Source organism: Rhizobium sp. NLR22b (assembly GCF_019685295.1).
In the GTDB taxonomy this organism is placed as follows: domain Bacteria; phylum Pseudomonadota; class Alphaproteobacteria; order Rhizobiales; family Rhizobiaceae; genus Rhizobium.
The window spans coordinates 110,879-341,564 of the sequence record NZ_JABDWM010000004.1; the positions used below are offsets into that span (position 1 = coordinate 110,879).

A 230,686-nucleotide genomic window follows, 5' to 3' on the forward strand; every position below is an offset into this window, starting at 1 on the left:
CTCGCCCTTCGACAGCGCCTGTTCGACGCGCGTGTTGAAGCCGTCGATGTTGCGCACGCCGATCTTCGACATCTTCTTGTAGCGTTCTTCCATCTCGCGCACGGTCCATTTGAGCGCGACGACGGCCTTCTTCGGATCGGTGACAACAGGCGAAAGCAGATGCGGAATGCCGTCATAGACGGAGAGTTCGAGCATCTTCGGGTCGATCATGATCAGCCGGCACTGTTCCGGCGTCATGCGGTAGAGCAGCGACAGGATCATCGTGTTGATGGCGACCGATTTGCCCGAACCGGTGGTGCCGGCGACGAGCAGATGCGGCATCTTGGCGAGGTCGGCGATGACGGCTTCTCCGCCGATCGTCTTGCCGAGCGCCATGGCGAGCTTGGCCTTGCTGCCGTCGAAATCGCGGGAGGCGATCAATTCGCGGAGATAGACGGTCTCGCGCGTCTGGTTCGGCAATTCGATACCGATCGCATTGCGGCCCGGCACGACGGCGACGCGGGCGGCAATGGCGCTCATCGAGCGGGCGATGTCGTCGGCGAGGCCGATGACGCGCGACGATTTGATGCCGGGCGCCGGCTCCAGTTCGTACAGCGTGACGACCGGGCCTGGGCGGACGTGAATGATCTCGCCCTTGACGCCGAAATCCTCCAGCACACCCTCGAGCATGCGGGCATTCTGCTCCAGCGCATCGGCCGACAGTGTCGAATCGCGCACCACGTTCCTGGGCTCGGCGAGCAAATGCATCGAGGGAAGCTGGAAACCCTCGGGACGAATGAACGAACCCTGCGCTTCCCGTTCGACCCGGGCACCGGGCTTCGGACGCGTGATCGCCGGGACGACGCGTGGTTCCGGCTTGGCGGCGGCTTTTGCCGGCGCGCGGATCGTCCAGTCGTCATCATCGTCGTCGGGCAGAATGTCGGCCGGACGCGGCGGCATGTCGGTATCGAAGGGCGGATCGTCGTCCTCATCCTCGTCGTCGATGGAAAGCGACGGCGCGGCGACGACGCGGCGGGGCGAAGCCGAGCGCGGCTCCATCGATGGCTCCAGGCGCTCGCCGCGGACGGCCGGCGCTTTGGGGCGGACCGGTTCGTTCAGTGTGCCGAATTCATCGTCGTTGAAATCATAAGGCGACTCGAAATCGCCCTGGCGCCGCTGGCGCGGTCCCATGCCGAAGAGCCGGCGCAGTCGGCCCTGGCTCATGAACCATGCATGCGTCATGGCGCCGCTGAACGCAACCCAGCGCGATTCGTCCTCTTCCTCGTCCTCGTCTCCGACCACCCGCGCCTTGCTTGTTGTCTCGACGTAATCGTCCTCGGTTTCGTCATCGGCGCTGCGGCCGACGAGGCCTGATGCGAAGAGCATCATCCAGGCCGTCGGTACAGCAAAAATGCAGCCGACGACCATGGCGAAGGTGCCGGTTGGATAAGCGCCGACGAAGAGTGCGGGAAAGCGCAGGATCATATCGCCGATGACGCCGCCGATGCCGTTCGGGATCGGCCAGGTGAGCGGCGGCGGAAAACAGCCGATGACGGCGGACGAAAGCACCGAGCCGGCAAGCCAGGCGCCGATGCGGACGGGAATGCGGTCGAAGCGACGACCGGAGATCATCGTCAGCGCCCAGGCAACGATCGGCAGCATCGCCACGACACTGGCAAGCCCCAGAAACTGCATGACGATATCGGCAAAGGCGGCACCGCTGTAGCCGAGAACATTCGTCGGCAGGTTGGCGGTGGCGTAGGAATAGCTCGGATCGGCGACATTCCATGTCGCCAGCGCCGCAACTGAGAAAGCCAGCAGCACAAAGATCGCAAAGCCGATGAGTGCCTGGATCTGCCGCAGCATGAATGCCGAGAAGGAGAACCGATCCGGACGGCCATCCATTGCCGGCGACGTGCTTCTTGCCATGTGTCTAACCCGTCCAATGCCTGAGGGCAGGCGAATCGCCGAAGCCTCGCCATGCCAAATGCGTCCGCTCTACCTAACCAGAGCGGGGTTAAAGTGATGTTAACCATGCAAGTACCGGCACGCATTCCGGCCGATAAAAAAAAGCCCGAACCTTTGAAGGTCCGGGCCAAATGCGGTCTACGAGCTTTTCCGGGTCTAACCCGGAAAAGCTCGACGTAGGCCGCGACGGGCCGTGTGGGGCGCCCTCATGCGGGGCGCCCGAAGCCGATGTTACGAGTGATAGGCGGCTTCGCCGTGGGTCGAGAGGTCGAGACCTTCGCGCTCGGCTTCGACGGAGACCCGCAGGCCGATGACGACGTCGACGATCTTGTAGAGGATCGCCGAACCGATGCCCGACCACAGAAGCGTGGTGAGAACACCCTTCGCCTGGTTCAGGACCTGGGTTGCCGTGCCGGCATAGGTGGCGGCGAAATCAGCCGTCGAATAGTCGACGATGCCTGCACCGCCCAGCGCCGGATTGACGAGGATGCCGGTGCCGAGAGCGCCGATGATGCCGCCGACGCAATGGACGCCGAAGACGTCGAGGCTGTCGTCATAGTTGAACTTGTTCTTCACGACGTCGACGAAGAAGTAGCAGATCGGCGAGACGACGAGACCGAGAACGATCGAGCCCATCGGGCCGGCAAAACCTGCCGCCGGCGTGATGGCGACGAGACCGGCGACGGCACCCGAAGCGCCGCCGAGCATCGAGGCCTTGCCGCGGGCGAGGCTTTCGACGATGCACCAGGACACGGCGGCGGCGGCCGTCGCGACGAAGGTGTTGATCATGGCAAGCGATGCGTAGCCATTGGCTTCGAGGTTGGAGCCGGCGTTGAAGCCGAACCAGCCGACCCAGAGCAGCGAGGCACCGACCATGGTCAGCGTCATCGAATGCGGGGCCATGATTTCCTTCTTATAGCCGGTGCGCTTGCCGAGCATGATGGCGCCGATAAGGCCGGCGATACCGGCATTGATGTGAACGACCGTGCCGCCGGCGAAGTCGATTGCGCCGTAAGAGAAGATCAGGCCGGCCGGTGCGCTGTAGGAGCTCGGGCCGCCCCAGAACCAGACCATGTGCGCCATCGGGAAGTAGATGAAGGTGACCCAAAGCACGACGAAGAGCATGACCGCCGAGAACTTGACGCGTTCGGCGAAGGCGCCGACGATCAGACCGGGCGTGATGCAGGCGAAGGTCATCTGGAAGACGATGAAGGTGTATTCGGGAATGGCGACGCCCTTCGAGAAGGTTTCGGCGAGCGACGAGGTGTTGACGCCGGCGAGGAAGGCCTTGGAGAAGCCGCCGATGAAGCTGTTCAGCGAACCGCCGTCGGTGAAGGCGAGCGAATAGCCGTAGGTCACCCAGATCAGCGACACGACAGCCGTGATCATGAAGACCTGCATCAGCACGGAGAGCATGTTTTTGGCGCGCACGAGACCGCCGTAGAAAAGCGCAAGGCCGGGGATGGTCATCAGAAGGACGAGCGCCGAGGAGACGAGCATCCAGGTATTGTCACCCTTGTCCATGGTGAAGGCAGGAGCAGCGGCGGCAGCGGCTGGCGCGGCAGTCTCCTGCGCAAAAGCAACGGCCGGCGCAAGAAGCGCGGCCGATGCTGCGCCGACCCGCGCAAAGGTGGAAGAAAACTTCGAGATTGACATTGGAAAAGGCTCCTTGATCTGCCGTTTACAGCGCTTCTGAATCGGTTTCGCCCGTACGGATGCGCACGGCATGGTCGATCGAATAGACGAAAATCTTGCCGTCACCGATCTGGCCGGTCTTGGCCGATGCCGCGATGGCTTCGACCGCCCTGTCGACAAGTTCCGATGCAACCGCGATTTCGATCTTGAGCTTCGGCAGGAAGCTGACCGCATATTCGGTGCCGCGATAAATTTCGGTATGTCCCTTTTGACGTCCGTAACCCTTCACTTCGGTTACGGTCAGGCCCTGAATGCCGATCGCCGTAAGCGCTTCGCGGACCTCATCGAGCTTGAACGGCTTGATAATAGCCATCACAATTTTCATCTGGTTTCCCATCCTTCGTTATCCTCGGCGCGGAGCCGACTCTCCTTGCCGCTGACGTTCCTGAACAGCGACCGGCGATATACATTCAAAGGACGTGCCAGATTCGAAGCCGAAGTTAACTTATTGAAAAATAAATGTTATAATTGGCAATACCAATAAACAGGCAATTGATCGAGCAATAAGCGCACAAATAATGCGCAAATTTGCAAATATGCCCGTTATTTATTCATTTGCCTTTTTCCGAATCAATCCTTCTTGCGCGACGGATGCGATCAACACACCTGTTCGCGTGAACAGGCTGCCGCGAGTCAATCCCCTGGCGCCCGAAGCCGAGGGGCTGTCCTGCATATAAAGCAGCCAGTCGTCGAGCTTGCACGGCCGGTGGAACCACATGGAGTGATCGAGACTTGCGACCTGCAGGCTCTGATCGAAGATAGACGTTCCGTGCGCATAAAGCGACGTATCGAGCAGCGTCATGTCAGAGAGATAGGCCAGCACCGCAGCCTGATAGAGCCGGTCATCGGGAATCGGACCGGTGGCGCGCACCCAGACATCCTGCCGGGGGTCGAGTTTCCTGTCGGAAAAATAATGGGTCAGCGAGACGGGGCGGATCTCGATCGGCCGCTCGCGCTCCCAGTATTTCCGGATCGCTTCCGGCGCATGCGCAAGAAATTGCTCCTTGATCTGCTGTTCGCCGAGCACCTCTTCGGGCATTGCCACGTCGGGCATGGCGACCTGATGGTCGAAGCCCGCTTCCTCCAACTGGAAAGAAGCCGACAGCGCGAAGATCGCTTTGCCGTGCTGGATCGCGACGACCCGCCGGGTATTGAAGCTCGATCCGTCGCGGATGCGTTCCACCTGGTAGATGATCGGCACCGAGGGATCGCCGGGGCGCATGAAGTAAGCGTGCAGCGAATGGACGAAGCGCTCGGACCCGATGGTACGCTGTGCCGCCATCAGCGCCTGGCCGATCACTTGGCCGCCGAAGACCCGCTGCCAGCCGACCTGCGGACTGCGGCCGCGGAAGATATCGACCTCGATCGGCTCGAGATCGAGCGTCGCAAGCAGCCTCTCCATCGCCGAGGGCTCGGTCGTCTCGCGCGTCATTTTGTATGCCTCCCGGCGGTAGGAAGTGAAGTTGCGATGATCTATATAGATCACATCTGAGGCACAAGGTACGGGAGCGGCGCGATGCTGGATATGCTGGTTGTGGGCGCGGGGTATGTCGGCCTTTCCGCGGCGGTCGCGGTCAAGCAGGCAGCGCCCCATCTGAACGTCACGGTCGTGGAGGCCGCCCCAGAGCATGTCTGGAAAAACGATACGCGCGCCTCAGCCATCATCGCGGCGGCCTCAAAGATGCTCGACGTCTTCGGCATCTGGAACGAGATAGAGCCGGAAGCGCAGCCGATCACCAAGATGATCGTCACCGATTCCAGGACCTCCGATCCGGTCCGTCCCGTATTCCTGACGTTCGACGGCGAAGTGGAGGAAGGCCGGCCCTTCGCACACATGATCCCGAACGTTGCCATGGTGGCAGCACTGCGCGGCCTCTGCGAGCGGCTCGGCATCGACATCCGCCACGGGCTTGGGGCGACCGAATTCAAAACCCACGACAGCCATGCCGACGTCACGCTTTCGGACGGCAGCACGCTGGAATCCCGGCTGGTGGTTGCCTGCGACGGCGTGCGCTCGAGGCTGCGCGATCTCGCCGGCATCAGGACCGTCACCTGGGACTACGGCCAGTCCGGCATTGTCGCGACCGTCGAACATGAGCGGCCGCATGACGGCTGTGCCGAGGAGCATTTTTTGCCGGCCGGCCCCTTCGCCATCCTGCCCCTCAGGAACAACCGCTCCTCGCTCGTCTGGACGGAACGCACGCATGATGCCGACAGGCTGGTTGCCGCCGACGATCTGATCTTCGAGGAGGAACTGGAACGCCGCTTCGGCCACAAACTCGGGGCGCTGAAGGTCATCGGCGACAAACGCGCCTTTCCGCTCGGCCTGACGCTTGCCCGCTCCTTCGTTGCTCCGCGTCTGGCGCTGGCCGGTGACGCCGCGCATGGCATCCATCCGATCTCAGGGCAAGGGCTCAATCTCGGCTTCAAGGACGTGGCAGCGCTCGCCGAAACGATTGTCGAGGCCGACCGCCTCGGTCTCGATATCGGCTCGATCAACATCCTCGAGCGTTACCAGACCTGGCGGCGCTTCGACACCTTCCGTATGGGAGTGACGACCGACGTGCTGAACCGGCTCTTCTCCAACGACGCAATGCCGATCCGTATCGCCCGCGACGTTGGTCTCGGCATCGTCGACCGGCTGCCGCGTCTCAAATCCTTCTTCATCAGCCAGGCGGCCGGAACAGCGGCAAAGGATAATCCGCGGCTGCTGGCCGGTCAGACGATTTAGCCGAATTCGGAGAGGCTATTCGTCGAGGCGGCGGGCCTCGGACACCAGCATGATCGGAATGCCGTCACGGATCGGATAGGCAAGCTGCGCCTTTTCCGAGACAAGCTCATTATGTTCGCGATCATAGGAAAGCCGGCCCTTGGAGAGCGGACAGACCAGGAGTTCCAGCAGTTTCGGATCGACGCGGCTCAGTTTTTCGTCCATGGCCGCAGTCTACTGCAGAACCGTATCGGAGTCACCGAAGACCCGCGCCAGCACGATTTCGGTAATGGCGATCAGCGTCTCGGCCCGTGTCTTCAGGTCCGGCGCCTCCAGGAGCGCCTGCTTTTCAGCCGGCCCGAACGGCGACATCATGGCAAGTGAATTGACGAGCGTCAGGTTGCTGGCCCGCTCGACGCTCTCCCAGTCGGCCTCCAGCTTATTGGCATCGAGATATGCCTTGAAGGCGGTCAGCAGCGCCGTACGGTCGACCGCCTCCTCCTCGTTTTCAGCCGAGAGATCGGCAATGAAGGGCGCGATGCGGAAGGTGCGGAAGGGATCGCTGGTCACCTTCTCCTCCAGGAGCCGGAAGCGGCAGACGCCGGTCAGCGACACGATATAGCGCCCGTCGCCGGTCTCGGCAAATGAGGTGATGCGACCGAGGCAGCCGACGGCGGCAAGATTGTGCTCGCCGCCCTTGTCCTCATGTTCGCCGAGTGCCGGCTGGACCATGCCGATCAGCCGGTTTCCGGCAAGTGCTGCATCCAGCATCGCCAGATAACGCGGCTCGAAGATGTTGAGGGGAAGCTGCCCGGCGGGCAGGAGGAGGGCCCCGGTCAGGGGGAAGACGGCGATCGCATCAGGCAGATCGCCCGGCTTCAGGTATCTGGCATTACCGACTTGCATGAAACCGTCCCGCATTCTGGTAGACGGGCGTGCCCGTCCTGACGAGAATGTGGTGCCCCCGCCCGAAAACGCAAGGGCGGATATTCATCTTAAGAGAACAGCATTGCCGAAAGCTTGCGCCGGGCGGCAACCGTCGCCGGATCCTTGAAACCCCAGACCTCGAAGAACTGCAGCAGTTGACGGCGGGCGCCGTCATCGTCGAAGGCGCGATCCTTGCGCATGATGAGAAGCAGATGTTCGGCGGCTTCCTCGCGCCGGCCTTCGACATTGCGGATCTTGGCGAGCTTCAGCCGCGCCTCGTGATGATCGGGATTGATGGCCAGTTCATGCTCGAGTGCCACGGGATCGCCGAGCTTGCGCGCCTCCTCGATCTGATCGAGCTTCTTCAGCACCGCCTGGATGCCGGCGTCCTTCGCCAGCTCTTCCGGCAGATCAGTCAGCGTTTCGCGCGCCCGCTGATGCTGGTTTGCGGCGATCATGCATTCGGCCATCCCGGCAAGCGCCTTGGCATTCTCGGGATCGGCCTGGATGACCGCGCCGTAAAGCTGCGCCGCCTCGTTGATGTTGCCGGCAGTGAGCAGCTCCGCCGCCTCCGTCAGCACGGCTTCGATCTCGGCCGCCTCATCAGCACCGGCAGGCCCGGCGATACGGTCGATGAACTGAGTGATCTGACTTTCCGGCACCGCGCCCATGAAGCCATCGGCCGGACGGCCGTTGACGAAGGCGATGACGGCCGGAATCGACTGGATGCCGAGCTGGCCGGCAATCGAGGGATGGTCGTCGATATTCATCTTGACCAGACGAACGCGGCCCTTGGCCTCATTGACCACCTTCTCCAGGACTGGCGTCAGCTGCTTGCACGGACCGCACCAGGGCGCCCAGAAATCGACCAGCACCGGCTGTTTGCGTGACGCCTCGATGACATCCTTGCCGAAATTCGCAGTCGTCGTGTCGGTGATGTAGCTGCCGGCCGCAGCCGCCGCTTCCGGCTGAGCGCCGAAGCTTGCCGTTGCCGACATCTGATTTCCGAAGGAACCGTTATAGGGGTTGTTGCTGCCGCTCATAGGTATCTCCCGCCGCGCCGATCCTGCCGGCATCATTGTAGCGCTAAAATCGTATGTCAGGACGTCACTTTCAAGACAAGCGGCTTATGTCCGGTCGCTTCCATAAAACGAACGAGGTCACCGCTCGCAATCGATGTCGTCGCATCGTTGGAGAGCGGATGGCAGTTGACGATCTCCTCTTCCATCAGATCGGCATCGAGCACGAAGGTGACGTTTCCTGCGGTATCGTTGATCGCGCCGAAGGCGGTGACCGCGCCCGGAATGACTCCCAGATACTCCATGAGCTTCTCCGCCCTGCCGAAGGAGACCCTGCCGGACCCGCCGATGATGGTGTGAACCTGCTTGAGGTCGACCTCGGCATTCTCCTCCACCGTCAGCAGAAAATACCGGTCCTTCTTGTCCCTGATGAACAGATTCTTGGTGTGGCCGCCGGGGATTTCATCGCGCAGCGCAACCGATTCGGCCACGGTAAAGACCGGCGCATGATCGACCGTCTTGTAAGCGATCCCTAGTCCGTCGAGGAAGGCGAACAATTCTTCTCTTGTCTTGGGGGTATTTTCGGACATCGGGCGATCCGTCGAATGAGGATAAGGAAAGTCGAGGCGTCCTGATTAAGTCCGTCCACAATGTTTGGCAATCTTCGCAACCGACGCTCTGCCCCCAGTTTTGCGGCCTTTCCCCGCCGCCTGGCCGGGCGCCAAAATTTTTCTTCGACTCTGCGTCATTTCCCTGTTGCATTTGAAAATCCGTTAGGCCATATAGCGCCCGTCGCCACGAGGCGGCGCCCACGGTCCAACGACTACCCCGGACCGATGCGGGTTGAGCGGGTGTAGCTCAGGGGTAGAGCACAACCTTGCCAAGGTTGGGGTCGAGGGTTCGAATCCCTTCGCCCGCTCCAGTTTCTCCGAAATAGCAGTGCTTATCGTTTTCCGGGCGTCAGCATAGCCGGCGTCATCGGCTCAGTACCTTCTTCACCCAGGTATCGACCTCATCGCCACTGCTCACGTCCGCCTGCACCAGCCCGTTGATCATGAAGGTCGGCGAGACGTGGACGCCGTTTTGCCGGGCATATCTGCACTGCCATTTGATCTCCCGGTCGAGATCCGGGATTGCGAAGGCGTCCTTCAGCTCCACGCCGCTATAGCCCTCCAGACGCTCGATGATCTGATTTGGCGTGACGTCCATGTTCGGGCCGCCGGCGTGATGATCGAATTCGAATTCCTCCCGATGCGCGGCGACGGCGGCCATGACCTTCTTCGCCGTCTCCTTGCCGCCTTCCAGGGTCGAGGCTGCGATAATGCAGCGGACGATCACGCCGGAATACATATGCCAAGGCTGCGACTGTAGGCGAATTTTCACCGTGATCCTGTTTTCGCCCGCCTGATCGAGAAGGGTGTCCAGCTTGTTGAATGCCCTGGCGGAATAAGGGTCCGTCGGTTCGAGGAAGGCTTCGAATATGCGTGGGCCATTGCCCCAACTCAGGGGATCTGCGTGCCACGAAGTATCGGTCATGACGATGTCCTTTCCGTTCGTGAATCGGGTATGCAACTAACGGATCAAGCTCCAGAAACCATGCTTTTTTCCATGTTGACGCTTCAATTCGGCGACGTAGGTGTCATGAGGTCGGGCGTTGCCGAAATCGTCGATATGAGGCGCGAGCGACGCGCATACCGCCAGATGGCGCGCGGCATGCCTGTAGCGGCTGGATCGGCCTTCATCGAGGGCGAAGCCGATCATCGACCGTAGCACCACGGTTGCTGCGAGCGGGAATTTCTCCTGCAGCATCTCGGCCGCTGGTGTCATCAGCTCGTAGAGGTCGCCGTTCAATTCGGCCTGGCGCCCGGATATCAGTTTTGCTGCCTCGGCAGGTGCGGGCCAGGTGAGAAAAAAGGCAAGGGCTCGATGAACGTCCGGAAAGCGGTGTGCAAAGGCGAATGCCTTCTCCTCGGCCTCGATATCGTCGAAGTCGGCGAGCCTTCGCAGGAAAGCGCGAAGGTGCTCGCCATTCAGCGACTGCTCGAAGCATTGCCATTGATAGGACCGCGCTTCTTCCCCCCGCCCCAGGACGTCGAGGGCTTTGACGCGGGCGTGCTGCCATTCAAAAGGCAGTTCGAACCGCTCCCTGTGATCGGCGGCGTCCAAAATCTCCAATGCTTCCTCCGCGCGTCCAGCTAAAAGCAAACGGTCGGCAATCTCGGCTGCGACCATCGGCGCCCTTAACGTCTCTTCCGGCTGCTGGGCGATGAAGGCATCGACATCATTCTGTGCATCGGCAATTTCCTGCAGAGCGATGCGTGCCCTCCGTTGCCGATGATTGGTGTAGATCTCGTCCTTGTAAATCGGCCCCTTGCCGCCCCAGCCGAAAATCTCCCGGTCTGCGTCGGCAGGCTTCTCCTCCGGTTCGTTCGACCATCGCACCAGGAGGCTCTTCAAACGTTCAAGGCCGTCCTTGCCCAGCGCCGGAACCATCTCGGCGATCAGCGGATCATATTGGCCGTAGTCGTTATCCTGCAGCGCAGTAAAGATCCTGTCGGCAAGGACATCGATACCGATACAAGCGGAGCTGGCGATGACGCCGGCATCGGCGCATGCCTGATGGAACGTCTCGATGAACGCGCTGTCGCCGCTGTTGGACCGCGCTAATATCGTGTCGGCGACAGCAAGGAATTGCCAGATAAGATCGAACGCTTCCTTCGGATCGTCGGCAGCGACGACAGTGACGATCGCGGACCGCTGCGTTTCGAGGTCGGCGTTAACAGCCTTCACCTTATGCCATTCGATGACGGTGCGGGCTCGCGCAATGCTGGCGAGACGTTTCCGCACCTCACGGGCCACTTCCGCACCACCATGATTGCCGGCAAGCTCCATTCGAAGCCGCCGTTTGTGGGCGGCGCTGCCGGTGCTGATTTCGATCAGCAGTTCGGCGAGACGCTGCGCACCGAGGGCCTCCAGATTCTTTGCGTTGAGTGTCGTCTTTGCTGCCATGGATCAACTCTATCGTTTCAGCCCGACAGTATCTCAGCGTTCACATCAGTCCAAGGCGCCGAGCGGGGAGGCGTTGCGGTAATCCCGATGCGGTTTCCGTACATCTTCGAATTTCAGTTCAAAGCGCGCCAGATATTTGGCAAGGCGATCGGCGTCGTTGCTGCTCTTCTTTTCCAGGCGCGAATTTGCAAACAGCGCCCGGCCCGCGGCGCTGGCACTGGCATGCTCCCGGCAGGTGCTAAGGACGGCGGCGAGTTGAACGGCGTCGAAACGATCGAGGCGGGCAGTGGCGTCTTCGCCGAGCAGATCGATCAGGATGTCGTCGGAGGATTGGCGTCCCGATGAGCCGCGCCAGGCGGCCTTCAGGCGTCGGATCTCGTCGTCGGCGACCTCCACCGTGATTCGGCCTTGAGGCGCAAGCGTCGCCATGCGCGTGACGGAAGCGGACAAGTCGCGGAAATTCGCGCTCCAGAGGGCCTCCGCGCCGGTTGCAAACGTGAGATAGCGGCTTCGCGCTTCCTTGTTGAAGGTGACGTTCTGCCCTTCACGCTCAAGGAAACGCCGAAGTTCGAAATCAAGATTGGGCTCGATATCCTCCCTGCGCTCGCGCAAGGCCGGCAGCTGGAAAGTCCATAGATTGAGCCGGGCAAAGAGATCCTCGCGGAATCGGCCGCGACGGACGGCGTCGCCGAGATCGCGATTGGTGCCCGCCAGAAGCTGGAAGTCGGCGGAAACTTCGCGGTCCGCACCGACTGGCAGAAAGCGCTTTTCCTCAATCGCCCGCAAGCACATGGCCTGTTCATCGAGGCCCAGTTCACCGATCTCGTCGAGAAAGAGCACGCCCTTGTCCGCCGACTTCATGAGGCCAGGCCGTTCGCCTGCGGCGCCGGTGAAGGCGCCTTTGACATGGCCGAAAAGCGCCGACATGGCGTGATCCCCGCGCAGCGTTGCGCAGTTAACCTCGACGAAGGGACCGCTGACTTTTCGCTCGGCCTTCTTGAGTTCGTAGATCCGCTTGGCAAGCTGGGATTTTCCTGCGCCGGTCGGGCCGGTCAGCAGGACCGGGGCAGTAGAGCGAATGACAACGCGCTCGATCTCGTCGATCATGCGATTGAAGGCGGGATTTCGCGTCGAAATGCCGGATTTCAGAAACGAGGCGGCGTCGGCCTGTTCGGATGCGAAGCGCTTGGCGATTTCGTCATAGCGCGAGAGATCAAGATCGATGATGCGATGGGTTCCCGCGAAATCCTGTCCCGGCTCGCGCTCGCGCGGCGGAGAAAGCTGCAGCAACCTGCCGGGGATGATGCGCGCTTCGGTCAGGAGGAACCAGCAGATCTGGGCGACATGGGTGCCGGTGGTGATGTTGACGAGATAGTCTTCGGCCTCGGGATCGAAACTGTAGTCCCGGGCAAAATCCCTGAGGCTCGTATAGACTTCGGAAAAGTCCCAGGGGTCGCGCAGATTGATGATGCGCTGGCGAACCTCCGTCGCGGGCGAAATCGTCTCGATATCCCTGATTACGGTCTTGGCCAGCCAGTCTGAATGGTTGTCGTGGATCAGTTCCAGCCGATCGATGAAAAGACCGGCCTGTTGGCAAAGGCCGACGTTCGGCCGCCAGCGCGTCCATCGGTCTTCACGCCGGCCCACGTCGAGGGTCGTTCCAAGAATGCTGATGGCGACCCGGCGCTTCATGATTTATCCAAAATTATAAAGCCGTAGATAATCAGATAGATTATTCCGCTTTCTCGAACTTGGCAATTTGCAGGGCAGAAATTCTCTGCTAATTTTTTACTATTAAAAATCAAATCTTTATGAACGAATTCGCGGAGGCTTGTCGCGGATTTTAGAAACTGGCACGCCACTTGAATTGTATTCGGCAGAACCAAATCAAAGAGGTGCTGCCATGGTGAACAAGGCAATCTTCAAACCCTATTTCGGAAAGCTGCTCGCCGGCACGACGACGACCAACCACGAAGGCGCAGCAGCCTATGCCCTGTCGCCGCGCGAAGCCCTGGCGCAATATGCCGTTACCGGAACGTTCAGCGACATTTTCTATGCAGATGCAGGAGAGCAGCTCGATGCCGTGAGGCAGCTTGCGGCGGAGGTCGAGCCAGAATTCCTGGCAAAGCTTGCGATCCATGCGGCGGAGAAAGGCCATATGAAGGACATGCCGGTCATGCTGCTGGCTATGCTTTCGAGCCTCGAAAGCGATGCCTTTGCGCGGGCTTTTCCGCGTGTCGTGAAGAGCGGCAAGATGCTGCGCGGCTTCGTGCAGGTCATGCGGTCGGGTGTGACGGGCCGGAAATCGCTCGGGACGCGGCCGAAGAAGATGGTGCAGGCCTGGTTCGACCGGGTAACTACGGAACAGTTCCTGCATGCGATGGTCGGCAATGATCCGTCGCTGCCTGATGTGATCCGGATGGTACATCCAAAGCCGCGAGACGCGGAGCGTCAGGCGCTCTACGCCTGGGCAGTCGGCAAGCCGTATGATGTCGCAGCATTGCCGGCTGAGGTAAAAGCGTTCGAAGCGTTCAAGCGGGATAGCAGCTTGCCGCTGCCGCCCGTGCCGTTCCAGATGCTGACCTCGCTGGGTCTCAGCAAGGAGCAGTGGTCGGAAATCGCCTTGAAGGGCTCGTGGCAGATGGTGCGCCAGAACCTCAACACCTTTGCCCGAAACGGGGTGTTCGAGGTGGATGGCATGGCCGAACGGCTTGTTGCGCGGATCGCCGATCCGGAAGCGGTGCGGAAGGCGCGCGTCTTCCCCTACCAGTTGATGGTCGCGTGGCATATGGCGAACCAGTCCGTTCCGGCTGTCGTTGCGGATGCTCTGCAGGATGCGATGGAGGTGGCAATCTCCAGCGTACCGACGATCGGCGGCAATGTCGTGGTCTGCCCGGATGTCTCCGGCTCCATGTCGTCCCCCGTCACCGGTTACCGGAAGGGCGCGACATCAGCCGTCCGCTGCATCGATGTCGCAGCACTCGTGGCTGCGTCGTTCCTGCGCCGCAACCGGCGGACGCGTATCATCCCCTTCGAACAGGACGTCGTGAACGTCCAGCTGAACGGGCGCGACAGCGTGATGACCAACGCGGCGAAGCTCGCGGCGGTGGGCGGCGGCGGAACGAACTGTTCTGCACCGCTGCGGCTGCTCGCAAAGGAGAAGGCGGCGGTGGACCTCGTGCTCTTCGTCTCGGACAACCAGTCCTGGATGGATGCGCGGGGACACGGCCAGGCGACAGGGATGATGGTCGAATGGGCGCGGCTCAAGAGGCTGAACCCGGCTGCAAAGCTGGTCTGCCTCGACATCCAGCCTTACGTCCAGACTCCGGCCAAGGCAGAGGACGTGCTGAACATCGGCGGCTTCTCGGATGGCGTCTGCGGAGCCATCACCAGTTTCGCAGCCGGCAAGTCCGGTCCGGGCGATTGGGTTCGCAGGATCGAGGCGACTGATCTTTGAAAAAGCTTCGCGCCGCCAGTGAACGGCGCGAGGCACCGTGACGAATGCCGGATGGAACTACAGACTGTCACTCTCCAGGTCGCGGGTTCGAATCCCGTCGGGTCCCCCAAAAACAAGGACTCGTAGCTCAGCGGATAGAGCGGGTGTTCCACCATATCTCGTCGTCACGGACCAATGGAATGACGTACAAAACATATGGCGAATGCCGGGGAAACTACATCGGTAACCCGAAAGGGCGCGGGTTCAAGGCCCGCCTTGCCGCCCGAATCCGCGAGGGAGGAGGATGCGCAAGATGTTTCCTCAAGACTTGTCGCCATGACCGAAATCGCAGCGGCGAATGCCGGACGGAACTACAGCCTCCGTGTTGAGGTGGCCCGACCGGTTCGACTCCGGTCCTTGGCGGCGCTCTCTGGCACGAGCGGGGCCACGCAGGTTTCGTCCACCTTTGTCGCCGCTGCAAAAATGTCCGGTGAACGCCGGCACGACGACAGGAAAGAAGGTCTCCGGGAAATCGTCGCCCAGGCGAGACCCGAAACGCAACGAAGAAGAAGGACTGCAGACGCAGAAAAGAAGATGACCGAGATCATGAGCGGACAGGATCTGATCGACGCAGGCATGAGCCAGGGCAAGTGGTTTCGCCCGGCTCTCGACGCGGCCAACAGGATTTTGAGCCAAGGCGGTTCGGCCGCAGAGGCCCTCGAAGCGGCAAGGGCCTTTCAACCGGCGCCGACGCTCGCCTTGAGGGCGGATAACGATATCGAGATCTATTCCAATATCCGCGCCGATAACCCCTTCGAGCAGGACAATGTCGAGAAGGTCAACGCGACGATGCGGGCGCTTGCGCGCACGCCGGTCATCCGGGCTGCGGCAATCATGCCGGATGCTTGCCCGGCCGGGCCGATCGGCACCATTCCGGTTGGCGGCGTCGTGGCATCGGAGGCGATCCATCCGGGCATGCACTCGGCTGACATCTGCTGCTCCATGGCGATCTCGATCTTCCCGGACGTCGATCCGAAATCGCTTCTCGATGCGGTGCATGCAGTGACGCATTTCGGTCCCGGGGGCCGCCCGCGCGGTGCGCAGATCAAGCCTTCCGAAGCGACGCTATCTGCCTTCCAGCAGAACCCGTTTCTGCGCGACGGAGCGCTGAGCGCCGGCATCGAACATTTCGGCACGCAGGGCGACGGCAACCACTTCGCCTATGTCGGGACGATGAGATCGACCGGCGAGACCGCACTCGTCACCCATCATGGGTCGCGTGCGCCGGGTGCCCGGCTCTACGACAAGGGCATGAAGGCCGCGAACCGCTTCCGCGAGCAGATCTCGCCGGAAACCCTGCGGGACAATGCATGGATTCCCGCCGACACCGAAGAGGGCGACCTCTACTGGTCGGCTCTGCAGACCATCCGGCAGTGGACGAGGGAAAACCACTATATCGTCCATGACATGGCGGCAGAGGCACTCTCGGCGAAGGTGGCCGATCGTTTCTGGAACGAGCACAATTTCGTTTTCCGGAAATCGGACGGCCTCTTCTATCACGGCAAGGGAGCGACGCCGGCCTTCGACAAATGGGCCGAGGATGCGACCGATCTGACGATCATTCCGCTCAACATGGCGGAACCGATCCTGATCGTCCGCGGCTCCAACGCCGCCCATGGCCTCGGATTCTCGCCGCATGGCGCCGGCCGTAATTTTTCGCGCAGCGCCCATATGCGGCGCCTGGCGGAAGAATATGGCGCCGATGCCCGCGGCCTGAGCCCGAACAATCTGGCGGAGATCCTGGAAAAGGAGACCGCGGGCCTGGACGTTCGCTTCTTCTCGGGCTTTGCCGACGCCTCGGAACTGCCGAGTGCCTACAAGTCCGCCGCCAACGTGCGTGCCCAGATCGAGCATTACGGTCTGGCCGAGGTGGTCGACGAGGTCATTCCGTATGGAAGCATCATGGCCGGCGACTGGCAGAAGGATGCACCCTGGCGTCGCAAACGGGAACGTCGCTGATTGCCTCCGACAATGCTGCGGCCTTTGCCGTATCGGCAAGGGCCGCAGCAATATGTGGGGGCGATTCCGTCGTCGATTCATATTACTTTATCAGGACCTAAGTATTGGCATTTCCTCGTATTATCTAAAAAATAACGCTGCGTCGTAACGACTCCTAAAGCCGGGTTTGGCACCTTGTCGACTATCGTTATTTGCTTCCAATTTTTCGGCTGGGGTTTGTTATGAGTCACAATAGGGACGTCTGGGTCAGCCAGCGCGCTTATTCGCTGTGGGAATCGGAAGGCAGGCCGGATGGGCGTGGGGAAAGCCACTGGGCGCAAGCGCTCAAGGAATTCGAGCAACTGGAATTGACGAAGGCATCGCCCGATGGGAACGATCTCATCGAGAAGCTGAAGGCGGCCGGGCGGCTGATGCGGGTCTGTGATGGGGCGGTCGCCGCGGTCGAGAACGACCTGCAGCTGAAAGCGGCGCGTTAAAATCTTTTCCTGTCAAATTGAAGCACTCACCCCGCCCGAGTGCAGCGATGTGTCGTCCTGATACTATTGGCGGGCAGCCCAGCCGAGGCCGCGCCGCAGGATGAGCGGCATATAGGGATGGTCGAACTCGGCGGCGACATGGCCGAGAGCGGAATAGAAGATGCGGCCGGCGCCGAAATGGCGTTTGAAGACGACGGGCATCACCACATTGCGCGCCGCCGGATCGTAGGCGCCGGTGAAAGTGGTGGTCGCAAGGATTTCGACCGTCGGATCATAATGCAGATAATATTGCTCCGAACGGTAGTCGAAGTCAGGAATGCCCTCCATGACAGGATCGTCCTGGCGGGTGACGGCGACACGGAAATCGATGATGTTGCCGGGATGGGCGACCCAGGTGACGCCGGAGACGTAGCGGAAAGGCGCGCTTTCCTTGAAGGAGGTGGCGAGCGAGCCGTGATGGCCGGCGAGTCCGAGACCTCCACGTACGGCCTCGACCAGGGCGCTAGCATGGGGCTTTTCCAGCGTTCCGCCGGTGATGATGGGCACCAGCAGATCCGCCTTGGCCAGGGTCGGAGACCCGAATATCCCGAGATCGCCGGTCACCTCCACGGCAAAATCGTCCTCGCGCAGGAGATCGGCGACGATATGGGCGCATTGTTCCGGCTCGTGGCCCGGCCAGCCGCCCCAGACGATCAATGCCTTCCTCATTCCCGTTCTCCCTGGCTGATTGCTGCGGATCGGTGATCATCGCCCGATGATACAAGCCGCTTAAATCGGGCGGTCGTGCAAATCACGCGAATAATTGATCGACTTCGCCGTTTCGGCCAAATCGCAAACCGCCAGTTTCGGCATTTGACGTATTGTCAGCTCCTGCTAATCGCAGTTCCTTCTTTTTATTGACGTCTATCTCGTCTAGGTTTCTTCCATCTCTCACTGATCATTAAGGGTGGTGCATGGCAGGTGAAACGGTTCTTGTGGTCGGCGGCGCCGGTTATATCGGCTCGCATACGTGCCTCGACCTGGCGAACAAGGGCTATAGGCCTGTCGTCTTCGATAATTTTTCAAACGGCCATCGCGAGTTCGTCAAATGGGGGCCGGCGGAAGAGGGCGACATTCGCGATCGTGCCCGGCTGGACGAGGTGATGGCCAAGCACAAGCCGGCGGCCATCCTCCACTTCGCGGCGCTGATCGAGGTCGGGGAATCGGTCAAGGATCCTGTTTCCTTCTATGAAAACAACGTCATTGGCACTTTGACGCTGCTTTCGGCGGCGCAGGCGGCCGGCATCAATGCCTTCGTCTTCTCCTCCACCTGCGCCACCTATGGACTGCCGCAGAGCGTGCCGCTCGACGAGACGCACCGGCAGGTGCCGATCAATCCCTATGGTCGTACCAAATATATCGTCGAACAGGCGCTTGCCGATTACGACCAGTACAAGGGCCTGCGCTCAGTGGTGCTTCGTTATTTCAATGCGGCCGGTGCTGATTTCGAAGGTCGGATCGGCGAATGGCACCAGCCGGAAACCCATGCGATTCCCTTGGCGATCGACGCCGCACTCGGTCGTCGCCAGGGTTTCAAGGTGTTCGGCAGCGACTACGAGACGCGCGATGGCACCTGCGTGCGCGACTACATCCATGTGCTGGATCTTGCCGATGCGCATGTGCGCGCCGTCGAATATCTGCTGAAGGGCGGCGATTCCGTCTCACTCAACCTCGGCACCGGCACGGGCACGACGGTCAGGGAATTGCTGGGCGCGATCGAGGACGTGTCGAACCGGCCCTTCCCGGTCGAATATATCGGCCGGCGCGAAGGGGATTCGCATACGCTGGTCGCCAACAACGACAAGGCGCGCGACGTGCTCGGCTGGGTGCCGCAGTATGATCTGTCCGAGATCATCCGTTCCGCCTGGAATTGGCATGCAAAATCCAACCAGCATTGAGCCAAAAAGCCTTGAGAAGCTCCGCCGGCCCAATGTTCTGCTGATCACCGCGGACCAATGGCGTGGCGACTGCCTGTCGGCGGTCGGTCATGCTTGTGTGAAAACACCTCACATCGATGCACTGGCGCGCGAAGGCACGCTCTTCCGGCAGCATTATGCCGGGGCAGCCCCCTGCTCGCCGGCCCGGGCCACGGTCTATACCGGCCTTTATCAGATGAACCATCGGGTCTGCCGCAATGGTTCGCCGCTCGACGCTCGCTTCGACAATCTGGCGCTGGCGGCCCGGCGGGCGGGATACGACCCGACGCTGTTCGGTTATACCGACACGGCGCCCGATCCACGCGGCATGGATGCGGCTGACCCGCATCTGACCACCTATGAAGGCGTGTTGCCGGGTTTTACCGCTCGCCAACTCCTGCCCGAACATGAGCGGCAATGGCTCTCATGGCTCAGGTCCCGTGGCCATTTGAATGCCGTCAGCCGCGACATCCATATCCCCGTCGGTGCTGATGCCGGCGAAATTTCCGATGCGGCGCCAGCCTATTCCAGCGATGAGACCCAGACCGCCTTCCTGGCCGACGAGTTCATTCGCTGGATGGGCGAACAGGACCGGCCGTGGTTTGCGCATGTCTCTTTCCTGCGCCCGCACCCGCCATTTTCCGTGCCGGCGCCGTTCAACCGGATGTACAAGCCGGATGACGGACCGGCCTTTGCGCGAGCGGAAAATCGCGAAGCAGAACAGCGGGCTCATCCCTATCTCGCCTATGCCATGCAGCTCTCCGACAAGGGCAGCTTCATTCACGGGGCGCAGGGGCCGCTCAGCGCCTGGAGCGGCGAGGACTTGGCGGCGATCCGGGCGATTTATTACGGGATGATCTCAGAGGTCGATGCGCAGCTCGGCAGGGTCTGGCAAGCGCTGAAGGATGCAGGCGCCTGGGACGATACACTGATCATCTTCACCTCGGACCATGCGGAGATGGCGGGAGATCATTGGACGCTCGGCAAGGGCGGCTTCTTCGATGGCAGCTATCATATCCCGCTGATAATCCGCGATCCCGCAAACGTTGCGGCCGGCAGGATCGTTGACGATTTCACCGGCGCTGCGGATATTTTTCCCACGCTTTGCGAAAGGCTCGGCATCGAGGCAAAGAACGGGCTCGACGGCCGGTCGCTGATGCCGTTCATCATGGGCGGGCGCTCGGAAGGCTGGCGCGATGCGATATTCTGGGAATTCGATTTCCGCGACATTGCCAAAGGTGAGGCAGAACGGCATTTCGGGCTGAGGCCGAACCAATGCAATCTCGCCGTGATCCGCGACGATCGGTTCAAATATGTGCATTTTGCCGCACTGCCGCCGCTGCTCTTCAATCTCAGCGATGATCCGATGGAACTCGACGACGTCGCGGCGGATCCGGCCTATGCGGCGATCCGGCTTCAATATGCCGAGAAGTTGCTCTCGCTGAGAGCGCGGCATCTCGACCAGACGCTTGCCTATACCGAGCTGACGGAAAAGGGGCCGGTGACGCATCGACCCCGGTAGGGCATTTCCGTCTTCTTCGAATGACCGCAACGCCCGCTTATTTTTACGCAATCCCAGCAAGATCCGCTGTGCGCCTTTGCTGGAATTTGCCTTGAATCAACCGAGATAGTCGCGCTTGCCGATCGGTGCGCCCTGGTTGCGCAGGATGGCGTGGGCGGTGGCGACGTGAAAGTAGAAGTTCGGCAGGGCGAAGGTGGTGATATATTCGTCACCCGGCAGCACGATGCCGCTCTTGCCCGGCAGCGTGATCTGGCGGCTTTCCGCGCCCTCCAGCGCTTGCGCCGAAAAGGTGGCGAGATAGGTCTCGGTCTTTGCCAGGCGCTCGCGCAACTGCTCGATCGTCGTCTCGTTATCTTCGAACTTCGGCGCTTCGGTTGCGGTCAGGCGAGCGAGCGTGAACTTGGCGCTGTCGCTGGCCCGCTGATATTGGCCGGCGAGCGACAGCATGTCGGGCGCAAGCCGAGCGGAGACGAGTATGGCGGGATCGATATTCTTTTCCTTCGCATAGGCTTCAGCCTTGTCGAGATAGGTCTTCAGGCTGGCGAGGCCGCGCTGGAACATCGGAACGGTAAGGCGATAGATCGAAATGGACATCAGTCCTGTCTCCAAAATCTTCAATGGGCGGCCGCGGCGGATGTCGAAGGGCCTGCAGCTGTGAGCCTGTCTTCGACTTCCCATAGATGGAGGCTGCCCACTTCGTGCGCAATGCCGCCGAACGCGTGTGCCGCGCAATTCCCATGCATTGCCCCATCAATATCCCGAGTGCCGCTAAAGAGAGGCTTGACGTGGTTCCCAGAAAATGGAATGAATATTCCGCATAACAAATTTTACGGTTTGTTTGTTCCGTTTTCGGAACGCCGCGGGAGAGGCGGCGCAGCAAATTGCGGCTTCAGGGCAGATGCCCGGAGCTCCGGCGTGAGGAGGGTGTAGCCGGGCACCGCTTTGTGGAGGAAGTAAAAATGAAAAAGTTTATCCTGGGCACTGCGATGGCGCTCATCATGTCGACGGCCGCCCACGCGGAGACGGTTGGCGTGTCGATGGCGAAGTTCGACGACAACTTCCTGACCGTTCTGCGCAACGGTATGACCGATTATGCCAAAACGCTTGATGGCGTCACGCTGCAGGTCGAAGACGCGCAGAACGACGTTTCCAAGCAGCAGAGCCAGATCCAGAATTTCATCGCCTCCAAGGTCGATGCAATCATCGTCAACCCTGTCGATACCGATGCGACGACGGCGATGTCGAAGCTTGCGGCTGATGCCGGCATTCCGCTGGTTTACGTCAACCGCCAGCCGGTCAACGTCGACACGCTTCCGGAAAAGCAGGCCTTCGTCGCTTCCAACGAGCAGGAATCCGGCACGCTGGAAACCAAGGAAATCTGCCGCATTCTCGGTGGTAAGGGCAAGGCCGTCGTCATCATGGGCGAGCTTTCCAACCAAGCTGCCCGCATGCGCACCCAGGATGTCCACGACGTCATCAAGACCGATGAATGCAAGGGCCTTGAGATCGTCGAAGAGCAGACGGCCAATTGGGACCGTACCCAGGGCGCCGACCTGATGACCAACTGGCTCTCGAGCGGCATCGAGTTCGACGCGGTGATCTCCAACAACGACGAAATGGCGATCGGCGCCATCCAGGCGCTGAAGGCAGCCGGCAAGGATATGAGCAAGGTCGTTATCGGCGGTGTCGACGCCACCCAGGACGCGCTTGCCGCCATGCAGGCAGGTGACCTCGATGTGACCGTGTTCCAGGACGCGGCCGGCCAGGGCAAGGGCGCGCTCGATACGGCGCTCAAGATTGCCAAGGGCGAAAAGACCGAGAAGAAGGTCTACATTCCCTTCCAGCTCGTCACGCCCGAAAACGTCAAGGACTTCGTCACCAAGAACTGAGGTAAGTGCCAAGCGGGATGCGGGCTCTGCCCGCATCCTTTCAGCCTGTCCGTATCCGGAGGAGATGATATGGCCGTCAGTCCGACAACCATGGCAGCCGTGCGTGCGAGCGGCGTCATTCCGAATGCGGAGTTTCTCTTGAGCGCCGAGGGCGTTCGCAAGGAGTTTCCCGGCGTCGTCGCACTCGATGACGTGCAGTTCCGGCTAAAGCGCGCCTCCGTGCATGCGCTGATGGGCGAAAACGGCGCCGGCAAATCGACATTGATGAAGATTCTCGCCGGCATCTATACACCCGATAAAGGCGATATTCGCCTCAAAGGGGTCGAGATCCAGCTGAAATCTCCGCTCGATGCGCTGGAGAACGGTATCGCCATGATCCATCAGGAGCTGAACCTGATGCCGTTCATGACCGTCGCTGAAAATATCTGGATCCGCCGCGAACCGAAGAACCGCTTCGGTTTCATTGACCATGGCGTGATGCACAGCATGACCGAGGAGCTGTTTGCCCGGCTCAATATTGATATCGATCCCGATATCGAAGTCCGCCATCTCTCGGTCGCCAACCGGCAGATGGTCGAGATCGCCAAGGCGGTCTCCTATAATTCCGACGTCCTCATCATGGACGAGCCCACTTCGGCGCTGACCGAGCGTGAGGTCGAGCATCTTTTCCGCATCATCCGCGATCTCAGGTCCCAGGGCATCGGCATCGTCTACATCACCCACAAGATGAACGAGCTTTTCGAGATCGCCGACGAGTTTTCCGTCTTCCGCGATGGGCGATATATCGGCACGCATGCCTCGACCGACGTCACCCGCGACGACATCATCCGCATGATGGTCGGGCGCGAGATCACTCAGATGTTTCCGAAGGAAGAGGTGCCGATCGGCGAGGTCGTGCTCTCCGTCAAGGACCTCTGTCTCAAGGGCGTCTTCCGCAATGTTTCCTTCGAGGTCAGGGCCGGCGAGATTCTCGGTGTGGCCGGCCTCGTCGGCTCCGGACGGTCGAATGTCGCCGAAACGCTGTTCGGCGTGACGCCGGCAAGCTCCGGCACGATCGAACTGTTCGGCAAGCCGGTGACGATTTCCTCACCGACCGAGGCCATCCGTCACCAGATGGCATTCCTGACGGAGGATCGCAAAGACACCGGCTGCCTGTTGATCCTGGATATTCTGGAAAACATGCAGATCGCCGTCCTGCAGGACAAATTTGTCAAGGGTGGTTTCGTGCAGCAGGGAGCACTCGAGGCGACCTGCGAAGACATGGCGAAAAGGCTGCGCGTGAAAACCCCCAATCTTTACGAGCGGGTGGAAAACCTTTCGGGCGGCAATCAGCAGAAAGTGCTGATCGGGCGCTGGCTGCTCACCCATCCGAAGATCCTGATTCTCGATGAGCCGACGCGCGGCATCGATGTCGGCGCCAAGGCGGAAATTCATCGGCTGGTCACGGAAATGGCGCGAAACGGCGTGGCGGTTATCATGATCTCATCCGAAATGCCCGAGGTTCTCGGCATGAGCGACCGCATCATGGTCATGCATGAGGGCCTGGTGACCGGTTTCCTCAATCGCGATGAAGCAACGCAGATCAAGGTGATGGAGCTGGCTGCGCGGTAATGCGCAGCTTGAGATCGCCTAAGGGAGGTTTGATATGAGTACCAAGGCAGCAGAGGGTACGGCCCCGCTCGCAACCCGGCAGAGACGGCGGCGTATGCCGCCGGAACTCAGCATCTTCCTGGTGCTTGTCGGCATCGCGCTGATCTATGAAGCGCTCGGCTGGATGTTCATCGGCCAAAGCTTCCTGATGAATTCGCAGCGCCTGACAATCATGATCCTGCAGGTCTCCGTCATCGGCATTATCGCCGTCGGCGTCACGCAGGTCATCATAACAGGCGGTATCGATCTGTCATCGGGCTCCGTCGTCGGCATGACGGCGATGATCGCAACCAGTTTCGCCCAGTCCTCCACCTGGGGGCGGGCCGTCTTCCCTTCGCTGACCGATCTTCCGGCGCTCGTGCCCATCATGATCGGCCTGCTGATCGGAGCGGCGGCGGGTCTGGCGAACGGCGCGCTCATCGCCTATACGAAGATCCCGCCGTTCATTGCAACGCTTGGCATGTTCGTTTCCGCCAGAGGTGTTGCCAAGTGGTATACGAAGGGGCAGCCGGTTTCCGGTATCACCGAGCAGTTTCATTTTATTGGAACGAAGGCGTGGCCGGTTGTCGTCTTCCTCGTCGTTGCACTGATCTTCCATATCGCGCTGCGCTACACCCGCTATGGAAAGTTCACCTACGCCATCGGCGCGAACCCTCAGGCGGCCCGCGTTTCCGGTATCAACATCGAAGCGCACCTCGTCAAAGTCTATGTGATCGCTGGATTGCTCGCTGGTCTCGCCGGCATCGTCACGGCGGCACGCGCGGAAACCGCGCAGGCAAGCATGGGCGTCGGATATGAGTTGGACGCGATCGCTGCGACCGTCATCGGCGGCACATCGCTCACCGGCGGCGTCGGGCGCATCACCGGCACCGTCATCGGAACCATTATTCTCGGCGTCATGACCTCGGGCTTCACCTTCCTCAGGATCGACGCTTATTATCAGGAGATCGTCAAGGGCTTCATCATCGTCGCGGCCGTCGTCATCGACGTCTACAGGCAGAAGAAGCGCCGCAAGCATTGAGCTCCGCCAGTACGATCCGAGTTTTGACGGGGGCTTCGGCCCCCGTTTCGTTCTGGTGATGCTCCACGATGCCGATGACCAAAAAAAGAGGTGGCGAATCCCGCCAGCTTTTCTATTCTGCCACGTCATACGCCCGCCTCGGGCAGCGCAGGAAGACAGATGCAATTCGTATTTGACGGCCACAACGACGTTCTCCTTCGACTCTGGACACATTCAAAAGACGGCAGTGACCCGATCGCGGAGTTCGCAGATGGCACGACGACCGGCCATATCGATGCGCGCCGGGCGAAAGAGGGCGGTCTTTCCGGCGGCCTCTGCGCCATCTACATTCCTTCGGGCGATCTTGTGTTCGCCGATCCGGATGCCGATGGCCGCTACATCACGCCGATGGCGGCCCCTCTCGATCCGCTGCCGTCCCTCGCCATCGCCACCGAAATGGCGGCGATTGCGCTGCGGCTCGATCAGGCAGGCGCCTGGCGGCTCTGCCGGACGGTGAAGGACATCCGCAGCGCCATGGAGGACGGTATCTTTGCCGCCGTCATGCATATGGAGGGCTGCGAGGCGATCGGCGCCGATCTTTCGGCGCTCGAAGTGTTCTATGCGGCGGGTCTGCGGTCGCTCGGGCCGGTCTGGAGCCGGCACAATGTCTTCGGCTACGGCGTGCCCTTCGCCTTCCCGATGTCGCCGGACACAGCCCCCGGCCTGACCGATGCCGGCTTCGCGCTGGTCCGGGAATGCAATCGCCTCGGCATCCTGATCGACCTTGCCCATATCACCGAGAAGGGTTTCTGGGACGTGGCCAAAACGACGGAACAGCCGCTGGTCGCCAGCCATTCCAACGCCCATGCACTGACGCCGGTCGCGCGCAACCTGACGGATAGGCAGCTCGATGCGATCCGCGAAAGCCGCGGGCTCGTCGGCATCAACTATGCCACCGCCATGCTGCGTCCCGACGGCCGCTCGGACAGCGACACACCGCTTGCCGATATGATCCGCCACATCGACTATCTGGTGAACCGCATCGGCATCGATTGCGTTGGCCTCGGATCGGACTTCGACGGCGCAACCATTCCGGAAGAAATCGGCGACGCGGCCGGCAATCAGAAGCTGATTGCCGCTCTCCGGGAGGTTGGATATGGTGAGGCCGATCTGACGAAACTTGCCCGTGAAAATTGGCTTCGTATTCTGGCGCAAGCTTGGCGGGAGGACGACGCCTAAAGCGCTGCGCGGCTCTGGACGCACTGAAAACGGACAATAGTTTTAATGGGATATGACCGACAAAACGCTTCGTAGTCAATCAAGAACAGGGGAACAGACCATGATGATCACCAAGCTCAGCCGCAATTTTCGCCTGCTTTCCGCAGGAGCCGCCCTTTCGCTTTTGATGATGACGGCACCCGTCGCCTTTGCCGAAACGCCCAAGGACACGCTGGTCGAGGGTTTTGCCATCGACGACATCATCACCATGGATCCCGGCGAGGCTTTCGAGCTTTCGACGGCGGAGATCACCAGCAACAGCTACAGTCTGCTCGTCCGCCTCGATCTCGCCGACACCTCCAAGGTGAAGGGTGATCTTGCCGAGAGCTGGAGCGTCTCGGATGACGGCCTCACCTATACGTTCAAGCTGAAGCCAGGTCTCAAATTCGCCTCCGGAAATCCGATTACCGCCGAAGACGTCGCCTGGTCGTTCGAGCGCGCCGTCAAGCTCGACAAGAGCCCGGCCTTCATCCTCACCCAGTTCGGCCTGACCGGCGACAATGTCACCGAAAAGGCCAAGGCCGCTGACACCAATACCTTCGTCTTCACGGTCGACAAGGCCTATGCGCCGAGCTTCGTGCTCAACTGCCTGACGGCGACGGTCGCCTCCGTCGTCGACAAGAAGCTGGTGCTGGAACATGTGAAGGCGGTGACGCCGGATGCCGAGCACAAATACGACAACGATTTCGGCAATGAATGGTTGAAGACCGGCTATGCCGGCTCCGGCGCCTTCAAGCTGCGCGAATGGCGCGCCAATGAAGTCGTCGTGCTGGAGCGCAACGACAACTATTACGGCGATAAGCCGAAGCTCAACCGCGTCATCTACCGCTATATGAAGGAAAGTTCGGCCCAGCGGCTGGCACTCGAAGCCGGTGATATCGATATCGCCCGCAATCTCGAGCCGGGCGACATCGACGCCGTTTCCAAGAATGCCGATCTCGCAACGACCAGTGCACCGAAAGGCACAATCTACTACGTCAGCCTGAACAACAAGAACGAGAATCTGAAGAAACCCGAGGTTCAGGAGGCTTTTAAGTATCTGGTCGACTATGATGCAATCGGCGCAACCCTGATCAAGGGGATCGGCGAAATCCATCAGACCTTCCTGCCGAAAGGCCAACTCGGCGCGCTCGACGAGAACCCCTACAAGCTTGACGTCGCCAAGGCCAAGGAGCTGCTTGCCAAGGCTGGCGTTCCGGACGGCTTCTCGGTGACGATGGACGTGCGCAATACGCAGCCGGTGACAGGTATTGCCGAATCCATGCAGCAGACTCTGGCGCAGGCCGGCGTCAAGCTGGAAATCATCCCCGGCGACGGCAAGCAGACGCTGACCAAATATCGCGCCCGCACCCATGACATCTATATCGGCAACTGGGGCTCGGATTACTTCGATCCGAACTCCAATGCCGACACCTTCACCAGCAATCCGGACAACTCCGATGCCGGCACAGTCAAGACGCTCGCCTGGCGCAACACCTGGGAGGCGCCGGAACTCGACAAGCAGACAAAGGCAGCTCTCCTTGAACGCGACGGCGCCAAGCGCGCGGCAATGTATCAGGACGTCCAGAAGAAGTTCCTTGCCAACAGCCCCTTCGTCATCATTTTCCAGCAGACCGAGGTCGCCGGCTACCGGAAGAATCTGAAGGACTTCAAGTTGGGTCCGAGCTTCGACACCAACTTCGTCGGTCCGATCGCCAAGGAATAATCCGGCGGGATTAGCGGCGTGAGCACCATCGAAACCACACGAGAGGCGCGGCCCCGAAAGGGCCGTGCCGGGGCCTTCGCCAAGGCTTTGGGACGGTTCCTGTTCGCCGCCGTCACCACCTATCTCGGCCTACTGGCCGTCACCTTCTTCATCGGCCGCGTCGTGCCGATCGATCCCGTGCTCGCCATCCTCGGCGACCGCGCTCCCACCCATGTCGTCGAGCGGGTGCGCCAGGAGATGGGTTTCAACCTGCCGCTCTATCAGCAGTTCTACATCTACATCAAAGGCATCCTGTCCGGCGATTTCGGCAATTCGGTGCTGACGACCAATCCTGTCATGGTCGACATCCGCCGCGTCATGCCGGCGACGATCGAGCTCGCGACGTTGGGAACGCTGATCGGCGCCTGCGTCGGCGTGCCGCTCGGTGTTCTCGCTGCCGTGCGCCGCGGCAGCATCGCCGACCAGGTCGTGCGCGTCATCGGCCTCGTCGGCTACTCCGTGCCGATTTTCTGGCTGGCGCTGATCTCGCTCGTCATCTTCTATGCCCAGCTGCGTTGGGTGGCCTTCCCCGGCCGCATCGACATCGTCTTCGAATATACGTTCGCGCCGATCACCGGCTTCTATCTTCTGGACAGCGCCTGGCAGGGGCAATGGGACGTCTTCTATGACGTCTTCCGCCACATCATCCTGCCCGCTTCGCTGCTCGGCTATTTCTCGCTCGCCTATATCAGCCGCATGACCCGCAGCTTCATGCTGAACGAGCTTTCGCAGGAATATATCGTTGCTGCGCGCGCAAAGGGGCTTTCCGAACCACGGGTGATCTGGGGCCATGCGCTGCGCAACGCCGCCGTGCCGCTCGTCACCGTCATCGCGCTTTCCTATGCCGGCCTGCTCGAAGGATCGGTGCTGACCGAGACCGTCTTTTCCTGGCCGGGCATCGGGCTCTACATCACCAATTCGCTGCAGAACGCCGATATGAACGCCGTCCTTGGCGGCACGATCGTCATCGGGACGATCTTCATCGGCATCAATCTTCTGTCCGATCTTCTCTACCGGACACTCGATCCGAGGACGCGAAACCGATGACGGCTCCTGCCAGCCCCTCTCCTGCGATGAGCCGCCGCGAATGGTTGCTTTCCGACCGGCCGCAATCGCGCAGGCAGGCCCGTCTCGGCCGCGCTTACGTCACCTGGCGGCAGTTCACGGCCAACAGGCTCGCCGTCGTCGGCCTGCTGATCATCATCGCCCTGCTCCTCGTCGCCGCTTTCGCGGATTTGCTCGCCACACACAACCCCGTCGTCGGCGATCTCCGCAATGCCCGCCTGCTGCCGCCGGGAACGGCCGGCTATCTGCTCGGCACAGACGATCAGGGCCGCGACATCTATTCACGGCTGATCTATGGATCGCGATTGACTTTGTTCGTCGTCGCGCTCGTCGCGATCATCTCCGCGCCGATCGGGCTGATCGTCGGCACGGTCTCGGGCTATGCCGGCGGCTGGGTGGATGCGACGCTGATGCGCATCACCGATATCTTTCTTGCCTTTCCGAAACTGGTATTGGCGCTCGCCTTCGTCGCCGCTCTCGGCCCGGGCATCCAGAACGCGGTCATCGCCATCGCCATCACCTCCTGGCCCCCTTATGCTCGCATCGCTCGGGCCGAGACGCTGACGGTCCGGCGTTCCGACTATATCTCGGCAGTGAAGCTGATGGGCGCCTCGCCGTTCCGCATCATCGTGCGTCATGTCATGCCGCTCTGCATTTCCTCGCTGATCGTGCGCGTGACCCTCGATATGGCCGGCATCATTCTGACGGCGGCCGGTCTTGGTTTTCTGGGTCTCGGCGCACAGCCGCCGCTGCCGGAATGGGGCGCGATGATCGCCTCTGGCCGGCGCTTCATTCTGGATCAGTGGTGGGTCGCGGCCATGCCCGGCATCGCCATCCTCATTGTCAGCCTCGGCTTCAACCTCTTGGGCGACGGCCTGCGCGACGCGCTCGATCCGAAGGAGAGCGGCCAATGACGACGCTTCTGACGGTCGACAGGCTCAAGGTCAGTTATCCCACCCGCACCAGCCTGATCGAAGCGGTGCGCGGCGTCTCCTTCACGCTCGGCAGGGAAAGGCTCGGCATCGTCGGCGAATCCGGCTCCGGCAAGTCGCAGACCGGCCGGGCGATCATGGGGCTGACGCCGAAACACGGCATCGTCACAGCCGACAGGCTCGATTTCAGCGGCATCGATCTCCTCAAGGCGTCCGCCAGCGAAAGGCGCAGGTTGCGCGGCAAGCGCATCGCCATGATCCTGCAGGATCCGAAATATTCGCTCGACCCTGTCATGACGATCGGACGGCAGATCTGCGAAACGCTCCGCACTCATGAGAAGATCGGCAAGGCGGAGGCGCGCGAACGGGCGCTCGCCATGCTTGAAGCGGTGCAGATCCGCGATCCTCAACGCGTCTTCGACCTGCACCCACACGAGGTTTCGGGCGGCATGGGACAGCGCGCCATGATCGCCATGATGCTGATCGCCGGACCCGAACTGCTGATTGCCGATGAGCCGACTTCGGCGCTCGACGTGACGGTGCAGCTCGATGTGCTCCGGATCATGGACAGACTGGTCTCCGAGCGCGGCATGGGGCTGATCTTCGTCTCCCATGATCTGAGACTGGTGTCTTCCTTCTGCGACCGGGTCATCGTCATGTATGCCGGCAAGATCGTCGAAGAGCTCGCGGCCGCCGATCTCAAACATGCGCAGCATCCCTATACCAGGGGACTGCTGAACTGCATGCCGGAGATCGGCGCGAACCGCCATCCGCTGCCGGTGCTCGACCGCAAGCCGGAGTGGGCGGTATGAGCGCAGCCCTCCATGTCGACAATCTCAGTGTCGTCTACGACGATTTTCATGCGCTGAAGGATGTCAGCATCAGCGTCGAACGCGGTGAATCCTTCGGCCTCGTCGGTGAATCCGGGTCGGGAAAATCGACCTTGCTGCGCGCCGTTGCCGGACTCGCGCCGATCAGCGGCGGCGCGATCCACATCGACGGCGAAGAGCTGAAAGGTTCAAAGCGCAGCAAGGCCTTCTATCGGCGCGTGCAGATGGTCTTTCAGGATCCCTACGGCTCGCTGCATCCGCGCCAGACGATCGACCGGCTGCTGCTCGAACCGCTTGCGATCCACGCCGTTACCGACAGCGACAAGCGCATTGCCCGCGCGCTCGACGAAGTCGGCCTCGGCAATGGTTTCCGATTCCGCTATCCGCATCAGCTTTCCGGCGGTCAGCGACAGCGTGTGGCGATCGCCAGAGCGCTGATCGTGCAACCGTCGATCCTGCTGCTCGACGAGCCGACGTCGGCGCTCGACGCCTCGGTGCAGGCGGAGGTACTGAACCTGCTCGAACAGATCCGCCGCGACCGCAAGCTCACCTTCGTCATGGTGAGCCATGACCTCGGCGTCATCACCCATATGTGCGAAAGGCTCGCGGTGATGCGCAACGGCGCCGTCGTCGAACGATTGAGCTCGGAAGAGCTGGCGCGGGGCTCGGTCCAGGAGGATTACACGAAAAATTTGATGATCGCGAGCAGGGGCTTCGTCAAAGCCTGAAGGGCAATCATTTCAAGCCATTGAAAAGAAAAGGCTGGTGGCGGCGTTAAGGATAAGGTTCCCTTAAAAGACGACCATTCGACTAGACTATTGACAGCAGCCCGGCTTCTGTCATGATCCTTAACGATTGTTAGCTTTCGTGATCATGGAGGTCGAAGCATGTTCTTTCTCGGTGGGATGACCATGGGCTACCTCGATCCTCCGGTGAGAGCCGATCGCAAGGAACAGACCACGGTCTCCATGCCGGCGGAACAGGACCGGCGCCTGATCGGGACAGAGACCTCCGATCTGCAGCAGAACGAGAACGCCATCGAGCGCTCCTTGATCTGGGCATGGCGCACGCTCTGCTGAAGAGCGGTTGAATTTTCTCTTCCGCTCGCTCTGGACGGAAATTTATCTCTACCTACCTGATAGGGAATAAGAAATATAACAGCGAGCCGCACAACCGGCCGCACGAGAACAACGGAGGCGACACATGGCAGAGCTGGGTATTTCGCATACTCACGTAAACCACTATGGTTCGGTAGCCACCAAGAAGCCGCACACGACGCGCCACAGGCTTCAGACGGTGCTCCATGGGACGATCTTCACCGCGGCATTCCTGTTCGTGGTGGCAATGGTCTGCGGCGTCCTCGGATAGTCGGCGGATAATAGGCCTCGGCACGATGCCGGGGCTGCGTGCGCCCATCCATGCGGCGCGTTCCGCGCTCGCGGCAAGCCCGAACAAAGCGCGGCCAGACGATGATCTGGCGAACCTTCCTCTTATCGAAAAGCTCCTGCCAGTCCTCAAGGTGGCGACATGCTCGGCGCTCAGCCTTGCGCCGCAAGCCCGCGGGCTCGTTCGGCTCACGATTCTTGACTTGAATTATCGCGAGAATGTCCAACTTTTCGCCATGGTTTTGCGGAGAGGGTATTGATCGACCTTCGCGCTGGACCAAGGCTACGCCCGGTTACATCGCTTGGCCCAGACGTCATTCACCCCGGCTTCATCGATCTTCGAAGAATCGGGCCCCGTTCATGTAGCAGTCATGATAAGCAGTGCAAAAGGCTGAGCAAAACAGCCATAACTTTGTTTGGATCCAGAACCGAACCCATGTCTATTGCCAATCTTTCTCCGAGCCTTCCACGCGACTCCGATACGAAGCAGATCGATCACAATGATTCGATCCGCTCGACCTATCTCTCCATCGAGGACATCAAGGCGATGGGCGAAGCGGTCGCCGTCAACGGCGTCGACAAGCTGCCGGCTTTCGCCGCCTTTGATTTCTTCGCGCGCCACAAGGAAAACGAGAAGGAAATCCTGCGCGTCTACCGCACCACGGCAACCGACGTCGAGGCCGGAGAGACGATCACGCCGGCGGCGGAATGGCTGCTGGACAATCACTACATCGTCGAAGAGGCGATCCAGGAGGTACGGCGCGACTTTCCCCGCCGCTTCTACCGCGAACTGCCGACCATGCGTGTCGGCGGCGTCGACATTCCGCGCACGCTGGTGCTTGCCTGGCTCTACGTCGCCCATACCCACAGCACGATCTCGCAGGAAAGCCTGACGGCGCTGGTCGACGGCTTCCAGACCAGCGAGACGCTGAGGATCGGTGAACTCTGGGCCCTGCCCTCGCTGGTGCGCTATGTGCTGGTGGAAAACCTTCGACGCATTTCGAGCCGTGTCGAAGCGAGCCGCCGCCTGCGCCGCCGCGCCAACGAGGCGGCCGACGAATTGGTGCGCCTGACCGATCCGGTCAAGGCTGCCGCCTATCTGAAAACGCTGGAACCGCTTGCCGAAGACAATACCTTCTCGACGCAGTTCCTCTATCGCCTGCGTGACGGCTCGCAAACTTCGAGCCTGGCAATCACCTGGCTCGATGAACGCCTGGAAGAGCTCGGTCGCAATACCGAAGAGGCGACGACCGCCGAACACAGCCGTCTGTCTTCCGGCAACGTGACGATGGGCAACATCATCCGCAGCCTGCGCGAGATCGACGATACCGAATGGTCGGTCTGGGTCGAGCAGGTCAGCCATGTCGACAAGCTGCTCTGGGAGCATTCGGATTACGGCATCCTCGATTCCGGCTCGCGCAACAAATACCGCAAGCAGATCGAGAAACTGGCCAAGCGCTCGCCGCTGACCGAAATGCAAATCGCCCAGCTGGCGCTCGACATGACCGAGGCCGCCAAGGCCTCCGACGAGCCGCGGCCGCATGAGCCGAATGTCGGCGGCTTCCTGTCAGGGGCGCAACGGCCGAAGCTCGAGGCGCGGGCGAATTATCGCCCGACGATCACCCAGCACTTCGTGCGCGCCGTGCGCCGGTTCAACTGGCTGTCGATCGCGCTGCCCGTCATGCTGCTGACGATCATCGCCATGGCGATCGTCGGCAGGTTCATGGCAAGTGCCGGGATGGGCGCAATCGAGATCGCAATCCTGCTGATCATGTTCTCATTGCCGGCCTCGGAGGGCGCAACCGGTCTCTTTAATACCCTGCTGTCCTTCTTCGTGACGCCTGCCCGCCTCGTCGGCTACGAGTTCAAGGAAGGCATTCCGGAGGATGCGCGCACGCTGCTCGTCGTGCCCTGCCTGATCTCGAACCGCGACAGCGTCGACGATCAGGTGCGCAATCTCGAGGTTCATTATCTCGCCAATCCGCGTGGAGAGATCTATTTCGCGATGCTCAGCGATTGGCCCGACAGCGATGTCGAGGAGACGCCTGCCGATCTTGAGGTTCTCGATTACGCAAGACGCGAGATCGCCAATCTTTCCGCCCGCTATGCCTACGACGGCAAAACCCGTTTCTACCTGCTGCATCGCCGTCGCCTCTACAATCCCTCGGAAGGCGTATGGATGGGCTGGGAGCGCAAGCGCGGCAAGCTGCACGAGCTGAACATGCTGCTGCGCGGCGACCGGGACACGACCTATCTGCCCGGCGCCAACGCCGTGCCGGCCAATGTGCAATATGTCATGACGCTCGATGCCGACACGCGCCTGATGCGCGATGCCGTCACCAAGCTCGTCGGCAAGCTCTATCACCCGATCAACCGCCCGGTCATCAATCCGAAGACCGGCCGCGTCGAGAGTGGCTACGGCGTGCTGCAGCCGCGTGTCACGCCGTCGCTGACGACGGGCAAGGATGCCTCGGTCTTCCAGCGTGTCTTCTCGATCAATCGCGGTCTCGACCCCTATGTCTTCACCGTGTCGGACGTCTATCAGGATCTTGCCGGCGAAGGCACGTTCACCGGCAAGGGTCTCTATCATGTCGATGCTTTCGAAGCCTCGCTGAAGGGCCGGATCGAGGAGAACTCGGTGCTCAGCCACGACCTTCTCGAAGGCTCGATGGCGCGCTGTGCGCTCGTCACCGATCTTGAATTGGTCGAGGATTTCCCGATCCGCTACGAGGTGGAGACCTCGCGCCAGCATCGCTGGGCGCGCGGCGACTGGCAGCTCCTGCCCTATATGTTCAATCCGAAATACGGCGTTACGGCCCTCGGCCGCTGGAAGATGTTCGACAATCTGCGCCGTTCGCTGACGCCGATCGCCTGGTTCTTCGCCTCCGTTCTCGGCTGGTATTTCATGGGTCCGCTCGGCGCGCTCGTCTGGCAGATTCTCTTGATCTTCTGCCTGTTCGTGGCGCCGACGCTTTCGCTCATCAACGGCATCATCCCGCGCACCAGCGATATCGTCGCACGCGCCCATCTCTATACGGTCTGGTCGGATATCACCGCCGCCAATGCGCAGGTCGCATTGCGGATCGTCTTCATCGCCGATTCGGCGGCGATGATGGCGGATGCGATCGGCCGTTCGCTCTACCGGCTGCTCGTCAGCCGCAAGCTGATGCTGCAGTGGCGGACCGCCGCCAGCGTCCAGGCCGGCGGGCAGGGCACCCTCGCCTCTTATTACAAGCAGATGTGGCATGCGCCGGTACTGGCGCTGCTGGCGCTCGGATTTGCGGCGCTCCCCGGCGACAACGCCTTCCTCGTCGGGATCCCCTTCGCGCTCTTATGGATCCTTTCGCCTGTCGTCGCCTGGTATGTCAGCCAGTCGGCCGAGACCGAGGATCGGCTCGAGGTCGCCGATTCCGTGTCGAGCGAACTGCGCAAGATCGCCAGGCGCACCTGGCGTTATTTCGAGACCTTCACCACCCCCGAGCAGAATTATCTGCCGCCGGACAATATCCAGGAAACGCCGCACGTCATCGTCGCGGCGCGCACCTCGCCAACCAATATTGGCGTCTACCTGCTCTCCGTCGTTTCCGGCCGGCATTTCGGCTGGTTCTCTTTCGAGGAGACGCTCGAACGGCTGGAGCAGACGATCGCTACGATCGACAAAATGGAGAAATTCCGCGGCCATCTGTTCAACTGGTATCACACCGATACGCTGCAGACGCTCGGGCCGCGTTACGTCTCTGCCGTCGACAGCGGCAATCTCGCCGGCCATCTGATCGCCATTTCTTCGGCCTGCCGCAACTGGGCCGAGGCGCCATCGGCCCACATGCAGGGCAATCTCGACGGCGTCGGCGACACGGCCGGCATCCTCGGCGAAGTGCTGGCGGACCTGCCGGACGACCGCAAGACCGTGCGCCCGCTGCGCCGACGCCTGGAAGAACGCATCGTCGGCTTCCAGAATGCGCTTGCCGCCGTCAAGCGCGAGCACGAATTCGCCTCGATCCGCATCATCAACCTTGCCGTTCTCGCACGCGACATAGAGAAGCTCGCCGCCAATCTCGATCATGAGGTCAAGTCGAAGCAGAGCGAGGAAGTCACCCAATGGGCGGCATCGCTGGTGAAGGTCTGCGAGGCGCATATATCGGACAGCACCTTCGACCTTTCCAAAGTCGATGCGCTCAGGCCGCGCCTGGTGGCGCTACGCGACAAGGCCCGCGATCTCGCCTTTTCAATGGATTTCGGCTTCCTGTTCCGGCCGGAGCGACGCCTGCTGTCGATCGGCTATCGCGTCGAAAGCGGCGAGCTCGACCAGGCCTGCTATGACCTTCTCGCCTCGGAATGCCGCCTGACCAGCCTCTTCGGCATCGCCAAGGGCGATCTGCCGACGGAACACTGGTACCGTCTCGGCCGCCAGGTCGTGCCTGTGGGATCACGCGGCGCGCTGGTCTCCTGGTCCGGATCGATGTTCGAATATCTGATGCCGCCGCTCGTCATGCAGGAGCGTGGCGGGGGTATTCTCAACCAGACGAACAATCTGGTTGTCGTCGAGCAGATGAATTATGCCCGCAAGCTCGGTATCCCGTGGGGCATTTCGGAAGCGGCCTTCAATGCCCGCGACCATAACCTCAATTACCAGTACACGAATTTCGGCGTGCCGACGCTCGGCCTCAAGCGAGGCCTCGGCCACAATGCCGTCATCGCCCCCTATGCTTCGCTGCTGGCCAGCCAGTACGACCCGCCCGGCGCACTCGAAAACCTGCAGAGACTGCGCAAGGTCGGCGCGCTCGGCAAGTTCGGCTTCCACGACGCGGTCGATTTCACGCCGACGCGCGTGCCGGAAGGCAAGAAATGCGCGGTGGTCTACAATTATTATGCCCACCATCACGGCATGTCGATCGCGGCCGTCGCCAACGTCGCCTTCAACGGCCATCTGCGCGAACTCTTCCACTCCGATCCGGTGATCGAGGCGGCGGAGCTTCTGCTGCAGGAAAAGGCGCCGCGCGACATTCCCGTCATGAGCGGCAAGCATGAATCCGATACGCCGGCCAGCATCCAGGACGATCTCATGCGGCCGGAAATCCGGAAGATCAGCGATCCCCTTTCGCGCGACCGCGAACTCGTGTTTCTGTCGAACGGCCATTATTCCATGATGCTGACGGCGACGGGCGCCGGTTATTCCCGCTGGAATGGTCTTTCCGTTTCCCGCTGGAAGGCCGATCCCACCGAAGACCGCTGGGGCACCTTCATCTTCCTGCGCGACACCGCCACCAACGAATGGTGGTCGGCGACAGCGGAGCCGAAGGGTGTCGAGGGCGAAAAGATCAAGGTCGAATTCGCCGACGAGAAGGCACAGTTCACCAAGACGGTCGGCGATCTGACGAGCGAGGTGGAGTGCATCATCGCGACCGAGCACGATGCTGAAGCCCGTCGCGTCACCCTGCTCAACATGGGTGGGGAAGATCGTTTCATCGAAGTCACGTCCTATCTCGAACCGGTGATCACCTCTGATGATACCGACAACGCACATCCGGCATTCGCCCGCATGTTCGTCAAGACCGAGATCGGCAAGCGCGGCGACGTCATCCGCGCCGAACGCAACAAGCGTGATCCGAACGAGCCGAATATCAGCCTCGCACATCTGATCGTCGACAATGCCGGCGACACCCGTCACACCGAATTCGAAACCGACCGGCGCAAGTTCATCGGTCGCGGCCGCAGCCTCGCCGATGCGGCGGCCTTCGATCCGGGCGCCACACTTTCCGGCAGCGACGGTTTCACGCTCGATGCGGTGATGTCGCTGCGCCGCACCGTGCGGGTGCCGGCCGGCAAGAAGGTCAGCGTCTTCTTCTGGACGATCGCCGCGCCAAGCCGCGACGAGGTCGACAAGGCGGTCAATCGCTACCGTCATCCCGACGCCTTCAACCACGAGCTCGTCCAGGCCTGGACGCGCACGCAAGTGCAGATGCGCCATGTCGGCGTCACCTCGCAGCAGGCGGCCGCCTTCCAGCATCTCGGGCGCTACCTCGTCTATCCCGACATGCAGCTGCGCAAGGATGAGGCGACGGTCGAGGCCGGCCTGCAATCGCAATCGGCGCTCTGGCCGCTGGCGATCTCCGGCGACTTTCCGATCTTCACGCTGCGTGTCAACGACGACATGGATCTCGATATCGCCCGCGAGGCACTGCTGGCGCAGGAATATCTGCGCTCGCGCGGCGTCACCGCCGATCTCGTCATCATGAACGAACGCGCCTCTTCCTATGCGCAGGACATGCAACACGCGCTCGACGCCATGTGCGAGAACGTACGCCGCATGGGCCAGGCCGACGGCTTGCGCCAGCATATTTTCGCGGTTCGCAAGGACCTGATGGAGGAGAACACTTACAAGGCATTGATCGCGGCTTCCCGCGTCACCCTGCATGCGAAGAACGGCAAGGTGGTCGACCAGATCAACCGCGCCGTCGCCCTGTTTGCACCGTCGAAGGACGAACTGCAGGAGATGGAGCGCGCCGAGCGCAACAGGGCGCCGGTCAAGCGCATCGCACCGGTGCCGCCGCCCGTGATGCCGGCCGTTGCCATCGAGGAGGAAGGCGACCTCGACTTCTGGAACGGATTTGGCGGCTTTGCCCGCGATGGCCGCGAATATGTCGTTCGCTTGCCCGGAGGTCATGCGACGCCCCAGCCCTGGATCAACGTCATCTCCAACGACAGGTTCGGTTTCCACGTGTCGGCCGAAGGCGCAGGTTTCACCTGGAGCGTCAATTCGCGCGATTATCAGCTGACGTCCTGGTCGAACGATGCGGTGGTCAACCGATCGGGCGAGGCCTTCTATCTCGCCGATCTCGAAAGCGGCGCCGTCATGACTCCGTTCGCAGCGCTTTCGCGCCGGCCGGATATCCGCTTCGAAGCCCGCCACGGGCTCGGCTATTCGGTCTTCTCCACCGTTCAGCACGAGATCGCGCTCGAGCTGACACAGACGATCGACCGCGAGAAGCCGGTGAAACTGCAGCGCCTGCGCCTGCGCAACACCGGTTCGACCGGCCGTAAGCTGCGTCTCTATGGCTACGTCGAATGGGTTCTCGGCAGCAATCCCGGACGCACCGCACCCTTCATCCTGTCGAAGCATGACGAGGAGACGGGGGCGCTGTTTGCCACCAATCCCTACAGCATCGATTTTTCCAACCGAACCGCCTTCTTCGCGGCGAGCGAGACGCTTTCAAGCTTCTCGGCAAGCCGGCGCGAATTTATCGGCAAGGCTGGCACGATCCAGATGCCTCAGGCCGTCACCTCCGCAGCCCCGCTTTCGGGCGTCACCGAACTGGATGGCGATCCGGCTGCGGCTCTGGCGATCGATATCGAACTCGGGGCCGGCGAGGAGCGCGACGTCACCTTCTTCCTCGGCGATACGCCGACGGAAGAAGAAGCGCGCGCCCTGATCGCCGATATAAGCAAGTCTTCGTTCGACGATGCGGTCGAGGCAAACCGCGCCTTCTGGCGAGATTTCACCGGCAGGCTGCAGATCTCGACGCCGGATCGCGGGATGAACAATCTCGTCAACACCTGGCTGCCGTATCAGAGCCTCGGCTGCCGCATCATGGCCCGCACCGCCTTCTACCAGGCAAGCGGCGCCTTCGGTTTCCGCGACCAGTTGCAAGATACGCTGGCCTTCCTGATGCACGAACCCTCGATCGCCCGGCGTCAGATTCTGAATGCCGCCTCACGGCAGTTCCGCGAAGGTGATGTTCAGCATTGGTGGCTGCCGGGAACGGGTGCGGGCGTTCGCACCTTGATTTCGGACGACGTCGTCTGGCTGAGCTACGCGATCCACCATTATTGCACCGTCACCGGCGACAAGACCGTGCTCGACGAGGAGCTTGCCTTTCTGGAAGGACCCGCTCTTCTCGAAGGTCAGCACGACTCCTTCTACAAGCCGGAAATTTCCGAGGACAAGGCGAGCGTCTACGAACATGCGGCCCTGGCGCTCGATCTCGCCATCGCCCGCAAGGGCGCGAACGGTCTGCCGCTGTTCCTCGGCGGCGACTGGAACGACGGCATGAATCGCGTCGGCATCGGCGGGCGCGGCACCAGCGTCTGGCTCGGCTGGTTCCTGGCCGGTGCACTGCGCGCCTTCATTCCCTATGCCGAGGAGCGCGGCGATACGGCCCGGGTGGAGCGCTGGTCGGCCCATCTCGCCGAATTGAAGAAGGCGCTCGAAACTGCGGCCTGGGACGGCAGCTACTATCGCCGCGGCACATTCGACGACGGTGCGCTGCTCGGCTCCAAGGAGAGCCCGGAATGCCGGATCGACTCGATCGCCCAATCCTGGAGCGTTCTGTCCGGCGAAGGCGACCTGGCCCGTGCCGGAAAGGCGATGGATGCCGTGCTCGACCAACTGGTCGATGAGGAGGCGCGCATCATCCGGCTGTTCACGCCGCCTTTCGTCAATTCCGCCAGGGATCCCGGTTACATCAAGGCCTATCCGCCGGGCGTGCGCGAAAACGGCGGGCAATATACCCATGCCGCGACCTGGGTGGTGATGGCGCTCGCGGAGCTGAAGCGGGGCGACGACGCGCTGCGCTGCTTCCAGATCCTCAATCCGATCACGCATGCGCTCGACAAGGCTTCGGCCGAACAATACCGGGTCGAACCCTATGTCGTGGCAGCCGACGTCTATGGGCATGAGCCTTATACGTCGCGCGGCGGCTGGACCTGGTATACCGGATCGGCCGGCTGGCTCTACCGCGCCGCCGTCGAGGGCATTCTCGGTATCCGGTTGAAGGACGGCCGGCTCCATGTGCGTCCGTCGCTCCCGTCGGAATGGGACGGTTTTGCGGCGGAGGTGGAGCGGGGCGGCGTCAAATACCGCATTTCGGTCTCAAAAGTGTCCAATGCCAGCGGCTACACTCTGTCGATCAACGGCAGCGAAGTCACCGATCCCGAAGAGGGATATCCGCTCGGATAACAGCGTTCTCCACGCTGAGGAACACGGCGATTCGCGGCGGCCAAAAGGGAACCCTTTTGGCCGCCGTCGCGTTTGCAAAATCGGATAACAGGAGAAACCCATATGGCAAGCACGCCGACCGAAGCCATCGGCACCGAGCGCAGTTCCTCATCCGCAGCTGCGACGACGCGCGATACAAGGCTTGACGTGCTGCGTGGCCTGGCCCTGATCATGATTTTCATCAATCATGTTCCCGGACAGATCTTCGAATATGTGACGACGAAGAATTTCGGTTTCTCCGATGCCGCCGAGGCCTTCGTCCTGATCTCCGGCATCGCCGTCGGCCTCGCCTATGGTTCCCGCTTCAAGCCGGGCGACCGCATCAAGACGGCGATCAAGGCGGCGCGGCGCGCCTTCACGCTCTACCTCGCGCATATGATCACCACCTTCATGACGCTGGCGCTCTTCATCTGTGGTGCCTGGCTGTTCCACCGGCCGGGGCTGCTGGTCGAGATCAACATCCTGGCGGTTCTGATGAACCTGAAGGAAGGCATCCCGGCGCTTCTGCTGCTCGGTCACCAAATCGGCTACAACAATATCCTGCCGATGTATGGCGCATTGTTGCTGATGGTGCCGATCATCCTGCTCCTCAACGAGCGAAGCCCGCTTCTGGCGCTCGCCGTTTCCGGCACGGTCTGGCTGCTGGCCGGCATTTACGAGGTGGCGCCGCATAATTTGCTGATAGAGGGCTACTGGTTCCTCAATCCGCTCTCCTGGCAGTTCCTGTTTTCGATTGGAATTGTTTCGATCCTGCATATCAAGCGCGGCGGCACGATCCCGCGGCATCCGCTGCTGCTTGCGGCTGCCGCCGGCTATGTCCTGCTGTCCTTCATCTGGGTAACCGGCCATCTGTGGATTTTCGGCAATTCGCTGGCGGCGCTCGGCCTGCCCACCGTCGTCACCGGTTTCGACAAGACCTTCCTGTCGCTGCCGCGGCTGCTGCATGTGCTGGCGCTGACCTATCTCATCATCAGCATCCCGGCGTTCTCGCGCATCCTGCGGCGCCCAGCCGAACACCCGCTGACGATCCTCGGCCGGCATTCGCTGAACATCTTCGTCGCCGGCACGATCCTCGCCATGATCGGCCAGGTCGTGCTCTATATCACCAACAAGGATCCGCTGGTCGGCCCGCTCTTCGTGATCGTGGGCATCGCGACGCAATTCGCCTATGCCCACTACCTCGAGCACAAGCGCCAGCTGGGCAAGATCAAGGACAAGCTCGTGACGGAGATTGCCGCGGTCCCTGTGCCTGTGCGAGTTGGCGGAGCGGCGAATACCTATCACCGGACCAATCGGAAATAGGAATCCCCATCTGATTGAAGAGCGGCGGGCTTAGCGGGGGCCCAAAATCGGCATCGAAAAGCACCACGGCATTGCAGCGCCTTTCGCGCGTTGAAAAGACGCGCGGCGCTGTAATGCCGCCGGCTCAACTTTTGTGAACTAGAATATTCACCAGCCGGTCGAAAGGATCGCGCACGTAGAAGCGCCTGACGCCCCAGGGCTCGTCGGCCGGACCGTATTCGATCGGAACGCCGGCGGCAGACATCGCCTCGAAAGCAGCATCGAGATCATCCACCTCGATGGAGAGATCGGGCACCGGAGTCCCGGAGCCGCCTTGGCTGGCGACACTGAGCTGAACTTTCATGGAAGTATTCGCGCCGAACGTGACGATCCAGCCGAGATCCATCATCAGATCAAGGCCGAGAATATCCTGATAGAAGCGTTTGGCGGCCATGATGTCGGGCGCCTGGATATTGGCGACGATGCGCAGGACTTTCATGCCGCTCTCCTGAGTATCGGCTAGCGACAACAGCTTAGAGGGGATCGGCGATGCGATCAATCAGCCCGGCCGCCAGACATGTCGTGCCTTGTGACGACCTCCTCTGCACGGCCGAGACCTCCGTCTCGATCTCGCTTGGCAGGGAGATGGCCGCCGGGACAAAGGGGGCCACGCGGGTGTCTGCTATCCCAGAAAGCTACCCAAGAAAAACAAAAGGCCGGAAGAGCGTCTGCCCTTCCGGCCTTATCCTTTAACTCGAAGCGCTCAGGCGGCTTCTGTGGTGTGCGCCTTGCGGACTTCTTCGTCCGTCAGGATGCCGCTGGCGCGCAGCAGGGCGGCGAAGCGGCCGTTGCTGTGGCTGAGCTCGTCGAAGCTGCCCTGTTCGGCGACGCGGCCATCGTCAAGGAAGAGCACCATATCCGCTTCGCGGACCGTCGAGAGGCGGTGGGCGATGATGAAGGTGGTGCGGTTCTGCCGCAGATTGTCGATCGCGGCCTTGACGCGGGCTTCGGTCTCGACGTCGAGCGCCGAGGTCGCCTCATCGAGCACCAGGATCGGCGCATCCTTGAGGATGGCGCGGGCAATCGCGATGCGCTGACGTTCACCACCGGAAAGCTTGTTGCCACGCTCGCCGACATGGGTGTCGTAACGATCCTCACGGGTCTCGATGAAATCGGCGGCGGCGGCGGCTTCGGCCGCACGGCGCATGTCCTCCTCGCTCGCACCTTCGCGGCCGAGGCGGATATTGTCGCTGATCGAACGATTCAGCAGGCCCGCATCCTGGAAGACGGTAGCGATATGGCGACGCAGTGACTTCCGGGTCACCTTGGTGATATCGGTGCCGTCGACGAGAATCTGGCCGCCCTGCGGGTCGTAGACGCGCTGCAGCAGGTTGACCAGCGTCGTCTTGCCGGCGCCGGTCGGGCCGACGATGGCGACCGTCTGGCCTGCCTTTACCGAGAAGGAGACGTTGTGCAGGCCCTGCGAGCTGTTGCCGAAGCCGAAGGAGACGTCGCGGAATTCGACCGCACCCTTGACGTTCTTGATCTCGCTATTGCCGGCCGGCTCTTCACGGTCGCGCACCGAGTCTTCGAGCGTGTAGAAGTCCTCGAGCTTGGAGCGGGCCTCGAAGATCTGCGTCGCGAATTGGCGCATCAGGTCGAGACGGGCGATCAGCAGGTTGGCAAAGCCGATGAAGGCAATGACATCACCGATGCGCAACTCGCCGGACTGGACGAGCATCGTGCCGATGATCAGAACCACCATCATCGCGATGGTCGAAGCCATGCGGTTCAGCGCGCTGGCGAGCGCCCACCAGTCGAGCACCGGATACTGCGCTTCGAGCAGCCGGTCGGCGAAGGATTTCAACGCCTTGGTTTCCGCTTCGATACGGTTGTAGCTATGCAGAACGGAGACGTTGCTGATCGAATCGCTGACATGCGAGAAGACGGTATGGTAGTGGTTTTCGACCGAAGCCTGGCCATCCTTGGTGCGGCTCATGACCACGCGGCCGATCAGCCAATAGGCGATGCCAAGCACGATCAGCACGGCGGAAAGGCGCAAATCCATCGACATTGCCGTCGGCACCAGCAGGGACAGCGCAATGACCGTCGATAGGTGGTTGCGCATGAATTCCAGCCAGAGGCCAAACAGCGTCTCGCAGGCACGCAGCAGTGTATGCAGCGCGTTGGAGGTGCCGCGCTGATGGTGCCAGGCAAGCGGCATGGAAATAATGCGGCCGAAGGCTTCCGTCAGCAGCGTCGCCCGCCGGCCATGGGCAAGCCGGTCGGCCTCGCGGGAGACTAGAACGAAGGCGACGGTATTGAACACGGCGAAACCAGCCCACATGAAGAGGATGGGTTTGACTTCGCCCTTCCCCGATATCGCATCGATGATGCGACCGAACAGGATCGGTTCCGCAATGGTGATGGTCGCCAGAACAATGTTGGCAATAACGACCAGGGATACGCGGAGCTTGTAGGCGCCAAGATAGCGCAGAGCTCTTGCATAGACCTTGAATAGCGACACGTCTAACCTCTTGTGCATCTGCGAAAACGGGAATGATGGGATGCTACAAAAGGCTACCTGAACCGGCGATTAACGGAGTATTCGGGATTCAGCCCGCCGGGTGGTTAACTTGATCACACGATCGAAGCTGCGACGAATTTGAAGCTGCCTCAATAGGACAGAACAGAGGGGTATTCCGGGCTCCTCAGATTTTTCGGCAGCGGGGTCTGGCGCCGGAATTCCACCATGATTATATCTCCCGACAATTTGCGCTTGCATTTTAATCAATGTTTAGCGCAGCATTAAATTAGAGACTGCATTTTTTTGAAGAAGACCGTTACGCGACCAATCTGAACAGCCGCCAACGGCCTCGATGCGGTTCAGGTCCGGGCAAAGGGCGCTATTTGTGAATATTAATTCTTTAATTCAATTGCTTGTCATTCTGGAAGAGTGCCCAAATCAGGACGCCGTCGTCACCGAACTCGAGCAGGTCCTCCACGGTTGCGGTTTCGAGTATTACGGTCTGCTGCGACATTTGCAGCAAAACCCGGCGCAGCGGAATATCGAACTGCGCGCCGCGCCGCTTGCCGGCCGCTGGCCGGAACAATGGCTACAGATATATGCCGCAAAAAAATATGTCCGGATCGATCCGATGGTGCGTTATCTCGTGCATGCGCAACGGCCTTTCCGCTGGCGGGAGAGCGTGGCCGCCTTCGACGGTGATGCGCATCAGCGCCGCATGGAGCAGATGATGGTCGATGCCTTCGGTCACGGATTGGAGGACGGCTATCTCTTTCCGATTCATGGGCGCAACGGCATTCTCGGCAGCCTCAGCCTCGGCGGCAAGCCGATCGACTTGTCGCCGGTGGAAATCGCGCTGCTCGAGGCCGTGGCGCGCAAGAGCTTCTGGCGATTGCTCGACCTCTCAGGCGAGGCCGCGGCGCTGGAAACGGTGCTGCCGACCGAGACGCCGCTGACGCGCCGCGAGATGGAAATCCTCCACTATCTTGCCGAAGGCATGACCTCGATGGAGATCAGCAAAATGCTGAAGATCTCAAACCATACGGTCGACTGGTACATGAACGGTCTGCAGGATAAGCTGAAGGCAAAGAACAGGCAGCAGGCAGTGGCGCTCGCCTTCCGTCACGGTCTGATAAGCTAGGCTTTTTCCATCCATCTCGCTGAAATCGCCGCCTACTGCGGGCCGACAGCTCTGGCATGGCGAGAAAGTGCGTTTCGCAGTCGCAAGAGAAATTGAACTTCCCGTGACAAGAAGTTAAGAATTTTCTTCGCGGGTGCAGCATGCCCGTGTCTGAACGACGGAGGAGACCGTTTTGCCCATATCCAAGATACTCGTTGCCAACCGCTCCGAAATAGCCATTCGCGTGTTCCGCGCGGCCAACGAGCTTGGAATAAAAACGGTGGCGATCTGGGCGGAGGAGGACAAGCTGGCACTGCACCGCTTCAAGGCGGACGAGAGCTATCAGGTCGGCCGCGGTCCGCATCTGGCCCGCGATCTCGGACCGATCGAAAGTTATCTGTCGATCGACGAGGTGATCCGCGTCGCCAAGCTTTCGGGCGCCGATGCTATCCATCCGGGCTACGGCCTCTTGTCGGAAAGCCCGGAATTCGTCGATGCCTGCAACAAGGCCGGCATCATCTTCATCGGACCGAAGGCCGATACGATGCGCCAGCTCGGCAACAAGGTCGCAGCGCGCAACCTGGCGATCTCCGTCGGCGTGCCGGTCGTGCCGGCGACCGCACCGCTGCCGGACGATATGAAGGAAGTCGCCAGGATGGCGGCCGAGATCGGTTATCCCGTCATGCTGAAGGCCTCCTGGGGCGGCGGCGGTCGCGGCATGCGCGTCATCCGTTCCGAGGCCGATCTTGCCAAGGAAGTGACGGAAGCCAAGCGCGAAGCGATGGCCGCCTTCGGCAAGGATGAGGTCTATCTGGAAAAGCTCGTCGAGCGCGCCCGCCACGTCGAAAGCCAGATCCTCGGCGACACCCACGGCAATGTCGTGCATCTCTTCGAGCGCGACTGTTCCGTTCAGCGCCGCAATCAGAAGGTCGTCGAGCGCGCGCCCGCACCCTATCTCACCGAAGCGCAGCGCCAGGAACTCGCCGCCTATTCGCTGAAGATCGCAGAGGCGACGAACTATATCGGCGCCGGCACCGTCGAATATCTGATGGACGCCGATACCGGCAAATTCTACTTCATCGAAGTCAATCCGCGCATCCAGGTCGAGCATACAGTGACCGAAGTCGTCACCGGCATCGATATCGTCAAGGCGCAGATCCACATCCTCGACGGCTTTGCGATCGGCACGCCGCAATCCGGCGTGCCGAAGCAGGAAGACATCCGTCTCAACGGTCACGCCCTGCAGTGCCGCGTGACGACGGAAGATCCGGAACATAACTTCATTCCGGATTACGGCCGCATCACCGCCTATCGCTCGGCCTCCGGCTTCGGCATTCGCCTCGACGGCGGCACCTCCTATTCCGGCGCCATCATCACCCGCTATTACGATCCGCTGCTCGTCAAGGTCACGGCCTGGGCGCCGAACCCGCTGGAAGCCATTTCCCGCATGGATCGGGCGCTGCGCGAATTCCGCATCCGAGGCGTGGCCACCAACCTGACCTTCCTCGAAGCGATCATCGGCCACCCGAAATTCCGCGACAACAGCTACACCACCCGCTTCATCGACACGACGCCGGAGCTCTTCCAGCAGGTCAAGCGCCAGGACCGCGCAACGAAACTCCTGACCTATCTCGCCGACGTGACCGTCAACGGCCATCCCGAGGCCAAGGACAGGCCGAAGCCGCTGGAAAATGCCGCCCGGCCGGTGGTGCCCTATGCCAATGGCAACGGCGTGAAGGACGGCACGAAGCAGCTTCTCGACACGCTTGGTCCGAAGAAATTCGGCGAGTGGATGCGCAACGAGAAGCGGGTGCTTCTGACCGACACGACGATGCGCGACGGCCACCAGTCGCTGCTTGCCACGCGCATGCGCACCTATGACATCGCCCGCATCGCCGGCACTTATGCACATGCGCTGCCGAACCTGCTCTCGCTCGAATGCTGGGGCGGCGCCACCTTCGACGTCTCGATGCGATTCCTCACGGAAGATCCGTGGGAGCGCCTGGCGCTGATCCGCGAAGGCGCCCCCAACCTGCTCCTGCAGATGCTGCTGCGCGGCGCCAATGGTGTCGGCTACACCAACTATCCCGACAATGTCGTCAAATACTTCGTCCGCCAGGCTGCCAAGGGCGGCATCGATCTCTTCCGCGTCTTCGACTGCCTGAATTGGGTCGAGAATATGCGGGTATCGATGGATGCGGTTGCCGAAGAGAACAAGCTCTGCGAGGCGGCGATCTGCTATACCGGCGACATCCTGAACTCGGCGCGGCCGAAGTACGACTTGAAGTACTATACCGATCTTGCCGTCGAGCTCGAAAAGGCCGGGGCTCACATCATCGCGCTCAAGGACATGGCGGGCCTGTTGAAGCCTGCGGCGGCGAAGGTTCTGTTCAAGGCGCTGCGCGAGGCGACCGGTCTGCCGATCCACTTCCACACGCATGACACTTCGGGCATTGCGGCGGCGACCGTCCTTGCCGCGGTCGAAGCCGGGGTCGATGCCGTCGATGCGGCAATGGATGCGCTCTCCGGCAATACCTCGCAGCCCTGTCTCGGCTCGATCGTCGAGGCGCTCTCCGGCTCCGAGCGCGATCCCGGCCTCGATCCGGAATGGATCCGCCGCATCTCCTTCTATTGGGAAGCGGTGCGCAACCAGTATGCCGCCTTCGAAAGCGATCTCAAGGGGCCGGCATCGGAGGTCTATCTCCATGAAATGCCGGGTGGCCAGTTCACCAACCTCAAGGAGCAGGCCCGCTCGCTGGGGCTGGAAACCCGCTGGCATCAGGTGGCGCAGGCCTATGCCGACGCCAACCAGATGTTCGGCGACATCGTCAAGGTGACGCCGTCCTCCAAGGTCGTTGGCGACATGGCGCTGATGATGGTCTCCCAGGACCTGACCGTCGCCGATGTCGTCAGCCCCGACCGCGAAGTCTCGTTCCCCGAATCGGTGGTGTCGATGCTGAAGGGTGATCTCGGCCAGCCGCCGTCGGGATGGCCGGAAGCGCTGCAGAAGAAGGCATTGAAGGGCGAAAAACCCTATACGGTGCGGCCGGGCTCACTGCTCAAGGAAGCCGATCTCGATGCGGAACGCAAGGTCATCGAAAAGAAGCTGGAGCGCGAGGTCAGCGACTTCGAATTCGCTTCCTATCTGATGTATCCGAAGGTCTTCACCGATTTTGCGCTTGCCTCGGATACCTACGGTCCGGTCTCCGTGCTGCCGACGCCAGCCTATTTCTACGGGTTGGCGGACGGCGAGGAGCTGTTCGCCGACATCGAGAAGGGCAAGACGCTCGTCATCGTCAACCAGGCGATGAGCGCAACCGACAGCCAGGGCATGGTCACCGTCTTCTTCGAGCTCAACGGCCAGCCGCGCCGCATCAAGGTGCCCGACCGGGCCCATGGGGCGACCGGGGCGGCCGTGCGCCGCAAGGCCGAGATCGGCAACGCCGCCCATGTCGGCGCACCGATGCCTGGCGTCATCAGCCGCGTCTTCGCCTCGCCGGGCCAGGCCGTCAGTGCCGGTGACGTGCTCGTCTCCATCGAGGCGATGAAGATGGAAACCGCGATCCACGCGGAAAAGGACGGCACCATTGCCGAAGTGCTGGTCAAGGCCGGCGACCAGATCGATGCGAAGGATCTGCTGGTGGTTTACGGCGGATGAGCGACCGACACGAAAGTTTCGTCCGCCCATCCCTGCCAGGCCGGGCTGATCACCCGATTGTGTAGAGCTAGTCTGTTAAAAGGTCGATCTTTTTGAAAGGCTAGCGGCCTCCTCGCCTTGCCCGGCGGGGAGGCTTTTTCGTAGACTTACGTGCCTGCCCCTCCCAAAATCAATCAGGAAACAATTTCATGAGCAAATTGAAGATCGCCGTCATCGTCGGCAGCACTCGTATTGGCCGTTTCGCCGAACATCCGGCAAAATGGATCGCCGAGCTCGTCGGCCAACGCTCCGATCTCGAAGTCGAGGTTCTCGATCTTCTCGACTATCCCATGCATTTCTTTGGCGAAGAGCGCGCCACCACGGTGGAAAGCGACACCGCCGAGCGCTGGAAGAAGAAGCTGCGCGAATTCGACGGCTACATATTCACCGTCGCCGAGTACAATCATGCACCGACGGCGGTTCTGAAGAACGCTATCGATCTCGGCGAGTTCCTCCAGAAGCCGGTCGCCTTCGTCGGCTACGGCGGCGTCGGCGGTGCGCGGGCCGTCGAGCATCTGAGGCTGATCTTCGTGGAAATGGGCGCTGCCTCGGTGAAAACGGGCGTGCACATCGCTTTCAGCGAATATTTGAGCGTGCTCAAGGAAGGCAAGAGCCTTGGCGATTACCCGCACCTCAACGAGGCGGCGAAGAACCAGCTCGATCAGCTCATCTGGTGGGGCAATGCGTTGAAGGCGGCGCGTTCGGTCGTCACCTCAGCCTGAGGCAGGTGGCTTAAAATCAAAGCGTCTCACGTGAATCACGATTCACGTGAGACAAGAGCAATTCCAGCAAAAGTGTGCAGCGGTTTTGCATTCGGAATTGCGTGAAAACATAGAGATAGAGCAATTCCTTGATTCGAAGAGAAACGGAATTGCACTAGATGTCATATGTGTGGGCAGCGTTGATCGTCGATATGAAGCGCTTGGTGCGTTCGCGCTTGGGCGCGCTGAAAATGGCTTTCGCGCTGCCCGTTTCCACCACGCTCCCGGCCTCCAGGAAGACGACGTCATTCGCGATTTTCGAGGCGAGCCGGAGATCGTGGGTGGCCATGACCATCGTCGTGCCTTCGCGGGCAAGCTGGCCCAGCACGTCGACCACTTCCGCCGAGAGTTCCGGATCGAGCGCCGAGGTCGGCTCGTCGCAGAGAAGCACCCGTGGCGACGGCGCAAGGGCCCGGGCGATTGCCACGCGTTGCTGCTGGCCACCCGATAAGGTCGAAGGCCAGGCATCGGTCTTGTGCGCCATGCCGACCTTGGTCAGCAGTTCCATGGCGTGTTCGCGCGCTTTCTCCTTCGGCCACTTCAGCACCGTGACCAGACCTTCCATAACGTTTTCAATCGCGGTCTGATGCGGAAAGAGCTGGAAATTCTGGAAGACCATGCCGGTCTGACGGCGGATTTTCTGGATCGCCTGCCGGCCCAAGCGTTTGCCGGGCGCGAAGGAAAGCTCTTCCTCGCCGAGGCGGATCGCGCCTGATGTCGGGATCTCGAGCAGGTTGATGCAGCGCAGTAGCGTGCTCTTGCCACCGCCGGACGGCCCGACGAGCGCGGTGACGCTGCCCTCGGGAATGCGGAGGCTGATATCCTTCAGAATGACGGCATCGCCGAAGCGCTTCTCGATGTTGGAAAGCTCGATCATGCGTTTGCCTCCAGCATGCCGCCATAACGTGCGAAACGACGTTCCAGCCGCACCTGCAGCTGCGAGAGGACGGAGCTCAGGGCGAGATAGATCAGCGCCGCCTCGATATAGAGGATCAGCGGCTCGTAGGTGGTGGCGACGATGCGTTGTGCCGCCTGGAAGAGCTCCGGCACGGTGATGGCGGCGGCAAGCGAGGTATCCTTGACCAGCGAGATGAAGGTGTTCGACAGAGGCGGCACGGCGACGCGGCCGGCCTGTGGCAGGATCGTCCGGCTCATCGCCTGGCGCCAGCTCATGCCGATCGAATAGGCCGCTTCCCACTGGCCCTTCGGCACGGAGGAGATGACCGCGCGGATGATCTCTGAGCTGTAGGCGCCGATATTCAGGGTGAAGCCGATCAGCGCGGCAGGAAAGGCGTCGAGCAGGATGCCGATGCTCGGCAGCCCATAAAAGATCACGAAGAGCTGGACGAGCAGCGGCGTGCCGCGAATGACCCAAACATAGAAACGGGCAAGCGCCGCGACGGGCGTCGGGCCGAAAAGGCGGGCGATCGCCGTGATCAGGCCGAGGATCAGACCAAAGACGAAGGAGAGCAGCGTCAGCGGAATGGTGAAGATCAATCCCGCCCAGAGGAGCGAGGGAAGCGATTCCGCCATCAGTTGGAGCCAGTGCGGCAAGGGATATTCCCTCTCGTCGGTTGACCAGTGATACTTCGAAATACCCCTCCCCAACCCCTTCCCACAAGGGGCAGGGACTTAATCTGCCTCCCGCGCCGCATGAAATGATCACCGAGCTGCAAGTCGGGACCTCTATTTTGAGGTGAGGCGGTTCCCGGCCAAAGCCCCTCCCCCTTGTGGGGAGGGAGGGGAGTTTTTTAGACGAAGCTTACTTCGAGACGTCCTGGCCGAAATATTTGTCGGCGATCTTCTTGTAAGTGCCGTCGGCCTTGATATCGGCGAGCGCCTTATTAATCGCTTCCAGCAGTTCCGGCTCGTTCTTGCGGATGATGACGCCGGAGTAATCGGCATTTTCCTGCTGGGCGGCGATCTTTACCGGCGCGTCCGGCTTGTGCTTCTTGAAGTCGAGGAAGGAGAGGCTGTCGTTGATCGTCGCATCGGCGCGTTTGGTCAGCACAAGCTGGATCGACTGGTCGAAACCGTCCGTGCCCACGAGCTCGGCCCCGGATTCGGTGGCGATCTTGCCGAAGTTGCTGGTCAGCGACTGGGCTGATTTCTTGCCCTTCAGGTCGGCGAAGGCCTTGATGCTGTCATCGCCGTCGCGGACGATCAGCACGGCCTTGGAAGCGATATAGGGCTCGGAGAAATCGTATTTCTGCTTGCGGGCTTCGGTGATGCCGACCTGATTGATGACAGTGTCGTAACGCTTTGCGTCGAGGCCGGCGATCAGGCCGTCCCACTTGCCTTCGACGAACTCGGCCTTGACACCGAGCTTGGCGGCGATGGCTTCGCCGATCTCGACGTCGAAGCCGACCAGCTTGCCGCTTTCGTCATGATAGGTGAAGGGCGCATAGGTGCCCTCGGTGCCGATCTTGAAGACGCCGGCCGATTTGATGGCGGCGAGGTTTTCGCCGGCATGGGCGGGCAGGAGGGCCGCGACGTGAATAAGGGTAGCGGCGGCGACGGTTTTCAACCAGTTCATTGTTCTGTCCATCCTTGGGAGGTTGCGATCGGATGAGCGATACTTTGCAGAAAACTAGGGCGCCGGAAGCGTAGAAAACTGCGAATAAAAGCAGCAACTGCAAATATTTTTCTCAAGAGTCGCCCTCCACGCACGAATTCCATGAAAGTGGCGTCGCCGCGGTCACGCTCCAACCTTTCTCTCAGCGACCAATCGAAGACGCGCTTTGATGATTCAATTTTGTTTCACTGCGTCAGGAAACGTGTAACCGCGCATATTGCCTGCACGATCATAAGCGTTTATGCACGTTTATGTCAGTTCAGCGATTGATCCGGTAGGAACATGCAGGATTTTTTATTGCGAGAGCGCCAAGGCGTCATTTCCGAGCGGCTGCGGCTGAATGGCCGCGTGCTGGCGGCGGAACTTGCGCTCGAATTCGGCGTCTCCGAGGATACGGTGCGGCGCGACCTGCGTGAGATGGCGGCGGCGGGCCTCTGCGAGCGGGTCTATGGCGGCGCCTTGCCCGTGTCGCCGGCGCATGGAAGCCTGACGCAGCGCACGGGATTTGCTGCCGACCGCAAGCAGGCCTTGGCGCGGGCTGCGGCAATGCAGATCGCTGCCGGTTCCTGCGTGTTTTTCGATGCCGGGAGCACCAATCTGGCGATTGCCAATGCTCTACCTGCCGAACTCGAACTGACGGCTGCGACGAATGCGCCGGTGATCGCCGCGGCGCTCATCGACAAGCCTGCGGTCAACGTCATCGTGATCGGCGGCATGGTGGACCGGCAGACGGGTGGAGCGCTCGGCGCCAAGGCCTTGCGGGATATGGAGCAGATTTCGCCCGATCTCTGCATTCTCGGCGCCTGCGGCATCGATCTCGAGGCCGGCATCACGACCTTCGGTTTCGAGGATGCGGAGTTCAAGCGGTTTGCGGCATCGAGAAGCAAAAAGGTGATGGCGGCAGTAACCTCGGAGAAATTCGGCACGGCTGCGCCCCACAGCATCCTTCCGGTTGCGCATTGCGAATGCCTGGTCGTCGAGCACGATGCCGATCCCGGCGTTCTTGCGGGTTATCGCGAGCGCGGCTGCCGGACCGTTATCGCCGAAAAAACGAACTGAGCCGTCGTCACGGAGTTTAGAAAAACGGGGGCTCCCAAGCCCGATAGCGAGGAAAGACCGAAAATGGACAGTCATGTGAATGCGCCGTCGGGGGTCCGCAGCGGCTTCATCACCAGAAGCAGGGCAGCGGTTTCCCTGCTCTTTCTCATGAACGGCTTTGTCGTCGGCTGCTGGGCGCCGAAGATCCCGGATTTTGCCGAGCGTCTCGGGCTGAGCAAGTTCGAGCTCGGGCTGATGATCATCGTCTTCGGCGTTGGCTCGCTGGTCATGATGCCGATCGCCGGCGCGCAGATCGCCAGGCATGGCTCGCGGATCGTTGTTCGGGCAACCGCCGTCTGCGTGCTGCCGCTGCTCCTGGCTCTGACGCTCGCGCCAAACGTGATTACCGCGGCAATCTCGCTCTTCCTGTTCGGCGGCTTCATCGGCGCCATGGATGTGGCGATGAACGCCAATGCGGTGTCCGTCGAAAAATCCATGCGCCGCGCCATCATGTCGTCCTGCCATGCTTTCTGGAGCCTTGGCGGCCTCATCGGTTCGGGACTCGGCGGCATCGTGATCACCAAGCTCGGCATTCTCGGCCATGCGCAGCTGGCGACGGTGTTGGCGGCGATCTTCCTTGCTCTGGCATGGCCGATGATCCTTGCGGATCCGCCGCATCCGGATGCCAAGAAAGAAAAGACGAAGCTGCCGATGGTGCCGCTGCCGTGGCTCCTTGGATTGATGGCGCTGTTCTCGATGGTGCCGGAAGGTGCCGTCCTGGATTGGGGCGCGCTCTATCTCCGGCAGGACATGGGGGCGTCGGTCGCGCTTTCAGGACTTGGTTTCGCAGCCTTTTCGGCGACCATGGCGACCATGCGCTTTGCCGGCGATCTCGTGCGCGACCGCCTCGGGAGCGTCAAGACCCTGCGCATCTGCACGCTCTTTGCCATCGCCGGCATGCTGCTTGCCGGCCTGGCGCCCAATGCCGAGCTTGCCATTTTGGGCTTTGCCTTTTGCGGCATCGGCATATCAAACATGGTGCCGATCGCCTTCTCGGCCGCAGGCAACATTCCCGGCCTCAAGCCCGGCATCGGCATCTCCGTGGTGACGACCATGGGTTATTCCGGCATGCTGGTAGCGCCGTCGTTGATCGGCTTCGTCGCCGAGCATATCGGTTTTGCCGTTGTCTTCATGGCGCTGCCGGTGCTGCTGTTGTTCGTTCTCCTATTCTCCAAACTGGCCCATTATGCCGATGGGGTCTCTGGAGGCGGCCACTGAGCCACCTCCAGACAAAAGTGATATAGTGGGCGGTTGACAATAAAGCGGTCATGATCCACCTGAAAGGCACTGTTTTTAGGGGTGCAAGAACTCTTCATGTCCTCAGCCGCCGATTTTGATCCAAAACCGCGCCGCGCTTCCGTCGCCGTCGATGTCGGCGGCGTCATCGTTGGTGGCGGCGCGCCGATCGTCGTGCAATCGATGACGAATACGGATACCGCCGATATCGATTCGACCGTTGCGCAGGTCGCCGCCCTGCACCGGGCGGGCTCGGAACTGGTGCGCATCACCGTCGATCGCGACGAAAGTGCGGCTGCCGTGCCGAAAATCCGCGAAAGGCTGCTGCGGCTCGGCATGGACGTGCCGCTGATCGGCGACTTCCACTATATTGGCCACAAGCTGCTTGCCGATCATCCAGCCTGCGCCGAGGCGCTGGCGAAATACCGCATCAATCCCGGTAATGTCGGCTTCAAGGACAAGAAGGACAAGCAGTTCGCCGAGATCATCGAGATGGCGATCCGCTACGACAAGCCGGTGCGCATCGGCGTCAACTGGGGCTCGCTCGATCAGGATCTCCTGACGGCGCTGATGGATCGAAATGCCGAGGCCGGGTCGCCGCTGTCGGCACGGCAGGTGACGCGCGAGGCGATCGTACAGTCGGCGTTGCTTTCGGCCGCCCTTGCCGAGGAAATCGGCCTGCCACGCAACCGCATCATCCTGTCGGCCAAGGTCAGCCAGGTGCAGGACCTGATCGCGGTCAATTCCATGCTCGCCGAACGTTCCGATCACGCGCTGCATCTCGGGCTGACCGAGGCCGGCATGGGCAGCAAGGGCATCGTCGCTTCGTCGGCTGCCATGGGCTTCGTGCTGCAGCACGGCATCGGCGATACGATCCGCGTCTCACTGACACCCGAGCCGAACGGCGACCGCACCCGCGAAGTCCAGGTGGCGCAGGAAATCCTGCAGGTCATGGGTTTCCGGCAGTTCGTGCCCGTCGTGGCCGCCTGTCCCGGCTGCGGACGCACGACCTCGACGGTCTTCCAGGAACTCGCCCAGAACATTCAGAACGACATCCGCAAGAACATGCCAGTCTGGCGCGAGAAATATCCAGGCGTCGAGGCGCTGAACGTCGCCGTGATGGGCTGCATCGTCAACGGACCGGGCGAAAGCAAACATGCCGATATCGGCATCTCGCTGCCCGGTACCGGCGAGACGCCGGCCGCTCCCGTTTTTATCGACGGCAAGAAGGCGCTGACACTGCGCGGTCCCAATATCGCCTCCGACTTCGAGGCGCTTGTCGTCGATTATATCGAAAAGCGTTTCGGCCAGCGGACGGCAGCGGAATGAAGGTCCGCGCGTTCGAATGAGCCGGTATTGGTCTGATATCGTCAGCAAGCTCCGGCCGTATGTCGCGGGCGAGCAGCCGCGTATTCCCGGCCTGGTCAAGCTCAATACCAATGAGAATCCCTACGGACCGTCCCCAAAGGCGATCGAAGCGATCAGGCAGGCGGCGGACGATCGTCTGCGGCTCTATCCCGATCCCTCCGCCACGGAATTGCGCGAAGCGATCGCCGCCCGTTTCAACCTGACAGCGGAAGAAGTATTCGTCGGCAACGGCTCCGATGAGGTTCTCGCCCATACGTTTCAGGCGCTGCTGAAACACGAGCTGCCGCTTCTCTATCCCGACATAACCTATAGCTTCTATCCAACCTATAGCCTGCTATATGGTGTGGAGGCGATCGAGATGCCGCTCGACGATCAGTTCCGGATTCGGCTTGCTGATTACGACAGACCGTGCGGCGCAATCATCATTCCCAATCCGAATGCGCCGACTGGTATCGGCCTGCCGCTGGCCGGGATCGAGGCGCTTCTTACTGCTCATCCGGATGCGGTCGTCGTGATAGACGAGGCCTATGTCGATTTCGGCGGCGAGAGCGCCGTGCCGCTCATTTCTTGTTATCCCAACCTTCTGATCATCCAGACCTTGTCGAAATCTCGTTCGTTCGCAGGTCTGCGCGTCGGCTTCGCGCTGGGGCACCGGGACCTGATCGAGGCGCTGGTGCGCGTCAAGGACAGCTTCAATTCCTATCCGCTCGACCGCCTGGCCCAGGTCGCGGCGACGGCGGCGATCAAGGACGAGGCGTGGTTCGAAACAAGCCGGCGGAAAATCATCGCCAGCCGGGAAACCCTTGTCCGGCAACTGGAAGCGTTGAGTTTCCAGGTGCTGCCATCCCAGGCGAATTTCCTCTTCGCGATGCACGAGAGCCGATCGGGCGGTGCACTTCTGGCCGAACTGCGGGAGCGTGGCGTGCTCGTCCGGCGTTTCGCCGAGCCGCGCATTTCGGAGTTCCTGCGCATCAGCATCGGCACCGACGAGGAATGCGCGCGGCTGGTTGCCGCTCTCAAGGAGATATTGGCCGCCTGACCTTCGGCTCAGCTCTTACGGTCGGCGATGAAATGCGCAGCGGCGGTGAGGATCGAGGCGCGTGCCCCATAGGGGGCGAGCAGGTCTTCGGCATCGCTGACGTGCTGGCGGAGCTCGGTCTCGGCCCACTCCATGCCATGAAGCCCCACGAGCGTTCCCTTGCCGCGGGCCGCATCCTTGCCGGTCGCCTTGCCCATGGTCTCAGCATCAGAGGTCAGGTCGAGAATGTCGTCGGCGAGCTGGAAGGCAAGGCCGATCTTTTCGCCGAAGGCGCGCAGGCGGCGGCGATCTTCGGGCGGGCTTCCTGCGATGATGGCGCCCGCCTCGCAGGCGAAGCGGATCAGCGCCCCTGTTTTCATCGCCTGCAGGCGTATGATGCCGGCCTCGTCGGGGGCCTGTTTCTCGGCCGCGAGGTCGAGCGCCTGGCCGCCGGCCATGCCGCCGAGACCGGCTGCGCGGGCAAGGGCCAGCACCAGCGCTGCTTTGCTCGTATCGGGAAGGGCGGTCTCCGGCGCTGCGACGATGTCGAAGGCGTAGGTCAGCAGGCTGTCGCCGGCAAGGATCGCGGTGGCTTCATCGAACTTGATATGGACTGTCGGCTTGCCGCGGCGCAGGTCGTCGTCGTCCATGGCCGGCAGATCGTCATGCACGAGGGAATAGCAGTGAATGCATTCGAGCGCCGCGCCGACACGAAGTGCGGCCTTCCCATTGCCGCCGAGCAGGGCGGCACTTTCGGCAACGAGGAATGGGCGCAGCCGCTTGCCGCCGTTCAGCACGGCATAATGCATGGCGCTGCGCAGGGTCTCGGGCCTGGCGATTTCATCGGAAAGAGGGACCGGTGACGACAGCAATGCGTCGAGCAGCGCCTCGATTTCGCGGGCGTTGTTCCTAAGCCTCGTCTCGAAAGTGTCCCGGTTCGCGTCCATGGGCGCTGTTTGGCATGGGGCACCGGGGCTTGCAACGGAATTGTCGATGACTGCAGCAAGATTTCCCATGTGCTCTGGCATAAGCGCCTCACAGGCGTTATGAGAACGAGAGGGAGCGAAATGGGCTTGGGACATTGGATATAGCGCCGGAGAGAGAGGATATTGCCGACATGCCGGCCCGTCGGCGATGGTTCGAAGATCGGCCCGTGCTGAGACGCGTCGGTCTTGCCGTTCTGGCCATAGTGATCCTTCCTTACGCCCTGATCTTCCTCTACCTGCTGCCCTTCATCCATCCCGTCTCGACGCTGATGCTGCGCGATCTGGTGCTGCTGCGCGGCTATGACCGCAGATGGGTATCGTTGGACGAGGTCGCTCCGGTCCTGGTGCAATCGGTGATGATGTCCGAAGACGGTCAATATTGTTTCCACGGCGGCGTCGACTGGGCGGAGATGCGCATGCTGGTCGAGGATACGCTGAAGGGCCAGGCAACGCGCGGCGGCAGCACCATCCCGATGCAGACCGCCAAGAACCTCTTTCTCTGGAACAGCCGCTCCTTCGTGCGCAAGGCGATGGAGCTTCCGCTCGCCGTCTCCACCGATTTCGTCCTGTCGAAGCGGCGGCTGATGGAAATCTATCTCAACATCGCCGAATGGGGTCCCGGCATCTACGGCGTCGAGGCGGCGGCCCAGCATCATTTCAAGGTTCCGGCCTCGAAGCTGACGCGGCGGCAGGCGTCGCTGCTGGCTGTCTCGCTCCCGAACCCGATCGACCGCAAAGCAGGCAAGCCCGGACGAGGCCTTCGCCGGCTTGCCGGCGTCATCGAGAGGCGTGCGCAGGGCTCAGGCGACTACATCAAGTGCATCTATGAATAAGATCAGAACTTGTCATTAGAAGCAGTGAACGTCATCTGACATTCTTGGTTCTGCCATATGGGCGAATGCAGTCCAATCAGAGCCCCCGAGTCGCCCATGACCGCCCCAACCTTTTCTCCCGAACTTCTCTTTTACTCGAAGACGCACAATCAAAACCCGCCCGCCCATCTCGGCAGCCGCTATGGCAAGATCGGCGGTTTCCTGCCGGAAGCCGGCAACACCATCGTCTGCCACATCGAGAAGGGGTCAAGGACCCGGGCGGTACTGATAGAGGCGCGCGAGAAATATCTAACGATGCCCGAGGCGCCGCAATTTCTCTTCACGCCGATCTCGAGCCTTCACATGACGCTTTTCGAAGGCGTCATCGAGACCAGGCGCCTGCAGGACTGCTGGCCTGCAGACCTCCCTCTCGAGACGCCGATCGACGATATGACCGATCTCATGGCGGCGCGGCTCGAATGTTTCTCGATGGCGGAGCCTTTCAAAGTCGCCGTCGTCGAAGCTCGGCCGTCGGGCCTGCTCGTCGACGGAGCGACGGAGAAGGACCGCAAGGTCATGCGCGCCTGGCGTAACGCGCTTGCCGATCTTCTCGGCTATCGCCAGCCCAACCATATGGATTACAAATTCCATGTGACCTTCGCCTATGTGATCGAGCGGCTGGAGGATGAAGCCTTGCCGCGCTGGCAGGCAATGCTCGACGAGGTGGCCGAGGATATCCGCCGCAAGGCCCCTGTTTTCGAGCTTGCGCCGCCGGCGTTCTGCGTGTTCGAGGACATGAACCATTTCCACGAACTGCTGATCTTCGATTTCGATGCCTGAATGGGAGAGGCCTATGGACAGACCGACGCTCTACATCGCCAACAAGAATTATTCTTCCTGGTCGTTCCGGCCGTGGATGGCGCTGACGAGCGCCGGCGTCGACTTCGAAGAAATCCTGATCCCTTTCGACGATGCGGGCGGCAATCCCAATATCAAGGCGATATCGCCGAGCGGCCGGGTGCCAGTCCTGCAGCACGGCGGTTTGAAGATCTGGGAATCGCTGGCGATCATCGAATATGCCGCCGAGCTTTATCCGGACGCCGGCCTTTGGCCGCGCGACCGTGCCGAACGGGCGCTCGCCCGCTCTGTTTCGATGGAAATGCTTTCAGGCTTCCGAGCCCTGCGCAATGCCTGCCCGATGAATATTCGCCGACCGAGGGGCGGGATCACATTGCCTGACGGCGTCGACGCCGACGTCAGCCGTATCGAGACGATCTGGCGAAACCTTCTGCAGAAATCCGGCGGCCCGTTTCTCTTTGGTGCGTTCAGCGGCGTGGATGCGATGTTTGCGCCCGTCGTCAACCGGTTCGACATCTATGACCTCGTCAGCCGGGAGGAGACGCTCGCCTATATGGAGACGATGAAGGCGCATCCGGCCTGGCGGAAATGGGAAGAGGCGGCCCGCGCCGAGCCCTGGATCGTGCCGGAAGACGAGGTCTGAGGCTCGAATCATCGGCTTCGCAAAAAATATGCATGGGGACTGGTCAAGGCCGCCCCTTGCATGTATAAGCGCGCAAAATTTCCGAAATCGCGACATGTCCGTTTCGGCCGCCAGTCTGGCCGTGGGAATGTTTTGCCCGCAAGTGGAGTAAGAAAAATGGCTGTACCGAAGAGAAAAACGAGCCCGTCCAAGCGCGGCATGCGCCGTTCGGCTGACGCGCTGAAGGCACCGACCTACGTCGAAGACAAGAATTCCGGCGAACTGCGCCGCCCGCATCATATCGACCTGAAGACCGGTATGTATCGCGGCCGCCAGGTTCTGACTCCGAAGGAAAGCGCATAATTTCCGATCCGGCTCGTCCGATCGCGAGTCTCAAGGCCGGCTTCACGCCGGCCTTTTGCATTTCGGCAAGATAATATTTGCAATCACTTGCGGTGAGACAACGGTTTGCGGCAGTATTCTTTCTCCGCTGGGAGATTGCCGATGGTAGCCGCAATGCCGCTGATGATTATTCCGTTTATTCTTTACAATCTGGCGATGCTCGGCCTGATGGGCGACGGCGGCATCGCAGCCTTGCAGCATAACATCATCGTGCTGTCGATGCTCTCGGGTGCGACCTGGAGCATGGCGCTCGGCGATCTCTTCATCGTCGTTGCGCTCATCGTGCTGTTCTTCGAAATCCTGAAAGCAACGCGAACCGGGCCCGGCAACCTCTTGAACCATATCTTGTCGATGCTGGTCTTCATCGCCTTCCTGGTCGAGTTTCTTCTCGTCCAGGGCGCCGCGACCCAGGTGTTCTTCATTTTGATGACGATCGCTCTGATCGATGTGATCGGGGGTTTTGCCGTTTCGATCCGAAGCGCCGGGCGAGATGTCTCTATCGGACTATAGGTTGTCGAGCTTGTTCTGAAGGGCGCGGAGCTGTTCCTTCAGTTCGTCGATATCCTTGGCTTCGGCCTTGCGGCTTTCCTTGGCCGCCGGCGGTGTCATGAAAGGCGAGAACATCTGCATTGCCTGCTGAAACAGCTCGGTATTGCGGCGAACCTGGTCCTCGACCATCTGCATCGGCAATTGCAGGTTCTTGCCGAGCGGCGTCTCGCCGAAGGCACGGTTTACCTGTTCGCGCATCTGTGCCTGCTGTTCGCTGAAGGCGCGCATCGAATGTTCGAGGAAGCTCGGCACGACCATCTGCATCTGGTCACCATAATAGGTGATCAGCTGGCGCAGGAAGGAGATCGGGAGCAGCGTGTTGCCGGTTTTCGATTCCTGCTCGAAGATGATCTGCGTCAGCACCGAATGGGTGATATCGTCCCCGCTTTTTGCGTCCTGGACGGTAAAGTCTTCGCCCCTCTTTACCATCTCCGCCAGATCTTCCAGCGTCACATAGGTGCTGGTGCCTGTATTGTACAGGCGGCGATTGGCGTATTTCTTGATGACAATCTGACCCTCATGCTTCGCCATATCAGTCTCCTGAACCCCCGTCTGATTTATGGATCTTCCTCCACTTCAGACTGTAAACGCAAAAGAAGGCTGGTGACAATCTCTTTGTGCGTTGCGGCAAACCTTTAGCAGATCAAACGAATCGGCGTTGACTGCTGCCGCGAAAATGGCGGCGGCCGGTCTTCCCGTTTGACTTGTGCTCAAAGCTTTGCCAGTTTCCCCTTATGTAAGTGGGACGAAAAACGAGGAGCCTCCCCATGAGCAATTCATCCGTCGTCATCGCCAGCGCAGGTCGGACAGCCGTCGGCTCGTTCAACGGCGCTTTTGCAACGGTCCCCGCGCATGAACTCGGCGCGGCCGTCATCAAGGGGGCGCTCGCGCGCGCCGGCGTCGATGCCGGCGAGGTGGATGAGGTGATCCTCGGCCAGGTGCTGGCCGCGGGCGAAGGCCAGAACCCGGCCCGCCAGGCGGCGATCAAGGCCGGCCTTCCGAAGGAAACGACGGCCTGGGGCGTCAACCAGCTCTGCGGCTCGGGCCTGCGCGCAGTCGCGCTCGGCATGCAGCAGATTGCCACCGGCGACGCCAGGATCATCGTTGCCGGCGGCCAGGAATCCATGTCGATGGCGCCGCATGCCGCGCATTTGCGCAGCGGCACGAAGATGGGCGACATGAAGATGGTCGACACGATGATCAAGGACGGCCTCACCGACGCTTTTCACGGCTACCATATGGGCATCACCGCCGAGAACGTCGCACGGCAGTGGCAGCTGTCGCGCGACGACCAGGATCAGTTCGCCGTCGCCTCGCAGAATAAGGCAGAGGCGGCTCAGAAGGCCGGCCGCTTCACCGACGAGATCATTCCCTACATCATCCAGACACGGAAGGGCGACGTGACCGTCGATTCCGACGAATATATCCGCCACGGCGCGACGCTCGAGGCGATGGGCAAGCTTCGCCCCGCCTTCGACAAGGAAGGCACGGTTACCGCCGCCAATGCCTCCGGCCTCAACGACGGCGCTGCCGCCGCCGTGCTGATGAGTGAGGCGGAAGCGACCCGGCGCGGCATTCAGCCGCTTGCCCGCATCGTTTCCTGGGCAACGGCCGGCGTCGATCCGTCGATCATGGGCACCGGCCCGATCCCCGCGTCGCGCAAGGCGCTCGAAAAGGCCGGCTGGTCTGTGAACGATCTCGATCTTGTGGAGGCCAACGAGGCCTTCGCGGCACAGGCTTGCGCTGTCAGCAAGGATCTCGGCTGGGATCCGTCGATCGTCAACGTCAATGGCGGGGCGATTGCGATCGGCCATCCGATCGGCGCCTCCGGGGCGCGCATTCTCAACACGCTGCTGTTCGAGATGAAGCGCCGCGGCGCGAAGAAGGGCCTCGCCACGCTTTGCATCGGCGGCGGCATGGGCGTCGCCATGTGCTTTGAAGCACTTTAAATAGCATGCAATCCGTCATTGATTGAAATGCCGCCACGAGCGGGCGAAAACACAGAGGGGGAGCGGAACATGAGCAGAGTGGCTCTGGTCACCGGAGGTACACGCGGCATCGGCGCGGCGATATCCATGGCGCTGAAAAATGCCGGCTACAGGGTTGCGGCCACTTACGCCGGCAATGACGAGAAGGCTCATGCCTTCCACGACGTCACCGGCGTTGCGGTATTCAAATGGGATGTTTCGGACTACGCTGCCTGCGGTGAAGGGATCACCAAGGTCGAACGCGAGATCGGGCCGGTCGAGATCCTCGTCAACAATGCCGGCATTACCCGCGACGCAATGTTCCACAAGATGACGCCGCAGCAGTGGCACGAGGTGATCAACACCAACCTGACCGGTCTGTTCAACATGACGCATCAGGTCTGGAGCGGCATGCGCGACCGCGGCTTCGGCCGCATCGTCAATATCTCGTCGATCAACGGCCAGAAGGGCCAGATGGGCCAGGCGAACTATTCGGCGGCCAAGGCCGGCGATCTCGGCTTTACCAAGGCGCTTGCCCAGGAAGGGGCTGCGAAAAACATCACCGTCAATGCCATCTGCCCCGGTTATATCGGAACGGAAATGGTGCTTGCCGTGCCGGAGAAGGTACTGAATGAACGCATCATTCCGCAGATCCCGGTCGGCCGTCTCGGCGAGCCCGAAGAGATTGCCCGCTGCGTTACCTTCCTCGTCTCCGACGATGCTGGTTTCATCACCGGTTCGACGCTGACGGCCAATGGCGGGCAATTCTTCGTTTAAGATAGGACGAACGTGTGTCGATTTGCAAAGGCGCGTTGCAGAACGCGCCTTTGCTTTTGTTCGGGAGGGCAGAAGCGGTTGCCGGTGTTCCGGTCTCGATCAACCCGAATCATGGCCGGCATTCGCTGCCGCGAGCGATCTCCGCTACCAAGACAAGAGATGAGACCGCGGTTGTCAGGAAAGCCGCGGCGACGAGAATGACGACGGTGGAATTGTCGGGCGATGGCGCCTGCCCTGCGCGTACGAGGTAAATATGCGGCTAGCTAATGGGCGTTGGTGGATTTGACTTTCATGACCGATCGTCAACGTCACGTTGACGGACGTGTCGGCAAAGAAAAACGGGCGCAGAAGCGCCCGTTGGGAGTCCGATATGTGATGCGATCAGTAACGGCAACGCGCCTCGTAGCGGCGGCCGTAGCGATCGCGATAGATGCAGTAGCCGCGGCGTTCGACCGACTGGCCGATGAGAGCGCCGGTCAGGCCGCCGGCAACGGCGCCGACTGCGGCACCGCCCCAGCTGTTGGTGACGGCACCGCCGATGACTGCACCGGTGCCGGCGCCGATCGCCGTGCCCTGCTCGGTCGCGGTGCAGGATGCGAGAGCGCCCACGAGCGCGCCGATAAGAACAATCTTCTTCATCATGTCGTAACTCCCCAGGTTAGTCGGGCTTTAGATGCGGCCCATTAGTACAAGGATAATGATAATGACCAGAACTAGCCCCAAACCGCCGGAAGGTCCATAGCCCCAGCCACGGCTATAACCCCAGTTCGGTAGGGCTCCGATCAGGAGCAGAATGAGGATAACGAGAAGTATCGTGCCAAGCATGGTGTTTTTCCTTCATTTCATCTGCAATCTGAATGGACAAGAAACACGCATTGGCGATTTTTGTTCCCGGTTGGGCGCGCGAATTAGGATGCGACGCGATTCATGGTTTGTGATCCGTCACCCCTGACAAATGGCCCGTATGGTTAAAAAGACATTGAAATACAACATGTTGCGGCGAACAAAGCAGGAAGATCACGATGTCTCCGATTCGTCGGTGATTCGTTCCGTTTTTGATCGGTCCGACGGGCAAGCGGGTCAGGCTTAAGGCTGTGTGAATTTGCTCGCCGGAAGATTAACACCGACGTGACGAGATCTTGCCGCCTGCCCCGCATCTAGCGGGCGGAACATGACGACGCCACCAGATATGGCCGTGAACGAAAGGGGAAAGCAGAGCAGTCGGCGATTCGTCGCCGATTCGTTCCGGATTTGATCGAGACGTTAATTTCGGCGGATTTTTCCCTTGGCAAAAAGCGAATGACAGACCTCCGGCAGGGTCACAAAATGCGAACCGGAGAGAGCCCCGCGATTCAGCATTTAGTAGGAAAAAGTGATTCAAAATCAATACTTAGCCGTGAACAAAAGCTGAATCAGCAGGAGTCAGCGATTCGTCTCTGATTCGTTCTCACGCTGTTCCGAATCGGAAAGGCGGACCGTCCGGACGACTCGCAAAAGTCGCAATCCCCCGACGCATTTTGAAATCTGCCCTTGCGTTTGCGGCAGTAGCTGTCCATGTGTTCTGTGCCTCCATCGAGATGGCAAAACTTTTCCCGGGGCGCGCCTGCCTCACTTGCATGGACCATGACTCTGACTTCGCAGCCGATGATTCTCAGCGGGCGCGGTGTGACCGCGGTGCTTGGACCAACCAATACCGGCAAGACCCATTATGCCATCGAGCGCATGGTCGCACATGGGACCGGCGTGATTGGCCTGCCACTCAGGCTTTTGGCCCGCGAGGTCTATACGCGGGTGGTGGAGAAGGTCGGCTTGCAGAACGTGGCTCTGGTCACGGGCGAAGAAAAGATTTCGCCGCCCAATGCGCGTTTTTCCGTTTGCACGGTCGAGGCGATGCCGCGGGAGACCAAAGCCGCCTTTGTCGCGATCGACGAGGTCCAGCTCGCCGGCGATCTCGAGCGTGGCCATATCTTCACCGACCGTATCCTGCACCTTCGCGGCCGGGATGAGACGCTGCTTCTGGGCGCGGGGACAATGCGGCCGATCCTGCAGCAGATCCTGCCCGGCGTCACGATCGTCGAGCGGCCACGGCTTTCGCATCTCCTTTACGCCGGGCAGAAGAAGATCACCCGGCTGCCGCAGCGCTCGGCCATCGTCGCCTTTTCCGCCGATGAGGTCTATGCCATCGCCGAGCTCATCCGCCGGCAGCGCGGCGGCGCGGCGGTCGTGCTGGGGGCGCTGAGCCCGCGCACCCGCAATGCGCAGGTCGCGCTCTATCAGGCGGGCGACGTCGAATATCTGGTGGCGACCGATGCGATCGGCATGGGCCTCAACCTCGACGTCGATCACGTCGCCTTCGCCCAGGACCGGAAATTCGACGGCTACCAGTTCCGCAACCTCAATCCGGCCGAGCTCGGCCAGATCGCCGGCCGCGCCGGGCGGCACGTGCGGGACGGCACCTTCGGTGTCACCGGCCAAGTCTCGCCCTTCGACGAGGAAGTGGTGCAGCGCATCGAGGGACATGAATTCGACAACGTCAAGGTTCTGCAGTGGCGCACGACGGAGATGGATTTCTCCTCAATTCAGTCGCTGCGCGCCAGCCTGGAGGCCGGGCCGCGCGTGCCCGGGCTGACGCGGGCGCTGCCGGCGGTCGATCAGCAGGCGCTCGAGCAGCTTTCGCGCTATCCCGAAGTGATCGACCTCGCCGACAGGCCGGCCCGCGTCGAAAAACTCTGGGAGGCTTGCGCGCTGCCCGACTACCGGCGTATCACTCCGGCCCAACATGCCGATCTTATTTCGACCCTCTTTTCCGATCTCGTGCGCTATGGCACGGTGAACGAGCAGTTTCTTGCGGAGCAGGTTCATCGCTCGGATCGAACTGATGGGGAAATTGACACGCTTTCGGCGCGAATCGCGCAGATAAGGACCTGGACCTACGTTTCGAATCGGCCCGGCTGGCTTGCCGATCCGACACATTGGCAGGAAAAGACGCGGGAAATCGAAGATCGATTGTCCGATGCGTTACATGAAAGGTTGACGAAACGCTTTGTTGATCGCAGGACATCTGTGCTCATGAAGCGCCTGAGAGAGAATGCGATGCTGGAAGCTGAAATCAGTGTGAATGGCGATGTCTTCGTTGAAGGACATCATGTAGGGCAGTTGAGCGGATTCCGTTTCACCCCGGTGGGGGGAACGGATGGACCGGATGCCAAGGCGGTTCAGGCTGCGTCGCAGAAGGCGCTCGCGCTCGAGTTCGAGGCCCGTGCGGCCCGGCTGCATGCCGCGGGCAATAGCGATCTGGCGATCGGTTCGGATGGCTTGATCCGTTGGCTCGGCGATCCCGTGGCGCGGCTTTCCGGCAGCGATCACGTCATGCGGCCGCGCGTGATCCTGCTCGCCGACGAGCAGTTGACGGGCAATGCCCGCGATCACGTCGCCGCCCGTATCGAACGTTTCGTCAATCATCACATCAGCACGGTATTGAAACCGCTCGATGATCTGTCGCGCGCCGAGGATCTGCAGGGCCTCGCCAAGGGACTTGCCTTCCAGCTGGTCGAAAATCTCGGCGTGCTCTTCCGCCGCGACGTCACCGAAGAGGTGAAGTCGCTGGATCAGGAGGCTCGCGCCTCCATGCGCCGCTACGGCGTGCGTTTCGGTGCCTATCATATCTTTGTTCCGGCCCTTCTGAAGCCGGCACCTGCCGAACTGATCACGCTGCTCTGGGCGTTGAAGAACGACGGTCTCGACAAGCCGGGCTACGGCGATCTCATCCCCGTGCTTGCCGCCGGCCGCACCTCGGTCGTCACCGATCCGAGCTTCGAGCGGATGTTCTACAAGCTCGCCGGCTTCCGCTTCCTCGGCAAGCGCGCCGTGCGCATCGACATTCTGGAGCGGCTTGCCGATATCATCCGTCCGCTGCTGCAATGGAAGCCCGGTCAGAGCAATCGTCCGGAGGGCGCCTATGACGGTCGCCGTTTCACGACGACGACGGCGATGCTGTCGATTCTCGGGGCGACGCTCGAGGACATGGAAGAGATCCTCAAGGGCCTCGGCTATCGCGCCGATGCCGTGAAGGCGGAAGAGGCGTCGGCCCATCTTGCGGCGCAGGACGCGGCTTCAGCCCCTGCCGCCTCCGCGGAAACATCCGCGGAAGAAGCGGCAGAAAAAGCCGATCACGATGATGCCGACGGAGCGACGGAAGAGGCTGTTTCCGAGCCGACCCAAGCCGAGCCGGCTTCGACGGCGGCCGACGTCCCCGCCACAGAAGCGAACGACAGCAACACTGCGGCCGAAGTGACCGAGGCAACCGCTTCGGCAGAGACTGCCGCCTCCGGGGAAGCTGGCGAGCCGGCGGAACCGAAGCCGGTTCTTTTGTGGCGTCTCGGCGGCCGCAATGACAACCATCGCCAAGCACGCGGCGGCCATGGCGAACGCCGGGGCGGCCAGAACCAGGAGCGCGGCGAACGCAATCGCCGTCCGAACGGCGGTGAAGGCGGCGAAGGCAATCGCGGCGGCGACGGGCGCGACAACCGCCACGGCCGCGGCAAGGACGGTGGCGGCCGTGACGGTGGCAGACCGCAGCAAGCAAGGGGCGAGCGCAAGGACCAGCCGCGCGGTGATCGTCAGGACCGTGGCGATCGGAAGGACCGCGGCGAGCGGAACGATCGCAATGACCGTAACGACCGCAACAACAATCGCGGCGCCCAGCCGCTGCGCTTCGAGGCCAAGCCGCCGCGCAAGGAGAAGCCGATCGATCCGGATTCTCCCTTCGCCAAGCTCGCAGCTCTCAAGGAACAGATGAAGAAGTAATCATGGGCGGGGAGACACAGCCGGCAAGCGGTTCGCGCCAGCGCATCGACAAGTGGCTGTTTTTCACGCGCATGGTGAAGTCGCGCTCGCTGGCCCAGAGTCACGTCCAGTCGGGGCACGTGCGCATCAACGGCGAGCGCTGCAGTCACCCGAGCCAGATGGTCAAGCCGGGTGACCGCGTCGAACTGACGCTGGAGCGGCGCGATGTCATTCTCATCGTGCGTCTCGCCGGGGAGCGGCGGGGTCCCTACGAGGAGGCCCGCCTGCTCTACGACGACCAATCCCCGCCGCCGGATGAGACAAAACGTCTCACGCCGTATGAGCAAGCGACCCGGGCGACGGGTACCGGCCGTCCGACCAAAAAGGAAAGACGTGCAATCGACAGGCTGATGTCGGACGAGGATTAGAAAACTCTGTCTGTGGCGGCGGCTTTGCAGATCGTTTACCCTTGAAATCCGGCGCTAAAGCCGATAGGTCACTGACAACCTGCCGGAAGCGTGCTTGCCTGCCAAGCCTGTCCACGCTTCGCCCGGCACGGGGATAGGCGCGACGTTCCAGGTTGCCCGGCCCCATCCGCTTGAAATCCTGGAGTTCTTCATGACCTATGTCGTGACCGACAATTGCATCAAGTGCAAATACACCGATTGCGTGGAAGTTTGCCCTGTCGACTGCTTTTATGAAGGCGAGAATTTCCTCGTCATCCATCCGGACGAATGCATCGATTGCGGCGTCTGCGAACCGGAATGTCCCGCCGAGGCGATCAAGCCGGATACCGAGCCGGGCCTCGACAAGTGGCTGAAGATCAATACCGAATATGCCAGCATCTGGCCGAATATCACGGTCAAGAAGGATCCGTTGCCGGAGGCCAAGGAAATGGACGGCCAGACCGGAAAATTCGAGAAATATTTCTCCCAAAAGCCGGGTTCCGGCGATTAAGACGGCTGTCCGATTTCGTCGCCGGATGCGGGCCGTTGAGCGGTGAAACGTTTTAAATCCTGCGTCTGGCATATGGGTGATCTGTGTTGCCCGCATGACTCAGACGAAGCAAATTATTGATTTCCTCATATTTTTGTGATAGGTTTCGCCTACTGTTCCATTTGTGGCATGACGCATGCCCAAAACCATCACGAAAGCAAAACCAATCCGTACGCGGTTTCCGTGACATATCAACGCTTTGAGCGCCGGGTCCCCAGATCGCGCGCAAGAAGCCCTTGCTTTTGCCTGATGGGACCAGAGTGAAGTCACCCGACGGATGCAACCGTCTCAACCGGGCCTGACTGACCCGGCTCCGGCCGCCGCCGGAAGCGTAACAGGGAGTTTTTGAATAGAATGACGACTCAGCAGAAAAAGCCTTCTACAGCACGTCACGGCTTCAAGACCGGTGAATCGATCGTCTACCCCGCTCATGGCGTCGGTACCATCACCGCTATCGAAGAGCAAGAAGTTGCCGGCATGAAGCTCGAACTTTTCGTTATCGATTTCGAAAAGGACAAGATGCGCCTTAAAGTTCCGGTCGCGAAGGCGATGAGCATCGGAATGCGCAAGCTTTCGGAAACGGATTTCGTCGATCGTGCGTTGAAGGTTGTGCAGGGCAAGGCGCGCGTCAAGCGCACCATGTGGTCCCGCCGCGCCCAGGAATATGATGCCAAGATCAATTCCGGTGATCTGATTTCCATCGCTGAAGTCGTGCGTGATCTCTATCGTGCAGAGAACCAGCCCGAGCAGTCCTATTCCGAGCGCCAGCTCTACGAAGCAGCGCTCGATCGCATGGCGCGCGAAATCGCCGCTGTCAACAAGATGTCGGAAACCGAAGCCGTCCGCCTCGTCGAGACCAATCTCAACAAGGGTCCGAAGCGCGGCAAGGCGATTGAAGAAGACGATTCGCAGGACGAAGCCGCTTAAGGCAAGCCTGTCTCTCCCAAAAAAACCCGGCCGTCGCGCCGGGTTTTTTATTGGAACTTTTTCCCGACTGACGCGTTTACCACACGTAATTGCGGACTGCTCGTCGGGCGCAAACTCGTCGGGCGAACTGCTATTCCGTCAATATTCGGTGAGGAGCGGATCATGCCTTTTCAATATTGCCCGTTCGGCAACGTGAAGAAACAGGTCCGACCCAGCCGTCTTAGCGGCACGTGATGAGAGATAGGGCCTCTCCCTGAAAAGTCCAGGGGTGAGGCCCTTTTGCATTCGGAACCCCATTCAGTCCGGACAGCGATGTTCCGGAACGTGAGTTTTATTGTCCATTTTGAGGGCGAAGGCCTTTCGGGAGATCGAAATGAAGAACATGTCTGCAGATCGGCGCATGATCAAAATCGCGATGGCCGCCCCCTATCTCGCCCGTCAGGAAGAGCATGATCTCGCCACCCGCTGGAAAGATCACGATGATCGCGGTGCACGCAACCAAATCGCCATGGCGCATATGCGGCTGGTTATCTCCATGGCTGGCAAGTTCCGCAATTTCGGTCTGCCGATGAGCGACCTCGTGCAAGAGGGCTATGTGGGCCTGCTGGAAGCCGCCGCGCGTTTCGAACCGGAACGTGACGTGCGCTTTTCGACCTATGCCAGCTGGTGGATCAGGGCGTCGATCCAGGACTATATCCTGCGCAACTGGTCGATCGTGCGCGGCGGCACCAGTTCGGCGCAGAAGGCGCTGTTCTTCAATCTGCGCCGTCTGCGCGCCAAGCTCGCGAGAGGCGATACGCAACTGACTCTGCAATCCATTCATCAGGAAATCGCCGCTGCCCTCGGCGTCAGCCTCGCCGATGTCCAGACCATGGATGCCAGGCTTTCCGGCAACGACGCTTCGCTGCAGGCGCCTTCCGTCTCCGGCGATGCCGAGAGCGCGGAAAAGATGGATTTCCTCGTCAGCGACGATCCGCTGCCGGACGAGCAGGTTTCCAATATGATCGACGGCGAGCGCCGCCGCGTCTGGCTCGCTTCGGCGCTGAAACATCTCAACGAACGTGAGATGAAGATCATCAGCGCCCGGCGCCTGGCGGAAGACGGCGCCACGCTCGAAGAACTCGGCGCCGATCTCGGCATTTCCAAGGAGCGCGTGCGCCAGATCGAAAGCCGGGCGATGGAAAAGCTTCGTAGCGCGCTGGTCAGCGCCGACCCGCATATGGCGGCCTACGCCTGAACTTCTTTACCCTCCAGCAGCACTGCCTGGCCCGGCGCAAGCCGGGCTTTTTTCATTCGGCGATGATTTTGACGCGATCGCCAGGGGAAACGGCCGCACCCGTCGGCAGGGCATTGATGAGCTTGAAGAGATCAAGCTTGCGATCGGTGCCCATCATGCGCGCGGCAAGCGTCGAGATGTTCTCGCCTGGCCGGACCGTGACGACACGAATGCGCAGCGGCTTCAGCGAGGCTGCCTCCGCCGGTGTCATGCGCCGGAAACTGGCGCGCAGAACATTGGCCGTCGGTTCGAGGGCGTCGCTGCCCTTCGGTACGGCGGTCAGGAAACGGAAGATCTGCGCATTGTTGCGGATGACGGTGACATCGAAATCCCAGCGGTCGGCACTTGCGCGAGCGGTGGCTGCTTCCATGCCATTGACGGTGATCTGTTGAATGGTCGATGGGTCGAGACCGGTCACCCAGCCGCTGGAGATATAGTTTGTGAGGCTCTGGTTCTGGTTGTCGGCAACGCCATCGAAGCGGACGGCGATGTCGTTGGGGCCGGTGGCCATCACGGCTTCGACCTTATTGTCGATCTTGAAGTCCGCCGGTACGTCGAAGCGGATGCCGAGGCCGCCATGCAGGAAAGTCTGGCCGCGTACGTAGCCTTCTTCCGGACTGTCGCCATAGAGCAGGCCGTCAATGCCATCGAGATAATAGTCGCGACCCTTGTCGCCGACCCTCCCTTCCTGGCCGAAGGCGCGCGCATGGGTGCGGGCAAGCTCGATGCGCTGGGCGGAGTTCGGATGGCTCGAGAGGAAGTCGAGGCTCTGGTCGGCTTCCGGGTCGACCGACATGAAGCGGCTGTAGGCCGCCATCGAATCGAGGAAACGGGCGGCGGCATAGGGGTCGTAACCGGCTTCGCCGAGCATGCGCACGCCGATGACATCGGCCTGCAGCTCCTGCTGGCGGGAGAAAGCGGCAAGCCTGAGCTTGCCCCGGGCAAGCGCCTGCTTGCCGGCGATGTCGCTCGATAGGACCTCGGCGACGACGCGGCTGGCGATGACTTCGGCTTCTTCGCGCTTCTGCCGCTCGATACCGTGATTCGCTGTCACGTGGCCCATTTCGTGCGACAGCACAGCGGCGACTTCCGAGGCGTCGTTGGCAAGGGCAAGCAGACCGCGGGTGACGTAGAGGTAGCCGCCCGGCAGCGCGAAGGCGTTGATCGCAGGCGAGTTCAGGATGGTGATACGGTAGGACTGGCTCGGATTTTCCGACACCGCCGTCAGCGCGCCGGCAATGCGGGCGACGAGGCGCTCGGTCTTGGCATCCTTGTATTCGCCGCCGTAGCTTGCCACGATGCGCGGATGCTCGCGGGCACCCATCGCCGCGCGCGGATCGTTCTTCTGCACCTCGTCGACGATCTGCGGATTGGAGGAAGGCGAGATGCTCGGCTGGTAGGATTGTTCGATCAGCGACTGACACCCGTTCAGCGCCATTCCGACGGTTGAAAGCAGCATCAGGCGGCGGGCGAAGCGCCGCGTCGCAGAGATGACATCACTGGAAAGCGCGGGCGATTTCCACGTCGTCAAGCTGTCCAGTCTGGTTCTCTGCATCATGTCGCTGTTTTGCCGGTTTGCCGCAGATGGAGACCGGCCTTGGCAAGGGGAACTCAACAGGTGCGCACCCCTGATCTCGCGCCGCATGCTAGGCCGATACACGTCGTTGCTGTAACTGATTTACGCATCGGTTGCATAGCGAGACTCTGTTTAATTGTGGCGCCGTTGCATTTTAGCAAGCCTCAGGCATCGAGGTCTCCCTTCGCTCGGATGAAATTATGGCGAAAGTTCCGTCACCAGTCATAGATTTGTCAGAGGCGCGGAAAAAGAACGGCATGATTGAAGCAACAGGTGGGATAACGGCAGCCCTGCGAGAAAATCGCAACTTTTGATCTATCTATGCGATAGAGAACGTCTGCTGGTGCATATTCCCATTATGTAGTCTATTCCGCCGCTTCCGCCGCCGCCGATTGCGGTCGCTTCGTTTCGCCGGTGCGCGGCAGTTGCACGGGCTTCAGCGTCATTGCGGCAGCAAGGCCGATCAGGGCAATGGCGCAGGAAGTCATGAAAAGGGGCGAGAAGGCGGCGGCATAGACATCTGCGACGGCCTGGCGGCTCGCTGCGGGAAGGGCGGCCATCATCTTCGGCGTCAGCTGTTCGATATCGGCAACATCGGCAATGGGAGCGCCGACCTTGCCGAGCCCGGAGGCGATGATCGCGCCATAGATTGATATGGCGATCGAGGCCCCGCCCATGCGCGAGAGTGTCACCGAGCCGGTGGCGGCGCCGACGTCGCGGGCGGGGGCGGCATTCTGCACGCCGATGACGGGGACCTGCTGCGCAAGGCCGATGCCGATGCCATGCAGCATCATGATCGCGCCGATGAAGGCGATCGGCGTTCCCGCATGGACCTGCGGCATCAGCGCGAAGGCAATGGCGCTGCAGGTGAGGCTTGCGATGGCGAAGGGTTTGTAGCGACCGGTCATCGAGATGATACGCCCGGCCGACAGCGACCCGCAGACGAGACCCCCGGTCAGCAGAATGAAGAGAAGGCCGGCGGCCGATGGCGAAAGGCCGGTCGTCGTCTGCAGGAAGAGAGCGAGATAGTTGACCATGCCGATGGCGATGGCGCCGCCCATCACCGATATTACCAGCAGCAGGCTGAAGGTTGAATTGCGGAAGAGCTGCAGCGGAACGATCGGCTCCGGCGCGCGGCGCTCGACGAACACCCAGGTGACGGCGCAGACGGCGCCGAAGGCGACGATCCCGATACTCTGTGGTGAGATCATCGAGCCGAACAATTCGCTGCTGTCTGTGGCAAGCACGATGCTCGTCGTCGTCAGCGCGATCAGCAGCGCGCCGGCATAATCGATCTTCGGGCGCCGATGCGGCTTGCGGTAGGGCAGCATGAAGGCAAGCCCGGTGAGCACGACGAAACCGATCGGCACGTTGACGAGGAAGATCGAGCGCCAGCCGAAGAGATCGCTCATCGTCCCCCCGAGCACCGGGCCGATCGCGCCTGAAGCCATCAGCACGAGGCTGGAATAGCTTTGATAGCGCGCCCGCTCGCGCGGCTCGAACAGATCGGCGTTGACGGCAAAGATCGACACCATGATGCCGCCACCGCCGAGGCCCTGCAGCACACGAGCGGCGATCAGCGTATTCATCGAGACAGCCAGGCCGCAGACTGCGGAGCCGACGGTGAAGATTCCGATCGCCGTCATCATCACATATTTGCGGCCGAAGAGATCGCCGAGCTTGCCGTAGAGCGGCATGACGGCGCTGAGCGCCAACAGGTAGGCCGAGCCGATCCAGCCGAGACGCTCGAGATGGCCGAACTCGCCGACAATTGTCGGCAACGCCGTGGAGACGATCTGATTATCAAGCGTCGCCATGAACATGGCGGTCATCAGAAAGAAGAAGAGGATAAGCCGGCGACGAGGGTCCGTCACGAGCGGCGCAGGCGCGGGTTGCATGTCCATGAGGCATATTTCCGGGTTCGAACTATTTTATGTGCTATCAGCATGTAATTGTCAACGGCACATGAGTGACCCCGGCATATTCAATTTTGACCTCCGCTCTGCTATGGTTCGGTCATGAATGAGACGCTGACGAAGATCCTGTCCAACAGTCGGGCCGAGCCGGACGATGAGAACCTGCCTCGCATCGGCAGGAGCATGGCGCGCATGCGCCTGATGACCGGCCGACGGCTGATCGGCAGGCTGGCGATCCAGAGCGCCGCACCGGGCCTTGAGCTCTCCCACCTCGACGTGCTCGACGCCGTGCGCCGGGCTGGGTCGCCCGGCGAGGTCACCGTCGGCTTGATCGCGGAGATGCTGCGCATCGACCCGTCGCGCGCGAGCCGGGTGGTGGCCGAGATGGTCGGACGCAACGTCTTGCGGCGCGAAGCCTCCCAGGCCGACGCGCGGCGGATCGTCGTCGTCATCACCGACGCTGGCCAGGCGCTGCTTGCCGAGATCCATGCGCAGAAAATGGCCATTATCTCCGAGATCGTCTCCGATTGGCCACGCGAGGATATAGAGCGTTTCGCGACGCTGTTCGAACGTTTCATCGGTGGCTACGAGGCAATCTTTCTCTCGCGCGACAAGGACACGCCCGGTTGAGGCGAAAGCCGTCCGTCGGTGCCCCTTCCCCTCGCCCCCCCGTTTGCGCTAAGGGCAGTGCCCATGAGCCAATCCACCTTCACCATTCTGCTCGGCGGCGAACTCAGCCTGACGGAACGCCTGCGCCACGCGATCGGCGGCAGCCGCTTCATCGCGGCCGATGGCGGCATGCGGCATGCGATGGCGCTTGGTGTCATGCCTGAGCTCTGGGTCGGCGATTTCGATTCGACGCCCCCCGAGCTCGAAGCGGGTTTTCTCGATGTGCCGAAACAGCCCTATCCCGCAGCGAAGGCGGCAACGGACGGCGAAATCGCCGTATCGGAAGCGATCGCACGTGGCGCGCGGCGGCTGATCCTCGCAGGCGCGCTCGCCGGCGAACGCTCCGACCATGCGCTTCAGCATCTGCTGTCGGCTGTCGGCTTGGCGGAAAAGGGTTTCGACGTACTGCTGACCTCGGGCAAGGAAGAGGCAGTGCCGCTGGTTCCCGGCACGATCGAGCTCGATCTTCCCAAAGGCAGCCTGTTTTCCGTGCCCGGATTTGGGCCGCTGACCGGACTTTCTATCGAGAATGCGCGTTATCCGCTCACCGATTTCAATCTGCCTTTCGGCTCGTCGCGCACCATTTCAAATGTCGCGGAAGGCAAGGTTCGCCTTTCGCTCGAGAACGGCCGGGCGATCGTGCTTGCCCGCCCCTATGATCTTTCCGGAGTCTGATTTTTGGCCCCTCCCATTCTGAAACTCGACGATATCTTCCTGAGCTTCGGCGGCGCACCGCTGCTGGCGGGCGCTTCCCTGCAGGTCGAGCCCGGCGACAAGATCTGTCTCGTCGGCCGTAACGGCTCGGGAAAATCGACGCTGCTGAAGATCGCCGCCGGCCTGGTCGAGGCGCAGTCCGGCGAAGTTTTCCGTCATCCGTCCTCGACGGTGCGCTATCTCGAACAGGCGCCGGACTTTGCCAGTTTCAGCACCGTTCAGGCCTATGCCGAGGCTGGTCTGGGACCCGGCGACGACCCCTATCGCGTCACCTATCTTCTGTCTCACCTCGGCCTCACCGGTGAGGAGGATCCAAATACCCTTTCCGGCGGTGAATCGCGACGGGCCGCCCTTGCCCGCGTGCTGGCGCCGGAGCCCGACATTCTCCTGCTCGACGAGCCGACCAACCATCTCGACCTGCCGACCATCGAATGGCTGGAAGGCGAGTTGCAAAAGACGCGCAGCGCCCTGGTGCTGATCTCGCACGACCGGCGGTTCCTCGAAAAAGTTTCGACGGCAACCGTCTGGCTCGATCGCGGCGCCTCGCGCCGGCTCGACAGGGGCTTTGCGCATTTCGAAGCCTGGCGCGACCAGGTGCTGGAGGCCGAGGAGCTCGAGCAGCACAAGCTCGGCAAGGCAATCGAGCGCGAGGAGCACTGGCTGCGCTACGGCGTCACGGCCCGGCGCAAGCGCAATATGCGCCGTCTCAGCGAGCTGCAGACGATGCGCTCGCAATATCGTGGCCACAAGGGCCCGCAGGGCACGGTGCAGGCGGCGATTTCGGATGCGCAGGAATCCGGCAAGCTGGTGATCGAGGCCGAGAAGATCACCAAGAGCTTCGGCGACCGGGCAATCGTCACACCGTTCTCGATCCGCGTCCATCGCGGCGATTGCATCGGTCTCGTCGGGCCGAACGGCGCCGGCAAGACGACGCTCCTGAAAATGCTGACCGGCCAGCTTTCGCCGGACGGCGGCACGGTGAAGCTGGGCACCAACCTGGAGATCGCCACCCTCGACCAGAAGCGCGAGGACCTCAAGCCCGAGGAGACGCTTGCAAACTACCTGACCGACGGGCGCGGCGAAAACCTGCTCGTCAATGGCGAGCAGCGCCACGTCACCGGCTACATGAAAGAATTCCTGTTCCAGCCGGAGCAGGCGCGAACACCGATCAAGAGCCTCTCCGGCGGCGAGCGCGCCCGGCTGATGCTGGCGCGCATCCTGGCGCGCCCGGCAAACCTCCTGATCCTTGACGAACCGACCAACGATCTCGACATCGAGACGCTCGACCTTCTGCAGGAAATCGTCGCCGGCTTTCCCGGCACCGTCATCCTCGTCAGCCACGATCGTGACTTTCTCGACCGCACCGTAACCTCGACGATCGCGCCCGCCGTGCCGGATGCGCCCGACGGCCGATGGATCGAATATGCCGGCGGCTATACGGACATGTTGGCGCAGCGCAAGGGCGCTCTCGAAGAGCGCAGGAAAGCCGAGAAAGCGGCGGAGAAACCGAAGACCCAGGAGACAACAGCTTCCGGCGCAGCCTCGAAGGGCAAGCTTTCCTTCAAGCAGAAATTCGCGCTGGACAATCTGCCGAAGGAAATGGCCAAGGCCGAGGCCGAGATCGCCAAGCGCGAACTTGTCATGGCCGATCCCAATCTCTTCACGCGCGACCCCGTTGCCTTCAACCGCCTTGCAGGCGAGATGGAGAAGCTGCGAGTCAGCCTGACCAAGATGGAAGAGGAATGGCTGGAGCTCGAAATGCTGCGGGAAGAACTGGAGGGCTGAGACTCTCGCACTCAGCCGCTTGCGTCACGTTGTAGGCAGGGGTCCTGCCGATAAGGGGGCGTCCTAAAGCGCCGGCGCGGGGACGGCGGCTGCGCCGGCACTGGCGCTGGCGCCGGTGGTCTGGGCGACCTGCTGCTGCGGCTCTTCGGATCTCGAGGGCAGAGCCTGCAGATGCAGCACCCGGGGCTGCAACGCCTCCAGATAAGTTTCAGAGCGGCCGATATAGATCATGCCGATTTCGGGCATCGAAGTCAGCACGCTGCACATCGTTACCTGCCATTCCGGCTCCATGCCCTCGAGCACTTCGTCGAAGATGATCCAGCGCGGGCGCACCAGCAGCAGGCGCGCGAAGCCGATCGCCTTCTGTTCATCGCCGTCGAGCAGCTTGTCCCAGCGGGCGCGGGTATCGAGCCTTGCGATCAGAGAGTGCAGGTCGGCCTTTTCAAGGGCCGCCTCGACCGCAGCTTGCTCGTAGGCATCGGCGTTTTCGGGGAAGGCCAACGCCTCGCGCAACGTGCCGCCCGGAATATAGGCGATTTGCGGAACGAACAGCATGTCGTCGATCGGCGGCAGACCCATCGTGCCGCTGCCGCACGGCCAGAGCCCGGCCAAGGCCTGGAACAGCAGCTTGCGGTTGACGCTATGATCGCCGTTGATCATGATTTTTTCGCCGGCCTTGATCACGATATCGGTTTCTCGCAGGCGAAAACCGCCGCATTCCTCGATGTCTTCGCCGATCTTGGCATTGATCACCACATCCTTCAGCGTCAGCCTGTCGGCGGCGGTGTCTTCATAGGCAATGCTGCCCTTCACGCCAAAGCCCTCGTCCATGTCGAGCAACGCCTGGCGGAAGTCGGTGACGCGCATCAGCGTGGCACGCCATTCGGCGATCGGGCCGAAATTGGCGACATACCAGCGCAACGCCGTATTGACCTGGTTGAAGGCGCCGACCGACATCATCAGCTGGCCGAGGGTGAGGCCGCCGGAAAAATAGGCGGGTGCGGCAACGATGATCGGAATGACGATCACCAGCCAGCCGTAGCCGGCCGAAACCCAGGTGAGATTGGTATTGGCCATGGCGAGCCGCTTGACGACCCTAAGTACCGAACTGATGTCGGTATTGATACGCCGGCGTTCGTTCTCCTCGCCGCGGGCGACGGTGATCGCCGGCATGTTCTCGTTGGCATGCATCAGCGTGAAACGAAGCTCGGCCTCCTTCGAGAACCGGTCGGCATTGAGCTTGACCAGCTTGCGGCCGACGACCTGGCTCAACACCGAGGCGGAAGCTGCATAGAAAATCGCCGCCCAGACCATATAGCCCGGTATGGAGAAGCTGTGGCCGCTGATGTGGAAGATGAAGCCGCTCGAAAGCTCCCAGAGCACGCCGATGAAGCTCACCAGAAGAATGGTCGATTGCAGCAGGCCGAGGACGAGCCCGGTCGTGCTTTCGGCAAGGTTGCGGGAATCCTCGTGCAGGCGCTGATCCGGATTGACGCCGATCAGGCCGCTGGAGGCGAGCCGCAGCGCCCGCTTTCGCTTCAGCCACTGGTCGACGAGATCGCGTGACAGGCCTTCGCGCATATAAAGCGCGGTCATCTGGTTCAGCCAAGCCTGCAACACGTTGAGCAGCAGCAGCGTGCCGGCGATCATCGCGAAGATTTCGAGCTGGTGGAAGAATTCGCCGAGGTCGCGGCGCTCGAGCGAATCGTAGAAAGGGGCGTTCCACTCATTGAGAATAACCTGGCCATAGGCCGTCGCCAGGATGACGAGGATCAGCACGGTCGCCAGAAACAGCACCTTGCCGCGAACTTGCGAATTCCAGAATGCTGAGAACATCACACCGAGGCGATATGTCAGGCTGAAATCATACCCTACCCTATCCTGCTTCCGGATGCCTGGCCTCCCTTCGATCTTGTCTGCCATCACGCTTTTCCAACACCGCCCATACTGTCATTATTAACATGGTGGCGTTACCGGTCTATCAACAGATTCTATCAGTCATTAAAGTGTGATGATTCTTGACGGGCCACTCCCGCATGCATTCGGAGTTGATTCGCGGCTCAACTGGGACTAATTAAGGCACTCCGTGGTGATTTGGCCGGCCGGCTTGCAGCCACGTTAAAAAAGTCGCTAAAGGGCCGCGTGCGGACCGGTAGCGATTTTTTCGCCGCCGGTTTTTTATTTTTGATCGAGTTGACCGCAATGCCCATCAAGATCCCCGATACGCTGCCCGCCTTCGAAACCCTGGTTCAGGAAGGCGTGCGGGTGCTGACCGAGACGATGGCGATCCGTCAGGATATAAGACCGTTGCAGATCGGCCTGCTCAACCTGATGCCGAACAAGATCAAGACCGAACTGCAGATGGCCCGTCTCGTCGGCGCTTCGCCGCTGCAGGTGGAGCTGTCACTCATCCGCATCGGCGGCCACAAGGCAAAGAACACATCCGAAGATCACCTGCTCGCCTTCTACCAGACCTGGGAAGAGGTGAAGCAGCGCAAGTTCGACGGCTTCATCATCACCGGAGCCCCGATCGAGCTCCTCCCCTATGAGGACGTTACCTATTGGGCAGAAATGCAGGAGATCTTCAATTGGACGGAGACCAACGTCCATTCGACGATGAACGTCTGCTGGGGCGCGATGGCGGCGATCTATCACTTCCACGGCGTTCCGAAATACGAGCTGAAGGAAAAGGCCTTCGGCGTCTACCGGCACCGGAACCTGAAGCCTTCCTCCATCTATCTGAACGGCTTTTCCGACAACTTCGAGGTGCCGGTGTCGCGCTGGACCGAGGTGCGCCGCGCCGACATCGAGAAATGCGAAAGCCTGGAAATTCTGATGGAATCGAGCGAGATGGGCGTCTGCCTCGTGCATGAGAAAAGGGGCCGGCGGCTCTACATGTTCAATCATGTCGAATATGATTCCACCTCACTTTCGGACGAGTATTTCCGCGATGTGGATGCCGGCGTGCCGATCAAGATGCCGCACAATTACTTCCCGCATAATGATCCGGCACTTGCGCCTCAGAACCGCTGGCGCAGCCACGCGCACCTCTTGTTCGGCAACTGGATCAACGAGATTTACCAGACGACGCCCTATGACGTCGAAGAGATCGGCATGGATCTTTAATGGAATTTCTTTCTGACCTGCCTGGTTGCGGTTTGGAACAAATGCGGGCAGGTTCCGGTCCGGAACCCTATAGCGCCGCGCGTTTTTATCGGACGCGCAAAGGAACGGACAGTCGATCATGTCGGATAAGTTGGAGCGGGAAGTTTTTGGGCAGACGAAGGCGGGCGAGACCGTCTATCGCGTCGTCATCAGGGGCGGCGGCCTAACGGCCAAGATCATCACCTGGGGTGCGGTCATCCAGGATCTGCGCCTTGAGGGTCATGAGGCGCCGCTGCAACTCGGCTTCGAGGATTTCGACAGCTATCCTCTCTACTCGGCCTATTTCGGCGCGACGCCCGGCCGCTGCGCCAACCGTGTCGGCGGCGGCGCCTTTACGCTCGACGGCAAGGACTATCAGCTCGAGCCGAATGAAAACGGCGTCACACATCTGCACGGCGGCAGCGACAATATCGGCAAGCGCAACTGGACGATCGTCGAGCATGCGGTCGACCGCCTGGTGATGAAGATCGTCGATCCGGACGGCCGTGCCGGTTATCCCGGCAACTGCACCATTCAGGCGACGTTCCGGGTGCACGGCAATGGTGAACTGTCGATCACCTATGAATCGACCAGCGATCAGCCGACGCTCGCCAATGTCTGCCAGCACGCCTATTTCAATCTCGACGGCCGCGATGATGCACTGGGCCACGACATCATGATCGCCGCCGATCACTATCTGCCGACCGACGAGAAGCAGGTGCCGACCGGCGAAATCCGGCCCGTTGCCGGAACCGAATTCGATTTCCGCGAGATGGCCCCGATGAAGCGTTTCGTCGGCAGTGAACAGGTATTGTACGACCACAATTTCTGCCTGTCCCGCGAACGCACCGCCAAGCGGACCGTGGCACTCGCCCGCAGCCTCTATTCCGGCGTGTCGCTGGAAGTGCGCAGCACCGAGCCGGGCGTACAGTTCTATGCCGGCTTCAAGCTCAACACTGGGGCTCCCGGCCTCGGCGGGCGCAAATATGGTCCGTTCGCCGGCTTCTGCCTGGAGACACAGATCTGGCCGGATGCGATCAACCATGAGGGCTTCCCGAATGCGGTCCTGCGTCCAGGCGAAGTGCTACGCCAGGAAACGGACTACATCTTCACCAAGAGCTGAAGCGTTCTAAAGCGCGTCACGATCTTTCAGATTCGCTCCTCGCGCTTTAGGTTTTTGTTTACGCAAGTCGGTATCGCAAAACCGCCGCACACGTTTGCGCGGACATGCTCTGAGACGTACGGCTGTCAAATTTGACCGTTATTGAACCCTCTTCGGATTGCCGGAGAGGGTTTTTTCTTCTGCCCCTCAGATTCAGGCTTGCCGATTGGTTCTATATAGGTTCTATTGTGTGTCCATGGATAGAACCAGTCTAGTAGCTGAACTCAATAGACGCAGCCTGCGCGACGACGCGCTGACCGGCCCACTCTACAAGCGGCTGGCGCAGGTGCTGACCAGCCTCATTCAGGAAGGCTTGCTGAAGCCCGGCACGGCGCTGCCGGGCGAGCGTGACCTTGCCGAGGCTCTCAAGCTCGGCCGCGTCACCGTGCGCACCGCCTATCGCGACCTCATGGCGGCGGGCGCATTGGAATCGCGCCACGGAAGCGGTACTTTCGTATCGAGCAAGGTCGAGCGCATGGAACAGTCGCTCTGGCGGCTTTCCTCCTTCTCCGCCGATATGCGTTCGCGCGGCCGGTTGCCGGCCGCGCGGATATTGTCGCGAGAGATCAACACGCCGTCGCCGGAAGAATCCTTCCTGCTCGGCCTCGGCGGCGACGAGCCGGTGCTGAGGCTCGACCGGCTGCGCCTCGCTGACGGCTTGCCGCTGGCGATCGAACGCGCCGTCGTGCCGGTCAAGTTTCTGGGGAAGAATGCCGGCGGCGAAGGATCGCTCTACGATGCGCTGGCGGCGAATGGCCATCGGCCGGTGCGCGCGCTGCAGCGGTTGACCGCCGTCACGCTCGATGCATCCTATGCTGCGATGCTGAACGTCAAGGCAGGCGCGCCGGCGCTTCTTATCGAACGTGTCTCGCGCCTGGAAGACCAGCGCGTCGTCGAATACACCCGCTCGCATTATCGCGGCGATGCCTATGACTTCGTTGCCGAATTGAGAATTGGAGATGACCATGAGTGAGAACCAGTCGCTGATGCTGCAGGAAGCAGGCGAATCACCCGAAGTGGTGGCCACGCTTCTCGAAAAGGAAAAGCCAGTCTTTGCCGAGATCGCCCGTCTGTTTTCGTCCGCCCGTCCGAGCGTGGTGACGACGGCCGCGCGCGGCTCCTCGGACCATGCCGCCACCTTCTTCAAATATCTCTTTGAGATCACCTGCGGCGTCCCAGTCGCCTCGGTCGGCCCGTCGATCGCTTCCGTCTATGGTGCTGCCCTCCACCTGCAGGGCGGCGTGCATTTCACCGTCTCGCAGTCGGGCGCCAGCCCCGACATCGTCGCCCTGCAGGAGGCCGCGAAGAAGGGGGGCGCAACGACGATCGCCGTCGTCAACGTCACCGACAGCCCGCTTGCCAGGCAGGCGGATATCGTTCTCGGCCTCAACGCCGGCGCGGAAAAGAGTGTGGCGGCGACGAAATCCTTCATCGCCTCCGTCGCCGCGCTCACCGGGGTGACGGCTGCGATCGGCGGCGCGTCCGACCTGCAGGCAGCGCTGGAAAAACTGCCGGAGGCGCTTTCGGCGACCGCCGGGATCGACACGGCGGCGGCCGAGGAGGTGCTGCTCCATGCGACCTCGCTCTATACGGCCGGCCGCGGCCCGGCCTTCGCGATCGCGCTCGAAGCGGCGTTGAAGGCCAAGGAAACCTCGGGCCTGCACGCCGAGGCCTTTTCGCTGGCTGAACTGATGCATGGCCCGATGCGCCTGGTGCAGCCGGGCTTTCCAATCGTCGCCTTCGCGCCCGACGATGCTGCTTTGGCCAATAACGGCAAGGCGCTGGAGCGCCTGCAGAAGCTTGGCGCCACCACCGTCGGCTTCTCCACGCAGCCGCTCTCCGGCATCAATCTGCGCGTGCCGACGACGGGCAACGGTCTCGTCGATCCGCTGGTGTCGCTGCTCGTCTATTACCGACTGATCGAATCGGTGACGCGCCGCAAGGGCTTCGACCCCGACCGGCCGGCCAACCTGCTCAAGGTGACGGAGACGGTCTGATGGGACGCAAGATCTTCGTCGGCGCCCGGATCTTCGACGGCGAGCGCTTCCATGACGACAAGGCACTCGTCCTTGCCGACGGCCGCGTCGAAGCGATCGTCGCGAGAAACGACCTGCCCGATGGCGAGATGGTCACTCTTGAGGGCGGCGTCCTGTCGGCCGGCTTCATCGATGCGCAGGTCAATGGCGGCGGCGGCCGAATGCTGAACGACGAGCCGTCCCCGGCGTCGATGGAGATCATCGCCGGCGGGCATCGGCCTTATGGCACGACGTCGCTGCTGCCGACCTTGATCACCGATACATCGGAGGCGACCAATGCCGCCATCGAGGCGGCGAAGGAGGCTGTGAAAAAGAACCGCGGCGTCGCCGGTCTGCATCTCGAGGGCCCGCATCTGGCACCGGCCCGCAAGGGTGCGCATCTGGCCGAGTTGATGCGGCCGGTGGAGGACCGCGACGTCAAGGCCTTCATCCGGGCACGTGAGTCGATCGGCACGCTGCTCGTCACCATCGCAGCCGAGCAGGTGACGGTCGCCCAGGTGCGCGAGCTTGCGGAAGCCGGCGTCACCGTCAGCATCGGCCATTCCGATTGTTCGAGCGAGGCGGCGGAGGAACGTTTCGATGCCGGAGCGCGCGGGGTCACGCATCTCTTCAACGCCATGAGCCAAATGGGACACCGTGCTCCCGGCCTCGTCGGCGCGGCCATCGATCATCCCGCAACCTGGTGCGGCATTATTGCCGACGGCCATCACGTCGATCCGAAGGCGCTGCGCACGGCGTTGCGTGCCAAGCGCGGCGAAGGCAGGTTGTTCTTCGTCACCGACGCGATGTCGCTTGTCGGCTCGCAGCAGGACGCATTCACGCTGAACGGACGCACTGTCCGGCGCGAAAGGGGCGGCTTCTGCTCGAAATTGGTGCTTTCCGATGGAACGCTGGCAGGCTCCGACGTCGACATGATTTCGGCAATCCGCTACGGCATCACCTATCTCGACCTGGCGCTCGCCGAGGCGCTGCGCATGGCGACCCTCTATCCCGCCCGTTTCCTGAGACTTGCCGATCGCGGCCATCTTTCACCGGGCGCGCGTGCCGATCTCGTGCACCTCACCGATACGCTCACCGTCTCCGCCACCTGGCTTGCCGGCGAAGTTGCCTGAATTCAAGGAGAAGTAGGATGACCGAGATTACCGATGCCTATTTCTCCAACCTTATCGGCCGGCTGGAAGAGCTGAAGCAGGCGCTTGCCGAGCCGATGGCACAGGCTGCGGCGGTCATTCTCGATGCCGCCCGCGGCGACAAACGTGTCTATGTCTTCGGCACCGGCCATTCGCATATGCTGGCGGAAGAGGTGCACTATCGTGCCGGCGGACTCGCCTTCACCGTGCCGGTGCTCGTCGGCTCGGCGATGCTGCACGAGGGGGCGGTCATCAGTTCGGTCTATGAGCGCACACAGGGTCTGGTGCGGCCGATGCTGGAGCGTTACGGCATGCAGCCGGGCGACGTCATTATCATCGCTTCCAATTCGGGGGTGAACGCCGCGCCGATCGAGGCCGCCGATTATGCGCGCGAAATCGGCGCAAAGGTGATCGCCATCACCTCGATCGCCTATTCCTCGGCCATCGCCAATGGCCGCCCGCGGCTCGCCGAGGTCGCCGACGTGGTGCTCGACAACGGATTGCCGCCGGGTGACGCTGTCGTCGATCTCGAAGGAACGGGACTTAGGGTCGGACCGGTCTCGACGGCGGTCGGTGTGACCATCATCAACGCGATCTTTGCCGAAGTTGCCTCGGAGCTTTCGAAATCCGGCAATGCGCCGGTCTATCTCAGCGCCAACATGCCGGGCGCGGCCGAGATCAACCAGAAGCTCGTCAAGATATACCGGCCGCGCAACCCGCATCTCTGAGAGGATAAAGGAGCCTGCTGCTGTCGCAGGCACGGTTCGTGACGCGATCAAGTGGTGAGGATTGAGCTGACCATACGGGCCGTCCGCGGTGCCAGCGTCAAGCCGATATGCCCGTGTCCAAAAGCAAACACGACGTCCCTTCCTCCTCTTGAAGGCCGGATGACGGGAACGGAATCGGGCATGGAAGGGCGAAAGCCCATCCAGCTCCGGCTTGGTTCACCAAGTGTCGGGAAAATCCTGCGGGCGTTTGCCAGTAACACTTCGAGGCGCCTTGGGTTCGAAGGCGCGGTGAGACCTCCGAGTTCCACGGTGCCGGCGACGCGCAGCCGGCCACGCATCGGGCAAAAGTAAAATCCATGATGCGTCGGGCACACCGGTCTTTCCACCGGCGGTGTTTCCATATCGAATTCCAGATGATAGCCGCGCTCGGTGTCCAGGGGGACCCGCTCTCCGAGCTGCAGAGCCAGGCCGCGGGAATGAGCGCCGGCAGCGATCACCGCGGCTCGGGCGTGAATGCTGTGGGCTGGAGCCATCATCCTCACTCCGTTCCGCTCGCGCGAAATAGCCGTCACGGAGTCCCGTACGAACTCGACGCCCGCTTGTCTGGCGGCGGCGTCCATCACGCTCATGAGTTCGCCGGGATCGGTGAAGTTTATCGCTTTCGGAAAGAAAAGCCCTCCGCCATGGGCCTGCGGCAGTCGAGGCTCCAGGCTTTGCACCTCGCCGGGAGTGAGGAGCTGCTGCGCGATCCCGTAATTTCGGCGAAGCCTGACATCCGAAGCGGCCGCCTTGAAGGCCTCGGGCGTCTGGTAGAGGTAGAGGCATCCCTTCGCCCTCAGGAGATCGGATGCGCCGATCTCTGCTGCAAAGTCGAGCCATTCCGATGAAGCGTCGGATAGAAGGTCGGCGATGCGGCGCGTATTGTCTCTGTATCTGTGAGGGAGGGATTCGTAGGCAAAACGCATCAGCCATGGAAACAGCGTGGGCAATGCCGCCTTGCGAATGGACAACGGGCTGTCTGAATTGAGAAGCAGCGAGGCCAGGTTTTTAAGGACAGCGGGCGTGCCGACGGGAATGATTGCATAGTCGGCGATCGTTCCTGCATTGCCGTAGGATGCACCCGAACCGGGTTTGTTCGGTTCGATCAGGACGACATCGCGACCGTCGGCACGCAGCCGCAGAGCGGTTGTCACGCCGATCACGCCGCCGCCGATGACGGCGATATCTGTTGTTAGCTTGTTCATCAGATGTGGATTTATCTTTAGAGAAACGAGGCTTGGATGCCTGATCAGACCAAGAGCTAACCTGGGGAAGCGTAACGCGCGACATAGGCAGCCGTGCGTGCTTCCCTTGGACGGTCAAACACATCTCCGGCGGTTCCCTGCTCGATGATAAGACCGCCATCGATGAAGACGACCCAATCCGATACCTCCTTCGCAAAGGGCAGCTCGTGGGTGACCAGGATCATCGTCATGCCGTCAGCGGCCAGTTCGCGCATGACGCGGAGCACTTCGCCGGTGGATTCAGGATCGAGTGCCGACGTCGGCTCGTCGAACAGCAACACCGTTGGCTCCAGCGCCAGAGCGCGGGCAATCGCCACACGCTGCTGCTCGCCGCCCGACATCTGCTCCGGATAGGCCATCGCCCGTTTGGCAAGGCCTACTCTCGTCAGAAGTTTCACGGCCCGTTCCACGGCTTCTCTTTCGCCGATCCCGGCTGCATGCATCTGAGCGAGAACGACGTTCTCCACGGCGCGCAGATGCGGGAACAGATTGAAGCGCTGAAACACCATGCCGACACGTTGCCGAAGCTTGGCAAGGTTGCGGCAGGCCACCTCGCCATCGGCAAAGATCGTCTCATCCCCGACGGTGATCGTTCCCTGATCGGGACGCTCAAGCAAATTGACGCAGCGCATGAGGGTGGTCTTTCCTCCACCGCTCTGGCCAATGATGCTCACGATTTTGCCCGTGGGAACCTCGAGATCGACGCGGTCAAGCACCAGGCGCCCGTCGAAAGACTTGCGCAATCCGCTGATCTTGACGGCGGGTCGACCGGCCGGCTGATTTGACACAAAGGCAGATTTGGCAGCAGTGGTGGTCATGGGTCAGACCTTTCCCTCGGCCAGAAAGGTCCTGGCTAATTTGAGCCGACGCCTTCTCGCCAATGACAATGGCACACCGGCATGGATCTTGCGCTCCAGCAGAAGCAGGCATTGGGACAGCGGGTAGCAGATGACGAAATAGAGTCCCGAGATCACCAGATACACTTCAAGCGCTCGGAATGTTTCCGAGGCTATCAACTGTGCCTGCGTCATCAACTCGGCAGCGGAGATCGTTACGAGCAGCGAGGTCGACTTGATCAGGTCGACGAACATCGTATTGGTGCCCGGGAGCGCCAGCCGCACTGCTTGCGGCAGGACGACATGACTGAAGGTTTTGCCGCGTCCCAGCCCGAGAGCTTGAGACGCCTCTTGCTGTCCTCGGTGTACGCCAGCGATAGCCGCCCGAAAGATCTCGGACAGGTAGGCAGCGTAGAAGAGCACCAGGCTCAACACTCCAGCCTCGAAAACCTCCAGCCTGATGCCTACGGAAGGCAGGCCGAAGTAAGTGAGGAAGATGATCGCCAGGAGCGGTACGTTTTTAAGAAGCTCGGTATAGAAGGCCGCGGGAACGCGGACGATTCGCAGCCGGTTGAGTCTCATCAACGCAAGGACAAGACCAAGGATCGTCGCGCCGATGAAGCTGGCCACGGTATAGCCGAGGGTCTTGAGCAGACCCCCGGCGATGTTTCCGACATAGTCATTCCAGGGAACCTGGAAGATATCGGTGAAGGATGACAACGCCGTCATGCTTCGATCTCACTTCGCGATGGAAGGCGGGGTCCAGTCGGCCGGACGGTCGACGCCGCGCCGCTGGGCCGCCATTTCGGGCGACGGAACCAGGAACTGCTGGGGATCGCCGCCCCATTTCGTGATCAAAGCGGCAAGCGACCCATCCTTGTACATATCGTCAATCTGATCGGAAACAGCCTTGGCCAGCTTCGGCGACTGCTTGGGAAGGTAGAATCCGGTCATGTAGGCTTGAAAATACTTGTAATCGGGGTGTGCGGCGACCTGTTCGTCGGTCGGCGGTTTCAGATATTCGATGCGGACCTTCATGTCGGGGCGCTGTTGCTGTTGGTAGGTGATCAGCAGTGGATCGAGAAAGCCGACGTCCAGGCGCCCGGCAGAAATATCCTGGAACACACTGTCGGCGCTCGGGAACGTATGGGGTGATGCGTTAGGCACCTGGGCGATGGATTTCGCCCAGACATAGCCGGTGACGGTGCCGAGATTTTTGCCTGCCAGGCTCGCAACATCGGGAAAGCTCGCCGTGCCGCTTACCGCCATGGCCGGCGGCGAATAATACGGCGGGTCCGTGAACAATCCGACTTTCTGTCGAACGTCGGACCATGCGATTCCGCCGATGGTTATATCGGCCCGCTGTGTCTGGACGGAAGCCAGCATGCCTGGAAAGTCGGTGACGTTGATTTCGATCTTGAGGCCGAGCTTATCGGCTATGGCTGTCAGGATGTCGCTGTCGAGGCCGACGAGCTTCCCATCCTTGACCGCCGTATAGGGCATGTAAGGCTGGACCGTAACAACGAGCGTGCCCGGCTTCACCAGCTCCAGATCGTCGGCGTTCGCAGTGAATGGCGCAGCCGTCGCAAACAGCCCCAAACTCAAGATCGCCACGGCAATGATCCCGTTCGCCTGCGATTTTTTTGTCAATTCAGCATGTTTCATTTGAAACCCCTCTTTGTGGTTATATATTGCTGATATATTATCAATATGCAGACATGATACGAAGTCAAGCAGATTCGTTGAGCGCCTTTTTTCGAGGCGGAACAGCCTCCAGCTATGCGGAAATGGACAGAGGAACACGCTGAATATGTCGGCATTCGAAGTGGATTACGAAGCGGCTGAAGCAACGCTGGCGGAGCGGACCTATATTCGGCTGCGCGACGACATCATCACGACACTGCTTCCTCCGGGCACGCTTCTGCGGGAAGCCGACCTCATGAAACGCATGGAAGTCGGGCGAACCCCGGTCCGGGAGGCGATTCAGCGCCTGCAATATGATGGTTTCGTTGTCGTCAGCGCCCGGCGCGGCACATTTGTCAGCAAGATCGATATCAATGATCTTACTGCCGTCTACGAGGCACGGGCACGGATCGAATCCTGGGCGACCCGGCTAGCTGCCGAAAGGCTGCGCGAGTTCGAGCGGCAGGAAGCGCGGCAGTTGATCGATGAGCTTAAGCAAACAATTGGTCCGATGGCGCTGGAAGACATCCTTGCCCTGGATCGACGGGTTCACCGCTTCATCTACAAAGTGGCGAAGAACTCTTTCCTGTTCGATACGCTGGATCACTACCACAATCTGTCGCTCAGAATTCTATATGTCGCGATGAAACGGTTTCCGGCCCTGGTACCGCGTCTGGAGGACGTCTTGCATGATCAGGTCCTCATGCTCGAGGCGGTATGCAGAGGGGATGCCGATGAGGCTGAAAAGATCGCGATGGCTCACGTCATGAGCTTCGAGAGCGAAGTGCGAAAGGTTATCTGAATTCGGTTCTTGGAATTGGGTGCAGCTTTAGCTGAACCAAGATATTTTCGGCAAAACGAGCCGTCCGAAACAATCGCGCGCTGCGAGTGGACGCGGCATCGATACTTGCTTGCATTCCACATTTCAGTGAGAGGCCGGCTTGAGCCGGCCTCCTGAATGGATGAAAACCAGGATCAGTCCTTGGCGCGTTCGACGTAGGAATTGTCTTCCGTCGCGATGACGACGCGGGTGCCGGCGTCGATATGCGGCGGGACCGAGGTGCGGATGCCGTTGGAGAGCATGGCCGGCTTGTAAGACGAGGATGCCGTCTGGCCCTTGACGACCGGTTCGGTCTCGACGATCTCGAGCGTGACGTGACGCGGCAGTTCGAGCGCCAGCGGAATGCCTTCATGGATCGACAGGATGCAGGTCATGCCTTCCTGGAGATAGGCCTTCTGGTCGCCCATGGTTTCCTGGCTGACGACCACCTGGTCGTAGTTGGCAGGGTTCATGAAGTGGAAGCCTTCGCCGTCTTCATAGAGATACTGGAAGTTGACGTCTTCGACGAAGGCGCGCTCGACCTGTTCGGTAGTGCGCCAGCGCTCGGAAACCTTCACGCCGTCGACGATGCGGCGCATGTCGACCTGAGTGACCGGCGTGCCCTTGCCCGGATGAAAGTTCTGGGCGGTGAGAACGACGTAGAGCTTGCCGTCCACGTCGAGAACGTTGCCCTTGCGGACCGAAGAGGCGATGACCTTGACCATAAGACTTCCTTGTAACTCGGCTTTCGGCGTCGTAGAGGACTGTCGAGACGCCCCAAGACGCAAATGTTTTTCTTTGGGGGCGCAACTAACCTAAAATCCGGGAAATAGCCACCCCATACCGGCTTCTCCGGTGAAGAAAGCTTGGAATGAACTTTTCGGCCAAAGCGTCCCCCTGGTGGACCCCGTCGGTGCATGCCGACCGCCGCCCGTTCCTGATCGGGCGCAATGCGATTCAGGCGTCGTTGCGCGGGTTTTTCGCGCGTGAGGATTTCATCGAGGTCGACACGGCGGTGCTGCAGGTCTCGCCTGGCAACGAAGCGCATCTGCATGCCTTCGCGACGCAAGCGATAACGACGGACGGTCAGACGGCGCCGCTCTACCTGCACACCTCGCCGGAATTCGCCTGCAAGAAGCTGCTTGCGGCGGGCGAGCAGCGTATTTCCTGCTTCGCCCATGTCTATCGCAACCGCGAGCGCGGGCCGCTGCACCATCCCGAATTCACCATGCTCGAATGGTACCGGGTCGGTGAAAGCTATGAGAGCCTGATGATGGATTGCGTGCGGATCCTCGCGCTCGCGGCTGAAACGGTGAAGACGCCGATGCTCGCCTATCGCGGCGCCGAGAGCGATCCCTTCGCAGGGCCGGAGCGGATCAGTGTCGCCGAAGCCTTCGAGCGCCATGCCGGCATCGATCTTCTTGCCTCCGTTGCCGCCGACGGCTCGACCGATCGCGACCATCTGGCGGCCGAACTCAGGCGCGTCGGCATGCGTGTGGCCGATGACGATGGCTGGGCCGACCTGTTCAGCCGAGTGCTGGTCGAAAAGATCGAGCCGCATCTCGGCTCCGGCCGCATCACCATCCTCGACGAATATCCTGTCTCCGAGGCCGCACTTGCGCGTCCCTCGGCACGCGACCCCCGGGTTGCCGAACGTTTCGAGCTCTATGCCTGCGGCGTCGAGCTTGCCAACGGCTTCGGCGAGCTCACCAATGCTGCCGAACAGCGCCGGCGCTTCGAGATCGAGATGGCCGAGAAGGCGCGTATCTATGGCGAGACCTATCCGATCGACGAGGATTTCCTCTCGGCACTGTCGCTGATGCCCGAGGCAAGCGGCATCGCACTCGGCTTCGACCGGCTGGTGATGCTGGCGACGGGGGCTTCGCGCATCGACCAGGTGCTCTGGGCGCCGGTTGCGGAGTATGGAAGATGAATGTCGTCAAACCGGTGAAGAGCGTCGACGATCTGGTGAAGGCCGGGCTTGCCGGGCCTGCCGATCGCGCAACGCTCGAGGCGGTGGCCGCGCGTTACGCCATTGCCCTGACGCCGGCGATGACCAGGCTGATCGACCGCGCCGATCCTGATGATCCAATTGCCCGACAATTCGTGCCTGATGCGGCCGAACTCATCGTCGCGCCCGAAGAACGCGCCGATCCAATCGGCGATCACGCCTACAGCCCGGTCGATGGCATCGTGCACCGTTATCCTGATCGGGTGCTGCTGAAGGCCGTGCATGTCTGCCCGGTCTATTGCCGCTTTTGCTTCCGCCGCGAAATGGTCGGGCCGCAGGGTTTGGGCACGCTCGATGCCGCGGCGATGCAGGCAGCCTTCGATTACATCGGGAGCCATCAGGAGATCTGGGAGGTCATCCTGACCGGCGGCGACCCGCTGGTGCTTTCACCGCGCCGCCTCCGCGACATCATGGAGGCGCTCGCAGGCATTGCGCATGTGAAGATCGTGCGTTTCCATACGCGCGTTCCCGTCGTCGATCCGGAGAAAATCGACGCGGCGCTCATCGCCGCGCTGAAGGCGAGCGGCAAGACGGTCTATGTCGCACTGCACGCCAACCATGTCAGAGAGTTGACGATGGAAGCGCGGGCGGCCTGCGCGCGCCTCGTCGATGCCGGCATCGCAATGGTCAGCCAATCGGTGCTGCTCAAGGGTATCAACGACGATTCCGCAATTCTTGCCGAACTGATGAAGGCTTTCGTCGAGATGCGCGTCAAGCCTTATTACCTGCATCATCCCGATCTCGCGCCCGGCACCAGCCATTTCAGGCTGACGATCGAGGAGGGGCAGAGGATCGTGGCGGCGCTGCGCGGTCGGATTTCCGGTCTCTGCCAGCCGACCTACATTCTCGATATCCCAGGCGGTCACGGCAAGGCCGTCGTCAGCGGAAGCACCGTTCGGGCAACGGGCGAGGGATGTTATTCCATCGCGGATTATCGCGGCGGCGAACATTCCTATCCGCCGGCAGATTGACCTGAAACGCCACTTTCCGTGTCATTTCTGTACTCGTCACGCCGGAAACGACATCGGACATGGGCGATGAAATTTCATCAAGACGTTGAGATCAAATATGTATTTCTGCTTTCGCAGGAAGGATCGCTAAAATCCTAACTATGAGGAACAATCATCTTTAACCCAACAAATTAGCGGAATGTTCTGTTTTCCGCACTAAAAGAACGCTCATGACAAGGCGATGAACGCCGGTTCGGGATCATGAGAATCTTGGAGTGATGGGATGAATACGACAATCCGCGACCTCGTCGCCAAATTCGGCAAGCTTCCTGTAGCGATCGACCAGGTCGCCGACGACGCCGATCTTTATGCGGCGGGTCTGACGTCCTTTGCCTCGGTGCAGCTGATGCTCGGCATCGAAGAGGCATTCGATATCGAATTCCCCGACAATCTTCTGAACCGCAAGTCCTTCGCGAGCATCGCGGCCATCGCCAAGACGGTCGATATCATCCAGGACGCCCGGAAGGTCGCCTGATGAACTTCCCCGTCAAGATCATAGAGGACGGTGTTGTCGCACGGGTTGCCCGCGTCGCCGCAATCGCGGCCAAACACGCGGATGCCGTCGACGTCGAAGGCCGCTTTCCCCGGGAAGCCGTGGATGCGATGAAGGCCGAGAGGCTGCTCGGCATCCAGGTGCCGCGCCAGCTCGGCGGTGAATCGGCCTCGACCACCGAAATCGCCGAATTGTGCTCGATGCTCGGCCAGGCCTGTGCGGCAAGCGCCATGGTCTTCGCCATGCACCACATCAAGCTGTCGAGCCTCGTGGAACACGGCGCCGACAGCGAATGGCACTGCGACTTCATGCGCCGCATCGCGGCCGACCAGCTCTTGATCGCCTCGGCCACCACCGAGGGCGGCATCGGCGGCAACCTGCGCAACAGCATTTGCGCGATCGAGGTCGACGGCGATACCTGCAGCCTCGAAAAGGATGCGACCGTCATTTCCTACGGCTCGCATGCCGACGCTATCCTCATCACTTCGCGCAGCCATCCGCAGGCAGCCTCCTCCGATCAGGTGCTGACGGCCTTCCTCAAGGACCAGTACACGCTCGAGAAGACGCATGCCTGGAATACGCTCGGCATGCGCGGCACCTGTTCCGACGGCTTCCTCTTCAAGGGCCGGGCGCCGGCGCGGCAGATCCTGCCGAAGCCCTTCGCTGAGATCGCGGCGCAATCCATGCTCGCTTCCTCGCATCTGCTCTGGAGCGGCGTCTGGTACGGCATCGCGGTCGATGCAGTTGCGCGCGCCCAGGCCTTCGTGCGCGCCGCTGCCCGCAAGGCGCTGGACGCCCAGCCGCCGGGCGCGCTGCGCCTCGCCGAGGTCTCGAACCTCCTGCAAATGGTGAAATCCAACGTCGTTGCCGGCCTCAAGGCCTATGAAGACGCCAAATCAGATCCGGACAGGCTGTCGTCGATGGGATTTGCGGTGGCGATGAACAACGTCAAGATCGCCTCTTCCGAGACGATCCTGGAGATCGTCAACCATGCGATGCTGATCTGCGGCATCATGGGCTACAAGAACGGCACGCCCTTCAGCCTCGGACGCCATCTGCGCGACGCCCATTCCGCTCAGCTCATGATCTCGAACGACCGCATCCTCGGCAATACGTCGAGCATGCTTCTCGTCCACAAGCAGGACACTAGCCTACTGGGGTAAAGTCATGGATATGCAGACCTCGTTCCTGGACCGGCTCTTCGAGTCCGGCCTGCTGATCGATACCGGCGTTGATGGTCTCTATGGCCGCAGCGGCCAGTTCGAAGATGTCATCACCGCCTTCGAACGGCTGATCGATACGTTCGGCGGCGCCGACGGCGCCGAGGCGATGCGTTTCCCGCCGGGCATGAACCGCGCGCTCTTCGAAAAGAGCGGCTATATGAAGAGCTTTCCGCAGCTTGCCGGCACGGTGCACAGCTTCTGCGGCAGCGAGCTCGATCATATGAGCCTGCTTGAATGCATGGAGGTCGGCGACGACTGGACCAAGGATCAGAAGGCGACCGATATCGTGCTGACGCCGGCTGCCTGCTATCCGCTCTATCCGACGGTTGCCAAGCGCGGCAACCTGCCGAAAACGGGAGGCCTCTTCGATCTGCAGTCCTACTGCTTCCGCCATGAGCCGTCGAAGGACCCTGCCCGCCAGCAGCTATTTCGCATGCGCGAATATGTCTGCATGGGAACGGAGCAGCACGTCACCGATTTTCGCCAGAAATGGATGGACCGCGGCGTCGAGATGATGAAGCAGGTCGGCCTCGATGTGACCATCGATGTTGCCAACGACCCGTTCTTCGGCCGTGCGGGCAAGATGATGGTCAACAATCAGCGCGACCAGAACCTGAAGTTCGAACTGCTGATCCCGATCACGTCGACCGCCAATCCGACGGCCTGCATGAGCTTCAATTACCATCAGGATTCTTTCGGCCTGAAGTGGGCTCTCAATCTCGAAGACGGCAGCGTCGCGCACACCGCCTGCGTCGGCTTCGGCCTGGAGCGCATCGCGCTCGCCCTCTTCCACCATCACGGCCTCGACGTAAAGCAATGGCCGGCCAGCGTCCGGAAAACGCTATGGGGCTGATGAGCTCGATGGGATCGGTTTTCCCGGCAATCAGCCCGGAAACCTATCGGCAGCACGCGCTGCATGCCGGCGAGCGTGCATGGCCGGAAACCAATTGTTATATCGATCTCTGGATCGAGGTATTGAACACCTTAGGCGTCGCGCCCGAGGCGATGCTGGGTTTTACCCTGGCACAGGATTTTGAGGGTGATCAATTCACCTTCTTCAAGGTACCGCTCGAAGATCTCGAAGCGCTCTACGGCATCCGCGCGACCGAACTTGCGATCTACGACCGTGTCGAACGGCATGTCGAAGTGCAGATCGCGCGGGGGCGTCTCTGCCTGGTCGAGATGGATTCCTTCTACATGCCGGATACGCGCGGCACCGCCTATCGGCAGGAGCACGGCAAGACGACGGTTGCGATCAACCGGCTTGATGTTGCGGCAAAGCGCGTCGAATATTTTCACAATGCCGGCTATTTCCAGCTCGAGGGTGAGGATTTCGATGGGCTGTTCCAGCTGCAGCTGACGGAGAGCGATCCGCCGTTCCTGCCCTATACGGAATTTGCACGGTTTCCGGAAAGGCCTGCCGACGAAGCGCATCTTCGCGCGACCGCGCGGCGGCTTGCCGGCTTTCACTTCTCCAGGCGCCCCCGCCAAAACCCGATCCGCGCCTTCGCCCGCGTCTTCCCGCAGCAGGTGGAAGCGGTGGCGGAGCGGCCGTTCGGCTTCTTCCATAAATATGCCTTCAACACGCTCCGTCAGGTGGGCGCCAATTTCGAGTTGGCCGCTGATTATCTGACCTGGCTGTCCTCAGCCGAATACGCGGTGGCCGCCGAGGATGCCCGGCGCATTTCCGACGCGGCGAAATCCGTACAGTTCCAGCTTGCCCGCGCTGTCGCCCGCAGGAAGTTCGAGCCGCTGCAGGCGGCACTTGATCCGGCCGCCGATGCATGGGATTCCATGATGGCATCGCTTGCGGAGCGAATCTGAGGCCGGAGATCAGACAATGCGGGGGCGTTTGGCAAGCATCGGAGCTCGGGAAAGCGTGCTTTCCGAAGGCTGGAACCTGATCCTGACGGAGCCGGGGGCCTGCGCCGTACCGCACGATATTCATCTTTCCGCGCAGTTCATTCCTGCGCCCGTTCCTGGCACCGTTGCGGCAGCGCTTGAAAAAGCCGGGCTCTTCGACCGGGAAAATCCCGAACCGTTGAATATGAAGGACGCCTGGTATCTCTGCCGGCTTTTTGATGCCGAGCCTGGCGAAGCCATCCTGCGTTTCGGCGGGCTGGCCACAATTTGCAATGTCTTCCTCAACGGTCAGGAAATCCTCTTTTCCGAAAGCATGTTCACGGCGCATGAGCTCCCGGTGACGCTTTCGGGTGGCGACGAGCTGGCGCTCTGCTTTCGGGCGCTCGGCCCCAGACTGTCCGAACCCGGTCCGCGGGCGCGCTGGCGCCCGCAGATGATCACGCCGGCGGGCCTGAAGAATTTCCGCACGACGCTGCTCGGCCATATGCCGGGCTGGTGCCCCGATATTCATGCCGTCGGTCCGTGGCGGCCGATTTCACTGGTGCAACGCGATACCGTATCGATCGACAATGTCTCCATCCGCGCGGTCCTGGAGGAGAGCGGCGTCGGCCGGCTGAGCGTTTCTCTGCATAACAATGCCGAAGATCCGGCAATGCTGCTGCGCTGCGGCGGCATGGAACAGCCCTTCGAGAAGATTGGCGCCAATCATTACTCGGCTATCCTCAAGCTGTCCGACATCGAGCCCTGGTGGCCGCATACACACGGCACGCCGCGTCTCTATGATCTGACTCTGGTTTCCGACGGCGAGGAATATTCGCTCGGCAGCACCGGCTTCCGGCGCATCGACGTCGACCGCGGTGCGGATGGCGAAGACTTCGCGCTCCTCGTCAACGGCGAGCGTGTCTTCTGCCGCGGCGCGGTCTGGACGACCGCCGATATTGCGCGGCTGCCGGGCGGGCGGGAGGATTACGAGCCGTTTCTGCGGCTTGCCGCCCAAGCCGGCATGAACATGATCCGCATCGGCGGCACCATGGTTTACGAGACGCCGGATTTCTTTGCGCTCTGCGACGAACTCGGCCTGCTCGTGTGGCAGGATTTCATGTTCGCCAATTTTGATTATCCGCGCAACGACAAGGCCTTTCTCGGCCATGTGCATGCCGAGATCGAGGAATTCCTGTACGGCGTCCAGGCGTCGCCTTCCCTTGCCGTTCTCTGCGGCGGCAGCGAGATCCATCAGCAGGCGGCGATGCTCGGCCTGCCCATGGAATTCTGGAGTGGACCGGTGACCGACGAAATCATTCCGGCCATCGCCGCACGCATGCGTCCCGACGTGCCCTATGTGCCGAATTCGCCCCATGGCGGAGCGATGCCGTTTTCGCCCAATTCCGGCATTGCGCATTATTACGGGGTCGGCGCCTATATGCGGCCGATTGCCGATGCCCGCCGCGCCGATGTGCGCTTTGCCTCCGAAAGCCTCGCCTTTGCGCATGTGCCGCAGCAAAGGACGCTGCAGCGCTATCTCGACGTGCCCGCCGTCCACAGCCCCCAGTGGAAGGCGCGGGTGCCCCGCGACCGCGGCGCATCGTGGGATTTCGAGGATGTTCGCGACTTTTACCTAGAGCTTCTCTACGATTGCGACCCGCCCCGACTGCGCCGCGAAGATCAGGAACGCTATCTCGATTTTTCCCGTGCCGTGACAAGCGAGGTCATCGAAGAGACCTTCGCCGAATGGCGGCGCAAGGGCTCCGGCTGCAACGGAGCGCTCGTCTGGACGCTGCAGGACCTGCTGCCCGGCCCCGGCTGGGGCGTCATCGACTCCACCGGCGAGCCGAAACCCGTCTGGTATGCGATGCGACGGGCCTTCCGACCGGTTCAGGCAGTCTTCACCGATGAGGGGACCAATGGTCTCGACGTGCATGTCGTCAACGAGACGGACACCGACCTTGACCTGGAACTCGAGATCGCCTGCCTGCGTGATGGAAAACAGCAGGTCGTCAGCGGCAACATGGCTTTCAGACTGGATGCAAGGAGCGTGGAACGCTTTGCCTCGACCGCGCTGTTCGGCGCCTTCTTCGATACGACCTATGCCTTCCGTTTCGGCCCGCCTGCGCATGATGCAAGTGTGGCGCGCCTGCGCTCCCTCGCCGATGGCGCCATCCTCGCGGAAAGCTTTCATTTCCCCTGCGGACGCGGAAAGGCACTGCACGACGCCGGCATCGAGGCATCGCTCGGCAGAGACGGCGACAGCTGGGTCGTCGACCTCAGGACCGACCGGCTGGCGCAATCGGTGCATATCGACGTCGAAGGCTACAGGGCTGACGACGACTGGTTCCACCTTGCTCCCGGCCCCGTACGGCGCGTGAAGCTCTCCGCGCTGTCCGGCACAGAGAGCGATGTTCAGCCGACGGGCGAAATCAGAAGTCTAGGCAGTTCGCGTCGCGTCGGGCTCGCGGGCTGAGGCTCGTAGGGAACAACGCAAGCTCACCGGAAAGATCGTGATTTGAGAACGATATACCGCTATCTGCGCGCCCATCTCCTGCAGCGGCTGATCCCGCGGTCGCGTCTCGCCTTCAACCCGCGCAAGCCGGTCGAAATCGTCGGCTATCTCTCGATGCCCGTTGGGGTCGGTGAATCGGCAAGGCTCTGTGCCGGGGCGCTTTCCCAAGCGGGACGGGCGATTTCGCTCTCAGACGTCAGCACGCATCCGGATGAAAAATCCTTTGCCGGCTTGGTGTCGTCGCATCTTTCGGCCGAACCGCCGGGAAGCCGTATCTGGCATCTCAATCCGCCGATGCTGCCACGCGCCATCCTGAAGATGGGCGTCGCCAATTTCACCCGCGCCTTCAACATCGGCTATTTCGCCTGGGAGCTTGAAGTCGTGCCGGCGGAATGGCGCTACGGGTTGCGTTACATGAATGCCATCTTCGTCCCCTCGGAATTCACCAGGCGGACGATTGCACCGCTGACGGCGGCGCCCGTCATCGTGGTTCCGCATCCCGTCACCGAGAAGCCGGCCGCAGAGGGCATACGGGAGAAGTTCGGCATCGAGAAAGATGCCTTTCTCGTCAGCTTCATCTTCAGCGCCGGCTCCTCGATCAATCGGAAGAACCCTCAAGCGGTGATCGAAGCTTTCAGACTGTTCAGCGCCGAATGCCCGAGCGCCTTTCTGCTGATGAAGGCGAGCGGCGATATCGGCAAGGATCAGGGCTTGCGCGAAGTGATTGCGTCGGTCGCCGGCGATAGTCGTATCCGGATCGTCACCGACAAGCTCTCGAACACCGAGATCAGCGGCCTCATCCGCTCCTCCAATGCCTATCTCTCGCTGCATCGCTCGGAAGGCTTCGGGCTGACGGTGGCCGAGGCGATCATGTATCGCACCCCTGTGATAACAACCGCCTGGTCGGGCACGGAAGATTTCTGCGACCCCGAGAACAGCTGGCTGGTCGCCTCTCCCCTCATTCCCGTCGTCGATTCCCATCCTGAATTTGCGGGGCTGCCGGGCGCGGTTTGGGCGGATCCCTCTCCTGAAATCGCGGCCGCCCATCTCGGCGACATCTTCCGTGCGCCCGAGCGCGCCCGAGAGAAGGCCGGGAAGGCGCGGGAGTTCCTGCTGCGCTACCTCTCGGAGAACAGCTATGAAAAGGCGCTCAAGAAGCTGGCGGCGATGCAGGTCAGCTAAGGTGAGGTCGCCACTCCGCTTTATTTTAACATTTTCGCATTAGTGATGGCGGGCATGCGAGTGCAAAACATGTTGCGCAAAGGTGTGCAGCGGTTTTGCGATAACGACGTGCGTAAAGACAAGAACATGGAACGCGAGGAGCGAATCTGAAAGATCGCGACGCGCCTTAAGCTGACCCCCGCGGATGGACAGATGTCGAAGGGTATTATCGCAAATTCGGTGATGAATGCGGCGGCAGGCATGCTGCTGCTGCTGACGGGTTTCGTCTCCTCGATCATCACCGCGCGCCTGCTTGGGCCGGAAGCCAACGGCATCGTCGCCTTCTCGCTATGGCTGGTGATGACGGGCGCCTCGATCGCCGAGCTCGGCTCCAGCATCACGCTGCTGAAGACCCTGCCGCAGCTTTCGGCGGAGGGCTATGACGCGCGCCGCCGGCGAGGCTTTGCCGCCATCCTCGTCAGCTTCATGATGTTTTCGACGGTGCTGCTGCTGGCGCTCTACGCCCTGTTCTTCCTGACCTCCGAGGAGATGCACTGGGCGAAAACCGCGCCTTCCGTCGCGCTCGTCACCGGAGTGCTGTTTTTCGTCCAGGCGATCGGGTCTTTCGTCAAATTCTACCTGATCGGCGAAAAGAGGCTAGGCAGCTTCTTCAAACTTACCGTCGCCGTCTCTACCTTGCAGCTCGCCGGTGTCGCCGCCGGCGCCGTCCTCTACGGAGTCGAAGGCGTTCTCGTCGGTTATGCGCTCGGCCAGCTCGTGCTGTTTTTCGCCACACTGCCGATCCTTCTTGCACGGCGCGACTGGTGCGGGGTTTCACTCAAGTATCTCGCCTCCTCCTCCATCATCCTGTCGATCCAATTCATCATCGATTCCATTTTCCTCAACCGGCTCGAACTGCTCTTCCTGCAGCAGTTCTGGTCGGTGGAAATGGTCGGCTATTATGCCGTCGGTCTGTCGATCGCCAACATCGCGCTGCAACTGCCGATCCAGATGACCGGCAGCCTGCTGCCCTATTATTCCGAACGGCGGCACAGCAGCGACGATTCGACCTTGCCGGTCGAGGTCTTCGCCGCCGTCACCCGCAGCATGGCCTATATCGTGCTGCCGATGAGCCTCGGGCTGGCTGCGATCTCCAGCGAACTGGTGCTCGTGGTGTTCGGGGAAGCCTTCCGCCGCAGCGGCACGGTGGTCGCGCTGCTCGCGCTCGTCGCTCCCGCCTACACATTCATGCAGATCCTCAGCCTCTATCTGCTGTCAATGGACAAGGCCCGCTCCCGCCTCAACATCAGTGTGATAGGTGGCCTGCTCATGGTAGCGGGTTGTTTACTGATCGTACCTAGGCTCGCCGCCGAGGGGGCCGCAATCGTACGCATTCTCGTGTTCGTTGCGATGTCGGTGATGATGATCAGACAGACAGGATTCGGGTCCCAGCTTTCGGGTCTCTACGCAAGCCTGACGAAGGTGACGCTCGCCTCCGTCTTGTGCGCCTGCGCGGCGATTTCAGTGCTGGAATTCGTCCATGGCCCGATCGGCCTTATCTCCGCGATCATCGCCGGCACGCTCGCACATTTCGCCGCACTCCGCGTGCTGCGTGCCGTGCCCCTTGAGGATGTCGAGGTGATGCGTTCCATTGTCGAAAAGATGCCGTCGGTGCTGCGGCGGCCGGTGGGTCGCGTGATCGACTTCATTGCGCCGGGGCGCCCCGGCGATCCCGATCGCGCCAAGGTCGCGCCTGGCGAACTTTCGCTCGAACCGGCCGAAGGTGCCGGCCGCAACGCCGCCCTGCCCGTTGTCTTCGATGGCACGATCGGGCTGTTCATGCCGGAAAATCCTGAAGCCGGGAAGCGCTCGGCTGCGGTGCTCTTCGTCAGCCCCTGGGGCTTCGAGGAAATGTGCAGCCGCAAGTTCTTCCGCGTCGCGGCCGAACATTTCTCCGATATCGGCGTACCCAGCCTGCGCTTCGATTACCGCGGCACCGGCGATGCGCTCGATTTCGGAGCGCTGCCGGCAAGGCTGGAAACCTGGGAAAACTCGATCCGCGCGGCGGCCGCCAAGTTGAAATCGCTGACCGGCTGCGACCGCATCATCCTGATCGGCCAAGGTCTCGGCGCGACCCTTGCCCAGCGCATCGGCTCCTCGATCGAGGGCGTCGACAGCCTCGTCATGCTGGCACCAGTGCTAAGCGGCCGCGCCTATATGCGTGAACTCAACATGTGGTCGAAGATCATCGACGCCGATCTCGGCCTCGGCCAGCAGCACGTGCAGGCTGCAAAGGTGCAGATCGCCGGGCTTGTCATGCCGGAAGAGATCGCCGCCGAGCTCGGCAAGCTCAACATCGCCGCGCCGCAGGGCCTGGCGGCGCCACGCTACCTGATCCTCGAGCGCCCCGTCAGGGCCGAGGATACCGGATTTGCCGATGCGCTGCAGGCGCTTGGCGCCAATGTCGAGCAGAAAGTGTTCGACGGCTATGACGAGCTCGTCACCAATCCGCTCTTCGCCAAGACACCCATGGCCGTCGTCGAGCTTCTGACGGCTTGGCTGAAGACAGCGACCGCGGAGACATCCGCCGCTCATTCGCCGGCAGCGATCGAAACCACGCCGCTTGCCGGCGAAGGTTTCCTGGAAACGCCGGTGCGTTTCGGAAGTCACGATCATCTGGTCGGTGTCGTCAGCCGGCCGCTCGGCGAGATCAAGGGCAATGCCGTGCTCTTCCTGTCGACCGCCTATGACCGGCATGCCGGCTGGGGGCGGACGACGGTAGACATGGCGCGCGAACTCGCCCGGCAGGGCGTCGTGTCGCTGCGCTTCGATTCCGCCAATGTCGGCGACAGCCCGCCGCGGCCGGATGCGCCGGAGCAGGTGCTTTATTCGATGACACAGACCGACGATGCGATCGCCGCGCTCGATCTGCTCGAAAGCATCGTTGCCGGCCCCGTCATGGTCGCCGGCCGGTGCAGCGGCGGCTATGTCGCCTTCCGCGCCGGCGTCGCCGACGAGCGGCTGAAGGCGGTCGTTTCGATCAATCCCTTCGTCTATTACTGGGATCCGAAGGTGCCGGTGCGCCGCGAGCATGTCGTCTCCGTCCCCCGCAGCCTCGACGATTACGGCCAGCGTCTGGCGCGGCTCGACACGCTGAAGCGGCTGCTGCGCGGGCAGGTGGACGTGGTGTCGGCGCTGCGCAATATCGTCATCGCCGGCGGCCGGCGGCTGTCGCCCTTTGTCGCGCCGTTGCTCGAACTGCTTCCCGACCGGCGCCATATCGCCCGCGAGGTCCGGCAGTCCTTTGCGCTGTTCGGCAAGCGCAAGGTGCCGCTGACGCTGATCTACAGCGAAGGCGACGTCGGCCTCGACCATGTCTATTTCCACTTCGGCCCGCGCGGCGCCAGGCTTTCCCGCTATCCGAACGTGCGGCTGCTGATGCTGCCGGATGCGGACCACAATCTGACGCCGCCGCAATCGCGCAAATTCGTACTCGACGAGATCGTTCGTCTCGCGAGAGCGTAAGCGGGGATCAGAGGCTTTCCGCGGCAGCGATATCGAGCGATCTGTAGAGATCGATGTAGCGCCCGGCGACGATATCCCAGGAATAGCCGCGAGCGGCGTCGAGGAGCTGCGAGCGAACGGCGTCCTGTCGGCCCGCAAGGTCGTCATAGGCTGATTCCATGGCGGCCGCGGCGGTCTGCGGACGGGTGAAATCGGCAAGCCTGATGACGGGATGCCGGCCGGCGAGCGTTTGAAAGGCATCGTTGGCGTTCAGCACCGGCAACAGGCCGGCGCTCATCGCCTCCAGCGCGACCAGCCCGAAACCTTCATATTCCGAGGCGGAGGCGAAGAGCGAGGCTGCGATGATGATGCGGCGGATGGCATCATTGTCTGGCGACACATGCAGGGTGACGCGGCCGGTCAGGTCCCGGCTTTCGATCTCACCTTCGATATCCACCCGATTACGGTCGGATTCGGCCCCAACGATGTCGAGATGCCATTCCGGATCGCGGCCCTTCAGGACAGCCATCACGTCAAGCAGATGGTCCAGCCGCTTGTTCACCGAAAACCGGCCGATGGTGACGATGCGACGCCTTGCCAGGCGTGAGGCGGTGTCGGCGAACTTGCCGATATCGGCGCCGTTCTCGATCAGCACGCTATCCGGCACAATCTCGGAAAACTGCCTAAGATCGGAGGCGCTGCAGCAGACCACGCGGCAATAGGCCCTCGCCGAGGCGCGGGTCAGAGTGCGGAACCATATCTTCTTGATCGCCGCGTATTTCCGAGTGTGGAAGAAACCGCCATGGGTGGTGACGATCATCGGCTTGCCGTGCAGCATCCGGCCCCAGGCGAGCGCATCGAAGAAGAAGTCGATGGCATGGACGTGCACGAGATCGGCGTCGCCGAGATGACGAAAAACCTGCGGCGCCAACGGATAACGGCTGCTGCCGGACCACGGGATGCGCACCACCTCGATGCCGTCGATATTCTCGCAAGCCGGCAGCTTATCTTCAGGCGCGGTGAACAGCGAGTTCAGCGTGACGACGCGGACACGATAGCCACGCCGGCGGGTCTGGCGGCTGAGATTGGCGACGACGTCTTCCAGGCCGCCGCGATTGGGCAGGAACTGGCGCACGACATGGACGATCAGCGGAGCCGATTGCGGCTGCGGATTCTCGCGCCCCCTATCTGCCTCGACGATCGCCATTTTCCACCTATCGCTGCGCGTGCCAAACGCGTGTTGGCGCGGATTTATAGCAACGACCAGATATCTCCGACGTTAAGGCGTGGTTTCAGCAACGTCCTGCGGAAGCGATTCTTCGCGAAAAGGGTTAATCGTGTCTGACGGGAGTTCAGAAGGCTTTGAAGGTGAGCGTTGTCAGCGACCGGACGATGCCTGGAATATTGGCGATATTGTCATTGATGAACTTGCCGATATCCTGACCTTCCTCGATATAGATCTTCAACAGCAGGTCGTAATCGCCGCTTGTGGAATAGAGCTCCGAGACCAGCTCGGTCTGGTAGATGGCGTCGGCGACCTCATAGGTCTTGCCGGGGGCGCATTGGAGCTGGACGAAGATCGGCTTCATGGAAATTTCCTGCAAAGTTGTTTGGCCCGCATAATGGTCGAAAGCGCCATGCCGATGCAAGCCGTTCCTCACACGTTCGGTCCGGCCATCGCCTCCGCGACGATCCAGCCGCGAAAGGCGGCAAGCGGCGCATAATCGGCGCGCTCGCTGGGACAGGCGAGATAATACCGCTCCCGGCTCTCCATCTCCCGGTCGACGGCGGCGACGAGATCGCCGCGCCTGAGTTCTTCCTGCATCAGGAATGTCGGCAACAGGGCGACACCGAGACCGGCGGTCGCCGCTTGCGCTGCGGTGGCGAACTGATCGAAGAGCATGCCGTGCACGCTTTCGAACGAAACACCATTACCGGCGAACCATTGTTCCCAGGCATCGGGGCGCGTCGTCAGATGCAGAAGCGGAACGGCAAGCAGATCCTCTGGCCGCGAAATCCTGTGCTGTTTCAGAAAATCGGGACTGCAGGCCGGCACCGTACGCTCCGACATCAGCAAGGTCAGTTCCGCGCCGGGCCAGTGCGGGTGGCCGAAATGGATCGCGGCGTCGATTGAATCGAGCCGGAAATCGAAAGGTGAAAGCCGGGTTGCCAGATTGATGGTCACGCCGGGATTGGCGCTGAGAAAGCGGCCCAGGCGCGGCGCCAGCCAGCGCGTGCCGAAGGTCGGCAGGATGGCGAGATTGAGCGTGCCGCCGTGCGGATTGGCGCGCAGGTTCAACGAGGCGCTCGAGATGCGCCGCAGCGCCTCGCGAATCTCGCGGGCATAACCGTCGCCGGCGAGCGTCAGCCGCATGGTCTGGCGCTCGCGCAGGAAGAGCTCGACGCCGAGCTGCTCCTCCAGCGCGCTGACCTGGCGGCTGACGGCGCTCTGTGTCAGGTCGAGTTCACGCGCCGCTGCCGTGACGCTGCCTGTGCGGGCAACCGCCTCGAAGGCGGCGAGATGTGAAATCGACGGCAGAAAACGTCTTGAAGCGAGCATGATCATTCCGTTTCAGAATGAGCTATTTCCAAAATGTCGATATTTCCGCCTTTGCGCTGCTTGTAAAGAGTTTCATCCTGCAAAATCGGAATGAGCCGGAGCCTCAGATGCCGCAAACCTTCGTTTCCACAGACCGTATCCGCTCGCTCTTCACCGAAGCGATGTCGCAGATGTACCGGACGGAGGTTCCGCAATACGGCGCGCTGATCGAGCTGGTGGCGGATGTGAATGCCGGCTACCTCGAAAGCAATCCGGATCTGCGCGAACGCTTGGCCCGCGCCGGCGAGCTTGATCGCATCGATGTCGAGCGCCACGGCGCCATCCGGCTCGGAACGGCGGAAGAGCTTTTCACCATCCGCCGGCTGTTTGCCGTCATGGGCATGCAGGCGGTCGGTTATTACGACCTTTCGGTGGCCGGCGTGCCGGTTCATTCCACTTGCTTCCGGCCGATCGACGAGGCGGCGCTCAACATCAATCCGTTCCGCGTCTTCACCTCGCTGCTGCGCCTGGAGCTGATCGAGGACGAAGGTCTGCGTCGTGAAGCCGAGGCAATTCTCGCCAAGCGGCGCATCTATACGCCGGGCGCCATCGCGCTGATCGAGCGTCATGAGCAGAAGGGTGGCCTGACCGAGGCGGAAGCGACCGAATTTGTCGCTGAGGCGCTTGAAACCTTCCGCTGGCACGGCGAAGCGACCGTCAGCGCTGAAACCTACAAGCGCCTGCACGACGCGCATCGGCTGATTGCCGACGTCGTCAGCTTCAAGGGGCCGCACATCAACCACCTGACGCCGCGCACGCTCGATATCGATGCGGTGCAGGCCCGCATGCCGGAACGCGGCATCACTCCGAAGGCAGTCATCGAAGGGCCGCCGCGCCGGCAGTGCGATATCCTGCTGCGGCAGACGAGCTTCAAGGCGCTCGAGGAGACGATCGTCTTCTCAGGTGACGAGGGTGCGGTCCAGGGCACGCATACCGCCCGCTTCGGCGAGATCGAACAGCGCGGCGTGGCTTTGACGGCCAAAGGCCGGGCGCTCTACGACCAGCTGCTCGCTTCGGTTCGCGGTGAAGTGCAGGTCGGCGCCGGCGGCGCCAAGGCGGGCGCCTACGACCAGGAACTGGCCGAGCGCTTCAAGGCGTTGCCGGACAGCTGGGATGAGCTGCGCAGCCAGGATCTCGCCTTCTTCCATTATTCCGCCACGCCCGCGGGCATTGCCGCCGCGATCGCCGGGACCTTGCCGCGCGATCCCGAAGCGCTTCTCGCCAAGGGCTATCTCGCCTTCGCGCCGATCGTCTATGAAGACTTCCTGCCCGTCAGCGCGGCCGGCATCTTCCAGTCGAATCTCGGCACCGACCAGCAGCAGAATTATGCGACGCGCTCGAACCGCGACGCCTTCGAGACTGCACTCGGAGCGACGGTTCAGGATGAACTGGCGCTTTATGCGGAGCGGCAGGCCGCATCGCTGGAGACGGCGATGGGGGCGCTCGGGCTCGCGGCCCTGCAGCTGAGGACCGTTGCGTGAAATCGCCGCTTCAACACCTGTCCTTATGCGCTAGAGTACTCCGGTTTCATCCGATCGGGGTGTGCCATGCTGAATGATCCGCGCTCCCATGGCCTCTGGGAAAAGACCGCAGGCGTACCGCCGGCGACCTCGCCTCTCCATGGCGCGGTATCGGCCGACGTCGTCATCGTCGGTGGCGGCTATACCGGTCTTTCCGCCGCCTTGCATCTTACCGAGGCCGGGTCGAAGGTGGTTCTGCTGGAGGCGAAGGAGATCGGCTTCGGCGGTGCGGGGCGCAATGTCGGTCTGATCAATGCCGGCATGTGGGTGATGCCCAACGACCTGCCGGGCGTGCTCGGCCCAGTTCACGGCGAACGCCTGCTCGAGTTGCTCGGGAATGCGCCGAAGCTCGTCATGGAACTGATCGACAAGCACGCGATCGCCTGCGAACTCGAGCGTAACGGCACGCTGCACTGCGCCGTCGGCGCGGACGGGTTGAAGGAGATCGAGGCGCGCGCGCTGCAATGGTCCGCGCGTGGCGCGCCCGTGAAAGTGCTCGATGCGGCAGAAACGGCCAAACGCATCGGCAGTGATGCCTATGCCGGGGCGCTGCTCGATCTTCGCGCCGGAACACTACAGCCGCTTGCCTATGCGCGCGGCCTCGCCCATGCCGCCGTCAAGGCGGGCGTCACCATCCATACATCGAGCCCCGTCATCGCAACCGAGCGTCGCGGCAGTCTCTGGACCGTGAACACGGAAAGCGGCGAAGCCAGCGCGGACTGGATCATCGTCGCCACCGATGCCTACAGCACCGGCCCCTTCGAGCAGGTGCGCAACGAGCAGGTCTATCTGCCCTATTTCAATTTCGCCACCGTGCCGCTCGGCCACAATCTGCGTCAGTCGATCCTGCCGGGGCGGGAAGGCGCATGGGACACCAAGGACATTCTCTCCTCCTTCCGCATGGATCAGGCTGGACGCCTCGTTTTCGGCAGCGTCGGCGCGCTGCGCAATACCGGGCTTGCGGTGCATAAGGGCTGGGCCAAGCGCGCCCTGAAGCGGCTCTTTCCCATGATCGGCGATGTCGAATTCGAATGCGAATGGTATGGCCAGATCGGCATGACCGACAATGCGCTGCCGCGCTTCCACAAATTCGCCCCGAATGTTATCGGCTTTTCAGGCTATAATGGCCGCGGCATAGCCCCCGGCACGGTCTTCGGCCGCACATTGGCTGAACATATTCTCGGCCGGCTTGCCGAGGCCGATCTGCCGCTGCCGCTGACGTCACCCACAGAGCCGAGCTTCCGTGCGCTCAAGGAACTATGGTACGAAGCCGGCGCTCAGGTCGCCCATTTCGCCGATGCCCGCTTCTGAGAACCGACAAGCGCTTCTGAGAACAATAAGATTGGAAACACGACAATGACCATCGCCGTCCTCGATCTCGCCACCGAAACCGCCAAGCTGCTCGCCGAACTCGGCGTCGACGCCGGCCGCTATCAGGGCGGCACGCTGTCTGTCTCCTCGCCGGTCACCGGCAAGGAAATCGGCAAGCTCAAAGAACATTCCGTTTCCGAAACGAAAGCGGCGATCGAAGAGGCGCACAAGGCTTTCCTCGAATGGCGTTCCGTGCCGGCGCCGAAGCGCGGCGAGTTGATCCGCCTGCTCGGCGAGGAGCTGCGCAGCGCCAAGACGGCGCTCGGCCGTCTTGTCTCGATCGAAGTCGGCAAGATCACCTCCGAAGGCCTCGGCGAGGTTCAGGAGATGATCGACATCTGCGATTTCGCCGTCGGTCTGTCGCGTCAGCTCTATGGCCTGACGATCGCTACCGAGCGCTCCGAACACCGGATGATGGAAAGCTGGCACCCGCTCGGCGCGATCGGCATCATTTCCGCCTTCAACTTCCCGGTCGCCGTCTGGTCTTGGAATGCGGCGCTGGCGATGGTCTGCGGCAATTCCACGGTCTGGAAACCGTCGGAAAAGACACCGTTGACCGCGCTTGCCGTGCAGGCGCTGTTCGAAAAGGCGCTGAAGCGCTTCGTCGCCGAAGGCGGCAAGGCGCCCGCCAATCTGTCGACCCTGATCATCGGCGGCCGTGAGGTCGGCGAGGTGCTGGTCGACCATCCGAAGATCCCGCTCGTTTCCGCCACCGGCTCGACGGCGATGGGCCGCGCCGTCGGTCCGCGCCTGTCGCAGCGTTTTGCCCGCGCTATTCTCGAACTCGGAGGCAACAATGCCGCCATCGTCTGCCCGAGCGCCGATCTCGACCTGACGCTGCGCGGCGTCGCCTTCTCCGCCATGGGAACGGCCGGCCAGCGCTGCACGACGCTGCGCCGTCTCTTCGTCCATGAAAGCGTCTACGACCAGCTTGTGCCGCGCTTGCAGAAGGCCTACGGCTCCGTCACCATCGGCAATCCGCTCGAAACAGGCACACTTGTGGGACCGCTGATCGACGGCCAGGCCTTCGAGAAGATGCAGGCAGCCCTTGGCGAGGCGGCATCGGCCGGCGGCAAGGTGACCGGCGGCGAACGCGTCGACAATGGTTCGGCCGATGCCTTCTACGTTCGCCCGGCGCTCGTCGAAATGCCCGATCAGACCGGTCCGGTCGAGCACGAGACCTTCGCGCCCATTCTCTATGTGATGAAATATAGCGATTTCGACACGGTGCTGGCGCTCCACAATGCCGTGCCGCAGGGGTTGTCGTCGTCGATCTTCACCAACGACATGCGCGAGGCGGAAACCTTCGTCTCCGCGCGGGGCTCGGATTGCGGCATTGCCAACGTCAACCTCGGGCCTTCGGGCGCCGAAATCGGCGGTGCCTTCGGCGGTGAAAAGGAGACCGGCGGCGGACGCGAATCCGGCTCCGATGCCTGGAAGGCCTATATGCGCCGCGCCACTAACACGATCAATTACGGCAGCACGCTGCCGCTTGCGCAGGGCGTCAAATTCGACGTCGAATAGCCATTGTTGCGAGAAGGCGACGCCGAGCGTCGCCTTCTTTGGCTCGATCGATATTTATTCCGACGCGATCTGCAATATCAGGTCAAGATATTGTGATGCTTTTTTCTCGGCGAAGAAACTTGAAATAGACAGTCAAGAAAAATATACGCCTCTTACCCGCAGGGTGACATTGCCATGGAGGCCATCATGACTATTGCTTTTAACCGTTTTTCCCACGTGCTGGCGCTCGCCGCGTCGCTCCTCTCCGCCACCGCGCTCGCAGGCAGCGCCAATGCGCAGGATGAGGGTCTGGTCGTATACAATGCGCAGCACGAAAGCCTAGGCCGCGAATGGATCGATGCCTTCACCAAGGAGACCGGCATCAAGGTCACCATGCGCCAGGGCGGCGACATGCAGTTCGCCAATCAGATCATTCAGGAAGGCGACGCATCCCCGGCGGACATTTTCCTGACTGAGAATTCGCCGGCCATGACGCTGGTCGACGGCGCCGGGCTCTTCGCCCCGGTCGAAAAGGAGACGCTGGATCAGGTCCCGGAGCAGTATCGTCCGGCCGACGGCATGTGGACCGGCATTGCCGCCCGCACGACGGTTTTTGCCTATGATAAGACCAAGCTCAGCGAAGACAAGTTGCCGAAGTCGCTGCTCGACCTCGCCGATCCCGCCTGGAAGGGCCGCTGGGGTGCAGCGCCGGCCGGCGCCGACTTCCAGGCTATCGTCGCTGCCCTGCTGCAGTTGAAGGGCGAAGACGCCACCAAGGCATGGCTGAAGGGTCTCAAAGACAATGCGACGCCCTATAAGGGCAACAGCGTTGCCATGAAGGCGGTCAATTCAGGTGAAGTCGAAGGCGCTGTCATCTATCACTACTACTGGTTCGGCGACCAGGCGAAGACGGGCGAGAACAGCAAGAATGTCGGCATGCATTACTTCAAGAACCAGGATCCGGGCGCTTTCATCAGCGTGTCGGGCGGCGGCGTCCTGAAGTCCACGCAGCACATGAAGGAAGCGCAGGCTTTCCTGAAATTCGTCACCAGCAAGGCGGGCCAGGCGATTCTCAAGAACGGCACCTCCTATGAATATGCCGTCGGAAAGGATTCCCTTTCCAACGACAAGCTCGTTCCGCTTGCCGATCTCAATGCTCCGAAGGTCGAAGCCTCGACGCTGGACAGCAAGAAGGTCGTGGAACTGATGACGGCGGCAGGTCTGATCTAGGCTTTCTGCGTTTCGCAGCACTCAAGCGGGGAATGCTTCGGGCTTTCTGCCGCAGGCCTGCAGTAGCCAAAACTATTGCTTTTGGCTCAAGAAAACCTTAGGGCATGACGGGATCGGGCAACTGTCTTTCCAAGGCGGTTGCCTTCCTTTTTCAGCGTATGAAGGCATCGGCCTTGCTGCAGGACAACAGATTTTTCGTAGCCGGCAACAGGGCGCCGGTCGCGCCGAAGGCCGCGCGAATGCTATTGCCGCGCCGGCGCATGCCGCACGCGCCGGTGATGCTTCTCGCGACCGTCATCGCGATCTTCAGTCTCGTGCCGCTCGGCTTCATCGGCTGGATCACTTACGATGTCGGCTGGGAAACGGTGAAAACGCTCGTCTTCCGGCCACGTGTCGGCGAACTCCTCATCAATACGGTTCTCCTGGAATCGGCGACCATTCCGCTGTCGATCGCGCTGGCCGTGACGCTTGCCTGGCTGACCGAACGAACGGATATTCCGTTCGCCAGACTCTGGGCCTGGCTGGCAGTCGCGCCGCTCGCAGTGCCAGCCTTCGTGCACAGCTACGCCTGGGTCAGCCTCATTCCCGGCATGCGCGGCCTTGAGAGCGGCGTCTTCGTTTCTGTTGTCGCCTACTATCCATTCCTTTATCTGCCGGTCGCCGCAGCGCTGCGCCGTCTCGATCCGGCCATCGAAGATACCGCCGCCTCCCTTGGCCTCGATCCCTGGCGCGTCTTCTTCCGCACCGTGCTGCCGCAGTTGAGGTTTGCCATTTGCGGCGGCTCGCTGCTGATTGCGCTGCATCTGCTGTCGGAATACGGCCTGTTCGTCATGATCCGGTTCGATACTTTCGCAACCGCGATCGTCGACCAGTTCCAATCCTCCTACAACAGCCCGGCCTCCAACATGCTCGGCGGCGTGCTCGTCGCCTGCTGCCTTTTCCTGCTCGGTCTCGAAGTGCTGCTGCGCGGCAACGAACGTTATGCCCGCGTCGGCCCCGGCTCGCCGCGTCCGGCCGATCGCCGGCGTCTTGGCTGGTTCGTGGTGCCGGCCATCCTGCTGCCTGTCGTCCTGGCGGTGCTGGCGCTCGGCGTGCCGTTGATGACGCTCGGCCGCTGGCTCTATCTCGGCGGCAGCGAGATCTGGCGCATCGAGGTCGGCACTGCTTTCCTGCAGACGATGGCGCTCGCTCTTGCCGGCGGCGTGCTGGCGACGGTTGCCGCAGCCCCCATGGCCTGGCTTTCCGTGCGCGCGCCCGGCCGCTTCCAGCGCGTGCTCGAAGCCTGCCACTATTATGTCGGCTCGCTGCCTGGCGTCGTCGTGGCGCTGGCGCTGGTGACGATCACCGTGCGTCTCGTGCTGCCGCTCTATCAGACCTTCGCAACGCTGCTCGTCGCCTATGTGATGCTTTTCCTGCCCCGCGCCATGGTCGGCTTACGCGCCAGCATCGCTCAGGCGCCAGTGGAGCTGGAACGGGCCGCGATGGGCCTCGGCCGCACCCCCGGTCAGGCGGTGCGGCAGATCACCATGCGGCTTGCCGCACCGGGAGCCGCTGCCAGCGTTGCCTTGACCGCACTTGGCATCACCAATGAACTCACGGCGACGCTGATGCTCTCGCCCAACGGCGTCGATACGCTGGCGACGAAATTCTGGTCGCTGACGAGCGAGATCGATTATGTCTCGGCCGCCCCTTACGCCTTCATGATGGTCGTGCTGTCGCTGCCGCTCACCCTGACGCTTTATACGCAATCGAAACGGACCGCCGGCCAATGACGCTGCTTACGATCGAAAACATCAGCAAGCGCTACGGGCCCGTCCAGGCGCTGAAGGATATTTCGCTCGATGTCCAGGCCGGCAGCCGCACCGCCGTCATCGGGCCATCCGGCTCGGGCAAGACGACGCTGCTGCGCATCATCGCCGGCTTCGAACTGGCCGACACCGGCAGGGTGACCCTGGACGGCGACGTGCTGGCCGATGGCCCCGCGGCGATGCCGGCTCACAAGCGGGGCATCGGCATCGTCTCCCAGGATGGCGCGCTGTTCCCGCACTTGAGCGTGGCTGAAAATATCGGCTTCGGCTTCGAACGGGGTGCGGCCGATCGTGAGCGGCGCATCGCCGAACTGCTCGATATGGTCGAGCTCGACCGCGGCATGCTGGCGCGGCGCCCGCACCAGCTTTCCGGCGGTCAGCAGCAGCGCGTGGCGCTCGCCCGCGCGCTCGGCCGCAAGCCGCGGCTGATGCTGCTCGACGAACCATTCTCGGCGCTCGACACCGGCTTGCGTGAAAACATGCGCAAGGCTGTCGCGCGCGTGCTGCAGGCGGCCGGCATTACCGCCGTTCTCGTGACGCACGATCAGGAAGAGGCACTGAGTTTTGCCGATCAGGTCGCGGTCCTGAGGGAAGGGCGGCTGATCCAGGCGGGAACGCCGCAAACCCTGTATCTGCATCCCAGGGACCGCGAGACGGCGCTGTTCCTCGGCGATGCCGTACTGCTTCCGGCCATCATCCGCAACGGCCTTGCCGACTGCGCCCTCGGCCATGTCGCCGTCGAAGGCAGCCGCCAGGGCAAGGCGGAAATCATGCTGCGGCCTGAGCAGATCCGCGTCATTGCCGATGAAAGCGATCGCGACTACGGCGGACGGGTTGTCGAGGTGGAATTCGGCGGCGCGGTCTGCACGGTCGCCGTCTCGCTCGATGGCGTTGCCCTGCCGCCGATCCGGATCAAGACCTCGAGTGTCGCCCTTCCCTCGCCAGGCGATCTCGTTCGCCTGGATATATCAGGCAAGGCGCACGTTTTCGAGCGCTGAGATAATCCTTTTCGGAAATCGACCCGGGTTGCGCGCTAACCGACTTTACGCATCAACTCTTGCGGCTCGACGCCCTCGAGCCAGCCGCCGGTAAAGCCGGCGCGCTCGAGCCCGAGGCGGATGACCGGCGATTGCCGCATCAGCTTCCAGATGAAATCGGAACGCGCGTTTTCGACGGTCATGACGACAAGACCCTGGTCGATGCCGACGGTGCGGTCGTCGACCCAGCCCTCCGGACGTTTTGTCTGTACGGTCGGATTGAAGCCGCCGGGGAAACCGCCTTCCAACAGCAGGTTCGGATAGGTGGTCAGCAGCGCCTTGGTGCCGTCGAGGGCTGCCTGCCGGTCGTAGGGCAGGCAGGCGAGTGCTGCCCATGGCGCGATCGTGCCGTCATCGGGCCCGAGCGGCGCGCCGCGCGCGGCATAACCCAGGACCTTCGGCTGCCGGCCGCCACGCATGCGCCGGGTCGGCGGTGGGCCGTCGCAGGCGGTAAAGCCCCAGACATTCCTGTTGTAGCCGACGAAACCGCCAGGATTGCGCTCGGCATAGTCGCGCTGCATGTTGATGACGATCTGGGTATTGCGGAAGTAGTCCCAGTTGCGCTCCATCATCGGTCTGTCCTGGATGCCGCGGAAATCGATCCAGGCATGCGAGAAGAGATGAATGAAAAGCGGTCCGGCATAGAGATACGGCTGGTCACCGAACGTCATCCAGGAATAGCTGGATGTGAAGGCGTCGTAGCTCGACTGCGGAACGGGATGCGTCGGCGAGGCGAGTGCCAGCGCATAAAGAATGATCGCCTCGTCGAAACCGTGATAGCGCCAGCGCAGGAAGCCCGACGAAGGCTTCCAGCCCATGGAAATCGTGTCGCCCTTGTTCAGCGCCCAGCGCCAGTCGACCCGTTCGTAGATGAAGGTTGCGAGTTCACGGATTTCCGTCTCTGTCTCGTCGTCTTCGCGATTGAAATATTGCGCTGCTGTCAGCACGCCGGCGATAAGCAGCGCGGTATCGATGGTCGAAAGCTCGCTGTTCCAGGCGCGATTTCCGCTATCCATCTGGAGAAAATGATAAAAGAAGCCGCGATGGCCGGTCGCATGGCGCTCTTCGCCCTGGCGCGCCTCGGCGAAGAAACGCAGCGTATTGACCGTGCGCTCGGCTGCTTCCTTGCGGCCGATCCAGCAACGCTCGACGGCAACCGGATAGGAGGAAAGGGCAAAACCGACGGCCGCGATGCTTGCCGGCACGCCGCCGATCGAGGTATCGGCCACCAGGCCATTTTCGGGATTGGAATATTTCAGGAAGTACTTGAATGCCGAATGCTGCAACCTGTCGATAAGGGCCGCATCAATGTCTTCAATCCGTTGCAGCATAGGCACCCACCCAACTGTTGCATCGCCCCATGCTTGAACATGGTCGTCATCTCCGGGCAAATCAAACCTTTTTGATTCGTAGGGATAAGAGAGCACAAACGGAGGTGATCGGTCGTTAACAATTATCGGTGAAATAATATCTAGCATAAGTCATATAAGCGGTGCAGCAAAAGCATCGCCGCGCACCGCACCGGCACAGTCTATCCCAGGCGACACTTGTTGCCAGCGGGCGCTGCGGGAAGCGGCCGCTATCGTCCGACCGCATAGGCCTGCATCAGGCGCGGGGTGGCTGCGGCGCGCATCAGCCCGTCGGCATCGCGTCGTGCGGCCGTCAGCCGGCCGATCGTCCAAGGATCGGTGATCGTCAGCTTGTGGCCCTTTCGGGCGAGCGCGGCGAGCACATCCGGACCGAAACTCTCTTCCGCTATCAGGCTGCCGGGTTCGCGGCTGCGCGGATAGAAGGAGCTCGGAAAATGAGCGGTATGAAAGAGCGGCTGATCGATCACCGCCTGCAGGTTCAGCTGGTGATGGATATGCCGCAGGAAGAAGGAAAGCTGCCATTGCTCCTGCTGGTCGCCGCCCGGCGTGCCGAAGGCAAGGGTCGGGCGGCCTTCATAGAGGCCGAGGGAAGGCGTCAGCGTCGTACGCGGCCGTTTTCCCGGAGCAAGCGATGTCGGCAAGCCTGGCTTCAGCCAGAACATCTGCGCGCGGGAATTGAGGCAGAAGCCGACGCCGGGCACGGTTGGCGAAGACTGCAGCCAGCCGCCGGACGGCGTGACGGAGACCATGTTGCCGTCACGGTCGATCACGTCGATATGCACGGTGTCGCCGCGCTTTTCGGACAGATGCGCCATGGTCGGCTCGTAGACGGCGCCGGTCTGCGAATCGGCGCCGAGCATCTTCATCGTCAGGTCATGCTGCGCTTCGAAACCCGGAAAGATGCCGGGGCGAAGATCCAAGGAGGCATCCGCACCGACGAGTTTGCGGCGTTCGGCAGCGTAGCTCTCCGACAGCAGATGCGCGACAGGGATCTCGGAAAAATTCGGGTCGCCGTAATAAACCTCGCGGTCGGCAAAGGCGAGTTTCATCGCCTCGACGACGGTATGAACGAAATCGGCGCCATCCGGTCTCAATGCGGCGAGGTCGAAGCCCTTCAGGATCGACAGGGTCTGCAGGAAGACAGGCCCCTGACCCCAGGGACCTGTCTTGGCAATCGTCCAGCCGTGATAATCATAGGTCAGCGGCGCCTCGACCGTCGCCGACCAGTTCGCCATATCGTCTGCCGTCAGCACGCCCCTGTGGCGGCTTCCGCTCGCATCCATCACCTCGGCGGTCTTAATATACTCATCGATCTTCTCGGCGATGAAGCCGCGATAAAAGGCGTTGCGCGCCGCTTCCACCTGCGCCTCCCGCCCGCTTTTCGCCTCGGCCTCGGCAATGACGCGCTTCCAGGTCGCAGCAAGCACCGGATTGCGGAAGTTCGCATGCGCCTCGGGCACGCGGCCACCAGGCAGCCAGGTTTGGTAAGAGGTCGGCCATTCCTTCTCGAAGAAAGTCGCCAGCCCCTTAATGGTGGCCGAGACGCGCGGCAGCAGGGGATGGCCATGCTTCGCGTAGTAGATCGCCGGTTCCAGCACGTCGCGCACGCTCATCGTGCCGTAATCGCGCAGCATCAGCATCCAACCGTCGAAGGCGCCGGGAATGACCGTTGCGAGCAGGCCGTCGCCGGGGATCAGCGTCAGGCCTTCCGCAGTATAGTGCTCGATCGTGGCGCCGGCCGGTGCGGGGCCTTGCGCACAGATGACTTCGACCTTGTCCTTTTTCTTCGAATAGATCACCGCCGGCAGATCGCCGCCCGGCCCGCACAGATGCGGCTCGACGACCTGCAGCACGAAACCCGTCGCTATTGCGGCGTCGAATGCATTGCCGCCCTTTTCGAGAATGCTCATGCCGACAGCGGAGCCGATCCAGTGCGTCGAGGTGACGACGCCGAAGGTGCCGAGGATTTCGGGACGGGTCGTGAATGCGGTCATGTCAGCTGTCCTTTCTGGGGACCATGCCTAGGATCGGGCTAGCGCGCGCGTGCGGAACGGAAGACTTTCGGCTCGAAGGCAAATTCCTTGTCGAAGGGGTAGGTCGGATGCTGCTTGCGCAGCCGCGGCAGGCGCTCGACGAACTGATCGACCACGCCCTCCGACAGCGCCATCAGGTTCGGGTTGGCGATCGGCGCAAGTTCCGGCGAGAGATAGCCCGATTTGACGACGATGATCCTGGCGCCATGCGGGTCGAGGCCGAGCCGGGTGAAATCGGCGATATTGTGGTAGGGCCGCCGTTTGGCCGAGAGCACGAGATCGATGCCGCCGATCGAAACGACTGCCTGCCGATCGGCGGGGTCGCGGGTCTCATGCAGGAATTTGACGGTGAATCGGGCATTGACCGGCCTGCTGCCCTTGGAATCGAGCGAGGCGCCGACGCTCAAGACAAGCTGCGCACCGACACCTGCGGCATAACAGGCCTCGGTCGCCGCCTTGTCGGCGATGCCGGCAAAGACGACGCCGTCAGCACCCTTGGTGATCAACTCGGCCAGGACATCGGCCCGGTCGCCGACGCCACCGCCGGTCGGGTTGTCGCCGGATTCGGCGAGCACGACAGGCGCGGTCGGGCTGGCGATCGCTTTCGCGACGCATTCCTCGACGGAACCGGTCTCGCAGCCGAAGACGAAGTCTTCGCGGGCATCCCAATAGGCCTTGGCGAGCCTCCTTGCCTCACGCTCGAGCACGGCACGGTCGGTGCCGGTCATGATAGCGGCGGCCGTGGCGCGCGGTTCGTCGGCCCAGACATAACCGACCATCAGCGATGCGTCCCAGACGCCGGCCATGACATCGATCTCGGGCAGCCTGGCATAGAGGCTCTTTGCCGGCTCATCGACCGTGCTGGTGCGCTCGCCGGGCAGGACAACCGGGATCGGCGCCCAGAGAACGAACGGCCTGACGCCGGTTTTCAAGCTCTTGACCAGCATGGAGACCGAGCGGCGCATCGTCTCCTCGACATCGATATGCGGCGCCGTGCGATAGGTGGAGTAAATGTCGAGCGCGTCGATGATGCGCTGGGTGACGTTGCCGTGCAGGTCGTAGCTTGCCGAGACGGTGCATTCCTCGCCGACCAGTGCGCGGGCAGCACTGATCCAGTCGCCTTCGGCATCCTCCATGCCTTCGACATACATGGCGCCGTGCATGGCAAGATAGAGACCGTCAAGCGGCAGCAGCGGCTTCAGCCGCTCGAGAAATTCGCGCTTGAAGCCTTCATAGGTGGCGCGCGAAACCGGCCCGCCGGCAATGGCGCGGGCATGGATCGTCGGCAGGAACTCGGCATCATAATCCTTCAGAAAAGCGAAATAGGGCGATTCCAGCAGCCCCTCCCCCCGCAACACCCGAAAGTCCTTTTCCTCATTCAGAACGGGATTGTATGTGCTGCATTCGATATGGATGCCACCGACGGCAATGCGCATGGGAAACCTCGGTTGAAAGTGGGGGCGATCAGGACGGTATGGGTGGCGATGAGATCAAGGTGAAGACACAGGCGGTTTCTGCAGGTGTGCCGCCGTTATCCGGTGCTGATGATAGTTCGCAAAATAAACCGATCAACCGCACTACATGACAAAATCGACCCGGGTCGATCATGAGATAAGTGTTCGATGACTGCCCTTGGAAGGAACTGCGTCGGCGTGCGGGCAAGATCGCTCACCAGGCGCAAAGCGACCGCGACGTCGGCGTCAACAGTGCGACATCGATACTCCGCCAGCACCGGCTGTCCATCCATGGATAAATCTCCGCCGTCCAGATCGGATTCTGCCGCAGCCGCTGCTGGTAGGCGGCTGCACCGCTTTGATCCGCGTGCGCTTCAAACCAGACGAACACCGTTTCCCCCTCGCGAACCGGCAGGCGCGGGAAACCGTTCCTGCTTCGCTCGGTCATGAACACCGCCTCGATCCGCGCACCGGCCGCCAGCATGGCCGGCATCGCCCTGGCGCGGAAAAATTCCGAGAAATCTTCTCCCGTTCCGGGTGCGAGCGAGCAGATGTTCACGGCGATCAGCCCTTGTGCTTCCGCGCGCTCCGCCTCTTTCTGCCTCGGCAGGTTATGCGCAAATGGAAGCACACCGGCCGCCGGCTTCAGCAGCAGGACATTGTCCGAATTCAGCATCGTCGCGTTCGCGGCCGGTCCATGCTCCTTCCAGACGGGGCCCGAATAAAAGGATGCGAGCGCATCCGTTCTGGCCTCCATGTTCTTGAAGGAGCGCACCCACACAAAGCAATCGGGATCGCCGAGATCGCGAAACTCCCCGTCGACGCGGATGCCCAACGCCTCCTGGGGCTCAACGAACTCGCGATCAAACAGGCGAATCAACCTCTCTCTGCGCTCGGGAAGGAGCCGGTAGCGGCGAAGCTCGAATATGAGGTGAGGGTCCATGGTTTTCCTGACAGGTCGATCATCCTGTTTTATCACAGGACAATTGACCTGTTTTGTCAAGCTGCTAGAATGCACGCCGACTGAATTGAGACGCCATGATCGAAACCAAAAGAAACAATGATCCCGAGGGCGTGCGCCGCAGGATCATCGATGCCGCCTATGACGCCTTTGTCACGCAGGGTTATCTCGCAACCGGCATGCTGGAACTGCGCGAGCGGGCCTCCGTGTCCGGCGGCGCACTGGCGCATCATTTTCCTGCAAAGCGTGACCTCGGGCTTGCAGTCATCCGCGATCGCGTCGCTGCCGCCGTTCGGCAGACATGGATCGAACCGCTGCGCACATGCGCCGATGCGCCAACGGCCATAGACCTGATTTTTGAAGCCATCATCGGTGAACTGACACAAAAGGACCGGGTCTCCGGTTGCCCGCTGAATAATATGGCAATGGAAGTTTCCCAACACGACGCAGAGATGCGCGCACTTGTCAGTGCCGTGTTCGGAGACTGGCACAAAGCGCTCTTCGCCAAGTTTGCGGCAGATCTGGAGGAAAAGCGCGCCATCGGGCTCCATCCGCGGACAATCGCAACGCTTGTCATTGCCGCCTATTCCGGCGCCATGACGATGGCAAAGGCAAGCCAGGATGTCGGCCCGCTCCGCGACTGCCGCGCCGAATTGGCGACACTGCTGGCGGCGAACTACCGCCGGCCTTGACCGACAAATGGGATCGGGGAGAGTCGCGCCGATTTCGCCTGAAAAATCAGACCTGCGAAGCCGACAGAAAATGAGTGGCGGAGAGGGTGGGATTTGAACCCACGATACCCTTGCAGGTATGCCGCATTTCGAGTGCGGTGCATTCGACCACTCTGCCACCTCTCCGCGGTCTGGTCGGCGCTTGTTCGGCGCGGGCGTTCTCATAACGGGCATATGACAGGTTGGCAAGCCGAAATCTCAAGCTTTTCCATCCTTTTGCCTTGACACCTTTCTGTCACTCGCGTATCCCGCATCCGCAATAGGAGTGGAGTAGTCCGCCCCTTGCCCGCCTCGCGCTCGCGCGGGGTTTCACCGGCAGACCAGAGTTCCGGGCCAGTTCCCTGAAATCCCTGCTTAACTTCGACTGATAAAAAGACGGCCACCTGCTATTTGCGGGGAGCGCCGGAACGAACATGAAAGGATAAAAAATGTTCGCAGTCATCAAGACCGGCGGTAAGCAGTACCGTGTGGCAGCCAACGACGTGCTGACCATCGAGAAGCTTGAAGCATCCGCTGGCGACTCCATTGAATTCACCGAAGTCCTCGTGATCGGCGAAGGCGCCGACGCGGCGATCGGTGCGCCCTTCGTAGCCGGCGCCTCCGTCAAGGCGGAAGTCGTCGACCAGACCCGCGGCAAGAAGGTCATCGCCTTCAAGAAGCGCCGTCGTCAGAATTCGAAGCGTTCGCGCGGCCATCGTCAGCATCACACGGTCGTCCGTATCACGGACATCGTGGCTGCCAAGTAAGATCAACGGGTTTCAGGTTTAAAGGAGAACTCCAATGGCACATAAAAAAGCTGGCGGTTCCTCGCGCAACGGTCGCGATTCCGAATCCAAGCGCCTTGGCGTGAAGAAGTTCGGCGGCGAAGCCGTCATCGCAGGCAACATCATCGTGCGTCAGCGCGGTACGCAGTGGCATCCCGGTTCCAACGTCGGCCTCGGCAAGGATCACACGATCTTTGCACTTACCGCCGGCAATGTGGACTACCGAACGAAGGCCAACGGTCGCGTCTACGTGTCTGTCATGCCGAAAGCGGAAGCAGCGGAATAAGCCGGTAGCGCTCAAAAACAGCCGGCGTCTCATCGACCCGGCTGGCCGTACCAGGTTCAGTCCAGAAAACAGGGGAGATGGGGCGCCATCTCCCCTTTTTCTTTGTCCAAACAGGAGGACTGAACATGCAAGGCGAATTGATAAGGGTAGACCAATCACGGTCTTCCCCGGAAGACCAGCGGTCTTCCAAGGAACGGCTGAGGCCGGAGCGGTTAAGGACCGATTGCCCTGTCTTGTTATCGGAAAGGCTCGTCATGCGCGCGCCCCACGAAGAAGACATCGACGCCCTTGCCCATCTCGCCAATAACGCCAAAGTCGCCACCATGGTATCGCGTATGCCGCACCCCTATACCGCCAATGATGCCGCCGACTTTGTTTGGCGTTCGCGAAATGGCGAGATCGGCAAGTGCGTCTATGCGATCACCAAAGCCGAAAACGGCGCATTCATGGGATGCTGCGGCGTCGAACCGCATACCGACGGCAAGACCGTCGAGATCGGTTACTGGCTGGGTGAGCCCTATTGGAACCAGGGCTACACCACCGAGGCCTGCCACGCCCTCGTCGACATGGTGTTCAGAACCCGTCAGGACGTCGACCAGATCGACGCCCGCTGCCGGGTGATGAACGTCGCCTCGCGGCGTGTCATCCAGAAGTGCGGTTTCCAGTTCCAGGGTTCGGGGCTTGCTGCCTCGCTGGCGCTCGGCAGCAACGTGCCTGTGGAATGGTACAGGCTCGACCGCAAGACCTGGATGTCACTCCGAAGCTGGGGGAACATCGCATGAACACGTCGGCACTGCAAAGGCCGGACACCAGGTCGATGATGCCCGGCCCCGCGCCGGTCATCCCGACCACTCGGCTGACGCTCCGCCCCCACCGGCTGAGCGATGCGCCCGCCATCGCGGAATCGCTCTCCGATTTCGCGGTGACGCGCATGCTTTCCCGCGTGCCCGCGCCGTTCGACCGGCAGGATGCGCTGGACTGGCTGATGCCGGTCACGTCAGGCACCCTGCCGGACTGGTCGCTCGCGATAACAGGCAAGGACGATGTCCATATCGGCACCGTCTCGATCGAGCTGCGCCACGGCCGCTGGCATCTCGGCTACTGGCTGAACCGCTACTACTGGCGGCGCGGCTATATGAGCGAGGCGGTGGCGGCGATCATCGAGCGCTTCTCGCGCCGCATGCCGGAGACGCCTGTCCATTCCGGTGTCTTCGCCGACAACCCCGCTTCGCTGCGGCTGCAGGAGAAGCTCGGGTTCCGCATGACGGGTTGCGGCGAAATCTATTGTTTCGCCCGCAACACCATGGTGTCGCACATCGAAACCGTGCTGCAGCCGGGCGCGCTGCAGCCGCGCAAGGTTGCGTAACCCGGCATTATGCCGAAAAGTGTGAGCGGTTTTCGGACAACATCATGCTCTCAGAAGTCGAAAAAGGAGGCGCCGCCGGCTCGGCGGCGTCTTCGTCAATCGCCGATCTCGACCCACACAGGAAAATGATCGGAGCCGAGGGATTGCGTATCGATCCGCGCGGATTTCAACCGGCCGCCCAGGCCGCAACTGACGAAGCAATAATCGAGATGCATGCGTTTGCCGTGATCTTCGGGATCCATCCAGCTGTAGCTCTCAGGCCCGTAAGCCTTGAGCGCCGCAAAGGCATCGACCGGCGTGCCGATCCTGGCGACACGGCCGTAATATCCGCCGCCGGCGCCGGCAAGCGCACAATATTCCGGCGATTCCGGCTCCATGTTGAAATCGCCCATGATCATATAGTCCTCGGGCAGCGGCAGCTCCGGCAGATCAAGCTCGCCACCCCCCGTCAGCGATCCGCCCTCCTGGACGAATGCGTTGATGTGCACGTTCAAGAATTGCAGCTGGCGAATGCGCTCGTCGGCCGAGACATGGTCGAGATGGACGGAGTAGACGCGGATCGCGCCGCCCGGGATGGCGATCAGCGCCTCGGTTGCGCCGCGCTGCAGGTTGATCTTGGCGATGGTTCGGCTGCGCGGCAGAAGCAGAGTCCGCGTCGACAGGATCGGCCAGCGCGACAGCACCATATTGCCGAACTGAAAACGCGTGCCTCGTACCGGCTGCAGACCGCCTTCGCCCCCGTCGATATGGACGTCGCAGGCCGGCCCATACGCCCAGAAATGGTCGGGAAAGAAGGCTGCGATATCAGCCACCATGTCGGCAAAACCGTTGCGCCAGAAGCCGCGGGTCACCTCCTGCAGCGCGATGACATCGGCGCCTTCGAGGCTCCGGGCAATGCGCTTGAGATCGTATCGGCCGTCGAGACCGAAGCCGTACTGTATGTTATAGCTCACAAAATTCACGATAATCTTTGACCTCCGTCGGAACCGCCTATATCGAATGGGCCAAGACGGGCCGTCCAACTGCCACGGAATATTGGAAGTAAAATGAAATTTCTCGACGAAGCAAAGGTCTATATCCGATCCGGGGATGGTGGCGCGGGCAGCGTTTCCTTCCGGCGCGAGAAATTCATCGAGTTCGGCGGCCCCGATGGCGGTGACGGCGGACGCGGCGGCGACGTCTGGGTCGAGGCCGTCAATGGCCTCAACACGCTGATCGATTTCCGCTATCAGCAGCATTTCAAGGCGACCATCGGCACCCATGGCATGGGCCGCAACCGCACCGGCGCCAACGGCAGCGACGTGACGCTCAAGGTTCCCGTGGGAACCCAGATCTTCGAGGAAGACCGGGAAACGCTGATCTGCGACCTGACCGAGGAAGGCCAGCGCTACTGTCTCGCCCATGGCGGCAATGGCGGCTTCGGCAATGCCCATTTCAAAACCTCGGTCAATCAGGCGCCCGACTGGGCCAATCCCGGCCTGCCCGGCGAGGAAAAAACCCTCTGGCTGCGGCTGAAGCTGATCGCCGATGCCGGCCTTGTCGGCCTGCCCAATGCCGGCAAGTCGACCTTCCTGGCATCGGTTACCCGCGCCCGGCCGAAGATCGCCAACTATCCCTTCACTACCCTGCATCCGAATCTCGGCGTTGCCACGGTCGACGAGCGGGAGTTCATTCTTGCCGATATTCCGGGCCTGATCGAAGGCGCCCATGAAGGTGTCGGCATCGGCGACCGTTTTCTCGGCCACGTCGAGCGCACCCGCGTGCTGCTCCACCTCGTCTCCGCCCAGGAAGAAAAGGTCGGCAAGGCCTACAAGACGGTCAAACATGAACTCGAAGCCTATGGCAACGATCTGGCCGACAAGGCCGAGATCGTGGCGCTGTCGCAGATCGACGTGCTCGATGAGGCCGAACTGAAGAAGAAGACGAAGGAATTGGCCAAGGCCTGCGGCAAGACCCCCTTCCAGATCTCGGCTGTGACAGGCAGGGGCATGACCGAGGTTCTGCGTGCACTGCGCGACATCATCGTCGAGAATAATACCGAGGAGAAACCGGCCAAGGCGCCGAAACTCCGGCATCGCGACATGGTCGTCGGAGAAGAGGGCAAGGACGAGGATGGGGTCGATGACCAGCCGTAACCCGCTCGGCCGCTACCGCCGCATCGTCATCAAAATCGGTTCTGCCCTGCTGGTCGATCGCAAGGCCGGGCTGAAGAAGGCGTGGCTGGATGCCATGTGCGCCGATATATCTGGCCTGAAGGCCAAGGGTATCGACGTGCTCGTCGTGTCATCAGGGGCCATCGCGCTCGGCCGCTCGGTGCTCGACCTGCCCTCGGGCGCGCTGAAGCTGGAAGAAAGCCAGGCCGCCGCCGCCGTCGGCCAGATCGCACTGGCGCGCGCCTGGTCGGAGAGCCTGTCGCGCGACGAGATCGTTGCCGGCCAGATCCTGCTGACGCTCGGCGATACCGAGGAACGCCGCCGCTATCTCAATGCGCGCGCCACCATCAATCAGTTGCTGAAGATCGGCGCCGTGCCGATCATCAACGAAAACGACACGGTCGCGACCAGCGAAATCCGCTATGGAGACAACGACCGGCTGGCCGCCCGCGTGGCGACGATGACCGGCGCCGACCTGCTCATCCTACTCTCCGATATTGACGGCCTCTACACCGCCCCGCCGCATCTCGATCCGAATGCGAGTTTCCTGGAGACGATTGCCGAAATCACCCCGGAGATCGAGGCGATGGCCGGCGGCGCCGCCTCCGAGCTATCGCGCGGCGGCATGCGCACCAAGATCGATGCCGGCAAGATCGCCACCACCTCGGGCTGCGCCATGATCATCGCCTCGGGCAAGACCGACAGCCCGCTGTCGGCGATCGAAAACGGCGCGCGCTCCTCCTGGTTCGCCCCCTCCGGAACGCCCGTCACCGCCCGCAAGACCTGGATCGCCGGACAATTGCAGCCGGCAGGCGAACTGCATGTCGATGAGGGCGCCGTCACGGCGCTCGGCGCCGGCAAGAGCCTGCTTCCCGCCGGCGTGCGCAGCGTTTCCGGCCTCTTCAGCCGCGGCGACACCGTGGCGATCATCGGCCCTTCAGGCCGCGAGATCGCCCGCGGCCTGGCAAGCTACGATGCCGAGGACGCCCGCCGCATTGCCGGCCGCAAATCGGCGGAGATCGAAGCCATCCTCGGTTATGCCGGACGGGCTGCCATGGTCCATCGCGACGATATGGTGATGACCGCGCAGATCCGGTCGAGATCGGAAAGGCAGAAGAAGGACGCGAGCTATGCTTGATACCGTTGCGCCGGGCCCTGACATTGACGTGCTGATGAATGACATCGGCCGCAAGGCGAAGGCTGCCGCGCGACCGTTGGGCTTTGCCTCCGCCGAGGCGAAGAACAAGGCCCTGAACGCCATGGCCGACGCGATCCTGGCGAACAAGGCGCATATCCTGGCCGGAAACGCCAAGGACCTGAAGGACATCGAAGGCAGCGAAACGCTTGCCTCCTTCGTCGACCGGCTGACGCTGAACGACAAGCGCATTGCCGAGATGGCCGAGGGAATCCGTGCGATCGCCGCCCTTGCCGATCCGGTCGGAGAAGTCATCGCGGCCTGGGACAGACCGAACGGCCTGAAGATCGAACGTGTCCGCACGCCGCTCGGCGTCATTGGCGTGATCTTCGAAAGCCGGCCGAACGTTACCGCCGATGCCGGGGCGCTCTGCCTGAAGGCGGGCAATGCGGTCATCCTGCGCTGCGGCTCGGATTCGCGCCGTTCATCGCAGGCTATACACGCCTGCATGGTCGAGGGCCTGAAGGCGGCGGGACTTCCGGAGCATGCGATCCAGCTCGTTCCGGTCACCGACCGCGCCGCCGTCGGCGCCATGCTGCGCGGCCTGGATGGGGCAATCGACGTCATCGTGCCGCGTGGCGGCAAGAGCCTGGTGGCCCGTGTCCAGAACGAGGCCCGGGTGCCGGTGTTCGCGCATCTCGAAGGCCTGTGCCACATCTATGTCGATGGCTCGGCCGATCTCGAGATGGCGAAGAAGATCGTCGTCAACGCCAAGATGCGCCGTACCGGCATCTGCGGGGCGGCCGAGACGCTGCTCGTTGATGCTGCAGCGGTCGGCACGCATCTGACGCCACTGCTTGAGGTGCTGACTGACGTCGGCTGCGAGATCCGCGCTTCGGCGGCGGTGCTGAAGGTTGCGCCCGGCCTCAAGCCCGCGACGGAGGAGGACTGGTCGACCGAATATCTCGACGCGATCATCTCAGTCGCTGTGGTCGACGGCATATCGGGGGCGATCGCCCATATCCAGAAATATTCCTCGAACCATACCGAGGCCGTCATCGCCGAAGACCCCGGCGTGGTCGAGCGTTTCTTCACCGAAGTCGATTCGGCGATCCTGCTGCACAATGCCTCGACCCAGTTCGCCGACGGCGGCGAGTTCGGCATGGGCGCGGAAATCGGCATCGCCACCGGCAAGATGCATGCCCGTGGCCCCGTCGGCGTCGAACAACTGACCTCCTTCAAATACCGGGTGCGCGGTGCCGGCCAGACCCGACCCTGACGTGACGACGGATAAGCTGGACCGACGTTATCTCCGCATGCCGCACAGCGAGCGCGGCATGGTCGTCGGCCTGTTCGGCGGGTCGTTCAATCCGCCGCATGAGGGCCATGCACTTGTCGCCGAAATCGCCATCAAGCGGCTCGGTCTCGACCAGCTCTGGTGGATGGTGACCCCCGGCAACCCGCTGAAAAGCCGCAATCTTCTTGCGCCGCTTGCCGAGCGCATTGCCGAAAGCGAGCGTGTCGCCGCCGATCCGCGCATCAAGGTCACGGCTTTCGAGCAGGCGCTCGGCGTCAGCTACACCGCCAATACGCTGGCCCGCGTCAAGGCTCGCAATCCCCATGTGCATTTCATCTGGATCATGGGCGCCGATAGCCTGCAGACATTTCACAAATGGCAGAAATGGCAGGAGATCGCCCGCACCTTCCCGATCGCGGTGATCGACCGGCCGGGGGCGACGCTCTCCTACCTCTCTTCGAAAATGACGCGGACCTTCGATTTCGCCCGCATCGACGAAGACGACGCACGTGTTCTCTGGAAGAAGCGGGCGCCAGCCTGGACCTTCATCCACGGGCCACGCTCCGGCCTGAGCTCGACGGCAATCCGCAACGGCGCTTTGCCGGTCCCGGTCGGTAGCTGAATTTCAGAAAAATCCCGGAAACGAGAAAGCCCGACGGGGGAGGAGATCCGTCGGGCTTATAAACTCGACCGACAACTTGGGAGGAGGAGTGTTGCCGATCCTGTCGAACGGCTATGGGAGGAGGAGAAAGCCGTTTCGATGGGTGTGTTGTACCATATTCAGCCGGTAGGTGAATATCATTTTGTGCAATGCAGCAATGCGACCGATGCAACACTGCGGGTAACGAAAGCTGCCGCTTTAATCGGCAAGCCCTGCAGTACAGCCGCTTTGCCCTGCGGTTACTCTGTCTGACCGATCGCCATTCGCCGTTGATTGCAGCCTGCGGACGTCTTGTTCTCAGAAAGCCATGCACCTCCTGAATAGGTAAGGCCGATTGGCAGTCGATACGGTTATGTTTTTCTGAATATATCCCTAGCCAGACAGTGAGCATCGTTATATTCGTCGAAATATTTCGAATCCTGGGGAGTGAAAGCATGCGGAACCGCCGCCAATGGACGAAACTGGCAACCGCCGCGATCGCGGCTCTTTGGTTAGGCGCGGCAGCACTGCCGGCGCCGGCCGCAGCCGCTGAAAAACTGACCGTCTTTGCCGCGGCGAGTTTGAAGAACGCGCTCGACGCCGCCAATGCCGCCTGGACCAGTGAGAGCGGCAAAGAAGCCGTCGCCTCCTATGCGGCGAGCGGGGCACTTGCCAAGCAGATCGAAAACGCCGCCCCGGCCGATATCTTCATTTCGGCGGATCGCGATTGGATGGATTATCTCGCGGAGAGGAAGCTGATCAAAGCCGACAGCCGTTCGGACCTGCTCGGAAACCGGCTCGTGCTCGTGGCCGAAAAGGACAAGGCAAAGCCGGTCGAGATCAAACAGGGTTTCGATCTCGCCGCTGTGCTCGGTGACGGCAGGCTTGCCATGGGTGAGCCGAAATCGGTCCCAGCAGGCAAATACGGCATGGCCGCGCTGGAAAAACTCGGTGTCTGGGCATCGGTCGAATCCAAGGTCGCCGGCGCCGAAAGCGTGCGCGCCGCCCTCGCCCTCGTCTCCCGCGGCGAAGCGCCTTACGGCATCGTCTACCAGACCGACGCGGCCGCCGATAAGGGTGTCGCGATCGTCGGCACCTTCCCGGCCGACTCCCACCCGCCGATCATCTATCCGGTCGCAATTCTTGCCGAGAGCAAGAACCCGGATGCAGCGGCCTATCTCGACTTCCTGAAGTCGGACAAGGCAGCCGCTTTCCTCACGGCGCAGGGTTTCACTATTCTGAAATAGTCGGCCAACTAATGTTTCGTCATGCTCGGGCTTGTCCCGAGCATCTGCAATCGGTTGATGTACAGCAGGTTAGGCACCAAGCCGCGGCTGCCCCTCACCCTAACCCTCTCCCCGTAAACGGGGCGAGGGGACGTGCCATGCGAGAGGCTGGCGAGGAACGGAGAGGTTGCGGCATTCCCCTTCGCCCAGCGAGCGGGAGAAGGTGCCGGCAGGCAGATGAAGGGCAGGCGTCGAATGATGTCTGATTTTCCAGGGAGACGACCGCAGTTGAACATATTCGGCTTGAGCGACGAGGAATGGACGGCAATCCTGCTCAGCCTGCGCGTCTCGATCGTCGCAATGCTGGCGAGCCTGCCCTTCGGCATTCTCGTTGCCTTGCTCTTGGCCCGCGGCCGCTTCTGGGGCAAGTCGTTGCTGAACGGCATCGTTCACCTGCCGCTGATCCTGCCGCCCGTCGTCACCGGTTTTCTTCTTCTCATCCTCTTCGGTCGCCGCGGCCCGATCGGCAGCCTGCTCGACCATTATTTCGGCATCATCTTCTCCTTCCGCTGGACGGGCGCCGCACTTGCCTGTGCCGTCATGGCCTTTCCGCTGATGGTTCGCAGCATTCGCCTGTCGATCGAAGCGGTCGACCGCAAGCTGGAAGAGGCGGCCGGAACGCTCGGCGCCGGCCCTGCCTGGGTTTTCCTGACGATCACCCTGCCGTTGACGCTCCCGGGCATCATCGTCGGCATGATCCTCTCCTTCGCCAAGGCGATGGGCGAGTTCGGCGCGACGATCACCTTCGTCTCCAACATCCCGGGCGAGACCCAGACGCTGCCGGCAGCAATCTACACCTTCACCCAATTGCCGGGCGGTGATGCCGGCGCGCTGCGACTGACGCTGGTCGCTGTCGCCATTTCCATGGCCGCTCTGCTTGCCTCGGAGTTCCTTGCTCGTCTCGCCGGCCGAAGGATTGATCCGGAATGACGCTGATTGTCGAGGCAAAACAAAGGCTCGGCGCGTTCGCGCTCGACGCCGCCTTTACCTCCGAAGGCGGTGTAACCGTATTGTTCGGCCGCTCCGGCTCCGGCAAGACCTCACTGATCCGCATCATCGCCGGTCTCGCCCGGCCGGATGAAGGTCGCGTCGTGCTTGACGGCGAGCGCCTCACCGAAACGACAGCTGGCATCTTCGTCCCGAAACACCGCCGCCGTTTCGGTTATGTCTTCCAGGAGGCACGGCTGTTTCCGCATTTGAGCGTCCGAGCCAATCTTTCCTACGGCCGCTGGTTTGCCCCAAAGGCGGCACGCCGTGAGAGCTTCGATCATATTATCGACCTGCTCGGCATCGAGCCGCTGTTGGAACGCAGCCCGGCAAAACTTTCCGGCGGCGAAAAACAGCGCGTCGCGATCGGGCGTGCCCTTCTCTCCTCACCCCGCCTGCTCTTGATGGACGAGCCGCTCGCCGCCCTCGACGAGGCACGCAAGGCCGAGATCCTGCCATATCTCGAGCGGTTGCGTGATGAAACCGAAATTCCGATCGTCTATGTCAGCCATGCGATCGCCGAGGTGGCACGACTCGCAAATCAGGTCGTCGTCCTCAGCGACGGCAAGGTGGAAACGACCGGCCCGGCCGTCGACATATTGAGCCGTCCCTCAGCGGCCGCCGACCGGAAAGAGGCCGGCGCGCTGCTCGAAGGCACCGTCGAAAGCTTCGATGCGCGTCACCGCCTGTCGACCGTCGCTCTGAAATCCTCCCAACTGCATATTCCGAGCGGAGTGCTTCCGCCCGGCAGACCGGTGCGCATCCGCATTCCGTCGCGCGACGTCATGCTGGCGACCGCCAGGCCCGAGGGCCTCAGCGCGCTGAACATTCTCGAAGGCAGGATCGAGGCGATATCGTCTGGCGAGGACGGAACGGTCGAAATCCGGATCGATTGCGGCGGCAATGCCATTCTTTCGCGTATCACCGCACTGTCCTGCGAGCGCCTCGATCTCCGGCCTGGCAAGACCGTCTTCGCCATCATCAAGACGGTTGCCCTGGAAGGCTGATCAACCGTGCTCGCCAGGCGGCAGGTTGCGCTTGGCTTCGAGCCAGGCGAGATCCTTGGCAAGGCTCTCCCGCACCGTCTTTTCCATCCGGCGAAAACGCGCGAGCAATTCTTCGCCGAACGGTGTCAATGCCGCGCCGCCGCCCTTCTGCCCGCCGCGTTGCGGCTCCACCACCTGTTCTGAGAACATCCGGTTCATCTCGCTGACAAGCAGCCATGCTCGGCGATAGGACATGTCCATCGCCCGCCCGGCCGCCGAGATCGATCCGGTCGCGCGGATATGCTCCAGCAGCTCCATCTTGCCGTGACCGAGACGATGCTCATTCGGGAAGCTGATTCGCAGGACGGGAACAGGTGTTTTTGCGGCGGGGTCGGTCATTGAATCGAAAAATCGAGGAATTTGCGGCACTTTACGCCGCGGCACGGAAACTGTACACCGACCGCACAAGCAGCCCGAGCGGCAATATTCTTCAATTCGGACGCCAGATCGGATTTTCGGCGGCTCTGTACCTTAGCACGTCTTGAAACATTAATGGATTGATGCCTATCTTAACCATGATCCGGTCGTGATCGGATCTCGTGTTGTGCATGGTTTGTCATTCCAGGAAAGGGAAAAAACTGACAACAGTACACGCCAAGGGAAAAACGCTCGCCGTTGTCCCGAAGAGTGCGGAACGTGGCGCCGATGCCGCTGCCCGCGCCTTAGAAGCCGTCCTCACCAGCCTTGAGGACTCCAAAGCTGAAGATATCGTCACCATCGACATTGCCGGAAAATCGGCGCTTGGAGACTACATGATCGTCGTCTCCGGTCGCTCGAACAGGCATGTCCTGGCGATTTCGGATCACCTGCTCACCGATCTCAAGGACGAAGGCTTCGGTACGGCCCGCGTCGAAGGTCAGGAAGGCGGCGACTGGATCCTGATCGACACCGGTGACATCATCGTGCATGTGTTCCGTCCCGAAATCCGCGAGTTCTACAACATCGAAAAGATGTGGGCGGCTCCGGATATGGATGAGGAAACACGGCACTGACAGGCAGGCCGGCATCGCCCGGCGCCTGAGATGCGGCATTTGACTGGCCGGGAAACATGCGAAGCCGGCTGCGGTGTATCGTGTGCCTGAAATGCCGTCACGAGCAGGAGCGGGGAAATGCGAATTGGTCTTTTTGCGGTGGGACGGCTGAAGTCCGGCCCCGAAAAGGATCTCGTGGCCCGTTACCTCGATCGTTTTGCCAAGGCCGGCTCTGCGGTCGGCCTCGAATTCACCCGTATTACCGAAGTTGGCGAAAGCCGCGCCTCCAATGCGGAGACCCGCAAGCGCGAAGAGGCGGCGATGCTGCTGAAATCGCTGGCCGAGGGCAGTGTTCTCATTCTTCTCGATGAACGCGGCAAGGCGCTCGACAGCCAAGCCTTCGCAAACCTGCTCGGCACCTATCGTGACCAGGGAAAACGCGAGCTGACGATTGCGATCGGCGGAGCCGACGGCCTCGATCCCGCCCTTTACGATCGGGCCGACGCCACACTGTGCCTCGGCAAAATGACCTGGCCGCACCAACTCGTGCGCACGCTGATCGCCGAGCAGCTCTACCGCGCCGTCACCATCTTGTCCGGCCACCCCTATCACCGCGTCTGACGGTTCAGGCTCGGTCCATGGCTTTGGCTGCGCGTCGCATTGTCACGCAGCCGTGTTTTGCGCAGGCAGGCTTTCTCCTGCAAACTTTCTGGCAAAGCGTGCCAAATCAGCTTAGTCTCCGCGCGATTTGAGAGAGTGCCCGGACACGCATGACGACGACTCCAACCAGGCGACACCGCATGATTCTGCCGGCACTTGCGGCCGGTTTCGGTGTTGCGGTCATCCTCGTCTCGACAAGCCCGTTTTCGGTCCGGGCCCAGGATGCCGCCCCGGAAGCGCCACAAGCTTCAAGCCCGCCGCCCGCCGAGGCGCCGTCGCCCGATCCGGCCGCCGAACTTGCCGCCAAACGCGATCAGACCCGCGCCGAACTCGAAACCCTGTCGAAATCAATCAGCCTGTCCTCCGACAAGGTGAGCGAACTCCAGCAGAGTATCGCCAATCTGGAAAAGAGTACGCAGAGCATTCGCCAGGCGCTGATCGATTCCGCCGCCCGCCGCAAGGGGCTGGAAAAACAGATCCTCGAGAGCGAAAAGAAGCTTGCCGACCTCGGCGTCAAGGAGGATGGCATCCGCCGTTCCCTGCATGAACGCCGCGGACTGCTGGCCGAGGTGCTGGCAGCACTCCAGCGCATGGGCCGTAATCCGCCGCCGGCGTTGCTCGTCACCCCCGACGACGCGCTTGCTTCCGTGCGCAGCGCCATCCTGCTCGGCGCCGTCGTGCCCGGCATTCGCAAGGAAACCGACAAGCTCGCCGCCGATCTCGGAAGCCTGGCCGCGCTGCAGACGGCAAGCGCCGCCGAGAAGACGCAGCTGACAGCGACGATGACTGATGGCATTGAGGAAGAGCGGCGCATGGACCTGCTGCTTGCCGAAAACGACAAGCTCAGCCGCAGCAACGCCGCTGATCTGGAGGCCGAGAAGAAGCGGTCCGAGGAACTCGCGGGCAAGGCGACCAGCCTCGAAGGCCTCGTCGCCTCAATGGAATCCGAGATCGCCTCGGTACGCGAAGCGGCCACCGCCGCTCGCCAAGCCGAGGAGAACCGCAAGCTCTTGACGGACGAGCAGCGGGCTCAGGCGAAGGCGCTGGCCGAGAGCGGCGTGCCCGATAAAAACCGCATTGCGCCCGCATATCCCTTCGCAGAATTGAGGGCGAAATTGGAACTGCCCGTGGCAGGCGATATCCTGCGCCAGTTCGGCGATGCCGATGGCACCGGGCATGAAGCCATGGGAATGACGGTCGCCACCAACCCCGAAACAGTGGTGACGGCCCCGGCCGACGGGCTGGTGGTTTTTGCCGGCGCTTTCCGCAGTTACGGTCAGATGGTCATTCTCGACGCGGGCGACGGTTACCACCTGGTTCTCTCGGGAATGGATACGATCAATACCCGTCAGGGAAAATTCGTTTTCTCCGGCGAGCCGCTCGCCGTGATGGGAGCGAAAAGAGTGGCAAGCGCAACTGCATTGGCGCTGGAAACGGACCGGCCAACGCTTTACATTGAATTTCGAAAAGACGGTAAACCGGTCGATTCCCGACCGTGGTGGACCGCCAAGGACACTGGAAAGGCACGCAATGATTCGTAGGGCTTCTCTTGTTCTGGTCGGCGCATTGATGGGTGCGACCGCGATGAGCGTCATTTATTCGGCAGGTGTGCCGGCAGAAGCAGCCGGATCCTCCACATACAAGGAACTGTCGGTATTCGGCGACGTCTTCGAACGGGTGCGCGCGCAATACGTTACGCCGCCGGCCGAAGACAAGCTGATCGAAAACGCCATCAACGGCATGCTGTCCTCGCTCGACCCCCATTCGAGCTACATGAATGCGAAGGACGCCGAAGACATGCGCACCCAGACCAAGGGTGAATTCGGCGGCCTCGGCATCGAAGTCACGATGGAAGACGAGCTCGTCAAGGTCATCACCCCGATCGATGACACGCCCGCCGCCAAGGCCGGTGTTCTCGCCGGCGACTACATTTCCGAGATCGACGGGCAGTCCGTTCGCGGCCTGAAGCTGGAAGACGCCGTCGAGAAGATGCGCGGCGCCGTCAACACCCCGATCAAGCTGACGCTGATCCGCAAGGGCGCCGACAAGCCGATCGAACTGACGATCGTCCGTGACGTCGTCGCCGTCCAGGCCGTCAAGTCGCGCGTCGAGGACGATGTCGGTTATCTCCGCATCATCTCCTTCACCGAAAAGACCTATCCCGACATGGAGAAGGCGATCAAGAAGATCAAGGACACCGTTCCGGCCGACAAGCTGAAGGGTTATGTCCTTGACCTGCGCCTCAACCCGGGCGGCCTGCTCGACCAGGCGATCAACGTCTCCGACGCCCTGCTGCAGCGTGGCGAGGTCGTTTCGACCCGCGGCCGCAATCCCGATGAAACCCGCCGCTTCAATGCCGGGCCAGGCGATCTGACGGACGGCAAGCCGGTCATCGTGCTGATCAATGGCGGTTCGGCGTCTGCATCGGAAATCGTCGCCGGCGCCCTTCAGGATCTGCGCCGTGCCACCGTTCTCGGTACGCGCTCCTTCGGCAAGGGTTCGGTCCAGACGATTATCCCGCTCGGCGAAAACGGCGCGCTGCGCCTGACCACGGCGCTCTATTACACGCCGTCGGGCCGCTCGATCCAGGGCACCGGCATCACCCCTGACATCAAGGTCGAGGAGCCGCTGCCGGAGGAACTGCAGGGCAAGATGGTGACCGAAGGCGAATCCAGCCTGCGCGGCCACATCAAGGGCCAGAGCGAAACCGACGAGGGTTCGGGCTCCGTTGCCTATGTGCCGCCGGACCCGAAGGATGACGTTCAGCTGAACTACGCGCTCGACCTGCTGCGCGGCAAGAAGACCGATCCGGCCTTCCCGCCGAACCCGGACAAGGCCGTCGTCGCCAAGTAATCGATCATTGCAAGGCCGGGCACTCGCCCGGCCTTGACCCTTTCTGCTGTTTCCCGGTTTGGAGCGGGCGAGAAAATTGGGAACGGACCTGCATGCGCCTTTGGGGCGCAACCGCAAAACCGGCAGCCGGCGGCCGGGAGTGCTGCTTCTCGGCCGCATCGCCGCCAGTCTGTGTCTTTTTGCAATAGGCGGCTTCTCGCTCTATACGGCGTTTCGCGGCGACGGGCTCGAACGCAAAAATCCGCCGGCAACCGATCAGGCGGCAGTGCCCTCCTCCGGCACACCCCAACCAGCGCAAAAGCCGGCCGGCCAGGCGGCGGATGGCATGCCGCGCGCCGAACCGCGTTCGGGCGCCAATGTCGAGCAGATGGTCACCGGTGACGGCTCCGTCGTCACCAAATACAGCCCCCGCCCCCGCGACGGCGGCGGACCGGTATTGGTCGATGCGATGCAGATCGGCCAGGATCCGCGCATGGCGGCGCTGCCGAACGAGACGCTGCTTGAGGATTCGGCCTATGGCAGGCTGCCGATCGTCGGCCCCGACGGCCGACGGCCGATGGATCAGTATGCCCGTCCCGCGTCCGGCGCCCGCGGTGTACGCATCGCCATTGTCGTCAGCGGCCTCGGGCTTAGCCAGACGGGAACGCAGCGCGCCATCGCCGAATTACCCGAGGAGATCACGCTAGCCTTTGCCGCAAGCGGCAACAGCCTCCAGCGCTGGATGCAGGAGGCTCGCCGCGGCGGCCATGAAATCCTTCTGCAGGTGCCGCTGGAACCGTTTGATTACCCGGCGAACGATCCGGGCCCTGAGACTCTGCTGACCTCAAAGCCTGTCGCCCGCAACATCGAGAACCTCCACAAGGCGATGGGCGAGATCACCAACTACACCGGCATCATGAACTATCTCGGCGGCCGTTTCCTTTCCGACCCTGCCGCCATGGAACCGGTCATGCGCGATATCGGCAAGCGTGGCCTGCTCTTCCTCGACGACGGGACGTCGGCGCAGTCGAAAACGGCTGATGTCGCCAAGGGGACTGAACTGCCCTATGTCTTTGCCGATCTGCAGCTCGACGGCCAGCTCGACGTCAACGCCATCCTGCAGAAACTCGACGAGCTCGAACGCATCGCTCGCAAGAACGGCCAGGCGATCGGCGTCGCCTCGGCTTTTGACGAAAGCGTCGACGCCATTGCCAAGTGGAGCGAGGAAGCTTCTATGCGCGGCATCGAGATCGTCGGCGTCGCAGCGCTTTCCAACGACCCCAGAAACCCCTGAGATGATGACCTCAACGGAGAAGAAGATGAGCCAGGCGACCGTGAAAGCCGAGGATCTGCCCTATCGCCCATGCGTCGGCGTGATGATCCTGAACCGCGATGGCCTGGTCTGGGCCGGCCGGCGCATCCCCGACGGCAATTCCGAATATGACGGCTCGCCGCAGCTCTGGCAGATGCCCCAGGGGGGCATCGACAAGGGCGAGAATCCGTTGGATGCCGCCTATCGCGAGCTTTATGAAGAAACCGGCATCAGGACGGTGACGCTGCTCGCCGAAGCGCGGGACTGGATCAATTATGATCTGCCGCCGGCGCTGATCGGCATCGGACTGAAAGGAAAATTCCGCGGTCAGACGCAGCGCTGGTTCGCCTTCCGCTTCGACGGCGACGAAAGCGAGATCGCTATCAACCCGCCGCCCGGCGGCCACGATCCCGAATTCGATGCCTGGGAATGGAAGCCGATGCATGCACTGCCGGGCCTGATCGTTCCTTTCAAACGCGCCGTCTATGACCAGGTGATCGCAGAGTTCCAGCATCTGGCGGCGTTGCAATCGGAAGACTGATCATGCCCGGATGCTTCCGTTTTGGGCGCGGCGAGCACCTGGTAGGAGCTTATTCGGCTTGGTCAGCGGAATCGGCGTTGAGCTGGCCGTATTTGCTTTCGCCGATTTTTTCGAGCAGATCGAGCTGCGTTTCGAGGAAGTCGATATGGCCTTCTTCATCGGCCAGCAACTCTTCGAACAGCTTCATCGAGACGTAATCGCCGGCTTCATAACAGATATCGCGCGACTTCTTGTAGGCCGTGCGGGCGTCGTACTCGCCGGCGAGATCGGCTTCGAGGACTTCCTTGACGTTCTGGCCGATGCGCAGGGGGGCCAGGGTCTGCAGATTGGGATGGCCTTCGAGGAAGATGATGCGGGCGACGAGCCGGTCGGCATGATGCATCTCTTCGATGGATTCGGCGCGTTCCTTCTTGGCGAGCTTGGTGTAGCCCCAATCCTCGAGAAGACGATAGTGGACCCAGTATTGGTTGACCGCCCCGAGTTCGAGGAACAGTGCCTCGTTAAGCCGCTCGATGACCTTTTTGTCGCCTTTCAATGTCCGCTCTCCTGTTTTCCTCATGGAACTGCTTCAAGCGCGACATGAAATCAAATATCTCGGCCTCCGTCGAGTGGCGACGGGCGTGATATTCCTCGGTCGTCTGGATAATAATGTCGACCACGTTGGGGAAGCAGCCGCAGCAACGGCCGCGTTTTTCCATGGCGTGGTAGACCTTCGCAGGCACGATAAGCTGCCAACAGTCGTCGTCGAGAAGGTTGGTGATAACCTCCCGGATTTCCTTGTCGGTTATGTAATTGCAGCTGCAGACAAGCACGTCTTCATTTCCAAACATGACATTGACTATCGTGTTTTCTGCTAAAGAAGATGGTGGCTGTCAAGAAAAAATTCGAATCAGACGGCATCGATTGGAAGCGATGGGCGCGGCCTGTTGCAGATTGACTGGAACTGTGCGGCGATCACACGATGAGGCATGCCGGTGATCCGGTCGATCCGACTGCTAATGAAAGTTCCGCCCGCGCGGCATGACCTCGGCGGTTTCCACCACACCGGCATGGCGGCCCGCGGCGCCCGCCTCCCTTTCCAATTCCGCCCCTTCCCGCGCATTCGCAAGCCTTCTCTGTCGTGGATCGACCCCTGGCCTCAGCACCTCGTCGGCGCGCTCGCAGGCACCGAAACGTCGGGCCTCGCGTTGCAGGATGCCAAGCGCCGGCGTCATGTCCTCCATATGCTCGACGACCGTATGGATGACGCCGCTATGGCTTTGCAGCCTGCCCCGGATTTTCACGAGCCGGGCACCCATGACGACCGCCCGGTATTTTTCGAATATCTTGCTCCAGACGATAGCGTTGGCGACACCGGTTTCATCCTCCAGCGTCATGAAGATTACACCCTTGGCCGAACCCGGGCGCTGGCGCACCAGCACCAGACCGGCGATGGTCACTCTCTTTCCGTTCGGCACCGTCAGGAGATCGACATTGCGCGTGATGCCCATCTTTCGGAATTCCTCCCGCAGGAAAGACACCGGATGCGCCTTCAGCGACAATGACAGATAACGATAATCCTCGATCACCTGCTCGCCTGGCGGCATATCAGGCAGGCTGGTCTTCGGTTCGACCTGCAGATCGATATGGTTCACCCGATCGAACAGAGGCAATTTTTCAGGAGCGTATTTCGTATCCAGCGCCCTTGCAGCCCAAAGCGCCTCACGCCTCGACAGGCCGATCGAGCCGAAGGCATCGGCATCCGCCAGCCTTTCGATATCGGCTTTGTCGAGGCCGGACCGCAGCCAGAGATCACGAACCGAGCCATAACCATCGCCCCTGTTGGCAAGAAGGCTCTCCAACGCCTTCTCGGACAGACCCTTGACCTGCCGGAAGCCGAGGCGAACGGCTCGCTTTGCCTTGATGAGGGCTCGCATATCGGCATGCCGCCTGTCGACGGCATTTCTGTCGAATACCGCCTCCTCGAGATGGCAATCCCAATTGGATCTGTTGATGTCGACGGGTCGGACCTCGACCCCGTGTTCCCTGGCATCACGAACGAGCTGCGCCGGCGCGTAAAAGCCCATCGGCTGCGAATTGAGCATGGCAGCGCAAAAGACGTCTGGATAATAGGCCTTGACCCAGGACGAGGCATAGACCAGCAGGGCGAAGGAAGCCGCATGGCTTTCCGGAAAGCCATATTCGCCGAAGCCTTCGATCTGGCTGAAGCAGCGTTCGGCAAAGTCCCTCGGATAGCCTCTGCGGGTCATGCCATTAATCAGATCATCCTTGAACGCGTTGACCTTTCCCAACCGCTTGAAGGTCGCCATCGAGCGGCGCAGGCGGTCGGCCTTGGCAGGCGAGAAGCCCGCCGCCGTAATCGCGATCTGCATCGCCTGTTCCTGAAACAGTGGCACGCCGAGCGTCCGCTTGAGGATCGGGATCATCTCGTCTTTCGGATAGTCGATCTTGAAACCTGGAGAATGCGACTGCTCCCGCCGCGTCAGGTAGGGATGGACCATATTGCCCTGAATCGGCCCCGGGCGGACGATTGCCACTTCAATCACGAGATCATAGAATCGGCGCGGCTTCAGCCGGGGCAGCATGCTCATCTGCGCCCTGCTTTCGATCTGAAAGACGCCCAGCGTGTCGGCCCGGCACATCATGTCATAAACCGGTACGCCCTCGTCTCCGTGTTCCCTGTTGCCGAGATCGGCAAGGGTTTTCTTCACGTCATAATGCAGTTCGAGCAGCGAGAAAGCCTTTCTGAGACAGGTCAGCATTCCGAGAGCCAGAACATCGACCTTCAGGATCTTGACGTTGTCGAGATCGTCCTTGTCCCATTCGATCATATAGCGATCCGGCATCGCCGTCTTCATGATCGGCACGACTTCATCGAGCCGATCCCGGGTGATGACGAAGCCGCCGACATGCTGGGTCAGGTGACGCGGAAATCCGAGGAGTTCGGACGCATAGCGCAGAACGTTTGATGTCACCGGATCCGAAATATCGAGCCCAGCCGCCTTGGCATCCCGCTCCGACAGATTATCCTCCGACCAGCCCCAGACCAGGCTGCTGATCGCCGCCTGGACGTCCTCCGAAAGCCCGAAGGCCTTGGAGACCTCGCGGCCGGCGGAACGAGTGCGATAGGTGGTGACGCCAGCCGTCAGCCCGGCATGCTCCTTGGTATATTTTCTGTAGATGTGCTGGATGACTTCTTCGCGGCGGTCATGCTCGAAATCCACATCGATGTCAGGCGGCTCGTCGCGATCCATCGAGATGAAGCGGTCGAAAAGCAGTGTGCTTTTGGTCGGATCGACTTCCGTGATCTCGAGGCAATAGCAGATGACCGAGTTGGCTGCAGAACCGCGGCCCTGGCACAAAATCTTCAATTCATAACGCGCATGCTGGATGAGCTTGTGGACCGTCAGGAAATAAGGCTCGTATTTCTTCTCCCGGATGAGATCGAGTTCATAGTCGATCTGGGTCTGGATTTGAGCAGGAACGCCATCCGGATAGCGCTTCTTAGCGCCCTCTTTCGTCAGACGTTCGAGGGTTTCATAAGGCGTCTCGCCGGGATCGTTTTCCGGCGGGTAATTGTGTTTCAGCTCATTGAGCGAAAACGAAAGCCTGCCGAAGAATGTCCCGGTATTGGCGATCGCCTCTGGATAATCACGAAACAGCCGGGCCATTTCACGTGGGCCCTTGAGATAACGCTCGGCATTCGGAGCAAGAAGAAAACCTGCTTCGGCGATCGGAACATGCTCGCGGATCGAAATGACGATATCGGAAAGGGGTCGGCGATCCGTATGGTGATAGAGCGGCTGGTTGGTCGCGATGACAGCAATGCGGTGGCGGGCGGCGATTACGGAAAGTGCCGCGAAAACCTGCCTGTCGCGGCCATCATAGGCAGGCGCCAGCGCCACGTGAAACGCCTTGCCGAAACGGTTCCGGAACCGGGCGAGACAGGCTTCCAATTCCTGTTGGGCGACAGGCTCGACGGCAGCCGCCTGGCCGGGAACGAGGGCCAGCATCATCTCGTCCCCCCATTCCATGATATCCGCCTCGTAAAGCAGGCAGGATCCCTTTTCCGCTCTCAAATTTCCCGCACTCAGCAAACGGCAGAGATGCGCCCACCCTCGCCTGTTCTCAGGATAAGCAAGGATATTAGGCGTTCCGTCTGAAAAAACGAGACGGGCGCCCGGCTGAATCCGGATTGGATCGAGAATCTTCTCTTCCTCTCTGCCGTCGAGGTTCTTCTCGTGCCTTCTTCTGAATTTCTCTTCGATCTCCTGCGCCTGCGCATGCGCCCGGACGACGCCGGCAACCGAATTCCGGTCGGCGATTCCAAGACCGGAAAGTTTCAGCGCCGCGGCCTGCACCACCATTTCCTCAGGTTTCGAAGCACCCTCCAGAAAGGAGAAATTGGTGCGGGCGCCGATCTCGAAAAATGCAGGCGCCGCGCTCATGCGAAAATCCCGTGCATAAACCAGCGCGGCGGCGGCTCTTCACCGTAAAGGCCTTCGCGGTAAATCCAGAAACGATGCCCGGCATTGTCCTCGACACGGAAATAGTCACGCGTTTTGGCGTCGGCGCCATCGATCCACCACTCCATTGCAAGCCGTTCCGGGCCTTCGCTGCGCAGAACCTGATGCTGCATGCGGCGCCACCGAAAACTTTGCGGCGGCCCTTCCGGAACTTCGGCGAGCAAGGCCTCCACCGGTTCCGGTCGGGCAAAAAGCCTCAGAGGCCGCTCGCTGCGAGCGGCGGAAAGACGGCTTCCCTCGCTCCTGCGATGCGCCGGAAAACTCTCCATGAGTGGGGTTATGATAACCGCACGCTCCGGCACATGGCTTTCACGGAGCTGAAAGCTTTGGAGACAGTCTGCGCCAAGGCGAGCCGAGACGCGGTCGATGAAAGCTGCAAGGGAGATCTCTCTTTGCCGCCCGCCGTCGAAATCGCCCTGCGTTCCTTCGAAGGGCTCATGGCGCACGACATTCAGCCGCAGGATCTCGAAACCATATCCGGCATCGAGATCGTCATGAATTGCCTGCAGACGCTGGGAAAAAAGATCCGCGATCCGCTTCGGCTCCCTGAGCGGCCGTGAAGCGCCGACCGAAATCCGGAAAACCCGGCCATCGACCCGAAACAGCACGAGTTCGAAGACGCGGCCGCCGGCGCCGCGGGCTTCCAGGGAGGGTTTCAGCGACACGGCGATCTGGCCGGCAAGGACGAGAATATCCTCTTCGGTGCCGATCGGCTCGGCCAGCCGCCGCTCGGCCGAAAGGCTCGCAACCGGCAGGCGCGGCGAAACCGGTTCCTCATCATGTCCGAGCGCCTGATCGAGCCGCAATAGCAGGCTTGCCCCGAAACGGCGGGTCAACGGCGCCCGCGGCGCATTCATGACATCGCCGATATATTTCAGCCCGAGCTTCTTCAGCGATGCCACGGTGTCTTCGTTCAGCCGAAGCGCGGCGATCGGCAGCGGCGCCAGCATATCCTCCATTTCCTCGTCTTCGATGACGCCGCCATTGCCAAAACGAGCGACGGCCGAGGAAAGGCCGGGCGAAGAGGAGATCGAACCCCGGACGTCGAGCCCCATATGGAAAAGCCTGAGCAGAATATCCTTCAGCAGCGCTCTCTCGCCGCCGAAAAGATGGGCACAGCCGCTAATGTCGAGAAACAGCCCGTCCCGTCCGTCGATCGCCACCAACGGCGTATAGCGGTCGCACCAGTCGGCGATGGCTTCGAGCAGCCGCGCATCGGCGGCCGGATCCTCCTCGACGATATCGAGTTTCGGATGCATGGCGCGCGCTTCCGCGACACCCTGGCCCTTCTTCAGGCCAAGCGCCTCCGCGGCCTCGTCCAGCGCCATCAGCCGCATGGCATTTTCGTGCTTTCCGGCGCAGACGATCGGCGCAGCCTCAGGACGCCCTCTCGAACGCCAGGAGAGGCCCCATTTTCTGCGGGCGATCCTGTCCGTCGAAAGGTGCGGAAAGCTGAGCGCCAGGATACGCTGACCGTTCGTCTGGAGTAAGAGCGTGCCTTGGCTCGTTGATGGGGAAAAACTGACGTTCATGAGGGTTCCACTCCAGAAGAAGGGAGAGCGGAGCCGGGTTGCGGCTCTTCTCCAGGCTGAGATGAAAAACCGGATTGCCGATGCTGCCGGCAAGTCTCGATCCACCCGGCAGAGCCCGCATGCCGGCTGGCGCAGGCTCGGCAAGCAGCCGGAAGGCGGCGCTGCTCGCCTCCTCCTCTCCTGCCTGCCGAAGCAGGAAGAGCGGCCGGCCGGCCGCCTTGGCGCGAAGACCGAGCCGCCGGCTCTCGGTCAGACCGACATGCGCGGGATTGCCCCTCATCTCCAGGATGACCACCGAAAAGGCGCCGCTTTCCAGCGCGGTTTCCGCAAGCCAGAGCGCCTCATCGAGCTTGCGCGGCAAAGCCTGCAGGAAACGCTCAGGCCGCAGGCCGAAATCCTGCAGACCCACCGCATAGGGAAGGCCGGCCTCCATCGTCGAGACCGGATCGCCGATCCAGAGTATTGGCGAACAGTCGCTCGCCTCCTCCTCCACCCGCTGCAGCAGCGTTGCGGCCGCAAGGGCGAACCCACTGGCGGCTCCCGCATCCCGGAAAAGCGCCGAACGGATTTCCGTTATCGCATCGAGCGGCAGCCCGCCCTCCATCGCTTCGTCGAGCGATGCCACCCCAAACGACAAGCGCTGTCTGCGTCCATTCCGTTCCGCATCCTGCCGCCCGCTCTCACCCGAAGCCAGGGCTTCCCGCTCCGCTGCCGCAAGCGCCGGCGCAGGCTTTCCTTCCAGCTTGGCGATGGTTTCGCGGAGCGCAAAAAGCCGCTCGCGCGCCAGGGCGTTCTGCGCCATGGCGTTTACTCCGTCCGTATTGTTCCTGTTATGTTCTTATGGATTCCAGAGAGCTGAAGAAGAGTCAACAACCATTTTCTATGAATTTATTCCTGCCTTTGATTCCGCACTCGAAAATCGGCGGCAAAGGTTCTATATGGGCCCGCAAAGGAAGGAATATTCATGGCCCGCATAGACCTGAGCGATGATTGGCGGGACCGCCATGCGCCGACGATCAGCACTTTCGAGTCGCTGGCCATGGAGGCTTACAGCCATCTACCGGATGAATTCCGCCAACTGACGACCAATCTCACGATCGAGATTGAGGATTTTCCCGATGACGACGTTTTCGAGGATATGGCGCTGGAAACGCCTTTCGACCTGCTCGGCCTTTTCGAAGGCAGGGGAATTTCGGAGCGTTTCACCGTGGAAACCGGCGAAATGCCGAACCGCATTCGCCTCTACCGTCGCCCCATCCTCGATTATTGGGCAGAAAACGACGAGACGCTCGGCGATATCATCACTCACGTCCTGATCCACGAGATCGGCCACCATTTCGGACTGAGCGATGAGGATATGGAGCGGATCGAGGCCAGCGCCGAGGAAGCCGCCGAGCGCTGAAACCGTGCGTTCGGCAGAACGCGCTATTGCTCGGAGAGCTTCATCTCCGGATCGTAATCCTTGCCTTCGACAGTCTTGACGACGGCCTGGCCGCATTGCATCGCGCCGGTTGCGGCATTGAAGGCATAGGTCGGTGGGCCCTCCAGCGACCAGCCCTTGTTGAGGGCGGCGGTGACCTTGTGGCAGAAGGAAGCGTCGTCGGGGCCGGTCAGGAAGCGGTAGAGTTTCATCAGGCGGGCTTTCTTGCAGAAATCAGGCGAGCTTTATGAACCAGAGCTTCGGCCTGGACAAGATGCAGCCGTTCGATCATCCGCCCGTTCGCATTGATGACGTTCAGGCCTTGGGCAGCCGGATCGGCAAAGGCTGATATGATTGCCTGCGCTTCGGCAATCTCCTCGGGGCTCGGGCCGAAATGCCGGTTGGCGGCCGCAATCTGCGCGGGATGGATCAGCATCTTGCCGGCAAAACCCATGGCGCGCCCCTGCCCGCATTCGACATCGAAACCTTCGTCATCCCGGAAATCGTTGAAGACACTGTCGAGCGCATCAAGCCCATAGGCCTTGACCGCCAGAATGACCTGCATCAGCCAAGGCACGAGAAAGCTTCGCCCCGGCTGCGGCAGGACGCCGGTTTCCTTGCGCAGATCATTGAGGCCGACGACCAGGCAATCGAGCCGCGCCCCCAGCATGCAGCCGGCTTCAGCAATCGCTCCGGCATTCAGCACGCCGCGCGGCGTCTCGATCATGGCCCAGATGCGCAACTCCTCCGGGGCATCCGCATCGGCAAGCAGATCGCCGATGTCGGTGATATCCCGAGGCGCGTCCACCTTCGGCAGGAGAACGGCGTCGGGCAACAGCGCCTTGACCAGATCGAGATCTGCCGCCCCGAATCCGGATGACAAAGAATTGATGCGAATGATCCTTTCCTTGCCCTCGAGCGGCGGTCCGGCAAAAAAAGCACGCAGATTTTCCCGCGCATGGCCCTTGTTCTCGGGCGCGACGGAATCCTCCAGATCGAAAATAACCGCATCACAATCAAGGGAACGGCTCTTTTCGAGCGCGCGGAGATTGATGGCTGGCACGCTCAGCACCGAGCGGCGCAGACTTGCGGAGCGGAAAGGTTTGGTTTGGTTCATCATCCATTAGTGCCAAGCTTCGCAAAGCCCGGCAAGACAACAAAAAGCCATGCTTGCCTTGCAGAGAGGAAAAGGAAGGACCACATTCCTTTCTGTAGAAAGGTCTCAAACCCATGCAGAACATTCGCTCCATCTTCTTCATGCTGGCCGGCGCCACCTTCTTTGTCGCCATGCTGCTTCTCACCTTCTCGGTGACGCTTGCTGTCGGCGGCATCCTGACCGTGCTCATGGTCGGACGCGCGCTTTCGATGAAGATGAAGCCCGCTCCGGTCCGCGCCAAGGCAAACAACGGCAAGCCGGAGATGCGCATCTGGAACGACGGTCGCGGCACGATCATCGATCTCTGAGGCCTGCTTTCAAAAAAATTGGCGACACTGTCGCATCATGCTTCCGTGATACGTCTTTGAAGCAGCCGGGCATTCTGCCGGCGCTCAAAAACGATGGAGGACGTGCATGGATACGACGGAAAACAAGCCGGCCAAGTTACCGCCGGTGAAGAATGGCCTGCTGCCCTATCTGACGGTCGACGGCGCGGTGAAGGCCGCGGAATTCTACAAGAAGGCCTTCGGCGCCGAAGAGGCCCACAGGGTACCGGTCGATGAAAGCGGCCGGACGATGCATATTCATCTCTATATCAATGGCAGCTCCCTGATGCTGGCGGATGCCTATCCCGAACACGGCCATCCCTTCAAAGGTCATGAAGGCTTTGCCATCCAGCTTGTCATCGACGATATCGATTTCTGGTGGGATCGTGCGGTGGCCGCCGGCGCCGAAGTCGTCATGCCGGTCGAACTGATGTTCTGGGGTGACCGCTACGGCCAGCTTCGCGACCCGTTCGGCGTGCTCTGGGGCTTGAACGCGCCCGCCAAATAACCGGACGCGTACCGTCGCCAGGTCACGCGAAACGTCGCGTGGCCGCCATTTGAAAGCAGTTCGCGCAATAGTGTGCAGCGGTTTTGCGAGAACGACATGCGGCAGACCAGACCTAAAGCGTAGCAAGCGAATCTGAAAGATCGCGGTACGCTTTAGAAAGATTCTCCTTCATTTCGGCAAAAAACTGGACTAGATGCACATCCAGGAAAGTACATTTGCTGAAATGGAGCATGGGTCATGGATAAATTCGTGAAGCTCACGGGCGTTGCAGCGCCGCTGCCGGTCGTCAACATCGACACCGACATGATCATTCCGAAGGACTATCTGAAGACCATCAAGCGCACGGGTCTCGGCAAGGGCCTTTTCGCCGAAGCCCGCTACAATGAAGACGGCTCCGAAAATCCCGATTTCGTGCTGAACAAGCCAGCCTATCGCGATGCCAAGATCCTTGTCGCCGGCGACAATTTCGGCTGCGGTTCCTCGCGCGAGCACGCTCCCTGGGCGCTGCTCGATTTCGGCATTCGCTGTGTGATCTCCACCAGCTTCGCCGACATTTTCTACAACAACTGCTTCAAGAACGGCATCCTGCCGATCAAGGTCAGCCAGGAAGACCTCGACAAGCTGATGGACGACGCCTCGCGCGGCTCCAACGCCATCCTGACGGTCGACCTCGAGAACCTCGAGATCACCGGCCCCGATGGCGGCTCGATCAAGTTCGATCTCGACGAGTTCAAGCGCCACTGCCTGCTGAACGGCCTCGACGATATCGGCCTGACCCTGGAAAAGGGCAAGGCGATCGACGAGTTCGAAAAGAAGAACGTCGCGTCGCACCCCTGGGCCGCTTAAGCTCTGACCAATTGCCGATCGATTAAGCCGGGCTTTTGCCCGGCTTTTTCTTTATAGCGGCGCGCATCTCACGCGCGCAAAGGACGCTGTAACTGGCGCAGCTCAGAAAAACTTCTCTTTCCAGACCCTCAGTTTTTCCAGCGACACGCCGATTCCGCCGCAGACCTCGATCAGCGGATTGTCAAAACGCTGAAGCAGTCCGGCATGCACATCGGCAACGGCAAGGGCGGCGCCGCAGGCCGGCTCGACGAGGATGCGATGCGCATCGGCAAATTTCAGGCAGGCGGCGATGGCATCGGCGTCGCTGACGACAACGCTTTCGATCGGGTGCTGCTTCGGCAGCTCGAAGACATGCTGCGCCACCTGCTTTGCGCCGAGCGACGTTGCAATCGAGGTGATCTCGGGAAGCGAGATGCGTTCATTGGCCTTGAGGCTGGCATGAAACGAAGCCGCCCCTTCGGTTTCGACGGCGATGACGGGAATGTCGGAAAGCCCGTTCCGTTTCAGCCCCTCGACAATGCCGGCCAGCAGCCCGCCGCCGCCGACGCTGGTGACGACACAATCGAATGTCACGCCCTTCGCCACCACCTCGTCGATCAGCGTGGCATGACCATCCCACAGAAGCGGATGGTCAAAAGGGTGCACATAGGTCGCCTTACGGCTCTCTGCGAGCTCGACCGCATGAGCGTTGGCTTCATCGAAAGCCGAACCATGGACGAGAACATTGGCGCCGGTTGCGGCAATCGTCTGCCGCACATCGGCCGCCGTCGTCTCCGGCACGACGATCGTGACCGGCACGCCGAGCGCCCGGCCGGCATAAGCCGCAGCAATGCCGGCATTGCCGCCGGAGGCGCAGAAGATCTCGCGGGCACCATCTTCCACCTCGTGCTGGCACAGCCGGCCGACACCGCGCAGCTTGAAGCTGCCGGAAGGCTGTAATGCGTCGAGCTTCAGCCAGAGCGGCTTGCCGCTGGCGCTATAGCCAGGGGATGTCCGAACCAGAGGCGTGTCGAGATGGAGAGGTGCTGAAGCCATGGGAACCTCCAGGAAATGAAACTGTGACGGCTGTTCTAATCCGTTTGCGGCCACAGGAGCAACCATCGCGACCGGAAATGAAGCGTACCGATTCACCGCTTCTCTCGCTTGAAATGCCCATTTCCGGGGTCTAAGAAACCGCAACTTGTTTTTCCAGGAGGGTTTCATGACAGCGCGCAATCTTTTCCTGCTGCCGGGTGACGGCATCGGTCCCGAGGCCATGGGCGAGGTCCGCAAGATCATCGCCTATATGAACGAGGCAATGAATGCCGGTTTCGTCACCGATGAAGGTCTTGTCGGCGGTTGCGCCTACGATGCCCATGGCGCGGCGATCTCGGAAGCCGACATGCAGAAGGCGCTTGCCGCCGATGCCGTTTTGTTCGGCGCCGTCGGCGGGCCGAAGTGGGATAGCGTGCCTTACGACGTGCGCCCGGAAGCCGGTCTGCTACGCCTGCGCAAGGATCTGCAACTCTTCGCAAACCTGCGCCCTGCTATCTGCTACCCGGCGCTCGCCTCGGCCTCGTCGCTGAAGCCGGAACTGGTCGAAGGCCTCGACATCCTGATCATCCGCGAGCTGACAGGCGGCGTCTATTTCGGCGAGCCGAAGGAGATCATCGACCTCGGCAACGGCCAGAAGCGCGGCATCGACACGCAGGTCTACGATACCTACGAGATCGAACGCATCGCCGGCGTCGCCTTCGAAATGGCCCGCACAAGGCAGAACCGCGTCTGCTCCATGGAAAAGCGCAACGTCATGAAGTCGGGCGTGCTCTGGAACCAGGTCGTGACCGAAACGCACAAGGCGAAATATTCCGACGTCCAGCTCGAACACATGCTGGCCGACGCCGGCGGCATGCAGTTGGTGCGTCAGCCCAAGCAGTTCGACGTCATCGTCACCGACAATCTTTTCGGCGACATGCTCTCCGACGTCGCCGCCATGCTGACCGGGTCCCTCGGCATGCTGCCGTCGGCCTCGCTCGGCGCGCCTGACGGCAAGACCGGCAAACGCAAGGCGCTCTACGAGCCGGTGCACGGCTCGGCCCCGGATATCGCCGGCAAGGGCATCGCCAATCCGATCGCCATGATCGCCTCCTTCGCCATGTGCCTGCGTTATTCCTTCAACTTGGTGAAGGAAGCCGACAACCTGGAAAGGGCGATCGCCAACGTGCTCGACAAGGGCATTCGCACCGGCGACATCATGGCCGATGGCGCAAGGCAGGTCGGCACTGTCGAGATGGGCGATGCGATCCTCGCCGAGTTCAAGGCGCTTTCTGCCTGATATATTTCACGTGAAACAGTTCAGCCCTTCGCATCACCCATGCGGAGGGCTTTTTCATGTAAGGACGAGCAGCCGCAACCGGGTCGGTCGAATTATCCGACACGGACTATTCTCAGCCACAATCTCGTGTATTTTTGCGCCGAATTTTAACCCGGCAAAATCGAACGGACGACAGGATGCGGGCATTTTGGGCTTCCCTTGATAGGCGCTGGCGCCGCGGCGGCGTCGGCATGCCGCCCTTGCGCTGGCAGGCCTGCCTCTTCATCACCATCAATGCCGTGGTTCTTTCCATGCTGCTCTTCGATGCCCCGGTCGGCGCCAGCGAACGCCCTGCGGCGGTGAAGCAGCTCGGCCAGCTGCTGACCGGCTTCGGCGATTCTGGCTGGCTGATCTGCATCAGCATTCTGCTCTTCTTTCAGGGCAGGGCGGGTTACAAGCTTTTAAAGACCGCGCGCTCCAAGGCGCAGGCGCTTTATGTCAGCTGGATCGGCGCCTATCTGTTCACAACTGTCGTCTTCTCCGGGCTTCTTGCCAATCTCCTGAAACGGGCGATTGGAAGGGCGCGTCCCGACCACTTCCACGATTACGGCATGTTCTCCTTCACGCCCTTTTCGGGCCACGCCGCTTTCGAAAGCTTTCCCTCCGGCCATTCGACGACGGTCGGCGCCTTCTTTGCCGCTTTTGCATTGCTGTTTCCGCGCTACCGCATTCTCTTCATCGCCTGCGCCATCTGGCTTGCCATGACGCGTGTCATGGTAGGCGCCCATTATCCAAGCGACGTCATCGCCGGCCTTGCATTCGGCGGCTGGTTCTCGCTGCTGACGGCCATCGTCTATGCCCGCTGCGGACTTCTTTTTAAGCTGGCGCCGGATGGCTGGCCTCTCGCCAAACGCCTGTTTCCGGACATGGAAAAGCCCGGCGGCTTGTGAGCGCCGGGCCTTTCGCCTGCATGCTTAGCGCAAAGCGCCTCAATCCATGGCGTGGATATCCCTGTTCTTCGTTTCGGGCAGGAAGATCAGGCCGATCACCAGCGTGATCGCCGCAAAGACGATCGGATACCAAAGACCGTAATAGATATCACCCGCGGCAGCGCTCATCGCGAAAGCCGTCGCTGGCAGCAGGCCGCCGAACCAGCCGTTGCCGATATGATAGGGCAGCGACATGCCGGTGTAGCGGATGCGGGTCGGGAAGAGCTCGACCAGGAGGGCCGCGATCGGGCCATAGACCATCGTCACATAGATGACGAGGACGAACAGGATGGCGATCGTGCCGATCCAGTTGACCCGGGTGGGGTCAGCGGTCATGGCGAAGGCGCCGCCATTGGCGATGTTGTAGACTGCCATGTCGGTGACGCCATTGGCCTCGTCCGCCGTTAGCAGCTTGCCTTCGACCAGCTTGGCTGCCGGCACGGTTTCCTTGTCGCCGGCGCGCACCGCATCGGCGTTGAGCGCCAGTTCCGGATTGGCGGCGATGAAGGCATCGAGCTTGCTATCCGGCACCTTGGCGGCCCCGCGCTTCAGCGGATAGCCGGCATCGTGGAGCGCAATGTTGACGCCTTTTTCGAAGGCGGCGGTCATGCCCTTCGCCTTGTCGCCGGCAGCAACAACGTCGAAGCTGGTAATCGTACCGTTACCGACCTTCACCGTCGCCGGCTGTCCGGCGGGACCAGGCACGACGTCATAAGGCACCGAGTTCTTCGTCAGGAATGCTGTCGCCACATCGCAGGAACTGGTGAATTTCGACGTGCCCGTCGGGTTGAACTGGAATTTGCAATCCGACGGATCGGCCGTGACCGTTGCGCGGATCGACGCCTGCGCTTCGGCAAGTGCGGGGTTCGCCGTCCAGGTCATCGCCTTGAACAGCGGATTATAGGTCACCGCCGCGATGAGAAGGCCTGCCATGATGATCGGCTTGCGGCCGATCTTGTCGGAAAGACCGCCGAAGATGACGAAGAACGGCGTGCCGAGGAAGAGCGCAATGGCGACCATGACATTGGCCGAGAACAGATCGACCTTGAGCACGTTCTGCAGGAAAAACAGCGCATAGAACTGGCCGCCATACCAGACGACCGCCTGGCCCATGGTGGCGCCGAGAAGGGCGATGAGCGCGATCTTGGCGTTCTTCCATTGCCCGAAGGCTTCGGTCAGCGGCGCCTTGGAGCCCTTGCCTTCCGCCTTCATGCGCTGGAACGCAGGCGATTCGTTCATCTTCAGACGGATCCAGACGGAAATGCCGAGCAGCACGACTGAGACCAGGAACGGAATGCGCCAGCCCCAGGCTGCGAATTGAACCGGGCCCATCAGGGACTGGACCAGGATGATGACGATCAGCGACAGGAACAGGCCGAGCGTCGCCGTCGTCTGGATCCATGAGGTGAAGTAGCCGCGCCGTCCATTCGGCGCATGTTCGGCGACATAGGTTGCCGCGCCGCCATATTCACCGCCGAGCGCCAGACCCTGCAGCAGACGCAACCCGATGAGAATGATCGGGGCTGCGATGCCGATGGTGGCCGCACCCGGCAGGATACCGACGAGGAAAGTCGACATGCCCATGATCAGGATCGTCACCAGGAAGGTGTATTTGCGGCCGACGAGATCGCCAAGACGGCCGAACACCAGGGCGCCGAAGGGACGCACGAGGAAGCCGGCGGCAAAGGCGAGCAGCGTGAAGATATTGCGCGTTGCCTCGGGGTATTGGGTGAAATAGGTCGCGCCGATATAGGTGGCGAGCGAACCGTAAAGATAGAAATCGTACCATTCGAAAACGGTGCCGAGCGAAGAAGCGAAGATGACCTTCTTCTCTTCGCCCGTCATCGGACCGGCCTTCGCGCCGTCGATGCTTGCGACATTTGCCATTGTCTGTCCTCCACAGAGTGATGAGCAACGCGCGCGACCTACTCTCCTCAAAGCAAATCCCCGGCCGCGACTCGCCTGACGAGAGTGTGCCAGAAAACATGGCCCGCAAAGAGAGAGGCTTTGGGATTATGACTTTAGTCTAATGGCAGCGCTTTTGGCGGGCAGGGAAGTCGTCTGCTGGCTCTGTTCACGCCCTCAGCGCCTGCGCCGGCGATTGCCGGTAGGCGAGCACCGCCGGCAGTGCGGCGAGCAGTGCGGAAAAGGCGAGCAACACCCCTGCAAGCCCACCATCTTCGCGGGCGAAGCCGACGGGCATGGCGATGCCGCTCGTTTGCGAGAACATGCCGGACAAGCCAAGCGCCGCGGCAAATCCAAGCCCGAATCCGAGCGCGATCCCAACTGCCACGAGCGCGAAGAATTCCAACCAGACGATGCCGAAGATCGCACTTCGTGGGGCGCCGAAGGCCCTCAATGCGCCGATCTGGCGGCGGCGCTGACCGATATGGATGACCGTGACCAACACCAGCGAGGCTGCGACGAGAGCCTGCGCGCCGGAAGCGATCGCGACGAGGATCTGCTTGGCGTCGCCGAGCGTGGCATAAAGATTGGTCAGCACCTCGCCGGGGAAGACGGCGACGGTATTGCCGCTGCGATAGTCCTGCCGCAGCTTGTAGGCATCGGCGATCGTCTTCGGCTTGACGAGGATGGCGGGAAGGCCGGGAGCATTCGCGGCCCATTTCTCGTCGAGCACGGCAGCCGGGTCGATTTCGCCATGATGTTCCTGATGCGCATGCGCGTCGTGATCGGCGCTCGCCGGCTCATGATCGTCTCCAGGCTCCTCGTGTTCCTCCTCCCCAAGGCCATGGATATGCCAGACGGCCTGGATCGGAACGAGAATGGCTCGGTCCCAGGCTGTCCCCGTCGGCCGCAGGCGGCCGGCAACGTGGTAGACGAGTTCGGTGTGGGTCTCGCCGCCTTCTTCCGCTAGGCCATGCATCGGCTTGATCTCGCCGCCGAGCGAAAGCTTAACGGCCGAGCCGATCACCGCCTCTCCCTCGCGGGCGAAAACCTTCCCCTCGGCAAAGCCGCCCGCCAGCCTGTCCGCCAGGGTCGCAGTCGTGCCGACGATCGGATAGCCGGAGAACGAGTCGCCGAAGCCGATCGGTGCCGCCCAGTCGACACGGGGATCGGCGGCAAGCCTGGCCAGCACCTCGCCCGGCATCAGCGGCAGGGGCGAGGGCTGCAGGAAGACGGAGGATAAAACGAGCTGTGTCTCGCTGCCGCCGGCGCCGATAACGAGATCGAACTTGTCGGCGGCGCGGGCGCTGCCGAGGCGAAGCGCTCGCTCCTGCAGGACAACGGAGACGCCGAGCGCCGTCGCAAGCGCCACCAGCAGCACCACCACCAACGACCCCGCCCAGAGGCGGCGAAGATCGGAAAGGATGAAGCGGATCATGCAGCCTCTCCCGCCGTTGCCGCGGAATCGTCGCTGATCCGGCCCGAGCCGAAGGTGATGCGCCGGTCGAGCCGGCTTGCCAGGCGCTGATCGTGCGAAACGACGATCAGCGTGCTGCCCTCGGCAATGGCAAGATCGAGGAGGAGATCGCCGACGGCCTCACCGCTTTCGGCATCGAGGCTCGCGGTCGGTTCGTCGGCGATGATGACGCCGGGCTTGCGCAACAGCGCCCGGCCGATCGCCACGCGCTGCATCTCGCCGCGCGACATTGTTTCGATCTTCTGGCCCGGGCGGGAAAGACCGACAGTGGTCAAAAGCACATGCGCCCGCTCGATGACGTCAGCTGTGGCGGCCCTGGCAAGCCGCGCCGGCAGAAGCACGTTTTCCAGCGCCGACAGGCCCGGGAAAAGATGGAACTCCTGCATGACCAGGCCGATATTGGCAGCGCGGAACCGGTCGCGCCCGCTTTCGGAAAAACTGGCGATATCCTCGCGGTTCCAGCGGATGCGGCCTTGGCGTGTCCGCTCCAGCCCGGCAATGATGTTGACGAAGGTGCTCTTGCCGGAGCCGGACGCTCCCGTGATGGCGACCCTGCTGCCGGCCTTGATCGACAGGCGGCCGATTGCCAGCGCCGGCGAGGACAGGCCTGGAAAGGTGATGGCAAGGTTTTCGATATCGAGAGCGAGCATATCGGTTCAGACAGCGGAATATTCGGCTTGGCGGATGCGCAACAGACTGACGAAGCCGGTTTCCGGATCCGTCCAGGAACCGTATTCCAGCGTGCCGCGCACTTCGATCGTCTGGCGCGGCTGCACGAATGTCTGCTTCTCCGCGAGATACACGACGACGATATTATCCGGCCAATCCGCATCCGAGGAGCAGAAGGGGCAGAGCGACATTGGCACCTCGGTCAGCACGAAGAACTGCGCCTCGGCCTTCAGTGGCGGCGCCATGAAGCCTTTCATGCTGATGTCCTGGCCGGCAAGACGCTTCACCTTGTCGGAGAATTCGAGGCCCAGCACGCCGAACTTGCCGTAGAGCTCGTCGAAGGAAAGCGATGGCTCGACAGCGCGACCAGCAGACGCCGTAAAAGGGAACGCAATGGCGGCGGCGATCAACCGTCGGCGGCTGAGATGCAGCGAAGGGAATATATCCATGGTGATCTCCAGGAAGCAAATCCCGGCCTCTAGCATCGCCCGAAATCGGAACGATTTTCGGAAAGCACGATGCTAGCTTCAAAGTGTTACAGCGTCCTTTTGCGCGTCTGAAAGACGCGCGGCGCTGTAAGCGGCCGGGATAGATGATCGACGAAAGAGGCAAGGCCGGCAAGCTGCCCCGCAGGATCGGTTTCCGATCAGTTCGTCTGCTTGGCGCCGAGCGCGAAGGCGTCGGCGAGCACACGGTAGACGTCGCTCTGTTCGAGGTAGCCATGGAAGCCTTCAGCGCCCCGGGCCGGCCGACTGCAGGACGACGTCGTCGACCGCATGAACGCCGCTCTCGCTGCTCTTCGGAAGATTGCCCTGCACGAAGACGGCGCCGGGAACATCCTTATACTGCTCGTTGGCGACATATTCCTTCTTTTCGTTCTGGACAGCCGGAACGAAGGGATCGTCGAGCTTCGGACGGAAGGTCTCGTAGTGATCGGGGCCATTGTTGGCACTCAGGAACAGGCGGCGGCTGACGTCGATCTTGTCGGGATAGCCGTCGCCATTTTCGTCCTTGTAGTTCGGGAAGCCGGCTTCGGCATAGGTGCCAACCTTTTCGCGCATTTCCGTACCCGGCTTCTCGTCATCGACGGTTCCGATGATCGAAACACCATGCGTGTGGTCGCCGGTAACGACGATCAGCGTGTCCGGATGCGCCTTCTGGAATTCGCGGGCAACGCCGATCGCCTGGTCGAATTCGATGGTATCGACAACGGCGCGATCCCAATCGAGCGGATGGGACATCTTGTCGATCGAGGAGCCTTCAACCATCAGGAAGAAACCATCCGGATTCTTGGAGAGGCGGTCGAGCGCGGCCTTGGTCATGTCGACGAGGCCCGGCTGGTTCGGGAACTTGTCGACAGTGCCCTTCTTCAGGAATTCGCGGTCGAGCGTCACGTCCATATTGCCGGTGTGGAAGAGACCGAGGAGATTGCCTTCAGCCGACGCATTGGCGGCGAGTTCGTTCTTGTCGGTCGCAAGCTTGTAGCCGGCATCCTGGAACAGCTTGATGTAATCCTGATTGTCCTTGCGCTTGGAACCGGCGACCTCCTTGCCGAGGAAATAGGCCGAGCCGCCGCCCAGCAGGACTTCCGGCTTGACGTCGAGCAGCATGCCGACGACGTCGGCCTTGTCGCCGCGGTTGCGGGTATGGGCAACGACAGCAGCCGGCGTAGCGTCTTCGACTTCAGATGTCGCAACGATGCCGATCGACTTCTTCGTCGTACGGCGGACGGCTTCGCCGAAAGTTTCGACACGCGGATCGTCGAGCGAAGATGGTGTACGGTCCGCGTAGACGCCGATCGCGTTGACGGCTGTCTTATGGCCGGTCATGAAGGCCGACATGGTGTTGGCCGAGTCCGTGGCAACGGCATTCGTCGCCGACGTGCCGATGAAAGCCATGCGATCGAGATCGTCCATGTTCAGACGGCCATTCGCCTTACCTTCGGTCATGCCCTTGGACATGATGCGGGCGGCGGTGCGATGCGCGACGGAAAGCCCGTCGCCGAGCAGGAAGATGATATTCTTGGCCTTCGGCTGGGCAGCGGTTTCGTAAACGTTCCAGGTGACGGACTTGGTTTCGTCGCCGGCAGCGACTTCGATCTTGTAGTCGCCCGGAACGGAAATCTTCAAGCCGCGCAACAGCAGAGCGGAGCCGAGAGCCTTGTCTTCCTTGCCCTTTTCCAGCTCGATGAACTGCGCTTCGCCCCCGAGAACGCTCTTGTAATCCTGGCCGTTGACCGTGATCTTCACGTCCTCAGGCTTGACCTGCTTGTTGAGCTCGACCTTGAAATCGAACGGCGAGCCGACAAGGATCGTGGCGCGATCGAGCGGATAGACCGTCGTCGCCTGAGCGGCGCCCGCAAGGATGGTGGTGGCCGCAAAGGCGGCAAGAAGCGTACGCATGGAAAACCCCCGTTTTCGGTGCAGACATTGACAACCGAGCCGGGATACCTCCCTGGGATGACAGCGGCATGACAAAACGTCGCAGCATCGCGGCGGCCGCTTTCGCCCTCCGCCTCCGAGCGCAAAAACCTTGACTCCTGTGGAAAACCTTCTAAGAGCAACAGCGGAAAAGGAATCTCCATGGTTCGCGACGAACACGCCATTGCCGCATGCAATGACCGGGCACAGGTTGCCGGGGTGGACATTGCCGTTCCGGTTTCTGCCAAAACCAAGGCCAAAACGACGACGAAAACCGTCTGACGTCTCTGGCCTGCCGCTCTCTCCCCGGCTCGGCTGGGGACAGGAAGACGCGATCCGTCGCGCCTTTCCCCTCACCGGACAAGAGGAGAGAAGAGAAAGAGAGCTTGAGAAATGGGTTTCAAAGTAGCAATTGCAGGAGCCACCGGAAATGTCGGCCGGGAGATGCTCAACATCCTCTCCGAACGCGGCTTCCCCGCCGATGAGGTCGTGGCGCTCGCCTCCTCGCGTTCGCAGGGCACTGAGGTGTCCTACGGGGACCGGACGCTGAAGGTCTCCAATCTGGAGAATTACGATTTCTCCGATACCGATATCTGCCTGATGTCGGCCGGCGGCGAGGTCTCGAAGAAATTCTCCCCCAAGATCGGCCAGCAGGGCTGTGTCGTCATCGACAATTCCTCGGCCTGGCGTTACGACGCCGACGTGCCGCTAATCGTGCCGGAAGTGAACCCGGACGCCGTCACGCAGTTCACCAAGCGCAACATCATTGCCAATCCGAACTGCTCGACCGCGCAGCTGGTGGTTGCGCTGAAGCCGCTGCACGACTTCGCCAAGATCAAGCGTGTCGTCGTCTCCACCTATCAGTCGGTCTCCGGCGCCGGCAAGGACGGCATGGACGAGCTCTTCAACCAGACGCGCGCCGTCTTCGTTGCCGATCCGATCGAGAACAAGAAGTTCACCAAACGCATCGCCTTCAACGTCATCCCGCACATCGATAGCTTCATGGAAGACGGCTACACCAAGGAAGAATGGAAGGTGCTGGCCGAGACGAAGAAGATGCTCGATCCGAAGATCAAGGTGACCTGCACGGCGGTGCGTGTGCCCGTCTTCATCGGTCATTCGGAATCGGTCAACATCGAATTCGAGAACGAGATCACCGCCGACCAGGCCCGCGATATCCTGCGCGATGCCCCGGGCTGCCTCGTCATCGACAAGCGCGAGAACGGCGGTTACATCACGCCTTATGAATCCGCCGGCGAAGATGCGACCTATATCTCGCGCATCCGCGAGGACGCGACGGTCGAAAACGGCCTCAATATGTGGGTGGTCTCCGACAACCTGCGCAAGGGCGCGGCGCTGAACGCCATCCAGATCGCCGAGCTGCTCGTCAATCGCGGCCTGGTCAAGCCGCGCAAGCAGGCAGCCTGATACCATTTGTAAACCATAAGATGTTAAAGCCCTGCTCGTTGAGTGGGGCTTTTTCCGGGGCAAATACGACTGTATAAGCGCTCGCTAAACGGTGATCGTGACAAAATCGCGAGTGGCTGGCATTCTCTTGCCCGCTTAAAAACTATGCAGATCGAGAGCGGGGTTTCTCAATGCGCATGACAAAGTTGTTTCTGGCGGCCGCTGCGGCAATGGGCGTCCTCCACGCGGTACCGGCGTTCGCGCAAGGACTGCAATGTGGCAATACCAGCGCCGGCTTCGACGCCTGGGTCGCCGATTTCAAGCAGACGGCAGCGGCCAATGGCGTCAGCCAATCGGTGCTCAGCCGCGCCTTCGCCAACGTCAACTACAACAAGCCGACGATCGCCGCCGATCGCGGCCAGAAAAGCTTCAAGCTCTCCTTCGATGCCTTCATGCAGAAGCGCGGCGGTGCCGCCGTCATTTCCCGCGGCCGGTCGATGAAAGCGGCCAACCAGGCCCTTTTTTCCTCGATCGAACGCCGCTTCGGCGTTCCCGCCGGTCCGCTGATCGCAATCTGGGGCATGGAGACCGGTTTCGGCAGCTATATGGGCAACCAGCATACGCTGTCGGCTGTGTCGACCCTTGCCTATGACTGCCGTCGTTCGGACTATTTCACCGATCAGCTCTATGCTGCGCTTCAGCTGGTCTCCGAAGGTTATCTGAGCCCGCAGGCCAAGGGTGCCGCCCATGGTGAAATCGGCCAGACGCAGTTTCTGCCACGCAACGTCGTGCGCTTCGGCGCCGACGGCGACGGCGACGGCCGGGTCGACATGGTCGGCTCCCGCGCCGATGCGCTGGCCTCGACCGCAAATTTCCTCAAGGGCCACGGCTGGCGTGCCGGCGCCGGCTATCAGCCGGGAGAGCCGAATTTCACTGCGATCCAGGGGTGGAACGCCGCCAGCGTTTATCAGCAGGCGATCGCCTATATCGGCCAACAGATCGACGGCGGCAGATAAGCCTTCATTGACAGCCAGGCTTTTGGAAACGCCGCTGCGAACGCGGCGTTTTTCATATGCGGGAATCAAAACTGCCGCCCGATGCCGTCTTGCGTCGCTCCTCCTGCGGCGGGGCCGGCACGACCGGCCCCGACACGACGCAATTGCGGCCGGAAGCCTTGGCGGCGTAGAGCGCCAGATCGGCGCGTTTGACCAGATCCTCGAAGTTCCGGTTGGCGGCGTCGTTTGCCCGGCCGGCGCATCCGAAGCTCGCCGTGACCTTGAGGAAATCGCCACTCGCAAGCGGGATTTCCGCCGTCTCGATCGCCCGTCGCACGCGCTCGGCGACGATTGCGGCTTCGTCGGGCGTCGAATCCGGTAAAAGAGCCAGGAACTCCTCGCCCCCATGGCGCACCAGGAGATCGAAGGAACGAAAATTCTGGCGCGCAACGCCGGCAACGTGCCGAAGCACGGCGTCGCCAGCGTCATGGCCATGGACATCATTGATCTTCTTGAAATGATCGAGATCGAAGAGAACGACGGAAATCCAGTGCGAGCCGTGCTCGGCCTGCGTAAGGAGCGCCGAGGCGGCGACCTCGAAGCCGCGCCTGTTGTAGAGCCCCGTCAGAAGATCGGTTTGAGCAGCGTTACGCAACTCACCCACCAACGTTTCCCGGTCCCGAGTAAGCTTGTCGATCAGCCGAAGCCCTCTTGCCGCCAGTACCATCACCAGCGTGGCGAGGATGAGCAGGCCTGCACACAGCGCCAGAATCTGCGTCAGGTGTACGTGCGAGAGGGTAGAAAACTGTTCGCCAGTCTCGTGAATATCACTCGCGGCCTCCACCATCTTTTGCTGAAGGAAAGCCATGCGTTCGCGCTGTGCGGCCGCCCAGGCGTCGCCCATTGCGCGCGACGGCCGCGAGCCGGCGAGAATGGCGTCGGTGATCGCATTCGCCTTCATCTGGTCGCTGCGACCGAGATAGGCAACGATGTCGCGCACGACCGGCGCTGAGGAATGGAAGACCATGTGATCCATGCCGGCACCGAGCATGGTCTTGCCCTGAATGAACAGTTCAATCGGAAATCTGGCGGAAACGTCTTGATCGAGGTAGCGGGTGCCAATCCCGGTGATCAATCTTTCGCCGTAGTAGGTGAGCAGGATGCCCATCAACTGGTTGGATTTTTCAAGCAGCACCGGGTCGCTGATCAGCGGTGAAAGTGCGTCGACGACGGCAAGCTGCTTGAGAGCCGCATACCAGTAGATGGAGCCGGGGTTGCTGCCGGAGTAACGGCCCTGGTCGACGGCGCTTCGCGCGGCGATGATGCGGCTATAGGCAAGGCTGAGGGCCGCCAATTCATCTGCAAGCCCTTGATCGAGCGTATCGCGCGACGGCAAGCTGGCATAGAAAGCATGGCGTTCGCGATCCAGCGTCAGCCGGCTTTGCTGCATGTCGACAGCAGTCCCGCTGCTGGGATGCGCGAGATAGCGGCGAGTGGCATCGATTTCGCTCAGGATTTCCGTGGCCGCGATCGACCCGCCGCGCGCAAGTACGTCGGCGAACCGCCGGTCGTTCTCGAGATCTCGGTATTGCAAGATGGAAGTTCGGAGGACAAAAACGCCTTCAATGAGCATGAAGACGAAGGGCAGCAGGATGGCGGCCAGGATAACCTTTTTGATGGTTTCAAACTTCATCGCCAATCGCCACGTAATCAAATGCCGGTCGTGTGCAGCCGATTAGAAGCTTAACAGCAATCCTTAAAAAACTGATAAACCGGTCCGCTCCTAGATTTCGGGACGGATGAAATCGCGTGTTTCAGCGTCCATGACCCAGAGCTCGCCGGTCGAGATATCGAACCAGGCGCCATGAAGGTGCATTTTTCCTGCGTCCTCGAGCGCCTTTATTTCCGGGAAGGTTCTGAGATTGTTGATCGAATTGCGGATGGAGACACGCTCCAGCGCCGTCTGTCGCTCAGCCTCGGTCATCACGTCGTTGCTCTGGATTTGTTCGGCTGCGGGTTTGACCAGCGACATCCACCGACCGATGAAATCGCCGGGCGACAACGGCTCGGCGTTCGGATCGAGTGCCGCGCGGATGCCGCCGCAACGGCCATGGCCCATTACGACGATGTCCGAGACCTTCAGCGCCTGCACGGCAAATTCAAGAGCGGCCGATGTCGAATGGAAATGACCGTCCGGCTGGTAGGGCGGCACCATATTGGCAACGTTGCGGATGACGAAAAGCTCGCCCGGGCCGGCATCGAAGATCAGCTCGGGAGCCGCACGTGAGTCCGAACAGGCAATGACCAGCGTGCTCGGGTTCTGGCCGTTTTCGGCAAGTTGCCTATACCTGTCGCGGGCGTCGGCATAACGCCCGTTCATAAAGTTGCGATAACCGTTCAGAAGGGTGTTTGGAAAACGCTGCATGCCTCTGGATTAGCGCGCGCGGAAGACAAGATCAACTGCCGCACCGCAAAATGCGCACATTGACAAATGCGTCATTTTTTCCGCCGCTGCACCGGGTGCACGAGCCGGCGCATCTGCACCATGGCCATCGGCGTCGACAGGCTGAGCGCATCGCTGGCCAGCATCAGCTCGTTGCTGCCGCGCTTGACCGCACGCGCAAGCACTTCGAACACGCTGGCGGTGGCAAGCTGCAACGCCTTTTCATCCTCGAGGCCGGAGAGCAGGCGCGACAGGAAAACGGCGGCCAGCAGGTCACCGAGACCATTCGGCGGGTTCTCGACGACGCGGTGCTCGGCAAGCAGCGCGTGGCGGCCGGAAAGGTAGAGATTGCCGGTACCGCCCGCCATCATCGGGACCGCCGAGGTGACGAGCATGCGTGACGGCCCAAGCGCCAGCGCCGCCTCCATGATTGCGCTGTTGTCATCGAGCGCTGCTCCCGACAGCCAGGCGAGCTCGTACCGGTTCGGCGTTGCGAGCGACGCGAGCGGAATGAGATGATCCCGAATGGCCTCGGCCGTCGCTTCCGGCACGTAGAGGCCGCCGAGGTCGCCCATGACCGGATCGCAGACATAAAGCAGTTCGGGATTGTTTTGCCGGAGCGCAGCGATCAGCCGAGCGACCGAGCGTGCCTGGGCGGCATTGCCGAAGTAGCCCGAAAGCACCGCCCTGACTTCGCCGATCCAAGGTGCGCGGATCAGATCGTCGATCGCCGCATCGAAATCCGCTTCGGCAAATGTCAGCCGCGTCGAACGGCCATGGCCGGGATGCCAGGGCAGAACGATCGTCGGCAGCGCCCAGACCGGGTGGCCGAGCGTCTCCAGCGCAAACACCGCCGCCCGATTGCCAACCGAGCCACGCACGACATGGCTGGAAATAACGATGACTGCGCCCGCTGCATTTTCCGACATTAAACCGAGGTCCGAATGATGATGGCGTTTGATGATCTTTTTGACGCCGGGCTGTCAACCATTCTTCACGTGAGCGTGGAAATGTGCGGCGGAAGAGAAAACAAAAAGAGAGCCGTTCACGCTTGTTTTGGCTACGAAATCGGAAAAATCTCCGACATTTCCCCATCTCCGGCGTCAAAAAAGCATCAAAACCATCCGGCTGGCCCCCATTTTAGAGATTTTTTCGAAGAATCTTCTGCTAGCTTGCAGAAAATCAGTCTATTGCGGGAGGCGATCCATGGCTGCCAGAAACAATCCCAAACGAGAAAAACAGATTGAGGGCGCGCGAAAGATCGCCAGGGAGAGGGGCGAGGCCCATCTCGATCCGGAAATTCTCTTCGGCCGGGCAAGCAATGACGATCTCGAACGCTACACGCCCGAAATGCTGGCGCTTTCTGCCGTGCATTCGGCAAAAGAACTTGCCGCCTGGAACGCCAAGACGCCGCGCGTCAGCATCGACACCATCGGCGGTGTGACGCCTGACGGCATTGCCGTCTCGGTGCTTTCGGTGACCGACCGGAATATGCCGTTTCTCTATGAATCGGTCATGGGAGAAGTGACGAGCACCCATCGCGATCTCTTCATGGCCGTACATCCCATCCTGGTGATGGAAGGAGACAAGGCTCCCGGGCTCTATTCCGCCGACCAGCCGAGCGATCCCGCCACGCGGGTCAGCCATATCCAGCTTCATATCGCGCCGCTCAATTCCAACCAGGCGGCCGATCTCGTCAAACGTGTCCAGATGGTGCTCGAACAGGTCCGCCTGTCGGTTTCGGACTGGAAGCCGATGCTTTCCAAGCTCGACGGGGTGATCGCCGAGCTTGCGGCCAACGGCGCCGGCCGCAGAAAGGCTGAACACGCCGAGGCGATCGCCTTCCTGAGCTGGCTGCGCGACGAGAACTTCACCTTCCTCGGCATGCGCGAATATATCTATTCCGGCAAGGGTGCCGACGCCAAGGTCGAGCGGGACAAGGGGGCGGGCCTCGGCATTCTCTCCAACCCCGATGTTCTCGTGCTGCGCACCGGCAAGGACGCCGTGACGACGACTCCGGAGATCCTCGCCTTCCTCGACGGCCCCGAGTTCCTGATCGTGACCAAGGCGAACGTGAAATCGATCGTCCATCGCCGCGCCTATATGGATTATGTCGGCGTCAAGCGTTTCGACGCCGCGGGCAACGTCACCGGCGAACTGCGCATCGTCGGCCTCTTCACCTCGACGGCCTATACGTCGCTCGCCTCGGAAATCCCGCTGCTGCGCTCCAAGATCGAGAAGGTGAAAGAGCATTTCGGCTTCGACCCGATGAGCCATTCCGGCCGCATGCTCGACAACACGCTGGAATCCTATCCGCGCGATGATCTTTTCCAGATCGACACGACATTGCTTGCCAGCTTTGCCGAGCAGATCAACGATCTCGCCGACCGGCCGCGTGTGCGCGTCCTGCCGCGCATCGACCATTTCGACCGCTTCGTCTCGGTCATCGTCTATGTGCCGCGCGAGGAATATGACTCGATCGTGCGCGAGCGGATCGGCACCTATCTGAAGACGGTCTATGACGGCCGTGTCTCCGCCTATTATCCGGCTTTCCCCGAAGGCGGCGTTGCCCGCGTGCATTTCATCATCGGTCGCTCCGGCGGCAAGACGCCACGCATTCCGCAGGCAAAGCTTGAGCAGACGATCCGCGAAATCACCGCCCGCTGGGACGACCGTTTCGAAGCGCTCGCCGGATCGAAGTCGCCGAGACTATCAGTCGATCAGGCCTTCCAGGATTCCTTTAGCCCTGAAGAGACCGTGGCCGACCTCGCCGATATCGGCGCCTGCGCCGCCGGCGAGCCGCTTCGCATCCAGTTTTATCATCGTCACGAACAACAGGGCCGCGTGCTCTCGCTGAAGATCTTCCATGCCGGCGGCCAGCTGGCCTTGTCGCGCCGCGTGCCGCTTCTCGAGAACCTCGGCTTCAATGTCGTCAGCGAACGCACCTTCGACATTGGGGTACAGGTCGCCGATGGCCCAACCCAACTCGTGGTGCTGCACGACATGGAACTCGAAACCCGCAGCGGCAGCGATATCGACCTGCATCGTTATGGCGCTGCGCTCGAGGAAGCCTTCGTCGCCGCCTTCGCCGGCACGCTCGACAATGACAGCTTCAACCGGCTGATCCTTTCGGCAGGGCTCTCGGCGCGCGAAGCCAATGTGTTGCGCGCCTATGCCCGTTATCTCCGCCAGGCCGGCATCGCCTATTCGCAGGATTACATCGCAACGACGCTCGATAAATATCCTGGTGTGGCCGCCGCCATCTTCCGGCTGTTCCACGACACGCTCGACCCCAAGCTTGCCGACAAAGCCCGTCTCAAGAAGATCGCCGACCTGCACCAGGCGATCGAGGCCGAGCTTGCCGACGTGCCGAGCCTTGACGACGACCGTATCCTGCGCCGCTACGTCAACATCGTCGACGCGACGCTGCGCACCAACTATTTCCAGAAGAACCCTGACGGGTCGCCGAAAGCCATGCTGGCCTTCAAGCTCGATCCGAATCTGGTCGACGGCTTGCCGCAACCGAAACCCTTCCGCGAGATGTTCGTCTACGGCGTCGAGGTCGAAGGCGTGCACCTGCGTTTCGGCCGGGTAGCGCGCGGTGGTCTGCGCTGGTCGGACCGCGCCGAGGACTACCGCACCGAGGTGCTCGGCCTGGTCAAGGCGCAGCAGGTGAAGAACGCCGTCATCGTCCCGGTCGGCGCCAAAGGCGGCTTTTACCCGAAAAGGCTTCCGGTGGGCGGCAGCCGCGACGAAATCTTCAATGCGGGCCGCGAGGCTTACAAGACCTATATTCGCACGCTGCTTTCGATCACCGACAATATCTCCGGCGCCGAGGTCGTGCCGCCGAAGGATACGGTAAGGCTCGATGGCGACGATCCCTATTTCGTCGTCGCCGCCGACAAGGGCACCGCGACCTTCTCCGACACCGCCAATGCGTTGGCGCAGGAAGCCGGCTTCTGGCTGGACGACGCCTTCGCCTCCGGTGGCTCGGCCGGCTACGACCACAAGAAGATGGGCATCACCGCCCGCGGCGCCTGGGAAACCGTGAAACGCCATTTCCGCGAAATGGACATCGACATCCAGACGACGCCCTTTACCGTCGCGGGCGTCGGCGACATGTCGGGCGACGTCTTCGGCAACGGCATGCTGCTCTCCCCGAAGATCCGGCTCGTCGCCGCCTTCGATCACCGCGACATCATCATCGACCCCGATCCCGATATGGAAAGGACGCTGGCCGAGCGCCAACGGCTCTTCAACCTGCCGCGCTCGAGCTGGCAGGACTTCGATAAAAACGTGCTTTCGAAGGGCGCGATGATCATTTCGCGCGCGGCGAAATCGGTGACGCTGACGCCGGAAGCGGTAAGTGCGATCGGCATCGACAAAGCCGTGGCCACGCCCTTCGAGATCATGACGGCGATCCTGAAGAGCCCGGTCGACCTGCTCTGGTTCGGCGGCATCGGCACCTATGTAAAAGCGCCGTCCGAAACCGATACCGAAGTCGGCGACCGCGCCAATGACCCGATCCGCATCACCGCGGCGGAGGTGGGCGCCAAGGTGATCGGCGAGGGCGCAAACCTCGGCGTCACCCAGAAAGGCCGCATCGCCTACGGCCTGAAGGGCGGGCGCTGCAATTCCGACGCCATCGACAATTCGGCTGGCGTCAACACCTCGGACGTCGAAGTCAACATCAAGATCGCGCTGGCGGCGGCCCTGCATGACGGGCGGCTGACGCGGGCAAAACGCGACCAGCTACTTTCGTCGATGACCGGTGAAGTCGCGGCCCTGGTCCTGCGCAACAACTATCTCCAGTCGCTGGCGATCTCACTGACGGAGCGCAAGGGCACGGCCAACGGCCTGGAACTCGGCCGCTTCATGAGCGTGCTCGAGGGGGCCGGTCAGCTGAACCGCAAGGTCGAGACCTTGCCCGACGACCAAACTCTTGCCGAACGTTATGCGGCCGGCAAGCCGCTGACGCGGCCGGAAATCGGCGTGCTGCTGTCCTATGCTAAGATCGTGCTCTTCGATGCGCTTGCCGCGAGCGACCTGCCCGATGACCCTTATTTTGCGGCGACACTGTCGAATTACTTTCCCGTCAGAATGCAGAAGTCGAACGCCGGCGATATCGCCGGCCACCGCCTGCGGCGCGAAATCATCGCGACCGTGCTTGCCAATGAAGCGATCAACCGCGGCGGGCCGAGCTTCACCATTGCCATGATGGACGCAACGGCGGCTTCGGCTCCGGAGGTGGTGCGCGCCGCAATTGTTGCCCGCGACGGTTTCGACCTTAACCGGCTCTGGGCCGAAACGGACGCGCTCGACGGCAAGATATCGGGCGGGATGCAGAACCGCATTTACGAGGAAATCAGCCACAGCTTTATCGTGCTCACGCGCCTGCTGTTGAAAACGGCCATGACCAAAGCCGATATGGCCGAGGTGATTAGCCGGCTGCGGGCGGCTCTGAAGAAGTTGAGGCCTGCTTTCGCCGAACAGGCGGCCGGCGATGCTGCCGCGCGCCAGTCGGAATATGCCGAAGCGGGCGTGCCCGAAGAGCTGGCAGCCGAAATCGCCAACCTCCAGACCTTCGCGCTGGTGCCGGAGATCATGCAGATTGCCGAGCGCACCGGCGAGCCGCTGGTGCGCGCGGCCGAAAATTATTTTGCCGTGTCTAAGACCTTTCGGATCGCGCGGTTGCTCGCAGCCGGCGGCCGGATCCTCACCTCCGACCATTACGAAAATCTGGCGCTGGCGCGCAGCATCGACCAGATCGCCAGCGCCCGGCGCGATATCGTCATCTCGGCGCTTTCCGATCACGGCAAGGAGAAGCTGCCCGTCCAGGCCTGGCATGCGCAGGATCGCGTCCGTATCAACCGCATCGTCGAGGAGCTTTCGAGCCTCAGCGATAGTGGCGATCCCAATCTTGCGCGCATCACTGTTGCCGCAGGCATCCTGACCGATCTTGCGCGCGACCGGGCGAGGTGAGACAGTCCGCGAAAAAGGAGCGGATGTTGAATCGCATAGACTGGACAGGAACACAGCCGCCGAAAGCCACGGAGAAGGGCATCTTGGCGTGGATGTTCTTCGATTGGGCGGCCCAGCCTTTCTTCACTGTGGTCACCACCTTCATCTTCGGCCCCTATTTCGTCTCCCGCCTGACGGATGACCCGGTGTCGGCGCAGACGACGTGGAGCAACATGGCGACGATTTCGTCTGTGATCATTGCCCTGCTCTCGCCCGTTCTCGGCTCGATCGCCGACCAGTCCGGCGCGCGCAAACCGTGGATCGGCTTCTTCGCCATCATCAAGATAGCCAGCCTCTTCGGCCTGTGGTTCGCAGCCCCCGGTTCGCCTGTCCTCTATCCCGTGATCTTTATGATCCTCGCCTCGGTTTCAGCCGAGTTTTCGATCGTCTTCAACGATTCGATGATGCCGCGGCTGGTCGGCAAGCACGAGGTCGGCAAACTCTCCAACACCGCTTGGGGGATCGGTTACCTCGGCGGCATGATCGTGCTCATTGCCGTCGTTACGCTTCTGGCGGCAAGCCCGGAAAGCGGCAAGACCGTTCTCGGCCTCGATCCGCTTTTCGGCCTCGATCCCAAGACCGGCCAGGACGCACGCATCACCGGGCCGATCTCAGCCGTCTGGTACCTGATTTTTATCCTGCCGATGTTCTTCTTCACACCCGATGTTCGCAGAGGCCTGCCCTTCGGCACCGCCATCCGCGCCGGCCTGCGGGAACTGAGAAACACGCTCGGCGAACTCAAGGAACGCCGCGGCACCCTGAAATTCCTGATTGCCCGCATGATCTATCAGGATGGCGTCAACGGCCTGTTGATCCTCGGCGGCGTTTTCGCCGCCGGCATGTTCGGCTGGGCGACGATCGAAATCGGCCTCTACGGCATCATCCTGAACGTCGTCGCGATCTTCGGCTGCCTGATCGCCGGCCGGATCGACAAGGGCGTCGGTTCGAAAGTGACCGTCGCCATCAGCCTCACCATGCTGCTTCTCGCCACCATCGGCATCATCTCGACCGGGCCGGGCTACACCCTGTTTGGCCTGATGGCGCTGCCGACGGCCGATTCCGGCGGCCTCTTCGGCACCGCCGCGGAAAAGGCCTATATCCTTTACGGCCTGCTGATCGGGCTCGCCTTCGGGCCGGTGCAGGCCTCGTCGCGCTCTTATCTCGCGCGCAGCGTCAGCCTTGAGGAAGCCGGCCGCTACTTCGGCCTCTATGCGCTTTCGGGACGCGCCACCAGTTTCATGGCGACGCTGCTCTTCTCGCTGGTGACCTATATGAGCGGCTCAGCGCGGCTCGGAATGGCAACGCTGATCCTGTTTCTCGCCGGCGGGCTGGTGCTGCTGATCCGCACGCCTTATCCCGCCGACCGATCCTGACAATTCTCCGGCACGCGTCAGTGCCGGAAATGGCGCATGCCGGTGAAGACCATCGCGACGCCGTGTTCGTTGGCGGCATCGATGACCTCCTGGTCTCGCATCGAACCGCCCGGCTGAATGACCGCTGTCGCCCCTGCGGCGATCATCGACAGAAGACCATCGGCAAATGGCAGGAAGGCTTCGGAAGCAACCGCCGAGCCTTGCGTCATCGGCGAGGGGAGGCCAAGCGCCTTGGCGGCCTCTTCGGCCTTCAGCGCGGCAATGCGGGCGGAATCCACCCGGCTCATCTGGCCGGCGCCGATTCCAGCCGTCTGGCCATCCTTGGCATAGACCACGGCATTCGATTTGACATGTTTGCCGACTTTGAAGGCAAACTTCATATCATCAAGCTCCTGCGCCGTCGGCGCACGCTTGGTGACGACCTTGAGCTCCAGATCCTCGATCATGCCGTTGTCGCGACTCTGGACGAGCAGGCCGCCGGAAACGGTCTTCGCCGTCAGTCCTGGGGCGCGCGGATCGGGCAGGCCACCGGCCGACAGCAGCCGCAGGTTCGGCTTGCGAGCGACGATAGCCCTGGCCTCCTCGGTGACATCGGGCGCGATGATCACTTCGGTGAAGAGCTTGACGATCCCCTCCGCCGTTTCGACATCCAATATCCGGTTGAGGGCGATGATGCCGCCGAATGCGGAAACGGAATCGCAGGCAAGCGCCCGCTGATAGGCTTCCACCAGGCTCGAGCCGGTGGCGACGCCGCAGGGATTGGCATGTTTGATGATCGCGCAGGCGGGCGCCTTTTCCGGCAGGAATTCGGCGACGAGTTCATAGGCGGCATCGGTGTCGTTGATATTGTTATAGGAGAGCTGCTTGCCCTGCAGCAGGACGGCCGTCGAAACGCCCGGGCGCTTCTCGCCCGTGACGTAGAAGGCCGCCTTCTGGTGCGGATTTTCACCGTAACGCATCTCGTCCTTCAGCACACCGCCGATGACGCGGTGGCGCGGCGTGTCGATCGCCAGCGCTTCGGCAAACCAGTTGGAAATCGTGGCATCATAGGCCGCGGTTCGGGCATAGGCCTTGGCAGCCATGCGCTGGCGGAAGGCATAGGCGGTCTTGCCGTCATCCGCCGAAAGCTGCTCCTTGAACTCGGCATAATCGTCTGGGTCTGTCAGGATGGTCACATAGGCATGGTTCTTGGCCGATGCACGGATCATCGCCGGACCGCCGATGTCGATATTTTCGACGGTCGTCGGATAATCGCCGCCGGCCGCGCGTACCTCTTCGAAAGGATAGAGGTTGATGACGGCCAGATCGATGCCCTCGATCCCGTGCTTTTTCATCGCTTCCTGGTGTTCGCCGTCGTCGCGGATCGCCAGCAGGCCGCCATGCACGATCGGATGCAGCGTCTTGACGCGCCCATCCATGATCTCGGGAAAGCCGGTGATCTCGGAGACGTCGGTGACCACCAGACCGGCAGCGGCGATCGCCTTGTAGGTGCCGCCGGTCGACAGCAGCCGCACGCCTCTTTCGGACAATGTCCGGGCGAGCTCGACGATGCCGGTCTTGTCGAACACGGAGAGGAGTGCGGTCTTGATTTCGACCTTGTCCGGGGCGGGGATCTTTTTGGAAATGACGGCCATGAACCTTCTCCGTTCGGGCTTCGGAAGATATCCGCTAGAGCATGAGGCCGAAAAGTGTGAGCGGCTTTCGGACGAAATCTGCCTTAGGGACGTTTTCTTGCTGCCGCCGCGTTAGCACAGCTTTGACGTCACGCAAACAGCGCTGATGCTCTGCCTTTCGATTTAGTCCCGAATTTGAATTTTGGCCAGTTGGCCGTCCCGTCTAAGCTTTACGGGAGAGAAACCAGCGGATCTCCGTCTTCTCGGCCAGATCGAAATCGATCTCGATCTGGTCCGAGCCACAAATGCCGGAGCTGTCGGCAAAGAAGATGTCCTCGGAAACCAGGACTTCATTTCCGGGCGCGGAAAACAGCCAGCTTTCGCCGTCCGGCGCCGTCAGCAGCACGGATTCTCCATCGCTCTGCTGCAGAACGATGGAAGGATGAATATGAAAACGGGCGACGGCCTTCAGGGGGTCGTCACTTTCATATCCTTCACGCCGGATGAGCCGGTCGTGGCCTGTCACCATCGAACCCGCGGCATTGAGCGTCAGCTCACGCTCGTGCAGCACGCCGAACGGCTTGAGATAACCGTCATGGCTGAGCTTGATGCTGTCGCGCCCATCCTCCGTTTCGACACGTTCGACGGTGACGGTTTTCACCGGTTCGGTGATTGCGTGATCGAGGAAAGGCGAGCGTGAAAAACGGCTGGATGAGGTGTCGTTGAGGATGACGGTCGAATGCGCCGCGGTCGTGCGCGCCATCTGCACATAGCGGTGTCCGGCAAATTTCGGCGAGCCGGAATTGACGATGAAGCGATGGCGGCCGGACGACATTTCGAATGAAAGGCTGCCGGCATGCGCGGTGCGCACTGCGCCGCCCGAAGGCGGCGTCCCGGTATCGGCGATTATGACGGTCTTGCCCCCGGAAAGCCGCTGATAGCGCGACTGCGGCAAAGCCTTGAACGGCTGGCCGGCGGTCTCGTCATATCTGAGCACCGACATCAGCTCATTGGCGAGCGTCGAGGTTGCGCCGTTGAAAAGCGCCAGGTCCCCGTCCTGATGCCGGAAAAACCGCAAAGCGGGATACATGCGGTCGATGCCGGAGATCAGCTTTTGCGGCAGGTCATGGCCGAGATTGACGTAAGTCTGCCGCAGCGGCAGCAGGTCGAGCAACAGTTCCAAGCCGATGCGCGGGTTGCGCGAGATGTGGCCGCCATCCGGCAGAATCTGGCTATCGAATTGACGGTCGAGCGCCTGCGCCGCTCTCCGAAGCGTGGAGGCGCGGGCCGGCATGGCGACGGAGGCCATGGCGAGCGCGATGCGTAGCCGGAACAGCTCCAGACCGCCAAGCGTATAAGGCGCCACGCGATGCAGGAACCTGACCTGGAAAGCGAGCGACTTCATGAAGCGCCGATAAAAGCCGCGATCGGCGTTCTGCAGCACAACAGGCGAATGTGACAGCCAGGCAATGACGCGCTGGGCGGTGACGTCGGTCTCCCAGGCAATTCCTTCCATGCGGCCGGCATGGATGGAAAGCCAGCTGTCGACGATCGCTCGGGCAACCGCCGCGCTGCGTTCCGTCTTGTGCGCACGCATGTGCCGCAGCCAGCCGAAGCTGTGCAGGCGGGTCGCAAAGGGCCGCGAAGGCAGGGTGAAGGTGAAGGGCGATTTGCCGTTCGTTTCCAGCATGCGCCCGGCCAGGAGGAAACGTCCATTGAGAATTTCGTCCGCCACATGTGAATCGATGCCGCGAAGATCGGTCGGGGCGACGATCAGGCGCTCGGGCGGTTTGATCGAATGGCGAATGAGCTTCAGGCGCAGCAACGCGACGCGGCGCAAGGCGCGCCGCCAAGCCTCCCGAACATACATGCTCGCAAAACGCCGACCGGACTGCATATTCTATTGTCTATTGACCCTCATGGTTAAGAATAGGTGAAAAGCAGCCGATTTCATCGCCCACAATGAATTAATTCGTTACAAATTTCGAATATACGAAAATTGTTGCACGTAATTCCGTCGCTACGCAAAGAACGACAGCTGTGCTGCGGGCGTGTAATCAGCGCATGAGACGGTTTCGGGCGACGAGGTTGAAGCAATCAGGCGGCTCGCCGCAGCATCACCGCGTAGAAGCCGTCGAGGCCGGAGGCAATGCCGTCCGGCATTTTCAGCATGGTCGGAAGCGTGCGGAATTCACCGAGCGGCGTGATCGCCGCTTCAAGACCGGGCCAGTCGCCCGCGCTGATCGGCACACGCTCGATCGCGTCCGTATTGGAAACAACGCGGGCGACCACCTCCTCGCCTTCGGCCGGATCGAGCGAGCAGTTCGAAAACACCAGCGTGCCTCCGGGTTTCAGCAAGGTCAGCGCATGACGCAGCAGCCGCTCCTGCAGCGCCGCCAGCCTCGCAATATCATCCGGCCCCTTGGTCCACAGCACGTCAGGGTGCCGGCGCGTCGTGCCGGTGGAAGAGCAGGGGGCGTCGAGCAGGATGGCATCGAAGCCTTCCGTCGGCTTGAATGTCGTCAGATCCGTCGCAACCGTTTCCGCGTTGAGGCCAAGCCGGTCGAGATTCGACCGCAGCCGTCTCAGCCGGCTTTCCGACTGATCGAGTGCGGTCACCGCGCCGCCGGCAAGGATGAGCTGCGCTGTCTTGCCGCCAGGCGCAGCACAGAGATCGGCGGCACGTTTGCCCGACAGATCACCGAAAAGCCTGGCCGGAATGCTTGCCGCCGCATCCTGCACCCACCACGCACCGTCGTCGAAGCCCTCGAGTGAAGGAATTCCGCCGTCAAAGGCGGCAAGCCGCACGCCGCCCGTCGGCAGGGCAACGCCGTTCAGCTTCTTCGCCCAGGCTTCGGCGTCGGATTTGACGGTCAAATCGATCGCCGCAGGTTCGAGCTGCGATTGCGCGATCGCCAGCGCCGCGTCGCGGCCATAAGCCTTTTCCAGCCGTGCGAGGAACCAGCCCGGCATCGGCGGAACCTTACCGATCTTCTCCAGCACCTCGTCCTTTTCACGGCCGAGCCGGCGCAGCACCGCATTGACCAGCTTTGCGAAGCGGCGATTGCGTGGATCCAGGTTGGCCTGCTCGACGGCAAGATCGACGGCCGAATGATCCGGCACGTCGAGATAAAGGATCTGCGCCGCCGCGATTGCCAGAACATGGTGTAAGGCCCGCGCACCCTCCGGCAGCGGCGATTCCAGCAGCGAGGCAATTGCGGCGTCGATGCGCGGCAGGTGGCGCAGCGTCGTGTTGAGAATGGCGCGGACGAGGGCGCGATCGCTTTCGCCAAGCGCCTTGTAGGCCGGATTGCCGTGTTCATGATCGAGAGCGCCGTCGAGCGGCAGCTTTCGGTCGACGACGGCTGCCAGAATTTTTGCGGCCGCCGCCCGGGTCTGCAGGCCCGGCTTGGCTGGCGCCGATCGGCCGGCGAAGGGTTTCTGTTGGCGGAATGGCTTTTTCGTGCCGTCTGAATTCAAGACCACGGACCTTTTGGCGGTTGCGAACCACCGCGACCCGTATTCGGAACAGAGCGCGATTTGCGCGACGGATTAGCAGCACGCACCGGTCCCGTCGAGACACTCATGCCGCTTTGCGCCATCTCCTGCAGCGCGGCAATGCGGTTTTCCGTGTTCGGGTGGGTGGAAAACAGATTGTCCATGCGTTCGCCGGAAAGCGGATTGATGATGAACATATGCGCCGTCGCCGGATTGCGCTCGGCATCCTCATTCGGCACATGAGCCGCGCCGCGGGCAATCTTTCCAAGTGCGGAAGCGAGCCAGAGCGGATTGCCGCAGATTTCGGCGCCGTGGCGGTCGGCCGAATATTCACGCGTGCGGCTGATCGCCATCTGCACCAGCATGGCGGCGAGCGGTGCGACGATCATCGCGACGAGAACGCCGATGAAACCGAGGGGATTATTGTTGTTGTCGCGGTTGCCGCCGAAGAAGAAAGCGAAGTTGCCGAGCATCGAGATCGCGCCGGCAAGCGTTGCCGTGATCGTCATGGTCAGCGTGTCGCGGTTCCGGATATGGGCGAGCTCATGCGCCATCACGCCGGCGACCTCCTCGGGAGACAAGGCGGAAAGCAGGCCGGTCGAGGCGGCGACGGCGGCATTTTCGGGATTGCGGCCGGTGGCGAAGGCATTCGGCTGCGGGCTGTCGTATAGATAGACCTTCGGCATCGGCAGACCGGCATTACGAGCGAGATCGCGCACGATCGCAAAGAATTCCGGCGCATTGCGTTCGTCGATCTGCTGCGCGCGATAGGCCGCTAGCACCATCCGATCGGAGTTCCAATAAGAGAAGAAATTCATGCCGGCGGCAATGAGAAAGGCGATCATCATGCCGCCTCGACCGCCGATCAGAAAACCGACGAACATGAAAAGCGCCGTCATGAAGGCAAGCAACATGGCAGTGCGAACGAGGTTCATTGCGAATCTCCAACTCGATTACGGCGTCGCAAGCTTTCATTCCCGGCGACCGCGCATTATGATTTGGTTATTCACCCGCCATTTTCAATATTTCCGGCAGGAGAAGGCCATGCAGGAAGCCGACAACGACAATAGCCAGACGCCGACGGTGGAGGGATCGGAGCCGCCGCGCAAGGTACTGTCTCCGGCGGCCCGACGTGCGCTTGCCGAGGCTGAAGAAAGACGCAAGAACCAGAAGCCGCTGGATCTGCCACCCGAGATCGGCGGCCGCGGCGGAGCCGAGCCTGCACGCTTCGGCGATTACGAGATCAATGGCCGGGCGATCGATTTTTAAGGCCGGATTGTCGGGCCCAAATCCGGGCCTCATGCAGGCCGTCCAAATTCAGCCAGCCAAAGCAAAGTGAGCCGCCCCGGGACTCGGATGGCCGGAGCGGCTCTTTATATCAGGCAGTCACCTTGTTCTGCCGGTTCGCGATCAGATCGTCGACGACGGCGGGATCGGCGAGCGTCGAGGTATCGCCGAGAGCGCCGAAATCGTCTTCGGCAATCTTGCGCAGGATGCGGCGCATGATCTTGCCGGAGCGGGTCTTCGGCAGGCCGGGCGCGAACTGGATCTTGTCGGGCGCCGCGATCGGCCCGATTTCGGCGCGCACATGTTTCACCAGTTCCTGGCGAAGCGTGTCGGTGCCTTCGTGGCCGGCCATCAAGGTCACATAGCAATAGATGCCCTGACCCTTGATTGAATGCGGATAGCCGACGACGGCCGCTTCCGACACCAGATTGTGCGAGACGAGGGCGGACTCAACCTCCGCCGTTCCGAGCCGGTGGCCGGAGACGTTGAGCACGTCGTCGACACGGCCGGTGATCCAGTAATAGCCGTCTTCGTCGCGCCGGCAGCCGTCACCGGTGAAATACTTGCCCTTGTAGGTGGAGAAATAGGTCTGGATGAAGCGGTCGTGGTCGCCATAGACGGTGCGCATCTGGCCCGGCCAGCTGTCGGTGATGCAAAGATTGCCGTCGGCAGCCCCTTCCAGCACTTTGCCTTCATTGTCGACCAGCTGCGGCTTGACGCCGAAGAACGGCATCGTCGCCGAACCGGGCTTGAGGTCGGTGGCGCCCGGCAGCGGCGTGATCATGTGGCCGCCGGTTTCCGTCTGCCACCAGGTGTCGATGACCGGGCAGCGCTTGTCGCCGACGACATTATAATACCACTCCCAGGCTTCCGGGTTGATCGGTTCGCCGACCGTGCCGAGCAGCTGCAGCGACGAGCGGGAGGAGCGCGTGACGAATTCGTCGCCCGCGCCCATCAGCGAGCGGATTGCCGTCGGCGCGGTATAGAAAATGTTGACCTTGTGCTTGTCGATCACTTCCCAGAAACGGCCCTGATCCGGGAAATTCGGCACGCCCTCGAACATCAGCGTGGTCGCGCAGTTCGCCAGCGGCCCATAGACGATATAGGAATGGCCTGTGACCCAGCCGACATCGGCCGTGCACCAGTAAATGTCGCCGTGGTGGTAGTCGAAGACATATTCATGCGTCATCGCCGCATAGACGAGATAACCGCCGGTCGTATGCAGCACGCCCTTCGGCTTGCCGGTGGAACCTGACGTGTAGAGAATGAACAGCGGATCTTCCGCCTTCATCTTCACCGGCGGGCATTCCGCCTTCACGCTGGCGATTTCCTGATGAAACCAGAGGTCGCGTCCCGGCGCCCAGCCAGTCTTGCCGCCGGTGCGGCGAACGACGAGGACCTTGCTGACGGTGACGTGCTGACGGGCAGCGATATGGATCGCCGTATCGGTGTTGTCCTTCAGCGGTACCGGCTTGCCGCCGCGCACACCTTCGTCGCAGGTGATCACGAAGGTGGATTCGCAATCGACGATGCGCCCTGCCAGCGCCTCCGGCGAGAAGCCGCCGAAGACGACGGAATGCGCCGCGCCGATGCGAGCACAGGCGAGCATCGCATAGGCTGCTTCCGGGATCATTGGCATGTAGATGGTGACGCGATCACCCTTCTTGACGCCATGCTTCTTCAACACGTTCGCCGTCCGGCAAACATGCTCGTAGAGCTCGTTATAGGTGATCTTCTTGTCGACGTAAGGGTTATCGCCTTCCCAGATGATCGCCACCTGGTCGCCATTCGTCTTCAGATGGCGGTCGATGCAATTGTAGGAGACGTTCGTCTGGCCGTCTTCGAACCATTTGATCGAGACCTTGCCGGTAAAGGAGGTGTTCTTGACCTTCGTGTAAGGCTTGAACCAGTCGATCCGCTTGCCGTGCTTGCCCCAGAACTTGTCCGGATTTTCAATGCTTTCATCGTACCATTTCAGGTACTTCTCCTTATCGATCAGGGCGCGCGCCTTCACCGGCTTCGTGACCGGATAGATCTTCTCCGACATGGAACTCCTCCTCATGGGACATGCGACGGACCGCCAGCTATGCAGGGCCGAACTTCAAATCACGGCAATTCATAGCAGTTCGCATCGCCACGGCAATTAGACAAAGGTCATTTGATTTCGGAAGAATTGCAATTCTGCGACAGTCCGGTTATATAGCGCCATATTTCCCGGACATTGTGGTGACAATCCACGGACCGCGACCGGCGCGGACGATAGAAGGACTATATCCATGGCTCAAACATTGCTCATGCCGAAGGCGACTGCCATCTGGCTTGTCGACAACACGGCGCTGTCTTTCGATCAGATCGCGCAGTTCTGCAAACTGCATCCGCTCGAGGTCAAGGCGATTGCTGACGGCGAAGCCGCGCAGGGCATCAAGGGTCTCGACCCGATCTCGACGGGACAGCTCTCCCGTGACGAGATCGCCCGCGCCGAAGCCAACCCGAACCACAAGCTGAAGCTTTCCGAACCGAAGGTGCGCGTGCCGGAATCCAAGCGCCGCGGCCCGCGTTACACGCCGGTCTCCAAGCGTCAGGACCGCCCGAACGCCATTCTCTGGCTGGTGCGCAATCATCCCGAGTTGAAGGACGCGCAGATTTCCCGACTGGTCGGCACGACGAAATCGACGATCGAGCAGATCCGCGAGCGCACCCACTGGAACTCCGCCAACCTGGCGCCGATGGATCCGGTCACGCTCGGCCTCTGCAGCCAGATCGACCTCGACATGGAAGTGGAAAAGGCATCCAAGGGTCGTCCGCTGCCGACCGCCGCGGAGCTTGGCGCAACGCTGCAATCGGCGCAGGAGACCGAACGGCTGACCCCGAACTACGAGCGCGAAGAGGAAAAGGAAATCGACGCCGACGCCGTCTTCCGCAAGCTGAGCTCGCTGCGCTCGGCCCCGAAGGACGAGGATGACGAAGATCAGTACTGAGATATCGGTCATCTCCGCAAAAACCCTGCCGGCCGGCAGGGTTTTTTATTGCGATAACGACGTGCGGAACCGGGCCCGTCGATATCTGGCTTACATCGGCAGGGAGCCAAAACCACGCTTGCGCAGTGCCTCTGCGATCTCTTCCAGAATCGCCGGATCATCGATGGTTGCCGGCATTTTCCAGGGTATGCCGTCAGCGATCTTCTGCATGGTTCCGCGCAGGATTTTGCCGGAGCGTGTTTTCGGCAGGCGATTGACGGTGATGGCCGTTTTGAAGGCCGCGACCGGGCCGATCGACTGGCGGATCATCGCCACGACCTCCGATTCGATCGCCGGCGTTTCACGGGAAACATCGCGTTTCAGCACCAGGAAACCACAGGGCACCTGACCCTTCACCGCATCGGTCACACCGATGACCGCGCACTCGGCGACATCGGGATGGCGCGCGCAGACCTCCTCCATCGCCCCGGTGGAAAGCCGGTGACCAGCGCAATTGATGATGTCATCGGTGCGCGACATGATGAAAAGATAACCGTCCTCGTCGACATAGCCGGCATCGGCGGTCTTGTAGTAGCCAGGAAATTCATCGAGGTAAGCCGACCGGAAGCGATCGTCGGCGTTCCAGAGGGTCGGCAGGCAACCCGGCGGCAAGGGCAGCTTTATGACGATATTGCCGAGCGTTCCCGACTCGACCGGGTGACCGGCATCGTCGAGCACCGCGATGTCATAACCGGGCATCGGCAATGTCGGTGAGCCATGCTTGACGGGGAGGGCGCCAAGACCAAGCGGGTTGGCGGCGATCGCCCAGCCGGTCTCCGTCTGCCACCAGTGATCGATGACCGGAACGCCGAGCATGCGCTCCGCCCATTTCAGTGTCTCTGGGTCCGCCCTCTCACCGGCCAGAAATAGTGCCCGGAAATCCGGCATTGGATATTGTCGCAGCAGTTCGCCCTCACCATCCTCCCGCCGAATGGCGCGGAATGCGGTCGGTGCCGTAAAGAGCACACGCACCTTGTATTCCGAGACGACCCGCCAGAAGACGCCGGCATCCGGGGTGCCGACCGGCTTTCCCTCGTAGATCAGCGTGGTCACGCCCGCGATCAGCGGTGCATAGACGATGTAGGAATGGCCGACGACCCAGCCGATATCGGACGCCGTCCAGAAGACCTCTCCCGGCTTCAGCCCGTAAATATTGCGCATCGACCAGTTGAGCGCGACCATATGGCCGCCATTGTCGCGCACCACGCCCTTCGGCTGGCCCGTCGTCCCAGAGGTGTAGAGGATATAGAGCGGATCGGTCGCTTTGACGGGAACACAGGCCAGCTCCGCGCCGCGATGGCGCGCCACCGCCGCCTCGAAATCCTGATCGCGGCCGCTGACGAGATCTGCCGGAAGCTGCGGCCGCTGCAGCACCAGGCAGCGCTCCGGCTTCATCCGTGCAAGCTCGATCGCCTGATCGACCAGCGGCTTATAGGCGACGACTCGGCCGGGCTCGAGGCCGCAGCTCGCGGTGATCACCAGCTTGGCGCCGCTGTCGTCGATGCGCGCGGCAAGCTCGCTGGCGGCAAAGCCGCCGAAAACGACCGAATGGACCGCACCGATGCGAGCGCAGGCGAGCATCGCAAACACCGCCTGTGGCACCATCGGCATATAAAGGATCACGCGGTCGCCTTTGCCGATGCCGAGCCCGAGCAGCGTCGCGGCGATCGCCTTCACCTCGCCAAGCGCCTCGTCATAGGTGAAGCGGCGTTTCTCGCCGCTCATCGCGCTGTCGAACAGGATCGCCGTCTCGCCCCCGCGTCCCGCCATGACATGCCGGTCCAGACAATTGTGACAGGTGTTGGTTTCCGCACCTGAGAACCAGCGGCCATAGGCGCCGTCATCGGGCGAAAATATCCGCTCCGGAGGCGTGAACCAGTTGATATCGGTGGCCGCTTCGCGCCAGAAGCCTTCGGGATCGCCTTTCCAGGCCGCATAGACTTGATGATAGCCGTTTTGCATCTGCTCCTCCCCAGGACATGCAAGCCTCGATATCAATTTAGGCTGGGCCGGGGAGGACGGAAAGCCCGACGAAAGCAGGTATCAGCGCGCGCCGAAAATCGCCGATCCCACCCGTATGCTGGTGGCGCCGAAGGCGATCGCCGTCTCGTAATCGCCCGACATGCCCATGGAGAGTTTTTCGACGCCGCATTTCAGTGCGAGCTTTGCCAGCAGGGCGAAATGCGGCCCGGGATTTTCGTCGGCCGGCGGAATGCACATCAGCCCGTCGATGGCCAGGCCGAGCTCATCGCGGCAGAGGGCGACGAAACCAGGCGTATCCTCGGGAGCGATGCCGGCCTTCTGTGGCTCCAGTCCGGTATTGACCTGGACGTAGAGCCGCGGCGTCCTGCCTTGCCGCTTCATCTCTTCGGTAAGGGCGCGGGCGATCTTTTCGCGGTCCACCGTCTCGATGACATCGAAAAGCGCCACCGCATCCGCCGCCTTGTTCGATTGCAGCGGCCCGATCAGGTGCAGTTCGATATCAGCATGCTCGGCCTTCAGATCAGGCCATTTGCCCTGGCTTTCCTGTACCCGGTTCTCACCGAACACCCGCTGCCCCGCCTCGATCGCCGGGCGGATCGCATCCGCCTCGAACGTCTTCGATACGGCGACGAGCTGAACGGAACCAGCCGGACGGCCTGCCTGGCGTTCCGCCGCCGCGACCCGCGACCGCACGTCATTCAACCGCTCTTGAAGGTCCATCATTCTGCCTCGACATATCTCAGTGAAAAGAATTGGCAATGAACTAGCCAGCCATTCCGTGCTTGCCAAGACCCGCTCCGGCGAAATCGCTTCGGCGGCATGAAGATCGGACGCTTGCAACGCCTGCAAAACTTGACGCTACGGTGGTTTCATGGTGAAGGTCTCGACCAACTCCCCTGATTTTCTGGAATTCTGAATACCATGGCCACCGAACGTTATAATCCGCGCGACGCCGAGCCCCGCTGGCAGCAAAAATGGAACGAAGAGAAGGTCTTCGAGACCGACAATTCGGATCCGCGCGAAAAATATTATGTCCTCGAAATGTTCCCCTATCCCTCGGGGCGCATTCATATGGGCCATGTCCGCAATTACGCCATGGGCGACGTGGTCGCCCGTTACAAGCGTGCCCGGGGCTATAACGTGCTGCATCCGATGGGTTGGGACGCCTTCGGCATGCCGGCGGAAAACGCCGCCATGGAGCGCGGTGTGCACCCCGCGTCCTGGACCTACCAGAACATCGCTTCGATGAAGGCGCAGTTGAAGGCCATGGGGCTGTCGCTGGACTGGAGCCGCGAATTCGCCACCTGCGACGTTGACTATTACCAGCACCAGCAGCATCTGTTCCTGGACTTCCTGGAAAACGGTCTGGTCTACCGCAAGCAGTCGAAGGTGAACTGGGATCCGGTCGACAATACCGTTCTTGCCAACGAACAGGTGATCGACGGCCGCGGCTGGCGCTCCGGCGCGCTGGTCGAACAGCGCGAACTGACGCAGTGGTTCTTCAAGATCACCGATTTCAGCCAGGACCTGCTGGACGCGCTGGATACGCTCGACCAGTGGCCGGAAAAAGTGCGCCTGATGCAGAAGAACTGGATCGGCCGTTCCGAAGGCTTGACGGTCCGGTGGGAGATCGTGCCGGAGACGGCGCCCGCCGGTGAGACCGAAATCACGGTCTATACGACACGGCCGGATACCTTGTTCGGCGCCTCCTTCCTGGCGATCGCCGCCGATCATCCGCTGGCCAAGGATGCGGCGGCGAAGAATGTCGAGATCGAAGCCTTCTGCGAGGAGTGCCGCCGCGCCGGCACCTCGCTCGCCGCGCTCGAGACCGCCGAAAAGAAGGGCATGGATACCGGCATCCGGGTCAGGCATCCGCTCGATCCCTCCTGGGAACTGCCGGTCTACATCGCCAATTTCGTGCTGATGGATTACGGTACCGGCGCGATCTTCGGCTGCCCGTCGGGAGACCAGCGCGACCTCGATTTTGCCCGGAAATATGGCCTGCCGGTTGTGCCGGTCGTCATGCCGAAGGATGGTGACGCCGCAAGCTTTTCCGTCGGCGACACCGCTTATGACGGCGACGGCGTGATGATCAATTCGCGTTTCCTCGACGGCAAGACGACGGAGGAAGCCTTCAATATCGTCGCCGACCGGCTTTCGGCGGCTTGCCTCGGCAATGCGCCGCAGGGCGAGCGGATGATCAATTTCCGCCTGCGCGACTGGGGCATTTCGCGCCAGCGCTACTGGGGCTGCCCGATCCCGGTCATCCATTGCGACGCCTGCGGGGTTGTGCCGGTGCCGAAGAAGGATCTGCCGGTCAAGCTGCCCGAGGACGTAACCTTCGACCAGCCCGGCAATCCGCTCGACCGCCATCCGACTTGGCGTCATGTCGCCTGCCCGAACTGCGGCAAGGACGCTCGCCGCGAGACGGATACGATGGACACCTTCGTCGATTCAAGCTGGTATTTCACCCGCTTTACCGCGCCATGGGAAGCCAAGCCGACCGATCCTGAGGCGGCTAATCGCTGGCTGCCGGTCGACCAGTATATCGGCGGCATCGAGCATGCGATCCTGCATCTGCTCTATTCCCGTTTCTTCACCCGCGCGATGCGCGAGACCGGCCATGTCGCCGCCACCGAACCCTTCAAGGGTCTTTTCACCCAGGGCATGGTGGTCCATGAGACCTATAGCCGCGGTTCCGGCGCCAGCCGCGAGTGGGTGGCTCCCGCCGATATCCGTATCGAGGAGATCGACGGTAAACGCCGTGCCTTCTTGCTGGCGTCAGGCGAGGAGATCGCCATCGGCTCGATCGAGAAGATGTCGAAGTCGAAGAAGAACGTCGTCGATCCGGACGATATTATCGCCTCCTATGGCGCCGATACTGCCCGCTTCTTCGTTCTGTCCGATTCGCCGCCGGAGCGTGACGTCATCTGGTCCGAGGCCGGGGTCGAAGGTGCCCATCGCTTCACCCAGCGCCTGTGGCGTCTGATTTCCGAAGCCGCTAACGGCCTGTCGAGCGTTGCCCCCGCACCGGCAAGCGAAGGGGAGGCTCTGGCAGTCTCGCAGGCGGCGCACAAGACGCTGAAGGCCGTTCAGAACGATTACGACAAGCTTTGGTTCAACAAGGCCGTCGCCCGTATCTATGAGCTCGTCAATGCGCTCGCCGCGCCGCTGACGAGGGTTGCGGCGGGTGAAGGCGATATCGCCTATCGTGCCGCCGTGCGTGACGCTGCCGAGATCCTGATCCAGCTCGTCGCACCGATGACGCCGCATCTTGCCGAGGAATGCTGGGCCACGCTCGGCAATGCCGGGCTGCTCGCCCGCACGGAATGGCCGCGCTACATGGAAGCGCTGGTCATGGAAAATGACGTCATTCTGCCCGTCCAGATCAACGGCAAGAAGCGCGCTGAATTGACAATTTCTCGCGACGCAGATCAGAATGCCGTCACCAACGCCGTGCTGGAACTGGATGCGGTGAAGAACGTGCTGAACGGTCAGGCGCCGAAGAAGATCATCGTGGTTCCCCAAAGGATTGTGAACATTGTCGTCTGATATCACCCGCAATGCCGGCATCGCCATGATCCTTGCCGCCTCGGCCTTTCTTGCGGCCTGCCAGGTTCGGCCGCTTTATTCGGAGAACTCGGGTGTTGCGGAAAAGCTGTCCTCGGTCGGCTTTTCCGATGCGGCAAGTCGCGTCGAGCAGCAGGTGCGCAATCACCTGATCTTCCTGGCATCGCGAGGCGCCGGCGAAGCGGTAAATCCACAATATCACGTCCAAATGCGCGCTACATCGATCGTCGCCGATACACTGCTGCGTCAATCCGGCGATACCTCCCGCGCCGGTCGCGTCACCGTCACCGTCACCTATACGCTGAGCTCGGTAGCCGATGGTCGCGTGATCAAGGCCGGCAGTCGCCAGACGACGGCTCTGGTCGATTTCTCCGAGCAGGAATTCGCGAAGCAAAGGGCGATCCGCGATGCCGAAAACCGCGCGGCCGACCAGGCGGCGGAATTCGTAGGAGCCGATCTCGCCGCCGCCCTCAGCCGCTGAGGGCGGGGCAGTGGCTGAAATCAAGTCCCATGAATTCGAGACTTTCCTGCAGAAATCGGCGGGGAATTACCGGATTTTCGTCATTTACGGGCCGGACCGCGGTCTGGTTTCCGAACGGGCCGGCCAGATCGCCGGCAAGACCGGCGTCGCGCTCGATGATCCTTTCTCGATGACCAAACTCGATATCGGCGATCTGCAAAAGGATCCCGGACGGTTGCTTGACGAGGCTCAGTCTATCGGGCTGTTCGGCGGCGAGAAACTCATCTGGATCCGCGGTGCCGCCAACGAGAAATACCTCGTCGACTCGCTGGCGGTGCTGGCTGAAAAACCGCTCGAAGCCGCCCACCTGATCGTCGAGGCCGGCGATCTGAAAAAAGGATCCCTGCTTCGCAAGACTGCGGAAGCCATGCGATCCATCATGACGATCCCCTCCTACGCCGACGACAGCCGCGCTCTGAACGGCTTGATCGACGCTGAACTCGGGGCGGAGAAGCTTGGTATTACCCCGGCGGCCCGTCAGGCGCTGATTGCACTGATCGGCGGTGATCGCATCGCTTCTCGTAACGAAGTGCGCAAGCTCGCCCTCTATTGCAGCGGCCTCAACACGGTTGAGGAACATCACGTAACCGAAATAATTGGCGACGCCAGCGCGATATCCGTCGATGACGCCGTCGATGCTATCCTCGGCGGTGATCTCCACGGTTTCCTACATGCCATGCAAAAGATCAGCAGTTCAAAAACCGCGATCTTTCTGGTACTGCAGGCCTGTCTGAAGCAATTCCAGCTTCTGGACATGATGCGCGCTGAAATGGAAGAAAAAAGGGTACAGGCGCCTCAGGTCATGCAGACGATGGGTCGGCATCTGCATTTTCGTCGCAAGCCGATCATCGAGCAGGCACTACGCCACTGGTCGGCGGAAAACATTGCGCGTGAATCCAATCGCCTGCAAGCGGCGATCCTCCAGAGTCGGCGGCGACAGGTGCTGGAAGACAGCGTTGCAATGCAAACACTTCTCTCCACCACCCTTCAATCCGGCCGCAGATCCGCGTGATCATCGCCTTTCCAGCAGGCGGCAGACTTCCTCGAGCTGTTCCAGCGACTTATAAGCAATCTTGATCTGGCCGCCGCCGGATTTGTGATTGATTGAAACCTCAAGCCCAAGGGCATCAGAAAGCGTTCGTTCGAGCGCCAGCGTATCCGAATCCTTCTGATCACGACGCAAGGCCGGCTGCTGCGGCTCCGATTGCGCCTTGATATTGTTCTGCGCCAACTTCTCGGCATCACGCACCGACATGCCCTTGGCGACGATGGTGCGGGCAAGGCTTGCCGGGTCGGGTGTCGAAACAAGCGCGCGTGCATGTCCGGCCGAAAGGCTGCCGGCAGCAAGAAGATCGCGAACCGGATCGGGCAATTTCAGCAAACGCAACGAGTTGGCGACATGACTGCGGCTTTTGCCAATGATCTCGCCAAGATCATTTTGGGTATAGCCATACTCGGCGATCAGCTGCTCATAGCCCAATGCCTCTTCGAGAGGATTGAGATCGGCTCGCTGCACGTTTTCGACAATCGCAATCTCAAGCGCGGTCTTGTCGTCAACGTCCCGAATAATGACGGGGATTTCAATCAGGCCGGCGAGCTGAGCTGCACGCCAGCGCCGTTCACCGGCAATGATTTCATATCGGTCCTGCGACATCGTCCGCACCACGATCGGCTGAACGATGCCGTGCTGGCGGATGGAACTCGCAAGGTCGTGCAGTTCGGTGTCGTCGAAGAAACGGCGCGGATTGCGCGGATTACGGTTGACGAATTCGATCGGAATCATCCGGTCGGCGCTGACGGTGCGTTCAGCTTCGACCGGAACAGGCTGATCCATTTCACCAATCAGTGCTGCAAGGCCGCGACCCAGTCGTCTTTTCGATACGTCGTCATTCATATTCTACACTCACCTATACCCCGGAAATGATCTTACGCGGCCAGTCTCTGGCGCTCACGCTGAATGACCTCGGAGGCCAGTTGCAGATAGGCCTGGCTACCCGCACATTTCAGATCATAGAGAATAGCAGGCTTGCCGTAGGATGGCGCCTCGGACACCCGGACGTTACGGGGGATTAACGTATGATAAACCTTTTCCCCTAGATGGGTCCGCACATCATTGACCACCTGCTGGGCCAAATTGTTACGCGCATCGAACATCGTCAAAACGATGCCCTGGATGTCCAGCCGCGGATTTACTGTCCGCCGAATCTGACTGACGGTCTCGAGCAGCTGGCTCAGCCCCTCCAGCGCAAAGAATTCGCATTGCAGCGGCACCAGCACCGAATGGGCGGCCGCCATGGCATTCATCGTCAGCAGATTGAAAGAGGGCGGGCAATCCAGAAGAATATAGGAGAATGCCATAGCCTCGGGAGAGGACAGTGCCTTCCGCAATCTAAACACCCGATCGCTCTGCTGCGAGATCTCCATCTCGATGCCGAGCAGATCCATGGTCGAAGGAACGATGAAGAGGTTGGGAACGGCTGTCTCCAGCGTCACGTCGCCGATCCCGCGTTCGCCGACCATCAGGTCATAGGAGGAGAGCTTGCGATCACGACGGTCGATACCCAGGCCGGTGCTGGCATTGCCCTGCGGATCCAGATCGATGATCAGGACACGCTCGCCGATGGCGGCCAGCGCCGTTGCCAGATTGATTGCAGTGGTCGTCTTGCCAACGCCACCTTTCTGATTTGCGATGGTTATTATCCGATGTCGTTCGCCAGCCATTGCTGCAATATCCGATCTGTTAAACCAAGCGCCGGAGATTGGATACTTCCAAAATCACGGATTCCTGCTCGACGGCGCTCTCATGTTCTATCAGATCGAATTCCCACCGACCACGGGCTTCGGCAATTTCTCTCAGGTAATCCCGGCCTTTGTGAAAAAACCCCCGGCAATTTTCCTTGCCAAGCATCCAGGGGGCTGTATAGGCGATCAACCCATCAAGATCGGCAAGGGCTCGCGCTGAGATCGCTTCGCAATCGCCGATCTCCGCATAGGCGTCTTCGATTCGAGTGGCGTGTACGCTTCCCCGTGCATTCGTCTCTCGTAGCGCCGTTCGCAAGAACGCAGCCTTTTTGTGGTTGCTTTCGACAAGATGCACCCAACCGTCTTGCAGCTCTGCCAGGAAGATGGCGGTAATCACACCGGGAAAGCCGCCGCCACTGCCGAGATCAACCCAGGTGACAGGCCGCGGGCAGATCTGAAAAATCTGACTGCTATCAGCGATATGGCGGCGCCACAGTGCATCGAGCGTCGACGGCGCCACCAAGTTGATCGTTTTGGCCCATTTTTGAAACAGTGTCGCAAAATGTTGAAGTCGTTCCTGTGTTTCACGTGAAACACGCAAACCGTTCAATTCCATTCTCACAGACTCTCACATCTTGTATCAGGCGCTTTGGCGTTCGAATCCCTGCTGCCGACGCAAGTGCACCAGCAACAGCGCAATGGCGGCGGGGGTCATGCCCTCGACAATCGCCGCCTGGGCAACGTTGAACGGGCGAGCAGCATTGAGCTTAGCCTTAAGTTCATTCGAAAGCCCGGAGAGAGCGTCATAATTGAAATCCGCCGGTATCCGCCGCTCCTCGTCGCGCTGCTGGTCGGCAATCGCCGCCGCTTGCCGATCGAGGTAAACCGAGTAACCCGCCTCAATCTCCAACGCCTCCATGACTTTTGGCCGGAGCCCACCCAATTCTTCCGGCCAAACCTGTCGAAGTGCGGCGAAATCATAGGCCGGATAGGACAAGAGATCGTAGGCCGTCCGGCGCTGGCCATCGAGGTTGATGTTCAGGCCCGCCCGTCGCGCCTGGTTGGGCGTCACCGTCAGCGCCATCAGTTGGGCGCGGCCAGCGTCAATCTCGGCCTGATAGGCCGTGAATCGCTCGGCGCGCTCGGCGCCCACACATCCAAGCTCCATTGCCAGCGGTGTCAGCCGCGCGTCCGCGTTGTCGGCGCGCAAAGTCAGGCGGTATTCCGCACGCGAGGTAAACATTCGATACGGCTCCGTAACGCCACGCGACGTCAGGTCGTCGATCATCACGCCAATATAGGAGCTTGTACGGCTGAAATGGAACGGTTCCGAATCGGAACTGCGTAGTGCGGCATTCAATCCAGCTGCCAGTCCCTGGGCCGCGGCCTCCTCATAGCCGGTGGTGCCATTAATCTGGCCCGCGAGGAACAGACCTCTCAGTCGCTTGACCTCAAGCGATGGGGTAAGCTCTCTTGGATCGACATGGTCATATTCGATGGCATAACCCGGCTGCAGTATCTTGGCAGATTCGAGGCCCGGAATGGTCTTGATGAAAGCAGCTTGAACTTCGGCCGGCAGCGACGTCGAAATGCCGTTCGGATAAACCGTGTCGTCATCCAGTCCCTCAGGTTCAAGAAAGACCTGATGCCCGTCGCGTTCTCCGAATTTCACCAGCTTATCTTCGATGGACGGGCAGTAGCGCGGCCCGACGCCTTCGATCTGGCCGGAATACATCGCCGAGCGCTTGATATTCTCGATAATGATGCGGTGTGTCGCCTCGGTCGTCCTGGTAACGCCGCATTCAACCTGCCGCGTGGTGATGGAATTCGTCATGAGGGAAAAGGGCACAAGTTCCTCATCCGCACCCTGTCGGCCGACGGAGTCCCAGTCGATCGTCTTGCCATCAAGCCGGGCCGGCGTTCCGGTCTTCAACCGTCCCAGCCGCAGCCCCAACCGCGCCAGGGTGGCGGACAGGCCGATCGACGGAGCTTCGCCGACACGACCAGCAGGCGTCTTTGCAGCGCCGATATGAATAAGGCCGCGCAGGAAGGTGCCGGTTGTCAAGACCACCGCCGGCGCCTGAAGCCGTCGACCGTCTTTCATGATGACGCCAGCAACACGGCCATCGAGCACATCGAGATCAAATGCGTCGCCCTCGATAATGTCCAAGCCTGGCATTGCTTCGATTGCGGCGAGCATCGCCAGCCGGTAAAGCTTTCGGTCTGCCTGGGTCCGTGGACCCCGCACAGCGGCGCCCTTTTTGCGGTTCAGCATTCTGAACTGGATGCCGGCAACATCGGCAACCCGGCCCATCAGGCCATCCATCGCGTCGATCTCACGAACCAGATGTCCCTTTCCGAGCCCGCCGATCGCCGGATTGCAGGACATGACCCCGATCGTGTCTCGTCTGTGAGTAACCAGCGCAGTTTTCGCACCGAGGCGCGCAGCCGCACTGGCTGCCTCGGCCCCTGCATGGCCGCCGCCGATGACGATCACATCATAGCCACTATCGGTCATATCAAAACTCCAAAACAGCAGGGTTTCACGTGAACCTGAGAGGCGCCGCCGGAAAAGGTTTCACGTGAATCACTTGCCGATGCAAAACTCCGAGAAGATCACGTCGAGCAGCTGTTCGACATCCACCCGCCCGGTAATTCTCCCCAGGTATTCAGCCGCAAGCCGAAGCTGTTCGGTGCGCAGTTCAAGATCTGCGTCAATCTCCGAGATTGCCGCGTCGAGCGCCGCCAAACATTTCGTCAGCGAATCCTTGTGCCGCTGCCGGCTGGGGATGGCCAGAGACAGGCCACTGAAACGCTCGGCGACAATGCCCCCGATCAGCTGGCGCAACTCCGACAGACCGTCACCGGTCAGCGTCGAAATCTGCAGGTCATAGCGATCCGAACCAGTTTCAACGAGATCCTTCTTCGTTCCGACAGTAACATGGGGCAAAGTCTGCTCCAAGTCGCCGGGAATCAACGGATTGCTCATGTCGACCAATAGCAGCGCAAGATCGGCATCACGAAGCGCAACACGCGCGCGTCGCACGCCCTCCATTTCCACCCGGTCGTCCACCTGGCGCAGACCGGCGGTGTCATAGAGTTTGACAAGATAGCCGTCAATATCGAGATCGACTTGCAGCACATCACGGGTCGTTCCGGCAATGTCCGTGACGATTGCGACGTCACGCCGGGCCAGAGCGTTCAGCAGGCTCGATTTTCCGGCATTCGGAGCGCCGGCGATCACCACTTTAAAGCCGTCCCTGATGATTTCGCCCGCCGAGGCCGATTTGAGATGAAGGCCAATATCGTCACGAAGCCGCTTCATGTCGGTCCAGACCATATCCGAGACGGAACCAGGAACGTCGTCTTCGTCGGGGAAATCAAACTCAGCCTCGATCAGGGCCCGAGCACGGGTTAATCGTTCCGCCCACGAATCGTAAATTGCCGAGACACCGCCGGCACTCTGCTCCACGGCAAGACGACGCTGCATTTCTGTTTCGGCGCCGATCAGGTCGGCGAGCCCCTCAACCTCGACAAGATCAAGCTTGCCGTTTTCAAAGGCCCGCCGCGAAAACTCGCCTTCGTTGGCCATACGAACACCTGGAATATCGCCGAGTTCGGAGAACAATGCCGCCAGCACGGCCTTACTGCCGTGGATCTGCAACTCGGCCACATCCTCGCCGGTGAAGGAGTGCGGGGCGGGAAAAAACAGCACCAAGCCGTTGTCGATCGGCTGGCTGTTACGAGTCCGAATCGTTCTGTAGGAAGCCGATCGGTCCGCCGGCACGGATCCCGCCAGCCGGGCCAATATATCTCTGGTCAGCGGACCGCTGACGCGGACGACTGAAACACCCGAGGGCGGAGCACCGCTCGAAAGCGCATAGATGGTATCATTCAACATGGCCATGCGTCCGGTTTTCAGTTCGAGTCCGAATCGATTCCCTCAAACAAAAAGCTGGCGACATCGAGACGATACGCCAGCTCTCACAATCGGAATCCGGCTAAGGATTAGGTATTCATCGAATCGAAGAAGTCCGAATTGTTTTTCGTCTGTTTGAGTTTGTCGATCAGGAATTCGATCGCATCGGTGGTGCCCATAGGCGCAAGAATACGGCGTAGAACGAAGATCTTCTGCAGATCCTGGCGCGGAACAAGAAGGTCCTCCTTGCGTGTGCCGGACTTCAGAATATCCATCGCCGGGAAGATGCGCTTATCGGCAACCTTGCGGTCAAGGACGATTTCGGAGTTGCCGGTACCCTTGAACTCTTCAAAGATGACTTCGTCCATGCGGCTGCCCGTATCGATCAACGCGGTAGCGATGATCGTCAGAGAACCGCCTTCCTCGATGTTGCGCGCGGCGCCGAAGAAGCGCTTCGGCCGCTGCAGCGCGTTGGCATCGACGCCACCTGTCAGAACCTTGCCGGAGGAGGGAACGACCGTGTTATAGGCGCGGCCCAGACGTGTAATCGAATCGAGCAGGATGACGACATCGCGCCCGTGCTCAACCAGACGCTTTGCTTTTTCGATGACCATTTCGGCCACCTGGACGTGACGCACCGCCGGTTCGTCGAAGGTCGAGGAGATAACCTCGCCGCGGACCGAGCGCTGCATATCGGTCACTTCCTCGGGACGTTCGTCGATCAGGAGAACGATGAGATAACATTCCGGATGGTTGGCCGTGATCGAGTGCGCGATGTTCTGGAGAAGCACGGTCTTACCGGTCCGCGGCGGCGCGACGATCAGTCCGCGTTGGCCCTTGCCGAGCGGCGCCACGAGGTCGATCACACGCGGCGACAGATCCTTGGAGGTCGGGATCTCGAGTTCCATCTTGAAGCGCTCGTTCGGGTAGAGCGGCGTCAGGTTGTCGAAATGAACCTTGTGACGAATCTTTTCCGGATCGTCAAAATTGATGGTGTTGACCTTCAGCAGCGCGAAATAACGCTCGCCTTCCTTTGGCCCGCGGATCGGTCCCTCGACCGTGTCGCCGGTTTTCAGCGAGAAACGGCGGATCTGCGACGGCGAGATGTAGATGTCGTCGGGACCGGGCAGGTAGTTTGCGTTCGCCGAACGCAGAAAGCCGAAACCGTCCTGCAGCACCTCGACGACCCCTTCGCCGATGATTTCCACATCCTGGCTGGCAAGCATTTTGAGGATCGCAAACATCAGCTCCTGCTTACGCATCGTGCTTGCATTCTCGACCTCGAGCGATTCGGCGAAAGCCAGAAGATCCGTCGGGGATTTGCTCTTAAGTTCCTGAAGCTTCATTTCAGCCATGAAGTGACCAATACTCTTTTCAATTTCGAAGGGGAAAGGCGATGTTGGGTCGTATTCGGTACTGCGAAAGGGGCTCGCAGACGACTGAAATCTACACACATGCCACGTAGATGAGATGCGCGGAAAATAGCGACTCGTTATCGCCGCCGCAAGGGGGCTGCTTAAAATGAAGCAAATTTAACCTGAGAGAGGATTTCTCGTCAGAACGGCTTCACCACGACGAGGATCACGATCGCGATCATCAGCAATGTCGGCGCCTCGTTCATGAACCGCCAGTAGCGCGCAGAACGGCGATTTTCATCCCGCTCGAACGCCCGCACGGCGCTGCTGAAGAACATATGGATCGCGGTCAGCAGCACCACCAGACCGATCTTCGCATGCAGCCAGCCGCCCTGGAACCCGTAGACCGACCAGGCGAGATAGAGACCGAAGATCCAGGTCAGCATCATCGCCGGCGTCATGATGATGCGAAGCAGCCGGCGCTCCATCACCTTGAAGGTTTCCGACTGCACCGAGCCTGGTTCGGCCTCCGTATGATAGATGAACAACCGCGGCATATAGAACAGCCCTGCCATCCAGGAGATGACGGCGATGATATGAAGCGCCTTGATCCAGAGATAGAGATTGTCGGGATTCCAGGCGAAAAGCCCGACCGCCATCAGCGCGAAGAAGGACAGGGCAAAATGCGCGCGGCGCCGGGCGTAAGCGCCAGCTCTGCGGTCCGTCTCTTTTTCCATCGTCACGCCCGGGGCATCCGTAAACCCCGCACGCGCTCGACCAGCAAACGCACCTGTTCGGGGTCGGCTTGCGGCGTGATGCCGTGGCCGAGATTGAAGATCAGCGGTCCATTGCCGAGATGATGAAGAATATCGTCGATACCCTCTTCCAGCGCCAGGCCGCCGGCAACGACGCGCATCGGATCGAGATTGCCCTGAACCGGACCATCCTTCTGAAGATCGGCGGCAAAGGCCAACGGAACGGACCAGTCTAGACCGATCGCATCCGTTCCAGTCTTCTGGCGATAGGTCTTCAGCTGGTATCCCGCACCCTTGGCGAAGGCGATAATGCGCGCCTGCGGCCGTCGCGCCTTGATCGAGGAGATCATCCGTGCAACCGGCTTGACAGCGAAGGCGTCGAACTCTTTCTCACCGAGAACACCCGCCCAGGAATCGAAAATCTGCACGGCATCGGCGCCGGCATCGATCTGCGCCACCAGATAATCGGCCGAAACGTCGGCAAGCAGCATCAGCAGATGCTCGAAGGCGCGGGGATGTTTGTAGGCGAAGAGACGGGCAGGGGCCTGATCCGCGGTGCCATGGCCGGCGATCATGTACGTCGCAACCGTCCAAGGCGCGCCGCAGAAACCAAGCAGAGCCGTTTCTTCAGGCAATTCGTGCCGCAACCGCCGCACCGTTTCCAGAACCGGTCTGAGATAATCGACAACGTCGTCGCCGTTCAATCTGCCGATGCCCGCTTCATCGATTGGATCCATCTCCGGTCCGTGACCTTCGGTGAAACGAACATTCCGCTTCATCGCGTCGGGAATGACGAGGATGTCGGAAAATAGGATCGCTGCATCGAAGCCATAGCGGCGGATTGGCTGCAAGGTCACTTCGACGGCGTAATCGGGCGTGTAGCAGAGATCGAGGAAACTGCCGGCCTTTGCCCGAGTCTCCCTGTATTCCGGCAGATAGCGTCCAGCCTGTCTCATCAGCCAGAGAGGAGGAGGGAAAACGCATTCGCCGTCGAGAACCCTCATGATCTTTCGCCGCGTATCGCTCAAGCGCGTCTTCCCTATAAAAAATCAAAGATATTTTAAAAGGTTTCTATTTCTTAGAGTCGGTGTCTATCAAGGATTAAAATCCATCCACTGCCGATGCCATTTGTCGCGTGTTCGAAGAGAAACTCGAAAGAATTTCTCCATTCCCGTCAATTTCCGGGGAAAATCTGAATCCGAAAGCGATTCCAGATCCTTGCCGGGAGACGTGTTTTTTCGCGCCTGTGGATAGGCTGTGGGTGGCTGGACGACAAGTTGATTTCATCCCCAGCCTCCACAGGAGCGATCGAAACCGGTTAGCAAAATTCGAAATGTGGATAAGCAGGCATGTTTTCCCTTGCTCGAGGCAGCCTCGCCGCCTTAGCTCTCCATCATCCAGTCTTTTCAACAGGCAGCGGAAAATAACGTGGAGAACAGAACGAACTTCTTTCATCTGCACCTGATTTCTGACTCGACCGGAGAGACTCTCATCTCCGCCGGCCGCGCCGCTTCGGCTCAGTTCAGATCCGCTCAGCCGATCGAGCATGTCTATCCGCTGATCCGCAATCGCAAACAACTGCTGCCGGTTCTTCAGGCGATCGATGATGCGCCCGGGATCGTGCTCTACACGATTGTCGACCGCGATCTGGCGAGCCTGATCGACGAACGCTGCGTCGAGATGGGGGTCGCTTCCGTCAATGTCTTGGAGCCGGTCATGAACGCGTTCCAGATCTATCTCGGCGCCCCGTCCCGCCGCCGGGTCGGCGCCCAGCATGTGATGAATGCCGGTTACTTCGCACGCATCGAGGCGTTGAACTTCACCATGGATCATGACGACGGCCAGATGCCGGATGACTACAATGATGCCGATGTCGTCATCATCGGGATCAGCCGGACATCGAAGACGCCGACCAGCATCTATCTCGCCAATCGCGGTATCAAGACCGCGAATATTCCGATCGTCTACGGCGTACCCTTGCCGGAGAGCCTGCTCGCAGCAACAAAACCGCTGATCGTCTGCCTGATCGCCACCACCGACCGCATTTCCCAGGTCCGGGAAAATCGCGTGCTCGGGACGACGCAAGGTTTCGACCGGGAGCACTATACCGATCGAGCCACGATCTCGGAGGAGCTGAAATATGCCCGCTCCCTCTGCGCCCGCCACGGATGGCCGCTGATCGACGTTACTCGCCGCTCAATCGAGGAAACGGCGGCCGCCATTGTTGCCCTCCGCCCGAAGCTGCGCTAAGCGCAGACGAAAAGCCGGGAGTGGGAGAATCCATGACACCGAAACTCATCCTTGCATCGTCAAGCCCTTTTCGGCGAATGCTGATGGAAAATGCCGGTCTCTCCTTTGAGGCACATCCCGCTGAGATCGACGAAAGGGCGGTTGAGGCGCCGCTGGAAAAAGCCGCTGCGAAGCCGGATACCGTCGCCTGCATCCTGGCCAAGGCTAAAGCCGAAGACGTCAGCACCCGTTTTCCCGAGAGCCTCGTCATCGGTTCGGATCAGACGATGTCGCTCGGCGACCGCGTTTTCCACAAACCGAAGGACATGGCCGACGCAGCGAACCATCTTCGCGCCCTGTCGGGCACGACCCATCGGCTGAACAGCGCCATCGCTTTCGTCCGCGGCGGCGCCGTTTTGTGGGAGTATGTCGGCCATGCGGAACTGACGATGCGACCCTTGACGGAAGATTTCATCGCCAGGCACTTGGCGCGGGTCGGTGAACGTGCGCTCTCCAGCGTCGGCGCCTACCAGCTGGAAGGCGAGGGCATTCAACTCTTCGAGAAGATCGAGGGCGACTATTTCACCATACTGGGGTTGCCGATGCTTCCGCTCCTGAGAAAATTGCGAGAATTCGGAACGATCGATGGATGATTCACGTGAAACACTGGGGCCGAACGCGTTTGTCACTGGCTTTCCCGTCAAGCATTCACGCTCGCCGCTGATCCATGGATACTGGCTGAAGAGACTTGGCCTGCCGGGCAGCTACTGCGCCCACGAGGTGGCGCCGGATGCCTTTCCGTATTTCATTGCCTCGCTGAAAGACGGCAGTTCCGGTTTTATCGGAGGCAATGTCACCATCCCCCACAAGGAACTTGCCTTCCGGCTCGCCGACAAGCCGGACGATCTGGCGCATGAGCTCGGTGCCTCGAATACGCTCTGGTTGGAGAATGGCCTCCTGCACGCCACCAATACCGACGGCCGCGGCTTCACCGCCAATCTCGACGAGCGCCATCCCGGCTGGGACCGTCATGATACGGCCGTGGTCTTCGGCGCCGGCGGCGCAAGCCGGGCGATCATTCAGGCGGTCCGCGATCGTGGCTTCAGGGAAATCCATGTCGTCAACCGCACCGTCGAACGCGCGCGCGAACTGGCCGATCGCTTCGGCCCGAGAATTCGAGCCCATCCGGTGGGCGCGCTTGCCGACGTCATGCATGGCGCTGGCCTCTTCATCAACACGACCTCGCTCGGCATGGATGGCGAAGCGGCGCCGTTGATCGATTTTGCGCCGCTTGCAGCAGATGCCGTCGTCACCGATATCGTCTACGTCCCCTTGAAGACACCGATCCTGAGACAGGCGGAAGAGCAGGGACTGTCGGTCGTCGATGGTCTCGGCATGCTGCTGCACCAGGCTGTTCCCGGTTTCGAAAAATGGTTCGGCGAGCGCCCTGTGGTTGATGCGGCACTGCGAGCTCTGATCATTGCTGACATGGAAGCGCACTGATGCTGAAGATCGGACTCACGGGCTCAATCGGAATGGGCAAGTCGACGGTCGGCAAACTCTTTGCCGAAGCGGGAATCCCCTTGAACGATTCCGACGCTGTGGTCCACGATCTCTACTCCGGGGAGGCAGCGCCGTTGGTGAACGCCGCTTTTCCCGGCACGATGACGGATGGAGTGGTCGACCGGCATGAGCTAGGCCGCCAGCTCGCGCTTGATCCCGAAGGCTTTAAACGTCTCGAAGCGATCGTTCATCCGCTGGTTCGCAAACGGGAAACGGAATTTCTGGCGCGACAGCAGGCCGCCGGCGCTGAAATGGTGCTGCTCGATATTCCGCTGCTCTTCGAAACCGGCGCCTGGGAAAGAGTGGATGTCATCGTCGTCGTCAGCACCGATCCACAGATTCAGCGTCAGCGGGTGCTTGCACGCGACGACATGACCGAAGAAAAATTCGATATGATTCTCGCTCGCCAGACCCCGGATGCGGAAAAACGACGCCGCGCCGATTATCTGGTCGACACCAGCCACAGCATTGCCGAGACGCGGGCGCAGGTGCTTGAGATCATCGCCGAACTGAAAATGCGGATTGCCAAGGGAGATTTCCGGAATGCGTGAGATCATCTTCGATACGGAAACCACCGGCCTCGATAACCGCGCCGACCGTATCATCGAAATCGGCGGTATCGAGCTCTTCAACCATTTTCCGACCGGCAACACGCTGCATATCTACATCAATCCGGGAGACCAGAAGGTCCATCCGGATGCACTTGCGGTACACGGCATCACCGATGAATTCCTGAAGGACAAGAAGCCTTTCGCCGCGGTGGCCGACGAAATCCTCGCCTTCTTCGGCGACGGCAAGTGGATTGCTCATAACGCGACCTTCGATATGGGCTTCATCAATGCCGAATTCGCGCGCATTGGTTTGCCGCCAATCTTGCCGGACAAGGTGGTCGATACGCTGTCGATGGCGCGGCGCAAGCACCCGATGGGACCGAACTCGCTCGACGCCCTTTGCCGGCGTTACGGCATCGACAACTCGCACCGTACCAAACACGGCGCGCTGCTCGACTCCGAACTATTGGCCGAAGTCTATATCGAGATGATCGGCGGCAGACAGGCAGCGTTCGGCCTGAGCATATCGGGTCAACCCGGCCAGGCGGCCCGCGGTGAAACGGCGATGGAAGACGATATGGCGTTTGCTGCGGCGCTCGAACGCCCTCGTCCGCTTGGCTCCCGCCTCAGTCAGTCCGAAGCACAGGCGCATGAGGCGCTGGTCGCCAAGCTCGGCGAAAAGGGCATCTGGGCGAAATACGCCAGCTCGAATTGAAAATGCCCGGGACCGGCCCGGGCATCCGCATGTCAGAATCATAAGAATTCGATCAGTTCGGAACGGCCTGAACCTTGGCGCGGGCCTGTTCTTCGGCAACGCGCTGAGCGAACATCTGCGTGAAGTCGATTGGGTCGATCATCAACGGCGGGAAGCCGCCATTGCGGGTCACGTCGGCGATGATCTGACGGGCGAAGGGGAAGAGCATGCGCGGGCACTCGATGAAGAGTACCGGCAGCATGTGCTCCTGCGGGAAGCCGGCAACGCGGAAGACGCCGCCATAGACGAGTTCGGTGTGGAACACCGTCTTGTCGCCGTCCTTGGCTTCGGCATTCAGCGACAGCACGACATCGAAATCCGTGTCGGAAAGCGGGTTGGCGTTGACGTTCACATTGATGTTGATCGTCGGCGCCTTGTCGCGGGCCTGCAGAGAACGCGGCGCACCCGGATTTTCGAAGGAGAGGTCCTTGGTATATTGCGCAAGGATCGAAAGAGTGGGGTTCGTCGCACCGTTGCTGTTGTTATCGTCTGCCATTGGCTTTTCCTCGAAGGGCATGGGAATGGTGCCGCCATCTAACATTTCGGGGAGGGGCTTACAACCCTGGGCGCAAGCCGCACCCTATCGCCGGCAAAGCCTCAGTCACCGAGATGTTTGCCGGACCATGGCGAGTTCCGGTTCGGCTCTCTATGATAGTCCTCCTCGTCGAGATCGACCACCTTTGAATTCGGGTTGCGATCGCGGAAACCAGGTTTCGGGCCAGCGCCAAAGCCGCCCTTGGCGTTGACGACGACGAAGCGTTTGGCGATCGATCGCCAGACGAAATCCCGCAGCGGCGGAATGAGAATGAGGATGGCGATGATATCCGTGAGGAAGCCGGGAATGATCAGGAGCAGCGCGGCAATGACCGTCATCGCCGGCTTCAGCAGATCGCGTCCGGGCATGACGCCGTTCCGTCCTTCGCTCGACATGCGCCGCAGGATACCGATCCCCTGCCGGCGCAGCAAGACCACGCCGAGGAGGAAGCTCGCCATGACGAGCGCAAGCGTCAGCGCCAGGCCGATCGCCCGACCGACGACGACGAAGCCGGCAATTTCGCCAAGCGGTAGCAACAGAATGAAAGCCGGCAGAATTGAAAAACGCATGGTCGTCATGTCCCGGGCTTACCGGTCTCCTCGTGGCGCCGGCGAAGATGCCAGCCATGATTTGAATCATCTGTATAGGCGGACTATATGGGAGTACAAATCAGAGATGTTAACGGCGGTTGCGACAGGATATGAGTTCGAACGACTTCATCACATTATTCTTCCTGGTGGCGGCGGTGCTGATTTTCTTTCAGCTCCGTTCCGTGCTCGGGCGCCGCACTGGCAATGAGAAGCCGCCGCGCGATCTCTATAGCCCGCGCGATGCGGCTCCGCCCGAGGCCGCTGATGCCGGTAAGGTCGTGACCCTCCCGCGCCGTGATGCGACAGCCGACGATGAGGATCGCTTCTCCGCCATCGACGCCTTCGCCGCACCGGGGACACCGCTCAACGAATCGCTGCGCGCCCTGAACAAGGCCGATCCTTCCTTCAGCCCGAAGGAGTTTCTGAACGGCGCCCGCATGGCCTACGAAATGGTCGTCATGGCCTATGCCGATGGTGACCGCAAAACGCTGAAGAGCCTTTTGTCCCGCGAGGTCTATGACGGGTTCGAGGCGGCCATCGCCGAGCGTGAAACCCGGGGCGAGAAGGTCAAGTCCACCTTCGTCGGTATCGACAAGGCCGAAATCACCCATGCCGAGACGAAGGGCAGCGAAGCACAGATCACCGTGCGCATCGTCAGCCAGCTGATATCGGCGACTTACGACAAGGCGGATGTCCTGATCGAGGGCGACGCCGAAAACGTCGCCGAGGTCAACGACCTCTGGACCTTCGCCCGCGACACCCGCTCGCGCGATCCGAACTGGAAACTTGTGGCGACCGAATCGGAACATGAGTGATCAGGCATCGGACTTCGTCCTGCAAGCCATCAGCTTCGATCGTTTGGAAGGCTGGAAGGATGATGATCCCTCCGGCCTTTTTGAAGTGATGCGACACTGCCGGCGGCAGATCACCGACGTCAAACCCTACCGCACCGGGTCGCTCGGCCTGAGCGCGGAGGACTTGCTTCCGCTTCTGATGGACGCTGAAAATTTTACGCCGTCGTCGCCGGCAGCGGCGCGCACTTTTTTCGAAACGCGTTGCCTGCCCTTTCTGATCCGCCGCAAGGACGGCAAGTCCGGTTTCGTCACCGCCTTTTACGAGCCGGAGATCGAGGTATCGGATCGGCCAAACGAGGTTTTCCGTTTTCCCTTCTACAGCCGTCCGAACGATCTGATCGATCTCGATGACGGCAATCGTCCGGCCGAATTGGATGGATCCTATGCTTTCGGCCGACTGCATGACGACGGCCGCATTGGCGCTTATCCGGATCGCCGCGAGATCGATCAGGGCTTTCTCGACGGCCGCGGCCTCGAAATCGCCTGGGCGAAATCGAAGGTCGATGTTTTCTTCGTCCACGTGCAGGGCGCCGCGCGCCTGCGTTATCGAGACGGGCGTATCGGCCGTATCACTTACGCGGCAAAAGCAGGGCATCCCTTCTCGGCAATCGGCAAGCTCTTGATCGACCGCGGTGAAATCGACCGTGGCGAGATTTCCATGCAGTCGATCCGCGCCCGGCTAGCCCGCAATTCCGAGCGGGTGGATGAGGTTCTATGGCATAACCGCTCTTATATTTTCTTCCGCGAAACGCCCTCGCGGGCTATCAGCCTGCGAACCGCTGATACTGAGGCCGGTCCGATCGCCGCCGCCAAGGTGCCGCTTCTCGCCGGGCGCTCGCTTGCGGTCGACCGGCTGATCCATACCTTCGGTTTCCCCTTTTTCATCCGCGCCGACAGCCTCACTCATCTTGATCATGGCCGCCCCTTCCGCCGGCTGATGCTGGCGCTCGATACAGGCTCGGCGATCGTCGGGCCTGCGCGCGGCGATATCTTTACCGGTTCGGGGGACTTGGCCGGAGAACGCGCCGGCACCGTCCGAAACGATGCCGATTTCGTCATCCTCATCCCCAACGCCGCCGCCGGACGTTTCAACTGATGGCCAGGGATCGCAAGCTCAGCGCCGATGAGAGGATTCTGTGGGGCAAGGTTGCCCGCAGCACGCGGCCGATGCCCGGCAAGGCGAACGAGTTGACCGAGCTTGACGCTTTTCTTGCCGAAACCGAAGCGGCAGCCGAACGGCAGACAGCCGAAAAGCAGACCTCCGTTTCGCCGACGGCGGCACAGCCGGCCCCACCGTCGACGCCGAGACAGCCGGCTAAGGTGCACCATCCGCTGGAAAGGCCGGTCAAGCGCAAGATCGCCAAGGGCCGTCTGGCGCTCGAGGCGCGCATCGATCTGCATGGCCTGGTGCAAAGCGAGGCCCATGTCATCCTCCTCGATTTTTTGATCCGCGCCCATGAGCGCGGCATGCGCCATGTGCTTGTCATCACCGGCAAGGGCAGCTCCCTGGGCAGCGAAGGTGCATTGAAGCGGGCCGTCCCCCTGTGGTTCTCGAAGCCCGAATTCCGCTACCTGATCTCCTCCTACGAGTCCGCCGCGCAGCATCATGGCGGCGACGGCGCGCTCTATATTCGCCTGTCGCGGCGGCATGGGGAAAAGCCATGACTCCCTTCGGAGAGGCGGTTCGCAGGCTGAGAGCCCGCAAGGGCGTCTCGCAGAAGGAGATGGCCGAAGCGCTGAACGTCTCCCCCGCCTATCTCTCGGCGCTCGAACATGGCAAGCGCGGCCTGCCGACATTCGACCTGCTGCAGCGCATCGCCGGCTATTTCAACATCATCTGGGACGAGGCCGAGGAACTGTTCCTGCTTGCCCGTTCCTCCAACCCCCGCGTCGTCATCGACACGTCGGGCCTGCCGCCGGAATATACCGAATTCGCCAACCGGCTGGCCCGGCGGATCCGCAGCCTTGACAGTGCAGAGATAGGCCGGCTATCGGCTGTTCTCGAAAATGACGGCAAAGGCGACGGAAAAGCGTCATAATCCCCTGTTTTATGGCTTGTTCAGGGGACTTGCCATTGGGAACCGGGCTCAAAAAACCTATATACGAGAGTGAAGAAAGCCGGTGATTCGCAGGGCGCGCCGCCGCTTTACGACAACAGGGAAAATCTCGACAGAATGAGCGATACATCCGCGACGGAAAACGGCGTAAGCAGTGAATATGGCGCAGATTCCATCAAGGTCCTGAAGGGCCTCGACGCCGTGCGCAAGCGCCCCGGCATGTATATCGGCGACACTGACGATGGCTCCGGCCTCCACCACATGGTCTATGAAGTTGTCGACAACGCGATCGACGAAGCGCTTGCCGGTCATGCCGACATCGTCACCGTCACTCTCAATCCGGATGGTTCGGTAACGGTCACCGACAACGGCCGCGGCATCCCGACCGACATCCATAGCGGCGAAGGCGTGTCGGCAGCGGAAGTCATCATGACGCAGCTGCATGCCGGCGGCAAATTCGACCAGAATTCCTACAAGGTCTCCGGCGGTCTGCACGGCGTCGGTGTTTCCGTAGTCAACGCGCTCTCGGTCTGGCTGAAGCTGAAGATCCGCCGCCATGGCAAGATCCATGAAATGAGCTTCACTCATGGCGTCGCCGATGCTCCGCTGAAGGTCACGGGCGATGCCCCCGATTCGACCGGTACGGAAGTCAGCTTCATGCCGAGCAGCGAAACCTTCACCATGACCGAATTCGATTACGGGACGCTGGAGCACCGCCTGCGTGAACTCGCATTTCTGAATTCCGGCGTCCGTATTCTCCTGGCCGACAAGCGTCATTCCGATATCAAGCAGGAGGAAATGCGCTATGACGGCGGCCTCGAGGCCTTCGTCTCTTATCTCGACCGCGCCAAGAAGCCGCTCGTCGACAAGCCGGTCGCCATCCGCGGCGAAAAGGACGGCATCACCGTCGAAGTGGCGATGTGGTGGAACGACAGCTATCACGAGAACGTGCTCTGCTTCACCAACAACATTCCCCAGCGCGACGGCGGCACCCATATGGCCGGTTTCCGCGCGGCCTTGACCCGTCAGGTGGTTTCCTATGCCGACAATTCCGGCATCACCAAAAAGGAAAAGGTGACGCTGCAGGGGGAAGACTGCCGCGAGGGTCTGACGGCAGTTCTGTCGGTCAAGGTGCCCGATCCGAAATTCTCGTCGCAGACGAAGGACAAGCTTGTTTCCTCGGAAGTCCGCCCTGTCGTCGAAAGCCTCGTCAACGAGGCGCTGAACACCTGGTTCGAAGAACATCCGAGCGAAGCCAAGATCCTCGTCGGCAAGGTCGTCGAGGCGGCAGCCGCGCGCGAAGCGGCCCGCAAGGCCCGTGAATTGACCCGCCGCAAGGGTGCGCTCGATATCGCCTCGCTACCGGGCAAGCTCGCCGACTGCTCCGAACGCGACCCGGCCAAATCCGAAGTCTTCCTGGTCGAGGGCGATTCCGCCGGCGGCTCGGCCAAGCAGGGCCGGTCGCGCGAAAACCAGGCGATCCTGCCGCTGCGCGGCAAGATCCTGAATGTGGAACGGGCCCGTTTCGACAAGATGCTCTCCAGCCAGGAAATCGGCACGCTGATTACCGCGCTCGGCACCGGCATCGGCAAGGACGAGTTCAACGCCGAAAAGCTGCGTTATCACAAGATCATCATCATGACGGACGCCGATGTCGACGGCGCCCACATCCGTACCCTGCTGCTCACCTTCTTCTTCCGCCAGATGCCGGAACTGATCGAGCGCGGCCATCTCTACATCGCCCAGCCACCGCTCTATAAGGTCGCACGCGGCAAATCGGTGCAGTATCTGAAGGATGAGAAGGCGCTCGAGGAATATCTCATCGCCCAGGGTCTCGAAGATGCAGCGTTGAGGCTCGGCAGCGGCGAGGTCCGCACCGGCCAGGACCTGCGCGAAGTTATCCTCGATGCGCTGCGCATGCGCGCTTTGCTCGACAATCTCCATTCGCGCTACAATCGCGCCGTCGTCGAACAGGCGGCGATCGCCGGCGCGCTCAATGCCGAGCTCGTCAGCGATCAGGCAAGAGCGCAGGCATTGGCGAGCGAGGTCGCAAGCCGCCTCGACATCATCGCCGAAGAGACTGAGCGCGGCTGGCAGGGCGACCTGGCGAGCGATGGCGGCCTGCGCCTCGAGCGCATGGTCCGCGGCGTCAAGGAAGTGGTCGTGCTCGACATGGCGTTGATCGGCTCCTCCGATGCCCGTCACATCGACCAGCTGACCGCGCGCCTCAAGGAAATCTACCAGACACCGCCGTCGCTGCACCGGCGCGAAGGCGACATCGAGATTTCAGGGCCGCGCGCCCTGCTCGACGCGATCTTCGCCAGCGGCCGCAAGGGTCTCAGCATGCAGCGCTACAAGGGTCTCGGTGAGATGAATGCCGAGCAACTCTGGGAAACGACGCTCGATCCGAATGTCCGTTCGCTGCTGCAGGTCAAGGTTGCCGACGCCACCGATGCCGATGGGCTCTTTGCCCGCCTGATGGGGGACGAAGTCGAGCCACGGCGCGAATTCATCCAGGACAATGCGCTAAGCGTCGCAAACCTCGATATCTGATCGATATGCCTTCAACAAAAAGCCCCGCCGTCGCAGGACGGCGGGGCTTTCGCTTATTCTGATGTCGCTCAGTTGGCTAGGAAATGGCCGTTAAAGGCGAGATCGGAGAGCGGCTTGCGCTGGCTCGGGATTTCGCGCGCCTGATTGCGTTCTGAAAGGACGCGCTTGTCGGCCAGACGGCCGACGGCAACGCCTGCTTCGACCCGGTAGCCCTCGGGGATATCGAACGTTTTTTTGATGTCCTCATGTTTGATGCCGCCCATGCCATGGGCATAGAAGCCGGAAAGGCGCGCCTGCAGCGCCAGATATCCCCAGGCTGCACCGGCGTCGAAGGAATGGGTGTAGCTCGGCTTTTCCTCGCCGGATCCGGCAACGCCGGTGAAGCTGCGTGAGACGACGAAGATCAGCGCCGATGCGTTCTTCGCCCATTCCTGATTGGCATCGACAAGCAGTGCGACGAATTTCTCCCAATGCTCCGAGCCCTTGAGGGCATAGATGAAGCGCCAGGGCTGCTGGTTGGACGAGGACGGCGCCCAATGGGCGGCTTCGAGCAGGCTGAGCAGCTGTGCCTCCTCGATGATTTCGCCGGTAAAGGCGCGCGGCGACCAACGGTCGAGAAACATCGGATCGATCGGATATTGGGATTCGCGGTTATTGCTCTGCGTCATGCTTGTTCCAGGGTTGGGACATAAAAATCGTTGAGGTCAATCGGTCCAGACGATGTCGAGTTCCTCGCGGAAGGCGAAACGCTTCAGATGAGCGTCGATCACGCTTTGCATCCCTGCCTGCTGGTCGGGATCGGCAACGGAAAGCGTCATGGTGAGCGCCGCATCGTCGGCGGCGAATATCACCTCGGCGCTATCGCTGAACGGCACCCGGCCCTTATGAGGATCGAAATCGACGCTGAACTTGTGGCTCCAGTGTTTGCAGAGCTGCTGCAGGTACCGGCTCGCATGTTCGGTGCGTACGACGGCCTTGGAGAGGTGCATGTCGAACTCCATCTCGTGTTGGACGACAGCATGTCGCACCAAAATGTGCAGCGGTTTTGCAATAACGACATGCGTAAAACAAGGACCTAAAGCGCGGGCCAAGCGAATCTGAAAGATCGTGACGCGCTTAGAGCCAAGTCATATTTCCTGCTTCGCCGGCTTGGCAAGCGCAGCATCGTCGCAGTTGCGTGGACGGACTGTCTCCATAAAAGCGGCCTTACGCGTGCGCCGAAGCAGGGTAATGGACTGCTTCAATCGGTCGGTTGGAGAAGTGCGCATGCTGGTGAACGGAAAATGGACGGAAGACTGGCAGCCCGTTCAGGCGAAGGATGAAAAAGGCGGCTTCGTCAGGCAGGTTTCGAGTTTCCGCAATTGGGTGACGCCGGATGGCAGCGCCGGGCCGACAGGCGAGGGCGGTTTTGAAGCCAGCCTCGGCCGCTACCATCTCTACGTCGCCTATATCTGCCCCTGGGCCTCTCGCACCCTGGTCGGCCGTAAGCTCAAGGGCCTGGAAGAGGTCATTTCCGTCTCTGTCGTCGAACCGGTGCTGACGAAGCAGGGCTGGCGCTTCGGCGACTATCCAGGTGCAACGCCGGATCATGTCAATGGCATGAGCTACATGCATGAAATTTACACGAGGGCAGCGCCCGGCTTCACCGGCCGCGCCACCGTCCCGGTTCTCTGGGACAAGCAGAGGCAGACCATCGTCAACAATGAATCTGCCGATATCCTGCGCATGCTGAACAGCGGCTTCGGTGAACTGGCGAAAAATCCGATCGATCTTTATCCCATCGAAAGGCGCGCCGAGATCGACGCTTTCAACGAACGTATTTATCCCGCCCTCAACAACGGGGTCTATCGCGCCGGTTTTGCCACGACCCAGATCGCCTATGAGGAAGCCTTCGCCGATGTCTTCTCCTGCCTCGATTGGATCGAGCCGAAATTCGAAGGCAGGTCTTTCCTCTTCGCGGATCACCCCACGGAAAGCGATATCCGCCTTTTCGTGACGCTGGTGCGCTTCGACGTCGCCTATCACGGCATCTTCAAATGCAATCTGCGCCGGCTTTCGGACTATGCCAATCTGCGCACCTTCTGCCGGCGCATGCTGGATTGGCCGGGCATTGCCGACACGGTGAATCTCGACCACATCAAGCGCGGGTACTACTCGGTCGAAAGCCTGAACCCGACGAAAATCGTTCCTGCCGGTCCGGATCTCTCCGAAATTTTCTAGTAACGCCGTACCGCTTCCGGGCAAAGCCGTAATGACACCGATGAATAATTCGTTCATAGGTGGCTGCAAATTCGTTTTCGATGAGGAGGCATTCCATGAAGCTGATGCGTGTTGGCGAAGCAGGTCGGGAGAAACCGGCGCTTCTCGATGCCGATGGCAAGATCCGCGATCTCTCGGCGCATGTCGCCGACATCGGCGGCGAGGCAATCTCGCCGGCCGGCCTTGCAAGGATCGCCGCGCTCGATCCGAAGAGCCTGCCGGAACTTGCCTCCGGCCGGATCGGAGCCTGCGTAGCCGGCACGGGCAAATTCATCTGCATTGGCCTCAATTTCTCCGACCATGCCGCCGAAACCGGCGCCACCGTGCCGCCCGAGCCGGTCATCTTCATGAAGGCGACCTCGGCGATCGTTGGCCCGAACGACACCGTGCTGATCCCGCGCGGTTCCGAAAAGACCGATTGGGAAGTCGAGCTCGGCGTCGTCATCGGCAAAACGGCGAAATATGTCAGTGAAGCCGAGGCGCTCGACTACGTCGCCGGCTACTGTGTGTCCCACGACGTGTCCGAACGCGCCTTCCAGACCGAGCGCGCCGGCCAGTGGACCAAGGGCAAGTCCTGCGACACTTTCGGCCCGATCGGCCCCTGGCTGGTCACCAAGGATGAGATCGCCGATCCCCAGAACCTCGGCATGTGGTTGAAGGTTAACGGCCAGACGATGCAGAACGGTTCGTCCAAGACCATGGTTTATGGCGTCGCCCACGTCGTTTCCTATCTCAGCCAGTTCATGTCGCTGCATCCGGGCGATGTCATCTCGACGGGGACACCGCCCGGCGTCGGCATGGGCATGAAGCCGCCGCGCTTCCTCAGGGACGGCGATGTCGTCGAGCTTGGCATCGAAGGGCTCGGCAGTCAGAAGCAGAGCTTCGTTGCGGATCGTTAACGACGCTACTTCAGCGGAACCTTAAGTTTTCCGTCTACGTGATGCCGGAGATCAACTCTCCGGCATTTCCTGTGCAGCTTCGGGACGTCCATGTTGCTGTGCAACAGAAACCTGTTAGTCTGCGTTACGTGCCAGCGTGCGGAAAGAGCTCGATGTCTATCAACCGACGTCATCTTTTCGATAGATGAAAGGCAGCGCCTTCTATGTTCTATCAGCTTTATGAATTGAATCATGCCGCTATGGCGCCGTTTCGCGCCGCAGCGGACATCATGCGATTTGCCTATGCCAATCCGCTGAATCCGTTCTCTCACACACCCTTCGGCCGGGCGATGGCGGCAAGCCTCGAAATGTTCGAGCGCACGACGCGTCGCTACGGAAAGCCGGAATTCGGGTTGAAGCAGACGACGATCGGCGCGCAGACGGTTTCCGTCCGCGAAGAGGTCGTCTGGTCGAGATCCTTCTGCAATCTCCTGCATTTCGCACGGAACGTTCCGCCCGGCCGGGCCAGCGATCCCCGTATCCTGATCGTCGCGCCGATGTCCGGCCACTATGCGACGCTCTTGCGCGGTACGGTCGAGGCGCTGCTGCCGAGCGCCGATGTCTACATCACAGATTGGATCGACGCCCGCATGGTGCCGATGACGGAAGGCAGGTTCGATTTCGACGATTATGTCGATTACGTCATCGAGATGCTGCATTTCCTCGGTCACGACACCCATGTCATCGCCGTCTGTCAACCCTCCGTTCCGGTGCTCGCTGCAGCGGCGGTAATGGAGGAAGCCAACGATCCGCTCTCGCCGTCCTCGATGACGCTGATGGGCGGCCCGATCGACACGCGCATCAACCCGACGGCGGTGAACAAGCTCGCCCAGGAGCGGTCGCTGCAGTGGTTTTCCGACAATGTCATCATGGACGTTCCTTGGCCGCAGCCGGGCTTCATGCGCCCTGTCTATCCGGGCTTCCTGCAGCTGTCGGGCTTCATGTCGATGAACCTCGATCGCCACCTCGTCGCCCACAAGGAATTCTTCATGCATCTCGTGAAGAACGACGGCGAGCCGGAAAAACATCGCGATTTCTACGACGAATATCTCGCCGTCATGGATCTGACCGCCGAATTCTATCTGCAGACGGTCGAGCAGGTCTTTATGAAGCATTCGCTGCCGAAGGGCGAGTTGATGCATCGCGGCAAGCGCGTCGACCCGGCCGCGATCCGCAACGTCGCGCTGCTGACCGTCGAGGGCGAGAATGACGACATTTCAGGCGTCGGCCAGACCAGGGCGGCCCAGACCATCTGTGTCAACATTCCTGAAGACATGCGCATGCACTATCTTCAGCCGGATGTCGGCCATTACGGCGTTTTCAACGGCTCGCGCTTCCGTCGCGAGATCGCGCCGCGCATCGTCGATTTCGTCCGCCAGCATTCCCGCGCCGCCGTCAAGCCGCGGGTGCCGCGTGTGATCAAGGGCGGACGGACAGCGTGATTCAGCGACGTCTGAATTAGCAACGCCGATTCAAGGCTTTGTCCGATTTCGCCGGCAATCGTCTTGAAGGCGGTTCTTGCGGTTACCACATCGTTTTCCAGCGTTTGGCATCTTGCCGGGCGCCGAAAGCGAGGATACCGCACGATGAACCAGTCAGCATTGCTTCGACCGGATTGGACTCCGGCTACCATTGCCCTGATGATTCTCGGCTTCATGGTTTTCTGGCCTCTGGGTCTGGCCATGCTTGCCTATATCATCTTCGGCGATCGTCTGCGCGGCTTCAAGCGCGACGTCAATCAGGCGACCGATGGTTTCTTTGCCTCCTGCCGCCGTTCGCATGGCCGCCACCGCCCGCATTTCTCGACCGGCAATGTCGCCTTCGACGACTGGCGTAAGGCCGAGCTCGACCGGATCGAGGAAGAGCGCCGCAAGCTCGACGAAATGCGCGAGGAATTCGACGAATATCTGCGTGAACTCCGCCGCGCCAAGGACCAGGAAGAGTTCGACCGCTTCATGCGTGACCGCAAGAACGCCAAGCGCGACGACAACGGCCCGGTCGCGGAGTTCCAGACGCCGTGAAGGCCTAAAGCATGTCGCGCAAAAGTGTGAAGCGGTTTTGCGGCAACGACATGCGTAAACGAAGACCTAAAGCGCAAGGAGCGAAGCTGGAAGATCGCGACCGCGCTTTAGGCAATGAAATGATGACCGGCATCTCGCGATGCCGGTTTTTCCATGTCCGCCTGCCCCGCAAATCGTTTAGATTCCCCGGCGAATCGTATAGAAAACCCCCATGTTTCCGCTTCTGAAGACACGGCCAAAGGCGCGAAAGCCAGCTCCGCCCGAAACGCGGACGCTCGATGTCGCCGGCCGGCTCATGCCGCTGACCATCAAGCAGCACGATCAGGCAACCCGGATCACGCTTCGCATCGAGCCGGGTGGGCGGGCCTTGAAGATGACGGTGCCGAGAGGTCTGGCGGCGCGTGAGGTGAACGCCTTCCTCGATCGGCACCAGGGATGGCTGCTCACCAAGCTTGCCAAGTTTTCGACCGATACCGGCTTACGCAACGGCGGCAAGATCCTCCTGCGCGGTGTTTCCCATCGCATCGAGCACACGGGCAGCCTGCGCGGCTTGACGGAGGTCGTCTCCGTGGATGGCAGTCCTGTGCTGCGCGTCAGCGGCATGCCCGAGCATGTCGGGCGGCGCATCGCGGCCTTCCTCAAGAAGGAGGCGCGCGCCGATCTTGAGAGGCTGGCGATGATGCATGCCGCGACAATCCGGGCGCCGATCCGCTCGATCTCGATGAAAGATACCCGCAGCCGATGGGGCTCCTGCTCGTCGGAGGGAAACTTGAGTTTCTCCTGGCGTATCGTCATGGCGCCGCCTTCGGTGATCGATTATCTCGCCGCCCATGAAGTCGCTCATCTCAAGGAGATGAATCACGGCCCCCGCTTCTGGGCGCTTTGCAAGACGCTTTGCCCCGGCATGGAGGAAGCGAAATCCTGGCTGAAGCGGCACGGCAGTCAGCTGCACGCCATCGATTTCGATTAGCCGCAAGCCCCGCTAAATACAGCTTTCCATGCAATTTGGCTCGACTCTTGCCGCATTTCGTGTCACTTCGCTGCCATGAAAACCGATATCAAGATCTGTGGCTTGAAGACGCCCGAAGCGATCGATCGTGCGCTGAAACGCGGCGCGACCCATATCGGTTTTATCTTCTTCGAAAAGAGCCCGCGTTATGTCGAGCCCGATGTGGCGGCAAAACTTGCCGAACCGGCGCGCGGCAAGGCGAAGATCGTCGCCGTCGTCGTTGATCCCACAAATGACGATCTCGACGAAATCGTGTCGCTGCTGAAGCCGGACATCCTCCAGCTCCATGGCAACGAGAGTCCCGAACATGTGCTGACCATCAAGGCGCTCTATGGTTTGCCTGTGATGAAAGTCTTTTCCGTGCGCACGGCCGACGATCTCAGGCGCGTCGAAGCCTATATCGGCATCGCCGACCGTTTTCTCTTCGATGCGAAAGCGCCGAAGGGTTCGGAACTGCCTGGCGGCAACGGGATTTCCTTCGACTGGAGCCTTCTCGGCTGGCTCGACGGCAGCATCGACTACATGCTGTCCGGCGGGCTGAACAAGGACAATGTCGCGGATGCGCTTGTGAAGACCAAGGCACGTGGTATCGACGTCTCCTCGGGTGTCGAAACCGAGCCCGGCGTAAAGAGCGTCGCGTTGATCGATGAATTTTTCGATGCGGTCGAAAAGGCGGATACGCCTGTCATGGCCTCAGGGAGTTGATAGTGAACGAAACGCCTAAACCGAATTCCTTCCGTTCCGGGCCAGATGAAGATGGCCGCTTCGGCATCTATGGGGGTCGTTTCGTTGCCGAAACGTTGATGCCTTTGATTCTCGATCTGCAGGACGAGTGGAACAAGGCGAAGAGCGATCCGGCCTTCCAGGCGGAACTGAAGCATCTTGGCGCCCACTATATCGGCCGGCCGAGCCCGCTCTATTTTGCCGAGCGGCTGACTGCCGAACTCGGCGGCGCGAAGATCTATTTCAAGCGCGAGGAACTGAACCACACCGGTTCGCACAAGATCAACAACTGCATCGGCCAGATCCTGCTCGCCAAACGCATGGGCAAGACCCGTATCATCGCCGAAACCGGCGCCGGCCAGCACGGCGTCGCTTCGGCCACCGTTGCCGCCCGCTTCGGGCTTCCCTGCGTCGTCTACATGGGCGCCACCGACGTCGAGCGTCAGGCACCGAACGTTTTCCGCATGAAGCTGCTCGGCGCCGAAGTCAAGCCCGTGACGGCAGGCAGCGGCACGCTGAAGGACGCGATGAACGAGGCGCTCCGCGACTGGGTCACCAATGTCGAGGATACCTATTATCTGATCGGCACGGCGGCCGGCCCGCATCCCTATCCGGAGATGGTCCGGGACTTCCAGTCGGTGATCGGCGCGGAAGCGAAAGAGCAGATGCTGGCCGCCGAAGGCCGCCTGCCGGACCTCGTCGTCGCTGCCGTCGGCGGTGGCTCGAATGCGATCGGCATCTTCCACCCCTTCCTCGATGACCCCTCCGTGAAGATCGTCGGCGTCGAAGCCGGCGGCAAGGGCCTCCAGGGCGACGAACATTGCGCTTCGATCACCGCCGGGTCTCCCGGCGTGCTGCACGGCAACCGCACCTACCTGCTGCAGGATGGCGACGGCCAGATCAAGGAAGGTCATTCGATTTCGGCTGGTCTCGATTATCCCGGCATCGGCCCCGAACATTCCTGGCTGAGCGATATCGGCCGCGTCGACTACGTGCCGATCATGGACCACGAGGCGCTCGAGGCGTTCCAGACCCTGACCCGCCTCGAAGGCATCATCCCGGCGCTCGAGGCGGCGCATGCGATTGCCGAGGTCATCAAGCGCGCACCGACAATGAACAAGGACGAGATCATCCTGATGAACCTCTCCGGCCGCGGCGACAAGGACATATTCACCGTCGGCAAGATTCTGGGAATGGGACTGTAAGACATGACCGCACGCATGGACAAACGCTTTGCCGCGCTCAAGGCCGAGGGCCGTCCGGCGCTTGTGACCTATTTCATGGGCGGTGATCCTGATTACGATACCTCTCTCGGCATCATGAAGGCACTGCCGGAAGCAGGTTCCGACATCATCGAGCTCGGCATGCCCTTTTCCGATCCGATGGCCGACGGCCCGGCCATCCAGCTGGCCGGCCAGCGGGCGCTGAAAGGCGGTCAGACGCTGAAGAAGACGCTGCAGCTGGCGGCAGACTTCCGCAAGAGCAACGACGCGACGCCGATCGTCATGATGGGCTATTACAATCCGATCTACATCTACGGCGTCGAGACGTTCCTGGACGATGCGCTGGCCGCCGGTATCGACGGCCTGATCGTCGTCGACCTGCCGCCGGAGATGGATGACGAACTCTGCATTCCGGCGATCCGCAAGGGGATCAACTTCATCCGCCTGGCGACGCCGACCACCGACGAAAAGCGCTTGCCCACCGTGTTGAAGAACACCTCCGGCTTCGTCTACTACGTCTCGATGAACGGCATCACCGGTTCGGCACTGCCCGATCCGTCGCTGGTTTCCGGCGCCGTCCAGCGTATCAAGCAGCATACGGAGCTGCCCGTCTGCGTCGGTTTTGGCGTCAAGACGGCGGAACATGCGAAGGTCATCGGCGGCTCGGCCGATGGCGTCGTCGTCGGTACCGCCATCGTCAACCAGGTCGCGACGAGCTTGACCAGCGATGGCAAGGCGACGGCGGACACGGTTCAGGCGGTCGCAACGCTGGTGCGCGGCCTTTCCTCGGGAACACGCTCGGCACGCCTTGTTGCTGCCGAATAGTTTTCCCACATTGGCGCTATTCAACCAGGAGAATTCGAGTTGAACTGGATCACCAACTACGTTCGCCCGCGGATCAATTCCATGCTGGGCCGTCGCGAAGTGCCGGAGAATCTCTGGATCAAGTGCCCGGAAACGGGCGAGATGGTCTTCCACAAGGACCTGGAAGGCAATAAGTGGGTGATCCCTGCTTCCGGCTATCACATGAAGATGCCGGCCAAGGCCCGGCTTGCCGACCTTTTCGACAATGGTGAATATGAATCGCTGCCGCAGCCGAAGGTCGCCCAGGACCCGCTGAAATTTCGCGATTCGAAGAAATACAGCGATCGTCTGCGTGACAGCCGCCTGAAGACCGAGCAGGAGGACACGATCCTCGCCGGCCTCGGAAAGGTGCAGGGTGTGAAACTCGTGGCCGTCGTGCACGAATTCAACTTCATCGGCGGTTCGCTCGGCATCGCCGCCGGCGAGGCGATCGTCAAGGCTTTCGAACGTGCGACGTCGGAAAAATGCCCGCTGGTGATGTTCCCGGCTTCCGGCGGTGCGCGCATGCAGGAAGGCATTCTCTCGCTGATGCAGCTGCCGCGCACGACCGTTGCCGTCGACTTGCTCAAGGAATCCGGCCAGCCCTACATTGTCGTGTTGACCAACCCGACAACAGGCGGCGTCACGGCCTCCTATGCCATGCTTGGCGATATTCACCTGGCCGAGCCCGGCGCCGAAATCGGCTTTGCCGGCAAGCGGGTGATCGAGCAGACGCTGCGTGAAAAGCTGCCGGAAGGCTTCCAGACCTCCGAATATCTGCTGGAACATGGTATGGTCGATATGGTTGTCAAACGTCATGACATTCCGGAAACGCTGGCGCGCATCCTGAAGATTCTGACGAAGAAGCCCGTCTCGGCAGCCAACGACGTGACTCGTGGAGCGATCGCCTTGGCGGCGAGCGCCTGATATCAGGCAAGCAGGCGGGATGCCGAATTGATACCCAGAGGCCAAACCGCGGTGAGTGAGGCAGCGCAGGAGATCGAAAAACTCATGGGATTGCATCCCAAGGGCTTCGATCTGTCTCTCGATCGCATCACCCGTCTTCTCGACCAACTCGGCAATCCGCACCGGAAACTGCCGCCGGTCATCCATGTCGCTGGCACCAACGGCAAGGGTTCGGTCACTGCCTTCAGCCGGGCTCTGCTGGAAGCGGGGGGTTACAGCGCCCACGTCCACACCTCGCCGCATCTCGTCAATTGGCACGAGCGCTATCGCATTGGTGTCGCGGGCGGGCGCGGGCAGCTTGTCGACGACGCCGTCTTCGCCGATGCTCTGCGACGGGTGGCCGAGGCCAATGCCGGGCAGCATATCACCGTCTTCGAAATCCTGACGGCGGTCACCTTCATTCTGTTTTCCGAACACCCGGCCGATGCCGCGATCATCGAAGTCGGTCTCGGCGGCCGTTTCGACGCCACCAATGTCATCTCCGATCCGGCTGTGTCCGTCGTCATGCCGATCTCGCTGGATCACCAGCCTTATCTCGGCGACAGGGTGGAACTGATCGCGGCTGAAAAGGCTGGCATCATGAAGCCCGGACGGCCCGTCGTCATCGGCCATCAGGAATATGATGCGGCGCTCGACGTGCTGATGTCGACGGCCGAGCGACTGCATTGCCCGAGCGCCGTCTTCGGGCAGGATTTCATGGCGCATGAGGAATATGGACGGCTGGTCTATCAGGACGAGTACGGGCTTGCCGACCTGCCGCTGCCGCGCCTTCCCGGTCGCCATCAATATGCCAATGCCGCCGCCGCCATCCGCGCTGTCAAGGCCGCCGGCTTCCCCGTCACCGAGACGATGATGGAAAAGGCGATGAATTTCGTGGAATGGCCGGGCCGGCTGCAGCGCCTCAGCGAGGGCCGGCTGCTATCGCATGCGCCCGCCGGCGCCGAGATCTGGGTCGATGGCGGGCACAATCCCGGAGCGGGTGAGGTGATCGCCGAAGCCATGGCTAATTTCGAGGAGCGCCAGCCGCGGCCGCTTTTCCTGATCATCGGCATGATCAACACCAAGGACCCGATCGGGTATTTCAAGGCCTTTACAGGCTTGGTCGAGAAGGTGTTCTGCGTGCCGATCCGCGGCAGCGAGGCGATGATCGACCCGGTGATATTGTCGAACGCCGCCTATGATGCCGGTTTGGTCGCCGAACCGATGTCGACGGTCGGCGAGGCGCTGGAAGCGATAAAATCGGCCCTCGACCCGACGGCACTGCCGCCCCGCATCCTCATCGGCGGCTCTCTCTATCTCGTCGGCGATGTGCTTGCCGACAACGGCACGCCTCCGAAATAAGCAAATGAAAAAGCCCGGTCGAAGCCGGGCTTTTCATGCAATATAAAGACGATATCGATCAGGCGGCGTTCGAAATCCAGTTCGAAAGAGCTGTCTTCGGCTTGGCGCCGACCGAAATATCGGCCACTTCGCCGCCCTTGAAGATGGCGAGCGTCGGAATGGAGCGCACGCCGAATTGGGCGGCGAGTTCCGGGTTTTCATCGATATTGAGTTTGGCGACCTTTACCTTGCCTTCCATCTCGACGGAGATTTCCTCGAGGCTCGGAGCGATCATCTTGCACGGACCGCACCATTCAGCCCAGAAATCGACGACGACGGGTTCTGCGGATTCCAGAACTTCCGACTGGAAGTTATTGATATCGACTTTCACGGTAGCCATAGGCTGCTCCTTTGACCGAAGAAGATGTTGAACCACATGTGATGGTGCGGCGCCAAATTTTCAATGTCCGGTATTTCACTTTGTCTTGAGTCCTGCAAGCGCCAAACCGAGCGCCTTTTCGCTCAGCGTATAAAGCGACGCATTCTCGGTATAGACGAGCATGCAGTCGATGCGTTTGCCGGGATAGAGCGGCGCCAGGATCTCACGATAGATCGCGAGCTGAGCCTTATGTGCGAAAGGGATCGCCTCCTCGGTCGAAGGCGGCACCCGATTGGTCTTGTAATCGAGAATGACAACGCGATCGGCAAGCACGGCGAGCCGGTCGATACGGCCCGAGACCGCATAGCGGCTGTCTTCGAGCGTCAATGTTCCCATGATCGAAACTTCCGGCTGGGCCTCTGCCCCGAGAACCGGCTGCAAAGCCTGTTCGTCCATGAGTTTCAGAACCGAATCGACGAGCCGGCGGCGTTCCGCTTCCGGCCAGAACCGCGCCGCCCGTTCGGCATAACGGCATGCGGCATCGGGTCGTTCTCGAAGCGGAATTTCTGGAAGCGCCTGCAGCATGCGATGGATCAGTCTGCCCTTTTCCAGTGAACGATCGCTGCGCTCCTTCTCCCCGAACAGCGGCGAAGCGACAAACAAGCTGCCCTCGTCTTCGTCGATGATCGTCCCGATACCGGACGGGCTGAGGGGGCGGGGCAGCTCAGCCTGTGGTGGCAATGGCCGCAATAGGCCTTCCGGCAACGCCTGCTGACGGTCGCGCGCCTCGTTGCGTTCGATACGCTCGAAGCGCCGCTCCACCCGCGGCACGCGCCATCGGATACCCGGCCATTCCCCGTCAGGGCCGGAGAAGGTGGCCGCCTCCACATGCGGATGGCCTTCGCTGAGCGCAGTGGAGATCATCGTGTGCCAGGTATCGTTATTGACACGAACGCCACGATAGCCGCAGACGACCAGCCGGTCGGCAGCCCGCGTCATGGCGACATAAAGCAGCCGGCGATACTCCTCTTCCGCCAGCATCTGGATCCGCGTTGCATCGTTTTGCGTCAGCGAATTGGCGAGGTCCGAGACGGGAACCCAGGCCGGCAGCGGCGGCTCGTCGGGGTCGGTTTCGATCAGGCGAAGTTTCGGCAGATGCGTATGCGTGAAGGGCTTGGAGCCGCCGTCGACGAGGAAGACGATTGGTGCTTCAAGACCCTTGGAGGCATGCACGGTCATGATCCTGACCTCGTTGCGCCCCTTGTCCTGCTCACGCTTCACCTCCGGCGCTTCAAGCTCCAGCATTGAGATGAAGGATTGCAGCCCGGGTAGGCCGGAGTTCTCGTGGTCGAGGGTGAAGGTCAGGAATTCGTCGAGAATATCGCTGACCTCGGTGCCGAGACGGGCAAGGAATTGCCGCCGCCCGCCATGGCTGCCCAGCACCCGCGCATAGAAATCATGGACCGACAGATGTCGCGACTGCCGCAGAAACAGCTCCAGCCTTTCGACGGCGGCACGGAAACGTTCGGTGCCGTCGGCCGCAAACCTCTTGAGATGGCTCCAGACGCTCTCGTTGTCGCCCCGCAGGCCGGCGATTGCAAAGATATCGTCCTCGGAAAGATCGAAAAGCGGGCTCTTCAGCACCGCAGCGAGCGAAAGGTCGTCCTCCGGCAGAAGCAGGAAACGGCCGAGCGCCAGCAGATCCTGGACGGCGATATGGCTGGTCAGCGTCAGTCGGTCGGCGCCGGCCACGGGAATGTCGCCGCGGCGCTTCAAGGCGCGGGTCAAGGCATTGACGAAGGCGTCGCGCTTGCGCACCAGAACGAGGATGTCGCCGGCTTCGATGAGCCGCTCCCTGCCTTTGTCGACGATCGTTTCACGGCCGACGAGGGTGCCGATCGCATGGGCGATCCGCCGCGCGAGGATTGCGGCCGGCGCACTTTCCGGCGTCGCATCGAAGGGCGCCGTCCAATCCTCTTCCTTCACCACCGCCTCAGGCGCGACCATCTCCCAGAGGTCGACGGCGCCAGGATGTCCGATCCGGCTGGATCGATGCACGACCGGTTCGCCGACCGCGCTCAGACCCCGCGCATTATCCGATATCCTGAAGATCTGGTCGACGGCCTCGAGTACGTCGGCGGTCGAGCGAAAGGAGAGCGGCAGCCGTACGGAGGAAAAGCTCTGCCCGCTGTCGGAGACCCGCCGCCGCGTCCGGTCGCTCTCTTCGGAAAAACGCTCGGGCCGCGCCCCCTGAAAGGAGTAGATCGACTGCTTCTCGTCGCCGACGGCAAAGAGCGTGCGTACGACTGGCCGGGCGCTCTCGCCGGAAAAGAAATCCTCGGCGAGCGACTGGATGACGCTCCATTGGATCGGGCTGGTATCCTGTGCCTCGTCGACGAGGATATGATCGATACCCCGGTCGAGCTTGTAATGGATCCAGGGACCGACGCCACTCTTTGTCAGCAGGTCGGCGGTGCGGGTGATCAGGTCTTCGAAATCCAGTTGGCTGCGTTGCTTCTTCAACTCCTCGTAATCATGGTTCAGCCGACCGGCGAGCACCAGCGCGGCCTGCGTGGCGCCGAACATTCGCATCGTTTTCAACCGATCACGGCTTGCCGCGACATGCGCGCGGGCGACGGCGATGGCGCGCGCCAGTTGCGGTGCTTCCGCAAGCATGGCCTTGACCAGGAACTGCGTCTCCGATTTCGGCTCGCCCTTCGCCGTCAGGAAGATTTTCTCCAGCATTTCGGCGCGCCTGGCGTCATCGCGCTCCCGGCCGGCGAGCCTGAGGCCATAAGCAACTTCCTGCGCCTTGGCGCCGCCTTTCTGGTCGGCAAGCGACAGATAAAGCTCCAGCATGCCGCCCGAAGGCTCCGGCAACGGCCAATATTGCGCCGCGATCCGGCTTTCCGTATCGCCGGCGGCAAGGCCGAGCCTGTTGCGCAGCACTGCCTCCACGCCGCCGCGTCGCTCGGCAGCCGCGGTGAAGCGGCGAATGGCGTTGCGGTTGGCGATGATGTCGGCGAGCAGGTTCTCCAGCCCGGATTCGTCGCCGAGATTGAGCACATAGGCGAAAGCCTTGGCAAGGGCGCTGCCTTCTTCCGGCGCGGTCGCCGCCAGCAGCGCCCGGCGTGCATCGGAAAGCAGCGCCGCCGCCGCGCGATCGTCGAGGACCGAAAAATGCCCGGCAACATTGGCCTCCAGCGGGAATTGGTGCAGCAGCGCTTCGCAAAAGGCATGGATCGTCTGGATCTTCAACCCGCCCGGCGTTTCCAGCGCCTTGGCAAATAGCCGGCGCGCCTCGGCGAGCTTCAGCGCATCGGGCGCCGTCCCCTCGATCTGCATGATCCGCCGGCCGAGCTCTTCGTCGTCGAGCACCACCCAGTCCGCCAGCCGTTCGAAGACGCGATTCGACATTTCAGAGGCCGCGGCCTTGGTATAGGTCAGGCAGAGAATGGCGGAAGGCCGCGCGCCGGCAAGCAGCAGACGAATGACGCGCTGGGTCAGGACATGCGTCTTGCCGGAACCGGCATTGGCCGAAACCCATGCCGAGCGCTCGGGGTCGGAGGCGATCGCCTGTTGAATCGTGGTCCAGCCGATCCAGGCGCCGGGATCGTCGTCATTCGGAAGAGCGTCACTCATCGCCGCCGCCTTCCTCAGTCTCAGCCGTGGACCATTCGGAGACGCGGGCGAGATGATCGTAGTCGCCGCCGAAATCAAACTGCTGCGCCGGGATGAGCCGCGAGGTAAAGCCCTTTTCGCCGGACTGCAGCAAACTGACGAACTTGATCAGCTGGTCGATCGATTCTCCGGCAAGGTCCATCGCCGATTTCGCCTTGTCGCTGCGGGCCGCGTTTTCGTTGTTCACCGTATCGACCTGGAAGCGACGTCCCGGTCGCAGGCGAACATAGAGCAGATCCTGCGGCACAAGACTGCCGGCATCGCGGAAGGCGCCGGCGCTCAAAGCCGCCGCTTCCAGGGCGAGCTGCGGATCGAGAAGCGCGCGTGCCTGTGTCGGTGAGGGATTGTAGCCGGTCTTGTAGTCGATGATATCGGCCGCCCCCGGTCCTGTAATATCGATCCGGTCCGCAACGCCGTTCAGCCGGATATTGATCGCCTCCAGCTCCACGCCGCCGCGTACTTCCGTCAGCGTCCTGCGGATGCCGGGACGTCGTCCGGCCTCCCATTCGAGGAAGGCACGGGCCACTTCGCGAAAGCGCGGCCGCCAGACGGCATCGATATGCGGTGGCAGCTTCTCCATGTCGAAAAGCTCGTTAAGGATGCGCTCCATCGCCGCTGCCGCCGCCGGCGTGCCGGCCACATGGGCCTCGCGGACGAACCGGTCGATGATCGTGTGATAGAGCGTTCCGCGTTCGGCCGCTCCCGGGTCGCGGTTGAACGCGTCCACCGGATCGAGCCGCAGGATGCGGCGGGCATAGATCGCATAGGGATCGCGGCGCAGCCGTCCGACCTCGCTGAAGGAATAGGACTTCGGCTGCAGCGCCAGCGGCGGTGTCGGCGAGGGCCGCTGCGCCGGTGCCTGGGCGTCTCCCCGATCGATCAGACCAGCCCATTGCAGGTACCGGTTACCGCGCTCCCTCAATGCCGCTTGAAAGGTCCCTCCGCCGAGCGCCAGCAGCCGCTGCAGCCAGCGTGAGGCGACGGTCGGCGTCGAACCTTGGCGCAGCGCTCTCGAATAGATCAGGTGGCGGGTGCCGTTCGCCATCTCGAAATCATGCGCTAGCTGCCCGATGCGCCGCTCCGGCGGTTCGAGCCCGATCTCCGTCTTCATCATACGTGGAATGAAGGGATTGTTCGCGCTCTGCCCTGGCCAGGAGCCTTCGTTCAACCCGCCGAGAATGAGCGTGTCGACGCTCTGCAGGCGGGCTTCGAGCGTGCCGAAGATGAAGAGGCGGGGATGGCTGAGCGCCCGCGGCTTCACCGCATGGCCGGCGGCAAGTGCTGCCATGATGTCGATCCATTGCGGTCCGTCGGCCTCCATCTGGCCGTCCGTGTCGATGACTTCGCTGAGGAGTGAGGCGAGGGCGTCCCCTGCCTCGTGTGCCCAGAGATCGGCAAGATTGCCGTGCGGATCTGCCGCGACCGCTTCGAGCGAACGGCCGGTCCGCTCCGCCCATTCCGACAGCGTGAAACTTGCTGTCTTGCCGCGCTCCTCCGGCCGGTGCCGGACCAGCGCGGAAGCAAGAGGCTCGGTTGCGCGGGTGACCCGGCGCGCAAGTTCGGATGCGGTCTCGACGGCCTCGGCTGGCAGCGTCTTGCGCCATTGCGGCGCGTGTCGGTCGAGGACCTGTTCGCCGAGCTGCTGGCTCAGGAGCAATTCAAGTGCGTTGATATCCACCTCCGCCACCCCGCCGCGCAGCGCCAGCAGTTCGAGCGCTTCGGTCGCGGAAATCAAGGCGTCGCGTTCGAGGCCGAAGCGGGCCAGCGGATGTTTGAGCAGCGAAACGATCGCCACCGGATCACCCGGCCGCAGCGCCGCCTCCAGCAGCAGCTGTAGCAGCGTGCCCTGCGGGGTCGCCGAAAGCGGTGTGCCGGCCGAATCGTCGGCGAGGATCCCGAAGCGGGAGAGCTCGGCCATCACCCGACGGGCGAGATTGCGGTCTGGCGTAATCAGCGCAGCCCGGCTTTCGCCGTCCTGTCCCTGCCTTTCCAGTGCAAGCCTGAGCGCGATGGCAATCGCGGTTGCTTCCTCGCGCTCATTGGCGGCTTCGATCAGCGAAACATCGCCGAAGGCCGAAGTCAGCGCTCCCTCGGGTAGCGAGCTCTTCCAGGCCCCCCAGTCGCTGGTCGCCTCTGCCGGGGCGAGCGCGCGCGACAGGATTTCGGCGCGCCGGTTAAGATCGGCCTCTGGTCTCCCCAGGAGGCTGACGTCGGCTCGTGTCAGCCTCAGCCTTTTCAGCAGCAAGGACAGGCCATATTGCGGATGGCTCCGGCTGGCCGGATTGCCATGCTGGCCTGGCGCCGGTTCCGGCGCCACCATTTGCCAATGCCTGTCGGGCATGGACAGATCGAGGCCGGGAAGGACGATCACGCCTTCGGGCAGATTGGCAACGGCGGCGATGAGATCGGCCGTGGCAGGAACCGAACCCGTTGAACCGGCGATGATAATCGGCCCGGCCGGCTTCGCCGCCGAAATCCTGGCTGCTTCGGCCCGCAGAATTGCGTTCCTGTGCCGCGCCGGCGAGGACTTGCCGAGCTCGGAAAGCCGCTCCGGCCAAAAGGCGCTGGCGATCTGGAGGAACTCCGCCGTCAGCTGCCACCAGGCGGCGTAGTCGCCGGTGTCGAGTTTCGACAGTTCCGACCAGTCAAGATCCTCGGTTTCGATGGAATCGATCAGCTCCGCGAGGTTGCGGGCGAGCCAGATCGCATCTGCCGGGCTGGCCGGCGCAACGAGCGGCGAGTCGGAATGGATATGGCGGACGATCTCCGGCAGCTTGTTTCGCCAGGCAAGGATCAGCCGCGCCAGTTCCAGGAGCCGGGCGGTATTCGACAGCGGCTGGGCGAGATCGATCGTCGCCGGCAGCGCCTCTTCGAAATATCCGCTGTCGTCATCGGTTTCGCCGAGAGGACGGATCACCGGCAGGATCGCCGAGCGGCCGCCGAGCAGGTCGACGAATTCTGAGCGCAGCACGCGCACGGCGCGCCGGGTCGGCAGGTAGATCGTCACCCTGGCGAGCGACAGCGGATCATCGGACTCATGCCGAAAGAGCGGCGTCAGGCGTCCGTCGCAAAGCGTCGTCGCCAGCGTTTTCAGGAAGGGCAGGCCCGCCGGGATCGTCAGGATGCGTGGCTGGTGCCGGTCCGCCATGAGCTCACGCGAACGCCCGCAGTCGGCGGATTGTTTCCTCCGCTTCGCCGATCGCCTCTGGCGTTCCCACAGTCAGCCAATGGCCGTCGAGCACGATGCCGAACAGACGTCGGCGCGCGATCGCCTTGTCGAAATAGATATTGAGGTTGAAGGCATCCTTCGGCGCATCATCAAACAGCGTCGGGTTCATGGCGATCGCCCCGGCATAGACGACGGGATTGGACGGATCGTCGCGATACCGCGTCAGCCGGCCATCTGCAGCGAGGCTGAAATCATTCTTGCCGTTGTGACCGGTTGTATCTTCGATCCTGACGCAAAGCAGCGCCATGTCCATTTGCTCTGCATCGAAGAATCCAGCTAAGCGCTGCAGGTTCGTCGGCCGTCCCGGCTGTTCTCCGATCCAGAAGAGATCGGCATTCATGACGAAGATGTCGTCGCGTTCAAGCAGCGTCAGGCCCTTCGCCAGTCCTCCGCCGGAATTCATCAGTCCGTCCCGCTCGTCCGATATGATGATGTCGAGGCCGCGATATTTGCCGAGATGGTCGAGCATCTGCTCGGCATGATGATGAACGTTGACGACGGCCCGCTCGACGCCGGCCGAAACCAGCGCGTCCAGCGAATAGTCGATCATCGGCTTGCCGTCGATCTTCACCAGCGGCTTCGGAATCGTATCGGTGATCGGGCGCATGCGGGTCCCGAGACCCGCGGCCAGAACCATGGCTTGTCTGATGGTCATCTTGATCCGGAACTTATGATTCGCTCTGGCCTATTCCAGCCCTTGTGCACCAATCGCGCAAGGGGGCAAGCGCCTCGTGCTCGAGCGCGACATTCAGATAGGCAAGTGTGCGCGGCATATGTTTGAGATAGCCGGGCTTGCCGTCCCGCTGCAGCAGCCGCACCCAGAGACCGGCAAGCTTGCAATTGCGCTGCGCCGACATGATCGCCCATGCTTTCAGGAATCCGGCTTCGTCGAAGCCGCCCTGTGTGCGGCGAAGCGCCAGATAATCGTCCATCAGCTGCCGGAAAAGCTGCGGTTCGATCGTGACGCGCGCGTCCTGGACGAGCGAGGCAAGATCATAGGCTGTGGGCCCGATCATGGCGTCCTGGAAGTCGATGAGTCCGATCTTTTTGATGCCCGGCTCCTGCGGCCGCCAGATGATGTTCGGCGAGTGGAAATCGCGCAGCAGCAGGTTCTTTTCGGCCGTGGCAAGTTCATCGATCAGGGCGTCCCAGATCGCCAGATATTCCTTGCGTTCGGTATCCGAGGGGGCGGTGCCGCGCTTCCAGGCTATGTGCCAGTCGAGCACAAGCTGCACTTCCATCTTCATCGCCGTGCGATCGAAGTCCGGTATGTGATGCGTGTGCGTGGCGGAAACCGGTATGTCTGGCGGAAATTGCATGGAATGAAGATGGGCAAGACAGGCGACGCTTTGCCGGTAACGCTCGATGATCGGCCGCCCCTCGTCATCGAGCACGCCTTCGGTGCCGAGATCCTCGATCAAGAGGATCCCCTGCTGATAATCGACCTTATAGATCTCCGGCGCCGCAAAACCCCGTTCGCGCAGCGCATCGGCAATCGCAACGAAGGGATAGGCGTTCTGTGCCAGATGCGCGACTTTGGGATAAGGTTTGCCGTCATGGACCGGCGGTCCCTCGGGATGCGGCCGCCAGTCCATCAGGATGATGCGGCGCTCGGCGTTCTCGCGATAGATCGCCTCGTAAGCGCGAAGCGAGGCATCACCGGTCAGGAAGCGGCGTTTGGCATTGGAATAGCCGGCGTCTTCGAGGAAATTGCGGATCGCCAGGACGCGCCGGATGCGCAAAGCCTGTGCGCCGGCGGCGCTAATCGTCGCCCGGCGGCCGTTGCCTTCATGCGTCAGCGTCAACGTGATGCATTCGCCAGGCAACTCGCTCGCGGCCATCTCCGGCCATTCGACGAGACAGATGCCGTTCTGCAGGGCCTCGTCGAAGCCGAGCTCCGTCAATTCGCCGGGGTCACCGAGCCGATAGAGATCGAAGTGCGAAACCGGGATACGCAGATCGTAGGATTGCACCAGTGTGAAGGTGGGGCTCGGAACTTCGAGCCCATCGTCATCGGCAATGGCACGCAGGATCGCACGGGCAAGCGAGGATTTGCCGGCGCCGAGATCGCCCGACAGGGCAAGGCAATCTCCGGCCTTCAGGCCAAGCGCCAGGTCTTCGCCGAGGCGAACCGTGGCCGCTTCGTCTTTCAGGAACAGCGAGATCGTATCATCGGTCGTCATTCGGCGGCGGCGGAATGCGGTATGTTGACCGATGGGATACGGCAGACGACCGTCGTGCCTTTGCCCGGCTCGCTGTCGATCGTCACGTCGCCATGATGAAGGCTGACAAAGCTGTCGACGATCGAGAGACCGAGGCCGGCGCCGCCGCGTTTGCCGCTTTTAGCCCCCGTCGCGAACCGGTCGAACACGGTCGCGATCATGTCGGGCGAAATGCCGGGGCCGCGATCGCGGACGGAGAAGACGAAATCCGTGCCTTCGCGATGGCATTCCAGCGAGATCGACGTGCCCTCGGGCGAGAAATTCGCCGCATTGGCAAGAAGCTTCAGAAGGATCTGCTTCAGCCGCTGCGGATCGGCGACGATCGAGCCGAGATAGGCGGAGGCGGTGATTTCAAGCGCGACGC

Annotated in this window: 195 protein-coding genes, 2 tRNA genes, 3 pseudogenes and 1 riboswitch (2 of these 201 cut by a window edge); of the genes and pseudogenes, 119 read left to right on the forward strand and 81 right to left on the reverse strand. The window is 61.4% G+C overall.

Annotated elements, in window-relative coordinates:
- From HJC00_RS08620 to tesB, 4 genes are all read right to left on the reverse strand, one after another.
- Window positions 1–1,908, reverse strand: partial view of a DNA translocase FtsK gene (locus HJC00_RS08620; RefSeq protein WP_221163856.1) — the 5' portion only. It extends 762 nt beyond the left edge of the window; the window shows 1,908 of its 2,670 coding nt (coding positions 1–1,908); its start codon is at window positions 1,906–1,908; its stop codon lies beyond the left edge, outside the window.
- A gap of 270 nt (window positions 1,909–2,178) precedes the next feature.
- Window positions 2,179–3,603, reverse strand: a complete 1,425-nt coding sequence (locus HJC00_RS08625; protein ID WP_221163857.1) for an ammonium transporter — start codon at window positions 3,601–3,603, stop codon at window positions 2,179–2,181.
- A gap of 25 nt (window positions 3,604–3,628) precedes the next feature.
- Window positions 3,629–3,979: a P-II family nitrogen regulator gene (locus tag HJC00_RS08630; protein WP_003543684.1), complete on the reverse strand. Its 351-nt coding sequence runs from the start codon at window positions 3,977–3,979 to the stop codon at window positions 3,629–3,631.
- Between the two features lie 210 nt (window positions 3,980–4,189).
- A complete protein-coding gene (gene tesB / locus HJC00_RS08635; RefSeq protein WP_221154780.1) occupies window positions 4,190–5,074 on the reverse strand; it encodes an acyl-CoA thioesterase II in 885 nt (294 codons plus the stop codon).
- Window positions 5,075–5,158: 84 nt separating this feature from the next.
- On the opposite strand from tesB, the gene HJC00_RS08640 reads away from it, so the two are divergent.
- Window positions 5,159–6,373, forward strand: a complete 1,215-nt coding sequence (locus HJC00_RS08640) for a ubiquinone biosynthesis hydroxylase (protein ID WP_210633030.1) — start codon at window positions 5,159–5,161, stop codon at window positions 6,371–6,373.
- 15 nt (window positions 6,374–6,388) lie between these two features.
- On the opposite strand, the gene HJC00_RS08645 is transcribed toward HJC00_RS08640, so the two are convergent.
- The 4 genes from HJC00_RS08645 to HJC00_RS08660 form a co-directional block, all read right to left on the reverse strand.
- Window positions 6,389–6,577 (reverse strand): Trm112 family protein, encoded by a 189-nt coding sequence (locus HJC00_RS08645; protein WP_003567459.1) that lies wholly within the window; start codon window positions 6,575–6,577, stop codon window positions 6,389–6,391.
- Between the two features lie 9 nt (window positions 6,578–6,586).
- Window positions 6,587–7,273, reverse strand: coding sequence for an LON peptidase substrate-binding domain-containing protein (locus HJC00_RS08650; RefSeq protein ID WP_176536246.1), 687 nt, complete (start codon window positions 7,271–7,273; stop codon window positions 6,587–6,589).
- A gap of 74 nt (window positions 7,274–7,347) precedes the next feature.
- Window positions 7,348–8,322 (reverse strand): thioredoxin, encoded by a 975-nt coding sequence (gene trxA, locus HJC00_RS08655; RefSeq protein ID WP_210633031.1) that lies wholly within the window; start codon window positions 8,320–8,322, stop codon window positions 7,348–7,350.
- A 56-nt stretch (window positions 8,323–8,378) separates the two neighbouring features.
- Window positions 8,379–8,888 carry a prolyl-tRNA synthetase associated domain-containing protein gene (locus tag HJC00_RS08660; protein WP_210633032.1) on the reverse strand — a complete coding sequence of 170 codons (510 nt, stop codon included), beginning with the start codon at window positions 8,886–8,888 and terminating at the stop codon, window positions 8,379–8,381.
- Between the two features lie 257 nt (window positions 8,889–9,145).
- Here HJC00_RS08660 and HJC00_RS08665 point away from each other — a divergent pair.
- A tRNA-Gly gene (locus HJC00_RS08665) sits at window positions 9,146–9,220 on the forward strand.
- Between the two features lie 53 nt (window positions 9,221–9,273).
- Here the strand turns inward: HJC00_RS08665 and HJC00_RS08670 are convergent.
- From HJC00_RS08670 to rtcR, 3 genes are read right to left on the reverse strand one after another with little or no spacing between them, the layout of a single operon-like run.
- Window positions 9,274–9,834 carry a thioredoxin domain-containing protein gene (locus HJC00_RS08670; RefSeq protein ID WP_221146145.1) on the reverse strand — a complete coding sequence of 187 codons (561 nt, stop codon included), beginning with the start codon at window positions 9,832–9,834 and terminating at the stop codon, window positions 9,274–9,276.
- 36 nt (window positions 9,835–9,870) lie between these two features.
- Window positions 9,871–11,307 (reverse strand): DUF6880 family protein, encoded by a 1,437-nt coding sequence (locus HJC00_RS08675; protein ID WP_221146147.1) that lies wholly within the window; start codon window positions 11,305–11,307, stop codon window positions 9,871–9,873.
- Between the two features lie 45 nt (window positions 11,308–11,352).
- The gene (rtcR, locus tag HJC00_RS08680; protein ID WP_221122951.1) at window positions 11,353–12,999 is read right to left on the reverse strand and encodes an RNA repair transcriptional activator RtcR; all 1,647 of its coding nucleotides are present in this window, start codon (window positions 12,997–12,999) and stop codon (window positions 11,353–11,355) included.
- A 211-nt stretch (window positions 13,000–13,210) separates the two neighbouring features.
- Between rtcR and HJC00_RS08685 the strand changes: the two genes are divergently transcribed.
- The 3 genes from HJC00_RS08685 (at window position 13,211) to HJC00_RS08695 (ending at window position 17,238) form a co-directional block, all read left to right on the forward strand.
- Entirely contained in the window at window positions 13,211–14,764 is a 1,554-nt protein-coding gene (locus HJC00_RS08685; RefSeq protein WP_221163858.1) for a TROVE domain-containing protein, read from the forward strand.
- Window positions 14,765–15,349: 585 nt separating this feature from the next.
- Window positions 15,350–16,762, forward strand: a complete 1,413-nt coding sequence (locus tag HJC00_RS08690; RefSeq protein WP_221146322.1) for an RtcB family protein — start codon at window positions 15,350–15,352, stop codon at window positions 16,760–16,762.
- Between the two features lie 221 nt (window positions 16,763–16,983).
- Window positions 16,984–17,238 (forward strand): DUF2934 domain-containing protein, encoded by a 255-nt coding sequence (locus HJC00_RS08695; RefSeq protein ID WP_210632664.1) that lies wholly within the window; start codon window positions 16,984–16,986, stop codon window positions 17,236–17,238.
- Between the two features lie 63 nt (window positions 17,239–17,301).
- On the opposite strand, the gene HJC00_RS08700 is transcribed toward HJC00_RS08695, so the two are convergent.
- A complete protein-coding gene (locus HJC00_RS08700; protein ID WP_221146151.1) occupies window positions 17,302–17,946 on the reverse strand; it encodes a ThuA domain-containing protein in 645 nt (214 codons plus the stop codon).
- A 245-nt stretch (window positions 17,947–18,191) separates the two neighbouring features.
- Between HJC00_RS08700 and galE the strand changes: the two genes are divergently transcribed.
- Both galE and HJC00_RS08710 read left to right on the forward strand, forming a co-directional pair.
- The gene (galE, locus tag HJC00_RS08705) at window positions 18,192–19,175 is read left to right on the forward strand and encodes a UDP-glucose 4-epimerase GalE (protein WP_210632666.1); all 984 of its coding nucleotides are present in this window, start codon (window positions 18,192–18,194) and stop codon (window positions 19,173–19,175) included.
- Entirely contained in the window at window positions 19,153–20,715 is a 1,563-nt protein-coding gene (locus HJC00_RS08710; RefSeq protein WP_221146166.1) for an alkaline phosphatase family protein, read from the forward strand. Before galE ends, HJC00_RS08710 begins: the two co-directional genes overlap by 23 nt.
- A gap of 96 nt (window positions 20,716–20,811) precedes the next feature.
- On the opposite strand, the gene HJC00_RS08715 is transcribed toward HJC00_RS08710, so the two are convergent.
- Window positions 20,812–21,309 (reverse strand): DUF1993 family protein, encoded by a 498-nt coding sequence (locus tag HJC00_RS08715; RefSeq protein WP_221122924.1) that lies wholly within the window; start codon window positions 21,307–21,309, stop codon window positions 20,812–20,814.
- A 365-nt stretch (window positions 21,310–21,674) separates the two neighbouring features.
- Between HJC00_RS08715 and HJC00_RS08720 the strand changes: the two genes are divergently transcribed.
- The 13 genes from HJC00_RS08720 (at window position 21,675) to HJC00_RS08780 (ending at window position 42,785) form a co-directional block, all read left to right on the forward strand.
- Window positions 21,675–22,604 carry a sugar ABC transporter substrate-binding protein gene (locus HJC00_RS08720; RefSeq protein WP_221163859.1) on the forward strand — a complete coding sequence of 310 codons (930 nt, stop codon included), beginning with the start codon at window positions 21,675–21,677 and terminating at the stop codon, window positions 22,602–22,604.
- Between the two features lie 69 nt (window positions 22,605–22,673).
- Window positions 22,674–24,215, forward strand: a complete 1,542-nt coding sequence (locus tag HJC00_RS08725; RefSeq protein ID WP_221163860.1) for a sugar ABC transporter ATP-binding protein — start codon at window positions 22,674–22,676, stop codon at window positions 24,213–24,215.
- Between the two features lie 34 nt (window positions 24,216–24,249).
- A complete protein-coding gene (locus HJC00_RS08730) occupies window positions 24,250–25,275 on the forward strand; it encodes an ABC transporter permease (protein WP_064805578.1) in 1,026 nt (341 codons plus the stop codon).
- Between the two features lie 159 nt (window positions 25,276–25,434).
- A complete protein-coding gene (locus HJC00_RS08735) occupies window positions 25,435–26,493 on the forward strand; it encodes a dipeptidase (RefSeq protein ID WP_210632671.1) in 1,059 nt (352 codons plus the stop codon).
- 100 nt (window positions 26,494–26,593) lie between these two features.
- Window positions 26,594–28,237: an ABC transporter substrate-binding protein gene (locus HJC00_RS08740; RefSeq protein ID WP_210632672.1), complete on the forward strand. Its 1,644-nt coding sequence runs from the start codon at window positions 26,594–26,596 to the stop codon at window positions 28,235–28,237.
- An 18-nt stretch (window positions 28,238–28,255) separates the two neighbouring features.
- Window positions 28,256–29,323, forward strand: coding sequence for an ABC transporter permease (locus HJC00_RS08745; RefSeq protein WP_210632673.1), 1,068 nt, complete (start codon window positions 28,256–28,258; stop codon window positions 29,321–29,323).
- Entirely contained in the window at window positions 29,320–30,255 is a 936-nt protein-coding gene (locus tag HJC00_RS08750; RefSeq protein ID WP_184454662.1) for an ABC transporter permease, read from the forward strand. The genes HJC00_RS08745 and HJC00_RS08750 overlap by 4 nt, the downstream gene beginning before the upstream one ends.
- Entirely contained in the window at window positions 30,252–31,085 is an 834-nt protein-coding gene (locus tag HJC00_RS08755) for an ABC transporter ATP-binding protein (RefSeq protein WP_210632674.1), read from the forward strand. The genes HJC00_RS08750 and HJC00_RS08755 overlap by 4 nt, the downstream gene beginning before the upstream one ends.
- Entirely contained in the window at window positions 31,082–31,831 is a 750-nt protein-coding gene (locus HJC00_RS08760) for an ABC transporter ATP-binding protein (protein WP_210632675.1), read from the forward strand. Before HJC00_RS08755 ends, HJC00_RS08760 begins: the two co-directional genes overlap by 4 nt.
- Before the next feature lie 159 nt (window positions 31,832–31,990).
- Complete coding sequence (locus tag HJC00_RS08765; RefSeq protein ID WP_210632676.1) at window positions 31,991–32,182, forward strand: hypothetical protein; 192 nt, start codon at window positions 31,991–31,993, stop codon at window positions 32,180–32,182.
- Window positions 32,183–32,306: 124 nt separating this feature from the next.
- Window positions 32,307–32,471: a hypothetical protein gene (locus tag HJC00_RS08770; protein WP_221163861.1), complete on the forward strand. Its 165-nt coding sequence runs from the start codon at window positions 32,307–32,309 to the stop codon at window positions 32,469–32,471.
- Window positions 32,472–32,924: 453 nt separating this feature from the next.
- Window positions 32,925–41,444, forward strand: a complete 8,520-nt coding sequence (locus HJC00_RS08775; RefSeq protein ID WP_221163862.1) for a GH36-type glycosyl hydrolase domain-containing protein — start codon at window positions 32,925–32,927, stop codon at window positions 41,442–41,444.
- A 102-nt stretch (window positions 41,445–41,546) separates the two neighbouring features.
- Window positions 41,547–42,785: an OpgC family protein gene (locus tag HJC00_RS08780; RefSeq protein WP_221163863.1), complete on the forward strand. Its 1,239-nt coding sequence runs from the start codon at window positions 41,547–41,549 to the stop codon at window positions 42,783–42,785.
- 124 nt (window positions 42,786–42,909) lie between these two features.
- Here HJC00_RS08780 and HJC00_RS08785 read toward each other — a convergent pair whose 3' ends face one another.
- Both HJC00_RS08785 and HJC00_RS08790 read right to left on the reverse strand, forming a co-directional pair.
- Window positions 42,910–43,263: a VOC family protein gene (locus HJC00_RS08785; RefSeq protein WP_210632680.1), complete on the reverse strand. Its 354-nt coding sequence runs from the start codon at window positions 43,261–43,263 to the stop codon at window positions 42,910–42,912.
- A gap of 264 nt (window positions 43,264–43,527) precedes the next feature.
- Window positions 43,528–45,291, reverse strand: a complete 1,764-nt coding sequence (locus HJC00_RS08790; protein WP_210632681.1) for a glucan ABC transporter ATP-binding protein/ permease — start codon at window positions 45,289–45,291, stop codon at window positions 43,528–43,530.
- Between the two features lie 385 nt (window positions 45,292–45,676).
- On the opposite strand from HJC00_RS08790, the gene HJC00_RS08795 reads away from it, so the two are divergent.
- The 3 genes from HJC00_RS08795 (at window position 45,677) to HJC00_RS08805 (ending at window position 50,830) form a co-directional block, all read left to right on the forward strand.
- Window positions 45,677–46,432, forward strand: coding sequence for a LuxR family transcriptional regulator (locus HJC00_RS08795; RefSeq protein WP_210632682.1), 756 nt, complete (start codon window positions 45,677–45,679; stop codon window positions 46,430–46,432).
- 172 nt (window positions 46,433–46,604) lie between these two features.
- Window positions 46,605–50,069 (forward strand): pyruvate carboxylase, encoded by a 3,465-nt coding sequence (gene pyc, locus HJC00_RS08800; protein WP_221146177.1) that lies wholly within the window; start codon window positions 46,605–46,607, stop codon window positions 50,067–50,069.
- A 188-nt stretch (window positions 50,070–50,257) separates the two neighbouring features.
- Complete coding sequence (locus HJC00_RS08805; protein WP_210632684.1) at window positions 50,258–50,830, forward strand: NADPH-dependent FMN reductase; 573 nt, start codon at window positions 50,258–50,260, stop codon at window positions 50,828–50,830.
- A gap of 154 nt (window positions 50,831–50,984) precedes the next feature.
- Here the strand turns inward: HJC00_RS08805 and HJC00_RS08810 are convergent, their stop codons facing one another.
- The 3 genes from HJC00_RS08810 to HJC00_RS08820 all read right to left on the reverse strand — a co-directional run bounded on the left by HJC00_RS08810 (window position 50,985) and on the right by HJC00_RS08820 (window position 53,405).
- A complete protein-coding gene (locus HJC00_RS08810; protein ID WP_221146179.1) occupies window positions 50,985–51,746 on the reverse strand; it encodes an amino acid ABC transporter ATP-binding protein in 762 nt (253 codons plus the stop codon).
- A complete protein-coding gene (locus tag HJC00_RS08815) occupies window positions 51,743–52,423 on the reverse strand; it encodes an amino acid ABC transporter permease (protein WP_221146182.1) in 681 nt (226 codons plus the stop codon). The genes HJC00_RS08810 and HJC00_RS08815 overlap by 4 nt, the downstream gene beginning before the upstream one ends.
- Before the next feature lie 208 nt (window positions 52,424–52,631).
- A complete protein-coding gene (locus HJC00_RS08820; RefSeq protein WP_221163864.1) occupies window positions 52,632–53,405 on the reverse strand; it encodes an amino acid ABC transporter substrate-binding protein in 774 nt (257 codons plus the stop codon).
- Between the two features lie 321 nt (window positions 53,406–53,726).
- Between HJC00_RS08820 and HJC00_RS08825 the strand changes: the two genes are divergently transcribed.
- The 4 genes from HJC00_RS08825 (at window position 53,727) to hisC (ending at window position 58,185) form a co-directional block, all read left to right on the forward strand.
- Window positions 53,727–54,503 carry a DeoR/GlpR family DNA-binding transcription regulator gene (locus HJC00_RS08825; protein ID WP_210632688.1) on the forward strand — a complete coding sequence of 259 codons (777 nt, stop codon included), beginning with the start codon at window positions 53,727–53,729 and terminating at the stop codon, window positions 54,501–54,503.
- 63 nt (window positions 54,504–54,566) lie between these two features.
- The gene (locus HJC00_RS08830; RefSeq protein WP_210632689.1) at window positions 54,567–55,760 is read left to right on the forward strand and encodes an MFS transporter; all 1,194 of its coding nucleotides are present in this window, start codon (window positions 54,567–54,569) and stop codon (window positions 55,758–55,760) included.
- Window positions 55,761–55,856: 96 nt separating this feature from the next.
- On the forward strand, window positions 55,857–57,107 hold the full coding sequence (gene ispG / locus HJC00_RS08835; RefSeq protein WP_210632690.1) for a flavodoxin-dependent (E)-4-hydroxy-3-methylbut-2-enyl-diphosphate synthase: 1,251 nt from the start codon (window positions 55,857–55,859) through the stop codon (window positions 57,105–57,107).
- Window positions 57,108–57,123: 16 nt separating this feature from the next.
- Window positions 57,124–58,185 (forward strand): histidinol-phosphate transaminase, encoded by a 1,062-nt coding sequence (gene hisC, locus HJC00_RS08840; RefSeq protein WP_210632691.1) that lies wholly within the window; start codon window positions 57,124–57,126, stop codon window positions 58,183–58,185.
- A gap of 8 nt (window positions 58,186–58,193) precedes the next feature.
- On the opposite strand, the gene HJC00_RS08845 is transcribed toward hisC, so the two are convergent.
- On the reverse strand, window positions 58,194–59,111 hold the full coding sequence (locus HJC00_RS08845; protein ID WP_210632692.1) for a polyprenyl synthetase family protein: 918 nt from the start codon (window positions 59,109–59,111) through the stop codon (window positions 58,194–58,196).
- A gap of 134 nt (window positions 59,112–59,245) precedes the next feature.
- Between HJC00_RS08845 and mtgA the strand changes: the two genes are divergently transcribed.
- The 5 genes from mtgA (at window position 59,246) to HJC00_RS08870 (ending at window position 62,354) form a co-directional block, all read left to right on the forward strand.
- Window positions 59,246–59,983, forward strand: coding sequence for a monofunctional biosynthetic peptidoglycan transglycosylase (mtgA, locus tag HJC00_RS08850; RefSeq protein ID WP_210632693.1), 738 nt, complete (start codon window positions 59,246–59,248; stop codon window positions 59,981–59,983).
- Between the two features lie 96 nt (window positions 59,984–60,079).
- Window positions 60,080–60,802: a DUF1868 domain-containing protein gene (locus tag HJC00_RS08855; protein ID WP_221146186.1), complete on the forward strand. Its 723-nt coding sequence runs from the start codon at window positions 60,080–60,082 to the stop codon at window positions 60,800–60,802.
- 13 nt (window positions 60,803–60,815) lie between these two features.
- Window positions 60,816–61,463 (forward strand): glutathione S-transferase family protein, encoded by a 648-nt coding sequence (locus tag HJC00_RS08860; protein ID WP_210632695.1) that lies wholly within the window; start codon window positions 60,816–60,818, stop codon window positions 61,461–61,463.
- A 156-nt stretch (window positions 61,464–61,619) separates the two neighbouring features.
- Window positions 61,620–61,805, forward strand: a complete 186-nt coding sequence (rpmF, locus tag HJC00_RS08865; RefSeq protein ID WP_003543812.1) for a 50S ribosomal protein L32 — start codon at window positions 61,620–61,622, stop codon at window positions 61,803–61,805.
- 141 nt (window positions 61,806–61,946) lie between these two features.
- Window positions 61,947–62,354, forward strand: coding sequence for a hypothetical protein (locus tag HJC00_RS08870; RefSeq protein WP_210632696.1), 408 nt, complete (start codon window positions 61,947–61,949; stop codon window positions 62,352–62,354).
- Here the strand turns inward: HJC00_RS08870 and phaR are convergent.
- Window positions 62,349–62,924, reverse strand: coding sequence for a polyhydroxyalkanoate synthesis repressor PhaR (gene phaR / locus HJC00_RS08875; protein WP_210632697.1), 576 nt, complete (start codon window positions 62,922–62,924; stop codon window positions 62,349–62,351). The two genes, HJC00_RS08870 and phaR, sit on opposite strands and share 6 nt — an antisense overlap.
- A gap of 236 nt (window positions 62,925–63,160) precedes the next feature.
- On the opposite strand from phaR, the gene HJC00_RS08880 reads away from it, so the two are divergent.
- On the forward strand, window positions 63,161–64,342 hold the full coding sequence (locus HJC00_RS08880) for an acetyl-CoA C-acetyltransferase (RefSeq protein WP_210632698.1): 1,182 nt from the start codon (window positions 63,161–63,163) through the stop codon (window positions 64,340–64,342).
- Between the two features lie 69 nt (window positions 64,343–64,411).
- The gene (locus tag HJC00_RS08885; protein ID WP_210632699.1) at window positions 64,412–65,137 is read left to right on the forward strand and encodes a beta-ketoacyl-ACP reductase; all 726 of its coding nucleotides are present in this window, start codon (window positions 64,412–64,414) and stop codon (window positions 65,135–65,137) included.
- 381 nt (window positions 65,138–65,518) lie between these two features.
- Here the strand turns inward: HJC00_RS08885 and HJC00_RS08890 are convergent, their stop codons facing one another.
- Both HJC00_RS08890 and HJC00_RS08895 read right to left on the reverse strand, forming a co-directional pair.
- Window positions 65,519–65,779 (reverse strand): YMGG-like glycine zipper-containing protein, encoded by a 261-nt coding sequence (locus HJC00_RS08890; RefSeq protein WP_009991900.1) that lies wholly within the window; start codon window positions 65,777–65,779, stop codon window positions 65,519–65,521.
- Between the two features lie 27 nt (window positions 65,780–65,806).
- Complete coding sequence (locus tag HJC00_RS08895; RefSeq protein WP_003543790.1) at window positions 65,807–65,962, reverse strand: DUF3309 family protein; 156 nt, start codon at window positions 65,960–65,962, stop codon at window positions 65,807–65,809.
- Window positions 65,963–66,760: 798 nt separating this feature from the next.
- On the opposite strand from HJC00_RS08895, the gene HJC00_RS08900 reads away from it, so the two are divergent.
- The 5 genes from HJC00_RS08900 (at window position 66,761) to HJC00_RS08920 (ending at window position 73,082) form a co-directional block, all read left to right on the forward strand.
- On the forward strand, window positions 66,761–69,943 hold the full coding sequence (locus HJC00_RS08900; protein ID WP_221122922.1) for a helicase-related protein: 3,183 nt from the start codon (window positions 66,761–66,763) through the stop codon (window positions 69,941–69,943).
- 2 nt (window positions 69,944–69,945) lie between these two features.
- The gene (locus HJC00_RS08905; protein ID WP_221122921.1) at window positions 69,946–70,350 is read left to right on the forward strand and encodes an RNA-binding S4 domain-containing protein; all 405 of its coding nucleotides are present in this window, start codon (window positions 69,946–69,948) and stop codon (window positions 70,348–70,350) included.
- Window positions 70,351–70,540: 190 nt separating this feature from the next.
- A complete protein-coding gene (gene fdxA / locus HJC00_RS08910) occupies window positions 70,541–70,879 on the forward strand; it encodes a ferredoxin FdxA (RefSeq protein WP_210633049.1) in 339 nt (112 codons plus the stop codon).
- A gap of 393 nt (window positions 70,880–71,272) precedes the next feature.
- Window positions 71,273–71,845, forward strand: a complete 573-nt coding sequence (locus tag HJC00_RS08915) for a CarD family transcriptional regulator (RefSeq protein WP_011427211.1) — start codon at window positions 71,273–71,275, stop codon at window positions 71,843–71,845.
- 373 nt (window positions 71,846–72,218) lie between these two features.
- Complete coding sequence (locus HJC00_RS08920; protein ID WP_011427212.1) at window positions 72,219–73,082, forward strand: RNA polymerase factor sigma-32; 864 nt, start codon at window positions 72,219–72,221, stop codon at window positions 73,080–73,082.
- Window positions 73,083–73,134: 52 nt separating this feature from the next.
- Here the strand turns inward: HJC00_RS08920 and HJC00_RS08925 are convergent, their stop codons facing one another.
- Together HJC00_RS08925 and HJC00_RS08930 are read right to left on the reverse strand one after the other, a co-directional pair.
- Window positions 73,135–74,679, reverse strand: coding sequence for a M48 family metalloprotease (locus tag HJC00_RS08925; protein ID WP_221154802.1), 1,545 nt, complete (start codon window positions 74,677–74,679; stop codon window positions 73,135–73,137).
- A gap of 383 nt (window positions 74,680–75,062) precedes the next feature.
- Window positions 75,063–76,601 (reverse strand): MDR family MFS transporter, encoded by a 1,539-nt coding sequence (locus HJC00_RS08930; RefSeq protein WP_221163865.1) that lies wholly within the window; start codon window positions 76,599–76,601, stop codon window positions 75,063–75,065.
- Between the two features lie 114 nt (window positions 76,602–76,715).
- Between HJC00_RS08930 and HJC00_RS08935 the strand changes: the two genes are divergently transcribed.
- From HJC00_RS08935 to HJC00_RS08945, 3 genes are all read left to right on the forward strand, one after another.
- A complete protein-coding gene (locus tag HJC00_RS08935) occupies window positions 76,716–77,243 on the forward strand; it encodes a MarR family winged helix-turn-helix transcriptional regulator (protein ID WP_210632704.1) in 528 nt (175 codons plus the stop codon).
- A 63-nt stretch (window positions 77,244–77,306) separates the two neighbouring features.
- On the forward strand, window positions 77,307–77,957 hold the full coding sequence (locus tag HJC00_RS08940) for a thiamine diphosphokinase (protein WP_221163866.1): 651 nt from the start codon (window positions 77,307–77,309) through the stop codon (window positions 77,955–77,957).
- Between the two features lie 3 nt (window positions 77,958–77,960).
- Window positions 77,961–79,781 carry an ABC-F family ATP-binding cassette domain-containing protein gene (locus HJC00_RS08945; protein WP_221163867.1) on the forward strand — a complete coding sequence of 607 codons (1,821 nt, stop codon included), beginning with the start codon at window positions 77,961–77,963 and terminating at the stop codon, window positions 79,779–79,781.
- A gap of 63 nt (window positions 79,782–79,844) precedes the next feature.
- Here the strand turns inward: HJC00_RS08945 and HJC00_RS08950 are convergent, their stop codons facing one another.
- Window positions 79,845–81,704, reverse strand: a complete 1,860-nt coding sequence (locus tag HJC00_RS08950) for an ABC transporter ATP-binding protein/permease (RefSeq protein ID WP_221163868.1) — start codon at window positions 81,702–81,704, stop codon at window positions 79,845–79,847.
- Window positions 81,705–81,857: 153 nt separating this feature from the next.
- Window positions 81,858–81,935: riboswitch (SAM riboswitch) on the forward strand.
- Window positions 81,936–81,983: 48 nt separating this feature from the next.
- Here HJC00_RS08950 and metA point away from each other — a divergent pair.
- From metA to HJC00_RS08980, 6 genes are all read left to right on the forward strand, one after another.
- Window positions 81,984–82,907 carry a homoserine O-succinyltransferase gene (metA, locus tag HJC00_RS08955; RefSeq protein WP_210632708.1) on the forward strand — a complete coding sequence of 308 codons (924 nt, stop codon included), beginning with the start codon at window positions 81,984–81,986 and terminating at the stop codon, window positions 82,905–82,907.
- A 118-nt stretch (window positions 82,908–83,025) separates the two neighbouring features.
- Entirely contained in the window at window positions 83,026–84,048 is a 1,023-nt protein-coding gene (locus HJC00_RS08960) for an aldose epimerase family protein (protein ID WP_210632709.1), read from the forward strand.
- Between the two features lie 235 nt (window positions 84,049–84,283).
- On the forward strand, window positions 84,284–85,060 hold the full coding sequence (locus HJC00_RS08965; RefSeq protein WP_210633050.1) for a GntR family transcriptional regulator: 777 nt from the start codon (window positions 84,284–84,286) through the stop codon (window positions 85,058–85,060).
- On the forward strand, window positions 85,053–86,084 hold the full coding sequence (locus HJC00_RS08970; RefSeq protein WP_210632710.1) for an SIS domain-containing protein: 1,032 nt from the start codon (window positions 85,053–85,055) through the stop codon (window positions 86,082–86,084). Before HJC00_RS08965 ends, HJC00_RS08970 begins: the two co-directional genes overlap by 8 nt.
- Window positions 86,084–87,235: an N-acetylglucosamine-6-phosphate deacetylase gene (nagA, locus tag HJC00_RS08975; RefSeq protein ID WP_221163869.1), complete on the forward strand. Its 1,152-nt coding sequence runs from the start codon at window positions 86,084–86,086 to the stop codon at window positions 87,233–87,235. The genes HJC00_RS08970 and nagA overlap by 1 nt, the downstream gene beginning before the upstream one ends.
- A gap of 17 nt (window positions 87,236–87,252) precedes the next feature.
- On the forward strand, window positions 87,253–87,981 hold the full coding sequence (locus tag HJC00_RS08980) for an SIS domain-containing protein (RefSeq protein WP_221122915.1): 729 nt from the start codon (window positions 87,253–87,255) through the stop codon (window positions 87,979–87,981).
- A 47-nt stretch (window positions 87,982–88,028) separates the two neighbouring features.
- Here the strand turns inward: HJC00_RS08980 and HJC00_RS08985 are convergent, their stop codons facing one another.
- Genes HJC00_RS08985 through HJC00_RS09000 form a run of 4 tightly spaced genes read right to left on the reverse strand, consistent with a single transcriptional unit; the run spans window position 88,029 to window position 91,765 of the window.
- The gene (locus HJC00_RS08985; RefSeq protein WP_221122914.1) at window positions 88,029–89,225 is read right to left on the reverse strand and encodes an FAD-binding oxidoreductase; all 1,197 of its coding nucleotides are present in this window, start codon (window positions 89,223–89,225) and stop codon (window positions 88,029–88,031) included.
- A 56-nt stretch (window positions 89,226–89,281) separates the two neighbouring features.
- Window positions 89,282–90,082, reverse strand: coding sequence for an amino acid ABC transporter ATP-binding protein (locus HJC00_RS08990; protein ID WP_221154808.1), 801 nt, complete (start codon window positions 90,080–90,082; stop codon window positions 89,282–89,284).
- 3 nt (window positions 90,083–90,085) lie between these two features.
- The gene (locus HJC00_RS08995) at window positions 90,086–90,829 is read right to left on the reverse strand and encodes an amino acid ABC transporter permease (protein ID WP_221122912.1); all 744 of its coding nucleotides are present in this window, start codon (window positions 90,827–90,829) and stop codon (window positions 90,086–90,088) included.
- A 9-nt stretch (window positions 90,830–90,838) separates the two neighbouring features.
- On the reverse strand, window positions 90,839–91,765 hold the full coding sequence (locus HJC00_RS09000) for an ABC transporter substrate-binding protein (protein ID WP_221163905.1): 927 nt from the start codon (window positions 91,763–91,765) through the stop codon (window positions 90,839–90,841).
- 145 nt (window positions 91,766–91,910) lie between these two features.
- On the opposite strand from HJC00_RS09000, the gene HJC00_RS09005 reads away from it, so the two are divergent.
- Entirely contained in the window at window positions 91,911–92,585 is a 675-nt protein-coding gene (locus tag HJC00_RS09005; protein WP_221122911.1) for a GntR family transcriptional regulator, read from the forward strand.
- A 173-nt stretch (window positions 92,586–92,758) separates the two neighbouring features.
- Here HJC00_RS09005 and efp read toward each other — a convergent pair whose 3' ends face one another.
- A complete protein-coding gene (efp, locus tag HJC00_RS09010; protein WP_008528334.1) occupies window positions 92,759–93,328 on the reverse strand; it encodes an elongation factor P in 570 nt (189 codons plus the stop codon).
- A gap of 146 nt (window positions 93,329–93,474) precedes the next feature.
- Here efp and epmA point away from each other — a divergent pair, with 146 nt between their 5' ends.
- From epmA to HJC00_RS09055, 9 genes are all read left to right on the forward strand, one after another.
- Window positions 93,475–94,536 carry an EF-P lysine aminoacylase EpmA gene (gene epmA / locus HJC00_RS09015; protein WP_210632717.1) on the forward strand — a complete coding sequence of 354 codons (1,062 nt, stop codon included), beginning with the start codon at window positions 93,475–93,477 and terminating at the stop codon, window positions 94,534–94,536.
- A complete protein-coding gene (locus HJC00_RS09020) occupies window positions 94,533–95,585 on the forward strand; it encodes a lysine-2,3-aminomutase-like protein (RefSeq protein ID WP_210632718.1) in 1,053 nt (350 codons plus the stop codon). Before epmA ends, HJC00_RS09020 begins: the two co-directional genes overlap by 4 nt.
- A 262-nt stretch (window positions 95,586–95,847) precedes the next feature.
- The gene (locus tag HJC00_RS09025) at window positions 95,848–96,099 is read left to right on the forward strand and encodes an acyl carrier protein (RefSeq protein ID WP_221163870.1); all 252 of its coding nucleotides are present in this window, start codon (window positions 95,848–95,850) and stop codon (window positions 96,097–96,099) included.
- A complete protein-coding gene (locus HJC00_RS09030; RefSeq protein WP_221163871.1) occupies window positions 96,099–97,280 on the forward strand; it encodes an acyl-CoA dehydrogenase family protein in 1,182 nt (393 codons plus the stop codon). The genes HJC00_RS09025 and HJC00_RS09030 overlap by 1 nt, the downstream gene beginning before the upstream one ends.
- Window positions 97,281–97,284: 4 nt before the next feature.
- On the forward strand, window positions 97,285–98,193 hold the full coding sequence (locus HJC00_RS09035) for an amino acid--[acyl-carrier-protein] ligase (RefSeq protein WP_210632721.1): 909 nt from the start codon (window positions 97,285–97,287) through the stop codon (window positions 98,191–98,193).
- Entirely contained in the window at window positions 98,184–99,164 is a 981-nt protein-coding gene (locus HJC00_RS09040) for a DUF1839 family protein (protein ID WP_210632722.1), read from the forward strand. The genes HJC00_RS09035 and HJC00_RS09040 overlap by 10 nt, the downstream gene beginning before the upstream one ends.
- Before the next feature lie 16 nt (window positions 99,165–99,180).
- A complete protein-coding gene (locus tag HJC00_RS09045; protein WP_221163872.1) occupies window positions 99,181–101,661 on the forward strand; it encodes a glycosyl hydrolase 2 galactose-binding domain-containing protein in 2,481 nt (826 codons plus the stop codon).
- 42 nt (window positions 101,662–101,703) lie between these two features.
- Entirely contained in the window at window positions 101,704–102,882 is a 1,179-nt protein-coding gene (locus HJC00_RS09050; protein ID WP_221163873.1) for a glycosyltransferase family 4 protein, read from the forward strand.
- A gap of 192 nt (window positions 102,883–103,074) precedes the next feature.
- On the forward strand, window positions 103,075–106,386 hold the full coding sequence (locus tag HJC00_RS09055; RefSeq protein WP_221146222.1) for an oligosaccharide flippase family protein: 3,312 nt from the start codon (window positions 103,075–103,077) through the stop codon (window positions 106,384–106,386).
- Between the two features lie 7 nt (window positions 106,387–106,393).
- Here the strand turns inward: HJC00_RS09055 and HJC00_RS09060 are convergent, their stop codons facing one another.
- The 3 genes from HJC00_RS09060 to HJC00_RS09070 all read right to left on the reverse strand — a co-directional run bounded on the left by HJC00_RS09060 (window position 106,394) and on the right by HJC00_RS09070 (window position 108,931).
- Window positions 106,394–107,572, reverse strand: coding sequence for a glycosyltransferase family 4 protein (locus HJC00_RS09060; protein WP_221163874.1), 1,179 nt, complete (start codon window positions 107,570–107,572; stop codon window positions 106,394–106,396).
- A 145-nt stretch (window positions 107,573–107,717) separates the two neighbouring features.
- A complete protein-coding gene (locus HJC00_RS09065) occupies window positions 107,718–107,954 on the reverse strand; it encodes an Lrp/AsnC ligand binding domain-containing protein (RefSeq protein WP_075225001.1) in 237 nt (78 codons plus the stop codon).
- 68 nt (window positions 107,955–108,022) lie between these two features.
- Entirely contained in the window at window positions 108,023–108,931 is a 909-nt protein-coding gene (locus HJC00_RS09070) for a LysR family transcriptional regulator (protein ID WP_221146225.1), read from the reverse strand.
- A 101-nt stretch (window positions 108,932–109,032) separates the two neighbouring features.
- Between HJC00_RS09070 and HJC00_RS09075 the strand changes: the two genes are divergently transcribed.
- From HJC00_RS09075 to HJC00_RS09100, 6 genes are all read left to right on the forward strand, one after another.
- Window positions 109,033–110,445 carry a VOC family protein gene (locus HJC00_RS09075; RefSeq protein ID WP_210632728.1) on the forward strand — a complete coding sequence of 471 codons (1,413 nt, stop codon included), beginning with the start codon at window positions 109,033–109,035 and terminating at the stop codon, window positions 110,443–110,445.
- 66 nt (window positions 110,446–110,511) lie between these two features.
- Window positions 110,512–111,795 carry an FAD-binding oxidoreductase gene (locus HJC00_RS09080; RefSeq protein ID WP_221163875.1) on the forward strand — a complete coding sequence of 428 codons (1,284 nt, stop codon included), beginning with the start codon at window positions 110,512–110,514 and terminating at the stop codon, window positions 111,793–111,795.
- 45 nt (window positions 111,796–111,840) lie between these two features.
- A complete protein-coding gene (locus tag HJC00_RS09085; protein WP_210632730.1) occupies window positions 111,841–113,379 on the forward strand; it encodes an aldehyde dehydrogenase family protein in 1,539 nt (512 codons plus the stop codon).
- Between the two features lie 186 nt (window positions 113,380–113,565).
- Entirely contained in the window at window positions 113,566–114,588 is a 1,023-nt protein-coding gene (locus HJC00_RS09090) for an iron ABC transporter substrate-binding protein (RefSeq protein ID WP_221163876.1), read from the forward strand.
- Between the two features lie 104 nt (window positions 114,589–114,692).
- A complete protein-coding gene (locus HJC00_RS09095) occupies window positions 114,693–116,360 on the forward strand; it encodes an iron ABC transporter permease (RefSeq protein WP_221163877.1) in 1,668 nt (555 codons plus the stop codon).
- A complete protein-coding gene (locus tag HJC00_RS09100) occupies window positions 116,357–117,394 on the forward strand; it encodes an ABC transporter ATP-binding protein (RefSeq protein WP_221146250.1) in 1,038 nt (345 codons plus the stop codon). Before HJC00_RS09095 ends, HJC00_RS09100 begins: the two co-directional genes overlap by 4 nt.
- A 35-nt stretch (window positions 117,395–117,429) precedes the next feature.
- Here HJC00_RS09100 and HJC00_RS09105 read toward each other — a convergent pair whose 3' ends face one another.
- The 4 genes from HJC00_RS09105 to HJC00_RS09120 all read right to left on the reverse strand — a co-directional run bounded on the left by HJC00_RS09105 (window position 117,430) and on the right by HJC00_RS09120 (window position 123,233).
- On the reverse strand, window positions 117,430–118,764 hold the full coding sequence (locus tag HJC00_RS09105; protein WP_210632734.1) for a glucoamylase family protein: 1,335 nt from the start codon (window positions 118,762–118,764) through the stop codon (window positions 117,430–117,432).
- A gap of 248 nt (window positions 118,765–119,012) precedes the next feature.
- The gene (locus HJC00_RS09110; RefSeq protein ID WP_210632735.1) at window positions 119,013–120,797 is read right to left on the reverse strand and encodes a gamma-glutamyltransferase family protein; all 1,785 of its coding nucleotides are present in this window, start codon (window positions 120,795–120,797) and stop codon (window positions 119,013–119,015) included.
- Window positions 120,798–120,835: 38 nt separating this feature from the next.
- Complete coding sequence (locus HJC00_RS09115) at window positions 120,836–122,272, reverse strand: M81 family metallopeptidase (protein ID WP_221163878.1); 1,437 nt, start codon at window positions 122,270–122,272, stop codon at window positions 120,836–120,838.
- Window positions 122,273–122,504: 232 nt separating this feature from the next.
- Window positions 122,505–123,233 carry an NIPSNAP family protein gene (locus HJC00_RS09120; RefSeq protein WP_210632737.1) on the reverse strand — a complete coding sequence of 243 codons (729 nt, stop codon included), beginning with the start codon at window positions 123,231–123,233 and terminating at the stop codon, window positions 122,505–122,507.
- 95 nt (window positions 123,234–123,328) lie between these two features.
- On the opposite strand from HJC00_RS09120, the gene HJC00_RS09125 reads away from it, so the two are divergent.
- On the forward strand, window positions 123,329–123,943 hold the full coding sequence (locus HJC00_RS09125; protein WP_210632738.1) for a TetR/AcrR family transcriptional regulator: 615 nt from the start codon (window positions 123,329–123,331) through the stop codon (window positions 123,941–123,943).
- 75 nt (window positions 123,944–124,018) lie between these two features.
- Here the strand turns inward: HJC00_RS09125 and HJC00_RS09130 are convergent.
- Window positions 124,019–124,108 (reverse strand) — tRNA-Ser (locus HJC00_RS09130).
- 302 nt (window positions 124,109–124,410) lie between these two features.
- Between HJC00_RS09130 and rplU the strand changes: the two genes are divergently transcribed.
- The 4 genes from rplU to HJC00_RS09150 all read left to right on the forward strand — a co-directional run bounded on the left by rplU (window position 124,411) and on the right by HJC00_RS09150 (window position 126,398).
- Window positions 124,411–124,728 carry a 50S ribosomal protein L21 gene (rplU, locus tag HJC00_RS09135; protein WP_007824851.1) on the forward strand — a complete coding sequence of 106 codons (318 nt, stop codon included), beginning with the start codon at window positions 124,411–124,413 and terminating at the stop codon, window positions 124,726–124,728.
- Between the two features lie 34 nt (window positions 124,729–124,762).
- A complete protein-coding gene (rpmA, locus tag HJC00_RS09140) occupies window positions 124,763–125,032 on the forward strand; it encodes a 50S ribosomal protein L27 (protein WP_004676172.1) in 270 nt (89 codons plus the stop codon).
- A 125-nt stretch (window positions 125,033–125,157) separates the two neighbouring features.
- On the forward strand, window positions 125,158–125,814 hold the full coding sequence (locus tag HJC00_RS09145) for a GNAT family N-acetyltransferase (protein ID WP_210632739.1): 657 nt from the start codon (window positions 125,158–125,160) through the stop codon (window positions 125,812–125,814).
- Window positions 125,811–126,398, forward strand: coding sequence for a GNAT family N-acetyltransferase (locus HJC00_RS09150; protein WP_221163879.1), 588 nt, complete (start codon window positions 125,811–125,813; stop codon window positions 126,396–126,398). Before HJC00_RS09145 ends, HJC00_RS09150 begins: the two co-directional genes overlap by 4 nt.
- A gap of 95 nt (window positions 126,399–126,493) precedes the next feature.
- On the opposite strand, the gene HJC00_RS09155 is transcribed toward HJC00_RS09150, so the two are convergent.
- Window positions 126,494–127,360: an endonuclease/exonuclease/phosphatase family protein gene (locus HJC00_RS09155; RefSeq protein ID WP_210632741.1), complete on the reverse strand. Its 867-nt coding sequence runs from the start codon at window positions 127,358–127,360 to the stop codon at window positions 126,494–126,496.
- A gap of 84 nt (window positions 127,361–127,444) precedes the next feature.
- Here HJC00_RS09155 and obgE point away from each other — a divergent pair, with 84 nt between their 5' ends.
- The 7 genes from obgE to modC all read left to right on the forward strand — a co-directional run bounded on the left by obgE (window position 127,445) and on the right by modC (window position 134,903).
- Complete coding sequence (gene obgE / locus HJC00_RS09160; protein WP_221122901.1) at window positions 127,445–128,533, forward strand: GTPase ObgE; 1,089 nt, start codon at window positions 127,445–127,447, stop codon at window positions 128,531–128,533.
- On the forward strand, window positions 128,520–129,689 hold the full coding sequence (gene proB / locus HJC00_RS09165) for a glutamate 5-kinase (protein ID WP_221163880.1): 1,170 nt from the start codon (window positions 128,520–128,522) through the stop codon (window positions 129,687–129,689). The genes obgE and proB overlap by 14 nt, the downstream gene beginning before the upstream one ends.
- Complete coding sequence (locus HJC00_RS09170) at window positions 129,682–130,965, forward strand: glutamate-5-semialdehyde dehydrogenase (protein ID WP_210632744.1); 1,284 nt, start codon at window positions 129,682–129,684, stop codon at window positions 130,963–130,965. The genes proB and HJC00_RS09170 overlap by 8 nt, the downstream gene beginning before the upstream one ends.
- Window positions 130,966–131,002: 37 nt before the next feature.
- Window positions 131,003–131,605 carry a nicotinate-nucleotide adenylyltransferase gene (locus tag HJC00_RS09175; protein ID WP_247241796.1) on the forward strand — a complete coding sequence of 201 codons (603 nt, stop codon included), beginning with the start codon at window positions 131,003–131,005 and terminating at the stop codon, window positions 131,603–131,605.
- 473 nt (window positions 131,606–132,078) lie between these two features.
- Window positions 132,079–132,870 carry a molybdate ABC transporter substrate-binding protein gene (gene modA / locus HJC00_RS09180; RefSeq protein WP_221154828.1) on the forward strand — a complete coding sequence of 264 codons (792 nt, stop codon included), beginning with the start codon at window positions 132,079–132,081 and terminating at the stop codon, window positions 132,868–132,870.
- A gap of 267 nt (window positions 132,871–133,137) precedes the next feature.
- A complete protein-coding gene (modB, locus tag HJC00_RS09185; RefSeq protein ID WP_221122897.1) occupies window positions 133,138–133,839 on the forward strand; it encodes a molybdate ABC transporter permease subunit in 702 nt (233 codons plus the stop codon).
- Entirely contained in the window at window positions 133,836–134,903 is a 1,068-nt protein-coding gene (gene modC, locus HJC00_RS09190; protein WP_221122896.1) for a molybdenum ABC transporter ATP-binding protein, read from the forward strand. Before modB ends, modC begins: the two co-directional genes overlap by 4 nt.
- Here the strand turns inward: modC and HJC00_RS09195 are convergent, their stop codons facing one another.
- Complete coding sequence (locus tag HJC00_RS09195; RefSeq protein ID WP_210632749.1) at window positions 134,904–135,281, reverse strand: winged helix-turn-helix domain-containing protein; 378 nt, start codon at window positions 135,279–135,281, stop codon at window positions 134,904–134,906.
- Window positions 135,282–135,490: 209 nt separating this feature from the next.
- On the opposite strand from HJC00_RS09195, the gene rsfS reads away from it, so the two are divergent.
- The 6 genes from rsfS (at window position 135,491) to HJC00_RS09225 (ending at window position 141,258) form a co-directional block, all read left to right on the forward strand.
- Window positions 135,491–135,934: a ribosome silencing factor gene (gene rsfS, locus HJC00_RS09200; protein ID WP_064696433.1), complete on the forward strand. Its 444-nt coding sequence runs from the start codon at window positions 135,491–135,493 to the stop codon at window positions 135,932–135,934.
- Window positions 135,935–136,051: 117 nt separating this feature from the next.
- The gene (rlmH, locus tag HJC00_RS09205) at window positions 136,052–136,534 is read left to right on the forward strand and encodes a 23S rRNA (pseudouridine(1915)-N(3))-methyltransferase RlmH (RefSeq protein ID WP_221146260.1); all 483 of its coding nucleotides are present in this window, start codon (window positions 136,052–136,054) and stop codon (window positions 136,532–136,534) included.
- 179 nt (window positions 136,535–136,713) lie between these two features.
- Window positions 136,714–138,114, forward strand: a complete 1,401-nt coding sequence (locus tag HJC00_RS09210) for a murein hydrolase activator EnvC (protein WP_221163881.1) — start codon at window positions 136,714–136,716, stop codon at window positions 138,112–138,114.
- The gene (locus tag HJC00_RS09215; protein WP_003543943.1) at window positions 138,104–139,426 is read left to right on the forward strand and encodes a S41 family peptidase; all 1,323 of its coding nucleotides are present in this window, start codon (window positions 138,104–138,106) and stop codon (window positions 139,424–139,426) included. Before HJC00_RS09210 ends, HJC00_RS09215 begins: the two co-directional genes overlap by 11 nt.
- A 76-nt stretch (window positions 139,427–139,502) precedes the next feature.
- Window positions 139,503–140,699 carry a divergent polysaccharide deacetylase family protein gene (locus HJC00_RS09220; protein ID WP_221122894.1) on the forward strand — a complete coding sequence of 399 codons (1,197 nt, stop codon included), beginning with the start codon at window positions 139,503–139,505 and terminating at the stop codon, window positions 140,697–140,699.
- 25 nt (window positions 140,700–140,724) lie between these two features.
- Window positions 140,725–141,258 carry an RNA pyrophosphohydrolase gene (locus HJC00_RS09225; protein ID WP_210632753.1) on the forward strand — a complete coding sequence of 178 codons (534 nt, stop codon included), beginning with the start codon at window positions 140,725–140,727 and terminating at the stop codon, window positions 141,256–141,258.
- A 49-nt stretch (window positions 141,259–141,307) separates the two neighbouring features.
- Here HJC00_RS09225 and bfr read toward each other — a convergent pair whose 3' ends face one another.
- The 5 genes and pseudogenes from bfr to HJC00_RS32395 form a co-directional block, all read right to left on the reverse strand.
- On the reverse strand, window positions 141,308–141,793 hold the full coding sequence (gene bfr / locus HJC00_RS09230) for a bacterioferritin (RefSeq protein ID WP_210632754.1): 486 nt from the start codon (window positions 141,791–141,793) through the stop codon (window positions 141,308–141,310).
- A pseudogene (locus tag HJC00_RS09235) lies at window positions 141,759–142,158 on the reverse strand ((2Fe-2S)-binding protein). Before HJC00_RS09235 ends, bfr begins: the two are co-directional and overlap by 35 nt.
- Before the next feature lie 95 nt (window positions 142,159–142,253).
- Window positions 142,254–145,706, reverse strand: a complete 3,453-nt coding sequence (locus HJC00_RS09240) for an error-prone DNA polymerase (protein WP_221163882.1) — start codon at window positions 145,704–145,706, stop codon at window positions 142,254–142,256.
- On the reverse strand, window positions 145,703–147,121 hold the full coding sequence (locus tag HJC00_RS09245) for a Y-family DNA polymerase (RefSeq protein WP_405048784.1): 1,419 nt from the start codon (window positions 147,119–147,121) through the stop codon (window positions 145,703–145,705). The genes HJC00_RS09240 and HJC00_RS09245 overlap by 4 nt, the downstream gene beginning before the upstream one ends.
- A 40-nt stretch (window positions 147,122–147,161) precedes the next feature.
- Window positions 147,162–148,118 (reverse strand): ImuA family protein, encoded by a 957-nt coding sequence (locus HJC00_RS32395; RefSeq protein WP_259672211.1) that lies wholly within the window; start codon window positions 148,116–148,118, stop codon window positions 147,162–147,164.
- Window positions 148,119–148,280: 162 nt separating this feature from the next.
- Between HJC00_RS32395 and HJC00_RS09250 the strand changes: the two genes are divergently transcribed.
- Complete coding sequence (locus HJC00_RS09250) at window positions 148,281–148,718, forward strand: metallopeptidase family protein (RefSeq protein WP_210632757.1); 438 nt, start codon at window positions 148,281–148,283, stop codon at window positions 148,716–148,718.
- A gap of 23 nt (window positions 148,719–148,741) precedes the next feature.
- Here HJC00_RS09250 and HJC00_RS09255 read toward each other — a convergent pair whose 3' ends face one another.
- Window positions 148,742–148,948: a DUF1737 domain-containing protein gene (locus HJC00_RS09255; RefSeq protein ID WP_210632758.1), complete on the reverse strand. Its 207-nt coding sequence runs from the start codon at window positions 148,946–148,948 to the stop codon at window positions 148,742–148,744.
- A complete protein-coding gene (locus tag HJC00_RS09260; protein ID WP_210633052.1) occupies window positions 148,948–149,853 on the reverse strand; it encodes a CoA ester lyase in 906 nt (301 codons plus the stop codon). The genes HJC00_RS09255 and HJC00_RS09260 overlap by 1 nt, the downstream gene beginning before the upstream one ends.
- A 113-nt stretch (window positions 149,854–149,966) precedes the next feature.
- Here HJC00_RS09260 and HJC00_RS09265 point away from each other — a divergent pair, with 113 nt between their 5' ends.
- From HJC00_RS09265 to leuD, 3 genes are all read left to right on the forward strand, one after another.
- Window positions 149,967–150,200: a hypothetical protein gene (locus HJC00_RS09265; RefSeq protein ID WP_064708240.1), complete on the forward strand. Its 234-nt coding sequence runs from the start codon at window positions 149,967–149,969 to the stop codon at window positions 150,198–150,200.
- A gap of 106 nt (window positions 150,201–150,306) precedes the next feature.
- Window positions 150,307–150,726 carry a glyoxalase/bleomycin resistance/extradiol dioxygenase family protein gene (locus tag HJC00_RS09270; RefSeq protein ID WP_210632759.1) on the forward strand — a complete coding sequence of 140 codons (420 nt, stop codon included), beginning with the start codon at window positions 150,307–150,309 and terminating at the stop codon, window positions 150,724–150,726.
- A 237-nt stretch (window positions 150,727–150,963) separates the two neighbouring features.
- Window positions 150,964–151,572 carry a 3-isopropylmalate dehydratase small subunit gene (leuD, locus tag HJC00_RS09275; RefSeq protein WP_210632760.1) on the forward strand — a complete coding sequence of 203 codons (609 nt, stop codon included), beginning with the start codon at window positions 150,964–150,966 and terminating at the stop codon, window positions 151,570–151,572.
- 102 nt (window positions 151,573–151,674) lie between these two features.
- On the opposite strand, the gene HJC00_RS09280 is transcribed toward leuD, so the two are convergent.
- Window positions 151,675–152,607, reverse strand: a complete 933-nt coding sequence (locus HJC00_RS09280) for a pyridoxal-phosphate dependent enzyme (RefSeq protein WP_221163884.1) — start codon at window positions 152,605–152,607, stop codon at window positions 151,675–151,677.
- Window positions 152,608–152,773: 166 nt separating this feature from the next.
- Between HJC00_RS09280 and leuB the strand changes: the two genes are divergently transcribed.
- The gene (gene leuB / locus HJC00_RS09285) at window positions 152,774–153,886 is read left to right on the forward strand and encodes a 3-isopropylmalate dehydrogenase (protein ID WP_210632762.1); all 1,113 of its coding nucleotides are present in this window, start codon (window positions 152,774–152,776) and stop codon (window positions 153,884–153,886) included.
- Between the two features lie 176 nt (window positions 153,887–154,062).
- Complete coding sequence (gene lpxE, locus HJC00_RS09290; protein WP_221154834.1) at window positions 154,063–154,815, forward strand: phosphatase PAP2 family protein; 753 nt, start codon at window positions 154,063–154,065, stop codon at window positions 154,813–154,815.
- A gap of 39 nt (window positions 154,816–154,854) precedes the next feature.
- Here the strand turns inward: lpxE and HJC00_RS09295 are convergent, their stop codons facing one another.
- From HJC00_RS09295 to HJC00_RS09315, 5 genes and pseudogenes are all read right to left on the reverse strand, one after another.
- Entirely contained in the window at window positions 154,855–156,741 is a 1,887-nt protein-coding gene (locus HJC00_RS09295) for an MFS transporter (protein WP_210632764.1), read from the reverse strand.
- Between the two features lie 187 nt (window positions 156,742–156,928).
- Complete coding sequence (locus HJC00_RS09300) at window positions 156,929–158,197, reverse strand: FtsX-like permease family protein (protein ID WP_221154836.1); 1,269 nt, start codon at window positions 158,195–158,197, stop codon at window positions 156,929–156,931.
- A complete protein-coding gene (locus HJC00_RS09305; protein ID WP_221123906.1) occupies window positions 158,194–158,886 on the reverse strand; it encodes an ABC transporter ATP-binding protein in 693 nt (230 codons plus the stop codon). Before HJC00_RS09305 ends, HJC00_RS09300 begins: the two co-directional genes overlap by 4 nt.
- A gap of 6 nt (window positions 158,887–158,892) precedes the next feature.
- Entirely contained in the window at window positions 158,893–159,354 is a 462-nt protein-coding gene (locus HJC00_RS09310; RefSeq protein ID WP_210632767.1) for a hypothetical protein, read from the reverse strand.
- Between the two features lie 197 nt (window positions 159,355–159,551).
- A pseudogene (locus HJC00_RS09315) lies at window positions 159,552–161,307 on the reverse strand (alkaline phosphatase).
- Window positions 161,308–161,397: 90 nt separating this feature from the next.
- On the opposite strand from HJC00_RS09315, the pseudogene HJC00_RS32985 reads away from it, so the two are divergent.
- From HJC00_RS32985 to HJC00_RS09330, 3 genes and pseudogenes are all read left to right on the forward strand, one after another.
- Window positions 161,398–161,607, forward strand: a pseudogene (locus HJC00_RS32985) (hypothetical protein); the annotation flags it as partial.
- Window positions 161,608–161,718: 111 nt separating this feature from the next.
- Window positions 161,719–162,753: an aspartate-semialdehyde dehydrogenase gene (locus tag HJC00_RS09325; RefSeq protein WP_210632769.1), complete on the forward strand. Its 1,035-nt coding sequence runs from the start codon at window positions 161,719–161,721 to the stop codon at window positions 162,751–162,753.
- Window positions 162,754–162,923: 170 nt separating this feature from the next.
- A complete protein-coding gene (locus tag HJC00_RS09330; RefSeq protein ID WP_221122889.1) occupies window positions 162,924–163,748 on the forward strand; it encodes a lytic transglycosylase domain-containing protein in 825 nt (274 codons plus the stop codon).
- Between the two features lie 52 nt (window positions 163,749–163,800).
- Here the strand turns inward: HJC00_RS09330 and HJC00_RS09335 are convergent, their stop codons facing one another.
- The 3 genes from HJC00_RS09335 to pdxY all read right to left on the reverse strand — a co-directional run bounded on the left by HJC00_RS09335 (window position 163,801) and on the right by pdxY (window position 167,099).
- The gene (locus HJC00_RS09335; RefSeq protein ID WP_221122888.1) at window positions 163,801–165,420 is read right to left on the reverse strand and encodes a GGDEF domain-containing protein; all 1,620 of its coding nucleotides are present in this window, start codon (window positions 165,418–165,420) and stop codon (window positions 163,801–163,803) included.
- Between the two features lie 90 nt (window positions 165,421–165,510).
- Window positions 165,511–166,152 carry a carbonic anhydrase gene (locus tag HJC00_RS09340; RefSeq protein ID WP_210632772.1) on the reverse strand — a complete coding sequence of 214 codons (642 nt, stop codon included), beginning with the start codon at window positions 166,150–166,152 and terminating at the stop codon, window positions 165,511–165,513.
- 71 nt (window positions 166,153–166,223) lie between these two features.
- Entirely contained in the window at window positions 166,224–167,099 is an 876-nt protein-coding gene (pdxY, locus tag HJC00_RS09345) for a pyridoxal kinase PdxY (protein WP_210632773.1), read from the reverse strand.
- Window positions 167,100–167,114: 15 nt separating this feature from the next.
- On the opposite strand from pdxY, the gene HJC00_RS09350 reads away from it, so the two are divergent.
- Genes HJC00_RS09350 through HJC00_RS09360 form a run of 3 tightly spaced genes read left to right on the forward strand, consistent with a single transcriptional unit; the run spans window position 167,115 to window position 173,564 of the window.
- A complete protein-coding gene (locus HJC00_RS09350) occupies window positions 167,115–167,417 on the forward strand; it encodes a hypothetical protein (RefSeq protein WP_221122887.1) in 303 nt (100 codons plus the stop codon).
- On the forward strand, window positions 167,377–172,152 hold the full coding sequence (locus HJC00_RS09355) for an NAD-glutamate dehydrogenase (protein WP_221163885.1): 4,776 nt from the start codon (window positions 167,377–167,379) through the stop codon (window positions 172,150–172,152). The genes HJC00_RS09350 and HJC00_RS09355 overlap by 41 nt, the downstream gene beginning before the upstream one ends.
- 23 nt (window positions 172,153–172,175) lie before the next feature.
- Window positions 172,176–173,564 carry an MFS transporter gene (locus HJC00_RS09360; RefSeq protein WP_221163886.1) on the forward strand — a complete coding sequence of 463 codons (1,389 nt, stop codon included), beginning with the start codon at window positions 172,176–172,178 and terminating at the stop codon, window positions 173,562–173,564.
- A 17-nt stretch (window positions 173,565–173,581) separates the two neighbouring features.
- On the opposite strand, the gene purH is transcribed toward HJC00_RS09360, so the two are convergent.
- From purH to htpX, 4 genes are all read right to left on the reverse strand, one after another.
- Window positions 173,582–175,198, reverse strand: a complete 1,617-nt coding sequence (gene purH, locus HJC00_RS09365) for a bifunctional phosphoribosylaminoimidazolecarboxamide formyltransferase/IMP cyclohydrolase (protein WP_221163887.1) — start codon at window positions 175,196–175,198, stop codon at window positions 173,582–173,584.
- Window positions 175,199–175,400: 202 nt separating this feature from the next.
- On the reverse strand, window positions 175,401–177,074 hold the full coding sequence (locus HJC00_RS09370; protein ID WP_221146278.1) for a heparinase II/III family protein: 1,674 nt from the start codon (window positions 177,072–177,074) through the stop codon (window positions 175,401–175,403).
- Window positions 177,075–177,274: 200 nt separating this feature from the next.
- Window positions 177,275–178,663, reverse strand: a complete 1,389-nt coding sequence (locus HJC00_RS09375; protein ID WP_221163888.1) for an RsmB/NOP family class I SAM-dependent RNA methyltransferase — start codon at window positions 178,661–178,663, stop codon at window positions 177,275–177,277.
- On the reverse strand, window positions 178,654–179,610 hold the full coding sequence (htpX, locus tag HJC00_RS09380) for a zinc metalloprotease HtpX (protein WP_221146282.1): 957 nt from the start codon (window positions 179,608–179,610) through the stop codon (window positions 178,654–178,656). The genes HJC00_RS09375 and htpX overlap by 10 nt, the downstream gene beginning before the upstream one ends.
- 109 nt (window positions 179,611–179,719) lie before the next feature.
- Between htpX and HJC00_RS09385 the strand changes: the two genes are divergently transcribed.
- The gene (locus HJC00_RS09385; RefSeq protein WP_064712464.1) at window positions 179,720–179,944 is read left to right on the forward strand and encodes a DUF1674 domain-containing protein; all 225 of its coding nucleotides are present in this window, start codon (window positions 179,720–179,722) and stop codon (window positions 179,942–179,944) included.
- 109 nt (window positions 179,945–180,053) lie between these two features.
- Here HJC00_RS09385 and acs read toward each other — a convergent pair whose 3' ends face one another.
- Complete coding sequence (gene acs / locus HJC00_RS09390; RefSeq protein WP_221163889.1) at window positions 180,054–182,009, reverse strand: acetate--CoA ligase; 1,956 nt, start codon at window positions 182,007–182,009, stop codon at window positions 180,054–180,056.
- A 229-nt stretch (window positions 182,010–182,238) separates the two neighbouring features.
- Between acs and HJC00_RS09395 the strand changes: the two genes are divergently transcribed.
- Window positions 182,239–182,940 (forward strand): DUF1013 domain-containing protein, encoded by a 702-nt coding sequence (locus HJC00_RS09395; RefSeq protein ID WP_210632782.1) that lies wholly within the window; start codon window positions 182,239–182,241, stop codon window positions 182,938–182,940.
- Window positions 182,941–183,030: 90 nt separating this feature from the next.
- Here the strand turns inward: HJC00_RS09395 and HJC00_RS09400 are convergent, their stop codons facing one another.
- Entirely contained in the window at window positions 183,031–184,941 is a 1,911-nt protein-coding gene (locus HJC00_RS09400; protein ID WP_221163890.1) for a propionyl-CoA synthetase, read from the reverse strand.
- Window positions 184,942–185,022: 81 nt separating this feature from the next.
- Window positions 185,023–185,682, reverse strand: coding sequence for a YggS family pyridoxal phosphate-dependent enzyme (locus tag HJC00_RS09405; RefSeq protein ID WP_221154883.1), 660 nt, complete (start codon window positions 185,680–185,682; stop codon window positions 185,023–185,025).
- A gap of 201 nt (window positions 185,683–185,883) precedes the next feature.
- On the opposite strand from HJC00_RS09405, the gene leuS reads away from it, so the two are divergent.
- The 3 genes from leuS to holA are packed head-to-tail and all read left to right on the forward strand — an operon-like array spanning window position 185,884 to window position 190,064.
- On the forward strand, window positions 185,884–188,514 hold the full coding sequence (leuS, locus tag HJC00_RS09410) for a leucine--tRNA ligase (RefSeq protein WP_221163891.1): 2,631 nt from the start codon (window positions 185,884–185,886) through the stop codon (window positions 188,512–188,514).
- Window positions 188,504–189,013: an LPS assembly lipoprotein LptE gene (lptE, locus tag HJC00_RS09415; protein ID WP_210632785.1), complete on the forward strand. Its 510-nt coding sequence runs from the start codon at window positions 188,504–188,506 to the stop codon at window positions 189,011–189,013. Before leuS ends, lptE begins: the two co-directional genes overlap by 11 nt.
- Window positions 189,014–189,023: 10 nt before the next feature.
- Window positions 189,024–190,064: a DNA polymerase III subunit delta gene (gene holA / locus HJC00_RS09420; RefSeq protein WP_221146290.1), complete on the forward strand. Its 1,041-nt coding sequence runs from the start codon at window positions 189,024–189,026 to the stop codon at window positions 190,062–190,064.
- Here holA and HJC00_RS09425 read toward each other — a convergent pair whose 3' ends face one another.
- From HJC00_RS09425 to hemE, 8 genes are all read right to left on the reverse strand, one after another.
- Window positions 190,065–190,946 (reverse strand): ParB/RepB/Spo0J family partition protein, encoded by an 882-nt coding sequence (locus HJC00_RS09425; protein ID WP_221163892.1) that lies wholly within the window; start codon window positions 190,944–190,946, stop codon window positions 190,065–190,067.
- Between the two features lie 32 nt (window positions 190,947–190,978).
- Window positions 190,979–191,773, reverse strand: a complete 795-nt coding sequence (locus HJC00_RS09430) for a ParA family protein (protein ID WP_210632788.1) — start codon at window positions 191,771–191,773, stop codon at window positions 190,979–190,981.
- 19 nt (window positions 191,774–191,792) lie between these two features.
- A complete protein-coding gene (rsmG, locus tag HJC00_RS09435) occupies window positions 191,793–192,410 on the reverse strand; it encodes a 16S rRNA (guanine(527)-N(7))-methyltransferase RsmG (protein WP_210632789.1) in 618 nt (205 codons plus the stop codon).
- Window positions 192,411–192,434: 24 nt separating this feature from the next.
- On the reverse strand, window positions 192,435–194,312 hold the full coding sequence (gene mnmG / locus HJC00_RS09440; RefSeq protein ID WP_210632790.1) for a tRNA uridine-5-carboxymethylaminomethyl(34) synthesis enzyme MnmG: 1,878 nt from the start codon (window positions 194,310–194,312) through the stop codon (window positions 192,435–192,437).
- A 69-nt stretch (window positions 194,313–194,381) separates the two neighbouring features.
- Complete coding sequence (mnmE, locus tag HJC00_RS09445; protein ID WP_221146292.1) at window positions 194,382–195,701, reverse strand: tRNA uridine-5-carboxymethylaminomethyl(34) synthesis GTPase MnmE; 1,320 nt, start codon at window positions 195,699–195,701, stop codon at window positions 194,382–194,384.
- Window positions 195,702–195,802: 101 nt separating this feature from the next.
- Window positions 195,803–197,068 (reverse strand): transcription termination factor Rho, encoded by a 1,266-nt coding sequence (gene rho / locus HJC00_RS09450; RefSeq protein ID WP_003589536.1) that lies wholly within the window; start codon window positions 197,066–197,068, stop codon window positions 195,803–195,805.
- 200 nt (window positions 197,069–197,268) lie between these two features.
- Window positions 197,269–197,805, reverse strand: coding sequence for a protoporphyrinogen oxidase HemJ (gene hemJ / locus HJC00_RS09455; RefSeq protein ID WP_210633054.1), 537 nt, complete (start codon window positions 197,803–197,805; stop codon window positions 197,269–197,271).
- 2 nt (window positions 197,806–197,807) lie between these two features.
- On the reverse strand, window positions 197,808–198,851 hold the full coding sequence (gene hemE / locus HJC00_RS09460) for a uroporphyrinogen decarboxylase (protein WP_221163893.1): 1,044 nt from the start codon (window positions 198,849–198,851) through the stop codon (window positions 197,808–197,810).
- 400 nt (window positions 198,852–199,251) lie between these two features.
- Here hemE and HJC00_RS09465 point away from each other — a divergent pair, with 400 nt between their 5' ends.
- Genes HJC00_RS09465 through dnaQ form a run of 5 tightly spaced genes read left to right on the forward strand, consistent with a single transcriptional unit; the run spans window position 199,252 to window position 202,881 of the window.
- Window positions 199,252–200,073 (forward strand): pyruvate, water dikinase regulatory protein, encoded by an 822-nt coding sequence (locus tag HJC00_RS09465; protein WP_210632793.1) that lies wholly within the window; start codon window positions 199,252–199,254, stop codon window positions 200,071–200,073.
- A gap of 32 nt (window positions 200,074–200,105) precedes the next feature.
- A complete protein-coding gene (locus HJC00_RS09470; protein ID WP_221163894.1) occupies window positions 200,106–200,705 on the forward strand; it encodes a Maf-like protein in 600 nt (199 codons plus the stop codon).
- Window positions 200,698–201,555, forward strand: a complete 858-nt coding sequence (locus tag HJC00_RS09475; protein WP_210632795.1) for a shikimate dehydrogenase — start codon at window positions 200,698–200,700, stop codon at window positions 201,553–201,555. The genes HJC00_RS09470 and HJC00_RS09475 overlap by 8 nt, the downstream gene beginning before the upstream one ends.
- Window positions 201,555–202,166 (forward strand): dephospho-CoA kinase, encoded by a 612-nt coding sequence (coaE, locus tag HJC00_RS09480; protein ID WP_221163895.1) that lies wholly within the window; start codon window positions 201,555–201,557, stop codon window positions 202,164–202,166. Before HJC00_RS09475 ends, coaE begins: the two co-directional genes overlap by 1 nt.
- Window positions 202,159–202,881, forward strand: a complete 723-nt coding sequence (gene dnaQ, locus HJC00_RS09485) for a DNA polymerase III subunit epsilon (protein WP_221163896.1) — start codon at window positions 202,159–202,161, stop codon at window positions 202,879–202,881. Before coaE ends, dnaQ begins: the two co-directional genes overlap by 8 nt.
- A 52-nt stretch (window positions 202,882–202,933) precedes the next feature.
- Here the strand turns inward: dnaQ and secB are convergent, their stop codons facing one another.
- Together secB and HJC00_RS09495 are read right to left on the reverse strand one after the other, a co-directional pair.
- Window positions 202,934–203,416, reverse strand: coding sequence for a protein-export chaperone SecB (secB, locus tag HJC00_RS09490; protein ID WP_011423412.1), 483 nt, complete (start codon window positions 203,414–203,416; stop codon window positions 202,934–202,936).
- A gap of 101 nt (window positions 203,417–203,517) precedes the next feature.
- Window positions 203,518–204,024, reverse strand: coding sequence for an FxsA family protein (locus HJC00_RS09495; protein ID WP_282615116.1), 507 nt, complete (start codon window positions 204,022–204,024; stop codon window positions 203,518–203,520).
- Between the two features lie 131 nt (window positions 204,025–204,155).
- On the opposite strand from HJC00_RS09495, the gene HJC00_RS09500 reads away from it, so the two are divergent.
- The 5 genes from HJC00_RS09500 (at window position 204,156) to gyrB (ending at window position 209,509) form a co-directional block, all read left to right on the forward strand.
- Entirely contained in the window at window positions 204,156–204,860 is a 705-nt protein-coding gene (locus tag HJC00_RS09500) for a Tim44/TimA family putative adaptor protein (protein WP_210632799.1), read from the forward strand.
- Window positions 204,853–205,995: a murein transglycosylase A gene (locus HJC00_RS09505; protein WP_221163897.1), complete on the forward strand. Its 1,143-nt coding sequence runs from the start codon at window positions 204,853–204,855 to the stop codon at window positions 205,993–205,995. The genes HJC00_RS09500 and HJC00_RS09505 overlap by 8 nt, the downstream gene beginning before the upstream one ends.
- Window positions 205,995–206,564 carry a Smr/MutS family protein gene (locus HJC00_RS09510; RefSeq protein WP_210632801.1) on the forward strand — a complete coding sequence of 190 codons (570 nt, stop codon included), beginning with the start codon at window positions 205,995–205,997 and terminating at the stop codon, window positions 206,562–206,564. Before HJC00_RS09505 ends, HJC00_RS09510 begins: the two co-directional genes overlap by 1 nt.
- Entirely contained in the window at window positions 206,561–206,938 is a 378-nt protein-coding gene (locus tag HJC00_RS09515; RefSeq protein WP_210632802.1) for a helix-turn-helix domain-containing protein, read from the forward strand. Before HJC00_RS09510 ends, HJC00_RS09515 begins: the two co-directional genes overlap by 4 nt.
- A 135-nt stretch (window positions 206,939–207,073) precedes the next feature.
- Window positions 207,074–209,509, forward strand: a complete 2,436-nt coding sequence (gyrB, locus tag HJC00_RS09520) for a DNA topoisomerase (ATP-hydrolyzing) subunit B (RefSeq protein ID WP_210632803.1) — start codon at window positions 207,074–207,076, stop codon at window positions 209,507–209,509.
- Between the two features lie 68 nt (window positions 209,510–209,577).
- On the opposite strand, the gene HJC00_RS09525 is transcribed toward gyrB, so the two are convergent.
- Both HJC00_RS09525 and HJC00_RS09530 read right to left on the reverse strand, forming a co-directional pair.
- Window positions 209,578–210,177: a nitroreductase family protein gene (locus HJC00_RS09525; RefSeq protein ID WP_210632804.1), complete on the reverse strand. Its 600-nt coding sequence runs from the start codon at window positions 210,175–210,177 to the stop codon at window positions 209,578–209,580.
- A gap of 36 nt (window positions 210,178–210,213) precedes the next feature.
- Window positions 210,214–210,498: a DUF2218 domain-containing protein gene (locus HJC00_RS09530; protein ID WP_210632805.1), complete on the reverse strand. Its 285-nt coding sequence runs from the start codon at window positions 210,496–210,498 to the stop codon at window positions 210,214–210,216.
- A gap of 277 nt (window positions 210,499–210,775) precedes the next feature.
- Between HJC00_RS09530 and HJC00_RS09535 the strand changes: the two genes are divergently transcribed.
- The 10 genes from HJC00_RS09535 (at window position 210,776) to HJC00_RS09580 (ending at window position 220,832) form a co-directional block, all read left to right on the forward strand.
- Entirely contained in the window at window positions 210,776–211,729 is a 954-nt protein-coding gene (locus HJC00_RS09535) for a glutathione S-transferase family protein (RefSeq protein WP_221163898.1), read from the forward strand.
- A gap of 95 nt (window positions 211,730–211,824) precedes the next feature.
- Complete coding sequence (locus HJC00_RS09540; protein ID WP_210632807.1) at window positions 211,825–212,667, forward strand: fumarylacetoacetate hydrolase family protein; 843 nt, start codon at window positions 211,825–211,827, stop codon at window positions 212,665–212,667.
- 203 nt (window positions 212,668–212,870) lie between these two features.
- The gene (locus tag HJC00_RS09545) at window positions 212,871–214,148 is read left to right on the forward strand and encodes a polyhydroxyalkanoate depolymerase (RefSeq protein WP_210632808.1); all 1,278 of its coding nucleotides are present in this window, start codon (window positions 212,871–212,873) and stop codon (window positions 214,146–214,148) included.
- A gap of 144 nt (window positions 214,149–214,292) precedes the next feature.
- Window positions 214,293–214,727, forward strand: a complete 435-nt coding sequence (locus HJC00_RS09550) for a DUF2852 domain-containing protein (protein WP_064800136.1) — start codon at window positions 214,293–214,295, stop codon at window positions 214,725–214,727.
- Between the two features lie 211 nt (window positions 214,728–214,938).
- Complete coding sequence (locus tag HJC00_RS09555; protein WP_210632809.1) at window positions 214,939–215,697, forward strand: M48 family metallopeptidase; 759 nt, start codon at window positions 214,939–214,941, stop codon at window positions 215,695–215,697.
- A gap of 75 nt (window positions 215,698–215,772) precedes the next feature.
- On the forward strand, window positions 215,773–216,441 hold the full coding sequence (locus HJC00_RS09560) for a phosphoribosylanthranilate isomerase (protein ID WP_210632810.1): 669 nt from the start codon (window positions 215,773–215,775) through the stop codon (window positions 216,439–216,441).
- Between the two features lie 2 nt (window positions 216,442–216,443).
- Window positions 216,444–217,664 (forward strand): tryptophan synthase subunit beta, encoded by a 1,221-nt coding sequence (trpB, locus tag HJC00_RS09565; protein ID WP_210632811.1) that lies wholly within the window; start codon window positions 216,444–216,446, stop codon window positions 217,662–217,664.
- Between the two features lie 3 nt (window positions 217,665–217,667).
- Window positions 217,668–218,507 carry a tryptophan synthase subunit alpha gene (gene trpA, locus HJC00_RS09570; protein WP_210632812.1) on the forward strand — a complete coding sequence of 280 codons (840 nt, stop codon included), beginning with the start codon at window positions 217,668–217,670 and terminating at the stop codon, window positions 218,505–218,507.
- A 39-nt stretch (window positions 218,508–218,546) separates the two neighbouring features.
- Window positions 218,547–219,452, forward strand: coding sequence for an acetyl-CoA carboxylase, carboxyltransferase subunit beta (accD, locus tag HJC00_RS09575; RefSeq protein ID WP_210632813.1), 906 nt, complete (start codon window positions 218,547–218,549; stop codon window positions 219,450–219,452).
- A 27-nt stretch (window positions 219,453–219,479) separates the two neighbouring features.
- The gene (locus tag HJC00_RS09580) at window positions 219,480–220,832 is read left to right on the forward strand and encodes a folylpolyglutamate synthase/dihydrofolate synthase family protein (RefSeq protein ID WP_210632814.1); all 1,353 of its coding nucleotides are present in this window, start codon (window positions 219,480–219,482) and stop codon (window positions 220,830–220,832) included.
- A gap of 58 nt (window positions 220,833–220,890) precedes the next feature.
- Here HJC00_RS09580 and trxA (HJC00_RS09585) read toward each other — a convergent pair whose 3' ends face one another.
- From trxA (HJC00_RS09585) to HJC00_RS09610, 6 genes are all read right to left on the reverse strand, one after another.
- The gene (gene trxA, locus HJC00_RS09585; RefSeq protein WP_004672616.1) at window positions 220,891–221,211 is read right to left on the reverse strand and encodes a thioredoxin; all 321 of its coding nucleotides are present in this window, start codon (window positions 221,209–221,211) and stop codon (window positions 220,891–220,893) included.
- Between the two features lie 75 nt (window positions 221,212–221,286).
- Window positions 221,287–224,832 carry a double-strand break repair helicase AddA gene (gene addA, locus HJC00_RS09590; RefSeq protein WP_221163899.1) on the reverse strand — a complete coding sequence of 1,182 codons (3,546 nt, stop codon included), beginning with the start codon at window positions 224,830–224,832 and terminating at the stop codon, window positions 221,287–221,289.
- The gene (gene addB / locus HJC00_RS09595) at window positions 224,825–228,019 is read right to left on the reverse strand and encodes a double-strand break repair protein AddB (protein ID WP_221163900.1); all 3,195 of its coding nucleotides are present in this window, start codon (window positions 228,017–228,019) and stop codon (window positions 224,825–224,827) included. The genes addA and addB overlap by 8 nt, the downstream gene beginning before the upstream one ends.
- Window positions 228,020–228,023: 4 nt before the next feature.
- Window positions 228,024–228,755, reverse strand: coding sequence for a nucleotidyltransferase family protein (locus HJC00_RS09600; RefSeq protein WP_210632817.1), 732 nt, complete (start codon window positions 228,753–228,755; stop codon window positions 228,024–228,026).
- Between the two features lie 13 nt (window positions 228,756–228,768).
- On the reverse strand, window positions 228,769–230,283 hold the full coding sequence (tsaE, locus tag HJC00_RS09605) for a tRNA (adenosine(37)-N6)-threonylcarbamoyltransferase complex ATPase subunit type 1 TsaE (RefSeq protein WP_210632818.1): 1,515 nt from the start codon (window positions 230,281–230,283) through the stop codon (window positions 228,769–228,771).
- A protein-coding gene (locus tag HJC00_RS09610) for a PAS domain-containing sensor histidine kinase (RefSeq protein WP_210632819.1) crosses the window boundary here: on the reverse strand, window positions 230,280–230,686 show its 3' end. 2,179 nt of this gene lie beyond the right edge of the window; only the last 407 of its 2,586 coding nucleotides appear in the window; the start codon falls outside the window, past its right edge — the gene reads right to left on this strand; it ends in the stop codon at window positions 230,280–230,282. Before HJC00_RS09610 ends, tsaE begins: the two co-directional genes overlap by 4 nt.

What these genes read in the sequence shown, in the direction of transcription:
- HJC00_RS08625 (WP_221163857.1), bottom strand. Translation starts at nt 3,603, where the DNA reads ATGTCAATCTCGAAGTTTTCTTCCACCTTTGCGCGGGTCGGCGCAGCA.
- HJC00_RS08630 (WP_003543684.1), bottom strand. Translation starts at nt 3,979, where the DNA reads ATGGGAAACCAGATGAAAATTGTGATGGCTATTATCAAGCCGTTCAAG.
- tesB (WP_221154780.1), bottom strand. Translation starts at nt 5,074, where the DNA reads ATGACGCGCGAGACGACCGAGCCCTCGGCGATGGAGAGGCTGCTTGCG.
- HJC00_RS08640 (WP_210633030.1), top strand. Translation starts at nt 5,159, where the DNA reads ATGCTGGATATGCTGGTTGTGGGCGCGGGGTATGTCGGCCTTTCCGCG.
- HJC00_RS08645 (WP_003567459.1), bottom strand. Translation starts at nt 6,577, where the DNA reads ATGGACGAAAAACTGAGCCGCGTCGATCCGAAACTGCTGGAACTCCTG.
- HJC00_RS08650 (WP_176536246.1), bottom strand. Translation starts at nt 7,273, where the DNA reads ATGCGGGACGGTTTCATGCAAGTCGGTAATGCCAGATACCTGAAGCCG.
- trxA (WP_210633031.1), bottom strand. Translation starts at nt 8,322, where the DNA reads ATGAGCGGCAGCAACAACCCCTATAACGGTTCCTTCGGAAATCAGATG.
- HJC00_RS08660 (WP_210633032.1), bottom strand. Translation starts at nt 8,888, where the DNA reads ATGTCCGAAAATACCCCCAAGACAAGAGAAGAATTGTTCGCCTTCCTC.
- HJC00_RS08670 (WP_221146145.1), bottom strand. Translation starts at nt 9,834, where the DNA reads ATGACCGATACTTCGTGGCACGCAGATCCCCTGAGTTGGGGCAATGGC.
- HJC00_RS08675 (WP_221146147.1), bottom strand. Translation starts at nt 11,307, where the DNA reads ATGGCAGCAAAGACGACACTCAACGCAAAGAATCTGGAGGCCCTCGGT.
- rtcR (WP_221122951.1), bottom strand. Translation starts at nt 12,999, where the DNA reads ATGAAGCGCCGGGTCGCCATCAGCATTCTTGGAACGACCCTCGACGTG.
- HJC00_RS08685 (WP_221163858.1), top strand. Translation starts at nt 13,211, where the DNA reads ATGGTGAACAAGGCAATCTTCAAACCCTATTTCGGAAAGCTGCTCGCC.
- HJC00_RS08690 (WP_221146322.1), top strand. Translation starts at nt 15,350, where the DNA reads ATGAGCGGACAGGATCTGATCGACGCAGGCATGAGCCAGGGCAAGTGG.
- HJC00_RS08695 (WP_210632664.1), top strand. Translation starts at nt 16,984, where the DNA reads ATGAGTCACAATAGGGACGTCTGGGTCAGCCAGCGCGCTTATTCGCTG.
- HJC00_RS08700 (WP_221146151.1), bottom strand. Translation starts at nt 17,946, where the DNA reads ATGAGGAAGGCATTGATCGTCTGGGGCGGCTGGCCGGGCCACGAGCCG.
- galE (WP_210632666.1), top strand. Translation starts at nt 18,192, where the DNA reads ATGGCAGGTGAAACGGTTCTTGTGGTCGGCGGCGCCGGTTATATCGGC.
- HJC00_RS08710 (WP_221146166.1), top strand. Translation starts at nt 19,153, where the DNA reads ATGCAAAATCCAACCAGCATTGAGCCAAAAAGCCTTGAGAAGCTCCGC.
- HJC00_RS08715 (WP_221122924.1), bottom strand. Translation starts at nt 21,309, where the DNA reads ATGTCCATTTCGATCTATCGCCTTACCGTTCCGATGTTCCAGCGCGGC.
- HJC00_RS08720 (WP_221163859.1), top strand. Translation starts at nt 21,675, where the DNA reads ATGAAAAAGTTTATCCTGGGCACTGCGATGGCGCTCATCATGTCGACG.
- HJC00_RS08725 (WP_221163860.1), top strand. Translation starts at nt 22,674, where the DNA reads ATGGCCGTCAGTCCGACAACCATGGCAGCCGTGCGTGCGAGCGGCGTC.
- HJC00_RS08730 (WP_064805578.1), top strand. Translation starts at nt 24,250, where the DNA reads ATGAGTACCAAGGCAGCAGAGGGTACGGCCCCGCTCGCAACCCGGCAG.
- HJC00_RS08735 (WP_210632671.1), top strand. Translation starts at nt 25,435, where the DNA reads ATGCAATTCGTATTTGACGGCCACAACGACGTTCTCCTTCGACTCTGG.
- HJC00_RS08740 (WP_210632672.1), top strand. Translation starts at nt 26,594, where the DNA reads ATGATGATCACCAAGCTCAGCCGCAATTTTCGCCTGCTTTCCGCAGGA.
- HJC00_RS08750 (WP_184454662.1), top strand. Translation starts at nt 29,320, where the DNA reads ATGACGGCTCCTGCCAGCCCCTCTCCTGCGATGAGCCGCCGCGAATGG.
- HJC00_RS08755 (WP_210632674.1), top strand. Translation starts at nt 30,252, where the DNA reads ATGACGACGCTTCTGACGGTCGACAGGCTCAAGGTCAGTTATCCCACC.
- HJC00_RS08760 (WP_210632675.1), top strand. Translation starts at nt 31,082, where the DNA reads ATGAGCGCAGCCCTCCATGTCGACAATCTCAGTGTCGTCTACGACGAT.
- HJC00_RS08765 (WP_210632676.1), top strand. Translation starts at nt 31,991, where the DNA reads ATGTTCTTTCTCGGTGGGATGACCATGGGCTACCTCGATCCTCCGGTG.
- HJC00_RS08770 (WP_221163861.1), top strand. Translation starts at nt 32,307, where the DNA reads ATGGCAGAGCTGGGTATTTCGCATACTCACGTAAACCACTATGGTTCG.
- HJC00_RS08775 (WP_221163862.1), top strand. Translation starts at nt 32,925, where the DNA reads ATGTCTATTGCCAATCTTTCTCCGAGCCTTCCACGCGACTCCGATACG.
- HJC00_RS08780 (WP_221163863.1), top strand. Translation starts at nt 41,547, where the DNA reads ATGGCAAGCACGCCGACCGAAGCCATCGGCACCGAGCGCAGTTCCTCA.
- HJC00_RS08785 (WP_210632680.1), bottom strand. Translation starts at nt 43,263, where the DNA reads ATGAAAGTCCTGCGCATCGTCGCCAATATCCAGGCGCCCGACATCATG.
- HJC00_RS08805 (WP_210632684.1), top strand. Translation starts at nt 50,258, where the DNA reads ATGAGCAAATTGAAGATCGCCGTCATCGTCGGCAGCACTCGTATTGGC.
- HJC00_RS08810 (WP_221146179.1), bottom strand. Translation starts at nt 51,746, where the DNA reads ATGATCGAGCTTTCCAACATCGAGAAGCGCTTCGGCGATGCCGTCATT.
- HJC00_RS08820 (WP_221163864.1), bottom strand. Translation starts at nt 53,405, where the DNA reads ATGAACTGGTTGAAAACCGTCGCCGCCGCTACCCTTATTCACGTCGCG.
- HJC00_RS08825 (WP_210632688.1), top strand. Translation starts at nt 53,727, where the DNA reads ATGCAGGATTTTTTATTGCGAGAGCGCCAAGGCGTCATTTCCGAGCGG.
- HJC00_RS08830 (WP_210632689.1), top strand. Translation starts at nt 54,567, where the DNA reads ATGGACAGTCATGTGAATGCGCCGTCGGGGGTCCGCAGCGGCTTCATC.
- ispG (WP_210632690.1), top strand. Translation starts at nt 55,857, where the DNA reads ATGTCCTCAGCCGCCGATTTTGATCCAAAACCGCGCCGCGCTTCCGTC.
- hisC (WP_210632691.1), top strand. Translation starts at nt 57,124, where the DNA reads ATGAGCCGGTATTGGTCTGATATCGTCAGCAAGCTCCGGCCGTATGTC.
- HJC00_RS08845 (WP_210632692.1), bottom strand. Translation starts at nt 59,111, where the DNA reads ATGGACGCGAACCGGGACACTTTCGAGACGAGGCTTAGGAACAACGCC.
- HJC00_RS08855 (WP_221146186.1), top strand. Translation starts at nt 60,080, where the DNA reads ATGACCGCCCCAACCTTTTCTCCCGAACTTCTCTTTTACTCGAAGACG.
- HJC00_RS08860 (WP_210632695.1), top strand. Translation starts at nt 60,816, where the DNA reads ATGGACAGACCGACGCTCTACATCGCCAACAAGAATTATTCTTCCTGG.
- rpmF (WP_003543812.1), top strand. Translation starts at nt 61,620, where the DNA reads ATGGCTGTACCGAAGAGAAAAACGAGCCCGTCCAAGCGCGGCATGCGC.
- HJC00_RS08870 (WP_210632696.1), top strand. Translation starts at nt 61,947, where the DNA reads ATGGTAGCCGCAATGCCGCTGATGATTATTCCGTTTATTCTTTACAAT.
- phaR (WP_210632697.1), bottom strand. Translation starts at nt 62,924, where the DNA reads ATGGCGAAGCATGAGGGTCAGATTGTCATCAAGAAATACGCCAATCGC.
- HJC00_RS08880 (WP_210632698.1), top strand. Translation starts at nt 63,161, where the DNA reads ATGAGCAATTCATCCGTCGTCATCGCCAGCGCAGGTCGGACAGCCGTC.
- HJC00_RS08885 (WP_210632699.1), top strand. Translation starts at nt 64,412, where the DNA reads ATGAGCAGAGTGGCTCTGGTCACCGGAGGTACACGCGGCATCGGCGCG.
- HJC00_RS08890 (WP_009991900.1), bottom strand. Translation starts at nt 65,779, where the DNA reads ATGATGAAGAAGATTGTTCTTATCGGCGCGCTCGTGGGCGCTCTCGCA.
- HJC00_RS08895 (WP_003543790.1), bottom strand. Translation starts at nt 65,962, where the DNA reads ATGCTTGGCACGATACTTCTCGTTATCCTCATTCTGCTCCTGATCGGA.
- HJC00_RS08900 (WP_221122922.1), top strand. Translation starts at nt 66,761, where the DNA reads ATGACTCTGACTTCGCAGCCGATGATTCTCAGCGGGCGCGGTGTGACC.
- HJC00_RS08905 (WP_221122921.1), top strand. Translation starts at nt 69,946, where the DNA reads ATGGGCGGGGAGACACAGCCGGCAAGCGGTTCGCGCCAGCGCATCGAC.
- fdxA (WP_210633049.1), top strand. Translation starts at nt 70,541, where the DNA reads ATGACCTATGTCGTGACCGACAATTGCATCAAGTGCAAATACACCGAT.
- HJC00_RS08915 (WP_011427211.1), top strand. Translation starts at nt 71,273, where the DNA reads ATGACGACTCAGCAGAAAAAGCCTTCTACAGCACGTCACGGCTTCAAG.
- HJC00_RS08920 (WP_011427212.1), top strand. Translation starts at nt 72,219, where the DNA reads ATGAAGAACATGTCTGCAGATCGGCGCATGATCAAAATCGCGATGGCC.
- HJC00_RS08925 (WP_221154802.1), bottom strand. Translation starts at nt 74,679, where the DNA reads ATGATGCAGAGAACCAGACTGGACAGCTTGACGACGTGGAAATCGCCC.
- HJC00_RS08930 (WP_221163865.1), bottom strand. Translation starts at nt 76,601, where the DNA reads ATGGACATGCAACCCGCGCCTGCGCCGCTCGTGACGGACCCTCGTCGC.
- HJC00_RS08935 (WP_210632704.1), top strand. Translation starts at nt 76,716, where the DNA reads ATGAATGAGACGCTGACGAAGATCCTGTCCAACAGTCGGGCCGAGCCG.
- HJC00_RS08940 (WP_221163866.1), top strand. Translation starts at nt 77,307, where the DNA reads ATGAGCCAATCCACCTTCACCATTCTGCTCGGCGGCGAACTCAGCCTG.
- HJC00_RS08950 (WP_221163868.1), bottom strand. Translation starts at nt 81,704, where the DNA reads ATGGCAGACAAGATCGAAGGGAGGCCAGGCATCCGGAAGCAGGATAGG.
- metA (WP_210632708.1), top strand. Translation starts at nt 81,984, where the DNA reads ATGCCCATCAAGATCCCCGATACGCTGCCCGCCTTCGAAACCCTGGTT.
- HJC00_RS08960 (WP_210632709.1), top strand. Translation starts at nt 83,026, where the DNA reads ATGTCGGATAAGTTGGAGCGGGAAGTTTTTGGGCAGACGAAGGCGGGC.
- HJC00_RS08965 (WP_210633050.1), top strand. Translation starts at nt 84,284, where the DNA reads ATGGATAGAACCAGTCTAGTAGCTGAACTCAATAGACGCAGCCTGCGC.
- HJC00_RS08970 (WP_210632710.1), top strand. Translation starts at nt 85,053, where the DNA reads ATGAGTGAGAACCAGTCGCTGATGCTGCAGGAAGCAGGCGAATCACCC.
- nagA (WP_221163869.1), top strand. Translation starts at nt 86,084, where the DNA reads ATGGGACGCAAGATCTTCGTCGGCGCCCGGATCTTCGACGGCGAGCGC.
- HJC00_RS08980 (WP_221122915.1), top strand. Translation starts at nt 87,253, where the DNA reads ATGACCGAGATTACCGATGCCTATTTCTCCAACCTTATCGGCCGGCTG.
- HJC00_RS08985 (WP_221122914.1), bottom strand. Translation starts at nt 89,225, where the DNA reads ATGAACAAGCTAACAACAGATATCGCCGTCATCGGCGGCGGCGTGATC.
- HJC00_RS08990 (WP_221154808.1), bottom strand. Translation starts at nt 90,082, where the DNA reads ATGACCACCACTGCTGCCAAATCTGCCTTTGTGTCAAATCAGCCGGCC.
- HJC00_RS08995 (WP_221122912.1), bottom strand. Translation starts at nt 90,829, where the DNA reads ATGACGGCGTTGTCATCCTTCACCGATATCTTCCAGGTTCCCTGGAAT.
- HJC00_RS09000 (WP_221163905.1), bottom strand. Translation starts at nt 91,765, where the DNA reads ATGAAACATGCTGAATTGACAAAAAAATCGCAGGCGAACGGGATCATT.
- HJC00_RS09005 (WP_221122911.1), top strand. Translation starts at nt 91,911, where the DNA reads ATGTCGGCATTCGAAGTGGATTACGAAGCGGCTGAAGCAACGCTGGCG.
- efp (WP_008528334.1), bottom strand. Translation starts at nt 93,328, where the DNA reads ATGGTCAAGGTCATCGCCTCTTCGGTCCGCAAGGGCAACGTTCTCGAC.
- epmA (WP_210632717.1), top strand. Translation starts at nt 93,475, where the DNA reads ATGAACTTTTCGGCCAAAGCGTCCCCCTGGTGGACCCCGTCGGTGCAT.
- HJC00_RS09020 (WP_210632718.1), top strand. Translation starts at nt 94,533, where the DNA reads ATGAATGTCGTCAAACCGGTGAAGAGCGTCGACGATCTGGTGAAGGCC.
- HJC00_RS09025 (WP_221163870.1), top strand. Translation starts at nt 95,848, where the DNA reads ATGAATACGACAATCCGCGACCTCGTCGCCAAATTCGGCAAGCTTCCT.
- HJC00_RS09030 (WP_221163871.1), top strand. Translation starts at nt 96,099, where the DNA reads ATGAACTTCCCCGTCAAGATCATAGAGGACGGTGTTGTCGCACGGGTT.
- HJC00_RS09035 (WP_210632721.1), top strand. Translation starts at nt 97,285, where the DNA reads ATGGATATGCAGACCTCGTTCCTGGACCGGCTCTTCGAGTCCGGCCTG.
- HJC00_RS09040 (WP_210632722.1), top strand. Translation starts at nt 98,184, where the DNA reads ATGGGGCTGATGAGCTCGATGGGATCGGTTTTCCCGGCAATCAGCCCG.
- HJC00_RS09045 (WP_221163872.1), top strand. Translation starts at nt 99,181, where the DNA reads ATGCGGGGGCGTTTGGCAAGCATCGGAGCTCGGGAAAGCGTGCTTTCC.
- HJC00_RS09055 (WP_221146222.1), top strand. Translation starts at nt 103,075, where the DNA reads ATGTCGAAGGGTATTATCGCAAATTCGGTGATGAATGCGGCGGCAGGC.
- HJC00_RS09060 (WP_221163874.1), bottom strand. Translation starts at nt 107,572, where the DNA reads ATGGCGATCGTCGAGGCAGATAGGGGGCGCGAGAATCCGCAGCCGCAA.
- HJC00_RS09065 (WP_075225001.1), bottom strand. Translation starts at nt 107,954, where the DNA reads ATGAAGCCGATCTTCGTCCAGCTCCAATGCGCCCCCGGCAAGACCTAT.
- HJC00_RS09070 (WP_221146225.1), bottom strand. Translation starts at nt 108,931, where the DNA reads ATGATCATGCTCGCTTCAAGACGTTTTCTGCCGTCGATTTCACATCTC.
- HJC00_RS09075 (WP_210632728.1), top strand. Translation starts at nt 109,033, where the DNA reads ATGCCGCAAACCTTCGTTTCCACAGACCGTATCCGCTCGCTCTTCACC.
- HJC00_RS09080 (WP_221163875.1), top strand. Translation starts at nt 110,512, where the DNA reads ATGCTGAATGATCCGCGCTCCCATGGCCTCTGGGAAAAGACCGCAGGC.
- HJC00_RS09085 (WP_210632730.1), top strand. Translation starts at nt 111,841, where the DNA reads ATGACCATCGCCGTCCTCGATCTCGCCACCGAAACCGCCAAGCTGCTC.
- HJC00_RS09090 (WP_221163876.1), top strand. Translation starts at nt 113,566, where the DNA reads ATGACTATTGCTTTTAACCGTTTTTCCCACGTGCTGGCGCTCGCCGCG.
- HJC00_RS09095 (WP_221163877.1), top strand. Translation starts at nt 114,693, where the DNA reads ATGACGGGATCGGGCAACTGTCTTTCCAAGGCGGTTGCCTTCCTTTTT.
- HJC00_RS09100 (WP_221146250.1), top strand. Translation starts at nt 116,357, where the DNA reads ATGACGCTGCTTACGATCGAAAACATCAGCAAGCGCTACGGGCCCGTC.
- HJC00_RS09105 (WP_210632734.1), bottom strand. Translation starts at nt 118,764, where the DNA reads ATGCTGCAACGGATTGAAGACATTGATGCGGCCCTTATCGACAGGTTG.
- HJC00_RS09110 (WP_210632735.1), bottom strand. Translation starts at nt 120,797, where the DNA reads ATGACCGCATTCACGACCCGTCCCGAAATCCTCGGCACCTTCGGCGTC.
- HJC00_RS09115 (WP_221163878.1), bottom strand. Translation starts at nt 122,272, where the DNA reads ATGCGCATTGCCGTCGGTGGCATCCATATCGAATGCAGCACATACAAT.
- HJC00_RS09120 (WP_210632737.1), bottom strand. Translation starts at nt 123,233, where the DNA reads ATGGACCCTCACCTCATATTCGAGCTTCGCCGCTACCGGCTCCTTCCC.
- HJC00_RS09125 (WP_210632738.1), top strand. Translation starts at nt 123,329, where the DNA reads ATGATCGAAACCAAAAGAAACAATGATCCCGAGGGCGTGCGCCGCAGG.
- rplU (WP_007824851.1), top strand. Translation starts at nt 124,411, where the DNA reads ATGTTCGCAGTCATCAAGACCGGCGGTAAGCAGTACCGTGTGGCAGCC.
- rpmA (WP_004676172.1), top strand. Translation starts at nt 124,763, where the DNA reads ATGGCACATAAAAAAGCTGGCGGTTCCTCGCGCAACGGTCGCGATTCC.
- HJC00_RS09145 (WP_210632739.1), top strand. Translation starts at nt 125,158, where the DNA reads ATGCAAGGCGAATTGATAAGGGTAGACCAATCACGGTCTTCCCCGGAA.
- HJC00_RS09150 (WP_221163879.1), top strand. Translation starts at nt 125,811, where the DNA reads ATGAACACGTCGGCACTGCAAAGGCCGGACACCAGGTCGATGATGCCC.
- obgE (WP_221122901.1), top strand. Translation starts at nt 127,445, where the DNA reads ATGAAATTTCTCGACGAAGCAAAGGTCTATATCCGATCCGGGGATGGT.
- proB (WP_221163880.1), top strand. Translation starts at nt 128,520, where the DNA reads ATGACCAGCCGTAACCCGCTCGGCCGCTACCGCCGCATCGTCATCAAA.
- HJC00_RS09170 (WP_210632744.1), top strand. Translation starts at nt 129,682, where the DNA reads ATGCTTGATACCGTTGCGCCGGGCCCTGACATTGACGTGCTGATGAAT.
- HJC00_RS09175 (WP_247241796.1), top strand. Translation starts at nt 131,003, where the DNA reads ATGCCGCACAGCGAGCGCGGCATGGTCGTCGGCCTGTTCGGCGGGTCG.
- modA (WP_221154828.1), top strand. Translation starts at nt 132,079, where the DNA reads ATGCGGAACCGCCGCCAATGGACGAAACTGGCAACCGCCGCGATCGCG.
- modC (WP_221122896.1), top strand. Translation starts at nt 133,836, where the DNA reads ATGACGCTGATTGTCGAGGCAAAACAAAGGCTCGGCGCGTTCGCGCTC.
- HJC00_RS09195 (WP_210632749.1), bottom strand. Translation starts at nt 135,281, where the DNA reads ATGACCGACCCCGCCGCAAAAACACCTGTTCCCGTCCTGCGAATCAGC.
- rsfS (WP_064696433.1), top strand. Translation starts at nt 135,491, where the DNA reads ATGGTTTGTCATTCCAGGAAAGGGAAAAAACTGACAACAGTACACGCC.
- rlmH (WP_221146260.1), top strand. Translation starts at nt 136,052, where the DNA reads ATGCGAATTGGTCTTTTTGCGGTGGGACGGCTGAAGTCCGGCCCCGAA.
- HJC00_RS09210 (WP_221163881.1), top strand. Translation starts at nt 136,714, where the DNA reads ATGATTCTGCCGGCACTTGCGGCCGGTTTCGGTGTTGCGGTCATCCTC.
- HJC00_RS09215 (WP_003543943.1), top strand. Translation starts at nt 138,104, where the DNA reads ATGATTCGTAGGGCTTCTCTTGTTCTGGTCGGCGCATTGATGGGTGCG.
- HJC00_RS09225 (WP_210632753.1), top strand. Translation starts at nt 140,725, where the DNA reads ATGAGCCAGGCGACCGTGAAAGCCGAGGATCTGCCCTATCGCCCATGC.
- HJC00_RS09240 (WP_221163882.1), bottom strand. Translation starts at nt 145,706, where the DNA reads ATGAGCGCGGCGCCTGCATTTTTCGAGATCGGCGCCCGCACCAATTTC.
- HJC00_RS09245 (WP_405048784.1), bottom strand. Translation starts at nt 147,121, where the DNA reads ATGCGGCTGATGGCGCTGGACGAGGCCGCGGAGGCGCTTGGCCTGAAG.
- HJC00_RS32395 (WP_259672211.1), bottom strand. Translation starts at nt 148,118, where the DNA reads ATGGCGCAGAACGCCCTGGCGCGCGAGCGGCTTTTTGCGCTCCGCGAA.
- HJC00_RS09250 (WP_210632757.1), top strand. Translation starts at nt 148,281, where the DNA reads ATGGCCCGCATAGACCTGAGCGATGATTGGCGGGACCGCCATGCGCCG.
- HJC00_RS09255 (WP_210632758.1), bottom strand. Translation starts at nt 148,948, where the DNA reads ATGAAACTCTACCGCTTCCTGACCGGCCCCGACGACGCTTCCTTCTGC.
- HJC00_RS09260 (WP_210633052.1), bottom strand. Translation starts at nt 149,853, where the DNA reads ATGAACCAAACCAAACCTTTCCGCTCCGCAAGTCTGCGCCGCTCGGTG.
- HJC00_RS09265 (WP_064708240.1), top strand. Translation starts at nt 149,967, where the DNA reads ATGCAGAACATTCGCTCCATCTTCTTCATGCTGGCCGGCGCCACCTTC.
- HJC00_RS09270 (WP_210632759.1), top strand. Translation starts at nt 150,307, where the DNA reads ATGGATACGACGGAAAACAAGCCGGCCAAGTTACCGCCGGTGAAGAAT.
- leuD (WP_210632760.1), top strand. Translation starts at nt 150,964, where the DNA reads ATGGATAAATTCGTGAAGCTCACGGGCGTTGCAGCGCCGCTGCCGGTC.
- HJC00_RS09280 (WP_221163884.1), bottom strand. Translation starts at nt 152,607, where the DNA reads ATGGCTTCAGCACCTCTCCATCTCGACACGCCTCTGGTTCGGACATCC.
- leuB (WP_210632762.1), top strand. Translation starts at nt 152,774, where the DNA reads ATGACAGCGCGCAATCTTTTCCTGCTGCCGGGTGACGGCATCGGTCCC.
- lpxE (WP_221154834.1), top strand. Translation starts at nt 154,063, where the DNA reads ATGCGGGCATTTTGGGCTTCCCTTGATAGGCGCTGGCGCCGCGGCGGC.
- HJC00_RS09295 (WP_210632764.1), bottom strand. Translation starts at nt 156,741, where the DNA reads ATGGCAAATGTCGCAAGCATCGACGGCGCGAAGGCCGGTCCGATGACG.
- HJC00_RS09300 (WP_221154836.1), bottom strand. Translation starts at nt 158,197, where the DNA reads ATGATCCGCTTCATCCTTTCCGATCTTCGCCGCCTCTGGGCGGGGTCG.
- HJC00_RS09305 (WP_221123906.1), bottom strand. Translation starts at nt 158,886, where the DNA reads ATGCTCGCTCTCGATATCGAAAACCTTGCCATCACCTTTCCAGGCCTG.
- HJC00_RS09310 (WP_210632767.1), bottom strand. Translation starts at nt 159,354, where the DNA reads ATGGATATATTCCCTTCGCTGCATCTCAGCCGCCGACGGTTGATCGCC.
- HJC00_RS09325 (WP_210632769.1), top strand. Translation starts at nt 161,719, where the DNA reads ATGGGTTTCAAAGTAGCAATTGCAGGAGCCACCGGAAATGTCGGCCGG.
- HJC00_RS09330 (WP_221122889.1), top strand. Translation starts at nt 162,924, where the DNA reads ATGCGCATGACAAAGTTGTTTCTGGCGGCCGCTGCGGCAATGGGCGTC.
- HJC00_RS09335 (WP_221122888.1), bottom strand. Translation starts at nt 165,420, where the DNA reads ATGAAGTTTGAAACCATCAAAAAGGTTATCCTGGCCGCCATCCTGCTG.
- HJC00_RS09340 (WP_210632772.1), bottom strand. Translation starts at nt 166,152, where the DNA reads ATGCAGCGTTTTCCAAACACCCTTCTGAACGGTTATCGCAACTTTATG.
- pdxY (WP_210632773.1), bottom strand. Translation starts at nt 167,099, where the DNA reads ATGTCGGAAAATGCAGCGGGCGCAGTCATCGTTATTTCCAGCCATGTC.
- HJC00_RS09350 (WP_221122887.1), top strand. Translation starts at nt 167,115, where the DNA reads ATGATGATGGCGTTTGATGATCTTTTTGACGCCGGGCTGTCAACCATT.
- HJC00_RS09355 (WP_221163885.1), top strand. Translation starts at nt 167,377, where the DNA reads ATGGCTGCCAGAAACAATCCCAAACGAGAAAAACAGATTGAGGGCGCG.
- HJC00_RS09360 (WP_221163886.1), top strand. Translation starts at nt 172,176, where the DNA reads ATGTTGAATCGCATAGACTGGACAGGAACACAGCCGCCGAAAGCCACG.
- purH (WP_221163887.1), bottom strand. Translation starts at nt 175,198, where the DNA reads ATGGCCGTCATTTCCAAAAAGATCCCCGCCCCGGACAAGGTCGAAATC.
- HJC00_RS09370 (WP_221146278.1), bottom strand. Translation starts at nt 177,074, where the DNA reads ATGCAGTCCGGTCGGCGTTTTGCGAGCATGTATGTTCGGGAGGCTTGG.
- htpX (WP_221146282.1), bottom strand. Translation starts at nt 179,610, where the DNA reads ATGAACCTCGTTCGCACTGCCATGTTGCTTGCCTTCATGACGGCGCTT.
- HJC00_RS09385 (WP_064712464.1), top strand. Translation starts at nt 179,720, where the DNA reads ATGCAGGAAGCCGACAACGACAATAGCCAGACGCCGACGGTGGAGGGA.
- acs (WP_221163889.1), bottom strand. Translation starts at nt 182,009, where the DNA reads ATGTCGGAGAAGATCTATCCGGTCACGAAGCCGGTGAAGGCGCGCGCC.
- HJC00_RS09395 (WP_210632782.1), top strand. Translation starts at nt 182,239, where the DNA reads ATGGCTCAAACATTGCTCATGCCGAAGGCGACTGCCATCTGGCTTGTC.
- HJC00_RS09400 (WP_221163890.1), bottom strand. Translation starts at nt 184,941, where the DNA reads ATGCAAAACGGCTATCATCAAGTCTATGCGGCCTGGAAAGGCGATCCC.
- HJC00_RS09405 (WP_221154883.1), bottom strand. Translation starts at nt 185,682, where the DNA reads ATGGACCTTCAAGAGCGGTTGAATGACGTGCGGTCGCGGGTCGCGGCG.
- leuS (WP_221163891.1), top strand. Translation starts at nt 185,884, where the DNA reads ATGGCCACCGAACGTTATAATCCGCGCGACGCCGAGCCCCGCTGGCAG.
- HJC00_RS09425 (WP_221163892.1), bottom strand. Translation starts at nt 190,946, where the DNA reads ATGAATGACGACGTATCGAAAAGACGACTGGGTCGCGGCCTTGCAGCA.
- HJC00_RS09430 (WP_210632788.1), bottom strand. Translation starts at nt 191,773, where the DNA reads ATGGCTGGCGAACGACATCGGATAATAACCATCGCAAATCAGAAAGGT.
- rsmG (WP_210632789.1), bottom strand. Translation starts at nt 192,410, where the DNA reads ATGGAATTGAACGGTTTGCGTGTTTCACGTGAAACACAGGAACGACTT.
- mnmG (WP_210632790.1), bottom strand. Translation starts at nt 194,312, where the DNA reads ATGACCGATAGTGGCTATGATGTGATCGTCATCGGCGGCGGCCATGCA.
- mnmE (WP_221146292.1), bottom strand. Translation starts at nt 195,701, where the DNA reads ATGGCCATGTTGAATGATACCATCTATGCGCTTTCGAGCGGTGCTCCG.
- rho (WP_003589536.1), bottom strand. Translation starts at nt 197,068, where the DNA reads ATGGCTGAAATGAAGCTTCAGGAACTTAAGAGCAAATCCCCGACGGAT.
- hemJ (WP_210633054.1), bottom strand. Translation starts at nt 197,805, where the DNA reads ATGGAAAAAGAGACGGACCGCAGAGCTGGCGCTTACGCCCGGCGCCGC.
- HJC00_RS09470 (WP_221163894.1), top strand. Translation starts at nt 200,106, where the DNA reads ATGACACCGAAACTCATCCTTGCATCGTCAAGCCCTTTTCGGCGAATG.
- HJC00_RS09475 (WP_210632795.1), top strand. Translation starts at nt 200,698, where the DNA reads ATGGATGATTCACGTGAAACACTGGGGCCGAACGCGTTTGTCACTGGC.
- coaE (WP_221163895.1), top strand. Translation starts at nt 201,555, where the DNA reads ATGCTGAAGATCGGACTCACGGGCTCAATCGGAATGGGCAAGTCGACG.
- dnaQ (WP_221163896.1), top strand. Translation starts at nt 202,159, where the DNA reads ATGCGTGAGATCATCTTCGATACGGAAACCACCGGCCTCGATAACCGC.
- secB (WP_011423412.1), bottom strand. Translation starts at nt 203,416, where the DNA reads ATGGCAGACGATAACAACAGCAACGGTGCGACGAACCCCACTCTTTCG.
- HJC00_RS09495 (WP_282615116.1), bottom strand. Translation starts at nt 204,024, where the DNA reads ATGCGTTTTTCAATTCTGCCGGCTTTCATTCTGTTGCTACCGCTTGGC.
- HJC00_RS09500 (WP_210632799.1), top strand. Translation starts at nt 204,156, where the DNA reads ATGAGTTCGAACGACTTCATCACATTATTCTTCCTGGTGGCGGCGGTG.
- HJC00_RS09505 (WP_221163897.1), top strand. Translation starts at nt 204,853, where the DNA reads ATGAGTGATCAGGCATCGGACTTCGTCCTGCAAGCCATCAGCTTCGAT.
- HJC00_RS09510 (WP_210632801.1), top strand. Translation starts at nt 205,995, where the DNA reads ATGGCCAGGGATCGCAAGCTCAGCGCCGATGAGAGGATTCTGTGGGGC.
- HJC00_RS09515 (WP_210632802.1), top strand. Translation starts at nt 206,561, where the DNA reads ATGACTCCCTTCGGAGAGGCGGTTCGCAGGCTGAGAGCCCGCAAGGGC.
- gyrB (WP_210632803.1), top strand. Translation starts at nt 207,074, where the DNA reads ATGAGCGATACATCCGCGACGGAAAACGGCGTAAGCAGTGAATATGGC.
- HJC00_RS09525 (WP_210632804.1), bottom strand. Translation starts at nt 210,177, where the DNA reads ATGACGCAGAGCAATAACCGCGAATCCCAATATCCGATCGATCCGATG.
- HJC00_RS09530 (WP_210632805.1), bottom strand. Translation starts at nt 210,498, where the DNA reads ATGCACCTCTCCAAGGCCGTCGTACGCACCGAACATGCGAGCCGGTAC.
- HJC00_RS09535 (WP_221163898.1), top strand. Translation starts at nt 210,776, where the DNA reads ATGCTGGTGAACGGAAAATGGACGGAAGACTGGCAGCCCGTTCAGGCG.
- HJC00_RS09540 (WP_210632807.1), top strand. Translation starts at nt 211,825, where the DNA reads ATGAAGCTGATGCGTGTTGGCGAAGCAGGTCGGGAGAAACCGGCGCTT.
- HJC00_RS09545 (WP_210632808.1), top strand. Translation starts at nt 212,871, where the DNA reads ATGTTCTATCAGCTTTATGAATTGAATCATGCCGCTATGGCGCCGTTT.
- HJC00_RS09550 (WP_064800136.1), top strand. Translation starts at nt 214,293, where the DNA reads ATGAACCAGTCAGCATTGCTTCGACCGGATTGGACTCCGGCTACCATT.
- HJC00_RS09555 (WP_210632809.1), top strand. Translation starts at nt 214,939, where the DNA reads ATGTTTCCGCTTCTGAAGACACGGCCAAAGGCGCGAAAGCCAGCTCCG.
- HJC00_RS09560 (WP_210632810.1), top strand. Translation starts at nt 215,773, where the DNA reads ATGAAAACCGATATCAAGATCTGTGGCTTGAAGACGCCCGAAGCGATC.
- trpA (WP_210632812.1), top strand. Translation starts at nt 217,668, where the DNA reads ATGACCGCACGCATGGACAAACGCTTTGCCGCGCTCAAGGCCGAGGGC.
- trxA (WP_004672616.1), bottom strand. Translation starts at nt 221,211, where the DNA reads ATGGCTACCGTGAAAGTCGATATCAATAACTTCCAGTCGGAAGTTCTG.
- addA (WP_221163899.1), bottom strand. Translation starts at nt 224,832, where the DNA reads ATGAGTGACGCTCTTCCGAATGACGACGATCCCGGCGCCTGGATCGGC.
- addB (WP_221163900.1), bottom strand. Translation starts at nt 228,019, where the DNA reads ATGGCGGACCGGCACCAGCCACGCATCCTGACGATCCCGGCGGGCCTG.
- HJC00_RS09600 (WP_210632817.1), bottom strand. Translation starts at nt 228,755, where the DNA reads ATGACCATCAGACAAGCCATGGTTCTGGCCGCGGGTCTCGGGACCCGC.
- tsaE (WP_210632818.1), bottom strand. Translation starts at nt 230,283, where the DNA reads ATGACGACCGATGATACGATCTCGCTGTTCCTGAAAGACGAAGCGGCC.